The sequence below is a fragment of the Paraburkholderia sp. EG286B genome (assembly GCF_040965655.1).
In the GTDB taxonomy this organism is placed as follows: Bacteria; Pseudomonadota; Gammaproteobacteria; order Burkholderiales; family Burkholderiaceae; genus Paraburkholderia.
This window is the reverse complement of the sequence record NZ_JBFRCF010000001.1, coordinates 557,921-736,389: the sequence shown is the minus strand read 5'-3', so window position 1 is coordinate 736,389 and position 178,469 is coordinate 557,921. Positions and strand designations below refer to the sequence as shown.

At 66.2% G+C, this 178,469-nt stretch carries 139 protein-coding genes, 1 tRNA gene and 2 pseudogenes (1 of these 142 cut by a window edge); 97 read left to right on the top strand and 45 right to left on the bottom strand.

Annotated features, from left to right (window positions below):
* The 7 genes and pseudogenes from AB4Y42_RS03375 to AB4Y42_RS03345 form a co-directional block, all read left to right on the top strand.
* Window positions 1–520, top strand: a pseudogene (locus AB4Y42_RS03375) (hypothetical protein); the annotation flags it as partial.
* 653 nt (window positions 521–1,173) lie between these two features.
* Window positions 1,174–2,901 carry a ShlB/FhaC/HecB family hemolysin secretion/activation protein gene (locus tag AB4Y42_RS03370; RefSeq protein WP_368693384.1) on the top strand — a complete coding sequence of 576 codons (1,728 nt, stop codon included), beginning with the start codon at window positions 1,174–1,176 and terminating at the stop codon, window positions 2,899–2,901.
* Between the two features lie 78 nt (window positions 2,902–2,979).
* Window positions 2,980–3,909: a LysR family transcriptional regulator gene (locus tag AB4Y42_RS03365; RefSeq protein ID WP_368693408.1), complete on the top strand. Its 930-nt coding sequence runs from the start codon at window positions 2,980–2,982 to the stop codon at window positions 3,907–3,909.
* Between the two features lie 89 nt (window positions 3,910–3,998).
* Complete coding sequence (locus tag AB4Y42_RS03360; protein WP_254358100.1) at window positions 3,999–4,424, top strand: MarR family winged helix-turn-helix transcriptional regulator; 426 nt, start codon at window positions 3,999–4,001, stop codon at window positions 4,422–4,424.
* Window positions 4,425–4,515: 91 nt separating this feature from the next.
* Window positions 4,516–5,601: an HlyD family secretion protein gene (locus AB4Y42_RS03355; RefSeq protein WP_368689200.1), complete on the top strand. Its 1,086-nt coding sequence runs from the start codon at window positions 4,516–4,518 to the stop codon at window positions 5,599–5,601.
* Window positions 5,602–5,665: 64 nt separating this feature from the next.
* Window positions 5,666–7,201, top strand: coding sequence for a DHA2 family efflux MFS transporter permease subunit (locus AB4Y42_RS03350; RefSeq protein WP_368693407.1), 1,536 nt, complete (start codon window positions 5,666–5,668; stop codon window positions 7,199–7,201).
* A gap of 8 nt (window positions 7,202–7,209) precedes the next feature.
* Entirely contained in the window at window positions 7,210–8,673 is a 1,464-nt protein-coding gene (locus AB4Y42_RS03345) for an efflux transporter outer membrane subunit (protein WP_368693383.1), read from the top strand.
* Window positions 8,674–8,702: 29 nt separating this feature from the next.
* Here AB4Y42_RS03345 and AB4Y42_RS03340 read toward each other — a convergent pair whose 3' ends face one another.
* Complete coding sequence (locus tag AB4Y42_RS03340) at window positions 8,703–9,638, bottom strand: AraC family transcriptional regulator (RefSeq protein ID WP_368689202.1); 936 nt, start codon at window positions 9,636–9,638, stop codon at window positions 8,703–8,705.
* Between the two features lie 149 nt (window positions 9,639–9,787).
* On the opposite strand from AB4Y42_RS03340, the gene AB4Y42_RS03335 reads away from it, so the two are divergent.
* The 7 genes from AB4Y42_RS03335 to AB4Y42_RS03305 all read left to right on the top strand — a co-directional run bounded on the left by AB4Y42_RS03335 (window position 9,788) and on the right by AB4Y42_RS03305 (window position 16,988).
* Window positions 9,788–10,324: a carboxymuconolactone decarboxylase family protein gene (locus AB4Y42_RS03335; protein WP_368689203.1), complete on the top strand. Its 537-nt coding sequence runs from the start codon at window positions 9,788–9,790 to the stop codon at window positions 10,322–10,324.
* A gap of 154 nt (window positions 10,325–10,478) precedes the next feature.
* Window positions 10,479–11,663: an acetyl-CoA C-acyltransferase gene (locus AB4Y42_RS03330; protein WP_368689204.1), complete on the top strand. Its 1,185-nt coding sequence runs from the start codon at window positions 10,479–10,481 to the stop codon at window positions 11,661–11,663.
* Window positions 11,664–11,725: 62 nt separating this feature from the next.
* A complete protein-coding gene (locus AB4Y42_RS03325; RefSeq protein ID WP_158760710.1) occupies window positions 11,726–12,160 on the top strand; it encodes a MarR family winged helix-turn-helix transcriptional regulator in 435 nt (144 codons plus the stop codon).
* A 127-nt stretch (window positions 12,161–12,287) separates the two neighbouring features.
* Entirely contained in the window at window positions 12,288–13,646 is a 1,359-nt protein-coding gene (locus AB4Y42_RS03320; protein ID WP_368689205.1) for a TAXI family TRAP transporter solute-binding subunit, read from the top strand.
* Between the two features lie 226 nt (window positions 13,647–13,872).
* Window positions 13,873–15,231 carry a DUF3300 domain-containing protein gene (locus tag AB4Y42_RS03315; protein ID WP_368689206.1) on the top strand — a complete coding sequence of 453 codons (1,359 nt, stop codon included), beginning with the start codon at window positions 13,873–13,875 and terminating at the stop codon, window positions 15,229–15,231.
* A gap of 26 nt (window positions 15,232–15,257) precedes the next feature.
* Window positions 15,258–16,202: a DUF2950 domain-containing protein gene (locus AB4Y42_RS03310; protein ID WP_368693382.1), complete on the top strand. Its 945-nt coding sequence runs from the start codon at window positions 15,258–15,260 to the stop codon at window positions 16,200–16,202.
* A 198-nt stretch (window positions 16,203–16,400) separates the two neighbouring features.
* On the top strand, window positions 16,401–16,988 hold the full coding sequence (locus tag AB4Y42_RS03305; RefSeq protein ID WP_042268112.1) for a YSC84-related protein: 588 nt from the start codon (window positions 16,401–16,403) through the stop codon (window positions 16,986–16,988).
* A 109-nt stretch (window positions 16,989–17,097) separates the two neighbouring features.
* Here the strand turns inward: AB4Y42_RS03305 and AB4Y42_RS03300 are convergent, their stop codons facing one another.
* Window positions 17,098–18,321: a YeeE/YedE family protein gene (locus AB4Y42_RS03300; protein ID WP_368693381.1), complete on the bottom strand. Its 1,224-nt coding sequence runs from the start codon at window positions 18,319–18,321 to the stop codon at window positions 17,098–17,100.
* Window positions 18,322–18,653: 332 nt separating this feature from the next.
* On the opposite strand from AB4Y42_RS03300, the gene AB4Y42_RS03295 reads away from it, so the two are divergent.
* Both AB4Y42_RS03295 and AB4Y42_RS03290 read left to right on the top strand, forming a co-directional pair.
* Complete coding sequence (locus AB4Y42_RS03295) at window positions 18,654–20,285, top strand: methyl-accepting chemotaxis protein (RefSeq protein ID WP_368689209.1); 1,632 nt, start codon at window positions 18,654–18,656, stop codon at window positions 20,283–20,285.
* Between the two features lie 166 nt (window positions 20,286–20,451).
* Entirely contained in the window at window positions 20,452–21,699 is a 1,248-nt protein-coding gene (locus AB4Y42_RS03290; protein WP_368693380.1) for a D-amino acid dehydrogenase, read from the top strand.
* 28 nt (window positions 21,700–21,727) lie between these two features.
* Here AB4Y42_RS03290 and AB4Y42_RS03285 read toward each other — a convergent pair whose 3' ends face one another.
* From AB4Y42_RS03285 to AB4Y42_RS03275, 3 genes are all read right to left on the bottom strand, one after another.
* A complete protein-coding gene (locus AB4Y42_RS03285; protein ID WP_368693379.1) occupies window positions 21,728–22,690 on the bottom strand; it encodes a TauD/TfdA dioxygenase family protein in 963 nt (320 codons plus the stop codon).
* A 213-nt stretch (window positions 22,691–22,903) separates the two neighbouring features.
* Window positions 22,904–22,980: transfer RNA gene (locus AB4Y42_RS03280), tRNA-Val, on the bottom strand.
* A 130-nt stretch (window positions 22,981–23,110) separates the two neighbouring features.
* Entirely contained in the window at window positions 23,111–23,914 is an 804-nt protein-coding gene (locus AB4Y42_RS03275) for a DNA-binding transcriptional regulator (RefSeq protein WP_368689211.1), read from the bottom strand.
* Window positions 23,915–24,106: 192 nt separating this feature from the next.
* Here AB4Y42_RS03275 and AB4Y42_RS03270 point away from each other — a divergent pair, with 192 nt between their 5' ends.
* The 8 genes from AB4Y42_RS03270 (at window position 24,107) to AB4Y42_RS03235 (ending at window position 33,670) form a co-directional block, all read left to right on the top strand.
* Window positions 24,107–25,957 carry a bifunctional 3-(3-hydroxy-phenyl)propionate/3-hydroxycinnamic acid hydroxylase gene (locus AB4Y42_RS03270; protein WP_368693378.1) on the top strand — a complete coding sequence of 617 codons (1,851 nt, stop codon included), beginning with the start codon at window positions 24,107–24,109 and terminating at the stop codon, window positions 25,955–25,957.
* A 2-nt stretch (window positions 25,958–25,959) separates the two neighbouring features.
* Window positions 25,960–26,907: a 3-carboxyethylcatechol 2,3-dioxygenase gene (locus AB4Y42_RS03265; protein WP_368693377.1), complete on the top strand. Its 948-nt coding sequence runs from the start codon at window positions 25,960–25,962 to the stop codon at window positions 26,905–26,907.
* 26 nt (window positions 26,908–26,933) lie between these two features.
* Complete coding sequence (gene mhpD, locus AB4Y42_RS03260) at window positions 26,934–27,722, top strand: 2-keto-4-pentenoate hydratase (RefSeq protein WP_368693376.1); 789 nt, start codon at window positions 26,934–26,936, stop codon at window positions 27,720–27,722.
* A 13-nt stretch (window positions 27,723–27,735) separates the two neighbouring features.
* Entirely contained in the window at window positions 27,736–28,683 is a 948-nt protein-coding gene (locus tag AB4Y42_RS03255; RefSeq protein ID WP_368693375.1) for an acetaldehyde dehydrogenase (acetylating), read from the top strand.
* Between the two features lie 4 nt (window positions 28,684–28,687).
* Window positions 28,688–29,713, top strand: coding sequence for a 4-hydroxy-2-oxovalerate aldolase (gene dmpG, locus AB4Y42_RS03250; RefSeq protein ID WP_368689216.1), 1,026 nt, complete (start codon window positions 28,688–28,690; stop codon window positions 29,711–29,713).
* A 94-nt stretch (window positions 29,714–29,807) separates the two neighbouring features.
* Entirely contained in the window at window positions 29,808–31,055 is a 1,248-nt protein-coding gene (gene mhpT, locus AB4Y42_RS03245) for a 3-(3-hydroxy-phenyl)propionate transporter MhpT (protein WP_368689217.1), read from the top strand.
* 65 nt (window positions 31,056–31,120) lie between these two features.
* Complete coding sequence (locus AB4Y42_RS03240) at window positions 31,121–31,990, top strand: alpha/beta fold hydrolase (protein ID WP_368693374.1); 870 nt, start codon at window positions 31,121–31,123, stop codon at window positions 31,988–31,990.
* A 336-nt stretch (window positions 31,991–32,326) separates the two neighbouring features.
* Entirely contained in the window at window positions 32,327–33,670 is a 1,344-nt protein-coding gene (locus AB4Y42_RS03235; RefSeq protein WP_368693373.1) for an MFS transporter, read from the top strand.
* A gap of 7 nt (window positions 33,671–33,677) precedes the next feature.
* Here AB4Y42_RS03235 and AB4Y42_RS03230 read toward each other — a convergent pair whose 3' ends face one another.
* From AB4Y42_RS03230 to AB4Y42_RS03220, 3 genes are all read right to left on the bottom strand, one after another.
* The gene (locus AB4Y42_RS03230; RefSeq protein WP_368693372.1) at window positions 33,678–34,580 is read right to left on the bottom strand and encodes a DUF1932 domain-containing protein; all 903 of its coding nucleotides are present in this window, start codon (window positions 34,578–34,580) and stop codon (window positions 33,678–33,680) included.
* A gap of 60 nt (window positions 34,581–34,640) precedes the next feature.
* Window positions 34,641–35,942 carry a cation:dicarboxylase symporter family transporter gene (locus AB4Y42_RS03225; RefSeq protein WP_368693371.1) on the bottom strand — a complete coding sequence of 434 codons (1,302 nt, stop codon included), beginning with the start codon at window positions 35,940–35,942 and terminating at the stop codon, window positions 34,641–34,643.
* Between the two features lie 176 nt (window positions 35,943–36,118).
* Window positions 36,119–37,030 carry a LysR substrate-binding domain-containing protein gene (locus AB4Y42_RS03220; RefSeq protein ID WP_368693370.1) on the bottom strand — a complete coding sequence of 304 codons (912 nt, stop codon included), beginning with the start codon at window positions 37,028–37,030 and terminating at the stop codon, window positions 36,119–36,121.
* Between the two features lie 115 nt (window positions 37,031–37,145).
* Between AB4Y42_RS03220 and AB4Y42_RS03215 the strand changes: the two genes are divergently transcribed.
* Window positions 37,146–40,196: an FAD-binding and (Fe-S)-binding domain-containing protein gene (locus tag AB4Y42_RS03215; protein WP_368693369.1), complete on the top strand. Its 3,051-nt coding sequence runs from the start codon at window positions 37,146–37,148 to the stop codon at window positions 40,194–40,196.
* Between the two features lie 6 nt (window positions 40,197–40,202).
* Here the strand turns inward: AB4Y42_RS03215 and AB4Y42_RS03210 are convergent, their stop codons facing one another.
* Entirely contained in the window at window positions 40,203–40,475 is a 273-nt protein-coding gene (locus tag AB4Y42_RS03210) for a hypothetical protein (RefSeq protein WP_368693368.1), read from the bottom strand.
* A gap of 333 nt (window positions 40,476–40,808) precedes the next feature.
* Here AB4Y42_RS03210 and AB4Y42_RS03205 point away from each other — a divergent pair, with 333 nt between their 5' ends.
* Window positions 40,809–41,144: a response regulator gene (locus tag AB4Y42_RS03205; RefSeq protein WP_368693367.1), complete on the top strand. Its 336-nt coding sequence runs from the start codon at window positions 40,809–40,811 to the stop codon at window positions 41,142–41,144.
* Window positions 41,145–41,321: 177 nt separating this feature from the next.
* Window positions 41,322–43,058: an ATP-binding protein gene (locus AB4Y42_RS03200; protein WP_368689223.1), complete on the top strand. Its 1,737-nt coding sequence runs from the start codon at window positions 41,322–41,324 to the stop codon at window positions 43,056–43,058.
* 7 nt (window positions 43,059–43,065) lie between these two features.
* Here the strand turns inward: AB4Y42_RS03200 and AB4Y42_RS03195 are convergent, their stop codons facing one another.
* The gene (locus AB4Y42_RS03195) at window positions 43,066–44,310 is read right to left on the bottom strand and encodes a DUF1479 domain-containing protein (protein ID WP_368693366.1); all 1,245 of its coding nucleotides are present in this window, start codon (window positions 44,308–44,310) and stop codon (window positions 43,066–43,068) included.
* 99 nt (window positions 44,311–44,409) lie between these two features.
* On the opposite strand from AB4Y42_RS03195, the gene AB4Y42_RS03190 reads away from it, so the two are divergent.
* The 6 genes from AB4Y42_RS03190 (at window position 44,410) to AB4Y42_RS03165 (ending at window position 50,615) form a co-directional block, all read left to right on the top strand.
* Window positions 44,410–45,381, top strand: a complete 972-nt coding sequence (locus AB4Y42_RS03190; RefSeq protein ID WP_368693365.1) for a helix-turn-helix domain-containing protein — start codon at window positions 44,410–44,412, stop codon at window positions 45,379–45,381.
* Between the two features lie 204 nt (window positions 45,382–45,585).
* Window positions 45,586–46,830: a branched-chain amino acid ABC transporter substrate-binding protein gene (locus tag AB4Y42_RS03185; protein ID WP_368693364.1), complete on the top strand. Its 1,245-nt coding sequence runs from the start codon at window positions 45,586–45,588 to the stop codon at window positions 46,828–46,830.
* A 40-nt stretch (window positions 46,831–46,870) separates the two neighbouring features.
* Window positions 46,871–47,818, top strand: a complete 948-nt coding sequence (locus AB4Y42_RS03180) for a branched-chain amino acid ABC transporter permease (protein WP_368693363.1) — start codon at window positions 46,871–46,873, stop codon at window positions 47,816–47,818.
* Between the two features lie 39 nt (window positions 47,819–47,857).
* On the top strand, window positions 47,858–49,132 hold the full coding sequence (locus tag AB4Y42_RS03175) for a branched-chain amino acid ABC transporter permease (protein WP_368693406.1): 1,275 nt from the start codon (window positions 47,858–47,860) through the stop codon (window positions 49,130–49,132).
* On the top strand, window positions 49,129–49,896 hold the full coding sequence (locus tag AB4Y42_RS03170) for an ABC transporter ATP-binding protein (protein ID WP_368693362.1): 768 nt from the start codon (window positions 49,129–49,131) through the stop codon (window positions 49,894–49,896). Before AB4Y42_RS03175 ends, AB4Y42_RS03170 begins: the two co-directional genes overlap by 4 nt.
* A complete protein-coding gene (locus AB4Y42_RS03165; protein WP_368693361.1) occupies window positions 49,896–50,615 on the top strand; it encodes an ABC transporter ATP-binding protein in 720 nt (239 codons plus the stop codon). Before AB4Y42_RS03170 ends, AB4Y42_RS03165 begins: the two co-directional genes overlap by 1 nt.
* Before the next feature lie 35 nt (window positions 50,616–50,650).
* Here AB4Y42_RS03165 and AB4Y42_RS03160 read toward each other — a convergent pair whose 3' ends face one another.
* The gene (locus AB4Y42_RS03160) at window positions 50,651–51,838 is read right to left on the bottom strand and encodes a DUF2235 domain-containing protein (RefSeq protein WP_368693360.1); all 1,188 of its coding nucleotides are present in this window, start codon (window positions 51,836–51,838) and stop codon (window positions 50,651–50,653) included.
* 475 nt (window positions 51,839–52,313) lie between these two features.
* On the opposite strand from AB4Y42_RS03160, the gene AB4Y42_RS03155 reads away from it, so the two are divergent.
* Window positions 52,314–53,513: a succinylglutamate desuccinylase/aspartoacylase family protein gene (locus tag AB4Y42_RS03155; RefSeq protein WP_368693359.1), complete on the top strand. Its 1,200-nt coding sequence runs from the start codon at window positions 52,314–52,316 to the stop codon at window positions 53,511–53,513.
* Between the two features lie 127 nt (window positions 53,514–53,640).
* Here the strand turns inward: AB4Y42_RS03155 and AB4Y42_RS03150 are convergent, their stop codons facing one another.
* Window positions 53,641–55,041 (bottom strand): GntP family permease, encoded by a 1,401-nt coding sequence (locus AB4Y42_RS03150; protein ID WP_342918484.1) that lies wholly within the window; start codon window positions 55,039–55,041, stop codon window positions 53,641–53,643.
* 203 nt (window positions 55,042–55,244) lie between these two features.
* Here AB4Y42_RS03150 and AB4Y42_RS03145 point away from each other — a divergent pair, with 203 nt between their 5' ends.
* A complete protein-coding gene (locus AB4Y42_RS03145) occupies window positions 55,245–55,847 on the top strand; it encodes a BON domain-containing protein (protein WP_368693358.1) in 603 nt (200 codons plus the stop codon).
* A 158-nt stretch (window positions 55,848–56,005) separates the two neighbouring features.
* Window positions 56,006–56,227 (top strand): hypothetical protein, encoded by a 222-nt coding sequence (locus tag AB4Y42_RS03140; RefSeq protein WP_342918486.1) that lies wholly within the window; start codon window positions 56,006–56,008, stop codon window positions 56,225–56,227.
* A gap of 16 nt (window positions 56,228–56,243) precedes the next feature.
* Here the strand turns inward: AB4Y42_RS03140 and AB4Y42_RS03135 are convergent, their stop codons facing one another.
* Complete coding sequence (locus AB4Y42_RS03135) at window positions 56,244–57,494, bottom strand: helix-turn-helix transcriptional regulator (RefSeq protein ID WP_368693357.1); 1,251 nt, start codon at window positions 57,492–57,494, stop codon at window positions 56,244–56,246.
* Between the two features lie 385 nt (window positions 57,495–57,879).
* On the opposite strand from AB4Y42_RS03135, the gene AB4Y42_RS03130 reads away from it, so the two are divergent.
* From AB4Y42_RS03130 to AB4Y42_RS03115, 4 genes are all read left to right on the top strand, one after another.
* On the top strand, window positions 57,880–58,107 hold the full coding sequence (locus tag AB4Y42_RS03130; protein WP_254319783.1) for a hypothetical protein: 228 nt from the start codon (window positions 57,880–57,882) through the stop codon (window positions 58,105–58,107).
* Window positions 58,108–58,212: 105 nt separating this feature from the next.
* Window positions 58,213–58,506 carry an H-NS family nucleoid-associated regulatory protein gene (locus tag AB4Y42_RS03125; RefSeq protein WP_069261447.1) on the top strand — a complete coding sequence of 98 codons (294 nt, stop codon included), beginning with the start codon at window positions 58,213–58,215 and terminating at the stop codon, window positions 58,504–58,506.
* Between the two features lie 564 nt (window positions 58,507–59,070).
* Window positions 59,071–60,672, top strand: a complete 1,602-nt coding sequence (locus AB4Y42_RS03120) for a peptide chain release factor 3 (protein ID WP_368693356.1) — start codon at window positions 59,071–59,073, stop codon at window positions 60,670–60,672.
* Window positions 60,673–60,909: 237 nt separating this feature from the next.
* Window positions 60,910–63,273 (top strand): GNAT family N-acetyltransferase, encoded by a 2,364-nt coding sequence (locus tag AB4Y42_RS03115; RefSeq protein WP_368693355.1) that lies wholly within the window; start codon window positions 60,910–60,912, stop codon window positions 63,271–63,273.
* A 30-nt stretch (window positions 63,274–63,303) separates the two neighbouring features.
* Here AB4Y42_RS03115 and AB4Y42_RS03110 read toward each other — a convergent pair whose 3' ends face one another.
* The gene (locus tag AB4Y42_RS03110) at window positions 63,304–63,849 is read right to left on the bottom strand and encodes a hypothetical protein (protein WP_368693354.1); all 546 of its coding nucleotides are present in this window, start codon (window positions 63,847–63,849) and stop codon (window positions 63,304–63,306) included.
* A 121-nt stretch (window positions 63,850–63,970) separates the two neighbouring features.
* Window positions 63,971–64,804 carry an IclR family transcriptional regulator gene (locus AB4Y42_RS03105; protein WP_368693353.1) on the bottom strand — a complete coding sequence of 278 codons (834 nt, stop codon included), beginning with the start codon at window positions 64,802–64,804 and terminating at the stop codon, window positions 63,971–63,973.
* Window positions 64,805–65,037: 233 nt separating this feature from the next.
* On the opposite strand from AB4Y42_RS03105, the gene AB4Y42_RS03100 reads away from it, so the two are divergent.
* From AB4Y42_RS03100 to AB4Y42_RS03060, 9 genes are all read left to right on the top strand, one after another.
* Window positions 65,038–66,120, top strand: coding sequence for a sugar ABC transporter substrate-binding protein (locus tag AB4Y42_RS03100; protein WP_368693352.1), 1,083 nt, complete (start codon window positions 65,038–65,040; stop codon window positions 66,118–66,120).
* Between the two features lie 83 nt (window positions 66,121–66,203).
* On the top strand, window positions 66,204–67,715 hold the full coding sequence (locus AB4Y42_RS03095; RefSeq protein WP_368693405.1) for a sugar ABC transporter ATP-binding protein: 1,512 nt from the start codon (window positions 66,204–66,206) through the stop codon (window positions 67,713–67,715).
* Entirely contained in the window at window positions 67,705–68,745 is a 1,041-nt protein-coding gene (locus tag AB4Y42_RS03090; protein WP_324156819.1) for an ABC transporter permease, read from the top strand. The genes AB4Y42_RS03095 and AB4Y42_RS03090 overlap by 11 nt, the downstream gene beginning before the upstream one ends.
* A 15-nt stretch (window positions 68,746–68,760) precedes the next feature.
* Entirely contained in the window at window positions 68,761–69,090 is a 330-nt protein-coding gene (locus tag AB4Y42_RS03085) for a UxaA family hydrolase (protein ID WP_368693351.1), read from the top strand.
* A gap of 42 nt (window positions 69,091–69,132) precedes the next feature.
* A complete protein-coding gene (locus AB4Y42_RS03080) occupies window positions 69,133–70,446 on the top strand; it encodes a UxaA family hydrolase (RefSeq protein ID WP_368693350.1) in 1,314 nt (437 codons plus the stop codon).
* Between the two features lie 57 nt (window positions 70,447–70,503).
* Window positions 70,504–71,541, top strand: a complete 1,038-nt coding sequence (locus AB4Y42_RS03075; protein ID WP_368693349.1) for an aldo/keto reductase — start codon at window positions 70,504–70,506, stop codon at window positions 71,539–71,541.
* Between the two features lie 3 nt (window positions 71,542–71,544).
* Window positions 71,545–72,420 carry an amidohydrolase gene (locus AB4Y42_RS03070; RefSeq protein ID WP_368693348.1) on the top strand — a complete coding sequence of 292 codons (876 nt, stop codon included), beginning with the start codon at window positions 71,545–71,547 and terminating at the stop codon, window positions 72,418–72,420.
* Window positions 72,421–72,577: 157 nt separating this feature from the next.
* The gene (locus tag AB4Y42_RS03065; protein WP_368693347.1) at window positions 72,578–73,321 is read left to right on the top strand and encodes an SDR family oxidoreductase; all 744 of its coding nucleotides are present in this window, start codon (window positions 72,578–72,580) and stop codon (window positions 73,319–73,321) included.
* Between the two features lie 69 nt (window positions 73,322–73,390).
* A complete protein-coding gene (locus AB4Y42_RS03060; RefSeq protein WP_368693346.1) occupies window positions 73,391–74,239 on the top strand; it encodes an ureidoglycolate lyase in 849 nt (282 codons plus the stop codon).
* An 89-nt stretch (window positions 74,240–74,328) separates the two neighbouring features.
* On the opposite strand, the gene AB4Y42_RS03055 is transcribed toward AB4Y42_RS03060, so the two are convergent.
* Window positions 74,329–74,772, bottom strand: coding sequence for a PaaI family thioesterase (locus AB4Y42_RS03055; protein WP_069261437.1), 444 nt, complete (start codon window positions 74,770–74,772; stop codon window positions 74,329–74,331).
* Between the two features lie 277 nt (window positions 74,773–75,049).
* On the opposite strand from AB4Y42_RS03055, the gene AB4Y42_RS03050 reads away from it, so the two are divergent.
* Window positions 75,050–76,609: a methyl-accepting chemotaxis protein gene (locus tag AB4Y42_RS03050; RefSeq protein WP_368693345.1), complete on the top strand. Its 1,560-nt coding sequence runs from the start codon at window positions 75,050–75,052 to the stop codon at window positions 76,607–76,609.
* Between the two features lie 82 nt (window positions 76,610–76,691).
* Here the strand turns inward: AB4Y42_RS03050 and AB4Y42_RS03045 are convergent, their stop codons facing one another.
* Window positions 76,692–77,777 carry an AGE family epimerase/isomerase gene (locus AB4Y42_RS03045; RefSeq protein ID WP_368689246.1) on the bottom strand — a complete coding sequence of 362 codons (1,086 nt, stop codon included), beginning with the start codon at window positions 77,775–77,777 and terminating at the stop codon, window positions 76,692–76,694.
* A 134-nt stretch (window positions 77,778–77,911) separates the two neighbouring features.
* On the opposite strand from AB4Y42_RS03045, the gene AB4Y42_RS03040 reads away from it, so the two are divergent.
* From AB4Y42_RS03040 to AB4Y42_RS03010, 7 genes are all read left to right on the top strand, one after another.
* Entirely contained in the window at window positions 77,912–78,598 is a 687-nt protein-coding gene (locus tag AB4Y42_RS03040; RefSeq protein WP_368689247.1) for an MgtC/SapB family protein, read from the top strand.
* Between the two features lie 251 nt (window positions 78,599–78,849).
* Window positions 78,850–79,686, top strand: a complete 837-nt coding sequence (locus AB4Y42_RS03035) for a hypothetical protein (RefSeq protein WP_368693344.1) — start codon at window positions 78,850–78,852, stop codon at window positions 79,684–79,686.
* A gap of 200 nt (window positions 79,687–79,886) precedes the next feature.
* Window positions 79,887–80,042 (top strand): hypothetical protein, encoded by a 156-nt coding sequence (locus AB4Y42_RS03030; RefSeq protein WP_165822904.1) that lies wholly within the window; start codon window positions 79,887–79,889, stop codon window positions 80,040–80,042.
* Between the two features lie 209 nt (window positions 80,043–80,251).
* Entirely contained in the window at window positions 80,252–80,866 is a 615-nt protein-coding gene (locus tag AB4Y42_RS03025) for a flavin reductase family protein (RefSeq protein ID WP_342918504.1), read from the top strand.
* A gap of 104 nt (window positions 80,867–80,970) precedes the next feature.
* Window positions 80,971–81,267, top strand: a complete 297-nt coding sequence (locus AB4Y42_RS03020; protein ID WP_368689250.1) for a hypothetical protein — start codon at window positions 80,971–80,973, stop codon at window positions 81,265–81,267.
* A 271-nt stretch (window positions 81,268–81,538) separates the two neighbouring features.
* A complete protein-coding gene (locus AB4Y42_RS03015; RefSeq protein WP_368689251.1) occupies window positions 81,539–82,732 on the top strand; it encodes a porin in 1,194 nt (397 codons plus the stop codon).
* A gap of 466 nt (window positions 82,733–83,198) precedes the next feature.
* Window positions 83,199–85,733, top strand: a complete 2,535-nt coding sequence (locus AB4Y42_RS03010) for a transglycosylase domain-containing protein (protein WP_368693343.1) — start codon at window positions 83,199–83,201, stop codon at window positions 85,731–85,733.
* A gap of 101 nt (window positions 85,734–85,834) precedes the next feature.
* On the opposite strand, the gene AB4Y42_RS03005 is transcribed toward AB4Y42_RS03010, so the two are convergent.
* Both AB4Y42_RS03005 and AB4Y42_RS03000 read right to left on the bottom strand, forming a co-directional pair.
* Entirely contained in the window at window positions 85,835–87,841 is a 2,007-nt protein-coding gene (locus tag AB4Y42_RS03005; RefSeq protein ID WP_368693342.1) for a Cache 3/Cache 2 fusion domain-containing protein, read from the bottom strand.
* A gap of 277 nt (window positions 87,842–88,118) precedes the next feature.
* Entirely contained in the window at window positions 88,119–90,596 is a 2,478-nt protein-coding gene (locus AB4Y42_RS03000) for a heavy metal translocating P-type ATPase (protein ID WP_368693341.1), read from the bottom strand.
* 305 nt (window positions 90,597–90,901) lie between these two features.
* On the opposite strand from AB4Y42_RS03000, the gene AB4Y42_RS02995 reads away from it, so the two are divergent.
* Together AB4Y42_RS02995 and AB4Y42_RS02990 are read left to right on the top strand one after the other, a co-directional pair.
* On the top strand, window positions 90,902–92,356 hold the full coding sequence (locus tag AB4Y42_RS02995; protein ID WP_368693340.1) for a DUF1254 domain-containing protein: 1,455 nt from the start codon (window positions 90,902–90,904) through the stop codon (window positions 92,354–92,356).
* A gap of 330 nt (window positions 92,357–92,686) precedes the next feature.
* Window positions 92,687–96,481: a DUF748 domain-containing protein gene (locus AB4Y42_RS02990; protein WP_368693339.1), complete on the top strand. Its 3,795-nt coding sequence runs from the start codon at window positions 92,687–92,689 to the stop codon at window positions 96,479–96,481.
* A gap of 51 nt (window positions 96,482–96,532) precedes the next feature.
* On the opposite strand, the gene AB4Y42_RS02985 is transcribed toward AB4Y42_RS02990, so the two are convergent.
* Window positions 96,533–98,080, bottom strand: coding sequence for a PLP-dependent aminotransferase family protein (locus AB4Y42_RS02985; RefSeq protein WP_368689257.1), 1,548 nt, complete (start codon window positions 98,078–98,080; stop codon window positions 96,533–96,535).
* Between the two features lie 162 nt (window positions 98,081–98,242).
* Here AB4Y42_RS02985 and AB4Y42_RS02980 point away from each other — a divergent pair, with 162 nt between their 5' ends.
* The 4 genes from AB4Y42_RS02980 to AB4Y42_RS02965 all read left to right on the top strand — a co-directional run bounded on the left by AB4Y42_RS02980 (window position 98,243) and on the right by AB4Y42_RS02965 (window position 102,712).
* On the top strand, window positions 98,243–99,334 hold the full coding sequence (locus tag AB4Y42_RS02980) for an ABC transporter ATP-binding protein (RefSeq protein ID WP_368693338.1): 1,092 nt from the start codon (window positions 98,243–98,245) through the stop codon (window positions 99,332–99,334).
* Between the two features lie 145 nt (window positions 99,335–99,479).
* The gene (locus AB4Y42_RS02975) at window positions 99,480–100,505 is read left to right on the top strand and encodes an ABC transporter substrate-binding protein (protein ID WP_368689343.1); all 1,026 of its coding nucleotides are present in this window, start codon (window positions 99,480–99,482) and stop codon (window positions 100,503–100,505) included.
* Between the two features lie 76 nt (window positions 100,506–100,581).
* Window positions 100,582–101,859, top strand: a complete 1,278-nt coding sequence (locus AB4Y42_RS02970; protein ID WP_368689344.1) for an ABC transporter permease — start codon at window positions 100,582–100,584, stop codon at window positions 101,857–101,859.
* Between the two features lie 13 nt (window positions 101,860–101,872).
* Entirely contained in the window at window positions 101,873–102,712 is an 840-nt protein-coding gene (locus AB4Y42_RS02965) for an ABC transporter permease (protein WP_368689259.1), read from the top strand.
* Between the two features lie 60 nt (window positions 102,713–102,772).
* On the opposite strand, the gene AB4Y42_RS02960 is transcribed toward AB4Y42_RS02965, so the two are convergent.
* From AB4Y42_RS02960 to AB4Y42_RS02935, 6 genes are all read right to left on the bottom strand, one after another.
* Window positions 102,773–104,248 (bottom strand): amidase, encoded by a 1,476-nt coding sequence (locus AB4Y42_RS02960; RefSeq protein ID WP_368693337.1) that lies wholly within the window; start codon window positions 104,246–104,248, stop codon window positions 102,773–102,775.
* 120 nt (window positions 104,249–104,368) lie between these two features.
* Window positions 104,369–105,880, bottom strand: coding sequence for an efflux transporter outer membrane subunit (locus AB4Y42_RS02955; protein WP_368693336.1), 1,512 nt, complete (start codon window positions 105,878–105,880; stop codon window positions 104,369–104,371).
* A 16-nt stretch (window positions 105,881–105,896) separates the two neighbouring features.
* Window positions 105,897–107,039, bottom strand: coding sequence for an ABC transporter permease (locus AB4Y42_RS02950; RefSeq protein ID WP_368689262.1), 1,143 nt, complete (start codon window positions 107,037–107,039; stop codon window positions 105,897–105,899).
* Complete coding sequence (locus AB4Y42_RS02945) at window positions 107,036–107,989, bottom strand: ABC transporter ATP-binding protein (RefSeq protein ID WP_368689263.1); 954 nt, start codon at window positions 107,987–107,989, stop codon at window positions 107,036–107,038. The genes AB4Y42_RS02950 and AB4Y42_RS02945 overlap by 4 nt, the downstream gene beginning before the upstream one ends.
* On the bottom strand, window positions 107,986–108,936 hold the full coding sequence (locus tag AB4Y42_RS02940; protein WP_368693335.1) for an HlyD family secretion protein: 951 nt from the start codon (window positions 108,934–108,936) through the stop codon (window positions 107,986–107,988). The genes AB4Y42_RS02945 and AB4Y42_RS02940 overlap by 4 nt, the downstream gene beginning before the upstream one ends.
* A complete protein-coding gene (locus AB4Y42_RS02935) occupies window positions 108,933–109,673 on the bottom strand; it encodes a TetR/AcrR family transcriptional regulator (RefSeq protein ID WP_368693334.1) in 741 nt (246 codons plus the stop codon). Before AB4Y42_RS02935 ends, AB4Y42_RS02940 begins: the two co-directional genes overlap by 4 nt.
* A 175-nt stretch (window positions 109,674–109,848) precedes the next feature.
* Here AB4Y42_RS02935 and AB4Y42_RS02930 point away from each other — a divergent pair, with 175 nt between their 5' ends.
* Window positions 109,849–110,451, top strand: a complete 603-nt coding sequence (locus AB4Y42_RS02930) for a response regulator transcription factor (protein ID WP_254319748.1) — start codon at window positions 109,849–109,851, stop codon at window positions 110,449–110,451.
* A gap of 100 nt (window positions 110,452–110,551) precedes the next feature.
* On the opposite strand, the gene acnA is transcribed toward AB4Y42_RS02930, so the two are convergent.
* From acnA to AB4Y42_RS02905, 5 genes are all read right to left on the bottom strand, one after another.
* Complete coding sequence (acnA, locus tag AB4Y42_RS02925) at window positions 110,552–113,269, bottom strand: aconitate hydratase AcnA (RefSeq protein ID WP_368693333.1); 2,718 nt, start codon at window positions 113,267–113,269, stop codon at window positions 110,552–110,554.
* Window positions 113,270–113,345: 76 nt separating this feature from the next.
* Complete coding sequence (locus AB4Y42_RS02920) at window positions 113,346–114,809, bottom strand: bifunctional 2-methylcitrate dehydratase/aconitate hydratase (protein WP_368693332.1); 1,464 nt, start codon at window positions 114,807–114,809, stop codon at window positions 113,346–113,348.
* Between the two features lie 19 nt (window positions 114,810–114,828).
* Entirely contained in the window at window positions 114,829–115,353 is a 525-nt protein-coding gene (locus AB4Y42_RS02915) for a hypothetical protein (protein ID WP_342918523.1), read from the bottom strand.
* A 287-nt stretch (window positions 115,354–115,640) separates the two neighbouring features.
* Complete coding sequence (locus AB4Y42_RS02910; RefSeq protein ID WP_368689269.1) at window positions 115,641–116,654, bottom strand: CoA ester lyase; 1,014 nt, start codon at window positions 116,652–116,654, stop codon at window positions 115,641–115,643.
* Window positions 116,655–116,866: 212 nt separating this feature from the next.
* Window positions 116,867–117,853 carry a malate dehydrogenase gene (locus AB4Y42_RS02905; RefSeq protein ID WP_254337501.1) on the bottom strand — a complete coding sequence of 329 codons (987 nt, stop codon included), beginning with the start codon at window positions 117,851–117,853 and terminating at the stop codon, window positions 116,867–116,869.
* A 602-nt stretch (window positions 117,854–118,455) separates the two neighbouring features.
* Here AB4Y42_RS02905 and AB4Y42_RS02900 point away from each other — a divergent pair.
* The 7 genes from AB4Y42_RS02900 to gltA all read left to right on the top strand — a co-directional run bounded on the left by AB4Y42_RS02900 (window position 118,456) and on the right by gltA (window position 124,375).
* Window positions 118,456–119,253 carry a GntR family transcriptional regulator gene (locus AB4Y42_RS02900; protein ID WP_342918525.1) on the top strand — a complete coding sequence of 266 codons (798 nt, stop codon included), beginning with the start codon at window positions 118,456–118,458 and terminating at the stop codon, window positions 119,251–119,253.
* A 150-nt stretch (window positions 119,254–119,403) separates the two neighbouring features.
* Complete coding sequence (gene sdhC / locus AB4Y42_RS02895; protein ID WP_133183855.1) at window positions 119,404–119,820, top strand: succinate dehydrogenase, cytochrome b556 subunit; 417 nt, start codon at window positions 119,404–119,406, stop codon at window positions 119,818–119,820.
* 3 nt (window positions 119,821–119,823) lie between these two features.
* A complete protein-coding gene (sdhD, locus tag AB4Y42_RS02890; protein WP_042273220.1) occupies window positions 119,824–120,192 on the top strand; it encodes a succinate dehydrogenase, hydrophobic membrane anchor protein in 369 nt (122 codons plus the stop codon).
* 4 nt (window positions 120,193–120,196) lie between these two features.
* Window positions 120,197–121,972, top strand: a complete 1,776-nt coding sequence (gene sdhA, locus AB4Y42_RS02885) for a succinate dehydrogenase flavoprotein subunit (protein WP_368693331.1) — start codon at window positions 120,197–120,199, stop codon at window positions 121,970–121,972.
* 28 nt (window positions 121,973–122,000) lie between these two features.
* Window positions 122,001–122,702: a succinate dehydrogenase iron-sulfur subunit gene (locus tag AB4Y42_RS02880; RefSeq protein ID WP_133183858.1), complete on the top strand. Its 702-nt coding sequence runs from the start codon at window positions 122,001–122,003 to the stop codon at window positions 122,700–122,702.
* Between the two features lie 15 nt (window positions 122,703–122,717).
* Window positions 122,718–122,984, top strand: coding sequence for a succinate dehydrogenase assembly factor 2 (locus AB4Y42_RS02875; RefSeq protein ID WP_368689271.1), 267 nt, complete (start codon window positions 122,718–122,720; stop codon window positions 122,982–122,984).
* Window positions 122,985–123,073: 89 nt separating this feature from the next.
* Window positions 123,074–124,375: a citrate synthase gene (gene gltA, locus AB4Y42_RS02870; RefSeq protein ID WP_368689272.1), complete on the top strand. Its 1,302-nt coding sequence runs from the start codon at window positions 123,074–123,076 to the stop codon at window positions 124,373–124,375.
* A gap of 117 nt (window positions 124,376–124,492) precedes the next feature.
* On the opposite strand, the gene AB4Y42_RS02865 is transcribed toward gltA, so the two are convergent.
* Complete coding sequence (locus tag AB4Y42_RS02865; RefSeq protein ID WP_342918529.1) at window positions 124,493–124,957, bottom strand: VOC family protein; 465 nt, start codon at window positions 124,955–124,957, stop codon at window positions 124,493–124,495.
* Window positions 124,958–125,120: 163 nt separating this feature from the next.
* On the opposite strand from AB4Y42_RS02865, the gene AB4Y42_RS02860 reads away from it, so the two are divergent.
* The 4 genes from AB4Y42_RS02860 (at window position 125,121) to AB4Y42_RS02845 (ending at window position 128,828) form a co-directional block, all read left to right on the top strand.
* A complete protein-coding gene (locus AB4Y42_RS02860; RefSeq protein WP_368693330.1) occupies window positions 125,121–125,963 on the top strand; it encodes an alpha/beta fold hydrolase in 843 nt (280 codons plus the stop codon).
* A 233-nt stretch (window positions 125,964–126,196) separates the two neighbouring features.
* Window positions 126,197–126,685 carry a hypothetical protein gene (locus AB4Y42_RS02855; protein ID WP_368689274.1) on the top strand — a complete coding sequence of 163 codons (489 nt, stop codon included), beginning with the start codon at window positions 126,197–126,199 and terminating at the stop codon, window positions 126,683–126,685.
* 74 nt (window positions 126,686–126,759) lie between these two features.
* A complete protein-coding gene (locus AB4Y42_RS02850) occupies window positions 126,760–128,100 on the top strand; it encodes a sensor histidine kinase (RefSeq protein ID WP_368693329.1) in 1,341 nt (446 codons plus the stop codon).
* 71 nt (window positions 128,101–128,171) lie between these two features.
* Entirely contained in the window at window positions 128,172–128,828 is a 657-nt protein-coding gene (locus AB4Y42_RS02845) for a response regulator transcription factor (protein ID WP_368689276.1), read from the top strand.
* Window positions 128,829–129,609: 781 nt separating this feature from the next.
* Here AB4Y42_RS02845 and AB4Y42_RS02840 read toward each other — a convergent pair.
* The 3 genes and pseudogenes from AB4Y42_RS02840 to AB4Y42_RS02830 form a co-directional block, all read right to left on the bottom strand.
* Window positions 129,610–129,741: pseudogene (locus AB4Y42_RS02840) on the bottom strand (zf-TFIIB domain-containing protein); the annotation flags it as partial.
* Between the two features lie 148 nt (window positions 129,742–129,889).
* Complete coding sequence (locus AB4Y42_RS02835) at window positions 129,890–130,876, bottom strand: TerC family protein (protein WP_368693328.1); 987 nt, start codon at window positions 130,874–130,876, stop codon at window positions 129,890–129,892.
* A 192-nt stretch (window positions 130,877–131,068) separates the two neighbouring features.
* Window positions 131,069–131,983 carry a MipA/OmpV family protein gene (locus AB4Y42_RS02830; protein ID WP_368689280.1) on the bottom strand — a complete coding sequence of 305 codons (915 nt, stop codon included), beginning with the start codon at window positions 131,981–131,983 and terminating at the stop codon, window positions 131,069–131,071.
* A 643-nt stretch (window positions 131,984–132,626) separates the two neighbouring features.
* On the opposite strand from AB4Y42_RS02830, the gene leuC reads away from it, so the two are divergent.
* The 17 genes from leuC to AB4Y42_RS02745 all read left to right on the top strand — a co-directional run bounded on the left by leuC (window position 132,627) and on the right by AB4Y42_RS02745 (window position 152,354).
* Window positions 132,627–134,036 (top strand): 3-isopropylmalate dehydratase large subunit, encoded by a 1,410-nt coding sequence (gene leuC, locus AB4Y42_RS02825; RefSeq protein ID WP_324163112.1) that lies wholly within the window; start codon window positions 132,627–132,629, stop codon window positions 134,034–134,036.
* A gap of 18 nt (window positions 134,037–134,054) precedes the next feature.
* Window positions 134,055–134,705, top strand: a complete 651-nt coding sequence (gene leuD, locus AB4Y42_RS02820; protein ID WP_158760568.1) for a 3-isopropylmalate dehydratase small subunit — start codon at window positions 134,055–134,057, stop codon at window positions 134,703–134,705.
* A 34-nt stretch (window positions 134,706–134,739) separates the two neighbouring features.
* Window positions 134,740–135,807 carry a 3-isopropylmalate dehydrogenase gene (gene leuB, locus AB4Y42_RS02815; protein ID WP_368693327.1) on the top strand — a complete coding sequence of 356 codons (1,068 nt, stop codon included), beginning with the start codon at window positions 134,740–134,742 and terminating at the stop codon, window positions 135,805–135,807.
* Window positions 135,808–136,131: 324 nt separating this feature from the next.
* Complete coding sequence (gene asd, locus AB4Y42_RS02810; protein WP_368693326.1) at window positions 136,132–137,253, top strand: aspartate-semialdehyde dehydrogenase; 1,122 nt, start codon at window positions 136,132–136,134, stop codon at window positions 137,251–137,253.
* A gap of 166 nt (window positions 137,254–137,419) precedes the next feature.
* Complete coding sequence (locus tag AB4Y42_RS02805) at window positions 137,420–139,717, top strand: FimV/HubP family polar landmark protein (RefSeq protein ID WP_368693325.1); 2,298 nt, start codon at window positions 137,420–137,422, stop codon at window positions 139,715–139,717.
* Between the two features lie 16 nt (window positions 139,718–139,733).
* Entirely contained in the window at window positions 139,734–140,549 is an 816-nt protein-coding gene (gene truA, locus AB4Y42_RS02800) for a tRNA pseudouridine(38-40) synthase TruA (protein ID WP_368693324.1), read from the top strand.
* A gap of 75 nt (window positions 140,550–140,624) precedes the next feature.
* Window positions 140,625–141,305 (top strand): phosphoribosylanthranilate isomerase, encoded by a 681-nt coding sequence (locus AB4Y42_RS02795; protein WP_368689286.1) that lies wholly within the window; start codon window positions 140,625–140,627, stop codon window positions 141,303–141,305.
* Between the two features lie 77 nt (window positions 141,306–141,382).
* Window positions 141,383–142,576: a tryptophan synthase subunit beta gene (gene trpB, locus AB4Y42_RS02790; protein WP_368693323.1), complete on the top strand. Its 1,194-nt coding sequence runs from the start codon at window positions 141,383–141,385 to the stop codon at window positions 142,574–142,576.
* A 21-nt stretch (window positions 142,577–142,597) separates the two neighbouring features.
* On the top strand, window positions 142,598–143,497 hold the full coding sequence (locus tag AB4Y42_RS02785; protein WP_368689288.1) for a site-specific DNA-methyltransferase: 900 nt from the start codon (window positions 142,598–142,600) through the stop codon (window positions 143,495–143,497).
* Window positions 143,498–143,550: 53 nt separating this feature from the next.
* The gene (gene trpA / locus AB4Y42_RS02780) at window positions 143,551–144,360 is read left to right on the top strand and encodes a tryptophan synthase subunit alpha (protein WP_368693322.1); all 810 of its coding nucleotides are present in this window, start codon (window positions 143,551–143,553) and stop codon (window positions 144,358–144,360) included.
* A 169-nt stretch (window positions 144,361–144,529) separates the two neighbouring features.
* Window positions 144,530–145,402, top strand: a complete 873-nt coding sequence (gene accD, locus AB4Y42_RS02775; RefSeq protein WP_342918547.1) for an acetyl-CoA carboxylase, carboxyltransferase subunit beta — start codon at window positions 144,530–144,532, stop codon at window positions 145,400–145,402.
* Window positions 145,403–145,592: 190 nt separating this feature from the next.
* Window positions 145,593–146,903 carry a bifunctional tetrahydrofolate synthase/dihydrofolate synthase gene (folC, locus tag AB4Y42_RS02770; RefSeq protein ID WP_368689290.1) on the top strand — a complete coding sequence of 437 codons (1,311 nt, stop codon included), beginning with the start codon at window positions 145,593–145,595 and terminating at the stop codon, window positions 146,901–146,903.
* 62 nt (window positions 146,904–146,965) lie between these two features.
* Window positions 146,966–147,889 carry an SPOR domain-containing protein gene (locus AB4Y42_RS02765; protein ID WP_368689291.1) on the top strand — a complete coding sequence of 308 codons (924 nt, stop codon included), beginning with the start codon at window positions 146,966–146,968 and terminating at the stop codon, window positions 147,887–147,889.
* Window positions 147,890–147,896: 7 nt separating this feature from the next.
* On the top strand, window positions 147,897–148,391 hold the full coding sequence (locus AB4Y42_RS02760) for a CvpA family protein (protein WP_368693321.1): 495 nt from the start codon (window positions 147,897–147,899) through the stop codon (window positions 148,389–148,391).
* Between the two features lie 125 nt (window positions 148,392–148,516).
* The gene (purF, locus tag AB4Y42_RS02755; protein ID WP_254319015.1) at window positions 148,517–150,061 is read left to right on the top strand and encodes an amidophosphoribosyltransferase; all 1,545 of its coding nucleotides are present in this window, start codon (window positions 148,517–148,519) and stop codon (window positions 150,059–150,061) included.
* A 140-nt stretch (window positions 150,062–150,201) separates the two neighbouring features.
* Window positions 150,202–151,398 (top strand): O-succinylhomoserine sulfhydrylase, encoded by a 1,197-nt coding sequence (locus tag AB4Y42_RS02750; RefSeq protein ID WP_368693320.1) that lies wholly within the window; start codon window positions 150,202–150,204, stop codon window positions 151,396–151,398.
* An 80-nt stretch (window positions 151,399–151,478) separates the two neighbouring features.
* Window positions 151,479–152,354, top strand: a complete 876-nt coding sequence (locus tag AB4Y42_RS02745; protein ID WP_368689293.1) for an MOSC domain-containing protein — start codon at window positions 151,479–151,481, stop codon at window positions 152,352–152,354.
* A gap of 15 nt (window positions 152,355–152,369) precedes the next feature.
* Here the strand turns inward: AB4Y42_RS02745 and AB4Y42_RS02740 are convergent, their stop codons facing one another.
* On the bottom strand, window positions 152,370–153,173 hold the full coding sequence (locus AB4Y42_RS02740; RefSeq protein ID WP_368689294.1) for a helix-turn-helix domain-containing protein: 804 nt from the start codon (window positions 153,171–153,173) through the stop codon (window positions 152,370–152,372).
* Between the two features lie 54 nt (window positions 153,174–153,227).
* The gene (locus AB4Y42_RS02735; protein ID WP_028202932.1) at window positions 153,228–153,569 is read right to left on the bottom strand and encodes an FKBP-type peptidyl-prolyl cis-trans isomerase; all 342 of its coding nucleotides are present in this window, start codon (window positions 153,567–153,569) and stop codon (window positions 153,228–153,230) included.
* A gap of 154 nt (window positions 153,570–153,723) precedes the next feature.
* Between AB4Y42_RS02735 and AB4Y42_RS02730 the strand changes: the two genes are divergently transcribed.
* Window positions 153,724–154,485, top strand: a complete 762-nt coding sequence (locus AB4Y42_RS02730) for a sensor histidine kinase (RefSeq protein ID WP_368689295.1) — start codon at window positions 153,724–153,726, stop codon at window positions 154,483–154,485.
* Between the two features lie 125 nt (window positions 154,486–154,610).
* Complete coding sequence (locus tag AB4Y42_RS02725; RefSeq protein ID WP_368689296.1) at window positions 154,611–156,017, top strand: hemolysin family protein; 1,407 nt, start codon at window positions 154,611–154,613, stop codon at window positions 156,015–156,017.
* Window positions 156,018–156,035: 18 nt separating this feature from the next.
* Here AB4Y42_RS02725 and treY read toward each other — a convergent pair whose 3' ends face one another.
* From treY to AB4Y42_RS02685, 8 genes are all read right to left on the bottom strand, one after another.
* Complete coding sequence (gene treY, locus AB4Y42_RS02720; RefSeq protein WP_368693319.1) at window positions 156,036–158,918, bottom strand: malto-oligosyltrehalose synthase; 2,883 nt, start codon at window positions 158,916–158,918, stop codon at window positions 156,036–156,038.
* The gene (gene malQ, locus AB4Y42_RS02715) at window positions 158,915–161,158 is read right to left on the bottom strand and encodes a 4-alpha-glucanotransferase (RefSeq protein ID WP_368693318.1); all 2,244 of its coding nucleotides are present in this window, start codon (window positions 161,156–161,158) and stop codon (window positions 158,915–158,917) included. Before malQ ends, treY begins: the two co-directional genes overlap by 4 nt.
* On the bottom strand, window positions 161,155–163,056 hold the full coding sequence (gene treZ / locus AB4Y42_RS02710) for a malto-oligosyltrehalose trehalohydrolase (protein ID WP_368689299.1): 1,902 nt from the start codon (window positions 163,054–163,056) through the stop codon (window positions 161,155–161,157). The genes malQ and treZ overlap by 4 nt, the downstream gene beginning before the upstream one ends.
* A 26-nt stretch (window positions 163,057–163,082) precedes the next feature.
* The gene (gene glgX / locus AB4Y42_RS02705) at window positions 163,083–165,302 is read right to left on the bottom strand and encodes a glycogen debranching protein GlgX (protein WP_368693317.1); all 2,220 of its coding nucleotides are present in this window, start codon (window positions 165,300–165,302) and stop codon (window positions 163,083–163,085) included.
* 68 nt (window positions 165,303–165,370) lie between these two features.
* On the bottom strand, window positions 165,371–167,587 hold the full coding sequence (gene glgB, locus AB4Y42_RS02700) for a 1,4-alpha-glucan branching protein GlgB (RefSeq protein ID WP_368693316.1): 2,217 nt from the start codon (window positions 167,585–167,587) through the stop codon (window positions 165,371–165,373).
* Window positions 167,580–171,035: a maltose alpha-D-glucosyltransferase gene (treS, locus tag AB4Y42_RS02695; RefSeq protein ID WP_368689302.1), complete on the bottom strand. Its 3,456-nt coding sequence runs from the start codon at window positions 171,033–171,035 to the stop codon at window positions 167,580–167,582. Before treS ends, glgB begins: the two co-directional genes overlap by 8 nt.
* Window positions 171,032–174,526, bottom strand: a complete 3,495-nt coding sequence (locus AB4Y42_RS02690) for a maltotransferase domain-containing protein (RefSeq protein ID WP_368693315.1) — start codon at window positions 174,524–174,526, stop codon at window positions 171,032–171,034. The genes treS and AB4Y42_RS02690 overlap by 4 nt, the downstream gene beginning before the upstream one ends.
* A gap of 329 nt (window positions 174,527–174,855) precedes the next feature.
* Window positions 174,856–175,512, bottom strand: a complete 657-nt coding sequence (locus AB4Y42_RS02685; RefSeq protein WP_368689304.1) for a DUF1345 domain-containing protein — start codon at window positions 175,510–175,512, stop codon at window positions 174,856–174,858.
* 351 nt (window positions 175,513–175,863) lie between these two features.
* On the opposite strand from AB4Y42_RS02685, the gene AB4Y42_RS02680 reads away from it, so the two are divergent.
* The 3 genes from AB4Y42_RS02680 to AB4Y42_RS02670 all read left to right on the top strand — a co-directional run.
* The gene (locus tag AB4Y42_RS02680; protein ID WP_368693314.1) at window positions 175,864–176,463 is read left to right on the top strand and encodes a sugar dehydrogenase complex small subunit; all 600 of its coding nucleotides are present in this window, start codon (window positions 175,864–175,866) and stop codon (window positions 176,461–176,463) included.
* Between the two features lie 70 nt (window positions 176,464–176,533).
* On the top strand, window positions 176,534–178,135 hold the full coding sequence (locus tag AB4Y42_RS02675) for a GMC family oxidoreductase (protein ID WP_368693313.1): 1,602 nt from the start codon (window positions 176,534–176,536) through the stop codon (window positions 178,133–178,135).
* 13 nt (window positions 178,136–178,148) lie between these two features.
* Window positions 178,149–178,469, top strand: partial view of a c-type cytochrome gene (locus AB4Y42_RS02670; RefSeq protein WP_368693312.1) — the beginning only. It continues 1,083 nt past the right edge of the window; 321 of the gene's 1,404 nt are visible here — the first part of the coding sequence; its start codon is at window positions 178,149–178,151; the stop codon falls past the right edge of the window.

Genomic DNA, 178,469 nt, shown 5'->3' with positions numbered 1-178,469 from the left:
GGGAAAACAGACTCTCGGTGAACGTGTCGGCGCCGCGCATGATCTCGATGTGGCAAGTGGTAGTCCATCTATCAACGCTTCACGAACTCTGCGCGATGACGTGTTTCAGCGGTACTTCAGCAACCTGCTAGTCCGCGCGCCGGACTTTGTGAACTTCCAAGTGGATTACTTTGTGGGGAGTGCCTGGGGGACGTTCACACGGGATGGTCACGCATTCTTCGGGACTGGTGTGAACATGGCCCTTCCAAACCCGGTGCAGGCATCAGCCAGTATTACTGCTGGCTGGCTCAATCAAACCAGTGTTGTACCAGGCCAAACCAATAACTTCGCTGGAGGCTATGCCGGTGGTATGACTGGTGCTTACGGCATATTCGGTGCGGGCATCATGAACTCACCGGGTAATGGGACTGCAACCATCATTGGTGTCGGTGGTGGAGTCAGCGCCGGAAAGAACACCAATATTGGCGGCATCGGTGGTGGGTATAGTAGTGACCGTGGCAAGACAGGAATCGGGTGGTAAAAATGGTTGGAATTCCGGGTTCGGCTCATAAAACACGCGGTCAAAAGATCGTCGGAGTTATTGCCTTCACAGCGATCATGGGCTTCATCGTGTACGTGGTGGTGAAGAACATCTTCTTTAGCTAAATCAACAAACCCGGCCTTGTGAACTGCACCCCAGAAGTTGGACATCGATCCAACCTAAGCGATCTTCCGGCAACGCGCAGGGGATGGCGAAATCTACTTCTCGTTGTGCTGGTGATGCTCGTGGTCATCGCAGCCGGTATCTATCTATTCGACCCAGTGAGGCGCCAGTCCCATCCCTGAGACAGCTGCGCAGCACGGGATATTCCGTTGACCACGGACAAAGCAGGATGAAATGGTGATGTGGTGCCTGTTTTCCGTTCTCGTATCCTAATCGATCGCGTCGCATTCGAATTGCATGCCTGATCGTCTTTACAACGATGACGGGCTTAATCGATTACGTGGTGGTGAAAAACATCTTCTTTGGTTGAGAAACCACCACCACCACTGTAGTCGAGGGTTGCCTGTAGTCACCAGAAACAAATGAACTCGCATGATTCGTAGCAACCAGCCGCCACATGCGAACCGCTATCTCAATAATTCAGGACTCCATAAATAACAGGGTGTAATTTCCAACACCCCATCATCACGATGAGAATCCGAAAGAAGTTGGCCGTGCTGCCGCTCACAGCCCTGGCCACACTCGCGTCCAACGTGCCGGCACAAAACCTGGGCGGCATGGAAACCGAGCAAATCCAGCAACAGCGACTCGACGCGCAGCAGCGCGAGGCCACCGTCCAGGCACCCGCCGTGCGCTCGGCCGTGCCGCAGGCGCAGGCGTATCCCGACCTGCCGCAGGAGACGCCTTGTTTCCGTATCGAAGCATTCACGCTCGACGTGCCGCCCGCGCTGTCCGACGCGGTACGAAAGCAGGGCGCGTCCGCGCTGCCGCAGGACCCGTTCGCCTTCGCGCTCGAGTGGCTCGGCCACTACCAGGGGCAATGCATCGGCAAGGCCGGGATGGACGTGCTCGTGAAGGGCCTGCAACAGACGATCCTCTCGCGCGGCTACATCACCACGCGTGCGCTGATGCCCGAGCAGGACCTCTCCTCGGGCGTCATGAGGTTTGCGCTCGTGCCTGGTGTCGTGCGTCAGGTGCGGCTGGCCGATCCGTCGATGTGGGGCACATGGAGAACGGCATTCCCCACCGGCAGCGGCGAGCTGCTGAACCTGCGCGACCTCGAGCAGGGCCTGGAGCAGATGAAGCGCGTGGCGAGCCAGGACGCCGACATGCAGATCGAGCCCACCGGCGCACCCGGCGAAAGCGATGTGATCGTGACGCTCAAGCGCAGCAAGCCGTGGACGTTCGTCGCCTCGGTGGACAACTCGGGCACCGACGCCACGGGCAAGTGGCAGGGCAACGTGAGTCTTGGTATCGACAACCCGCTCGGCCTGAACGACATCTTTACGCTAGGCGCAAACCAGGATCTCTCGTTCGGCAACAAGTCGCTGGGTTCGCACGGTTTCAATGGCTCGTATTCGGTGCCGTGGGGCTACTGGACGGCCACGCTCTCGGGCAACACGAACACCTACTACCAGAACATCGCGGGCGTGAACCAGACGTTCGTATCGAGCGGCAATTCGCAGATTGCCGCGCTGCGTCTCGCGCGTGTCATCGCGCGCGGCCAGAACGATGTCCTCGGTGGCTATATGCAGCTCTCGAAGCGGTTTGGCGACAGCTTTATCGATGACACGACCATCCCCACGCAGGCGCGCAACAACACGTTCCTCGAACTCGGGGTGACCGATCGTCATTACTTCGGCGCGGCACAGTTCGACGGCACGCTGGCGTATCGCCAGGGCATCGGGGGATTTGGCGCGACACCGGATCCGTACACGAACGGTCCCACCTATCGTTTCCACATGGCGGTGCTCGACGCCAACCTCTCGGTGCCGTTCGCCATCGCCTCGCAGCGCTTCGCTTATACGGGAACCGTGCATGGCCAGTTCACCAACGACACGCTGTTCTATATCGACGACCTGACCATCGGCAGCCGCTACACCGTGCGCGGCTTCGACGGCAACACGATGCTGGCCGCCGAGCGCGGCTTCTACTGGCGCAACGAGCTGCAATGGTCCGTGTTCCAGACGGGGCAGACGCTCTACGCAGGCGTTGACTACGGCCACGTGTTCGGGCCGGGTACGGCGTTCCTCGCGGGTACGCAGCTCGCGGGCGCGGTGATCGGCGTTCGCGGCGGGATCCCGATGAAATACGCAGGCTTGAGCTATGACCTTTTCATGGGAACGCCGATTTACAAGCCTCACGGTTTCCCAACTTCACGCCTGACGGTCGGCGTGCAGGCCACCGCACAGTTCTGACAAATCGCCCCGTCGTCGTGCGTGAGTGGGCCGCGTTGCCCGGTGTTAAGCTACGCCAACACCATCCCCCTCACGATCATGGACTACATCGACAGCCTGCGGATCTTCCGCTCCGTCGTCGAGGCGCGCAGCTTCACACGCGCCGCGGACATGCACAGCCTCACCACGCCCGTCGTCTCGCGCGCCATCGCGCGCCTCGAAAAGCGCCTCGGCAGCCGGCTCTTTCATCGCAGCACGCGCGCGGTGTCGCTCACCGAGGCGGCTGAGCGCTTCTACGAAGGTTGCTGCCGCGTGCTCGACGACCTCGACGCGCTGGAGGCCGACGCCACCGTGCAAACGCGTGAAGCGAGCGGCGTGCTGCGCCTGGTCGCGCACACCACGGCCACGGTCAATCGCCTCGTGCCGCTCATCGCCAGCTTCAAACGCGCGCATCCCAAGGTGACGCTCGACGTGATCCTCACCGAGCGCCCCGTCGACCTGATCGCGGACGGCTACGATCTCGGCCTCGTGCTGCCGTTCATGCTCAACAACGAATCGACCGTCACGCGCCTGCTCGAGCGCATTCCGCTCGCGCTCGTCACGACGCCTGCGTATCTCGAAGCGCATGGCACGCCGAAGCATCCTGCCGACCTCGCCAACCACGTGTTCGTGCCGATGCCGCCTTCCATGCGCAAGCCCGTGATCGCGTTTCGCGTGGGCGAGGAGGAAGTCGTCGTGCCCTTGCATCACGAAATCGCCTCGAACAACCCCGAGTTCAACCGCGCGATGGTGCTGCAAGGCTTCGGCATCGGCATTCTCCCCACCGCGCTTGTCGGGGAGGAACTCGAGGCGGGCAAGCTCGTGACGGTGCTCGACGATTTCCCGCTCATCGACATGCAGATCGAGATTCGCCTCGCCTACACCACGCGCACGCTGCTGCCGGCGAAGGTGCGCGCGTTCATCGACCACGCCACGGCGTTTTTCGATGACGTGACGCACGAGACACCCTCCGAAATGAAGGCAGATTGAAAGGTGGCGGCGATTATTGTCGCCGCGTCCATAATGTGATGCGGCGCATAAGCCTTGTTCGCGGCCTGACTGCCGACTAATCTGTGCATATGCACATCTATCAGTCACCCGAGCACGACGATTGCTTTGCCGTACGCCAGGCCGCGCGGCATCTGTCGCAGCTTTACGAGCGGCATCTGAGCGCGGCGGGGCTCACACCCACGCAGTTCAGCATTCTCGGCGCGCTGGGTCGCGCGTCGAGCCTCACGATGGCGGAACTCGGGCGCTCGATGGTGATGGAGCGTACCACGCTCGTGCGGGCCTTGCGGCCGCTCTTGCGCGGTGCGCTCGTGGCCGATGCGCCGGACCGCGGCGAACGCCGCCGCCGCCTCGCGCTCACGCAAGTGGGCCGTACGCGGCTCGACGCGGCGCACGAACACTGGCGCGCGGCGCAGGACGAATTCGAGCGCCGCTTTGGCGCACGACGCGCCGCGTGGCTGCGGCGCGAGTTGTTTCGCATCACTCGGGCAGTTTAGTGTTTTCGGTCGGGTTTGTGGGTTGCGTCGCGCTTCTTCCCCTCGCGGCGCTTTTTTCATCTTTAGCAGTGTATATGCACAGGTAAACGTCATGTCGAGTCCTTCCACTTCCGTCGTGGTCGAGCCGACGCAAGCGAGAGAGCGTACGCGCATCTCGCGCATGCGTCTCGCGCTCGGCGCGGTCGCTCTCGTGCTGGCGGCCGCCGCCGGCTACTGGTTCTTGGTGCTGCGCTTCGTCGAGACCACCGACGACGCCTACGTCGGCGGCAATGTCACCGTGATGGCGCCGCGTGTGAGCGGCTTCGTCGCCGAGATTCCCGTGCAGGACAACCAGCGCGTGCACGCGGGCCAGGTGCTGCTGCGTCTGGACTCGCGCGACTACGACGCGAAGCTCGCCCAGGCCAACGCGGAGCTTGCGAGCGCGCGCGCCGCGGTCGACGAGTTGCAGGCGAGGCGCACGTTGCAGGAAGCGGTGATCAACCAGCACCAGGCCGAAGTGCGCGCGTCGAATGCGGAACTCACGCGCAGCGGTCAGGACCAGACGCGCTACCGCGAGCTGGTGAAGGACGACGCGGTCTCGAACCAGCTGGTCGAGCGCGCGGATTCCGACTACGCGAAGGCCCAGGCGTCGGTTGCGCAAAGCGGCGCGGCGGTGCTGGCGGCGCAACGCCAGCTCGACGTGCTGGCCGCGCAGATCAACGATGCGCAGGCGCGTGTCGCAACGGCCGAGGCCAACCAGCGCCTCGCGCAACTGAACGTCGAATATACGACGTTGACCGCGCCCGTGGATGGCTACATCGGCAATCGCACGGCGCGGGTGGGCACGCTTGCCAACGTGGGCGCGCCGCTGCTGACCGTGGTGCCCGCCACGGGCCTGTGGGTGGACGCGAACTTCAAGGAAGACCAGTTGAAGAAGATGCACGCGGGCGACCGCGCCGACGTGACGCTCGACGCGGCCAGCGGCACGCTGCACGGCACCGTGGAGAGCCTCGCGCCCGCCACCGGTGCGACCTTCAGCGTGCTGCCGCCCGAGAACGCCACGGGCAACTTCACGAAGATCGTGCAGCGCGTGCCGGTGCGCATCCGCGTCGACGCGAATGCGCCGGCGGACCTGCAAGCCGCGCTGCGGCCCGGTCTTTCGGCGACCGTGAAAGTGCATCTCACGCAAGCGCATTGAAGAGGCGACGACGATGAACGCCACGACCAGCGTCGACCCGACACTCGCTCCCCATCTTCAACCGATGGCGCAACGCGCCTTCGCGTTCGCGCTGATGTGCATCGGCTTCTTCATGGCCACGCTCGACATCCAGATCGTCGCTTCGTCGCTGCGCGACATCGGCGGCGGTCTTTCCGCGAGCCAGGACGAGCTGTCATGGGTGCAAACGGCTTATCTGATTGCCGAGATCATGGTGATTCCCATGTCGGGCTGGCTCTCGAAGGTGTTCTCCACACGCTGGCTCTTCGTGGCCTCCGCGGTGGGCTTCACCATTACGAGCATGTTGTGCGGCCTCGCCTGGGACATCAACTCGATGATCGTGTTTCGCGGCCTGCAAGGCGCGCTCGGCGCGGCGATGATCCCCACCGTGTTCACCACGGCTTTCGTGCTCTTTCCCGGCAAGCAGCGCCTCGTCGCCTCGACGACGATTGGCGCGCTCGCCTCGCTCGCGCCCACGCTCGGGCCCGTGATCGGCGGCTGGATCACCGATCAATGGTCGTGGCATTGGCTGTTCTATCTGAACCTCGTGCCGGGTGTTGCGGTCGCCGCGCTGGTGCCGAAGTACGTGAACATCGACAAGCCCGATCTTTCGCTGCTCAAACGGGGCGACTATCTCGGCATCGTGCTCATGTGCGGTTTTCTCGGCTGCCTCGAATACGTGCTCGAAGAAGGCCCGCGCAAGAACTGGTTCGGCGACGACGTGATCGTTGCCTGTACGTGGATCTCGGCGATCTGCGGCTTTCTCTTCATCGTTCACGCGCTGACGGCGAAGGACCCCATCGTCGATCTGCGCGCGCTGCTCGTCCGCAACTTCGGTATCGGCAGTCTGCTTTCGTTTGTCACGGGCATCGGCATTTTCGTGGCCGTTTATCTCACGCCGCTCTTTCTCGCGGAAGTGCGCGGCTACAGTTCGCTGCAAATCGGCTTGTCGCTGCTTTCGGTGGGCGTGTTCCAGTTGCTCGCGCTTGGCGTCTACGCCTACGCGACGCGCTATTTCAGCATGCGCGCGCTGATGCTGTTCGGACTGGTCTGCTTCGGGTTTGGCTGCTACCTGTATGTGCCGCTCACGCACGACTGGGGCTGGCAGCAGTTCCTCGTGCCGCAGGCGCTGCGCGGCATCGGCCAGCAGTTCGCCATTCCGCCCATCGTCACGATGTCGCTCGGCTCGCTGCCGCCTTCGCGGCTCAAGTCGGCAAGCGGGCTCTTCAACCTCATGCGCAATCTGGGCGGCGCGATCGGCATTGCCGTGAGCGCGACGATGCTCAACGACCGGCTCAACTTCCACTATCTGCGTCTGAACGAGAGCGTGACCGGCGGCGCGCCACAGGTGCAGTTGTTGCTGGCGGGCCGCACCGCGTACTGGTCGTCCGTGGCGGGCAATGCCGTCGATGCCGCCGAAGCGGGGCTCGCGCAACTGCATGCACTGGTGCTGCGCGAAGCGCTCGTGATGACGTTCTCCGATACGTTCTTCGTGCTCTCGCTTTGCTTCCTGGTCGCCATTGCGAGCGTGGCGTTCTCCAAGCCCATTTCGCTGGGCGGCCCGCCGCCCGACGCCCATTGAGGTGACCCATGAAAACCCCTGAACGCTCATCGACTCCCATGCGTCTCGTACTCTCGCTGCTGTCCGCTGCCGTGCTCGCCGCGTGCGCGGTGCAGCCCGCGCAGCATCCCGACCTGCCCGCCACGGTGCACGAAACGGCGCCGGCGGCATGGCGGATCGACGTGCCGCAGGACGCCATCGAAGCGCGCGCCTGGTGGGCGCAATTCGGCGATCCGACGCTCGATACGTTGCTCGCCACGGTGCTCGAAGGCAACCTCGACTTGCAGGCCGCGGCCGAACGCGTGAAGCAGGCGCAATCGATCACGACGCAAAAGCACGCGGCGCTGCTGCCGCAACTCGATTTCACCGCGCATGGCGCTTATACGCGGCAGAACACGCCGCCGCCGCTCGGCTATGTGAAGCAGGCAGGCGCGGGCCTCGCGCTGAGCTGGTCGCCCGACGTGTTCGGCGGCGAGCGGCTCGACCTGCTCGCGGCGCAAGCGAACCTCGTGGGCCAGAAGCATGCGCTCGATGCCGTGCGTCTCGCGCTCGCGGCGAACACGGCCTCGGCGTATGTCGATCTGCGCTATGCCCAGGCAGAGTTGAAGATCCTTCAGGATAACCTGGAGATTCGCAAGCGTACCTTGCTGCTCACACAAGACCGCCTGAAATACGGCCTTTCCACGCAACTGGACGTGGCGCGTGCGCAAACGCAGCTAAGCGAGCTGCAGGCGCGCATTCCGCGTGCGCAGGCGAGCATCGATCATCAGTTGAACCTGATCGCGGTGTACACGGGTCGCACGCCGGAGTCCGTGGCGCAGCTCGCACTCGCGCAAACGGCGCCCATTCCCGGCGTGCCCGCGAGCGTGCCGCAGATGCTGCCTTCCGAAGCGCTGCTGCGCCGCCCCGACGTGCAGGCCGCCTACGCGACCGTGCAGCAGCGCGCGGCGGAAGTGGGCGTGGCGCGCGCCGAGCGTTATCCGAAGTTCACGCTCAATCTCACGGATGGCATTCTCGCCGCGTCCTATCTCGGCATGCCCACGCTCACGGATAACCTCTTTAGCGCGGCGATCGGCGCGACGAGCCCGATCTTCAACGCGGGGCGCATCACGGCCGACATCGACCAGAGCGAGAGCCGCATGCGCGAGTCGCAATTGAATCTGCAGGAGACCATGCTGCAGGCTCTGCGCGAAGTGGAAGACAGCCGCAGCGATCTGGTGAGCACGGCGAGCCAGACCCAGCAGTTGAACGACGCGCTGGGTTCGTCGGCGCAATCGCTCAAGCTGGCCAACCAGCTCTACAAGGGCGGCGCCGCGGACTTTCTCGATGTGCTGAGCGCGCAGCAAACCCTGCTCGCCGATCAGGACCTGCTCAACGACGCGCAGCGCGAGCGCGCGCAGGCCGCGGTGGCGCTCTACCGGTCGCTGGGCGGCGGATGGAGCCAGAGCGGCGACGTGGTGCTTGCGCAGGAAACGCCGGCGCACGGCGGCTAAAAAGCACGGACGGAGCCATGACCTCGAGATCAAGCGCCGGATGCCGCCTCGCGAGCCAGCGAGCGCCACTGCGCAGGCGTCATGCCGACGTGGCGCTTGAAGCCGCGCTGGAACGCGGCGTCCGACTGGTAGCCCACGAATTCGCCGATCTCGGCCACGCTGTCGTTGCTCTGCGCGAGCATGCGGCCCGCGAGGGTCATGCGGATATCGGTGAGCACGTCGGCGGCCGAGCGGCCGATGGCCTCGTCGAAGTGCCGCGCGAACGTCGCACGCGACATGTGGCAAAGCTCGGCAAGCTCGGGCAGCGTCCAGGACTTGCCGGGCGTTTCGAACATGGCGTCGATGGCGGGTTGCAGGCGCGGCCGCTGCGCGAGCGCGAGCAGGCCGCGCGGCGGCGCGTCGCCGGCGCTCGCATAGCGCAGTGTGAGCCCGAACAGCGCGCCCGACAGATGGTTCACGAGCGACTCGCTGCCCGGCGCCGCCTCATACGCTTCGTCCCGCAACAGCGCGATCAGGCGCACGAGACGTTCGGGCGCCTGCGTGCCGTCGCGCGCGCTATGCACGACGAGCCGCGCCGGCAGATTCTCGCGCAGCAGCCGCTGCGGCACGGCGGGCAGCAGGAAGCGGCCGCACAGGACGTCGGCGATGGCGCCGTCGCCCACATTGGTTTCGATGCTCACGCCGTTTTCCATCCGCCTGGCAACCGCGGCGGGCGCCGTGCCGCTGCCGTCGTGCAGCACGTGCGCGCTGCCCGAGGGAAACAGCACGATGTCGCCTGCATGGAGCGCGACGGGCGCGCCGTGCGCATCTTCGACGATGGCGCGCCCCGCAAGCAGCACGTGATAGCGGATCTCGCGCTCCTTCGCAGCGGGATCGTCGATGCGCCAGGGCGCGCCGAAATGGCAGCGCACGTCGAGGCGGCCGGCAACGGGCATCAGCGCGAGAAGGCGGCTCAGCAGATCCATGGTGGGCGAGTGAGACGATTGAGCATGAAGTCGCGCCATTCTGGCATTAAAAGGGCGACGGTGCGCGACTAGACTGCATCCATGCCATCGACGATGGCAGCGCGACACAGACACCCGCTCGCGACCACGCAACGTTAAAGGAGCAAAACATGTCCCGTCTTTCCGCCATCAAGCCTGAAGCCGCCACCGGCGCCGCCGCTGAGATCTTTGCAAAGATCCGCAAGGCCGTGGGCAAGGTGCCCAACGCCTACGTCACCATCGGCACGCATAGCCCCGAAGCGCTGGGCGCATTGCTCAACATGGAGGCGGTGATCTCCGCCGGCACGCTGTCGAAGCCCGACATCGAAGCGATCAAGCTCGCGGTGAGCGAAGTGGCGGGTTGTGACTACTGTCTCGCGGCCCACACGCTGGCGGGCAAGTTCGCCGGGCTCGCGCCGGAAACGATGAAGGCGGTCCGCGCAGGCGAAGCGAGCGGCGACGCGAAGCGCGACGCGCTCGTGCACTTCGTCCGTCTGCTGGTGACCACGCACGGGACGCTGCCCGAAGCGGACGTGAGCGCGATTCGCGAAGCCGGTTATACCGAGCGCCAGATCGTGGAAATCGCGCTCGCCGTGACGTCGATTACGTTCACGAACCTCGTGAACCGCGTCAACGATACGACACTGGATTTCCCGGCCGCACCGTAACGTAGCGGCAACGGTTTTACCACCCCGCGTGCGCTGGACACGACATCAATCGTGCCAGCGCACGCGAGCGCTTGTTCCACAAAAACGTTTGAAAGTGTGCATATGCATACATAGAATATAGCTGGAACGGTGCACATGAAAAGGAGAGTCGACCATGAGTACACGCGAGATCGTTTTGTGCCAGCCGGTGCGTACGGCAATTGGCGGATTCAACGGTGCGTTCAAGGGCGTGCCGGCCACGGAGCTAGGCGCGGCGGCGGTGCGCGAAACGCTCGCGCGCGCGAAGCTCGACCCGGCGCGGCTCGGCTCCGTGGTGCTCGGCAACGTGATCCAGGCGGGCAACAAGATGAATCCCGCGCGGCAGGCCGAGCTTGGCGGCGGCGTGCCGGTTCAGGTGCCCGCGCTCACGGTGAACCGCGTGTGCGGCTCCGGTGCGCAAGCGGTTGCGAGCGCCGCGCAAGAGGTGATGCTGGGTCTTGCCGACGTCGCGCTCGCGGGCGGCATGGAGAACATGGACCGCGCGCCGTATTTGCTGGACGGCGGCCGGTGGGGCTATCGCATGGGCAACGCCGAGATTCACGACAGCATGCTGCGCGACGGTCTCGTCGATGCGTTTTCGGGCCAGCATTCGGGCTGGCATACTGAGGACCTCGTGACGCGGGCCGCGCTCACGCGCGCGGAGCAGGACAACTGGGCCGCGCGTTCGCAGCAACGCTTCGCTGCCGCACAATCGGCCGGACGCTTCAAGGAAGAAATCGTCGCGGTGGAGATCAAGGGCAAGAAGGGCATGGAGCGTATCGATACCGACGAAGCGCCGCGCCCCGACACGACGCTCGAAGGGCTCGCGAAACTGCGTCCCGCGTTTCGCCCGGACGGCACGATCACGGCGGGCAACGCGCCCGGCCTGAACAGCGCGGCGAGCGCCATGCTCGTGGCCGAGCGCGGCTTCGCCGAAGCCGAGGGGCTCTCGCCGATGGTCAGGCTCGTGGCGTGGGGCGTCGCGGCGGTGGAGCCGGGCCTGTTCGGCCTCGGTCCCGTGCCCGCCGTGCAACTCGCCTTGGGGCGCGCCGGCTGGTCGCTGGCCGACGTCGAGCGCTTCGAGATCAACGAGGCATTCGCGGCGGTGCCGCTCGCGGTCATGAAGCAGCTGGGCATTCCCGAGGACATCGTGAACGTCGAAGGCGGCGCGATCGCCCATGGCCACCCCATCGGCGCGACGGGCGCGATTCTCACCACGCGCCTCGCATGGTCGATGCAGCGCGACGGGCTGCGTCGCGGCGTCGTGACGCTTTGCATCGGCGGCGGCCAGGGTATCGCGCTCGCGCTCGAGAAAGTATGATGGCCGGGCCACGTGAGGCGCGTGGGGATGAGATACGGACTGGGATACAGGCGGGGAACACGATGACGAAGCGGATCACACGCGAGGAATGCAACTGTTTTGCGCTGCGGCAGGCCGCGCGCTTCGTCACGCAGCTTTACGAGCGGCACCTCTCGCAGGCCGACGTGACGGCCGCGCAGTTCACCATCCTCTCTCGCCTCGCGGGCCGGCCCGACGCCACGGCCGCCGAACTCTCCGACGACCTCGTGATGGACCGCACGACGCTCGTGCGGGCGCTCAAGCCGTTGCAGCGCGACGGCCTCGTGCTCACGGCGGCGGCCGAACACGACACGCGCACGCTGGTCTACCGGCTCTCGGCCGCGGGCTTGCGCCGCTATGACAAGGCGCATGCGTTATGGCTCGACGCGCAGGCCGAGTTCGAGCAGCACATGAAGCGCGACCGCGCGAAGGCGCTGCGCACCGAGCTGTTCGCCTTGACGAAGGCTGCAGCGGGCTGACACGACACCTGCGCAAACACGCGTTTCGTAAGCTCTCTGGGGCAGGCGGCCACGCCGGCGATCAGATCTGGCGCGAAAATGGCATCATGAGAATTCCAGGAGTCTGACGCTTTGCCGCCGGGTTCTCATGAGACGATATCGACCGCCGCCACCCAATTTCCTGCGTGACCACGCGCATCCAGCCTGGCGCGATATCGCGTTGACCACGCTGCCCGTGGCCCTGTTCTGCGCGGTGGTCGTCGGTCTCGTCTTCTGGCTCGTCGACCCGGCGCCGCCGCGCACGATCACGATCAGCGCGGGCCCCGCCGACAGCTCCTTCATGCAGATGGCGCAAGCCTACCGCGCGATCCTCGCGCGCAACGGCGTGACGCTCAAGATCCTCGAATCGGACGGCTCGGTGCAGAACCTGCAGCGCCTGCTCGATCCGAAGCAGCACGTGGACCTCGCGTTCGTGCAGGGCGGCGTCGCCGACGGCGCGGACACGCGCTCGCTGATGTCGCTCGGCAGCGTGGCCTATTTGCCCATCGTCGTTTTCTACTACGGCTCGGGCCTCACGCGGCTCTCCGAACTCGACGGCAAGCGCATCGCCATTGGCCGCGTGGGCAGCGGCACGCGCGAGCTGGCGCTCAAGCTGCTCTCCGCGAACGGCATCGACCCCGGCGGCGACTCCACGCTCCTGCCGCTCGACGGCATGGATGCGGCCACGGCGCTCGTCTCCGGCCGCGTCGAGGCCGCGATGCTGAGCGGCGACTCGACCACGCGCGCCCTGATGCTGCGTTTGCTCGACATCCCCGGCATCTCGGTCATGAGCTTCGGCGAAGCGGCCGCCTATACGCGGCTCTTTCCGTATCTGGAGAACGTCGACCTGCCGCCCGGCGTGCTCGATCTGCGCCGGCGCCAGCCGCGCGAAACGGTGCATCTGATCGGCCCGACCGTCGAACTCGTCGCGCGCGATACGCTGCATCCCGCGCTCTCCGATCTGCTCATCGAAGCGGCGGGCGAGGTGAACGGCGCGCCCGGACTCCTGCAGCGCGAGGGCCAGTTTCCGAGCCCGGCGGTGCACGACTTTCGTGTGAGCGAGGACGCCACGCGCTACTACAAGTCGGGCAAGAGCTTTCTCTATCGCGCGCTGCCGTTCTGGCTCGCGAGCGTGACGGACCGTCTGCTCGTGCTGCTGCTGCCTCTGGCCGTGCTCGTGATTCCCGCGTTGCGCACGATACCGGCGCTGTATCGCTGGCGCGTGCGTTCGCGCATTTATCGCTATTACGGCGCGCTCATCGCCATCGAGCGCGACGCGCGCATGCATACCAACGAAGAGCAGCGGCGCGCGCTGATCGAAGAACTCGACGAGATCGAGCGCTCGCTCAATACGCTGCGCATGCCGCTCGCGTTCGCCGATGCGTTTTACGTCTTGCGCGAACATGTGGGTTTCGTGCGTATGCACTTGAATGCCGGCGAGTCGCAATCGCACTCCAGCGCGGTCTAATTCGTATTCACGATATTGTTACGCTCAACGTAGTTTTCCGACTCGTTGATGCACATCGCTTAATGCAGTGTTGCAACACTTCTTCGGTTGACACTGCGAGTCTCGCCCCTTTATTTTTTGTAGCCACGCCGTCGCGGCTTCGAGACAGTGAGGCTCGCTCGAGGTTTGCGAATGTTCGATCCCAGCGCCTATTAGAACCATTGTTCGTAACCGGGAGGACCATAACGTGAAAACATCCGGGGCAAGCCAGCGTCTTGCCTGGCTCGTGTGCGCCACGCTCGCGGGCGCGCCGCTCTTCGTGGGGCCGCTTGGTCCCGCTGCCGCGCTTGCGCAGAACGCGGCGCATCTCTCGAACCAGCAGCTCGATTCTCTCACCGCGCCGATCGCGCTCTATCCAGACGCATTGCTCGCACAGGTGCTCATGGCCGCCACGTTCCCGCAAGACGTGTCCGCCGCCGCCGCGTGGGCCAAGTCCAACCCGAACCTCAAGGGCGACGACGCTGTGAAGGCCGTCGCTTCCCAGCCGTGGGACCCGAGCGTGCAGTCGCTCGTGGCGTTCCCGCAGGTGCTCGAAACCATGGCTTCGAAGCCCGACTGGGTCCAGCAGATCGGCAACGCGTTTCTCGCGCAACCCAACGACGTGATGGACTCGGTGCAGCGCCTGCGCGTGCAGGCGCAGAAGGCGGGCAACCTCAAGTCCAACGAGCAGCAGAAGGTCGTGGTCCAGCCAGCCTCGAGCACCTCGACCACGCAGACCATCGTGATCGAGCCGGCGAATCCGCAGGTGGTGTACGTGCCGACCTATAACCCCACGGTGGTGTATGGCGCGTGGCCGTATCCGGCTTATCCGCCCGTGTATATGCCGCCGCCTCCGGGTTACGCGATTGCGTCGGGTTTCGTCGGCGGGCTCGCGTTCGGCGCCGGCATCGCGGTCGCCAACTCGCTGTGGGGCGGCTTCAACTGGAACAACCATGACGTGAACATCAACGTCAATCGCTACAACAACGTCAACGTCAACAACCGCATCAACTCGGCCAACGGCACGGCGAACTGGAATCGCAACGCCAATGTCGAGCGCCGCCAGAACTACAACAACGCGAACCTGAACGGCCAGCGCAACCAGTACCGGGGCTACGACCAGTCGCGCACCCAGGCCATGGAGACCTTGCAGAACCGCACTGGCCAGAACATGAGCGGCAATGCGCAGCAAAGACTCCAGGGCATCCAGGAGGGCGGCCGGCCGAATGCCGACGGCGGCAATGCGCTCAACAACCGCGCGCAAAACGGCGCGCAAAACGCGAACCGTGGCAACGAGTTGAACAACCGCGCGCAAAACGCGAACCGCACGAACGATCTCAACAACCGGGCGCAGAGCATGAATCGCGACAACGCGTTACGCGGCGCGGGCGACGGCGCCAATGCGCGCCTCGAACAACAACGCGGCCAGCAAAGCCGCGCGGCGTTCCAGAGCCATGGCGGCGGCGGCTTCAACGGCGGCGGGGGCGGAGGCGGCTTCCATGGCGGTGGTGGTGGCGGGTTCGGCGGTGGCGGCGGTGGCGGCGGACGTCACATCGGCCGCCGATAACGTTGAATCTCATGAGGAGTCGAAAAATGATCCGCATTTCCGCACGCCGCCTGCCGCACGACTACGCGCTCGCGCTCGGGACGGCACTCGCGCTCTTCGGCGCGCCCGCGCTGCTGCCGGCCCAGTTCGGCGGCGCCGCCGTCTACGCGCAAGCCGTCTTCTCCACGCCCGAAGCCGCCGCAAACGCGTTCACCGACGCACTCGCGACCAACGACCAGGGCGCCATGAAGCACGTGCTCGGCAACGATTTCACCGCGTTCATCCCCACGCAAAACATCGGTCAGGACGATATCGACGACTACCTTGGCGCCTGGGCGAAGGGTCATCGCGTCGTCCCCGACGCCACGCCGGTTGCCGGCAAGGCGAGCGCTCACGTCGAGGTGGGCGACAGCGGCTGGACGCTGCCCATCCCCATCGTGCAGTCGGGCAAGGGCTGGCACTTCGACCCGCGTGAAGGCGCGAGCGAAATTCTCACGCGCCGCATCGGCCGCAACGAACGTGCTGCCATGCTCACCTCGCTCGCCTACGTCGACGCGCAGAACGACTATCGCAAGCTCACGCAACACTATGCGCAGCGCCTCGTAAGCACGCCGGGCACGCACGACGGTTTGTACTGGCCGGTCGAGCCGGGCGAGACCGAAAGTCCGCTCGGACCGCTCGCAGCAGCCATGCCGGGCAACGCGAAGATCACGCCGGGGGAGGGGTATCACGGCTATCACTTCCGCATTCTCACGGCGCAGGGGCCACACGCCGGCGGCGGTGCGCGCAGCTATCTCGAGAACGGGGATCTGAGCGGGGGCTTTGCGCTCGTGGCCTGGCCGGCGCAGTACGGCAAAACCGGTGTGATGAGCTTCATCATCAACCAGGACGGCCAGCTTTATCAGAAGAACCTCGGGCCGAACGGCGCGCATATGGCAGAGGCGATGAAGGCCTTCGATCCCGACTCGTCCTGGCAGGCCACCACACCCTGAGCGGCGATCCGCCGTCCGTCGGACGGCATGATTTCTGACGTTGTTCGCTAACGGACGCCTCACACGGAATTCGGGCACAATCAAGCCACGGCGACGTGGCTGTCGCCAGATGCGGGCTTTGGCCAACGGACGCGGAGAGGTTGGGCATGTGGCTTGCTCAATCTGTCTCCGCACTCTCATTCGTGTGGAGATAACCAAATGCAACGACGCAACTTCATGCTAACGGCGGCGGTGACCCTTGCCTCGGGCGGTCTCACGCTCGCGGGCTGCACCACCACGACGAATTCGAATTCCACGGCGTCGCAGAACATGTCCAAGCGGCAGTCGATCGACGCGTCCGTGGACGGCACCCTCTCGCGGCTGTATTCGACCGTGAAAGGCTCGCACGAACTCCTCGCGAAGTCGCGCGGCGTGCTGGTGTTCCCCGAAGTGCTGCAGGCCGGCTTCATCGTGGGCGCGCAGTATGGCGAGGGTGCGTTGCGCGTGGGCGGCGCCACGGTCGGCTACTACAGCACCGTGTCGGGCTCGTTCGGCCTGCAGGCCGGCGCCCAGTCGAAGGCGCTCATCTTCGCCTTCATGACGCAGGACGCACTCGACAAATTCCGCGCGACGGACGGCTGGGCGGCGGGGGCCGACGCTTCGGTCGCGCTCGTGACCGTGGGCGCGAACGGCGTCGTCGACACCAACACGGCCACGCACCCGGTCGAAGTCTTCGTGCTGACCAACGCGGGCCTGATGGCCGACGTCTCGCTGGCGGGCACCAAGGTCACGCGCCTGAACATCTGATAAGGCGCGCTCCGGTAAAAAGCGCCGGATCATGTAAAAAGGGCAAGGCGATCAAGCCTTGCCCTTCGTCATTTCTGCGCGGCCCGCACTGCCGGCGCCGCCTACGGCCTCAGCAGCCGGTATTCTTCACGCGCTCGACTTCGAGGCCGAACCACGGGCGCAGCTTCGTGCCGAGCACATTGCCCGCGAACGCGCACACGAGCCACAGCCAGCCGTGCAGGCTGCCCGAAACGATACCGCTGAAATACGCGCCGATATTGCAGCCGTAAGCGAGGCGCGCGCCATAGCCGAGCAGTAGCCCGCCGACCACGGCCGCCACGAGCGAGCGCAGCGGAATACGCCACACGGGCGCGTAGCGGCCCGCGAGCGAGGCCGCGGCCATGGCGCCGAGCACGATGCCGATGTCCATGACCGTGGTGACGTCGTGGCTTGCCGGGGCGGCGAGCGCGGCGGCGTTCGGGCCGGCCATCCAGTACTTCCAGCTCGCCACGTCGATGCCGAGCGAGGCGAAGCCCTTCGCGCCCCACAGCGCGAACGCCGAGGTCACGCCCCAGGGGCGGCCCGAGAGCGCGAGCGTCGCGAAATTCAGGATCGCGAGCGCGACGGCGCCGGCAAGCAGCGGCCACGGGCCATGCAGCCACGGCGAGCTGTGCGGCGCGCGAGGCTCGTTGACGAGGCGGCCGTGGCGGCGTTTCTCGACGACCACGGTGAGCGCGGCGATGAACGCGAACACCGCGAGGTTGAGCGCAATGGCGGGCGCGGCGCCGAGCGCGTTCACGAACGAGAACGGCTTCAATTGCGGCATCGACGTCCAGAACGGCATGTGCGCCGTGGCGACCACGGAGCCCACGATAAAGGCGATGAGCGTCACGACCATGCGCGTGCTGCCCCCGCCCACGGTATAGAGCGTGCCCGAGGCACAGCCGCCGCCGAGCTGCATGCCCACGCCGAACAGGAACGCGCCGACGATGACCGACGTGCCCGCGGGCGACACGAGACCCGTGACCGGATGGCCGAACAGCGTTCCCGCCGCGAGCGCGGGGAAGAACAGCAGCACGCCGATGGCGAGCATGACCATCTGCGCGCGCAGGCCGGCGCCGCGCCCGTCGGCGATGAATACGCGCCACGCCGAGGTGAAGCCGAACGCCGCGTGATAGAGCGTCATGCCGAGCAGCGCGCCGACCACATAGAGCGCCGCCTGACGCCCGCTGACGGTCTGCGCGAGATACACCGCGCCGAGCGCGACGAGTAACAGCGCGATGCCCAGCGGCCTGGGATTGATGGAGTCGAGTCGGCGCGGCGCGCGCGCGAGCGGCGTGGAGAGGTCGGACATGGGAGCGAGGGCTGCGTGGAAAAGTCGCCAGGAAAATCAATCGGCGAAAGCAAAACGATAGCACGAATCGCAATTCGGTCTGACCGAGCCGCCAGGCCGGCTTTGGGCGACCCTTAGCAAGCCATGAAAAATCGCCGCGAACCCCGTCCAGATACGGTTTTCCCAGACATTGGGACGAACCCGCGCCAACCCTCGCGTAGCCCTGCAATCGTCATGGATTTCCCCTATGCAGCGCCGCGCGCCGTCTGCCGTTACGCGAGACGAGGTGCGAAGGCGCGTCGGGCCGCGCGGGTTCGCACTGGCTGGAAGATAAAAAACGCAACGGAGACCTCATGCTGGGAAACATCACCATTCGCCGTGGGCTAACGCTCGTCATCGGTATCTTCGTCGCGTTTCTGCTGACGGTGATCGGCGTGTCGTATGGCGCGCTCAAGATCACCAATGACAGCCTGCACGACGCCCAGCGCGGCGCGCAGTCGCTCGACGCCCTCAAGACCAGTTCGGAACGCCTGCTTCAGGTGCGCCTCGCGCTCGGTGGCTACGAGACGCTCTTCAGCGTCGGCAAGGCCACGGACGGTTTGCTCGACAAGGCGCACCAGGTGCTCGTGAATTCGAACAAGGAATTCGCGCTCTACAGCGCCGGCCCGTTCGACGACCCCGAAGAGGCGCGCCTCGCCCAGGCCGTGAGCAGCGCGCGCGAGGCGCTCGTCTCGCAGGCGCTCGAGCCCGAGTACAAGTCGCTCGTCGACAACGACTTCAACACCTTCCGCACGATCCAGGGCGAAACCGCCGACCGCTACTACGCCGCCTACGCGAAGGCGATCGACGCGCTCGAGACCTGGCAAGCCGCGCGCCAGCAGCAGGACGCCGACACGGCCGCGCAGCGCTTTCGCCTGTCGCTCATCGTGTTCGGCCTGATCGGCGTGGTGGGCGTGGCGATCGGCGTATTCGCGCGCGTGGGGCTCGCCGCCGCCGTGGTCAAGCCGGTGAACCATGCGATCCGCCATTTCGAGCGCATCGCCGCGGGCGACCTCACGGTGGACGTGCGGGTGCGCTCGAAGAACGAGATGGGCCAGCTGCTGGGCGCGTTGCAGACCATGCGCGACGGCCTCGTGGGCACCGTCTCGCGCGTGCGCGGCAGCACGCACGAAATCACGCAAGGCGCGAAGCAGATTGCGTCGGGCAACGTCGATCTCTCGGACCGCACGGCGCAGCAGGCCGCGGCGCTCGAAGAAACGGCGGCGAGCATCGAGGAGCTTTCGGCGGCGGTGCGTCAGAACACGGACGGCGCGAAGGAAGCGAGCGGGCTCGCGCAGACCGCGCTCGAAACGGTCACGCGCGGCGCCGAAGTGGTGGCCCGCGTAAACGCGACGATGAGCGACATTACGGCATCGTCGCAGAAGGTGGAGGAGATCACCGGCATCATCGAGGGCATTGCGTTCCAGACCAACATCCTCGCGCTCAATGCGGCGGTGGAGGCGGCGCGCGCGGGCGAGCAGGGCCGCGGCTTCGCGGTCGTGGCGAGCGAGGTGCGCAGCCTCGCGCAGCGCTCGGGCACGGCGGCCAAGGAGATCAAGGAGCTGATCGCAGCCTCGGCGGCGACCGTCGGCGCGGGCGCGCGCCTCGTGGAAGACGCGCGCCGCACCATGGACGAGGCGCGCAGTGCGGTGGCGCGCGTGAGCGGGATCATGAGCGAGATCGAGACCGCGACGCACGAGCAGAGCGACGGCATCGAGCAGGTGAACCGCGCGATTGCGCAGATCGACGAGGTCACGCAGCGCAATGCTGCGCTCGTGGAGGAAGCGGCGGCGGCCGCGCAGTCGCTCGAATCGCAGGCCGATCTGCTGCGCGAGGCCGTGGCGGTGTTCAATCTGGGCGGCGCGGGGCAGGCCGGTGCGCGCCCGGCGCAAGCTGCTGCGGCGGACGCGCGAGCCGCCCGCGGGAGTGCGCCGGCGCTGGCATGAGCCAGCCGTTGCGGGTTGTCCTTGCCGTTGCAAGGACAACCTCCGGCCGTTTTAACCTGAGGTTATACCCCGCGCGCAATTCGCAATTGAGTTCCCCATCGTTCCCGGCGAGACTGGCAGCATAGGCCGTCAGGGTTTGGCCGTCAGCGAAAGAGAACTACGGATCATGCGAGTTTGTGTTTTGGGCGGTGGGGTGATTGGCGTGAGCACGGCGTACGCGCTCGCTCGCGATGGACACGAAGTCACGCTCGTCGAGCGCCATGCCGACGTGGCGCGCGAAACGAGCCACGCCAATGGCGGCCAGCTCAGCTACAGCTACGTCGCGCCGCTTGCGGACCCCTCCGTGCTGCCCAAGCTGCCGCAATGGCTCTTCTCGCGCGACGCCGCGCTGCGTTTCGTGCCGCGGCTCGATCCGCACCAATGGCGCTGGTGCGCCGCGTTCCTGCGTGCCTGCACGCGCGCGCGCAGCCGCGCGACCACGGCCGAACTGCTCGGCCTCGGTTTTTTGAGCCAGCGTCTCATGCACGAAGTGGTCGAGCGCGAAGCGCTGTCATTCGACTACGTGCGCAACGGCAAGCTAGTGGTGTATCGCGACGAGGAGGGTTTCGCGGGAGCGCGCCGCCAGGCGCAATACCAGTCGACGCTGGGCTGCGTACAGCACGCGCTCGACGGCGCGGCGTGTGCCGCGCTCGAACCCGCGCTTGCGCATATCGGCGCGGGGATCGTGGGCGGCATTCACACGCCAGGCGAAGAGGCCGCCGACTGCGATCAGTTCACGCGCGGCCTCGCCCGCGCGGCGCAGCGCGACGGCGTGACCCTGCAACTGGCCACCGAATTTTCCGGACTGCGAACGAAAGGGCTGCGGGTGCTCGCCGCGCAGACCTCGCAGGGCGACATCGAAGCCGACGCGTTCGTGGTGTGCCTCGGTTTCCAGAGCCAGCCGATGCTCGCCTCGCTCGGCGTGCACGTGCCCGTGTATCCGCTCAAAGGCTACAGCCTCACGCTCCCCAACGCGAATGCGCAGGGCGCGCCGCGCGTCTCGGTTACGGATGCGCATCACAAGGTCGTCTACGCGCCGCTCGGCGAGCGCCTGCGCATTGCGGGCATGGTCGATCTCACGGGCATGAACCCGCACGCCGACGACGCCCGCATCGCGCTGCTCACGCGCCAGGCGCGCGAAACCTTCCCCGACGCCGGCGACTACGACGCCATGCAGACGTGGACCGGCATGCGGCCCGCCACGCCGGACAGCAAGCCTGTGATTGGCGCCACGCACTTTCGCAATCTGTGGCTCAACACGGGGCACGGCGCGCTCGGCTTCACGCTCGCACTCGGCAGCGCGCAACTGCTGGCCGATCTGCTGGCGGAGCGCGAGTTGCCGATCGACGGTGGCGCCTTCGCGCCGGGCCGCTGATCGGGCTCACTGATTTATCACCGCGGCCTTACTGCAGCGTTGCGCCCTCCTCGCGCACGACCACGCTCGTGCGTCCGTCGATGCTCACCGGCACTTCGCCGCGCACAGTCGCGCGCCGGACGACGCGGCGCGCGTCGCCGTAGTCGTTGATCGCGTAGTGCTGCGTGGCGCGGTTGTCCCAGATCGCGACGTCGCCTTCCTGCCAGTTCCAGCGCACCGTGTTTTCGAGCCGCGTGACGTGCTCATGGAACACCTGCAGCAGATGCGCCGAATCGGACGATGAAAGACCCTTGAGCCGCTGGACGAAGTGGCCGAGCACGAGCGTGCGTTCGCCCGTTTCCGGATGCACGCGCACCACGGGATGTTCGGTTTCGTAGAGCTTCGACGTGAACACTTCGCGGTAACGCTTGAGCTGCGCGCTGTCCGCGTTCGTGTGCGTGGACGCGTAGTCGTAGGCGTTGGTGTGGAGCGCCCAGAGCGTATCGGCGAGCGCGCGCAGCGGCTCGGGCAGTTGCGCGTACGCGGCGGCCGTATTGGCCCACACCGTGTCGCCGCCAAATGGCGGAATCACCACGGCGCGCAGGATCGAAACTTTCGGGTAGGCGTCGACGAAGGTGACGTCGGTGTGCCACGAGTTGGCGCGAGCGCCGTGCAGCGAATCGAGTTCCAGCAGGCTGCCGCCTTCCACCGAAGGCACCGTGGGGTGCGCGACCGTTTCGCCGAAGCGCCGCGCGAAGGCTTCCTGCGCGGTATCGTCGAGATGCTGCTGGCCGCGGAAGAACAGCACTTTGTAACGCAGCAGGGCGGCGTTGATCGCGTCGAACGTGGCGCTGTCGAGATCGGCGTGAAGACGCACGCCGTCGATGCGCGCCCCAATGCGGCCCGCGACTTGATGGAGGTCGAGCGCGATATCGGCGTGCTGCTGCGTGGTGGCATGCAGATGCGCAGACGGAACGGAAACGGCGGGGCGTTGCGTGTGAACGTCGGACATCGAAAGTCTCCTCGGCTGGACGTGGAACGTCCATTCAAGCAGGCTTGCGCCGCGAGAAGAACTGACGATTTCTGCGAAGCTATGCGCAGGGTGGCGCGCTATGGATAGCTGCGTGTGTGATTAGCGCGCACCAAAAGAAAATGACGCAGACCCGCGAGGGAATGCGTCATTCACAAGATGCTGCAAGGTACAGCTTCTTTACTGCATGTTCGTTGGTAGGCTCGATTGGATTCGAACCAACGACCCCCACCATGTCAAGGTGGTGCTCTAACCAACTGAGCTACGAGCCTGTCGAGGCGCGAATTATAGAGACACTCGCGCGCGCTTGCAAGCGCTTTTCTCGAATCGGGCGAAACGCCGTCGGGCGTGCGGGATCGAGCGCGAGGTGGCGCAGGTCGAACTCGTGCGCGCGAACCAGGCTTAACGCTTCGCGCCTTCCTCCTGCGCCTCCAACGCAGTCACCATTTCCTGCGCCGCGCGCTGCAACTCGGGCACGAAGCGGCGCACGGCCTCCGCAGGATTGATGGCCTGTTCCAGGTAGACCACGTTCAGGCTCGCGAGCACGCGCCCATGCGCCTCGATGGCCGTTGCGAGCGCACCGATCTTGCGCTGATCCGACCAGTCGCCGTGGTTCGAGCCGAAGCCGTCCGCGCGCGTCTGGCGCACGAGATTGCGGATATAGGCCTTGTCGCTAGCCAGCTTTTGCTGCTGCTCGCCGCCCGCACCCGCGCGCAATAGTTCGAGAATGTCCTCGCGCTCGGCCTCGGGACACATCGCAAAGTACACGCGGCCAGCCGCCGTGAGCAGGATCGGCAGGCGGCGGCCCACCATCGCGCGGTGAAACGAAAGCGGGCTGAAGCGGTGCGTGGTCTCGCGTATCACCATGGAGTCGCCGTCGGGCGTCGTGAGGTCCGATGGCCACACGGTGCGCTGGAGCATTTGCGCCATGATCGGCGGCGCGATGGTCGCAATCAGTTCGTCGTCGGTGAAGCCTTCGCTCAGGCCGCGCACGTTCATCGTCAGACGAAAGCTGTCGTCGGAAGCGCTGCGGCGCACGAACTTCTCCTCGACCAGGGTTTCCAGCAAGCGCCTCACCGTCGTGCGATGCAGACCCGTTGCCTCGCTCAGCTGCTGGCTCGTGGCGCGCCCGTTCTCCATGGCGTTGAGCGCCTGGAGCACCTGCAGGCCGCGCGCCAGCCCCCGCACGTTTGCATACTTTGTCATCGAAAATGCCTTAAAAATCAACTGTGTGCATTCTATGCACATTTCTCTAAAAATGTTGAGCGCGCATCGGGCGGAACCTAGACTCGCTTCCATTCACCGCACTGTGACAAAACGTCCAACCGGGTGATCCGTTTTCAGGCACCACCTGTCAGCATCCGCAGCGGCTCCATAAGCCGCGCGAGAAGGAGACACATGAACACCCCCCTCGCCCAGGTGGCGGATACCATCCGCCCTCGCCAGATCGCCACCGACGTCGCCATCATCGGCGCCGGTCCGGTCGGCCTCATGATCGCCAATATTCTCGGCCTGCAAGGCGTGCGTGTCACGCTCGTCGAGAAGCTCGACCAGATCATCGACTACCCGCGCGCCATTGGTCTGGATGACGAAGCATTGCGTGTGTTCCAGTCCATTGGTCTTGCCGATGCGCTGCTGCCGCACACCACGCCCGACCACTGGATGCGCTTCGTCACGAAAGACGGCCACTGCTTCGCCTCGATCGAGCCGCGCACCGACGAATTCGGCTGGCCGCGCCGCAACGCCTTCATTCAGCCGCTCGCCGACCGCGTGCTGTATGAAGGGCTCGCGCGCTTCGAGCACGTGGACGTGTTGTTCGGCCACGCGGTCAACGCTTTCGAGCAGGATGCTCAGGGCGTGACGATCGACGTGAGCGACGCGAACGGCGAGCGCCGCACGATCCGCGCGGCGTACCTGGTGGGTGCGGACGGCGGCAACAGCTTCGTGCGCCGCGCGCTCAACGTGCCCTTCGAAGGCCGCACGAAGCCGAATCAATGGATCGTCGTGGACGTGCGCAACGACCCCATCGGCTCGCCACATATCTACATGCATTGCGATCATCAGCGCCCGTATGTGTCGGCTGCGCTGCCGCACGGCATTCGCCGCTTCGAATTCATGGTGATGCCGGGCGAGACGGAAGAAGAGCTCTCGAAGCCCGAGAACATGGCCGCGCTGATCCGCAAGGTGGTGGCGGACCCCGACAAGGTCGACTACATCCGCAAGCGGGTGTACACGCACAACGCGCGCCTCGCCGAAACGTTCCGCGTGGACCGCGTGCTGCTCGCGGGCGACGCCGCGCACATCATGCCCGTGTGGCAGGGCCAGGGCTACAACAGCGGCATTCGCGACGCGAACAACCTGGGATGGAAACTCGCGATGGTAGCGAAGGGTCAGGCCGATGGCCGCCTGCTCGACAGCTATACGGTGGAGCGCCGCGCGCACGCGCGCTCGATGATCCACCTCTCCGAAGTGGCAGGCGATATCTTCGCGCCCACCACGCGCTTCGGCGCGCGCTTTCGCGACACGTTCGTGCGCTACATGAACGTGTTCCCCTCGGTGAAGCGCTATTTCGTGGAAATGCGCTTCAAGCCGATGCCGCGCTACGAAGCGGGTGTCGTGCTGCTGCCGCCGCCGCAAAAAACAGGCGGCTGGCTCGCGAGCCTGCTGGAGCGCTCGGGCAACTCGGCGCCGGGCCGCTTGCTCGGCCTGATGAGCCAGAAGCGCGACTCGCTGATCGGCCGCCTCGCGTATGGCCGCGATCCGCTCGCGGCGTCGCCCGTGGGCCGCATGTTCATCCAGCCGCGCGTGCGTCTTGCCGATGGCCGCGTGGTGCGCCTCGACGACGCGATCGGCAACGGCTTCGCGGTGCTGGCGTGGGGCGCGGACCCGACCTTCGGCCTCACGCCGCAAGCCCGCGCATTGTGGGAGCGCCTGGGCGCCCGCTTCATCTTCGCGAAGCCCGACGTGCAGCTCGAATACGCCGACGACGTGCCCGAGGGCGTGCTCGCGCTCGGCGACGTGCAAGGCCGCCTGAAAGAGTGGTTCAGCCGTCTGCCCGAATCTGTCGTGCTGCTGCGCCCGGACCGCTTTGTCGCGGGTGTGTGCACGCCGCAGCAGGTCTCGGACGCGATCGTCGAACTTGCGGGCAAGCTCGGCATGACCGAAGCCGCCTTGCATGGGGCGAGCGCTGCTGCCCCGCAGAACCGTCCCGTGCGCGGCGTGGCCGTTGCGCGCACCGCAGGAGCATGAGCATGCCGATTCACCTCGAATGTCTGTCGCATACGCCGTTGCATGGCTATTTCGATCCGCTGCCTGAGGTGGTGGCGGAAGTCGAGCGGGTTGGCCGCGCCGCGCGCGAACGCGTGGAAGCCTTCAACCCGGACGTGATCGTCGCGTTCGCCCCCGATCACTTCAACGGCTTCTTCTACGACGTGATGCCGCCGTTCTGCATCGGCGCGCGTGCGCAAGCGATCGGCGACTTCAAGAGCATGGCCGGTACGCTGCCGGTGCCCGAAGCGCTTGCGCACAAGCTCGCCGAAAACGTGCTCGACGCCGATATCGACGTGGCGCTTTCGTACCGCATGCAGGTCGATCACGGCTGCGCGCAGGCGCTGGAAGTGCTCACGGGCGGTCTCGACCGTTACCCGGTGATTCCGGTGTTCATCAACTCGGTGGCGCCGCCGATGGCGGCGCTGCGCCGCGCGCGTCTGCTCGGCGATGCAATTGGCCGCTTCTTCTCGCGCAGCGACAAGCGCGTGCTCGTGGTGGGCTCGGGCGGTATTTCGCATGAACCGCCGGTGCCGGAACTGTTCGGCGCGACGCCCGAAGTGGCCGAACGCCTGATCGCGGGCCGCAACCCCTCGGCGGACTCGCGTGCCGCGCGTCAGGCGCGCACCGTGGCCGCGGCGAAGTCGTTCACGGCGGGCGACAGCCATCTCCATCCGCTCAACCCTGAATGGGACCGCGCGTTCCTCGCGCGCCTCGAGTCGGGTGAATTGACTTCCGTGGACGGCATGACGAACGCGGCCATCACGCGCGACGGCGGCAAGTCGGCGCACGAGATCCGCACGTGGGTCGCAGCATTCGGCGTGCTGGCCGCTTACGGCCCGTATCGCGCTTCGCTCGATTACTACCGCGAAATTCCAGAGTGGATTGCGGGCTTCGCCGCCATGCACGCCACGCCCGACGCGGCTCGATAGAACAGTACGGACTCCGGAGAATCAACATGTCAGATTCGAAACTCGTCGCGGCGCTGGCCGCGCGCCTCTACGAAGCCGAAGCCTCGCGCAACGTGATCGAGCCGGTGCGCGGCGAGATCGCGCTGGACGATATCGCCACCGCCTACGCCGTGCAGCAAGCAAACGTCGATCTGCGCGTGGCGACCGGCGAGCGCATCGTGGGCCGCAAGATCGGTCTCACGTCGCTCGCGGTGCAAAAGCAGCTCGGCGTCGATCAGCCTGACTTCGGCGCGCTGTTCGCGTCGATGGCTTACGGCGATGCGCAAGCGATTCCGCTCTCGCAGCTGATCCAGCCGAAGGTGGAAGCGGAAATCGCGCTCGTGCTGGAGCACGACCTCACGTTCGAGAAGCACACCTTCGTCGATATCCTGCGTGCGAGCGCGTATGCACTCGCGGCCATCGAGGTGGTGGACAGCCGCATCCAGAACTGGGACATCCGCTTCGTCGATACGGTGGCCGACAACGCGTCGAGCGCGCGCTTCGTGGTGGGCAGCCGCCCGGTGCCGCTCTCGCAAATCGACTTGACGGGGTGCGCGATGGAGCTTTCCCGTGACGGCGAAGTGCTCTCGCGCGGCAGCGGCGCCGCCTGCCTCGGCAACCCGCTGAACGCCGCCGTGTGGCTCGCCGACCGCATGGTCCAGCTCGGCACGCCGCTGCGTGCGGGCGACGTGGTGCTCACGGGCGCGCTCGGGCCCATGGTCACCGTGAAGGAACCCGGCACGTACACCGCGCAGATCGAAGGCCTCGGCAGCGTTCGCGCGACTTTCTCCGCCTGATACAGGAATTCATATGGCTTCCGAAAAACTCAAGGCCGCGATCATCGGCTCCGGCAACATCGGCACGGATCTGATGATCAAGATCCTGCGCAACAGCAGGCATCTGGAGATGGCGGCGATGGTCGGCATCGACCCGAACTCGGATGGCCTGGCACGCGCCGCACGGCTTGGTGTGGCGACCACGCACGAGGGTGCAGAAGGGCTCACGCGCCTGCCGTGCTTCAAGGACATCGACTTCGTGTTCGACGCGACTTCAGCTGGTGCGCACGTGAAGAACGACGCGCTGCTGCGCACATTCAAGCCGTCGATCCGCGTGATCGACCTCACGCCCGCCGCGATCGGCCCGTACTGCGTGCCGGTCGTGAACCTCGACTCGCATATCGAAGCGCCCAACGTCAACATGGTGACGTGCGGCGGCCAGGCCACGATCCCGATGGTCGCGGCCGTGTCGCGCGTCGCGAAGGTCCACTACGCCGAAATTGTCGCGTCGATCAGCAGCAAGTCGGCGGGCCCCGGCACGCGCGCCAACATCGACGAGTTCACCGAAACGACGTCGAAGGCGATCGAAGTGGTGGGCGGCGCTGCCAAGGGCAAGGCCATCATCGTGCTGAATCCGGCCGAGCCGCCCGTCATGATGCGCGACACGGTTTACACGCTCTCCGAGATGGCCGACCGCGAGAAGGTCGAGCAGTCCATCGAGGAGATGGTCGCGAAGGTGCACGCCTACGTGCCGGGCTATCGCCTGAAGCAGAAGGTGCAGTTCGACGAGATTCCCGCGAACGCGCCGTTGAATATTCCGGGCCTCGGCAGGTTCAGCGGCCTGAAGACCTCGGTGTTCCTCGAAGTGGAAGGCGCCGCGCACTATCTGCCCGCTTACGCAGGCAATCTCGACATCATGACTTCCGCCGCGCTCGCCACCGCCGAACGCATGGCGCAGACGCTTCTGAGCGTGGAGGGATAACACCATGAGCAAGAAACTCTATATCTCCGACGTGACGCTGCGCGACGGCAGCCACGCCATTCGCCATCAGTACTCGATCCAGAACGTGCAGGACATCGCCCGCGCGCTGGACCGCGCGAAAGTCGACAGCATCGAGGTCGCGCACGGCGACGGCCTGCAGGGTTCGAGCTTCAACTACGGCTTCGGCGCGCACAGCGACCTGGAGTGGATCGAGGCGGTGGCCGATGTGGTGACGCACGCGCAGATCGCCACGCTGCTGCTGCCCGGCATCGGTACGATTCACGACCTGAAGGCCGCGTACCACGCCGGCGCGCGCGTGGTGCGTATCGCCACGCACTGCACGGAAGCCGACATTTCGAAGCAGCACATCGAATACGCGCGCGAACTCGGCATGGACACCGTGGGCTTCCTGATGATGAGCCACATGACCACGCCGGAGAACCTCGCCATTGAAGCGAAGAAGATGGAAAGCTACGGCGCGACCTGTATTTATGTGGTTGATTCTGGCGGCGCACTCACGATGAACGACGTGCGCGACCGTTTCCGCGCAGTGAAAGCCGTGCTCAAGCCCGAAACGCAGACGGGCATGCACGCGCACCACAACCTCTCGCTGGGCGTGGCGAACTCGATCGTGGCGGTGGAAGAAGGCTGCGACCGCGTCGATGCCTCGCTTGCGGGCATGGGTGCGGGTGCCGGCAACGCGCCGCTCGAAGTGTTCATCGGCGCGGCGGAACGCATGGGCTGGAACCACGGCACCGACCTCTACACGCTGATGGACGCCGCTGACGACATCGTGCGCCCGCTGCAGGACCGCCCGGTACGCGTGGACCGCGAAACGCTCGCGCTTGGCTATGCGGGGGTGTATTCGAGCTTCCTGCGCCACTCGGAAGTGGCCGCGAAGAAGTACGACCTGAAGACGGTGGACATTCTCGTCGAACTGGGCAAGCGCCGGATGGTGGGCGGTCAGGAAGACATGATCGTCGACGTGGCGCTCGATCTGAAGAAGCGCCAGCAAGCATTGCAGTCCTGATCAAGCACGCCGCGCATCGCCTTCGGGTGGTGCGCGGCGTTGCCACTTATAGCCGCCGGAAAGAGCGGCTCGTATCTACACATGGAGACTTTTTATGACGTCGCGAAACAGTAGTGCTGGAGGAAGTGGAACGAGCGGCAAGGCAACCATCGCCCTGTGTCTGGCGATTGCGCTGCTCGAAGGGTTGGACCTGCAATCGGCGGGCGTAGCGGGACCGCGCATGGCGAAGGAGTTTCATCTCGCCGTCGCGCAAATGGGCTGGGCGTTCAGCGCCGGCGCGATCGGCCTCTTGCCGGGCGCGGCGCTGGGCGGGCGGCTTGCCGACCGCTTTGGCCGCAAGCGCGTGCTCATGTGGTCGGTGGCGCTGTTCGGGCTGTTCTCGCTCGCCACGACCATGGTGTGGAATTTCGAAAGCCTGCTCGTCGCGCGTCTGCTCACGGGTCTCGGTCTCGGCGCGGCGATGCCGAACCTGATCGCGCTGTGCTCGGAGGCGGCGGGTGAGCAGCAGCGCAGCACGGCTGTGGGCGCGATGTACTGCGGCATGCCGTTCGGCGCGGCGATTGCCGCCGTCATCGGCATGCTCGGCACGGGGGACGCGAGCTGGCGCCACGTGTTCTATGTCGGCGGCCTCGGCCCGATCGTGATGGTGCCGCTGCTCGGCCTGTTCCTGCGCGAGTCGCAGCAATTCGTCGCCGCGCGAGCTTCGAAGGTCGCGCAGGCCGGCGCGCCGAGCGTGACACAAGCGCTCTGGCAAGAAGGCCGCGCACGCACCACGATTGCGCTGTGGATCAGCTACCTCGGCACCTTGATCGTGCTGTACTTCCTGATGAACTGGCTGCCCTCGATGGTGCTCGCACGCGGCCTCACGCGCGTGCAGTCGAATCTCGTGCTGATGCTGTTCAACATCGGCGGCGGCATCGGCGCCGTTGCAATCGCAACGATCATGGATCGCTTCGGCCGCCGCGGCACGGTGATCGGCATGTACATCGGCATCGTGGCGGCGCTCACCGTGCTCGCAAGCGCGGGCGGCGCGAGTTCGACGGCGGTGGGCGGCCTGCTGTGCGGCTTCTTTATCGTGGGTGGCCAGTCGGTGCTGTACGCACTCGCGGGCCATGCGTACCCCACGGAAGTGCGCGGTACGGGTGTGGGCGCGGCCGTGGCCGTGGGGCGTCTGGGTTCGATTCTCGGGCCGCTCGTGGCGGGCCAGCTGTTCGCACTTGGCCAGAGCCCGTCGATGCTGGTGGGCTCGAGCATTCCGCTCGTCGTGATCGCGGCGCTTGCCGCGCTCAGCGTGGTGGGTGCATTCAGGCAGCGCGGCGCGCTGGGCGCACAGGGCGCATGAATGTGAAGGGGAGAAGGTATGCGCCTTCTTCCGCATGGGTTATTACGTTTTAAAGGATGGTCATCATGACGGATACGGCACAAGCAATCACCGAAGCCTCGACGAGCAAGTTCGCGCGCGTGAAGGACGGCGACGTCGAGTTCCAGATTCACTACAACGACGCAGGCGCCGGCACCGAAACCGTCGTGATGCTGCACGGCTCGGGTCCGGGCGCGAGCGGCTGGGCCAACTTCAACCGCAACGTCGAACCGCTCGTCGCGGCCGGTTACCGCGTGATCCTGATGGACTGCCCGGGCTGGAGCAAGAGCGATCCGATCGTCTGCACGAGCTCGCGCTCGGACCTGAACGGCCGCGTGCTCAAGGGCCTGCTCGACGTGCTCGACATCGAGCGCGTGCATATTCTCGGCAATTCGATGGGCGGGCACAGCGCCGTTGCGTTCGCACTGGCGAACCCGCAGCGCGTGGGCAAGCTCGTGCTGATGGGCGGCGGCACCGGCGGCCCGAGCAGCTTCATGCCGATGCCCACCGAAGGCATCAAGCTGCTGCAAGGTCTCTATCGCGATCCGACGATCGAGAACCTCAAGCGCATGATGAACGTGTTCGTGTACGACGCGAGCGCGCTCACCGACGAGCTGATGCAAACGCGCCTCGACAACATGCTCGCGCGCCGCGACCACCTGGAAAACTTCGTGAAGAGCCTCGCGGCCTTCCCGAAGCAGTTCAGCGACTACGGCCCGCGCCTGGGCGAAATCGCCGCGCCCACGCTCGTGATCTGGGGCCGCGACGACCGCTTCGTGCCGATGGATATCGGCCTGCGCTTGCTCGCGGGCATGCAGAACGCGCAATTGCACGTGTTCAACCGTTGCGGTCACTGGGCGCAATGGGAGCACGCGGAAGCGTTTAACCGCATGGTGATCGACTTCCTGAAGCACTAAACCGCGAAAGCACTGGCGGTAACGAAGCGGCGCACCTCGCGGTGTGCCGCTTTTTATTGGGGCGAGTGCATTGCGTCTGCAAGCCGGCTTTTGTGTGACGAAACCGTGAGTCAATGCAGCGTCAGCAAGTGTGCCTAAAGGCAAACCCGTATTAGCGTAAAACGAAACGATTCGCCATTGACAAATTAAACCTGTCCGACCTATGATCGGCGTCACTGCCTGGATACTCGCGAACCACGCGTCCAGGCGAGCCGCGCAAGGCGCGCAAGACGCCGCGCATCAACGGTCTGCCCGGGTCCGCCCGGGTGAGCCGCAGTCATGTTTGGAGACAGGCAGATGCCCCAATCGATTGCCCCGGACCGCCGGTCCGAAGCCGCGCGCGCGTACGCTACGTCCGCGCATCCCTCGCAGCAGGACGACGCGCTCTACCGGAAAGTTTCCGCGCGCGTCATTCCGTTCCTGTTCGTTTGCTACGTCGTCTCGTTCCTCGACCGCATCAACATCGGCTTCGCACAGTTGCAGATGAAGCACGACCTGGGCTTCAGCGACGCGATGTACGGCCTCGGCGCCGCCGTGTTCTACGTGGGCTACGTGCTGTGCGAAGTGCCGAGCAACATGCTGCTTGCGCGCTTCGGCGCGCGCCGCACCTTCACGCGCATCATGCTGCTGTGGGGCATTGCCTCGACCAGCATGATGTTCGTGTCGAGCCCCACGCAGTTCTATGCGCTGCGCTTTTTGCTGGGCGTGTTCGAGGCGGGCTTCTTTCCTGGTATCGTGCTCTATCTCACGTACTGGTATCCGGCGCGGCGCCGCGCGGCCGTGTTCTCGATCTTCTTCGCGGGCGTGGCGGTGGCGGGCGTGCTCGGTGGCCTCATCTCGGGCTGGATCATGCGCGACATGGCCGGCGTGGCGGGACTCGCCGGCTGGCGCTGGATGTTCCTGATCGAAGGGCTGCCGGCCGTGGTGCTCGGCCTCATGGCCGCGTTCTGGCTCGTGGACGGGCCCGAGAAGGCGCGCTGGCTGACCGATGCGGAAAAGGCCCACCTCCTCGCGCAACGCGACGGCGAAGGCGATCACCCGCATTCCACGCGTTCGTTCGGGGCGGCGCTGCGCAACCCGCGCGTGTATCTGTTCGCGTTCATCTACTTCTCGCTGACCTGCGCCTCGCTCACGCTGAACTTCTGGATGCCGCTCATGATCCGCGACTTCGGCGTGCATGACGTGCTGGCGATCAGCCTCTACACGGTCATTCCGAATGCGGTGGGCGCCGTGGGCCTCATGTGGATCGCGCGCCGCTCGGACCGGCGCGGCGAACGGCGCTGGCACTTCGCCGCGTGCACGGTAGGCGGCGGCATTGCGTTGGCGCTGCTCACGCTGCATCTCGCGAGTTTCGCCGCGATGATGGCCATTCTTTCGATCGCCGCGGTGCTGATCTTCGCCGCTTTGCCGATCTTCTGGGCGGTGCCTTCGGCGTATCTCACGGGCAAGGCTGCGGCTGCGGGCATCGCGCTCATCAGCAGTATCGGCATTACGAGCGGCATTGTGAGCCCGTGGGCAATCGGGCTCATCAAGACACATACGGGCAGCATGGACAACGCGCTCTATCTGCTCGCGGCGTTGCTGGTGGCGAGCGGTGCGGCGCTGGTCGCGGGTGTGCCGGCGGTGAAGACCGGCCGCTGAGCGCGCCTCAGGCCGGCTTGAGCAGCGTGCGCCACGCCGGCAGCCTGCCCTTTTCGTCGAGCGCGTCGACGAGCGGTGCGGCACGCTCGGCCAGCGCCTCTTGAACATTCGCGATGGCGGTGGCCAGTTCGCTCGACATGCCGAGGCCGTCGAGCATGGCCGCCGCCTCGCGCATTTCCTCGGAGCGCCGCTGTCCGTGCTCGACCACGCGGCCGATCAGGTACGACTCGTAGCCCGTGTCCCAACCCATGCCCGGGAAGCTGGCCGCAAGCGAAGCCAGCACGCGGTCGTCCACGCCGAACTGCTTCGCGGCGAGCATCGATTGCACGCACATCGCTTCCATGCCTTTGATCATGATGCTGCGGCACAGCTTGATGGCGGAAGCGAGTCCCACTTCGGCGGCGACGGCTTGCGCGCGCATGCCGAGCGCGTTGAGCACGTCGGCGGTGCGCCCGGCCGCGCGCCCGCCCAGCAGCATCGGCACGCGTATGCCTTGCGGCGGCACGGGCGCCATGACAGCGGCTTCCACGTAGTCTGCGCCCACGCGCTCCACGGCCTGGCTGTTGCGCTGCTTGACGGCGGGCGACACGGAGTTGAGGTCGATGAACGTCTGGCCGGCCAGCAAGTGCGGAGCGCACGCGCTCGCCACGGCTTCGGCCTGGCTCGCCGTTACGGCGGAAAACACGAGTTGCGCGCCCTTGAGCGCAGAGGCGAGATCATCGGCTACGTGAGCGCCGCTTTCGCTCGCGCGTTTGAGGATCGTCTCGCGCGTGGCGCTTTCCTGCAGCTTGATGTCGTACGTCGAAACGTGCAGACCGGCATGCGCCAGTGCTTGCGCAAAAATGGGTCCCACTTCGCCGAAGCCAATGATCGCAACGCGTATGACCGGCGGCTGGTTTTGCTGTTCCATGTTTGAATCGCTCTCGATGACGTTGATGAAGAGACAAGCGAAGAGACCAGCGCGCCAGGCTCACACGCGAGGTTCGCTCGCCTGAACCGGCGGCGACTCGACCGGGGCCGCGAGACGCCGGTTCATGTGGGCGTCGAACTTTTGCTTGTCGAACATTCTTTCCCATTTCGACAAAACGAGCACGGCCACCGAATTGCCGATCACATTGGTCGTGGAAGTCGCAATGGCGAGAACGCGGTCGATGCCGAACAGCAGGCCCACGCCCGCAAGCGGCAGTGCGCGCGAGGTCTGGATCGTCGCCGCGAGCTTGACGAGCGCGCCGCCCGCCGCGCCCGCACCGCCCTTGGACGTGAGCATCATCACCGCGAGCAGCGCGAGTTGCTGCGAGAGGCTCAAGGGCGTATCGGTCGCCTGCGCGATGAAGCCGACGCCGCAGGCCATGTAGAGGCACGCGCCGTCGATGTTGAAGCTATAGCCAGCCGGCAGCACGAAGCCCACCACGACCTCGTCGCAGCCCGCCTGTTCGAGCTTGCTGACGAGCCGCGGAAACGCGACTTCGCTGGCGGCCGTCCCCATCGCGAGAATCGCTTCTTCCTTGATGAGCGAAAGGATTCTGAAGATCGAGAATCCCGCCAGGCCGGCCACGACGCCGAGCACGATGAACACGAAGCACAGCGTGCTGGCGTAATAGGTGAGCACGTAGCGCAGCAGGAACAGCAGCGTGACGCTGCCGTAGCTGCCCACGGCCGCCGCCATGGCGCCGAACGCGCCCAGTGGCGAGAGCCGCATGATGAAGCCGAGCATCTTGAAGACGACCGTTTGCGCTTCCTCGATCAGGCGGAACACGACCCAGTCGGGTTTCGCGCAGGTGGCGAGCGCGAAGCCCGCGAGCAGCGAAACGAACAGCACGGGAAGAATGTCGCCGCTGACGAACGCCGAAACGAGCGTATGCGGAATGATGGAGGTGAGAAAGTGCGTGAACGAGAAGTCGCCGCTCGTGCCCGCCTTGATCGCCGCGGCGGCGCCTTCACCGGCGCTCAGCGAGCGCGCGTGGAGCCCGTCGCCGGGCCTGACGATGTTGACGACGGCAAAGCCGGTCAGCATGGCGAGCGTGCTGACCACTTCGAAATAGAGCAGTGTCTTTACGCCGAGCCGTCCAAGGCGTTTGAAGTCCTTGATGTGCCCAACGCCATGCACGACGGTGCAGAAGATGATGGGCCCGAGCATCATCTTGAGCAGCGCAATGAAGCTTTCGCCCAGTGGCCTCATCTTCACGGCCTCGTGCGGCGCGAGCAGGCCGAATGCGATGGCCAGCGCGATGGCAATCAGAACCTGGATGTACAGCTGGCGCAACAGCCTCACTGTCTCCTCCGCTGTGATTATTCATATGGAATTATGGAGGGGCAGGCGGATATTCAGGCTTTGCGAAACGCTAAATAAGCCATCTGTTTTTCTTATTGGTGAGACCGAAATGCGAGGGTGGCTGTACAGCAATTTTCATTCCGCATCCCCTTGCGGATGCAACCTTGACGTCACGGCTACCCGCCGAGCTCCTCCAGCAGCCAGTCGCGAAACGCCACCAGCACGGGATGGCGTTGAGCACGCTCAGGGTAGACGAGGTAATACGAGCGCGAGCTCGGCACCGCTTCGAACGGGCTGAGAAGCCGGTTTTCCCGCAATTCGTCTTCCACCAGCATGCGCGGCACGAGGCCTACGCCGATACCGGCCACGACTGCCTGGATCAAATGCGAGGTCAGCTCGAAACTCGGGCCCGGCCGCAGCGCGTCGTGGGGCAAACCGAAGTGCGCGCACCATTCGCGCCAGGCGTCGGGAAAGCTGCGCACCCGCAGCAGCGTGAGCCCTTCGAGGGAGTCGATGGTCGGCGCGGCGGCCCTGCGCCGCGATTTTCGCGCTCGCGGCAACGCGGCCGGGTTGCCGACCAGCACCAGTTCTTCCGCGTAAAGCCGGTGTGCCGTCACGCCCGGCCAGCGGCCGTCGCCCACCACGATGGCGGCGTCGAGGTCCTGGGTCGAAAAATCGGCGGCCTCGATGCGCGAGTCGAGATCGATCTGCAGATCGGGGTGCGCCTGATAGAAGCGGTGCAGGCGCGGCAGCAGCCACTTGGCCCCGAACGTCGGCAGGGTCGCGACGCGCAACTGCGTTTTCGGCGCGTTGGCGGTGAGGGCCTGCAGCGTCGCACTGCGGATCAGCGTGAGCGCGTGCGAGATCTCGGCCATATAGGCGCGGCCGATATCCGTGGGGATGATGCGCTTGCCCTCGCGCGTGAAGAGCGCGAGATCGAGCATCGCTTCGAGCGCCTGAACCTGGCGGCTCACGGCGCTCTGCGTGAGCGATAGCTCCTCGGCGGCACGCGTGAAGCTCTCATGCCGCGCGGACGCCTCGAACGCGAGCAGCAGCGACATGGAAGGCGTGAGCTTGCGGAAATTCATTCATAAACCTCATGATCAACCCAACGAATATACGTTTGCCCGGTGCCGGCCGGGGACGCGACAATACCCTGCCAGTAAGGGAATCGTGCGCCCACGGCGAGACTTCGAGAACGATATGACAATTGCCCCGCTTGCCATCGGCGAATTCAGCAACCCGCTGATCCGTCAATTTTTGCATGAATTGGAGAGATCGGGTTTCGAAGGCGAGGTGGACGCGACTCACGCGACGCGCACGGTGCTGGCCACGGACAATTCGATCTACCAGCGCTATCCGCAGGCGGCGGTGTTTCCGCGCCATGCGCAGGACGTCGTACGCCTCGCGGCGCTGCTCGGGCGCGAGGCGTTTCGCGGCGTGGCAGTCGCGGCGCGCGGCGGCGGCACGGGCACGAACGGGCAGTCGCTGACCGAGGGCATCGTGGTCGATATGTCGAGGCACATGAACCGGATCCTCGAAATCGATCCCGTTGCGCGCACGGCAAGGGTGGAGGCCGGTGTCGTCAAGGACCAGCTCAATGCCGAACTGAAGCGGCACGGACTCTTTTTCGCGCCGGAGCTGTCGACTTCGAACCGCGCGACCATCGGCGGCATGATCAGCACGGATGCGAGCGGGCAGGGCAGCTGCACCTACGGGAAAACGCGCGACCACGTGCTCGCGCTGGAAACGGTCCTCGTTGGCGGTGAGCGCCTGTCGAGCGCGCCGGTCGATGAGGCCGCACTCGCGGCGCTCTGTGCGCGCGAGGACAAGATCGGCGAAGTTTTCCGCACCGCGCGCGATATCAGCGAGCGTGAAGCCGGCCTGATACGCGAGCGCTTTCCCGAGCTGAACCGCTGCCTGACGGGTTACGACCTCGCCCATTTGCGTGACGGCGAAGGACGCTTCGACATCAACAGTGTGCTGTGCGGCTCGGAGGGCACGCTCGGCTTTATCGTCGAGGCGACGCTGAACGTGCTGCCGGTTCCGAAGCACGCCGCGCTCGTCAATATCCGCTATGAAGGTTTCATGGATGCCCTGCGCGACGCGCGCGCGTTGATGGCCCATCGTCCGCTCTCGATCGAGACCGTGGACTCCACGGTGCTGCGGCTGGCGCGCGAGGATAGCGTCTGGCAAAGCGTGGCCGACTATTTCCCCGCCGACGAAGGCGTCGAAGGCGGTGCGAGCGGCATCAACATGGTCGAATTCAGCGGCGACGATGCGGACGACTTGCGCGCGCGCGTGGCGGCGTTCGTCGAGCACCTGCGTGCCGATGCGAGCGTCAGGCGCCTGGGACATACGATCGCCGAAGGCGAGGCGGCGATCCATCGCGTCTATGCGATGCGCAAGCGTGCGGTGGGCCTGCTGGGCAACGCCCGCGGTGCGAGTCGCCCGCAGCCCTTCGTGGAAGACACGGCTGTGCCGCCCGAAAATCTCGCCGACTATATTGCGGAGTTTCGGGCGCTGCTTGATGGTTTTGGCTTGCGCTACGGCATGTTCGGCCACGTCGATGCCGGCGTGCTGCACGTGCGCCCCGCGCTCGACATGCGCAATCCCGACGAGGCCGCGCTCGTGCGCCCCATTTCGGATGCCGTGACCGCCTTGACGATGAAGTATGGCGGCCTGCTATGGGGCGAGCATGGCAAGGGCGTGCGCTCGGAGTATGTGCCCGAGTACTTCGGGCCTTTGTATCCCGCGTTGCAGCGGCTCAAGGCGGCATTCGATGCGCACAATCAGCTCAATCCCGGCAAGATCGCCACGCCGGCCGGGGCGAGTGCGGCGCTGCTGAAGATCGACGCGACGACGCTGCGCGGCGAACTGGACCGGCGCATCGACGAGCGCGTCTGGCAGGCCAATGCCGACGCCGTTCACTGCAACGGCAACGGCGCCTGCTACAACTTCGACCCGAACGACGCCATGTGTCCGTCGTGGAAGGCGACGCGCGAGCGCGTGCATTCGCCGAAGGGCCGGGCTTCGCTGATGCGCGAATGGCTGCGCCGGCAACAGGATGCCGGAGCGGATCTCACTGCTGTGCCAGCTGCGGCGGCGTTGCCGGTGCGCATGGTCAATAGCATGCGCAAACGCCAGGGCGAGCAGGACTTCTCGCATGAGGTGTACGACGCCATGGCGGGTTGCCTCTCGTGCAAGTCATGCGCGGGGCAGTGCCCCGTGAAAGTGAGCGTGCCCGAGTTTCGCGCCCGCTTTCTGGAGCTGTATCACACGCGCTATTTGCGGCCGCTGCGCGACTACTTGATCGGCGCGCTCGAGTTCACGGTGCCGCGCGTAGCGGCGGTGCCTGGAGCGAAAAGCGTCTACAACGCGGTGATGGGCGCGGGTCCAGTCAAATCGCTGCTTGCGCGCGGTCTTGGCCTTGTCGATAGCCCTTTGTTGAGCCAGGTGTCATGGCGTGGTGTGCTGCGCCGCTCGGGAGCAGAGATCGCAACGCCCGAACGCCTCTCGAAACTTGACGAAGCCGAGCGCCAGCGCAGCGTGATCGTGGTGCAGGACGCGTTCACGCGCTACTTTGAAACGCCGGTCGCCGCCGCATTTCTGGAACTCGCCGCGCGGCTCGGGTTCAAGGTCTTCGTCGCGCCTTATCTGCCGAACGGCAAGCCGCTGCACGTGCAGGGGTTTCTGCCGCAGTTTCGCCGGGCCGCGCGGCGCAATGCGGCGCAACTGGCCGCGCTCGCCAGAACGGGTGTGCCGCTGGTGGGCATCGATCCGGCCATGACGCTCGTGTACCGCCAGGAGTATCGCAAGGTGGAAGGCATCGAAGCCTTGCCCGACGTTCAGTTGCCGCAGGAGTGGCTGATCGGCGCGCTGCGCACGCGTGCAACATCGCCGCGAGCGTCCGGCTCGTTCAGACTGCTATCGCATTGTACCGAGCGCACCAACGCGAGCGCTGCCGCGCTCCTGTGGAAAGACGTCTTCGCGGCGGCAGGCCTCGCGCTCGCGACGCCGGCCAGCGGTTGCTGCGGCATGTCGGGCACTTACGGCCACGAGGCGCGCAATCGCGCGACCTCGGAAGCGATCTTCGAACAATCGTGGGCGCGGCATGTCGATGCGGCATCGACGTCGACGCAGGGGGCGGATGAACTGCTCGCCACGGGCTATTCATGCCGCTGCCAGGTGAAGCGCCTGCGCGGGCGCCCGTTGCGCCACCCTGTTCAGGCGCTGCTGGACGCCCTGCGCTGATCCGGGTCAGTAGTTCCAGCGGCCCCGGTCGTGCCATTCGCGTTCACGCCACTGCCGCTCGCGCCATTCATGCTCGCGACGTTCGTGCTCGCGCCATTCGTGTTCCCGCCAACGCCGCGCGCGCCAGTCGTCGCCTCGCCAGTCGGTCTGGACGGGAACCGGCGCATAGGCCGCGCCTGGCACGCCGACGCCCACAGCCACATCCACGTGGGCCAATGCAGCGGTCGAAGCCGCCAACGCCGTTGCGCCCAGGACCAGGCCGAGAATCGTCCTCTTCATATCGCCACTCCTTCGCACGCTGCGTGCGTTCTTGATGAGCACGGCTCCGAGTCTAGGCGCCGTCCCCTGACACAGGTGCAACGGTGCTGCGAGATCGGTAACAACGAGTTAAGCGCTTGCCGCATTGCTGCTGTGCAAAGCAGATTGCTCAGTACAACGATGAATTGCGCGTGATGCAGCATGCTGGATGGACTCCGACCCCGGGCGTGAGGTGACGCGGGCGTTTGCCGTTGGCGGAATCCGGGTACACTCGAAGGCGAACCGCGGTGCGGGTTCTGCCTGTGTCGCGCCCGTTCTCCAGCCAGCTTTTTGTGCCCGATGCCAAAACGAATCTTGCTAGTCGACGACAACCGCGACGTCGCAGATGCGCTCGCGGCGCTCGTCGAGTTCGAAGGTCATCAAGCCCGATGCGCCGCCGATGGACAAGAGGCCCTGCTCGTCGCCGGGTCGTTCTTTCCCGAGCTTGCCCTCGTGGACTGGAAGCTTCCCGACATGAGCGGCGGCGACCTGGTGAGCCAGCTTCGGCTCAACCCCGCGCTGTCGCATACCCGGTACGTTCTGCTATCGGGACACGCCGACCCGGATATCGCGGCCAGGGCGGCAGCGGCCGGTTTCGACAAATGTCTGACGAAACCGGTGCGGCTCGAAGACCTGCTGGCCTGCCTGTGACACCGGTCTGACCGGCTGCCGCTTCGGCGCCGGTCGCCCTTTGTGGCAGTCTTGACGGGTCCCGCCCGGAGCCGGAACAATAATTGCGCGCACCGTCTCGCTCGTGCGCAGCCTCGAATCTCCACGTGCATCGCAGTTCCGATCTCCAGCAGCGTCTCCTGGGAGCCGAGTCGCGTCATGAACAAGGAAGTTCCACCGCCGATCGAGCGCCCCTCGACCCGCTGGCCGGGTGAAATGGCGGAGCGCATCGCCGCATTCGACTGGAGCAACACGGCGCTCGGCCCGCGCGAAACGTGGTCGGCGAGCCTCGTCGCCGCGATCAACATGCTGCTCGCCTCGCCATCTCCGCTCGTCATGCTTTGGGGCCGCGAAGGCACGATGGTCTACAACGACGCCTACGCGGTTTTCGCGGGCGGCCGGCATCCATTCCTGCTGGGCAAACCGGTCGAAACCGGCTGGCCGGAGGTGGCGGCGTTCAACCGCAATGTCGTCGATACGTGTCTCGCGGGCGGAACGCTGGCCTTCCAGGACAAGCAGCTCGTGCTGTATCGCGAGGGGCACCCCGAAGACGTCTGGATGGATCTGAGCTACAGCCCGGTTTTTGAAGACGACGAGCGGCCGGCGGGCGTCATCGCCATCGTGTTCGAAACGACCGCGAAGATCCTGGCGGAAAGGCAGCGCAAGGTGGCCGAAGACGCGCTGCTGCAACTGACCCAGACACTGGAGCAGCGCGTCGCCGAGGAAGTGGGGGCGCGCGTGGCGATGGAGGAGCGGCTGCGTCAGGCGCAAAAGCTGGAGGCGATCGGCAGTCTTACGGGCGGCGTCGCGCACGACTTCAACAACGTCCTGCAGGTCATCTCCGCCAACCTGCAGCTCATCGAGCTTTCGACGCGCGGGAACGCCGCACTCGAGCGGCGCGTCGCTGCGGTCAGCAACGCGGTGTCGCGCGGCGCGAAACTCGCCGCGCAACTGCTGGCCTTTGCACGTAGACAACCGCTCGCGCCGGCCGTCCTGAATCCCTTCCGGCTGGTCGAAGGCATCGCCGAGATGCTGCACCGTACGTTGCCGGAGACGATCGAACTCGCCATCGTGCCGGCGCAGGAAAGCTGGAATATCTGCGCCGACCGAAGCCAGCTGGAAAGCGCGCTGTTGAATCTGGTCATCAACTCGCGCGACGCGATCGACGGACCCGGACGCATCTGCGTTTGTCTCGCGAACATCGATGCGGGCAACGACGAACTGGCGCTTCGCGATGGCGTCCCAGCGGGCGAATATGTGCGCCTGCAAGTCTCGGACTCGGGCAGCGGCATGCCCGACCACGTGAAAGCGCGTGTGTTCGAGCCGTTCTTCACCACGAAGGCCGAGGGGCAGGGAACGGGGCTGGGTTTGAGCATGGTGCACGGGTTCGTGGCGCAGAGTTCGGGCCACGTTTTCATTGAAAGCGCGGAAGGCCAGGGCACGACCGTCAACCTCTATTTCCCGCGCAGCCTGGAAGCGGAATACGACGCTTACAAACCGACCGTTGCGAGACAGGAGCGGGGCGGCCAGACCATTCTCGTCGTCGAAGACGATGCCGACGTTCGCATTGCCGCGATCGAGATGCTGGCCCAGCTCGGCTACAAGGTGCTCTCCGCACAAGATGGCGAAAGCGCGCTCAAGTTGATCCAGAGCGGCCAGCGCTTCGACCTGCTGTTCACGGATGTCGTGACGCCGGGCACGGTGCGAAGCAGCGAACTGGCTCGTATTGCGAGCGGGCCGCCGTATTACGCCGAGGTCCTGTTTGCCTCCGGCTATACGCGCGACGTCATTTTCCACGACGGCAAGCTCGACGAAGGTGTCGCGCTGATTAGCAAACCTTATCGATACGACGAGCTTGCCGTTGCGGTGCGCAATGCGCTGAACAAGACCGACTGACGCAAGGTCAGCGCTTCAGCCCGATCTGCGCGCGTCCGAGCGGCGTCAGGTCTTCCACCGTTGCACGCCCGACGAAATCGACTTCGAAATGATCCGTCGGGAAGTCCGGCGGACTCTTGCCTTCGAGGAAGCTCGGTAGCTGCCGCGCGAGATACGCGTCGTTCTTGGCGCAGGACGGCGCCGAAGCGATGTACATCACGTTGCTGTAGCCCTTGCCGCGATGCGCATCCTCCACGGCATGAATCACGTCGCTATGCCAGAAGACGGTGTCGCCCGGCTGCATCAGGGGAATCGACGAAAGCGCGTGGAAAAGCGGCGCGTGATATTCCGGCTTGATCGAAAGCGCCCGGCCCGGCATCGCGCCGCACAGGTCGTCGTCGGCAATGTCGTCCTGCAGCGCGCGCAGCAGGATGTAGACCATCGCGTTCGCAATGGGCACGAGCTGCAGCGTGCCGTCGCCGGGGCCTTGCTGCGTGAGCGCCGTCCAACCCTGAAACGTGCGGAACATCGAGCAGACAGCCGGTGACGGAATCTCTTCGACGGCGGTGCGCCACGCCGCATCGAACGCGTCATAGTCGCGCCAGTTTCCCGAGAACACGTGACGGTAGACCTTGCGGAAGTTCGCTTCGATCCAGCGCTCGACCGATCCGCCGTCGCAGTGCGCGGAAAGCCCCAGCGATTCGGAGCCGGGCGGCCGGCGGCGCAGCCGGTCTGCATAAACCGGCACGTGATCCGGGTCGAAATGCACGCGGCCTTCGCTCTCGGTGCGCCACAGCCGGTTCAGGAACACGCGCGCCTCGGTGAGTTCCGGCGACTGGCGCGCCAGCACTTGCGGCTTCGACCAGTAGACGCCGTAGATCTGCGGCCTGCTCGAGGCCAGCTGGCCGAAGTATTTGTCTTCGGCGCGATGCAGCAGCTTGCGGTCGAGATCGTTGCGCTCGACGTAGTCGGCAATCTCGTTGTCCCACAGCTCCACGAGCGAGCGGTCGAATACCTTGCGGATGACGCACGCGCCACGCGCCTTTACGCGCGCGATCTGCTCCGCGCTCACCCGGTTGCCGACGATGTCCGCGAAGGCGATTTCGGGGATGACCGGCTCACCCCGGTCGCGAAGCCGGGCAATGCGATGCGCTTCTTCGTGCATGGCCGATTCGACCTCGGCGAACACGGCCTGGTAGTTGGGCAGTTCTTCCCGCAGTTCCTGCTTGGCCTTGCGGATAGCCGCGGGCAGGTCGTCGATATGCAAAGCCATGTCCTTGTCTCCACCCTGGTGAGTTCGAATGATGGGAGCGTACGCCGGCGCAGTCCTGGCCGGTGATACTATCGAGTCAATCTTTTTGTAGTTTCGGCCATGAAAGCAGTGTACGAGCACGTCGACTTCGGCAGCAGATGTTCGGTGCGGGTTTACCACCGGCGCTTGCCGCGCATTCCGTTCGAGTGGCATCACCACCCGGAATACGAACTCACGCTGACGATGAACAGCCAGGGCAAGCGCTATATCGGCGATTCGGTCACCGCTTATGGCGCCGACGATCTCGTCCTGGTCCCGCCGGACATGCCGCACACCTGGTCGTCCAATCGCTCGATCGACCCGGCGGACTCTCAGGTTGCCATCGTCATCTGGTTCGAAGGCCGCTGGGTGCAGCGCCTCGCCGATGTTTGCCCGGAATACGCGAACCTGCGCAACCTGCTGCGTCGCGCGGCCTGCGGACTGGTCTTCGAGGAAGGCGCCGGCGCGCAGATGCGCGGCTATCTGGACCGTCTTTTGTCGGCGGACCCGCGTGGGCGTCTGGCTGCCGTGCTGGAGATCCTCGTCTGGCTGACCGACTTTCCTGCCACCCAGCTGGCGACGCCCAGCGCGTTCGAAGGCCGCGTTGGCGCGTCGTCGGGCTACGAACCCGAGCAGCTGAACCGGGTGCTTGCGCTGATCGAAACGCAGTTCTCGCAACCCTTGCGCCTTTCGACGCTCGCCAAAGCCGCAGGTCTGTCCGAACGCACACTGACGCGGCATTTCGTGCAGCACACGGGCGAAAGCGTGGGGCAGTACCTCGCACGGGTGCGAATCGGCCATGCCTGCCGGCTGTTGACCGACACGCAGATGCCCATCTCGGTGGTCGCCACCCGCTCGGGGTTCCCCAACGCCGCGAATTTCAACCGGCAGTTCAAGGCCACGAAAGCGTTGACGCCCGTGGCCTACCGGCAGCAATTCAAGGGCGCAGAGCATGACGAGGATCACGCTGCGCCGTCCCTGACCGAGCGCTCGCCTTCTCTCGAGCCTGCCCGGCGGACCGCGGGCGGCAAGCCCCGCGTGCGCCGGGCCTGAGGTCCCGGATGCGCGGTTGATACGTCGCAAGTGGACCCAGGCGAACCGTAAGCCGGTCGCAATGACTCGCTATGCCGGCTCGCGTCAGCGATTTCCCTGGAGTGCTGTTATTAGCGTCTGGAATGTGGTGATATAACGAAAAATCGCACGGTCGGACAGAAAATTCACGCTCGATAAGCAATGCCCAAACAAAGGAGACAGTCCATGAGGATGTTGCGCTCGTTGCTGGTTGGTGCGGTGGTATCGTCGGCGTTGTCAGGAGGGGCCGCGCAGGCGCAGACGGTCAAGATTGCCTTCATCGATCCGCTGTCCGGCCTGATGGCGTCACTCGGAACGAATCAGCTGCACAGCTGGCAATACACGGCCGAATACGCCAACGAGCACAACTGGGCAAACGGCACGAAGTTCGAGGTGGTCGGATTCGATAACAAGCTGTCGCCGCAGGAAAGCCTGACCCTGCTGAACCAGGCCGCCGACCAGGGCATCCGCTATATCGTGCAGGGCAACGGCTCGTCGGTCGGCCTCGCGCTGGAGGATGCGGTCGCCAAGTACAACTCGCGCAATCCGGGCAAGGAAATCGTCTACCTGAACTACGCCGCGGTGGACCCGGCCATGACCAACGCGCGGTGCGACTACTGGCACTTCCGCTTCGACGCCAACGCCGACATGAAGATGGATGCGCTCACCACGTTCCTCGCGCGCGACAAGGACATCAAGAAGGTCTATCTCATCGATCAGGACTACTCGTTTGGCCACGACGTCTCGCGCGTGGCGCGCGAGGACCTGAAGAGCAAGCGCCCGGATATCGTGATCGTCGGCGACGATTTTCATCCGCTCGCGCGCGTGAAGGACTTCTCGCCTTACGCCACCAAGATCAAGGCGTCCGGCGCCGACACGGTGATCACGGGCAACTGGGGCAGCGACCTCGCATTGCTCGTGAAGGCGAGCAAGGACGCCGGTGTGACGGCCAACTTCTATACCTATTACGCGGGCACGACCGGCGTGCCGACGGCCATGGGCGCGTCCGGCGCCGACCATGTGAAGTACGTGGGCGTGTTCGGCCCGAACACGGCGAACAACCCGCCGGTGGTGGGGCAGATCATCGAGGGCTACAAGAAGAAGTACAACGACGACTACTACCTGGCGACGGCCTATGCCGCCATCGAAATGCTGAGCAAGGCGATAAGCGCGACGAAGTCGAGCGATCCCGTCAAGGTGGCCAAGGCCATGGAGGGCATGACGGTCGACGGCATGAACGGTCCGGTCGCGATGCGCGCTGCCGATCACCAGGCGCAGCAGTCGCTCGTGATCGCGACATGGACCAAGACGGACGGCAAAACGGTAAAGTACGACCAGGAGAACACCGGCTATGGCTGGCGCACCGACGTCCAGCTCGGGCCGACCGCGGCAACGCAGCCGACCACTTGCCAGATGAAGCGCCCGGGCTGAACGTGCTCTCGCTACGACACTTCACAAGGATCATCGGGCAGTGGAATTCCTGACCATCTCTCTGTTGAACGGCATCGGCTACGGGCTGCTGCTGTTCATGCTTTCCTCGGGCCTCACCTTGATCTTCAGCATGATGGGCGTGCTCAACTTCGCGCACGCCAGCTTTTACATGCTCGGGGCCTACTTTGCCTACACCATAGCGAGCAAGATCGGTTTCTGGCCGGCGCTCGTGGCGGCGCCGGTGCTCGTGGCGTGTGTCGGCGCGCTCGTCGAGCGTTTCGGCTTGCGTACCGTGCACAAGTTCGGGCACGTGGCGGAATTGCTGTTCACCTTCGGCCTGTCGTATCTGATCGTGGAGGGCGTCAAGCTGGTCTGGGGACTGGCCGCGGTGCCGTACGCCATTCCGCCTGAACTAAACGGGGCGCTGTTCAAGGTGTACACGTCGGAGTTTCCGAAGTATCGCGCCTTCATGATGCTGATTTCGATTGCCATGCTCGCGGCGCTGTATCTGGTGCTGACGCGCACGCGCATCGGCCTCGTCATTCAGGCGTCGCTCACGCATCCGGAAATGGTCGAGGCGCTCGGGCACAACGTGCAGCGCGTGTTCATGCTGGTGTTCGGCGGCGGCGCCGCGCTGGCGGGCCTCGCGGGTGTGATTGGCGGCAATGCGTTCGTCACCTCGCCCTCGATGGCCGAGTCGGTCGGCACCATCGTGTTCGTGATCGCCGTGGTGGGCGGCATGGGCTCGCTGCCGGGCGCGTTCATCGCCTCGCTGCTGATCGGCATCATGCAGACCTTCGCCGTCACGATCGATGCCTCGCTTTCCGATCTGTTTTCACTTGTCGGCATGAGGGTCACGGACAGCACGACGCTCTCGTCGCTGTTGCGCATGCCGGTCTCGCAGGTCGCGCCGATTCTGCCTTATCTGCTCATGGTGCTCATGATGATCCTGCGACCGCGCGGGTTGCTCGGCAAGCGGGAGGGCTGACCGATGAAACCGCTCATTCAGGCCAGCGCCGGTTCGGCCATGCAACGCCACGGATGGCGGCAGTCCGCGCATTCGCTGCGCTGGATCATCTGGGGCGCTACGGTGCTCATCATGCTCGTGCTGCCGCTCGTGTTTTCCAGCGGCTTCGCGATCGCGCTGCTTTCGCAGATGGGCATCATGATCATCTTCGCGCTCTCGTACAACATGCTGCTCGGGCAGACCGGCATGCTCTCGTTCGGGCACGCGGTGTACTCCGGGCTCGGCGCATTCGTGGCGGCGCATGTGCTCAACCAGATCGGCGCGAACCATTTCCCGTTGCCCGTTTCGCTGCTGCCGCTGGTCGGCGGGCTCGGGGGCATGCTGTTCGGCGTGCTGTTCGGCTACGTGACCACGCGCAAGTCGGGCACCACCTTTGCGATGATCACGCTCGGCATCGGCGAAATGGTGGCGGCGAGTTCGCTGATGTTTCCCGGCTTTTTCGGCGGCGAGGGCGGGGTGCCGACCAATCGCACGGTTGGCCATGCGGTGCTCGGCATCACCTACGGACCGGCGATTCAGGTGTACTACCTGATCGCGGTATGGTGCCTCGTGTCGATGATCGCCATGTACGCATGGACGCAGACACCGCTCGGCCGCATCGCCAATGCCGTGCGCGACAATCCCGAGCGTGCGGAATTCGTCGGGTACAACACGCAGCGCGTGCGCTTTTTCGTGATGGTCCTCTCGGCGTTCTTCGCCGGCATAGCGGGCGGCCTCTCCGTGATCGACTTCGAGATCGTGACGGCGGAGAATGTCGGCGCCGCACAGTCGGGCGGCGTGCTGCTCGCGACGTTCATCGGCGGCGGGGCGTTCTTCTTCGGGCCGATCATCGGTTCGATCCTGTTCGTGCTGTTCGCGGTCGCGTTGTCCAATCTCACGCCGGCATGGTTGCTGTACCTCGGCCTCTTCTTCGTGCTGGTGGTGATGTACGTGCCGGGCGGCGTGTCGAGCCTGCTGATGAAGCAGGTGCCTCTGATTGCGGCGCGCAAGCTGCACCGCATGCTGCCTTCCTATGCGGCGGCGCTGGGCGCCGGGCTGATCTTGCTGGCTGCGCTCGTGCTGACGGTCGAACTCGTCTACAAGGTGCAGATCGATAGCGACAACGGCACGGCTATGGCGTTCTTCGGCCTGCACTTCGATGCCGCGTCGTGGAAGCCGTGGGCCGTCGCGGCGGTGCTGTGGGCGCTGGGCGCGCAGGCGGGACGCCTCGCGGCCGCGCGGGTGCGCGACGCGTGGGATGGCGTGCAACGGGAAATCGCAGGGAGCGACGTATGACGGCCGCACTGGAGTTGCGTGACGTGCGCAAGAATTTCGGGCGCACCGAGATCATTCGCGGTGTCGACCTCGATATCGCGAAGGGCGAACGTCATGCGCTGATCGGTCCCAACGGCGCGGGCAAGTCGACCACGTTCAACCTGATTTCGGGGCGCATGGCGCCGAGTTCCGGCACGGTCAAACTCAACGGCGTTGAGATCGGCGGGCTGCCGCCGTACAAGATCAACCGCATGGGGCTCTCGCGCAGCTTTCAGGTGACGAACATTTTTCATCGCCTTTCGGTGTTCGAGAATTTGCGCTGCTCCGTGTTGTGGTCGCTCGGCTACCGGTATTCGTTCTGGCATCGTCTCGAGCAATTGCGCGACGCGCGCGAACGCGCCGAAGCAGTGCTCGAGCTGATCGGCCTGCAGGGCCGCCACGACACCCTTGCGGGGCTGCTGACTTACGCCGAGCAGCGCGCGCTCGAAATCGGCATCACGATTGCGGGCGGCGCCGAGGTGATCCTGCTCGACGAGCCTACGGCGGGCATGAGCCGCTCGGAGTCGGATCACGCGGTGGAACTGATTCGCCGGGTCACCGTCGGCAAGACGCTGGTGATGGTCGAGCACGACATGAGCGTCGTGTTTGGCCTCGCCGACCGCATCTCGGTGCTCGTGTACGGCGAGGTGATCGCCACGGACACGCCGCAAGCCATCCGTAACAACCGCCGCGTGAAGGAAGCCTATCTGGGCACCACGCTGGACGAACCCGCAGGTACACATTGATGGCGACCGCGAATTCCATGCTCCAGGTGCGCGACCTGCATGCGTACTACGGCAAGAGCCATATCCTGCACGGCGTCGAGATGCAGGTGGGCGAGGGGGAGATCGTCGCCCTGCTCGGACGCAACGGCGTGGGCCGCTCGACGCTGGCCAAAGCCATCATGGGGCTCGTGCGGTGCGAGGGGCAGATTCTGCTGCGCGGCGAGGAAGTGCGCGGGCTGCGCACCTTCGAGGTCGCGCACCGGGGCATCGGCTACGTGCCGGAGAATCGCGACATCTTCCCGACGCTCACCGTGCGGCAGAACCTGATGCTCGGCGAAAAGCGCAACCGCTCGCGCCAGAAGCCGCGCTGGCAGTTCGACGACATGTACCGGATGTTCCCGCGCCTGAAAGAGCGTGAGGACACGCCCGCGGGCCTGCTGTCCGGCGGCGAGCAGCAGATGCTGACGCTGTGCCGCACGCTCATGGGCGACCCCGACCTCATCATCATCGACGAGCCGACCGAAGGGCTCGCGCCGCTCGTCGTCGCGCAGGTGGGCGAGTATCTGAAGACGCTGAAGGCGCGCGGTATTTCGGTGCTGCTCGTCGAGCAGAAGCAGGCCATCGCGCTCGATATCTCGCAGCGCGTGTACGTCATGGGGCACGGGCAGATCGTGTTCGAGGGGACGCCGCAGCAGTTGAAGGCCGATGCGCGCGTCCGCCAGGAATGGCTGGAGGTGTAGGACTTCGTTCGTTCGCCCTGCCGAAGCAATGCCGCTTAGCGTGCTGGCAAGTTACCCGGTGAGTAGTTGGGCTGCTGCCCGTTAGCCCCAAAAAGTTCTTCGGGTTGGCCGTTCATCCGCTGCCGTATGTTGTCGTTGACGACCATGCCTGCCGGGAAGGCCCGCGCGCCCACGCCCGCGGCCAGCCAGACAGCGTCCGCCACCCATTCGCGATGCCGCGGCCCCAGGGGATTGGACTGGACCGCAACGGGCGGATGAAGGGCGAACTTCAATCCGACATCCGTGTGCTGCAATCTGTCCACGATCCAGACCAGCGGGCCGTCGGAGAGGCCGTGATCGGTATAGCCGCCGCCGACATCGCAATGACCGCCTGGAAAGAGCGCTTGCGTCACGTTCGGGTTGGGATTCCACAGCGTCGGTTCGAACGGCCTGCGTTGCTCGTCGAGCGAGACGGCGTGCACGCCGAGGCCAATGGCCGGGTTGAGCGTCAGATCGCAGAACCGGAACAGATCGATGGCGGAACCCTCATAGTAGATGGGAATGCCGAGCGAACCGACCGTGTCCCAAACTGCCACTGCGGTGACTTTTGCGTTCACAAACGAGTTGGCGTCCAAAGGCTTCGCTTTGGAGAAGGCGCGATGGATCGTCAAGAACTCCATCACGCCGTCTGCGATCTTCTGGAACGTCGTTTCGTGGCCGTGTCTCCATCGATACCAGGCCGCCACCGCGGTGTCGTAACGATTCTGATCGTCGATCGCGGCGAGCTCTGGCCGAAGCAGGCCCTGTCCCGCAATCAGTCCGGCAAGGGCTCGTGCGGTGTACGCGCCGCGGCTGAAACCGACGATCACGATGCTGTCGCCCGGCTCGAAGTTGCGCGAAATATACGTATAGCCACGCGCGATGCGGGCGACGACGCCGACGCCAAACGCGCCGCCGGCGACTTTGTCGAGCAGTTGCCCGGAATTCCCGACCCCGTGAATGTACTTCGCGATCTGTACGGGTTTGCCGTTGGCGTCGCCAAGCGCCTTTTCCATCTCGACGCCGCCCCAGTCGGTGCCTTCGGGCAGCATGTTTCCGTCGAGCCACGCGAAAAGCTTGCATACGTTGGTCAGTCCCGGCTGACACCCGGCCGCGGCGTCAGGCGCGACGCCATCGCCTTTTCCTGCCGGATCTTCGGGGCCGTTCCACGTGCCGTCTGCGCAAAAGACTATCGTTTTGGACATCGCTGGCTCCTCACACACGCAATCCAGTCGCTATCTACGCAACATTTGTTCGCTATCCTGAGTATCGTCTTGATGCGCCAACCCAGCCGATGCGGTGTCGCGTGCGCTGCGCGTGCCAAACATCAGATCTACAAATATAGCTTCTGTGTTCCGGATTGCGAGGTCGGGAGTGTGCGATTGCGTACGTATGACAGGGGGCAGTAGTGCTGAAGTGAGCCGCAGGGGCCCCGGCGGGTCAACTGAACTGCTCTGAAGTGGCTTTCGCGTGGGGGAAGCAAGCTTTCGCGCTTGGGGGGAGAATGCATGTCGACGCGCGCTCGGAGACGTGCGAAAGGCGGGGGCGCGGTTTTGGCCGCGAGCTTCGAGAGGCTGAGCAGGATGCCTGGTCGAAGTAACTCGTCGGAAACGAATGTAGAAGACGTTAACAGATGTTCTGAACTGACCGACAGGTTCCGAACGTCAGGACCTCGCTATCATGCAAAACGAATCGGAAGATGTTGTCGCTCGTCGCGCCTTCATGAAGAAGGCCGTTGCGCTGGTCGGCGCAACATCCGCATTGGTCGCGCAAAGCGAGGCCGCAAGTGCCCAAGGCGCCAATGCGCCGACCGCCGGGGGCCGGCAAGGGACGGGGACGGTTTATACCGGCGATGTGATCCAGGGAAAGAAAGTCATCAGCGCGCTCGACGTCGGCGACCTCGAGCGCGGCAAGACACACAAGTTCTACTTTCAGGGCGTGCAAATGCCGACGGGTCAGGACTGGTATGTGTCGGTTATCGTTGTCCACGGTGCGAGGCCGGGCAAGCGCGTCGCGCTGATCAGCGGGGTGCATGGCGACGAAATGAGCCCCGTGCATACCATCCACGGCGTGATAAGCCAGCTCGATCCCGCGCAGATGTCAGGCACCGTGCTGGCAGTTCTCGACGTATCGCGCCCCGCGCTCGAAGCCATGGAGCGCAGATGGCCCAATTCCGCACTTGGTATCGGCCTCATCGACATCAACCGCGAATGGCCGGGCAACGAGAATGGCGCCAGCGCGCCGAGCCGGCATGCGGGACTGCTGTTCAACCGGCTGTTGAGGCCGAACACCGACTACGCACTCGATTTTCATACGGGCACGACCGGCATGGACGTGACGTCCTTCATTCTCGCCAGAATGGAATTGCCGGAGGCGCGAGCCATGGCGGAGCTTTTTCCGATCAAGCAGATCTTCGACAACCCCGCCTATCCCACGCTGCTTGCCAATGCATTCATCAATGTGGGGATTCCCGCAATCACGCCCGAGATCGGATCTGCGCGCGCTTTCGATTTCGACATGATTCCGTCGTTCGTCGAGGGCACGATGAACGTGCTTAAGCGCTACAACGTCGTATCGGGTCCGATGGGGCGCACTGGGCGAGACGTCGGGACCATCGTTGGCAACAGCGGCCACACAGTCATGTCGACGCACGGTGGATTCGTCGAACTGCTGGTCAAGGTGAATGACAAGGTCAAGGCGGGCCAGAAAGTGGCAATCCAGCGCAATACCTTTGGCGAATTGGTCGCGGAGTATACGACCGAAGTCGCGGGCGAGGTGACGGCACGACGAAGCGACGCCACGGCAGAGCCCAGAATTCCTCTCTTGATGGTTCTTTATCAGAGCGCGGCAAAGGAGAATCCGGAGGACTTTTCCGAATGAATCGGGTCGGGCAGGGCTGCACGGGTTTGCCGCCCTTGTTTCAGATGATATGGCCACGCTGCAGCTTGCGTTTCCGGAGAAAGAAAAACTCAAGTTGTTTCGCCAGCTCCGCTGCGAGCCCCCCACATCAAACAATCCCCGTCGAATAGTACACAGCGATCACGAAGAAGACGGCCAACGTCTTGATCACCGTCACCGCAAAGATGTCCCGATACGACTCGCGGTGCGTGAGCCCCGTGACCGCGAGCAGCGTAATGACTGCGCCGTTGTGCGGCAGCGTGTCCATGCCGCCGCTGGCCATGGCCACCACGCGGTGCAGCACTTCCATCGGAATATGCGCCGCCTGCGCGCTCTTGATGAACAGATCCGACATGGCCGCGAGCGCGATGCTCATGCCGCCCGAGGCCGACCCCGTGATACCCGCGAGCGCACTCACCGACACGGCGGCGTTCACGAGCGGATTCGGAATGCTCTTGAGTGCATCGCTCACGACGATGAACCCGGGCAGCGCCGCAATCACCCCGCCGAAGCCGTATTCCGAGGCGGTATTCATCGAGGCCAGCAGCGCCCCGGCCACGGCCGCCTTCGTGCCGTTCGCGAAGCGGTCTTTCACGCGGCCGAACGCCGTGACGATCACGAGCACGATGCCCGCGAGCAGCGCGCCCTGAACCGCCCAGATCGCCACGACCTGCTTGACGGTGGCCGTGACCGGCGTATGAATGCCGGGCAGCACTTCGGGCGGCACGGTCACGGTGTCGCCGTACCAGACGGGAATCCAGTGCGTGAGCAGGAAGTTCGCCACGCCCACGAGCACGAGCGGCGCGACGGCGAGCAGCGGGTTGGGCAGGTGTTCGGTCTTCACGTGTTCCGGCTCGTTCACGAGCGAGGTGCCGTAGCCTTCGCCTTTCGACATCGCGCCGCGGCGGCGCCATTCGAGGTACGAGAGGCCCACCACGATGATGAAAAGCGATCCGATCACGCCAAGCGCAGGCGCGGCCCACGCGGTGGTCTTGAAGAAGGTGGTGGGAATGATGTTCTGGATCTGCGGCGTGCCGGGCAGCGAATCCATCGTGAACGAAAAGGCTCCGAGTGCGATGGCGCCCGGCATGAGGCGCTTCGGAATATCGCTCTGGCGATAGAGCTCGGCTGCGAACGGGTAGACGGCGAACACCACCACGAAGAGCGACACGCCGCCGTAAGTGAGCAGCGCGCACACGGCGACGATCACGGCGTTGGCGCGCGAGCGGCCGATATAGCGGATGGCGGCGTGCACGATCGCCTCGGAAAATCCCGATAGTTCGATCACCTTGCCAAATACCGCGCCGAGCAGGAACACGGGAAAGTAGAGCTTCACGAAGCCCACCATCTTTTCCATGAAGATGCCCGAAAAGACGGGCGCGACGGCGGCGGGTTCGGTGAGGAGGACCGCGGCGAGCGCGGCGATGGGCGCGAAGAGAATCACGCTGTAGCCGCGGTACGCGGCAAGCATGAGGAACGCGAGGGCGGCGAGAACGATAACAAACGACATGGAGTCTCCTGCGGATCGATCGTGGTGCGCGATTCAGCTTGTTGCCTGGGCGAGGGCTTTAGCTGCGTCTCTTCATGCGGCGAGGCGGTGGTGCGTCGCAGCGATTGTAACGAAAGGATTTATCTCGTTATTGCGAGCGTGGCCGCGCGGTCCTATCGTTGCGCAGAAGAGCGAGCCGGAGTGAGGCGGTGAGGTGACAGTCGATGAGTGCGAACGGTAAGGGCGGCCCAGGTGCGTGGCGCGCGCGGGCGGCGCGGCTTGCAACGGCGCTTGTTTGCGCGGGCGTTTTCGCGGGCATTTGGGCGGGCGCGGCGCTCGCGCAAGCGCAGGCCGGCGCCTCCGCGCCCGCCTCAAAGGCAGAGAACGCACCGGACACCCAGCGCAAGAACTGGTACAACGACCCGTTCGTCGCGCTGTCGAGCGCAATCAGCGCCTGCCCGCAGCCGCTCGGCCCGCGCATGACGAAAGCCGAAGCCGACGACGACGCCCACTATCGCGTGGAGCGCGGCACGACCTGCTGGCTCGCGCACAAATGCTCGAAGCCGAACTCGTATCTTTACGATGCGGACATTGCAGCGGCGATTCGCCAGCAACTGCAAGGCGATGCCCTGTTTGTGGGCACGAGCATCTGGATCACGGTGCAGCGCCGTTTCGTTTACGCGGAAGGCTGCGTGGGTCCGGGCTTCGACAGCGCAGCGCTCGAGCGCAGGCTCGCCGCGATTCCCGACGTCGAGCAGGTCTTCGTACGCGTGAGTTCGGACCCACGCGGCGCGCTGCCGTACAAGACGCTTTCGACGGCGCCCTGAGCGCGCACAGCTGGCGCTCGCGGCGATGCATCGCACATGGCTCGCGGCATGGCACAATCGCAACGTCGAAAAACTAGAAGCCCGTTGGGGTGCTCCAAATGACTCGTCCTGGTTCGTCGTTGTTCCGTTTGCGCAGATTGCCGTTCGCGGCGTGCGCGTTGTCCTTGATCGCGGGGCTGTCTGCATGCAGCAGCGGGCCGCCGCTGTTCCTGTCGGACGGCCGACCGACGATCCAGGTGCAATGCCCGGCCTCGGGCGATCGCGATTCCTGCGCGCAGCAGGCGCGTGCCCGTTGCGCCGGCGCAGGCTACGACACCGTCGCGACCTCGACCGACAACGGCAACTACACCCTCGTATTCGCCTGCCGCAAGGCCCAATAAGCCTGTCGCACGCCGCTCAGCCTTCGGCGGCGGCGCCCGTGCCGCGCGCCGGCAGATTCAGCAACAGGCGCAGCAGGTCGGGCTGGCGGCGCGTCGCCGTCTTCTGAAAGATCGATTGCAATTGTTTGCGCACGGTGTCGTGCTGCACGCCGACGTGCGCGGCGATTTCCTTTTGCGTGAGACCTTCCGCGAGCAGCAGCGCAATACGGCATTCGGCCGGCGAGAGATCGAAGGCCGTGGCGAGCACGCGCTCGTCGACCAGCGGCGCGGAGCGGGGGTGGTAGAAGGTCAGCGCCGCGAAGGCGCGCAATTCCGGGGCCGAGACGTCGTCGGCCGTCACCACGTTATAGAACGCGTAGAGCACCTCCTGCTGGCTCGCCGAGGCCTGTGCGCGGCCCCGCCCGCTATGGGTCTGGCCGTGCGGGTCCGTTGCGGCCGCAGCGTCAGGCGCATCCGGCGCGAGCGTGCCGTCGGCGGCGCCGACGATACGCAACGCGCGAAAGCGCGCCGCCGCCGCGCGCGCGCCGCTCATGCGGTTACGCAGGCGCGCCTCGCTCACGGCGATGTCCTCGAGCAGGCGCGCGTGATGGGGCGCCGCGAGCGTGATGCGCCGGCCGCGCACCCGCACGAGCGAGGTCGCCTTCAGGAGCCGCTGTGCGGCCTCGTTGCTATGGAGCACCTCGCCCAGCGCGCTCACGAGCATCGCTGGCGGACGTGAGCGGTTTGCAAGCGTGTCGGCGTTCAAGGCAAAGCGGCGTAGATACAGGCGCACCGCGCGCACGAGGTGCGGCGTGAGCCGCTCGAGCAGTGCGCGATGCTCGCCCGGGAGCGGCCCGGCCTCGGCGTCCACGCGGCACGCGAGCATGACGGCGAGCCCGTTCTGTTCGACCAGCTTGCACAGCGCCGCGCAGCGATGGCCTTCTTCGAGCGGACAGAGTTCGAACCCGGCTGCGCAGTCGCCGTCCGCGCAGTCGAATTCGATGCCGCAATGCAGCCACTTGCCCGGCGGGTAGGCGCGCAGCCATGCCAGGCGCGCATCGTCGCGGTACAGCGGCCGGATGCGTTCCAGCGGTTCCGCGCCGGCGAGTGCGAAACCGTCGCTCCAGGAAAACAGATCGCGCTGCCGGTCAAAGGCATACAGATGAATCGACGCCACTCCAGTCGCCTCGCGCAATTGCGCGCAAAAATCCTTCCAGGCGCAAGGATTATCGAGCGTGTCGTAAATAAGGTGCAGCAGGCGATCGTATTGTGATTCGTTTGTTCTCACGCCATTCTCGTTGTTCGTATTGTGAAAGGCAGATGGCAGTAAAAATGCGCTCCGCATAGCGTTCCACAATTGAGGAATATACAGATGCAATAGCCCCCGTTAATCTGCCTTCCGATATGGATGCGGATACAACCGTGAGCGTGGAGGAGCGGCCTTTGGAATTCCGTGCGGTATCCAACGGATAGCCGGGCGCGCTGGCCTTATTCTGGTCTGACAGTACGAACAAAAGCCGTCAATCCGCTGCGGCGTGCATTTAGCACGGTCAGCCGGCGCGATTACCAAACTGACCGATTATCCGCAGCGTGCGGAAAAGCGGCGATGCGACGAAAGTGAGTGCGTGCTATTTGTGCGCGCTCGATAAAATTTGTCATTACCGGGGGCAGCGATGAATCATCACCAACTCGAAAAGGACATTGAGCATCTCGAACATATCATCGGGCGGCTCTCGGGGCGCGACCGTATTCCGCTCTCTTATTGGCGCGGCCGGCTCGAGTCGGTTTCCAGCGAGAACCTCGTGCCTTCGCAGGTGCAGCGCGTGAAACGGCTCAACGAAGCGCTGCGCGCGCTCGAAAGCCGTCTGTCGCACGAATCGCTGCGGCAACGCGAACGGTAACGCCAACGTTTGCGGCAGCGTTGTAAAAAAGCGCGCCTGCATCGTCGCACGGCCTCCAAACCGGTCACAATGGCACTCTCTTGACCGAACTGGAGATGCGTTTTCATGCCGAGCTACAAGCAACTGACCGCCCAGCTGGAGAAGCTTCACAAGGAAGTGGCTGCGGCGCGTGAAAAGGAAATTGACCAGGCGATCGCCGAGATCAAGGAAAAAATCGCGGAGTACGACATCACCGCGGAAGAACTGGGCTTCACGAGCCGACGTGCAGGCCCCGCGCGCAAGAAGGCGCTGCCGGCCCGCTACATGAACCCGAAAACCGGCGAGACCTGGAGCGGCCGTGGCCGGGCGCCGGGCTGGCTGGCGGGCAAGAACCGCGAACGCTTCCTCATCAAGGAATAACGGGCCAACTCTCGCCAGGCCGTTGCACCAGGGGTGCGCAGCACCCGATGTGACGGCCGCGGCGCTTCAAGCCTCCCGAAAAAGCTCACCTCCCGCCCCGCGCGGCGCGCAGCGGCACGCCGCAACGTGCGGGACCACGACGTTCACGCAGCGGGTGGACGTCTGAGGCGAAAGGAAATCCTCGCGAAAATGAGGGGCGACTTGCGAGTGCGGCGGGTGCACGAAGGTGTCGACGGTGTACTCGCATCGAGGTCCTGTAAAAGCTCACCTTTGCCGAAGCGGTGCCGATCCGCACGCCTAACCCGTTCGAACCCCATCAAACCTTTAGTCGGCGGGGCGAATGCCGTGTATCATTCGGTCCCGGCGCCTTTTCGCTTTTTTGCGCGGGCATCCGCGGGACATTCCCGATCGCTCGTGCTATTTGCCATGCGTCGCGGTCCGCGCACTGCCGCCGCACGCGCCGTAAGCGTTGCCTGAAAACGCGCCCGCAAGCGCCGCCGCGCTCGCCGCAACCCCCGCCGCGCCGCCGGTTGCCCGAATTCATCCGTGATACCCGCCAGATCCATGTCAGTAGCCGAACTCAGACGCCGCCGCACGTTCGCGGTCATTTCTCACCCGGACGCGGGCAAGACCACGCTCACCGAAAAACTGCTGCTGTTTTCGGGTGCGATCCAGATCGCCGGTACCGTGAAGGGCAAGAAGAGCGGCCGCTTCGCGACCTCCGACTGGATGGAGATCGAAAAGCAGCGCGGCATTTCGGTCGCCAGCTCGGTCATGCAGTTCGAGTACGGCGACGCCGTCATCAACCTGCTCGACACACCGGGCCACGAGGACTTCTCGGAAGACACCTACCGCGTGCTCACGGCCGTCGATGCGGCCGTGATGGTGATCGACGGCGCGAACGGCGTGGAAGCGCAAACGCTCAAGCTGCTCGAAGTCTGCCGCAGCCGCAAGACGCCCATTCTCACGTTCATCAACAAGCTCGACCGCGAAGTGCGCGAGCCGCTCGACCTGCTCGACGAAATCGAGCAGCACCTGGGCGTGGCAGCCGTGCCGTTTACCTGGCCCATCGGCATGGGCAAGGAGTTCCAGGGCGTGTACGACATTCAGCGCGACCAGGTGCGCGTGTTCCGCGCGGGCCAGGAGTCGCTGGGCGGCGCGGTGGAAACGCTGCAGAACCTCAGCGAAGCCGATGGCGAAGCGCGCTTCGGCTATCACTGGAAGCGCACCAAGGAAGAAGTCGAGCTGATCACGGGCGCGACGCCCACCTTCGATCGCGACGCCTTCCTCGCGGGCGAGCAGTCGCCGGTGCTGTTCGGCTCGGCGATCAACAACTTCGGCGTGAAGGAAATTCTCGACGCGCTGGTCGATCTCGCGCCGCCGCCGTCGCCGCGGATGGCCGTGCAGCGTCCGGTCTCGCCGGAAGAAACGAAATTCACGGGCGTCGTGTTCAAGGTGCAGGCCAACATGGACCTCGCGCACCGTGACCGCGTGGCGTTCATCCGCGTGTGCTCGGGCCATTTCGAGCGCGGCATGCAACTGAAGGTCACGCGCAACAACAAGACCTTCCGCGCGAACAACGTGGTGAGCTTCCTCTCGCAGCGCCGTGAGACCGTGGCCGAGGCGTACCCTGGCGACATCATCGGTATTCCTAACCACGGCACGCTGAGCCTCGGCGACACGCTCACTGAAGGCGAAGACCTGCAATTCACGGGTCTGCCGTTCTTTGCGCCGGAAATCTTCCAGACCATCGAAGTGGTCGATCCGATGCGCGCGAAGCAACTGGGCGAAGCGCTCAAGCAGCTCGGCGAAGAGGGCGCGATCCAGGTGTTCCGCCCGATCCACGGCGGCGCGACGATTCTGGGCGCGGTCGGCCAGCTGCAGTTCGAAGTGGTGTCGCACCGCCTCGCGGCCGAGTACAAGGTTGCCGTGCGCCTGATGCCCGCGCGCTATCGCCTCTCGCGCTGGGTGACCTGCGACGATCCCACCGAGCTGCGCCGCTTCACCGATTCGTACGAGGCCCGCATGGCCTACGACGCGTCGAACGCGCCGACCTATCTCGCCTCGCACGTCTCCGAAATCGAGGTCGCGCAAAAGGCCTGGCCGAAGATCGTGTTCAACGAGCTGCGCGAGCATTCGGGCGCGCCGTTCCGCAAGTCGATGTAACACGCGCGGCGCGCTCGCGCCGCGTTCACAAACCAGCGAACTTCCCTCTCGTGCATCGTGGTGTCACACGCCCAGGGCGGCGTGCGACGCCATACCGCCGCATTTGCGCTCATACGCGGCGGGCGAAAATCGCGCAGCGCCTGCGCGCTTGCCCTATCCTCTTCTCGTAACGGTAAAAGACGACAAACCGGCGTTCGCCTGGATGGCCAGCGCCTGTCCGACCGACGAGGAGTGCCTGTGACCGTACGCAATCTCGATGCAGTGTTCCAGCCGAAATCCGTGGCCGTGATCGGCGCTTCGCAGCGTCCCGGCAGCATCGGCAGCATGGTGTGGCGGCGGCTGGTCGATGGCGGCTTCACGAGCCCGCTGTGGGCCGTCAATCCGCGCCATGCGGGCGACTTCGAAGCCTTCGACGGGCGACCCGTGCTCGCCGACGCAGGCGACCTGCCCGAGGCGCCCGGCGTCGCCATCATCTGCACGCGGCCCGCCACGTGGCCCGCGCTCGTGCATCGCCTGGGCGGCATGGGCACGCGCGCGGCGATCATCGTCGGCGAGGTGAGCGACGAAGCCGATCAGGCCGACCTGCGCCACGCGCTGGCGGCGGCGCGCCCGCATCTGCTGCGCATCGTCGGCCCCGGCAGTCTCGGCGCGCTCACGCCCGCGCTCAACGCGCAGCTGGGCGCGGCGGCGTCGATTGCGCGCAAGGGCGGCGTGGCCTGGGTGTCGCAGTCCAACGCGCTCACCAACGCGGTGCTGCGCTGGGCCGCGCCGCGCGGCCTGGGCTTCTCGCACGTGATCGCGCTCGGCGACGAGGCCGACGTCGACGTGGGCGACGTGCTCGACTATCTCGCGAGCGACCCGAGCACGCGCGCGATCCTGCTCGAAGTGGACACGATCCGCGCGGCGCGCAAGTTCATGTCGGCGGCGCGCGCGGCGGCGCGCAACAAGCCCGTGCTCGCGCTGCGCAGCGGCCGCGACGACAAGGGCGATGCGCTCTACACGGCGGCCTTCCGGCGCGCGGGCCTCGTGCGTGTCGACACGCTCGACGACCTGCTCGACGAAATCGAAACGCTCGGCGTGGGCCGCGTGGCTGCGAGCGACACGGCCACGCTCATCACGAGCGACCGCGGCGTGGCCACGCTTGCGCGCGACGCCTTCATGAAAGCCGGCGACACGCTCGCCCGCTGGAACGACGAAGCGCTCGCGGCCGTCCAGGCCGCGCTGCCGCACGCGCAAGCCGGCAATCCGCTCGTGCTCGGCGACACCGCGAAGCCCGAGCACTTCGGCCTCGCGCTGCAAACGCTCGCTCCGCACCGCTCGAGCGGCACGGCGTTCGTCGTGCACGCGCCCACCCACAGCGCGCCGGTCGACGCGGTGGCGCGCACCCTCATCGAGCAACAGCGTTTCGCGTATCGCGGCATGCTCGCGTGTTTCTTCGGCGGCGTGGACGAAACCACGCGCGACGAACTGCACGCGCACGGCATTCCGGTGCACACCACGCCGCGGCGCCTGGCGCGTGCGTTTGCGCGTCTCGTCGATTACCGGCTGGGCCGCGAGCTCTTGATGCAGACGCCCGAGACGATGCCCGCCCAGGGGCCCGCCGCGATCGAGGCCGCGCAGGGCGAAGCGCGCGCGGCGCTGGCGGCCGGACGCACGGAACTGAAAGGGGAGGAGGCGGGCCGATTGCTGGCCTTGTTCGGACTCGCCACGCAGGCGCAGGACGAACCGGGCGTGAAGCCGGTGGTGGACGTGTCGGTCGAGTTTCGCGACGACGACAACTTCGGCCCGGTGTTCCGTTTCGCCGCGCCGTCGCCGGACGACTTTTCGCCGCCGCTGCGCGTGTACAGCCTGCCGCCGCTGAACCCCGTGCTCTCGCGCGACATCGTCGCGCACTCGCCCTACGCACGCTACACGGCGCCCGAGCCGACGCTGGCCGCGCTCACCGAGCTATCGCAGCTCGTGTGCGAGGTGCGGGAAATCGTCGGCATGCGTCTGACGCTGCGTGTGCTGCCCGAGGCGGTCGTGGTCGTTGCGCCCAGCCTGCAGATCGCGGAAAAGCGCAGCCGCTTCGCGATCATGCCGTATCCGCGGCGGCTGGAAGAAACCATCGACTGGCACGGCGAGCGCCTCACGATCAGGCCGATCCGTCCCGAAGACGAGGACATGCACCGCACGTTCGTCGAGTCGATGACGCCCGACGACTTGCGCCTGCGCTTTTTCTCGGCGGTGCGCAGCTTCGATCACACGCAGCTCGCGCGCATGACACAGATCGATTACGACCGCGAGATGGCACTCATCGCGGTCGTGCATGGCGAGGACGGCCAGCCGCGCACGCTGGGTGTGGTGCGCGCCGTGGCCGACCCGGACAACGAGACCGCCGAGTTCGCGGTCGCGATTCTGTCGAATCTCAAGCGCGGCGGCCTTGGCCGCTTGCTGATGTCGCGCATCATCGAGTACGTGCGCTCGCGCGGCACGCACTGGCTGCTCGGCGAGGCGCTGCGCGAGAACGCGCCGATGATCGGCCTCGCGCGCGCCTGCGGCTTCACCGTCACGCCCACGGAAGACCCGGGCGTGGTCGGTTTTCGCATGCCGCTCGACTGAGCGGGCACGCGGCCTGGTTCGTGACGGCGCTTACGCGGCCAGCTTCGCGAGCGCGTCGTCGATCTGGCCGCGCGTGAGGGCGAGCTCTTCGAGCCAGGCCTCGCCGTACTGCGCGCCGGTTTCCCTCTCCAGCCGCGCGATGGTCGCGGCGCAGCGCGCGGCGTCCTTGGGCGTGGCGATGAACGCCTTCACCGACTGGCCGCCCTGGAACGCCTCGAACAGCGGCGCGCGGATTTCCTCGGGCAGCGCGCGCGTGGTCCACTGGTGCGTCTTGCCGTTGAAGGTGAGCGACGGCGGCAGCACGCGCTCCTTGCGCGTGGCCGGAATCAGGCCGAAATTGCGCGCGGCTTCGGCGATCTGCTCGGCCGTGAAAAGCTCCTCGGGGGCGATTTCGAATTGCGCGATGGCGGTTTCGACGGTCTTCATCGCGTCGGCGCGGTCGTCGCGCTTTTTCTGCGCGCGCGCGACGATGTCGCGCAGTTCGTCGGCTTCGTCGGCCGAGATCGTGAAGCTCGCCTGTTTCTGCTGAAGCTCGGAAAAGCGCTGGAATTCTTGATCGGTCAGAAGTTTCGCCATGGGTTTCGAATGCGCGTGAGCCGCTCGCTCGCCGTTTTGCGGCAGCGCGCGGCGCACAGGTTTTTTTGAGAGGGCCGCCATTCTAACCGTTTTGCGTGGCCGGCTTGAGCCCCACTGCGCATCAGGCCGCGCCGTCCTCGCGAAACATCGACAAGGTCTGCACGGTCGCGCTAAGCATTCGGGTCGCCTCATCGAGCGAGGGAGCGACATAGTCGTCGATGCGCTTGAGGAACGGGCAGGTGAGCGCCGCGATCGCCTGACCCGAAGGCCCGAGCACGGGAAACGTCACGTCCGTCACGCCGAAAATCTGCTGACTGTCCTTGCGCGAGAAGCCCGCCTCGCGCACCTGCTCGCACGCGGCTTCGAGCGCCGCGTGGTCGATCGCCACCTCGCCCTTCACCTTCGTATGCTCCGCGAGCATGTGCGCGCGCTGCTCCGGCGTTTGCCAGGCGAGCAGCGTGCGGCCCGAACTCGTATCGACGAGACCCACGCGCGAACCCAGCCGCACCGCGATGCCCCAGGTGCCCGGCCCGTCCACCTGGGCGATCACGAGCAGGTTGCCGCGGTCGTAGACGGTGAGATGGCAGGACTGCTCGGCTTCGTCGGCAAAGCGCTGCATGAGCGGCAGCGCTTCCGAGATCAGGCGCTCCATGGGCGGGTGACGGTGGGCGAGCGCGAAGAGTTTCAGGCTCAGCGCATAGCGGTCGCCGCCTTCCGAGCGGATGACGTATTGCCGCGCCACCAGCCGCTCGAGCATGCGGTAGATCTCGCTCGCGTTGCGCCCCAGCGCCTTCGTGATCTCGGCGCGCGTGAGGCCGGCGCGCTGCTCCGCAAGCAGTTCGAGAATGTCGAGCCCCTTGTCCAGCGCGGGCGCGCGATAGCGATCGGTGTCGTCTTTCTCGTCGGCTTCTTCGGGCACGTTGTCCATCTGGCGCTTCTTCGTGTTCTTTTCCATTCGATCGTCCCCAGGGAAATCACGGACCCATGCTGCACTGCACATCGCTTGACCTCGCGATGTGCGTATATGAATAATACGTTCACTGGTGAACAAAAACCAGCATCGTCAGATAAGGAAGAGGCAGTTGCAACGGGTCGCCGGCGCTTCGAGCATTCCACGTGGGCGCGGCAAACACATGCGATTCATTAACGACAGCATCGGCGTGCGAGGCGCGTCGACAGGAGACACACATGGCGTTCGCATTCGGGCTCTCGAAGGCCCGCCGCTCCACCGGCATTCATCAAGCGCGCGGCGCCTTCGCCCGCGCCTCCACCCGGACGCTGTGCGTCGCCGCGGCCTGTGCTGCGGCGTTCGGCGCGTCGAGTGCAGTTAACGCAGCCGAACCCGGCAAGGTCGGCCTCGGCCTGCCGCTCCTCACTTCGCCGTTCTGGCAGTCGTACAACAACTACCTCGGCGCTTATGCGAAGCAGGACGGCATCGACATCCTCGCGCCCGTGAACTCGAACAACGATCCCGCCCAGCAGATCACGGACATGAACAACATGATCAATCTGGGCGCGAAGGGCATCGTGGTCGGGCCGATCGATTCGGCGGCGATCAGCCGCGCGCTCGGCAACGCCGCGCAGAAAGACGTGAAGGTCGTGGCCGTGGACGTCGCGCCCACGCAGGGCAACGTGGCGATGGTCGTGCGCGCCGACAATCGCGCCTACGGCGAGCAGGCCTGCAAATACATCGGCGAGCACGTGAAGTCGGGCAAGGTCGTGCAGATCATGGGCGACCTCGCCTCGGTGAACGGCCGCGACCGCTCGGAAGCGTTCCGCGCGTGCCTGAAGAACTATCCGAGTCTGTCGCTGCTCGAAATTCCGGCCGGCTGGAAGGGTGACGTCGCGGCAAGCGCGCTGGACAGCCTGCTCACCGCGAACCCCGACGTGAAGGGCATCTACATGCAGGCGGGCGGTGTGTATCTCTCGCCCACGCTGCAAACGCTGCGCCGCAAGCAGCTGCTCTTTCCCGCGGGCGATCCGAAGCACATCGTGATCGTTTCCAATGACGGCATTCCGCAGGAGTTCGACGCCATCCGCAAGGGCGAGATCGATGCGACCGTATCGCAGCCCGCCGACCTCTATGCGAAGTACGGCCTCTACTACATCAAGGCCGCGCTGGAGGGCAAGACGTTCAAGCCGGGCAAGACCGATCACGACAGCACCATCATCCAGCTGCAGTCCGGCATTCTCGAAGACCAGTTGCCGGCGCCGCTCGTGACGAAGCAGAACGTCGACGACAAGAACCTGTGGGGCAACACCGTCAAATGAACGATCGAACCAGCGATCGGGCCGTGGCGGATAGCGCGCCGCCGTGGGGCGGCGCGCTATGGGCGGGCAGCCGCGAGGCGGCCATGCGGGCCCGCTTGCCGGTGGTCGAGGCGAGCGGCGTGACGAAGCGCTATGGCTCCACCGCGGCGCTCGCCGACGTGAGCCTGCGCGTGATGGCCGGCGAATCGCACGCGCTGGTGGGCCGAAACGGCGCGGGCAAGTCCACGCTCGTTTCGATCCTCACCGGCCTGCGCAAGCCCGACGAAGGCAGCGTGCGCTTCAACGGCGAGAGTGCGCCCGCGCTCGCCGATCGCGACGCCTGGCGCGAGCGCGTGGCCTGCGTGTATCAGCATTCGACCATCATTCGCGATCTCACGGTCGCGGAGAACCTTTTCATCAATCGCCAGCCAACCCGGCGCGGGGTGATCGACTGGCCCACCATGCGTCGCGACGCGCGTGCGCTGCTCGACCACTGGCGCATCGACGTGCGCGAGAACGCGCGCGCGGGCGACCTCACGGTCGAGGCGCGCCAGCTCGTCGAGATCGCACGGGCGCTTTCGTATGGCGCGCGTTTCATCATCCTCGACGAACCGACCGCGCAACTTGACGGCAACGAAATCAAGCGGCTCTTCCGGCGCATCGACGAATTGCAGCGCGAAGGCGTGACGTTCCTGTTCATCTCGCACCATCTGCAGGAGGTGTACGAGATTTGCCAGGCCGTCACGGTGCTGCGCGACGCGCGGCACATCGTGAGCGCAAGCGTGGCCGAGTTGCCGCGCGAGCGGCTCATCGAAGCCATGACGGGCGAGCGCGGCGGCCTGAATGTCGCCGATGCGGCGGCGCGCGCGGCGCTGCCCGCCAACGCGCCGCTCGCGCTCGAAGTGCGCAGCCTCACGGGGCATGACTATCACGACGTGTCGTTCACGCTCAAGCGCGGCGAAGTGGTGGGCCTCACGGGCGCGACAAGCAGCGGCCGCACGAGCGTGGGCGAGGCGATTGCGGGACTCGCGGCGCAGCGCGCGGGCGAGATTCGCGTGAAAGGCGTGCCGCTCACGCCCGGCGACGTGCCCGCGGCGCTCGCGAGCGGCGTGGGCTGCGTGCCGAAGGACCGCCATCACGAAGGGCTCGTGCTCACGCAGTCGGTGGCCGAGAACGCTTCCATGACGATTGCGGGCTTGCTGGGGCGCTTCGGTTTCGCCCCGCCGGCGAAGAAGCAGGCATTCGGCAAGCGCATGATCGAGGCGCTCGGCATCGTCGCGCAGGGTCCGGATCATGTGGTGTCGGGGCTTTCGGGCGGCAATCAGCAAAAGGTGGTGATGGCGCGTGCATTGGCAAGCAATCCTGACGTTCTCGTGCTGATCGACCCGACGGCGGGCGTGGACGTGAAGTCGAAGCAAGCGTTGCTCTCGGTCGTGGACCGTGTGCGCGAGGAAGGCAAGGCCGTGCTCGTGGTGTCGAGCGAACTCGACGACTTGCGCACCTGCGACCGCGTGCTCGTGATGTTTCGCGGCGAGGTGGTCGCCGAGATGGCGGCCGGATGGCAGGACCACGAACTGATCGCATCGATTGAAGGAGTCGATCTCCATGAAGAATAGTGTTTCGACGCCCGCGTTCGCGGCGGCGCAGGCCGATGCGGCCGCGAGCGCTCGCCGGGCGCGTCCGCGCATCCAGCTGGCGCGCCTGCGCGATTTCGCGTTGCTGCCGGCGCTGGTGCTGCTGCTCGTGATCGGTGGCTTCGTGAGCCCGAGCTTTCTCACGCGCGCGAATCTCATCAGCGTGCTCGGGGCTTCCGCTGCGCTCGCGCTCGTGGTGCTCGCCGAATCGCTGATCGTGCTCACGGGCAAGTTCGATCTTTCGCTCGAATCGACCGTGGGCATTGCGCCCGCCGTCGGCGCGATGCTCGTCATGCCGGCCGCTTCGGCGGGCTTCGGCCTGCAATGGCCCGCGTTTGCGGGGCTCGCCGCCATCGTGGCGGTCGGCGCACTGATCGGCTTCATCAACGGCTTTCTGGTGGTGCGGCTGCGCCTGAACGCGTTCATCGTCACGCTGGCGATGCTGATCGTGCTGCGCGGCATGCTGGTGGGCGCAACCAAAGGCGGCACGCTCTTCGACATGCCGTCGTCGTTCTTCGCGCTCGCCACCACCATCGTGCTCGGCCTGCCGGTTTCCGTGTGGCTCGCCGCTGCCGCGTTCGCGATCGCGGCGTTCATGCTGCGCTATCACCGCGTGGGCCGCGCGCTCTACGCGATCGGCGGCAATCCCGACGCGGCGCGCGCCGCCGGCATCCGCGTGGAGCGCATCACGTGGGGCGTGTTCGTGCTCGGCAGCGTGCTCGCCGCGATTGGCGGCTTGATCGTCACCGGCTACGTGGGCGCGATCAACGCGAATCAGGGCAACGGCATGATCTTCACGGTGTTCGCGGCGGCCGTGATCGGCGGCATCTCGCTCGACGGCGGCAAGGGCACGATGCTCGGCGCGCTCTCGGGCGTGCTGCTGCTCGGCGTGGTGCAGAACCTGCTCACGCTCGCCCAGGTGCCGTCGTTCTGGATCCAGGCGATTTACGGAGCGATCATCCTGGGCTCGCTGATGGTGGCGCGGCTCGCCGGCGGCGAGGCGCAGAACTAAACGCGGAGACTATCTGTGAACGGCAACGCACCCCATACCGACGCCCGCCTGATTCTGCTCGCGCCCGAGGACAACTGCCTGATCGCGGCGGCGCGTCTGGCAGCGGGCGAGACGGTGGAGATAGAAGGCGAGCGCGTGACGCTCGCGAAGACGATTGAACTCGGTCACAAAGTGGCGCGCCGCGCGCTTGAGCAAGACGAGAAGGTGCTGCGCTATGGCGCGCGCATCGGCCACGTGAACGAGCCGGTGGCGCGCGGCGCGCATCTGCACACGCACAACCTGGAAAGCGATTACTTGCCGACCTATACGCACGACGCGGGGCACGAGTTCGTGCCGCACAAGTAACGCCACCATGATGCGGCACGCGCCGCGAGCAGGATTCAAGTTATGAGCGATAGCAACGTCACCCCTTCACCAGCCTCCGCGCCCATGCTCGCAGGCTGGCTGCGCAACGACGGCCGCAAGGGCATTCGCAACGTGGTTGCGGTGGCCTATCTCGTGGAATGCGCGCACCATGTGGCGCAGGAAATCGTCGCGCAGTTCCGCGAGCCCTTTGGCGCGTTCGACGATCCGCACTCGCTGCGGCAGCCAAAAGAGCCGCCGGTGCATCTGATCGGTTTTCCGGGCTGTTTCCCGAACAGCTACGCCGAGAAGATGATGAAGCAGCTCACCACGCATCCGAATGTGGGCGCGGTGCTGTTCGTTTCGCTCGGCTGCGAGAGCATGAACAAGCACTATCTCGTGGAGCAGGTGCGCGCGAGCGGCCGTCCGGTAGAGGTCCTGACGATCCAGGAAAAGGGCGGTACACGCAGCACGATCCAGTACGGTCTCGACTGGGTACGCGAAGCGCGTGCGCAACTTGCCGCGCAACAGAAGGTGCCGATGCGGCTCGACGAACTCGTGGTCGGCACGATTTGCGGCGGCTCGGACGGCACGAGCGGCATCACCGCCAATCCGGCTGTGGGCCGCGCCTTCGATCAGCTGATCGCGGCGGGTTCGGCCTGCATTTTCGAGGAGACCGGCGAGCTGGTGGGCTGCGAATTCCACATGAAGAGCCGCGCGGCCAGGCCCGAGCTGGGCGAGGAGATCGTCGCGTGCGTGGCCAAGGCGGCGCGCTACTACTCGATTCTCGGCCACGGTTCGTTTGCCGTCGGCAACGCGGACGGCGGCCTCACCACGCAGGAAGAGAAGTCGCTCGGCGCGTATGCGAAAAGCGGCGCCTCGCCGATCGTCGGCATCGTGAAGCCGGGTGACGTGCCGCCCACGGGCGGTCTCTATCTGCTCGACGTGGTGCCCGACGGCGAGCCGCGCTTCGGCTTTCCGAATATCAGCGACAATGCGGAAATCGCGGAGCTGATCGCCTGCGGCGCGCACGTGATCCTGTTCACGACGGGGCGCGGGTCGGTGGTGGGTTCGGCGCTTGCGCCGGTCATCAAAGTGTGCGCGAACCCGCTGACCTACCGCAACCTCGCCGGCGACATGGACGTGGACGCGGGCCGCATTCTCGAAGGGCGCGCGACGCTCGACGAAGTGGGGCGCGAAGTGTTCGACCGCACGCTGGCGGTGGCGGGCGGCGAGCGTTCGAAGTCGGAAATGCTCGGGCACCAGGAGTTTATCCTCACGTACAAGAGCTTCGAGCCCGTCGGCCCCGCATGCCTGCCCGCCAGTGCGCGCGTGGCTATAGTCGAAGCCGCGAACTGAACCGCGCAGTCGGACGATTTCGTTGTGGGAACAACCATCTCCAGGAGGTGACGAGCCATGGCGCAAGAACAGCATCCCAGGGTGGCGCACAGGCGCCGTATCGGCCGCACGGCGCTCGAAGTCAGCGCATTGGGTCTAGGCACCGCGCCGCTCGGCGGCCTGTATCGCGACCTGTCCGAAGAAGAGGCGCAAGCCACTGTCGACGCCGCGTGGGAAGCCGGCATCCGCTTTTTCGACACCGCGCCGCACTACGGCCACACCAAGGCCGAGCACCGGCTGGGCGCGGCGCTGCGGCGCTATCCGCGCAACGAGTACGTGATTTCCACGAAAGTGGGCCGCCATTTCGTGCCGCGCACGCACCCATACGACGGCAGCGAGGGCTGGCAAAATCCGCTGCCCTTCGAGGCGATCTTCGACTACACGCGCGACGGCATCCTGCGTTCGTTCGAGGACAGCCAGCAGCGGCTCGGCCTCGTCGATATCGATATCCTGCTCGTGCACGATATCGGCCGCTACACGCACGGCGAGCGCAACGAGCACTACTGGCGGCAACTGCGCGACAGCGGTTTCAAGGCGCTCGATGAATTGCGCAAGGCGGGCGCGATCAAGGCGATCGGCTTCGGCGTGAACGAGCGCGAAGTGATACGCGAGGCGATGCAGGAGTTCGACATCGACTGCGCGCTGCTGGCGGGCCGCTATACGCTGCTCGAACAGGCGCCGCTCGACGACCTGCTGCCCGAATGCGAGAAGAAGGGCGTGAGCATTCTGCTCGGCGGCGCGTTCAATTCGGGCATCCTCGCGCACGGGCTGCTCGGCGAACTCAAGTTCAACTACGCCGACGCGCCTCAGGAAGTGGTCGAACGCGTGGCGCGGCTCGATACGATCTGCCGGACCTACGACGCGCCGCTCGCGGCGGCGGCGCTGCAGTTTCCGTATGCGCACCCGGCCGTGGCGACAGTGCTCAACGGCGCACGCAGCCCGCAGGAGGTGCGCGAGAACGTCGCCTCGTTCGAGACGAATTTGCCCAGCGAGTTGTGGCTCGCGCTGCGCGACAAGGGTCTCCTCGATCCGCGCGCGCCGCTGCCGCAGGCCTGAGCCATGGCTACGACCGAACGGATCGACGCCCATCAGCACTATTGGGACCCCGCGCGCGGCGACTACGGCTGGCTCACGCCCTCGATGACCGTGCTTTATCGCGCGTTCGGACCCGCCGATCTCGCGCCGCTGCGCGCGTCGTGCGGCGTGGCGCGCACGGTGGTCGTGCAGGCCGCGCCGACTGTCGAAGAAACGCGCTGGCTGCTCGATCTTGCGCGCCATGAGCCGTCGATTGCAGGCGTGGTGGGCTGGGTGCCGCTGGACGACCCGCATGTCGCCACGCTGATCGCCGAACTCGCGCGCGAGCCGAAGCTGCGCGGCGTGCGCCCCATGCTGCAGGATTTGCCCGACGACGACTGGATCGAGAACGCCGATACCGCGCGCGGCGTGGAAGCGCTCATCGCACACGATCTCGCCTTCGACGCACTCGTTTTCACGCGCCATGCGCATGCACTCGCGACATTTCTCGCGCGCAATCCCGCGCTGCGCGTGGTGATCGATCATGGCGCGAAGCCGCCAATTGCCGACGGTGGCGAAAGCGGTTACACGGCGTGGTCGCAGGCCATCTCGCGGTTCGCGCGATTTCCGCAAGTGCACTGCAAGCTCTCGGGGCTCGCGACCGAAGCCGCGCCCGGCTGGGACGACGCCACGCTGGCGCCGTGGGTCGCGCATCTGCTTGCGTCGTTCGGGCCGCAACGCCTCATGTGGGGCAGCGACTGGCCGGTGCTGAACCTGAACGGCGACTACGCACGCTGGTACGCGAGCGCGCAACGGCTTACACAAGCACTTTCCGTAGACGAGCGCGCCGCCGTATTCGGCGGCAACGCTGCGGCTTTCTATCGGCTTAAAACCGGGCTCGGGGACCCTCCAGCCGGTTAGAAAACGTCCGCCGAACGCCACGAGGCGCGCCTGCGTCGCCATAATGGCCGTTTGCGTCATCCCAACTTCTTCCCGCGATTGCATCGCTCGATCGCGGCATGAGACGCCTGCTGCAATACGGGGTATCGCCGTGCCGCGCTTCCAACCGGAGTGGCAGATGGTACAAAGACTGGCCGGCAAGACGGCCTTGATCACCGCGGCGGGCCAGGGCATCGGCTACGCGGCCGCCGAACTGTTCGCGCGCGAAGGCGCACGCGTGATCGCCACGGACCTGCGCATCGACGCGCTGGCGGCGCTGCCGGTCGAGGCGCGCAAGCTCGACGTGCTCGACGGCGCGGCCATCACGGCGCTCGCGCAGGAACTGGGCTCGATCGACGTGCTGTTCAACTGCGCGGGCTTCGTGCACGCGGGCTCGATCCTGGAAGCGAGCGAAGAAGACTGGGACTTCGCGTTCGATCTGAACGCGAAGGCGATGTACCGGACCATCCGCGCCTTCCTGCCGGGCATGCTGGCGAAGGGCGGCGGGTCGATCATCAACATGTCGTCGGCGGCGTCGAGCGTGAAGGGCGTGCCCAACCGCTTCGTGTACGGCGCCTCGAAGGCCGCTGTGATAGGGTTGACGAAGGCCGTGGCCGCCGACTTCGTGACGCGCGGCGTCCGCTGCAACGCGATCTGCCCGGGCACCGTGTCGTCGCCGTCGCTGGAGGAGCGCATCGCCACGCAGGCGGCGGCGCAGGGCACGAGCGTGGACGCGGCGCGCGCCGCGTTCGTTGCGCGCCAGCCGATGGGGCGCGTGGGCAAGCCCGAGGAAATCGCGGCGCTCGCGCTCTACCTTGCCTCCGACGAATCCGGTTTCACGACCGGCCAGGCGCATGTGATCGACGGCGGATGGTCGAACTAGTTAGCCCGAACCATCGCCCCAGGCGATTCTGACCGACTGCAACGCACAGACACACGAGGAACACAGACGATGAAACTGCTTCGCTATGGCCCGAAGGGCCACGAAAAACCGGGCCTGCTCGACGCCGAAGGCCGCATTCGCGCGCTCTCGGGCAACGTGGCCGACATTGCGGGCGACGTGCTCTCGGACGCCGGCCTCGCGCAACTGCGCTCGATCGACCCGGAAACGCTGCCGCTCGTCGAGGGCAATCCGCGTATCGGGCCCTGCGTGGGCCATATCGGCAAGATGGTCTGCATCGGCCTGAACTATGCCGATCACGCCGCCGAGTCGGGCATGCCGGTGCCGGGCGAGCCGGTCGTCTTCAACAAGTGGACGAGCGCCATCGTCGGCCCGAACGACGACATCGAGATCCCGCGCGGCTCGCAGAAGACCGACTGGGAAGTCGAACTGGGCGTGGTGATCGGCAAGCATGCGAAGAACGTGAGCGAGGCCGATGCGCTCAACTACGTGGCGGGCTACTGCGTGATCAACGACGTCTCCGAGCGCGCATGGCAGATCGAGCGCGGCGGCCAGTGGGACAAGGGCAAGGGCTTCGACACCTTCGGCCCGACCGGCCCGTGGCTCGTCACGCGCGACGAAGTGGCCGATCCGCAGAACCTCTCCATGTGGCTCGAAGTCGACGGCCATCGCTACCAGAACGGCAGCACGCGCACGATGATCTTCACGGTCGCGAAGCTGGTTTCGTATCTCTCGGAGTGCATGAGCCTGCAGCCGGGCGACGTGATCTCCACCGGCACGCCGCCGGGCGTGGGCATGGGCGTGAAGCCGAACCCCGTGTACCTGAAGGCGGGGCAGACGGTGCGCCTTGGCATCGAGGGCCTGGGCGAGCAGCAGCAGAAAACGCGCGCGGCCGAGTAAGCGCGCCTGAAGACACACGAAAAAGCGCGCGAGGGGAGGCGGGATACACCCGCTTCGCCTCGCGCGCTTCGTTTTACGGCGCGGACCTTTCAGTTCGTCGGACTTTTGTCTTCCGGCCCGCTGCCTTCCGCGAGCCGGTTCACCGTCCCCTGCGCGAGCGCCACGAGCTTTTCGTCGCCGTTTTCCATCACGTACACGCTGCACTGGCAGGTGGCCTGGTGGCGCCCCGCGTGCACCACGCGCGCCCGCGCCATCAGCGTGCCCTTGAGCGCCGGGCGCAGATAGTTGATCTTGTATTCCCCCGTCACCACCCGCGGCCCGAGCGCCAGCGCGCCGGCGAAGGTCAGCGCGTTGTCGGCGAGATAGCTGATCACGCCGCCATGCACGTAGCCGTGCTGCTGCTTGAGGTCGTCGCGTACGGGCAGGCGCAGGGTCAGCTCGTCGGCTCCCACGTGGGTCAGTTCCGTTCCGAGCAGCACGCTGAACGGTTGGGCGTGCAATGCGCCGCGTGCGCGGTCCACAAGATCTGTCATCGTCGCGTTCCCTGGGTCTATCCCCGAGTGGTTTCCTAACCACTCTAGGAAGCCACAGCGTCGAGTCAAGGTGAATCGAATCGAGTCGGCATTCTATTGTTGCGAGAAATGCAGGGAATGGCCGTGCAACCATTGCCGAAATGATCCGTTGCGCATTTTGGGGCGTTTTTTCACGGTTTAGGGCTCAAAAACCGGGGTTGCGTGGCCGTAAACGCAGTGCGGGCCCGAGCGATCACATGCTCGCGCCTCACTCATTCACTGCCATCCAGGTGTCCCGATGTTCAGCAAGATCAAGGTCGCATCCGGCCTGTTGTGTGTCCTCGTCGCGTTCTGTGTACTGCAGCTCGTGACCGCAGGACTTGGTTACTGGTCGCTCACGCGCACGCACGACGACGTGGCCGACCTCTCGAAAGTGGCGTTGCGGCAGGCGAGCGCCGCCAACGTCATCACCCAGCAGTTGATGGACGCCCGTATCAATCTCTCGCGCGCGGGCACGCGCATGGTCCGTGGCGGCACGGTGCCGACCGACATGGTCAATCACGCGCGCGACCAGCTGGCCGCCGCCGATACCACGTTCGCGGCGCTCATGGCCGTACCGCCGATCAACGACGACAACCGCGCGCGCGTCGCCGCGCTCGGCGAGCGCTACCAGGTGTACCGCAAGGCGCTCGGCGAGCTGATCGACGACCTCAACGGCAACAATCTGCAGGCCTTCCTCGACCAGCCGACGCAGTCGTACCAGGACGCCTATCTCGCGGAGCTGCACGCGTTCACGCAGTTCAACGCCGCGGCGAGCCGCGCTTCGCTCGATTCGATCGACTCGCGCCTCGCGCTCTTCCAGGGCGTGGGCATCGTCATCCTGCTCCTGCTGATCGCGCTCGCGACCGGCGTGCACTTCGCGCTGCGCCGCGGTGTGGTGGAGCCGCTCGAGGAAGCAGGGCGCCATTTCGACCGCATCGCACGCGGGCGCCTCGACGAGCGCATCGCCGCGCGCGGCGAGAACGAGATCGGCCGGCTGTTCCAGGGCCTGTCGCTGATGCAGTCGAGCCTCGCGCGCACGGTCCACACCGTGCGCGAAACGGCCGGCTCGATCAACGTGGGCGCCGACGAGATCGCCACCGGCAACGCCGATCTGTCGGCGCGCACCGAATCGCAGGCGGCGTCGCTCGAGCAGACGGCAGCGAGCATGGAGGAACTGACGGGCACCGTGCGCAACACGGCCGAGAACGCGCGCGAGGCGAACGCGCTGGCCGAGGCGGCGCTCGACGCGACCGCGCGCGGCGGCGCCGTGGTGGGCGAGGTGGTCGAGCGCATGCGCGGCATTGCGCAAAGCTCGGACAAGATCGCGGAGATCATCGGCGTGATCGACGGCATCGCGTTCCAGACCAACATCCTCGCGCTCAACGCGGCCGTGGAAGCGGCGCGCGCGGGCGAGCAGGGCCGCGGTTTCGCGGTCGTGGCGGGCGAGGTGCGCGGACTCGCGCAGCGCAGCGCGCAGTCGGCCAAGGAGATCAAGACGCTGATCAGCGAGTCGGTGTCGCAGATCCGCGGCGGCTCGGAGCTGGTGGAGCGCGCAGGCGAGTCGATGCGCGAGGTGTCGAACTCGATCTCGCGGGCCACGCAGATGATGGCGGGGATCAGCGCCTCGTCGCTCGAGCAGAGCACGGGCATTGATCAGGTGAATCAGGCCGTTTCGCAGATGGACCAGATGACCCAGCAGAACGCGGCGCTCGTCGAGGAGGCCGCGGCTGCCGCGGCTTCGTTGCATCAGCAGACGCGCCAGCTTTCCGAGGCTGTGGCGGCGTTCGAGATTTCGCCGGCGGTGCTGGCGGCCTGAATGGCTTGAACTGCCGGAACGGCTTATCGCTCCGGCTGGCGGGCTTGCGCCCGCCTGCCTCGGCGCTTCGCGCTATTGCGCCTCAGACGCCCATGCCCTGGTAGGCCGTCAAGAGGTGATACGGCGTCGTGGACGGCATGTCCGCGCGCGCCACGTCGCCGTTTGCGCTGCGGCATTCCACCCAGCCCTGCGGCGTGAGAAAGCGCGGCGCGAAACGGCCGATCTGCGGCGCGAGCGCGGCGCGTACTGCGGCGTCGCCGTGCGTGGCGAGCGCGCGCAGGTATTCCGTTTGCGCCCAGATGCGCTGCGTCGCATCAATGACCCGGCCCTGCTCGTCGAGCGCGGCCGCCACGGCGCCCGTTTCCGGGTCCACGCCGTGCCTCTGTGCAAAGACGAAGGCGCGCGCGAGCGCTTCGTCCAGTCCTGATGCGCCCAGCCGCGCGCCTGCGCGCGTTGCCAGCCAGAACCATTCGAACTGATGCCCGGGCTCGAGGCGGTTGTCCGCCGCGCCGATCGGCAATTCGGCGATGCAACCCGTCGGCGCGTGCAGGAAGCCGCGTGCGAGCGCCTCGACGAGACGCGTGATCGCCGTGTCGAACGCGCTGTCGCCGGTCGCTTCGCTCGCCGCGAGCCAGGCTTCGGTGAGGTGCATGAGCGGATTCTGCAGCGGGCCGCCGGTGACGCTCGCGAAGGACGCGTCGAGCGCCGCGTTGAGCAGGCCGTCGCGGGCCGCGAAGCGGTCGACGATCAGCGCGGACGTTTCGCGCGCGACGTCGAGCGCCTCGGCCGCGCCGAAGCGCTGGCCGTAGGCCGCGGTGGCGAACACCACGAAGGCGTGCGTGTAGAGATCCTTGGTGGTGTCGAGCGGCGCGCCGGCTGCGTCGACACTATAGAACCATCCGCCGTGCTGCGGGTCCCGATAAGTGTGGCGCAGGGTTTCGAAGAGCGTTTGCGCGTGCGCGGCGTCGCCGGCCTGGGAGAAGACGAAGAGCTGGCGGGCGCACGCCATCGCGCGGTAGCGCGTGACGGGCAGCGGCTGCGCGCCGGCCGCATCGAGCGCCTCGTAGGGCAGGCGCAGTTCGGCATTGAAGCCCGGGCCGCGCCACATCGGCAGGACGACGCGGTCGAAATGCTCGCGCAGGCTGGCTGCGCTCGTAGGTGTGTTCATGGCGTAAAGGTGCGGCGAAGCGCGTCGCATCAAAAGAGCAATGCCGGCGATTGTACGCATTCGCGCATGGCACGGACATTCCGGCCCGCCGCAGCGCGTTTGCCCACGACAACAAGACCCGGAGGGTGACAACAATGATCGGAAACTGGGAACTCATTGCGCGCCTGGTGCTGGCCGCGCTGCTCGGTAGCGTGATCGGCTTCGAGCGCGAGCGGCTTTCGTGGGCGGCGGGGCTGCGCACCCATATGCTCGTGAGCGTGGGCTCGGCGCTCATCATGCTCGTCTCGGCGTACGGTTTCGCCGACGTCCTCAAGGACGACCACGTCGTGCTCGATCCTTCGCGGATGGCGGCGCAGGTCGTCTCGGGCATCGGCTTTCTCGGCGCGGGCTCGATCCTGCTGCGCGGCGAGATCGTGCGCGGCCTCACGACGGCGGCGAGCCTCTGGTCGGTCGCGGCCGTGGGCCTCGCGGTGGGCGGCGGGCTCTATACGGGCGCGATTGCGGCGACCGTCATCATTCTCATCATCCTCGCGGGCATCAAGCCGCTCGAGCGGCGCTTCATCACGTTCCGGCAGCGACGCCAGCTCACGCTGCTGGTGAGCCGCGGCGCGCTCACGTTTCACTCGCTGCACGACGCGCTCGGCACGTCGAGCCCGCGCGTGAAGCAGTTCGTCGTGCAGCAGAGCGACGACTCGCCCGAGCTGGACGAGGTGATGATCACGCTGAGCCGCGTGTCGTCGACGGAATACGAGGCGATTTGCGCGACGCTGCGCCGCTTGCCCGACGTGAAGGACTTTCGCGAGGACGGCGCAGCGGGTTGACTGCGCGGGGCGCTGGATCGATGCCGGCTGGGTAAGTCGGGGCAGAGCCCCTGGCCGCGCGTTCCGGCATGCGACAATGCGCGTTCGAACCAGAACACGAGGACGTCGCCAAGCGGCCGTGACCGGCCGGCGCGCGACGCGAACCGCATCGCTGACCCATGGCTGATTACGCAGATACCGCATCCTTGAGCTCTTCGCATCCCGAACGCAACGCGCCGTGGCAGCCCCGCGCGACGTCTGCGTCGTCCGACGTGACTGAATCCCCGCTTGCTGTCGAATCCGACGCTCCGCACGCGCTTGCCGGCGAGGAACTCGCCGCCGTTGCCGAAGCGGATGCCCCTGTGCGCCAGGGCACGCTGAGCGGCTTCGAAAGTCCCGAGTCCACTCACGCGGTGGCAGCGTCCGTCGACGAGGCGGGCGCGGCGAGCCCTGTTGCGGCTGCAACGACCGCGCGCCGCGCGCCGCGGGCGAAACGTGCCGCGACGCCTGCCGTGGCCGAGGCGGCGGAGCCGGGCGTTGGAGCGGTCCAGGAACCGGCTGCCGCAGCCTTTGTCGCCGAGCCGTCGTTTGCCGCCGGCCCTGCCGAGCGCGTGGAGCCCATTGGGTTCGCGTCCGAAGCGGCGCAGGCGGCCACCGAGCCGGACACGCTCGCGCAGCGCCTCGACGCGCTCCAGGGCGCGCTCGCCGAGCAGCGCCGCATGGCAGTCGCCTCGTCGCGGCAACAAAAGTGGGTGCTCGCCGCTGCTTCGGTGGCGGTGCTCGCATCGGTCGGTTTCGGCATTGCGCAGTCGGTGCGGCTCGACAGCCTCGCAAACGAATCCCGCGCCGACGAGGCGCGCCTCGAGCAGTTCATCCTGAAGCAGCAGTCCACGCTCGACGACCTGTCGCAGCGCGTGGCCGCGCAAACCGCGGCGGCCGCCGCAGCTGCTGCGGCCGCGACCGCCGCCGCGGAAACCCCGGCGGCGGCGCCCGCACGCGTGTCGTCCAGGGCCGCCCCCGCCAAGGCATCGCCGGCCCCCGCACGCCGTGCCGCGGCGCATGCCCCGCATACGGCTCACGCGAAAAGCGCCCAGAAAGCCACGCGCTGACCGGCTTCGTCCGGCGATCCCGCCCCTGTATCCGAAATCTCGATGCGTTGTATTGCTGCAACGCATTGATTGCGCTCGACCCTGTGCGACGGCGCGTCGCAGATTTTTTGCTGCGCTGCACTAGCGTTGCCCTAGGGAAAACCCTATAATTCGTTCTGCCTTAGGGAAAACCCTGAACTGCAGCTTAACTGGGAGTCGCCATGAGCTTCATCTTTGCCCTGTTCCAAAAGGTAAGCGACCTCTTCGCGTCGCCGTATCTGCCGATGGATTCGGAATACTCGTACGAAGCGCGCCACCGCGAAGCCGAGCGCGTTCGCCGTTCGCACTACATGCCGTTCGGCATGCCGCGTGACTGATCGAAGCTGAGGCGCTTCGGGCGGCGCGCGCCGTCCAACGCGTTTCTCCGGTCAGACCGCCAGGTCTTCAAGCAAGGCCGGCTCTCGCAAGAGAGCCGGCCTTGCTGCGTTTGGGGCGGCTGCAAGCCGAAGCCGTTTCGCCTCGCGTGACGGCAGCCGCGCGCGGCTCGTGTCATAGTGATGCCGCTTCGAAATCGCTACGCCTCATCATGTCCAATACCTACTTCTACGACCCCGCCCAGGGCCATGGCCTGCCGCACGATCCGTTCAAGGCGATCGTCGCGCCACGCGTGATCGGCTGGATCTCCAGCCGCGCGAAAAGCGGCGCGCTCAATCTCGCGCCCTACAGCTTCTTCGGCGCGTTCGCCACGTTTCCACCGATCATCGGGTTCTGCAGCGAAGGCCGCAAGGACAGCATCAGCAATATCGAAGAGACCGGAGAGTTCGTCTGGAATCTCACGTCGAAGGCGCTGGCGCCGCAGATGAACCGCACCTCCGCGCCGGTCGCCGCCGACGTCGACGAATTCGCGCTCGCCGGCCTCACGGCCGCGCCGGGCCGCAGCGTGGCGGTGCCGCACGTGGCCGAGTCGCCGGCCGCGCTCGAATGCAAGCTGCTGAAAGTCGTGCGGCTCAACACGCTCGATGGCGCGCCCATGGACAACTGGCTCGCGCTCGGGCAGGTGGTGGGTGTGCACATTCGCGAGGAATTCCTGAAGGACGGCCTGTTCGACACGCACGCCGCCCAGCCCGTGATGCGCGCGGGCTATCGCGCCGACTACGCACAGATCGGCGAGATGTTCCAGATGGTGCGGCCGGGCGCGTAAGCCGCTGCGGGCGTGCGCTTCGGGATCAACGGGGCGCGGCGTTGCCGCGTCCTGTCCGCCCGCCGATAATGGCCGACAGCGCGAGGCGCGCAAGGAGGCAACTCATGCAATCTCCGACAGGATCGGTGGTGGCGCTCAGCTCAGCCGCCTCGACGATGTTTTCGATCGGCATGATCGCGCTGGGCTACTGGGGGCTGCACGAGCCTTCGGCCTGGCGCATTGGCGACCGGGTGGTCGTCGGCATCGCGCTCGCGGGCTTCGCGTGCCTCGGCAGCGTGCCCTGGCTCGCCACTTCGCCCGCGAAGCCCAACGACGAGTCGCGCTTTCTGATGGCGCGCCGTGCCTTTCTTTGCGGTGCGGCCGCGGTGTGGGTGTCTATCGCGCTCTCGCTGGCGTTGTGACGCGCGCATCGAACGCGAGCAATTCACCCGCCTGTGACTGGCTACACCCATTGGGCCAGGGATTGCTGTTGCGGGCGTGCAACTCAAGCAACACATCAAGGCTCGTTATTGATTTCGCCGCACGCGCCCAAGGCCGCATCGCAGCGCAATTGCTGCAATTTTGTGAAAGATTATGCCAATCCCAGGAAGAAACCGTTCTTAGCGGGCCGGCTTTTGCGCTTCTAAACTAGCGCCGCGTTTCCTTCCATCTCAAGCAAACACGGGCTATCCCATGAAGAAAGTTTCCATTGCCGCTGCCGTTTGCGCAGCGTTTGCGGCGTCCGCTGCCCACGCGCAGAGCTCGGTCACCCTCTACGGCCTGGTCGACGCGGGCATCGCCTATACGAACAACGTTGCCACCACTCAGAATGGCCTGCCCGGCCACGGTAGCGGCCGCGTCGCACTTGCAAGCGGCAATATCAGCGGCAGCCGCTTCGGCCTGCGCGGTGCGGAAGATCTCGGCGGCGGTCTCAAGGCTATCTTCGTGCTCGAAAACGGCTTCAACGTGAACAACGGCGCGCTCGGCCAGGGCGGCCGCATGTTCGGCCGTCAAGCGTTCGTCGGCCTGAGCACCGATCAATACGGCACGCTCACGATGGGCCGCCAGTATGACTCGATGGTCGACTACGTGGCGCCGCTGTCCGGCACGGCGGGCACGTTCGGCGACGCGGGCTTCGCGCACGTGTACGACAACGACAACCTGCAACATACGGTCCGCTTCAGCAACTCGGTGAAGTTCTCGAGTATCGACTACGCCGGCTTCAAGTTCGGCGGCATGTACGCCTTCAGCAACAGCACCAGTTTCGCCGTCGATCGTGCGTACAGCGCCGGTGCGAGCTACAACAACGGCCCGCTGCGACTGGCCGCGGCCTACCTCCAGATCAACGGCTCGGCGGCGGCGAGCAGTCCGTCGGGCGCGGTAAATCAGAACGTTGCGGCTGACCCGAGCGAGTTCAAGTCGACCGCAGGCGGCGGCAACCTGACGGCGGATGTGCAGCGCACGGTCGGTGCAGGCGTCGGCTATACGTTCGGCCCGGCGGCGGTCAACTTCGTCTACACGCACAGCCAGTACCAGAACACGTCCGCGTTCGGCCTGAACGCGGCGAGCGGTTCGACGCACTTCGACAACTATGAACTGAACGTCAAGTACGCACTCACGCCGGCGCTGAATCTCGGCCTCATGGATACTTTTACGGACGGTCATCTGAACGGCGTGAGCAAGTCGAACGTCAGCTCCGATCCGAAGTGGAACCAGGTCAACGCGATTGCGCGCTACTCGCTGTCGAAGCGCACGGAAATTTACGGTGAAGCGATGTACCAGCACGCGATCGGTGGCAACAACGTCGCAGTGATGTACAACGCCGGTGGTTTCTCGGGGACGAGCAATCAGGTGATGGGCGCGGTCGGCATGCTGACCCGCTTCTAAGCGTCCATTAGAACCCCATCCTGCGGCGGTCGGGGGTGGATCGTTGCAGCAGGACTGCGAGGCAGTCAGTGGATATCGCAGTCTGCTACAAGGTAAGTCATTGGCCCGCCGCCTCGGCGGGCCTTTTTCATGTGCAGGCGAGGCAGGGCACGAGCTATCCAGTCGCGATGGAGGAATGCCGGCCTTGTTCGGCAAGCTTCGCATTTCCTTCTCGTCGAACTCGCGGGTAGGCGGGCGTCGTCGTGCCGGCTTGATCATCTCGAGCCCTTTAGCCTCGTTCCCGTTCATGCTGGACATGCGAAGAAAGGGGCGACCGGCGTGGGCGACCGGCGTGGGCGACCGGCGGGGCGACCGGCGAGGGCGACCGGCGAGGGCGACCGGCGAGTTTGGTACGATTCACGCTTTGCCAGCCGACCCTACCTGCCGCGTGAAGCGTTACGTGCCGTTGATCCGCGATCGAATCGCGATGTCGTTGTCCCGCCTGAAGCCTGCCGCCGCGCGGCTGGGCGGGTTTATTCGTCCGCTGGGGGCGCGTGCGCGCCATCATCTGCGGCATCCCACGCGGCGCGGCGTGCTCATGACGATTGGCGCGGTGCCGGCGCTCGTCCTGCTCTACGTGCTCGTGCTGATTCCGTTCACGCCGAGCATTGGCGACATCCGCAAGGCGCGGGTGGACGAGCCGGCCCAGATTCTTTCCGCCGACGGCAAGGTGCTCGCCGAGTTCAAGCCCTCGAACCGCGAATGGGTGCCGCTCGCACAGATCTCGCCGCACATGGTCGATGCGCTGATCTCCACCGAGGATCACCGTTTCTACGAGCACCACGGCATCGACTTCAAGCGCACGGCGGGCGCGGCGCTGCACACGTTCTCGGGCGAGCGCCAGGGCGGCTCGACCATCACGCAGCAACTCGCGCGCAATCTCTATCCCGATGAAATCGGCCGCGCGCCCACGCTCACGCGCAAGATCAAGGAAGCGATCACGGCGTTCAAGATCGAGGCGGTGTACAGCAAGCAGCAGATTCTCGAGACGTATCTGAACACGGTGCCGTTCCTCTACAACGCCTACGGCATCGAGATGGCGGCGCGCACCTACTTCGGCGTTTCGGCCGATCAGCTCGACATCCTGCAAGCCGCGACGCTCACTGGCATGCTCAAGGGCAACGCCTACTACAACCCGGTGATCAACCCCGAGCGCGCGCTCGCGCGGCGCAACACCGTGCTCGGCCAGATGGTGAAGTACGGCAAGCTCAGCGAGGCCCAGTACGCCACGCTCTCGAAGAAGCCGCTGCGCCTCGACTTCGAGCGTCAGACCGAGCCGCCCGGCCCCGCGCCGCACTTCGCGCTGCAACTGCGCAAGTGGCTGATTTCCTGGGCCGACCGCAACGACTACAACATCTATTCGGATGGCCTCGTGGTGCGCACCACGATCGATTCGCGCCTCCAGCAGATGGCCACCGCCGCGCTGCGCCAGCACACGAACCAGCTGCAGGGCATCGCCAACGGCGCATGGAGCGGACGCAACGGCTGCGTGGCCGGCAACGACCTGTTCGCGACCTTCATGCGCGAAACGCAGGACTACAAGAGCGCCCGCGACGCCGGTGCGAACGACGCCGACGCGCTCAAGCAGCTCGCCGGCGACCGCACCTTCATGCGCAACCTCTGCAAGAGCAAGACCGCGGTGGAGGCGGGCTTCCTCGCCATCGACCCGCGCAACGGGCAGATCAAGGCGTGGGTGGGCAGCCGCGACTTCACCGACGAACCGTTCGACCACGTGCAGCAGGCGCGACGTCAGCCGGGCTCGACGTTCAAGCCGTTCGTGTACGGCGCGGCCTACGCGGCGGGCGCGAAGCCGAGCGACACGTTCATCGACCAGCCGGTGGAGATTCCGCTGGCGGGCGGCGAAATCTGGAAGCCGACCGACGACGTGCCGCCGAGCAATCGCCCGATGACGCTGCGCGACGCGATCGCGTTCTCGCGCAACCGCATCACCGCGCAACTGATGCAGACGGTGGGCCCGGACAAGGTCGCGCGGCTCGCGCGCGCGATGGGCGTGCGAGACAGTCAGCTCGATCCGGTGCCGTCGCTCGCGCTCGGCACGAGCCCGGTCACGTTGAAGGAGATGGTCTCCGCGTACAGCACCATCGCCAACGACGGCGAGTATCTCGAACCGCGCATGGTCACGAGTATCGAGGACCACAAGGGCAACGTGCTCGCGCAGTTCGAGAGCGCTTCGCCCGAGCGGGCGCTTTCGGCAGAGGCGGACCGCACGCTGCTCGACACGATGCGCGACGTCGTCAACCGCGGCACGGGTGCGGCCATCCGCTCGCGCTTCGGCATTCGCGGCGACGTGGCGGGCAAGACCGGCACGACCCAGGGCAACACGGACGGCTGGTTCATCCTGATGGACCCGCAACTCGTGGCGGGCGCGTGGGTGGGCTTCGACGACGGCCGTGTGACGCTCGACGACTACTGGGGGCAGGGCGCGCGCAGCGCGCTGCCGATCGTCGGCGACTTCTTCCAGCGTGCGCAGCGCTCGCGCCTCGTCGATTCGCGTGCACGCTTCAACACCGAGGTGACGCCGGGCGCGTTCGAAACCTTCCGCGAGAACCTGCGGGCGTGGATGGACAAGCTGTTTGGCAAGCACGAAGCGCCGCCTGCGGCCCCGCCGGTGCGGCATGCGCCGCCGCCGCGCGTGAGCGCGCCGGCACCGGCCTCCGTGCCGGCTGCGGCCTCGGAGGCGGGGGCGTCGGCGCCTGCGGAGGCATCGGCACCGTCTGCCGCTTCGGCGACAGCCGCGGAATCCGCGGCGCGCGCGATCATGGGCCTGCCGCCGATCATCGGGCCGTCCAGCGCGCCGGCGGCGCTTGCCCCGCAGCCCTCGTATCCGGCGCAGGCGCCGGCGCTCGCGCCGACCCCGACGCCCGACGAGGCGGACCCTGACACGCCGGGCGCGAGCGCGAGCTACACGCCGCCCGTGGCCCAACCGCAGCAGGGGCAATGAGCGGGGCGTCGTGCCTTTAACAAAAAAGGCAGCGTCTCGTGACGCTGCCTTTTTAATTTGTTGGGCACTGCGAATCATGCCCTGAAGGTGCTACGCGTGCGTTACTCGCGCACCTTGAACACGGAAACGAGTTCGGTGAGCGCTGCCGCATGATCGTTGAGCGCGGCGGCGGCGCGCTCGGCGTCGCCCACCAGCGCGGCGTTCTGCTGCGTCGCCGCGCCGATCTGCGAAACCGCGATATTGACCTGCTCGATGCCGCCCGACTGTTCGTGCGAGGCCACGCTGATTTCGCCGATGATCGAGCGCACTTCATCCACGCGCGCGACGATGCCGCGCATGGTCGTGCTCGCTTCGCCGGCAATGCGGTAGCCCGTCTCGACCGTCGACGACGACTCGGTGATCAGCGCCGAGATTTCCTTCGCGGCCGCCGCGCTGCGCTGCGCGAGCGCGCGCACTTCGCTCGCGACCACCGCGAAGCCCTTGCCGTGCTCGCCCGCCCGCGCCGCTTCCACGGCCGCGTTGAGCGCGAGAATGTTGGTCTGGAACGCGATGCCGTCGATCACGCCCGTGATCTCGGCGATCTTCTGCGATGCGCGGCTGATGTCGTTCATCGTTTCCACGACGCGGCTCACGGCGCGCCCGCCGTCGAGCGCGGCTTCGGCTGCGCTCGTTACCACGGTGTTGGCGCGCGTCGCGTGATCGGCATTCTGCTGCACGGTCGAGGTCAGTTCCTCCATGCTCGCCGCCGTCTCCTCCAGGCTGCTCGCCTGGCTCGCGATGCGCGAAGCGATCTCGCCGCTGCCCTGCGCGATGCGCGAGGTGTCCTCGCTCATCTGCGCCGTGGCGCTGCGCACCTGCGCGACGATCTGCGCAAGGCCCACGCCGATGCCGTCGATGGCGCGCGTGAGGCGGCCGATCTCGTCGGCGCCCGCCGCGCCCTGCGCGTTTGCGGCACTGCCATTGCCGATGCCGTTGCGGCTGTCGTTGCCGATGCGCACCGTGAGGTCGCCCGCGGCGAGCTGGCCGGCGGCTTGCGCGGCGGCGTCGAGCGGCCGGCTCACGAGGCGGCGCGCCGCGTAGATCGACAGCGCCGCGAACAGCGCGACCAGCACGAGGCCGATGGCCGCGAAGCGGTCGCGCGTGGCGTTCACCTCCGACATGATCTCGTCGCGCACGGCCACGCCGCCCACGAGCCATTGCCACTGCGGCACGCTCACGAACGAGACGAACTTCGCGCGCGCGTCGCCCTCGCCGCGCGTCGAGTCGGCGGAGGTGTAGTCGAGCGTGCCTTCGCGCGCTTCGAGCATGCGCGACCAGGGCGCGTCGGCGTCGTCGTAGTGTTTGCCGACGGCGCTCGGGTGCACGAGGAAGGTGCCGCGCGTCGGGCCGTTCGAAGCATCCATCACGAAGTAATAGCCGCTCTCGCCGATCTTGAGCTTGGCGATTTCGCTCTTGAGCGCATCGATCTGCGCGCCCACGTCCACGCCGACGAACAGCGCGCCGATCACGTGGCCGCTCGCGTCGAGAATCGGCTTGTACTGCGTGATGTACTGCTTGCCGAACAACTGGGCGAGGCCGGTATAGGTGCGGTTGGCCATCACCGGGCCATACGCGGGGCCCTTGCGGTCGAGCAGCGTGCCGATCGCGCGCGAGCCGTCCTGCTTTTTGAGCGAGGTGGTCACGCGCACGAAGTCGTCGCCGCTGCGCGCGAAAACGGTAGCGATTTCACCGCTGCGTGCGAGGAACTGGTCGGGGATTGTGAAGTCCAGGTTCAGCACGTGGTCGCCGGACTTGAAGACCGGCGTGGCCTTGCCGCCAATGTCGACTGTCTGCGTGGGGTCGAGCGTGAAGGCGCCGGGCAGGAAGCTCTCGAAGAGCTGCATGGCGCGGTCGACTTCGGCTTCGAGCGCGCCGTTGATGAGCGAGATCGACGAGGCGACCGCCTGATCCTTTTCGGCAATGCGCGAGCGCACCTGTTCGCCGACCTGCGTTGCCGCCGAATGCGTGATCGCCCACGTGAAGGCGGCAAATATGGCTGCGACGAGCACGCACGATAGCAAGGCGAGGCGCACGCCGACACTCGCGCGGCTTGATAAGCGTGAAAGCATGGATTCGGTTCCGGAAAGAGCTTGTAAAGAAGGAACCTGCGCCTTCGAGGCGCTGGCATGACGCATTACGGCGCGCGCGCGCGATCCTTTAGGGCTAGAACCGAAAAACCTTACAATCGCGTAAAGATTACCGATGGATTACGCCATTTCGGTGTGCAGATTGTGGGATATTTCGGAACCCAAAATAACATCGCCACAAAGAAAGGGCGCATCAAGCGCCCTTTCGTTATGTTTCTCGCGATACGTCGATCGCGCTGTGCAATCCTCTGCGCAGCCGTTAGCGGCGGCCCCGCCACGTTTTGAGCAAGAGCGCGTTGGTCACGACGCTCACGCTGGAAAACGCCATGGCCGCGCCCGCGAGCATGGGGTTGAGCAGGCCGAAGGCGGCGAGCGGAATCCCGATCAGGTTGTAGAAGAACGCCCAGAACAGGTTCTGCTGGATCTTGCGCCACGTGCGCCGCGAAATATCGATTGCGGCGGCAACGAGCGCGGGGTCGCCGCGCATGAGCGTGATGCCTGCCGCGTGCATGGCGACGTCGGTGCCCGTGGCCATGGCGATGCCGATGTCGGCGGCGGCGAGCGCCGGCGCGTCGTTGATGCCGTCGCCGGCCATCGCGACGATGCCGCCGCTCGTGATCTTGAGGTCGCGGATCGTGCGCGCCTTGTCGTCGGGCAGCACCTGCGCGTGGACTTCGCCGATGCCGAGCTGCGCAGCCACGGCCGCCGCGCTGCCCGCGTTGTCGCCGGTCACGAGCACGCTGCGGATGCCCATCGCCTCGAGGCTCGCAATGGCTTCGCGCGCCGTGGGCTTCACGGTGTCGCCGAAAGCGAGCAGGGCGAGCACGCCGCCGTGCGGTTCGAAGAGCCACGACACCGTATTGCCCGCCTCTTCGAGCGGACGCGCGCGGGCCGCGAGCGCGGGCGGCACGGCGAGCGCCAGTTCGTCGAGCCAGCGGCCGCTGCCGATGGCGAGGCGCCGGCCGTCCACTTCGGCCTCCACGCCGCGCCCGGGCACCGCACGCGCATGAACGGCGACGGCCAGGGCGCCCGGCGCCTGGGCTTTGGTCTGGGCTTCATACGCTTGCACCACGGCCTTCGCGAGCGGATGATCGCTGTGCCGCTGCACGGCGGCGGCGAGCGCGAGCGCCTCGCCGCGCTCGAGTCCTTCGGCCGCTTCGAACGCGGTGAGCGAGGGCTGGCCGAGCGTGAGCGTGCCGGTCTTGTCGAAGGCGACCACGCTCACGTTGTGGGCAGTCTCCAATGCTTCGGCGTCCTTGATGAGTACGCCGTGGCGCGCGGCCACGCCGGTCCCGGCCATGATCGCGGCAGGCGTGGCGAGGCCGAGCGCGCACGGGCAGGCGATCACGAGCACGGCCACGGCGTTGAGGATCGCCGTTTCGGCGCTCGCGCCCGCGAACAGCCAGCCGCCCAGCGTGATGGCGGCGATCACGAGAATCGCGGGGACGAACACGGCGCTCACGCGGTCGACGAGACGCTGGATCGGCGCTTTTTCGGCCTGCGCGCTTTCGACGAGACGAATGATGCGCGCGAGCGTGGTTTCCGCGCCGATAGCCGTGGTGCGCACGGCGATCGCGCCTTCGCCGTTGATCGAGCCGGCCGTGACGGGATCGTCGGGCGCTTTCGGCACCGGCAGGCTTTCGCCCGTGATGAGCGATTCGTCGATGTGGCTGCGCCCTTCGAGCACGACGCCGTCCACGGGCAGGCGCTCGCCGGGGCGCACGACCACCACGGTGCCGACGCGAACCTGGGCCAGCGGGACTTCACGCTCCTCTGCGTCGGCGCCATTTGCGCCATCGATGCGGATGCGCGCGCGATCGGGCCGCAGCGCGTTGAGGGCGCGGATCGCGTCGGTGGTCTGGCGCTTCGCGCGCGCTTCGAGCCACTTGCCGAAGCGCACCAGCGTGATGACCACGGCCGAAGCCTCGAAATACAGGTGCGCCATGTCGCCGGGGTGCGCGAGCATCGCATAGACGCTCACGCCGTACGCGGCCGAAGTGCCGAGCGCGACCAGCAGATCCATGTTGCCGGCGCCGGCGCGCACGGCCTTCCACGCGGCGCGGTAGAAGCGCGCGCCGAACACGAACTGCACGACGCTCGCGAGCGCCAGCTGTGCCGCGGCGGGCAGCATCCAGTCGAGGCCGAGCCAGTGGCCGAACATCGGCAGCATGAGCGGGGCCGTGAGCACGGCCGAAATCAACACGGCGCGCCATTCGCGGCGCGCCTCGTCGCCGGCGGCAGCGCTTTTCGCCGGGGTGGCGGCGTCTTCGTCGGCGGCGAGCGGCGTGGCTTCGTAGCCGGCTTTCTTGACGGCGGCGACGAGCAGGTCCTGCAATTCGCCCGTGAGCGGCGAGCGCGTGTTCACGGTGGCCTGCTCGGTGGCGAGGTTCACGCTGACGCCGGCCACGCCGGGCACGCGCGCGAGCGCCTTCTCGACGCGGTTCGCGCACGACGCGCAAGTCATCCCGCCGATGGCGAGCGTGATGGCTTCCGTGGCGACAGGCACGGCTTCATAGCCGGCCTTTTCGACCGCGGCGACGAGCGCGGCGGGCGCGACGCCGCCGCTGGCCTCGACGGTGGCCTTTTCCGTGGCGAGGTTGACCGAGGCGCGCGTGACACCCGGCACCTTTGCAAGCGCTTTCTCGACGCGCATGGCGCACGAGGCGCACGTCATGCCGTGGACTTCGAGTTCGGCCACGGCGGTATCGGTGCGTTCTGCAACGAGGGGTTCATTCATGATGGGGTGCGAGCACTGGCTGTCATCGATGTTACGCAGTATCTACGTTCCCATCATGGGAAGGTCAAGGGGCGCGACACTACGCCTCTTTCGTTTCAGAGGGAAGTCCTGAGCGCAAGCTCTCCGCCTGTAAGGCAATATTCCACGCCACAGTCTTTTCAGGCCCATGCGCGAGCGATACGATACCAACCGGCGGCATTGGCGCCTTGCCGCGCGCAGACTACGGCCCTGGGGGGGCCCGCGCGCGGAGTGGCCAGCCGGTCGACGTCACTTCATGGACCGCCCGCACCGAATACAACCAACAAATGACAACAATACATCGAGCATTCTCTACGTACCGTAGCTGCTCTGCGCTTGCCTGCCTTGCCCTGATTGCCGGATGCGCCTCGGCGCCGGGCGACGTTGCGCCGAAGAGCAACGGCTGGATGAAGGACGAAGTCTCCGACTCCTATGTGTTCGGCTATCCGCTCGTGCTGATGGACGTGGCGCGCGAAGCCGCCACCGGCAGCGGACCCGGCCAGGCCGCGCCGAACACGCTGCGCCACGCGCAGTCGTTGCCGCCAGTCGGGGCTTCGAGCCCGCCCGAACCCAATCTCGACACGCTGACTTCCAGCGGCTGGCTCGACGTTTCGAGCGAGCCGGTGCTCGTCACGCTGCCCGACACGCATGGCCGCTACATGGACGCACGCGCGCTCGACATGTGGACGAACGTCGTCTGGTCGACGGCCGCGGCGCAGACCGGCGAACGTGTCAGCGGTCTGAAAGCGCAAACGATTGCATTTGTTCCGGCCGGCTGGAAGGGCACGCTGCCCGCGCGCGTGAAGCGCGTCGACGTGTCGACGCGCTACGTGTGGTTCCTCGCGCGCATCCAGACGCGCGGCGGCGCCGACCTCGCGGCCGTACGGCGGCTGCAGCACGGCCTGCAGGTCACGGCGCTGTCCGGCTGGGACGAGCGTAGCGCGCGCGGCAAGGCCGGCGCACGCGGCGGCCGCGGCAACGAGCCGAGCGGCGCCACGCAGAGCGGCGATCCGGCGGCGCCGGGCACGCCGTCCGCCCAGGTCGCGGCGCTCGACGCGCACGGTTTCTTCGACCGGCTCGCCCTGGCGCTGGAAGACAACCCGCCCACGGCGGACGACGCGCACGCGCTCAAGATTCTCGGCGACATCGGCGTACACCCGGGCGACCCGGCGCAGCTGCCCGCGGGCGCGAAGGACGCCGCGGTCGTCAAGGCCGGTCTCGCCGATGGCCGCACGCGCGCCGCGACGCCGCCGCCCAACCTGCTGGCGGGCAACGGCTGGCTCTGGGTGGGCGACGACGCGGGCAACTACGGCCCCGACTACTCGCTGCGCGCCTACGCGGCGTACACGTCGCCGGGTCTGCCGACGACCCGCGACGAAGTGCGCGCCCGCGTGAGCCAGGACAGCGACGGTCATGCGCTCAACGGCGCGAACCGCTACACGATCCACTTCACGGCGAAGCAGTTGCCGCCGGTGCGCGGCTTCTGGTCGATCACGGCCTATACGACCGACGGCGCGCTCGATGCCGACGCGCCCGTGCGCGTCGCGTTCGGCGACCGCAGCGGCGCACGGCGCAATCGCGACGGCTCGCTCGACGTGCAGGTGGGCGCCGAGCGGCCGCGCGGCGGCGCGAACTGGGTGCCGGCGCCGCATGGCGACTTCCGCCTCGTGATGCGTCTCTACGCCGCCAAGCCGCAGGCGACCGATGGCAGCTGGCAGCCGCCCGCCGTCGAGCGGCAGTAATGGCTGAACCGGGCTGAACGAAGCGTTGGCGGGGCGCTGTCCCGTCAACGCTTTTTTTGCGCCGCATAAGCCCGCTCGAGCGCGCCACGCCCGGCTTCTCCACCCGCGTTTTCATGCATCGCGCAACACGCGCGACGGACTCCACGCATTCGCCGGGCCATCGTCTTTGCGCTGTTACTTCTTGTTGCGCAATACCTGCGCCGCGGGCGGCGTTTTCCCGCCGTCCGATCTTCTATCGGACCTATACTTCCGGCTGTCGGCATCCCCGGATTTCCGACATCAGACCCACATCCCGCGGCGGGCCTGTTGCCGCCTCATCCGCAAGCAAGCATGGCAAGCCTGAACAAAGCGTCGCTCAACTCTTCCTTGCAATCGGTGCGCGCGGTCGCGCGTGCGCCCCGCACCCGGCACATCCTCACGGGCGTCCTCATCTTTCTGATTGTGTTCGGTCTGGTCGGCTTCTTTGCCGCGCCGCCGATCATTCGCCACATTGCCGAGCAGCAGTTGAGCAAGCAGCTCGACCGGCCCGTCACGATCGGCCGCATCGCGCTCAATCCGTACACGCTGCGTCTCGAAGCGGACCGCGTGCATATCGGCGAGCGCGGCGGCAATGGCGACTTCTTCGATGTCTCGCGCGCCGTCGTGCAGGCGTCGTGGTCGTCGATCTTTCGCGCGGCGCCCATCGTCGACGAACTGCGGCTCGACTCGCCGCGCGCCACGATCGTGCGGCTCGACGCGCAGCATTTCAACTTCTCGGACCTCATCGAGAAGTTCTCGACGCCCTCGAAACCCAGCAGCAAGCCCACGCCATTTTCGGTTTCAAACATCCGCATCGAGAACGGCCAGATCACCTTCGACGATCGCCTGCTCAACGAAAAGCACGTGATCGACCGCTGGTCGCTCGGCATTCCGTTCATCGCCACGCTGCCTTCCAAGACCGATATCTTCGTTCAGCCGATGCTGCGTGCGCGCATCGACGGGGCGAGCACGCTCGCCATCGACGGCAGGACCAAGCCCTTTTCCGCGACGCGCGAGTCGGAGGTGGAGCTGCGCCTGACCGACCTCGACCTGCCGAAGCTGCTCACCTACGCGCCCACCAAGCTGCCCGTCACGGTGAAGAGCGGCAAGCTCTCGACCAACCTCAAGCTCGATTTCGTGATGTCGGGCGAGAAGCCCACGCTGCGCGTGACGGGCACGACCGACCTGAACGACTTCGACTCGACCGACAACGCCAACGCGCCGTTCTTCGGCGCGCGCAGCCTGCACGTGGCGGCGGCCTCGCTCGAACCGTTCAGCAACGTCTATCGTTTCGACGACATTCATCTCGACGCGCCCACCGCGTGGGTCGCGCGCGACAAGCAAGGCGTGCTGAGCGTCGAGAAGCTGATGGGCGCGCCGGCCGCACACAACGCGCCGGCCGCAAACGAGGCCGCGGGCAAGGCGGCGAGCGCCGCGCCGGCCTCGGGCGCCTCGGCTGCCCAGAGCGCGCAGGCGGCGCCCGAGCAAGCGAAGCCCGCGCCGCTCGATGTCTCGATCCGCCAGCTCGCGCTCACGAACGGCACCGTGCACATTGCTGACGATCTGCCCGCGCGGCCGGTGAACGTCGAACTCACGCAGCTTTCCACCACGCTGACCAACTTCTCGACGACCGCCAAGGCGGGCGCGCCGTTCACGTTTGCGACCAACGCGAACGACGGCGGCACGATCAAGGCGTCGGGCACGGTGAGCCTGGCGGGCAAGAACGCCGAAGCCAACATCGCGCTCGAGCGCTTGAGTTTGCCGCGGGCGCAGCCGTATATCGACAACCTGAGCAGCGCGCAGATTCTGGACGGCAGGCTCAGTCTCACGTCCACGCTCAAGGCTGACTGGGCGCAGCAGCCTGCCGTCATGCAGGTCGGCCAGAGCACGCTGGGCCTCGAATCGCTGAAGCTCGCGGCGCGCGGCGCGAAGGCGCCTGCCATCGCGGTCGACCGGGGCACCGTGCAGGTGACCGGCATCGACCTCAACGCGCGCAAGGCGCAGATCGCTTCGGTGGACGTGACCGGCCTCGTCGTGAACGCCGAGCGCCAGAAGGACGGCAAGATCGACCTGGCGCAACTCGCCTCCACGCAACAGGCGGTGCCCGAGCGCACGGCGATTCGCGCGGCGCAGAAGTCGGTGCAGGAGGGGCCGGCCTGGCGCTACACGATCGACACTTTCACGCTGAACAACGGCACGATCAACGTCACGGACAGCTCGACGCCGCGCCCGGTGAAGCTCGCCATCACGCCGCTCGACCTGAAGATCCAGCAGATCAGCGACGACCTGCGGCACCCGCTGCCGATCGACCTGAAGGCGACCGTCAACCGCAAGGGCACACTCGCGCTGAGTGGCAAGATCAACCCGACGCCGCTCACGGCGCAGCTGAAGATCGACGCGAACCGGCTCGACGCCGCCGCCTTCGAACCTTACTTTGGCAATCAGCTCAACGCGGTGGTCGCGAGCGCGCTGCTCAACATGAACGGGCAGCTTTCGGTGGAGCAGGGCAAGGCGCTCAAGGCGAACTATCGCGGCGACGCGGCGCTCGTGGACGTGCGCATGCTCGACAAGGCCACGTCGGGCCCGTTCGCGGGCTGGCGCTCGCTCGCGCTCACGAACCTGAAGGCGAACTACGACGACGCGCGCGGCACCGACGTGGACGCGAGCCGCGTGACCTTCGCCGGCTTCTATGGCCGCGTGCTGCTCGACGCGCAAGGCAAGCTCAATCTCAAGGACGTGGTTGCGCATCAAACCGGCGCGGCGCAGTCGCTCACGCAGGACGCGAGCGGCAAGCCAGGCGCGCGCGAACCGGTGCCGCTCACGCCGCAGGCGGCGAGCGCGCCGGTGCAGACAGCTTCCGCACCGGCGCCGGCTTCCGCGCCGGCAACCGTCGTGGCCGCGCAGCCGCCGAAGAACCCGGTGCGCCTGCACTTCGGCGAGCTCGTGCTGCAGGACGGCCGCGTGAACTACACCGACAACTTCATCAAGCCGAACTACAGCGCCGATCTCGTGCAGATCCACGGCACGGTGGGCGCGTTCGGCACGCAGTCGACCACGCCCGCGCCCGTGGATGTCTCCGCGAAGCTCGCGGCGAACGGTCCACTCTCGATCAAGGGCACGGTGAACCCGCTCATCGAGAAGCCGTCGCTCGACCTCACAGCGAGCGCGCACGATATCGAGCTCACGAACCTCACGCCGTATTCGGCGAAGTACGCGGGCTATCCGATCACGAAGGGCAAGCTCAACGTCGATCTGCATTACCAGCTCGCGAACGACGAACTCACGGCGAACAACCATATCTTCATCGACCAGCTCACGTTCGGCGATCACATCGACAACGATACGGCCACCAGGCTGCCGGTGCGGCTCGCGATCTCGCTGCTCAAGAACCGCAAGGGCGAGATCGACGTGAACATTCCGGTGTCGGGCTCGCTCTCGAACCCCGAGTTCAGTCTGGGCGGCCTGATCTGGAAGGCGGTGCTCAACCTCATCGCGAAGGCGGTGACCGCGCCGTTCACGCTGCTCGCCAACGCATTCGGGGGCGGCGGCGAAGACCTCGGCTATGTCGAATTCGCGGCCGGCACGGCAACGCTGACCGAGGCCGACCAGAAGAAGCTCGACACGATCGTGAAGGCGCTCGACGACAAGCCTTCGATCAAGATCGATCTGATCGGCCGGGTCGATCCGGCCGTGGACACGCCTGCGCTGCGCGAGCAGTACGTGGATCGCCTCGTGCGGCTTCAGAAGGTGAAGGACACGGTGGGCAACGGCGTGAGCGTCGATACCTCGCAGGTCAAGGTGGACGACAAGGAGTACGAGAAGTACCTCACCAAGGTCTACAAGGATGCGGACTTCAAGAAGCCGCACAACATGATCGGCTTCACGAAGACGCTGCCCGTGGACGACATGAAGCAGGCGCTGGCCGACCACGCACCCGTTGACGACGCCACCTTGCGCAACCTCGCTCAGGACCGCGCGCAGGCGGTGCAGCAGTACTTCGAAGGCAAGGTCGATCCGAGCCGCGTGTTCATCGTGGCGCCGAAGCTCGACGCCAAGGGCATCGACGACAAGGGCGCGACGACGCGGGTGGATTTCGGGCTGAAATAAGCGGCGCGCTTCTATGCAAAGGCGTGACTCGATGCAGCGGCGCGTTTCGGTCTAACCGGCGCGCCGCAGCTTTTTCGGGCTCGCAAATGCGTGTTCCTCGATGACCTGCGCGAGCGTCGCAAAGGCCGGCGCGATTTCCTCATGCGGTACGCACGCGTAACCCGTTAGCAATCCTTTGCGGTCCTGGCGTACGCTGTAGTAGGCCGCAAGCGGGCGCACGATCACGCCCGCGTCGTAGGCGGCCGTAGCGACGGCGCGATCGTCGGCATGGTCGGGCAGACCGAGCACGAAGTGCAGGCCCGCTTCGTCGCCCATGACCGGCAGCGCATCGCCGAAGTGGCGCGTCACTGCGTCGATCAGCAGCTGGCGCCGCTCGCCGTAGAGCGTGCGCATGCGGCGCACGTGCGAAGTGAGATAGCCATCCATGATGAATTCGGCGAGCACGGCCTGCTGCATGAGCTGGCCTTCGCGATACAGCTCCGCCACGCCCGTGCGGAACGTGGCGGCGAGCCGCTCGGGCACGACCATGTAGCCGATGCGCAGGCCCGGAAACAGCAGCTTGCCGAGGCTGCCCACGTAGATTACGCGGTCCGATTCGTCGAGACCCTGGAGCGAGGCGAGCGGCCGGCTGCCGTAGCGGAACTCGCTGTCGTAGTCGTCCTCGATGATCCACACCTTGTGCTGGCGCGCGTATTCGAGCAGCGTGCGGCGGCGCGCGAGGCTCATCACCATGCCGAGCGGGTATTGATGCGACGGCGTGACGAGCGCGATGCGCGGCGGGTCGCGCAGGTCCTGCTCGCGCGGATTGAGTCCTTCGTCGTCGACAGGAATGGGTGCGAGCTTCAATCCCGAGGACTGCAACACACTGCGCGCGCCCCAGTAGCAGGGTTCTTCGACCCACGCCGTGTCGCCGTGATCGGCGAGCAGCCTCACGGCGAGATCGATGGATTGGTGAATACCCGTAGTGATGATGATCTGGTCCGGCGTGCAGCGCACCGAGCGCGCCACGCGCAGGTAGTCTGAAAGCGCGCGCCGCAGCGGACGGTAGCCGCCGCCGGGCGCGTAGGTAAGCAAACCATGATTCGCCGACTTCCACAGCCGGGCCTGCAGGCGGCTCCACGTGCGCGCCGGAAACTCGGCCACGTCGGGCACGCCCGGCATGAAGGCGCCCCACTGCCTGGCGGAGACGCCCGCCTCGTCGATGAGCCGTTGGCCGCGCATCGACATGTCGCCGCGCGGGGAGGCGCCGCTCGCATCGTCCTCGTCCTCGTCTGCGGAGTCGCCCGCCGGCGAGGGATTGCTCGTGGGCGTACTGACGGCGGCCGAGTCGGGGCGTGTGTCGGCGACATACGTGCCGCTGCCCGTGGTCGAAATCACGTAGCCTTCCGCGCTCAACTGGTCGTAGACGTGCAGCACGGTGTTGCGGGCCACGCCGAGGTCGACCGCGAGGATGCGCGAACTGGGCAGCTTGGTGCCGGGCGCGAGCCGCCCCGTCAGGATGGCCTGCTGCATGAGCTGTAATAGCTGACGATAGGCGGGTTCGGCGCTCTCCTTGTCGAGTTGCGCCGCGAGCCATTCGGACAGGATGACCATGGCCAAGTGGTTCCATCAGGAATAATGAAATGGCTCCATTGAATAGAGCCGGGACCATCTATAGTAATTCGCACGTCAGTTCCGGTTAATGCCCACGACAGGATTTATTTAATCGCGTCAGATGGGGCGGGCGGACCGGGAAAAGAGCACGCAAAGGAGACAGGGCGAATGAAGACCTCGGATGTGATCGTCAGCTTTCGCGGCGTACGCAAGACCTACGACGGCGAAACGCTGGTCGTCAAACAACTTGACCTTGACATCTATCAAGGTGAGTTTCTGACGCTGCTCGGGCCGTCCGGCTCGGGCAAGACCACCTGCCTGATGATGCTCGCCGGCTTCGAGTTTCCCACCGGCGGCGAAATCCGCCTCGAAGGCAAGCTGCTCAACAACGTGCCGCCGCACAAACGCGACATCGGCATGGTGTTCCAGAACTACGCGCTGTTTCCGCATCTCACGGTCGAGCAGAATGTCGCTTACCCGCTGGGCGTGCGCAAGGTGCCCATTGCCGAGCGCGCCCAGCGCGTGAACGACGCGCTCAAGATGGTGCGCATGGAAGGCTTCGCGAAGCGCTATCCCGCGCAGCTCTCGGGCGGCCAGCAGCAGCGCATCGCGCTCGCCCGCGCGCTCGTGTTCCAGCCCAAGCTCGTGCTCATGGACGAGCCGCTCGGCGCGCTCGACAAGCAGTTGCGCGAACATATGCAGTACGAACTGAAGTCGCTGCACGAAAAGCTCGGCGTCACGTTCGTCTATGTCACGCACGATCAGGGCGAGGCGCTCACGATGTCGGACCGCGTCGCCGTGTTCGACAAGGGCATCGTGCAGCAGCTCGACAGCGTGGACCGGCTCTACGAGTCGCCGTGCAACGAGTTCGTCGCGAACTTCATCGGCGACAGCAACCGGCTGCGCGGCACCATTGCCGCCGTGGATGGCGAGTACTGCGAAATGCATCTCGCCGACGGCACGCGCCTCAAGGGCCGCAATGTGGCGGGTGCGCAGGCGGGCGCCTCAGCCATCGCCTGCATTCGCCCCGAGCGCATGAAGCTCGCGAACGGTTCGAAGGGCAACGGTGCGAACGCGCTGGCGGGCGAAGCGCGCGGCCTGATCTATTTCGGCGACCACGTGCGCATGCGCTGTGGCCTGCCTCAGCAGGACGAGTGCTTCGTGAAGGTGCCGCTCGGCACCGAGGCGCTCGACGGCTTCGCGCCCGGCCAGCCGGTCGCACTCGAATTCGCGCCTGAGCATTTGCGCGTGTTCGCTTGAGGCGTGCGGGCGCGGCGCGCAATCTCGCGCGCCGTTGCCTCGCGAAGCAGGCGTCTCGACGATCGGGCCACGTTTCTCGCATCGAAGGGCCCGGCAAGACAAACCACCAAGGAGAAGGGACTCAACCATGAAGCAGATCGGCAACATGCGCGTTGCAGCGGTCGCGGCCGCGCTCGCACTCTCGTTCGGCGTGGCGAATGCCGCGGAGCTGACCGTCGTGAACTTTGGCGGCGCCAATGGCAATGCGCAGAAGGCGGCGTTCAACGAGCCGTTCCAGTCGCAGACGGGCAACAAGATCACCGCTGTCGAGTACAACGGCGAGCAGGCCAAGGTGAAGGCCATGGTCGATGCGAAGCACGTGGACTGGGACGTGGTGGAAGTCGAGACCGGCGACATCGCGCGGGGCTGCGATGAAGGCCTCTACGAAAAGCTCGACTGGGCCAAGCTCGGCAACAAGGGCGACTTCATGAAGGCGGCGCAGCAGCCCTGCGGCGCCGGCTTCTTCGTGTGGTCCACGGCGCTCGCCTATAACGCCGACAAGCTCAAGACCGCGCCCACGAACTGGGCCGACTTCTGGGACGTGAAGAAATTCCCGGGCAAGCGCGGTATGCGCAAGGGCGCACGGTACAACATGGAATTCGCCCTGATGGCCGACGGCGTGGCGCCGCAGGACGTCTACAAGGTGCTCTCGACGAAGGCCGGTCAGGACCGCGCTTTCAAGAAGCTCGATGAACTGAAGCCGAACATCCAGTGGTGGGAAGCCGGCGCGCAGCCGCCGCAGTTCCTGGTCGCGGGCGACGTGGTGATGTCCACGGCGTACAACGGCCGTATCGACGCCGCGCAGCGCGAAGGCAAGAACCTCAAGGTGGTGTGGACCGGCAGCATCTACGACCTCGACTACTGGGCGATCCCGAAGGGCGCGCCGAACAAGGCGCTGGCCGAGCAGTACATCGCCTACACGCTTTCGCCGAAACCGCAGCAGGAGTATGCGCAGCACATCGCGTATGGCCCGGTGAACGCGAACGCGATCAAGGCGCTCGATGCGAAGACGCTCGCCAACCTGCCGAATTCGCCGGCCAACGGCAAGGACGCCATCCAGGAGAACCTCACGTTCTGGACCGACCACGGCGACGAGCTGGAGCAGCGTTTCTCCTCGTGGGCCGCGAAGTAAGGGTGGGTTAGACGCTCCGGCGTGCGAGCGCCGGAGCGTTTTGTAGCATGGCAGGGGGAGACCAGGTGTGACTACGATGACGACCGTGACCAACGTTGCCGGAGCGGCACGCGAGGAGACCGCGCGGCTGAAGCGCGAGCTGCGCGTGGCGCAAGCGAAGAAGCGCACGATGGCGCTCATGCTGATCGCGCCGCTGGCGATCTTTCTGCTGCTGATTTTCGTGGTGCCGATCGCGGCGCTGCTCACGCGCGCGGTGCAGAACCCCGAAGTGGCGACAGCGCTGCCGCATACCATCACGGCGCTGCGCGGTTGGGACCGCAAGAGCGCGCCGCCCGACGCGGCTTACGCTGCGCTTGCGCAGGACCTCACCGTCGTAAAGGAAGGTGATGCGATGGGCGCGCTGGCGCGCCGCCTGAACGTGGAAATCGCGGGCTTCCGCTCGCTGGTCGCGAAGACGGCGCGCGCCATGCCGCTCGCCGACGACGACGGCAAACCGCTTACGCTGACGCCCGCGCAAACGCGCGCCAGGATCGTCGAGCTCGACGACCGCTGGGGCGACGTGACCTACTGGCAAGCCATTGCGAAGAACAGCTCGCGCATCTCGCCGTTCTATCTGCTCGCCTCGCTCGATCATCGTCAGGATGCGTTCGGCCGCATCGTGGCCGCCGATCCCGAGCAGCAGATCTATCTCGACGTGTTCGCGCGCACCTTCGTCATCAGCGTGTTCGTGACGGTGTTCGCGCTGCTGCTCGGCTACCCGCTCGCTTACTGGATCTCGACGCTCTCCGAGCGCCGCGCGAATCTCGTGATGATCCTCGTGCTGATTCCGTTCTGGACGTCGATTCTCGTGCGCGTGGCGGCGTGGATCGTGATCTTGCAGGGCGAGGGCCTCGTCAACAAGGCGCTGATGGGCTCGGGCCTCATCTCGCATCCGCTCGCGCTGCTGTTCAACCGCGTGGGTGTCTATATCTCGATGACGCATATCCTGCTGCCGTTCATGGTGCTGCCGCTGTACAGCGTGATGAAGTCGATTCCGCCCACTTACCAGCGCGCGGCCGTGTCGCTCGGCAGCCATCCGTTCGCGGCCTTCTGGCGCGTGTATGTACCGCAGACGTACCCCGGCGTGGGCGCGGGCGTGCTGCTCGTGTTCATCCTCTCGATCGGCTACTACATCACGCCGGCGCTGCTCGGCGGCCCGGGCGACCAGATGGTCAGCTACTACGTGGCGTACTTCACCAACGTGTCGATCAACTGGGGCATGGCCTGTGCGCTCGGCGCGCTGCTGCTGGTGGCGACCACGTTGCTCTATTTCGTCTACGGGCGCTTCACGCGCACGCAACTGAGCCTTGGCTGAGGGAGGCGCGATCATGAAATTTGCCAAGCCGCTGTTTGCGCCGCATACGTCGGCCGTCGAACGCGTGTGGTACTTCGCGCTGCGCGCGCTCGTCGTGCTCACGCTGCTGTATCTGATCCTGCCCGTGCTCGCGATCGTGCCGCTGTCGTTTTCGTCGAGCACGTTCCTTGTGTATCCGATTCCGGGCTGGTCGCTGCGCTGGTACGAGAACCTCGTGATGTCCGACGAATGGCGCATGGCCGCGAAAAACAGCTTCATCGTTGGCCCCGCCGCCACGGTCGTGGCGACCGTACTCGGCACGCTCGCGGCCATTGGCATCACCAAGGCCGATTTTCGCGGCAAGGCGGTGCTCATGGCGGTCCTCATTTCGCCGATGATCGTGCCCGTGGTGGTGGTGGGCGTGGGCATGTATCTGTTCTTCGCGCCGCTCGGCCTCGCCAATACGTATCTCGGCCTGATTCTCGCGCACGCGTCGCTGGGCGTGCCGTTCGTCGTGACCACGGTGGCGGCCACGCTGCAGGGCTTCAACCATAATCTCGTGCGTGCGAGTCTTTCGCTCGGGGCGAATCCGGTCACGACGTTCTTCCGCATCACGCTGCCCGTGATCGCGCCGGGCGTGATCTCGGGGGCGCTGTTCGCGTTCGCCACGTCGTTCGACGAAGTCGTCGTGACGCTGTTCCTCGCGGGCGCCGACCAGACCACCTTGCCGCGCCAGATGTTCACGGGCATCCGCGAGAACATCAGCCCGACGATCGCCGCGCTCGCCACGATCCTGATCGTGTTCTCCACGTGTCTGCTGCTCGCGCTCGAATGGCTGCGCGGCAGGAATGCGGCGCGTGCGGTGAAGGCGTGAGCGTGTGAGATGTCGATGCAAAAAGGCAGCGCCGCGGCGCTGCCTTTTTGCTTTTGCGCGTTACGCCTGCAGCAGCGCCGGCACGCGCCGCTTGACCCACTGCGTGGCCTGATCGTACGCGTGGGCGAGTTGCAGCACGGAGAGATCCGCGTGCGGCTTGCCGATCACCTGCAGCCCCATCGGCAGGCCTTGCGCATTGAAGCCCGCCGGCACGCTGATGACAGGCAGCCCCGCGAGACTGCCGCCGATCACGACTTCCATCCAGCGGTGATAGGTATCCATCGTGCGGCCCGCGATCGACTTCGGCCAGTGCTCGTTCGCGTCGAACGGGAAGAGTTGGGCGCTGGGCAGCACGAGGTAGTCGTAACGCTCGAACAGTGCGAGCAGCGCGTTGTACCACTGGCTGCGCGTGACCGAGGCGTTCCACACGTCTTCGCCCGAGAGCTTCAGGCCGCCTTCCACTTCCCATTGGGCTTCCGGCTTGAGCAGCGCGCGCTTTTCCGGGTCGCGATAGAGCGCGCCGAGCGTGCCCGCGCACGAGAAATGGCGCAACGTGAGCCACGTTTGCCACACGCGCTCCATGGCGAAGTCGGGGCGCGCGGCTTCGACCTTGCAGCCGATGGATTCGAAGTCCTTGAGCGCCGTTTCGCAGAGTGCGAGCACGCCGTCTTCCATGGGCAGATAGCCGTCGTAATCGCCTAGCCAACCGATGCGCGCGCAACCAAAGTCGCGCTCGAGCGGACCCGCGAACTGCGCGGGATCTTCGGCAATGGACAGCGGCGCACGCGCGTCGTAGCCGGCCTGGGTGGCAAGCAGCATCGCGAGGTCGGGGACAGTGCGGGCCATCGGTCCCGCATAGCCGAGCTGGTGGAAGAACAGTTCGTGCGCAGGCACGGAGGGCACGCGGCCTTGCGACGGACGGAAACCAAACACGTTGTTCCAGCCCGCGGGATTGCGCAGCGAGCCCATCATGTCGCTGCCGTCCGCCACGGGCAGCATGCGCAGTGCGAGCGCCACGGCCGTGCCGCCGCTGCTGCCGCCCGCGCTGCGCGTGGGGTCGTAAGCGTTGAGCGTGGCGCCGAAGACCGTGTTGTAGGTGTTCGAGCCGAGGCCGAATTCCGGCGTGTTCGTCTTGCCGATGAAAATCGCGCCCTGTGCGCGCATGCGCGCGGCCATCAGGGAATCTGCCGCGGGCACTTCGTTGCGGAACAGCGGCGAGCCTTGTGTGTACGGGATGCCGGCCGTGGCCGTGAGATCCTTCGGCGCTTGCGGCATGCCGTGCATCCAGCCAGGGTACTCGCCTCGCGCGATCTGGGCGTCGCGAACGTCCGCCTCGGCGAGCAGCGTGGCGCGCTCGCGCAGCGAGACGATGGCGTTGGCCGGCGTATTCACGCGCTCCGTATGGTCGAGAAACGCCGTCATCACTTCGCGGCAGGACACCTTGCGCAGGCGTATCCATTCCGAAAGCTCGAGCGCGTCGGCCGCGACGAGATCGTTGGGGGACAGTCTTGCGGGGGATAGCGATGCCTGGTTCATACGTGTCTCTCGCTTGCGGATGGAGCAGGGGGAGGGTCATTGTCGCGCAGGCGCGGCGCAAGCGAAAGGAAACGGATGGTTGCCGCCGCGGGTCGATGGTTGCCGCGTGGGGCGGCCAGGTTACCGGACGGTCGCGGCGGGCGCCGACGTGTCGTTGCCTTGCCCTGGCGGCGCGGCGCCGGGGAGTGGGGCGCCACCGAGGGCTTGATAGAGCGCCGCGGTGTCGGTTAGGCGGTCCGCATGAGCGCGCGAGCGGTCGAGCGTGGTCTGGAGTGCCTGGCGTTGCGCATCGATCAGCGAAAACTCGCTCACGCCGCCCGCGTTGTAGCGCGTTTGTGCGATCGCTGCGTTGGCCTGCGCCTCGCGAGCGGCGTCGTCGCGCGCCTGCAGCTCGGTCGCATCGTTCTGGAGCGCCTGGAGCGAGTCGGCGACCTGCTGCAGCGCCTGCAGGACCGTCTGTCGATAGTCGGCGAAGGCGGCCTCATAGGCGGCTTCTGACGCGCGTTTCTTCGCGCGCAATTCGCCGCCATGAAACAGCGGCTGCGTGAGGCCGAGTCCCACGTTCCAGATGTTCAGCCCGGTGACAACGTCCTCGATACGCGTGCGCTCCGAGCCAATACTCGCCGACAGCGAGATCTGCGGATAGAGATTCGCCGTCGCCACGCCCACGTTGGCGCCGGCCTGGTGCAGCAGCGCCTCGGCGGCGCGTATGTCGGGACGTTCGCGGGCCAGTGTGGAAGGCACCGTGAGCGAAACCGTATCGGGCAGATGCAGTGTATCGAGAGAAAGGGCGTCGAGCGGCGCGGCGAACTGCGCTGGCGCAACGCCCAGCAGGGTGGCGAGCTGATGCTCCGCAGCCGCGCGCTGCGTTTCGAGCGGCGGCAGCGAAGCGCGCGTCTGCGCGAGCAGCGTGCGCTGGCTACGCAGGTCGATCTGCGCCACACCGCCGGCCGCGTAGCGCGACTGCATGATCGCGAGCTGGCGCGCCTGCGTCTGCGCGAGTTGTGTGGTGAGGTCGATCTGGCGTTGCAGCGACGCACGGCGGATGGCAGTGGACACCACGTTGGCGGCCACCGAGAGTCGCGCGGCTTCCATTTCGTACGCCTGATAATCGACCTGTGCGAGCGTGGATTCCAGCGCACGACGGTTCGCGCCGAACAGGTCGAATACGTACGAGACGCTGACCGAAGCGTTGTAAAGCGTAAACGGCGGCGGGTTCGGCACTTGCGTGATGCCGAAAGCGGCGAGATCGACCTTCTGGCGCGTACCGGAGAGTTTCAGATCGACGGCGGGATAGTTCGTCGCGCCTGCCTGCGCGTTGTAGTTTTCGCGCGCTTCCACGAGTTTCGCGCGCGCCGAGTCGAGCGTGGGGCTCGCGCGCAAGGCCTGATCGACGAGTTCGTTCAACTGCGCGCTGCCAAATTGCGTCCACCAATCGTTTGGAGCGTGTTCCGCAGCCGTGAAGGTCTGCGCGCCGCCGCCGGGGCCGGTGGCGCTGGCGGTGGAAGCCGGCACGGGCTCGCGCGTCCAGCCCGTGGCATCGGGTGCGGCGGGCGGGTGGAAATCGGGGCCCACGGTGCAGCCCGCGAGCATGAGCACAAGCAGGAAGGCAAAGGCGGCGTCGCGGGTCATGGTCGTGTGCCTCGCGCTAGTCGAGCGTGCGCCGGTAAAAGCGCACGGCGATCGCCATGACCGCGACCGTGAAGACGGCGAGCGGCCAGACCGCGGGCCACAGGTCGGTCCAGCCGTTGCCCTTGAGCAGGATGCCGCGCACGAGCCGGTTGAAGTACGTGAGCGGCAGCAGATTGCCGAGCCACTGCGCCCAGCGCGGCATGCCGCCGAACGGGAACATGAAGCCCGAGAGCAGCAGGCTTGGCAGGAAATAGAACATCGTCAGCTGCATGGCCTGCAACTGGTTCTGCGCGAGCGACGACAGCGTGATGCCCACCGTGAGATTCGCGGCGATGAACAGCAGCGCCGAGAGATAGAGCGTAACGAGGCCACCTGCGAACGGCACGTGAAAGACGTAGCGCGCGGCGAGCACGATGATGGTCGCCTGGATCAGCCCGATCGCCACGTACGGAATGATCTTGCCCGTCATCACTTCGATGGGCAGCACCGGCGTGGCGAGCAGGTTCTCCATCGTGCCGCGCTCGCGCTCGCGCGTGATGGCGAGGCCCGTCATCATCACCATCGTCATGGTGAGGATCACGCCCATGAGGCCGGGCACGACGTTGTATTGTGTGATGCCCTCGGGGTTGTAGAGCCGGTGCACCTGCACGTCGAACGCGGCGGGCGTGCCGTTCAGATGCGCGAGCGGACCGGTGAGGTCTTTCGCGGCCACGGGCGCGACCAGTCCGGGCAGCGCCGCGAGTGCGGTAGTGATGGCGGTGGGGTCGCTCGCGTCGGCTTCGACGAGCAGCGAGGGTCGTTCGCCGCGCAGCAGGCGCCGCGAGAAATCGACGGGAATGCTGAGCACGAACTGCACCGTGCCGCGCGCCAGCGCACGACGCGCCGAGGCTTCGTCGGGCAGCGTTTCGATCACGTCGAAATAGGCGGAATTACGCATGCCCGCGACGAAGCTGCGCGCGAACACGCTGTCCTCGCCCACGACGATAGCCGTGGGCAGATGCTTGGGGTCGGTGTTGATCGCATAGCCGAACAGCGTGAGCTGGATGATCGGCAGCCCAACGATCATCGCGAACGTGATGCGGTCGCGCTTGAGCTGCAGGAACTCCTTGAGCACGATGCTCCACCAGCGCGCCACGGAAAACGGGAACGACGCGCTCACGACGTGACTCCGTAATTGTCCTGAGCATGGCTCATCAGGTAGATGAAGACATCTTCGAGACCGGTGTCGATGCGTTCCGCGCGCAGCGGCTGGCCTTCTACCGCACGCTCGACCGCTTTGGCAAGCGCTGTGTGATCGCGTCCGCTCGCATGCAGTGCGGAGCCGAACACCACGGTCTGGTCGATGCCCGGCGCTTCGCGCAGCTGTGTGGCGAGTGCGCTGAGCCGCTCGCCATGAATCGCCCACGTTGCGAGGTTCTGTTCGGCGATGACCTCGGCGGCGGTGCCCTGCGTGAGCAGCTTGCCGTAGGCGATATAGGCGAGCTTGTGGCAGCGCTCGGCTTCGTCCATGTAGTGCGTGCTCACGAGCACCGAAATGCCCCGTGCGGCGAGCCGGTGCAACTCCTCCCAGAAGTCGCGGCGCGCGGTGGGATCGACGCCCGCCGTCGGTTCGTCGAGCAGCAGCAATTCGGGCTCGTGGAGCATGCAGGCCGCGAGCGCGAGCCGCTGCTTCCAGCCGCCCGAAAGCGCACCCGTGAGCTGGCTCGCGCGGCTGGCGAGCCCGAGCGATTCGAGCGCACGGTCGACGGCTTCACGGCGGTTCGGCATCTGGTAGATGCGCGCAACGAAGTCGAGGTTCTCGCGGATCGTCAGGTCTTCCCAGTACGAGAAACGCTGCGTCATGTAGCCCACGTGACGCTTGATCTGTGCGCTCTCGCGCAGGATGTCATAGCCAAGGCAGGTGCCCGAACCGGAGTCAGGCGTGAGCAGCCCGCACATGAGCCGGATCGAGGTGGTTTTGCCGCTACCGTTCGGTCCGAGAAAGCCGAAGATCTCACCGCGCGCCACCCGCAGCGACACGTCGTTTACGACATGCTTGCTGCCGAAACGCTTGTTGAGATTGCGCACGTCGATGGCGTACTCGCCGGAAGGTTGATCAGGTGTGCTCATTGCAGCGTCACCTCGACCGGCTGGCCCGGATGCAGCTTCACGGCGTCTTCTGCGGAAGGCCGCGCCTCGATCATGAATACGAGCTTTGCGCGGTTCTCGTTGCTGTAGATGACGGGCGGCGTATATTCGGCGGCGTTCGAAATCCACGTGATGGTGGCGGGCACCAGGGCGGCGCAGCCGTCGCAGCGCACGTTCACTTTGCGGCCGGGCGCGAGCGATCCGACGATCGTTTCCGGCACGAAGAAGCGCACCTTCACGTTCTGCGGCGGCAACATCTGCACGACGGGGTTGCCCGCCTGCACCCACTCGCCCACACGAAACAGCGTGTCGTAGACGAGGCCGCCGCTCGGCACGCTCACGCGCTTCTGGTCGAGCCGCCATTGCGCCTGCGCGAGCGAGGCGCGCGCGGCCTCGACATCGGCGGCCTGGGCGGCGATTTGCGCGCTACGTCCCGGCAGATTCGCCACGCGCACCTGGTTTTGCAGCTCGCGCACCTGGGCGGCCGTGGAGGCGGCCTGCGCGCGCGAGTCGTCGAGCTGCGCCTGTGCAATGCCGCCCGCGCGCAGTTGCGTTTCGTCGCGCGTGAGCTGGAGCGCGGCCTTGCGCGCGTTCGCCTCGGCCTGCGCGAGCTGCGCCTCGGTCACGCGCACTTCGGGCGGACGCTTGCCGGTCTGGAGGTCGGCGAGCTGCTGCTGTGCGGCCGTTAGCCGATGCTGCGCCTCGTCGCGCGCGGCCGCTTCCTCGACGGAGTCGAGCGCGAAGGCGGGCGCATTGGCGGCGACAGTCTGCCCGCGCTGCACGTCGAGGTGCGTGAGCGTGCCCGGCTGCGACGACGCGAGATAGACGTACTCGCCTTCGGCATAGCCCTGCCAGCCTGCCGGTCCATGCCGGGAACATGCGGCGAGCACGAGCGCCGCTGCGCATATGACGGCAAAGGGGCGCTTCATGACGCGTCCTCCTTGCGGCTCGCTGCTGCGCCCGTCACGCGGCGCGCACGTGCGGCCTGCGGCGCGGGCCGCAAGGCCGCGCTCAACAGCGCACTCACATGCCGATGCAGCGCCTCGCGCTCGATCTTCGGAAAGCCGCGCACGCTTTGCCAGAGCTTCGACGTGGCGAGCGGCAGCATGACGAGCGCGAGAATCGAGATGAAGAGCAGCGGCGCTTCCAGTTCGGCGTTGACGCTGCCGTCGCGCTGCGCCTCGTTGACGCGCGCGGCAAAGCGCTGCAATTGCTCGGTGGGCAGCCGCTTGAGCATGCGCTCGCGCAGCAGGCCACCTTCGTTGACGATTTCACGCAGCCAGAGCGGCGGCAGCCAGGGCATGCGCGCGGTGACATCGAAGAGCCGCGCGACCAGCTCCTCCACGAGCGCGTGAGGGTCTTGCGCGAGGTCCCCCCGGGCGCTGTCCACGCTCTCCCACACGAAGGCGATCGAGCGCGCAATGCGCTCTTCGACCACGGCGTCGAGCAGCTTTTCGCGGTTCGTGAAGTAGTAGTGAACCATGGCGGACGTCACGCCTGCGGCCTCGGCGATCTGCGCCATGGTGGTGGCCGCGATGCCCTGTTCGCCGAACAGTTGCGTGGCGCTGGCGAGCAGCCGCTCGCGCATGTCGAGGTCGGCGGCGGCCGCGCGGCGCCGGCCGCGCGGGCGGGGCGCAGCAGCAGCGGTGCGGGTGCGCGTGATCATCGTTCTACTTTAATTCACGCGTTAGTTAAATTCAAACTGTGCGCGCAATGGTTAACCCTGCGACGTTTTCTTGCAGGTTCTTTCAGATCTTTCCTATACAAAATCGCCGGCAGGTCGGTCAGGCTGTGAGATTCACGCTGAAGGGTCAAACAAATACGCCACCATGGAACAAAAAATGAAACGCGTCGTCGTCATCGACGACCATCCGATTGTGCTGAAGATGCTCGCCAACGTACTCAATACGGAGTACGAACTGGTGGGCGAGTGCAGCGACGGCGAAGCGGGCCTGCGTCTCGCACAGGAATTGCATCCCGACCTGGTGATTCTCGACCTCGAGTTGCCGAAGCTCGATGGCCTTTCCGTCATCCGCGGCATTCGTGCGACGCAGCCCGGCGCGCGCATTCTCGTGCTCTCTGCGAAGCCCGAGCTGGTCATGGCCAATCACACGCGCGTCGCGGGCGCGAACGGCTATGTCAACAAGAATCGCGGTGTGGAGGAACTGTGCGGTGTGGTCAAGGCGGTCTTGCTCGGCTACGACTGCTTCCCGGCGGGCAGCTGCGGCGGCGGCCGCGACGTGGCGCTCAACGGGCTGTCGCCTCGTGAAGTCGAAGTCCTGCAGTATCTCGCGCGCGGTTTGAGCAACAAGGGTATCGCGGCTCGGCTCGGGCTTTCCGATAAAACCGTCAGCACCTATAAGACCCGCGTGCTGGACAAGCTCGGCGTGTCGTCACTTGCGGCGTTGATCGAGTTTGCGACGTTGAACAAGCTGATCGAATAGCCCGACCCGAAGCACAGCCGAAAAAAAAGCCCGACTTGCGTCGGGCTCCAAGTGTGACCGCACCCGTTGCCGGGCGCGGCACCTGCAAAAAACTGCGTACTTACGCCGCCAGCAGCGAGCGCAGCACGAACGGCAGAATACCGCCGTGCTTGTAGTAGTCGACTTCGATCGGCGTGTCGATGCGCAGCAGCACCTGCACGCGCTGATCCTTGCCGTCCTTGTGGTGGATTACGAGCGTCAGGTCCTGTTGCGGCTTGAAGTCGTCCGTCAGGCCTTCGATGTCGAACGTTTCTTCGCCGGTCAGGCCGAGCGACTGAACGCTGTCCGAACCCTTGAACTGCAGCGGCAGAACGCCCATGCCGACGAGGTTCGAGCGGTGGATGCGCTCGAAGCTGCGTGCGACCACGGCCTTCACGCCCAGCAGCTGCGTGCCCTTGGCTGCCCAGTCACGCGACGAACCCGTGCCGTATTCTTCGCCTGCGAACACCATGGTCGGCGTGCCGGCGTCGATGTACTTCATCGCTGCATCATAGATCGAGAGCTGTTCGCCGCTCGGCTGATGGATCGTCAGGCCGCCTTCCACGCGCGTGCCGTCGGCCTTCGCCGGGATCATCAGGTTCTTGATGCGCACGTTCGCGAAGGTGCCGCGCATCATCACGTCGTGGTTGCCGCGGCGCGAGCCGTAGCTGTTGAAGTCGGCCTTCTGCACGCCGTTTTCCTTCAGCCACTTGCCTGCGGGCGAGTCTTCCTTGATCGAGCCGGCCGGGCTGATGTGGTCGGTCGTGACCGAGTCACCGAAGATGCCCAGGGCGCGCGCGCCCTTGACTTCGGCCACCGACGACGACGGCGTCATCGAAAAATCGCTGCCGAAGAACGGCGGCTCGGCGATGTAGGTCGACTTCGGCCAGTCGTAGACCTGACCTTCTTCGCCTTCGATCTTGCTCCACAGGTCGCCCTTCTTCGTGAGCTGGCTGTAGTTTTTCTGGAACGCGTCCGGATCGAGCGCGAACTTGAGCAGCGCGTTGACTTCGTCGCTCGTCGGCCAGATGTCGCCGAGGTAGATGTCACGGCCGCCCTTGCCCTTGCCCACCGGCTCCGTCATCAGGTCGCGCGTGATGTTGCCCGCGATCGCATAAGCGACGACAAGCGGCGGCGAGGCCAGGAAGTTCGCACGGATGTTCGGGTGGATACGCGCTTCGAAGTTGCGGTTGCCCGAGAGCACCGCGGCCGCGACGACGTCGTTCTTGACGATCGATTCGTTGAGTTCGGCCGTCAGGTCGCCGGCGTTGCCGATACAGGTCGTGCAGCCGTAGGCCGCGAGTTCGAAGCCGAGCTTCGAGAGGTAGGGCAGCAGGCCCGTCTTCGTCAGGTATTCCGTGACGATGCGCGATCCCGGCGCGAGCGACGTCTTGATGTGCGGCGCGACCGTCAGGCCCGCTTCCACGGCCTTCTTCGCGAGCAGGCCGGCGGCCAGCAGCACGCTCGGGTTCGAGGTGTTGGTGCACGACGTGATCGCGGCGATCAGCACGTCGCCGTTGTGCAGCTTGACCTTGTCGCCCGCCGCGTATTCGGCGGAGAGGTCGGCGGCCTTCTTGTTGAAGCCGTTTTCCGCGACCGGCTTCGAGAACAGGTCCGTGAAGGTCGACTTCACGTTGCCGATTTCGATGCGGTCTTGCGGGCGCTTCGGACCGGCCAGCGACGGCGCGACCGTGCCGAGGTCGAGGACGAGCGTCTTCGTGTAGTCGATGTCGCCGGCCTTCGGCACGCCGAAGAGGTCCTGCGCCTTGAAGTAGTTCGCGAATGCGTCGATTTCGGCTTCCGTGCGGCCCGTGCCCTTGAAGTAGTCGATCGTCTTTTCGTCGACCGGGAAGAAGCCCATCGTTGCGCCGTATTCCGGCGCCATGTTGCCGATGGTCGCGCGGTCGGGCACGCCGATCGACGCCGTGCCTTCGCCGAAGAACTCGACGAACTTGCCGACGACCTTCTCCTTGCGCAGCATTTCGGTGATGGTCAGCACGAGGTCGGTGGCCGTGCAGCCCTCGCGCAGCTTGCCCTTGAGCTCGACGCCCACCACATCGGGCGTGAGGAAGTACACCGGCTGGCCGAGCATGCCGGCTTCCGCTTCGATGCCGCCCACGCCCCAGCCCACCACGCCGATGCCGTTGATCATCGTGGTGTGGCTGTCGGTGCCGACGAGCGTGTCAGGGTAGTAGACGGTATCGCCGCCTTCGGCCTTCTTGTGCACGCCGCGTGCGAGGTATTCCAGGTTCACCTGGTGGACGATGCCGATGCCCGGCGGCACGACCTTGAACGTGTCGAACGCCTGCATGCCCCACTTCATGAACTGGTAGCGCTCGTTGTTGCGCTGGAATTCCAGTTTCATGTTCAGGTCGAGCGCGTCCTTCTGGCGGAAGTAGTCGATCTGCACCGAGTGGTCGACGACGAGATCCACCGGCACGAGCGGCTCGATGACCTTCGGGTCACGGCCGACCTGCCTGGCCACGCCGCGCATGGCGGCGATGTCGGCGAGCAGCGGCACGCCGGTGAAGTCCTGCAGCACGACGCGGGCGACGACAAACGGGATTTCGTCGACGCGCGTGGCGTTCGGCTTCCAGTTCGCGAGTTGCTCGATGTGCTCTTCCGCGATCTTCTTGCCGTCGTAGTTACGCAGCACAGACTCGAGCACCAGACGGATCGAGACCGGCAGACGATTGATCTTCACGCCAAGCTGCTTGCCGAGTTGCGGCAGCGAGTAGAACTTGCCTTTGCCGGAACCGCTGTCGAATTCTTTTAGCGTTTTGTGGAGATTGTGGGCCATAGTGTTTTCCTTCGTTTAATCGCGGAAATAACGCTTACTGCTCGTTTGCTGCTGTCACTGATACCTGCCTGATTGCTCAGATCACATACATGTCGACGTACTCGTTGACGGGCAGGGCGCAAAGCCGCGCCTCGTCGAGCGAGACATCGAGAATCGCCTGCTGCTGCTTCGCGGGGAAGCGGCGCGCGAGGTTGATTCGAAACTTCTCGATCAGCAGCGGAATGCCTTCTTCGCGGCGCCGCTTGTGGCCGATCGGGTACTCCACGACGACCTCGTCGAGCGTCGTGCCGTCGCTGAGCTCTATGGTGAGCGCATTCGCGATCGAGCGCTTGTCCGGATCGTGATAATCCTGCGTAAATTGCGGGTCTTCCACGCATACCGTCTTCGCGCGCAGCGCGTCGATGCGCGGGTCGCCCGCGACGTCGTCTTCGTAGTCGGAGGCGGTGAGGCGGCCGAAGATCAGCGGCACGGCGACCATGTACTGAATACAGTGGTCGCGATCGGCCGGGTTGGCAAGCGGCCCGCTCTTGTCGATGATGCGGATGGCCGCTTCATGCGTGCGGATGGTGATGCGCTTGATGTCCCCAGCCGTTTTGCCGCGTTGAGCGAGCACGCCGTGCAGCGTCATCGCGGCTTCGGCGGCGGTCTGCGCGTGGAATTCGGCGGGGAAAGAAATCTTGAACAGCACGTTTTCCATCACATACGTGCCGTAGGGGCGCTGGAACCTGAACGGCTGTCCCTTGAACGAGACGTCGTAGAAGCCCCACGTTTTTGCCGTGAGCGCCGAGGGATAGCCCATCTCGCCCGTTTTCGCCATGAGCGCGAGGCGCACGGCGCGCGAGGTGGCGTCGCCTGCGGCCCACGACTTGCGCGAGCCCGTATTGGGCGCGTGGCGGTAGGTGCGCAGCGACTGGCCGTCGACCAGCGCGAGCGAAACGGCGTTGATCAGCTCGTCGCGCGTGAGCCCGAGCATGTGTCCGACCACGGCGGTCGAGGCGAGCTTCACGAGCAGCACGTGGTCGAGACCGACCTGGTTGAACGAGTTTTCCAGCGCAATGCAGCCCTGGATCTCGTGCGCCTTCACCATCCCTTCGAGCACTTGCTTCATGGTGAGCGGCGACTTGCCCTGGGCGACGGCGGTGCGCGAGAGCCAGTCGGCGGTCGCGAGGATGCCGCCCAGGTTGTCCGACGGATGGCCCCATTCGGCGGCGAGCCAGGTGTCGTTGAAGTCGAGCCAGCGGATCATCGCGCCGATGTTGAACGCGGCCTGAACCGGATCGAGCTGGAATGACGTGCCCGGCACCTTCGCACCGTGCGGGACGATCGTGCCCGGCACGATCGGTCCCAGCAACTTGGTGCAGGCTGGGTAGGAGAGCGCCTCGAGTCCGCAGCCGAGGGTATCGATCAGGCAATGCCGGGCCGTAGTCAGCGCGAGCGCGCTGTCAACTCCGTCTTTGGCAAACCCGCCCAGCACATAGTCGACGATATCGACCAGTACCTGGTCCGGCTGCGGCCTGACGTTGGAGATCAGGGCGGACATCGAGGCGATCCTGCGGTCCTTACTGGCCCGCGGCGCCGCTGGCGGCTGCCGGAGCGCGGGTGGCCGGGTTCAGCGCTTGAGCCTGGGTCGGCGCCATTGCGCCTTGCTGCATTGCAACAGTCTTGCACTCGTCGGCCAGACGCGAGCTGTCCTTGTCCGAGAACAGCATCGCCTTCGTCGGGATCACGACGAGGTCGAGGCCGGTGGCGGCGTCGTGGAAGCGGTCGGCGCCAGTGGTCGTGACCTGACGCGGCAGGTTGTAGTTCTTGTTCGCCCAGTGAACGGTGACGATCTGGTCACGTGCCATGTCGCCCTTCAGGTCGAACTGTGCGCCTTCCGCGCAGCTCCAGTGCTCCGAGCCTTCCGGGACCGGATCGACCTTCGCTTCCTTGGCCGGGTTGGCCTTGCGCTTGATGATGCGATGCTTCGGAGCCGGCTTCTTGGCCGTCGTGGTCGACGTGCCTTGTGCGGCGGCGTCAGTGGCAGCCAGCATCAGCGTCGAGGACAGCGTGCCGATAACAGCGGCGATCAGCAGTTTCTTCATGAGTGTCAAACCTTTATCTATCTAAAAGCGGTTGATCAGTGCGCGGTTGAACAGGCAACCGCCGTTTGCACTGCGCGCGCCCCGAAAGCGCGCAGCGGACGCTATTTTCACCTATTTATCGCCATGAACTTCAATTTCTCCGGCCCGGTGTTGTTTGCAGCCTGGTTCGCAAGTAACTGCCTGTAACTGTCCGTGACTGCCGTCGCTGCGCTATGCGGTGCGAGATCCGCGTGGTTGCCCGGGCGCGGTACGCTGAAAACGTTTTCTGCGTCCGTTCGCGGCGCGCATCAGGCCGACTCCTGCGTGAGCTCGCCTGGTGCGAACAGCGGCGCCGCCTCGGCCGGCACGGCGCGGCCCGTGGCGCGCGCGCGGCGCAGCACCGACCAGTAATAGCGATAGCTCGCGCGGTCGTGCAGCGTGTCGCCGTGGCGTGTCGGACCCCATTGTGCGTGTTGCGCGGCCAGCAGGATTTCGGCGGCCAGCGCAATTTCTTCGTCGCGCGGCGCGAAAGCGGCGACGATCGCGGGAATCTGCGCCGGGTGAATGCTCCACATGCGCGTGTAGCCGAACTCGTTGCGTGCGCGGCGCGCGTCGTTCGCCACCACGTCCATGTCGCGCACTTCCGTGCTGACATTGTGCGAGGGCACGCGGCCGAACGCGTGGCACGCGGCCGCGATTTCGAGCTTCGCGCGGCGCACGAGCGGGTGGTCGAACTGGCCGGGCGAGCGCATGGCCGTGTCGGGAATCGCGCCGTCGTGCGCGGAGACGAAGTCCATCAGCCCGAAGCTAAGCGACTCAACCCCGCGCAGCGCGGCGAGGTCGAACACGCGCGCGAGTGCGCCATGCGTTTCGACGAGCAATTGAACGGGAATGGGCTGGTCGATGCCCATCTCGACGCGCGTGGCTTCGATGAACGCCGTCATTTCGGCGGCGTCGCCCACGGCGCGGATCTTCGGCACGGTGATGAAGGCCGGCGCGCGCTTCGCGGCGCGCAGGATCATGCGCACGTCGTCGCGCCAGTGCGGGTGATGGAAATCGTGGATGCGTACGCCGACGCGGCCGAAGCGGTCGTGTTCGCCGCCGATGAACGACGCCACGAGTTCGGCGTGTTCGGCCTCGCGGCCCACCTGCGCGCCGTCTTCGCAATCGAGCGTGATGTCGAATACCGGGCCCAGCTGCTGCTGCAGCGCGAGCGATTTGAGCATCAGCTTCTCACTGCCCGCGTAGTGGTCGCATGCGGGCAGGATGGCGGGCGGCGCTTCGCCGTCAAACAGCACTTCGGCTGGCAGAATGGCGCGCATCTTCGGCGTCGGGAGTCGAGTTTTGTAGGAGATACCGGATTCGCATGCGCCCTGCCGGCAAGGCGGGCAAGGCAAGGCGCATGCGGATCGGGCGGCACCCTGGCCGGCCCGCATGGAACGGGGCCGCTCAGGCCGGGCCGCGGAGGCTGTCCGCGTGCCCGTAAAGCAGAACGGAACGGGCGTCAAACGCGCGTTCCGTTCGTCAAGCTGGCTTACTTGCCGAGCAGGTGAGCGACGCCTTCGCGCTCTTCGAGCAGCTCGTTGAGCGTGCCGTCCATCTTCTCGCGCGAGAACGCGTCGATTTCGAGGCCTTCCACGCGCTTGTACTCGCCGTTTTCGCAGGTCACCGGCACGCCGTAGATGATGTCTTCGGGAATGCCGTACGAGCCGTCCGACGGGATACCCATCGTGACCCACTTGCCGTTCGTGCCGAGGACCCAGTCACGCACGTGGTCGATCGCTGCGTTGGCGGCCGAAGCTGCCGACGAGAGGCCGCGCGCTTCGATGATCGCCGCGCCGCGCTTGCCGACCGTCGGGATGAACGTGTTGCGGTTCCATTCGTCGTCGTTGATCAGCTTGGTCAGCGACTGGCCTTCCGCCGTTGCGACACGGAAGTCGGGGTACATCGTCGGCGAGTGGTTGCCCCACACGGCGAGCTTCTCGATCGAAGCGACCGGCTTGCCCGATTTGGCGGCCAGTTGCGAGAGCGCGCGGTTGTGGTCCAGACGCAGCATGGCGGTGAAGTTCTTCTTCGGCAGGTCCGGAGCCGACTTCATGGCGATGTAGGCGTTCGTGTTGGCCGGGTTGCCGACGACCAGCACCTTCACGTCGCGGCTGGCGACGTCGTTCAGCGCCTTGCCCTGAACCGTGAAGATTTCGGCGTTGGCCGAGAGCAGGTCCTTACGCTCCATGCCCTTCGAGCGCGGACGTGCGCCAACCAGCAGGGCGACGTCGGCGTCCTTGAACGCGACCTTCGGGTCGTCGGTGATGACCACGCCCGCGAGCAGCGGGAATGCGCAGTCGTCCAGTTCCATCACGACGCCCTTGACGGCGGCTTGCGCTTGCGGCAGGTCGAGCAGCTGCAGGATGACGGGCTGATCCTTGCCGAGCAGGTCGCCATTCGCAATGCGGAACAGCAGGGAGTAAGCGATCTGACCTGCGGCGCCGGTGACGGCAACGCGCTTTGCGGGCTTAGCCATTGAAAATCTCCAGGAAGATGCGTTAGACGCCAGGGTAAAACGCCATTCTATATGCGCGATACACGAAGCGTAGGTGAAACAGGCGGTCTTGATCGCCGGCGTGCGCGCTTCACTGGAACAACCATGACTGACAAGCCGTGAAGCGTGCGCCGCCGGCACGGACCGCCGTGCCGGTAACCTGTGCAACATGGCAAGAGGTGAACGGGGCGCCCTTCGAGGGACACCAGACGCTGGCCGCTTCGCGTGTGCCGACTCCTGCAACAGCTCGCTCGGGCTCTCCCACAGACGCGCGGCGCGCAACGACTCACGCGTGCCGGCTGGGCGGATCGAAACCTCTACTGCGTTTACTGCGTGAGGGAACAGCATCGTGCAAGGCGGCTCGCGGCGCATTCGCCACGAGGTGGATGCAGCCGGCGGCGCCTCTTCGTCATGCCGCTTTCATGTCCTGAAATTAGCATGCAGGCCGCCCGCAAACCCTTGCTCGATCGGGAGTGTAGGAGTCGTCAGGGTCAAAGTCAACAGTATCTTATGTCTTATATAAGACATAACTATTGCAGGCAAAATGCTTGATGCGTAGGGGGCTTTATGTTGAAATGCGCGCCATGAGTGCAAACCCGGCCAGCAACGCGAATTCCACCGCTCCCGAGAGCGGGGCTCAAGCGTCTGCGCCCGCGGTGCCACCGTCCCCGACCTTCAGTCCGCTATACCAGCAGATCAAGGGGCTCATCACACAGAGCCTCGAGTCCGGCGAATGGAAGCCCGGCGAAATCATCCCCAGCGAAGTCGAACTGGCCGCCCGTTACAAGGTGAGCCAGGGGACCGTACGCAAGGCGATCGACGAGCTGGCTGCCGACAATCTGCTGGTGCGCCGCCAGGGCAAGGGCACGTTTGTTGCAACGCACAACGAAGAACGCGCCCAGTTTCGCTTTCTCAGGTTACTCGCCGATGACGGCGCGGAACACCCGCACGTGAGCAAGCTGCTCGAGTGCCGGCGCCTGCGCGCTTCGGCCGAGATCGCGCGCCAGCTCGACCTCAAGCCCTCGGACCCGGTGGTGCTGATCCGGCGTCTGCTGCAGTTCGACGGCGAAAGCACCGTGCTCGACGAGATCTGGCTGCCCGGCGGCGTGTTCCGCGGGCTGACGAGCGAGCGCCTCGCCGAGTACAAAGGCCCGCTCTACGCCATGTTCGAGGCGGAATTCGGCACGCGCATGATTCGTGCGACCGAGAAGATCCGCGCCGTGGCCGCGGAGCCCACGGTGGCCGATCTTCTCAAGGTGCCTGCAGGTTTTCCTTTGCTATCGGTCGAGCGGGTGTCCTATACCTATGGAGACCGGCCGGTCGAGGTACGCCGCGGATGGTATGTCACAACCGGGTACTACTATCAGAATGATTTGAGTTGACGGGCGACCGCGCAAAAGGCGCGGAGCCCTTTCCCAGAGTGCCTTTGCTTGCGCGCACCACCAGCCGTACCCGACGTGGATTTCGCTGCAGCGCGATATGAAAAGGCGCTAAAATTGCGAATTAGTGTTAACACATAGTAGGGGTCTAGCATGGCAGAAGCCGCAAAAAAACCGAGGCCGGAATACCGGAACATCGGGCTTGGGCAGATATTGTTCGCATACCGCCTGCCTCTGGCCGGTCGTGTGTCGATCGGCCACCGCATCAGCGGTGTGTTGTTGTTCCTGTTCCTGCCTTTCATCTTGTTCCTGTTGGACCAGAGCCTCACTTCGGAGCTTAGCTTCGAGGTCTTCAAGGGCTTCCTCTCCAACATCATCGTCAAGCTCATCGTGCTGGTCCTCGGGTGGGCGTTCCTGTTTCACTTCTGCGCTGGCGTGCGTCACCTGTGCATGGACTTCAACCATGGCCTCGTGAGCAAGGAAAAAGGCAAGTCGACCTCCCTCGTCGTCGTGATCATCTCCACGGTCCTCACGATCGCCTTTGCGGCAAAACTCTTCGGAGCGTTCTAAAAAATGTCGGCTAATAACGGTATCGGTCCGAAGCGCCTTGTCGTCGGCGCTCACTACGGCATTCGCGACTGGATCGCACAACGCGCCACCGCCGTGATCATGGCGATCTACACGATCGTGCTGCTCGTCCTGTTCTTCGGCGCGCACGACTTCTCGTATGACGGCTGGGCCTCGATCTTCGCCGCGCAGTGGATGAAGCTCGCGACGTTCGTCACCCTGATCGCGCTGTTCCTGCACGCGTGGGTCGGTGTGCGTGACATCTGGATGGACTACATCAAGCCGGTCGGCCTGCGCATCACGCTGGACGTCCTCACGATCGCATGGCTGCTGGGCAGCCTCGGCTACGCCGCTCAGATTCTCTGGAGAGTGTAAAAGAATGGCTGCAATCAAGAATTCATTGCCGCGTCGCAAGTTCGACGTGGTCATCGTCGGTGCTGGCGGCTCGGGGATGCGCGCTTCGCTGCAACTCGCGCGCGCTGGCCTGTCGGTTTGTGTGCTCTCGAAGGTGTTTCCCACGCGTTCGCACACGGTGGCGGCGCAGGGCGGCATCGGCGCCTCGCTCGGCAACATGAGCGAAGACAACTGGCACTACCACTTCTACGACACGATCAAGGGCTCCGACTGGCTCGGCGACCAGGACGCGATCGAGTTCATGTGCCGTGAAGCGCCGCACGCCGTGTACGAACTCGAACACATGGGCATGCCGTTCGACCGTAACGCCGACGGCACGATCTACCAGCGCCCGTTCGGCGGCCACACGGCCAACTACGGCGAGAAGCCGGTTCAGCGCGCCTGTGCTGCTGCTGACCGTACCGGCCACGCGCTGCTGCACACGCTGTACCAGCAGAACGTCGCGGCGAAGACCACGTTCTTCGTCGAATGGATGGCGCTCGACCTGATCCGCGACGCCGACGGCGACGTGCTCGGCGTGACCGCGCTCGAAATGGAAACGGGCGACGTCTACATCCTCGAAGGCAAGACCACGCTGTTCGCCACGGGCGGCGCGGGCCGGATCTTCGCGGCATCGACCAACGCGTTCATCAACACCGGTGACGGCCTCGGCATGGCGGCCCGTTCGGGCATCGCGCTGCAGGACATGGAGTTCTGGCAGTTCCACCCGACCGGCGTGGCCGGCGCGGGCGTGCTGATCACGGAAGGCGTGCGCGGCGAAGGCGGCATTCTGCGTAACTCGAACGGCGAGCGCTTCATGGAGCGTTACGCGCCGACCCTGAAGGACCTGGCGCCGCGCGACTTCGTTTCGCGTTCGATGGACCAGGAAATCAAGGAAGGCCGTGGCGTGGGTCCGCACAAGGACCACGTGCTGCTCGACCTTTCGCACATCGGCGCAGAGACGATCATGAAGCGTCTGCCGTCGATCCGCGAAATCGCGCTCAAGTTCGCGAACGTGGACTGTATCAAGGAGCCGATCCCGGTCGTGCCGACCATCCACTACCAGATGGGCGGCATCCCGACGAACATCAACGGCCAGGTCGTTGGCACGCCGAAGGGTCACGAAGAAGTCGTCAACGGCTTCTACGCCGTGGGCGAATGCTCGTGCGTCTCGGTGCACGGCGCGAACCGTCTGGGCACGAACTCGCTGCTCGACCTCGTGGTGTTCGGCCGTGCGGCTGGCAACCACATCGTCAAGCACGTCAAGGAGCTCAAGGAGCACAAGCCGCTGCCGGCCGACGCCGCCGACTTCGCGCTCTCGCGCCTTGCCGAGCTCGACAAGTCGACCTCGGGCGAGTACGCGCAAAGCGTCGCGAACGACATCCGCGGCTCGATGCAGAAGCACGCAGGCGTGTTCCGTACGTCGAAGCTGCTCGCAGACGGCGTGAAGGACATCGCGCAGATCGCCGAGCGCGCGAAGCACATCCACCTGAAGGACAAGTCGAAGGTGTTCAACACGGCGCGCGTGGAAGCGCTCGAAGTGGCGAACCTGGTCGAAGTTGCGCGCGCAACGATGGTTTCGGCCGAAGCCCGCAAGGAAAGTCGTGGTGCGCACGCACAGAGCGACTACGAACACCGCGACGACGAAAACTGGCTGCGCCATACGCTCTGGTTCAGCGAAGGCGACCGACTCGAATACAAGCCGGTCCACATGCAACCGCTGACCGTCGAGTCCGTGCCGCCGAAGGCGCGTACGTTCTAAGGCACACGCCAGTCAAAAGGAATTGGAAATGGCCAAACGCATTTTTGAAGTCTATCGCTACGACCCGGACAAGGACGCGGCGCCGCGCATGCAATCGTACGAGCTGGAAATCACGCACGAGCGCATGCTGCTCGACGCGCTCGTCAAGCTCAAGGAACTGGACGAAACGCTGTCGTTCCGCCGTTCGTGCCGTGAAGGCGTGTGCGGTTCGGACGCCATGAACATCAACGGCAAGAACGGTCTTGCGTGCCTCACGAACCTGAACGACCTGCCGGCGAAGATCGTGCTGCGTCCGCTGCCGGGCCTGCCCGTCGTGCGTGACCTGATTTGCGACTTCACGCAGTTCTTCAACCAGTACCACTCGATCAAGCCGTACCTGATCAACGACACGCCGCCGCCCGAGAAGGAGCGTCTGCAGTCGCCTGAGCAGCGTGACGAACTCGATGGCCTGTACGAGTGTATTCTGTGCGCAAGCTGCTCGACTTCGTGCCCGAGCTTCTGGTGGAACCCGGACAAGTTCGTCGGCCCGGCAGGTCTGCTGCAGGCTTACCGCTTCATCGCGGACAGCCGCGACGAAGCGACCGGCGAGCGCCTCGACAACCTCGAGGACCCGTACCGTCTGTTCCGTTGCCATACGATCATGAACTGCGTCGACGTTTGCCCGAAGGGCCTGAACCCGACGAAGGCGATCGGCAAGATCAAGGAACTGATGTTCCGCCGCGCGGTTTGATGTTGCTGTTCTGAAATGGAATCGCACCAGTCTGACCCCCATCGCCGCGCGCGCCTTCGCTGGCGCGCGCGGCGCGGCCTGCTCGAAAATGATCTGATTTTTGAGCGGTTTTTCGAGCGCTATGAGCATGAACTCAGCGACGCCGACGTGGGTGCTCTCACGCGCCTGCTCGAGCTGAGCGATAACGACCTGATGGACTTGCTGCTCGCGCGCAAGGAACCAGAAGGCGAACTTGCCGACCCGGACGTGAAGCGGGTGCTGGAGCTGCTTCGGAACGTCTAAGCGCGGCGGCGCGCAGTCATGTCGACTGTCGCCGCGCCGGACGTACAAAACTATCGAATCCCGTGTTTATCTTCGATTGAGGATGTGCTATGACCCCGTCTGATGTAAAAGCCACGCTATCGTTCAGCGACAATTCGCCGAGCGTCGAACTGCCGATCTACAAGGGCACGATGGGCCCGGATGTGATCGACATCCGCAAACTGTACGGTCAGACCGGCAAGTTCACGTATGACCCGGGCTTCATGTCGACGGCGTCGTGCAACTCGGCGATCACGTACATCGACGGGGACAAGGGCGAGCTGCTCTACCGCGGCTACCCGATCGACAACCTCGCGCAAAACGCCGACTTCCTCGAAACCTGCTACCTGCTGTACCGCGGCGAACTGCCGAACGCGGCCCAGAAGGAAGAGTTCGTGAAGACCGTCACGCAGCACACGATGGTTCACGAGCAGATGCAGTTCTTCTTCCGCGGCTTCCGTCGCGATGCGCACCCGATGGCGATTCTCGTCGCCGCAGTCGGCGCGCTGTCGGCGTTCTATCACGACTCGCTCGACATCAACAACGCGAAGCACCGCGAAGTTTCGGCGATCCGCATGATCGCGAAGCTGCCGACGCTCGTCGCCATGGCGTACAAGTACTCGATCGGCCAGCCGTTCGTGTATCCGCAGAACAATCTGTCGTACAGCGCGAACTTCATGCGCATGATGTTCTCGAACCCGTGCGAAGAGTACAAGGTCAACGACGTGCTCGTGCGCGCGCTCGACCGTATCCTCATCCTGCACGCCGACCACGAGCAGAACGCTTCGACCTCGACGGTGCGTCTGGCTGGCTCGTCGGGCGCGAACCCGTTCGCGTGTATCGCTGCTGGTATCGCTTGTCTGTGGGGCCCGGCGCACGGCGGTGCGAACGAAGCCGCACTGAACATGCTGGAAGAAATCGGTTCGCCGGACAAGATTCCTGAGTTCATCAAGCAGGTGAAGGACAAGAACTCGGGCGTGAAGCTGATGGGCTTCGGCCACCGCGTGTACAAGAACTACGACCCGCGTGCGAAGCTCATGCGCGAAACGTGCTACGAAGTGCTGAACGAACTCGGTCTGCACGACGATCCGCTCTTCAAGCTCGCCATGCAGCTCGAAAAAATCGCGCTGGAAGACGAATACTTCGTGTCGCGCAAGCTGTACCCGAACGTCGACTTCTACTCGGGCATCGTGCAGCGCGCGCTGGGCATCCCGACCTCGATGTTCACGTGTATCTTCGCGATGGCGCGTACGGTGGGCTGGATCGCGCAGTGGAACGAAATGATCGCCGACCCCGAGCAGAAGATCGGCCGTCCGCGTCAGCTGTTCATCGGCGAAACGCCGCGCGAAGCGAAGCCGATCTCGCAACGCTAAGCAGTTTCGCTTTGCCACGCCGCGCGCCCGATGGCGCGCCGCGTGCAGGCTCTCATGCAAACGCCCCGACGGGTTATCGCCCGTCGGGGCGTTTTCTATTTGAACCCGCGGACGCGCTCAAATCCAGCCGTCGATCTTCAGCCCGCTCGCCGCTTCCGCTTCCTCGCGCGTGACCTCGCGCACCGTCTCGCCGAAGCTCCACACGTGGCCTTCGGGGTCGCATGCCACATAGACGCGGTCGCCGTAGAACTGATCCGCCGGCTCGCGGATGATCTTTGCCCCGGCGGCGCGGGCGCGTTCGCAATGCGCGTCGAGGCCGCTTTTCAACTGCACGTGCACGGACTGCGTGTTCTTGCCGTCCGCGTCGGCCGGGCTCGCGTAGGGCATGCCGGGCCAGCCGCTACAAATCATCACGTAGCCGTCCCCAAAGCGCATTTCCGAGTGACCGAGCTTCCCGTCCGGCGACGTGACGACGAACTGGCGCGTAAAGCCGAACGCCTTTTCGAGCCAGTCGAGCGCGGCGAACGGATCGCGATAGTAAATGGCAGACCCAAAGGCCGGACGCGGCGAGGTGTTGCTCATGCTTGTCTCCTGAGCTGTATATATGACGAATCTAGCACCAGCGTGGTGCGACTGCGCGCAGCGCGCTCACGTGCGGCCATTACCTCCGACGTAATCGTCAGCCCGCACGGCATCGACGACGATGTCGCTCATCGGCACACCCCACCCGCAAGGAGCGACGACCATGGCAACCTTCAACGCCCGCCAACCCGGCTATATCCGCATCGACGACGATACCGCGCTGCACTATCGCGACTGGGGCGATGGCGCACCGCTCGTGTTCCTCTCGGGCTGGACGCTCAACGCCGACATGTGGAACTACCAGTGCGCGCCGCTCGCGGCCGCGGGTTTTCGCTGCGTGGCCTACGACCGCCGCGGGCATGGCCGCTCCAGCGACCCGGGCCGCGGCTATGACTACGACACGCTCGCCGACGATCTCGAAGCCGTACTCGCCGCCCGAGGTCTGGAACGCGTCACGCTGGTCGGCCATTCGTTCGCGAGCGGCGAGATCGTGCGTTATTTGAGCCGGCACGGCTCGCGCCGCGTGGCGGGCATCGTGCTGGTCTCGCCGGCATCGACGCCTTTCTTGCTCAAGACCGCTGACAATCGCGGCGGGCTCGACGCGAGCCTTTTCGAAGCGTCGATCGAAGAGATGCTCACGTCGTTTCCCGACTGGATCTCGCGGCGCGCCGAAGCTTACTTCAGCCCCGGTACGTCGCACACGGTTATCCAGTGGACGGCCGACATGATGCTGGACACGTCGCTCTATGGCGCGGCGCAACTGTCGCGCGTGCAGATGGTCACCGACTTCCGCCGCGAACTGGCCGCGATCGACGTGCCGGCGCTCGTGCTGCACGGCGACTGCGATGCCTCGGCGCCGCTCGAGATCACCGGACGCCCCACGGCGGCGGCGCTCGAACACGCGACGCTGAAGGTGTATGAAGGCGGCACGCATGGCATGTACTTCAACCACGCCGCGCGGGTGAACGACGATATCCGCGCGTTCGCCACGCGGTGGCAGGCGTGAAACGCGTCACGGCCAGCTGGCGAATACACGTCGCGGATACAAGTCGTAATCAGGGCCCGGCCGCTCGTGCCGGGGGCAAAGGAATAGCGCCCCTGCGCCCCTCGTTTTGCAGATGACACGCGGCCGGCGCGAGCCCGCTCACGCGCCGCGCGCCAGGCGTACCGATGGAGTCTTCACGGCCAAGGCGCACAGCCCGTGCGCCGCGAGGCCGGTCCATCGAGAGGGGCGACATCATGCGCAAACTTCTCGCCTTCACGGCGCTGGCCGGTCTGCTGAGCGCGTGCACGACACCGGTCGCGTCGCAGCAGCCCGCGGACGCGTCGTATTACCCGCCACCGCCCGACTGCCGCACCGTCACCGGCACTGCCGAGATCGACGGCACGCCGCAGGTGATCAGCGGCCTCGCCTGCCTGCAGCCCGACGGCACCTGGCAGATCGTGCAGGGTAACGACGGCACCCAGGTCTACCCCATGGCATGGACCGACGCGACGACCTGGTACGCCGGCCCATGGTACGGCTGGTGGCCGCCGGTGTTCGTGGGCGGCGCGTTCGTGTTCGTCGATCACTTCCATCACTTTCATCACATGGATCACGTCTTTCCGGGCGGCCCGCATATGCATCCGGTGCCAGGCATGCATGGCGGATTTCATGGCGGCTTCCATGGGGGGCATGACGGCGTCTGGAGCGGGACGGGGGGCATGCACGGGGGCTCTCATCGCTGAAACACATCGCACAGCCTGATTTGCGCACGGCGAATCCTTTATGATGGAGCGCGCCTTTCCACCCGAGACGCTCCATGTTTTTCGCCGCGCATTCCCTGCATCGCCGCCTGAGCATTGCGATCGGCACGCTCGCGATCCTCGTCGGCGTGCTGGGTGCGCTCGGCACCTTCCTCGTCGTGCGCAGTCTCGCCGCCGAGTTCAACACGACGCTGCGCGACGCCGCCGCGCACGTGCAGACCGGCGTGCCGCATCGCGCGATCGAGCCGCGCGGCGACAGCGACGCCGCCGACAATTTCGTCGTGCAGATCTGGTCCGCCGACGACGGCGCGGTCCCGAGCCGCACGAGCAACGCGCGTATCGCGTTGCCGCGCGCGCAAAGCGGCTTCTCGTCGGTCGATTACGACGGTGAGTCCTGGGACGTGTTCGCGCTCGCCGCCGGCGACGAATACATTCAGGTGGCCGAATCGCGCAGCATGCGCAATCGCAACGCCTTGCGCGTGGCGTTCTGGAGCCTGCTGCCCGTGCTCGCGCTGCTGCCGCTGCTCGCGCTCACGATCGCGGTGACAGTGCGGGTTTCGCTGCGGCCGCTGGAGCGCGTCGGGCGGCGTGCGGCGAAGGTCGATCTGCACGACCTCAAGCCGCTCGAAGCGGGGCAGGCGCCCGTCGAGCTGCGGCCCTTCGTCGAGTCGATCAACCGCATGATCGAGCGCCTTTCCGTGCTCGTGAATGCCGAGCGCATGTTCATCGCCGATGCCGCGCACGAACTGCGCTCGCCGATCTCCGCCATGCAGTTGCAGATCGACAACCTGCACAACGCGTCGCCCGACCAGTACCCCGAGCGCTTCGACGAACTGCGCCGCGGCATCGTGCGCACCGGGGCGCTCGTTTCGCAACTGCTCGGTCTGGCGCGCGCCGAAATCGGCAGCACGCAACGCCTGCTGACGGAGGTGCCGCTCGCGCAGGTCGTCACGGACGTGCTGGCCGACCTGCTGCCGCTCGCCGACGCGCGTGGCGTCGATCTGGGCGTGACGCGCCTCGACGACGTGACCGTGCGCGCCACCGAGACCGACATGCGCGTGCTCGTGCGCAATCTCGTGGACAACGCGATCCGCTATAGCCACGCAGGCGCGAACGTGGACGTGGCGGTGCGCCGCGAGGACCAGGGCGTCGTCATCGACGTCACCGATAACGGCCCCGGCATTGCGGAGGCCGATCTGCCGCGCGTGTTCGACCGGTTTTTCCGCGCGGGCGGTCATCGGGGCGACCCGCGCGGCGAGCATGACTCGCACGGCAGCGGCCTCGGCCTCGCCATCGCGCAGGCGGTGGCGCGCAGTTATCGCGGGTGCGTGACGCTCGCGAACCGGCGCGACGGGCAAAGCGGCATCGTCGCGCGTATCGAACTACCGCGCGCGTGAGCGTCGCGTCGATCCAGCAAACGCAGGTCAGGCAAAATCCGGGAAAGCATGCGAAACAAAGGAAGGACACGATGCGCATTCTGCTGATCGAAGACGATCTGCTGATCGGCCCGGCGCTGCTGCGCGCGTTGAAGGACGCGTCGTACAGCGTCGACTGGGTGCGCACGGGCGAGAGCGGCCGCGACGCCATTCGCGACGGCTCGTATACGGCGGTGCTGCTCGACCTGGGGCTCGGCGACATGAGCGGGCTCGACGTGCTGCGTGCGCTGCGCGAGTCGCAGGACGCCACGCCCGTGCTCATCATCACCGCGCGCGACGACGTGGACACGCGCGTGGAAGGCCTCGATCTCGGCGCCGACGACTATCTCGTGAAGCCATTCGAGAGCAAGGAGCTGCTCGCGCGCATCCGCGCCGTGGTGCGGCGCAAGTCGGGCTTTGCCTCGCCGACCATGGGCAGCGGCCGCGTCACGCTCGACATGAACGCGCGCCGCCTCATGTTCGATGGCCAGTCCGACGATCTCTCCGCGCGCGAATATGCACTCATGCTCGCGCTGCTCGAGCGGCCGGGCGCGATCCTGTCGCGTCAGCAAATCGAGGAGCGGCTCTATGGCTGGGGCGAGGAAGTGGAAAGCAACGCGGTGGACGCCGTGATCTACAGCGTGCGCCGCAAGTTCGGCCACGCGGTGATCCGCAATGTGCGCGGGCTCGGCTGGGCCGTGTGCGTGTGAGCGCCGGAACAATCGAATATAAAAAAAGCGCGCAAAGAACTGCGCGCTGTAAAAGCTGCGGCGAGCGCGGGGCTCGCCGCGTGGCGCGATGCGCGGGGGAAGGCACGCATCGCGCGCGAACTTACGCCAGCAGGCGCTGCCAGGGTTCCTTCTGCCATGCACGGCTAAGCGAGGCGAGCAGCGCGACTTCGCTTTCGGCCACGTGCCGGTCCGAATACACGGCCACATGGCACAGATTCAGCACTTCGGCACGTAGCGCGGGATCGTCGAGCTCGCGCATCACCTGCTGCATCACGTCGGAGTCGAGCTTGCACGCATCGCTCCAGTTCAGGTGCGAAGTGGTCTGCAAGTCTTCGCACAGGCCCTTGAGAATGTCGCCGAATTCGCCGGGTGCGAGGCCGAGCCGGTCGGCAAGGCGCGCGCGATGGACGGCTGCAAGCTCCTCGCTGCTCAGGTGGCCGTCTGCGAGCAGCGCGACGGCGACGATCCGACCCGCGGCTTGCGGGCTGTTGCAGGTGTAGGTACGCATGGTCAGGAATCCTCTTGAAACGTGATGTCGATGAAACGGTAGGCTTGGCCGAGGCTCAGTCGAAGATGTCCTGCAGCCACGACTTGCGACGCTGGCCATTGCCGCGATAGCTTTCGTGGGCGCGGCGCGGGGCGTAGTCGCCGTGTTGCGCGCCGTGCTTCGAGGGGCGTAGTCGCCGTGTTGCGCGCCGTGCTTCGAGCCGTGCTGGCGGAACGCCTGCGCATCGTTTTTGTTGCGATAGTGCCGGTTGCCGCTGCGTTCGATCAGCTTGTCGAGTTCGCCGCGATCGAGCCAGACGCCGCGACACTGCGGGCAGTAGTCGAGTTCGACGCCCTGACGCTCGGCGAGCGAGAGGGTGACGTCAGGGCAGTTGGGGCATTTCATGATGCGCTCCGTGATGAGTGACAGGTCATCGAGGCCCGGGCCGTCTTGCGTGGAGGGCAACGCGGCCTCGATGGAACCCATCCTGGCAGAGCAAAATGAGCGAAGAATGAGGAGCGCGCGGGGCGCTCCGTTTGAGTCCGGTTCGGCTTCAGGACGTGCCGAGCGTGTCCTTCGGCTTCTGCGTCTTGACGAGCGACACCACCACGCCGCCCGCGAGCAGCGCGGCGGTCACGCCAAGGCTGAACAGCGCGGGAATCTTGCCGATGATGCCCACCAGAAAGATCTTCGCGCCAATGAACACCAGCACGAGCGCGAGCGCATGCTTTAGGTAGTGGAAGCGATGCGCCATGGCCGCGAGCGCAAAGTAGAGAGCGCGCAGGCCGAGCACGGCGAAGATGTTGCTCGTATAGACGATGAACGGATCGGTCGTGATCGAGAAAATCGCCGGGATCGAATCGACGGCGAAGATCAGGTCGGCGAACTCGATCATCAGGAGCGCGAGCAGGAGCGGCGTGGCGAGCAGCGCGGGTTTGCCGGTGCGCGGATGCGCTTGCCTCACGAGGAACGCGCGGCCCTCGAGCTGCGGCGTGACCGGCAGCTTGCGGCGCAGCCAGCGCAAGAGGGCGCTGTCGTTCATACCGGGCTCGTCCTTCGGGCCCAGCAGCATCTTCACGCCGGTCACGGCGAGAAACACGCCGAACACGTACAGCATCCACTCGAAGTGCGTGACGAGCGCGGCCCCGAGCCCGACCATCAATGCGCGCAGCACCAGCACGCCGACGATGCCCCAGAACAGCACGCGATGCTGAAGCTGGCGGGGCACGGCAAGCGCACCGAAGATCGACGCGATCACGAACACGTTATCGAGCGACAACGACTTTTCGATCAGGTAACCGGTGATGTACTCGGTAGCGGGCTGCGCGCCGAGCTGCCACCAGACGAAGCCGCCGAACAGCACGCCCACGGCGACATAACCGAGCGAGAGCCAGAGACTTTCGCGGATGCCGATTTCGTGGTCGTCACGGTGCAGCACGCCGAGGTCGAGTACGAGCAGCACGATCACCACCGCGAGGAAGGCGATCCAGAGCCACGCGGGCTGACCGAGGAAGGAGGCCGTGGCGATCGGCGCGAGCATGGTCGATCCTTTGAACGTAGAGGGAAACGCGGCTCGCGTGCGCGGTTTTTGCGCGCACAAGCGGCCGACTGGGCCTGGCGCCCATACGGTCAAGGATAGTGGCGAAGAATGAGCGGTGAATGAGCGGTGGCCGGGCAGGCGCCTGCTCGCGCGACGCGCGCCGGCCTGACGCCGGTCAGGCGGCCGGCCGTGCTAGAACTGGTAATTGATCGAGACGTCGCAAACGCCGCCCGTCTTCGACTGGATGATCGGGCTGTGCGAGGCGCTGCCGAGCAGGCGCTTGATGGCGCCGTCCGCGCTCACGAACCAATGTTTGTTGACGAAGTACACCATCGTGATGCCGAAGCCGGCCGACTTGAGGCCCGCGTTCGCGTTGTACTGACGGTAACCCGATGCGGCCGCCTGCTGTGGCGTCACGCCAAACCAGCTCTGCATGTAGTTCGAGTCGGCGAACGTGACCGAGGGGCCGGCGAACCAGTAGAAGTTCTGGTTGCTGCCCGGCAGCGGCATATAGGCGCCGAGATCCGCGGTCCAGCCATTCGAACCGCCGAAACTGCGCGTGAAGGCGGTGCGGAACACGAGCGGAAAGTCCTTCGAAATCACGTACTCGCCGGCGATCTTCAATTCCGGCGCCGGGTTGATGTTGCCCATGCCGTGCAGGCGCGTCGGGTCGTCCTGGCCGCGCCGCCCGAGGTCGTAGGCCCCGGCAACGCTCACGCGCCAGTTCGGGCCCTGCAGAACGTTGACGCCGAAGCCTTCGCCCGTCGAGCCGAACAGGATGTCCTTGTAGCGCAGGTCGATGCTTGGCCCGACCAGCGTGTGATAGCGGTCCGAGCCGTCGTAGCGCGGTTCGAAGGTCGCGCCCACGCCGAGCCGCGCCTCGAAGTCGGGACGGTTCGGCTGAAACATCTTTTCGAGCGGAATGCCTGCGGAATATTGCCATTCGCCGAGCGGCGAGGGGGTCTGCGCCTCGGCGCGCGGGGCGAGCACGGCGAGGGCGCATGCCGCGGCGGCGAGCGACGCACGCTGCGTGACCCGCGAGCGGCGCGGCGCTGCTGGTTTTATTCTGCTTTTTCGTTGTTGCGCAGTGCGGATTGCGAGTGGCATGAAGCCTCCGGGTTTGCCTGGTCGGCCGCGACGTCGTTCGTTGAGTGCGACGCACTCACGATGGAACTCCGCGCGGCCGGGCTCGACTCGCAAACCTCGTGCCTGGCTTATCCATGACCGCGCGGCGTCCGCCCCGGCGGCTCGCGGTGCCCGCCGCACGCGATGGCCGTCAAACGCGCGAAACAAGCCTGGATAATCAGGAAGGCTAACTGAATTGCGGGGGCTTCGACGCACCATTCTGGAGCGCCGCCTTCACCCCGATTAAACCCTGGCGCCAATTTGCCGTTAGACAACCATGGACCTCGGCGATGCGGCCCCCCCTGTGTCGCGGAACCCGAAGCCCATGTTGCACCGTTCTCACAGCGGTCACCAACTTGCGCCGGTCGTGGTCAGGCCGGCGCATCTCCTTTTTGCATCCCCGAACCCTTGCAACGAGCGGCAAAGCGGCGCCCGCTACGGCGTGGCCCAGATTTGCGCCGACGACGCGCGCGCCGGGTAACGCTGATACAGGTATCGCGACTACCACCATAACCCCCTGTTTTTTATCGCTTTTTTTCAGGAAAGGTCCTGTGGCGAGCGGGTTTCGCGTGGCATAATCGATTCACACCGTATTGCCCCGCAGACAAACATTTCCCCGCACATCATGGCAAAGACGCTCTACGACAAATTGTGGGACACGCATGTGGTCCACACGGAAGACGATGGCACGACGATTCTCTACATCGACCGTCATCTGTTGCACGAAGTCACCAGTCCGCAGGCTTTCGAAGGCCTGAAGATGCATGAGCGCCCGGTGTGGCGCATCAGCGCGAACCTGGCCGTTTCCGACCACAACGTGCCGACCACCGACCGCAGCCACGGCATTGCCGACCCGGTCTCGAAGCTGCAGGTGGACACGCTCGATTCGAACTGCGACGCCTTCGGCATCACGCAGTTCAAGATGACCGACCAGCGCCAGGGCATCGTGCACATCGTCGGTCCGGAACAGGGCGCGACGCTGCCCGGCATGACCATCGTCTGCGGCGACTCGCACACGTCCACGCACGGCGCGTTCGGTGCGCTCGCGCACGGCATCGGCACGTCTGAAGTCGAGCACGTGCTGGCCACGCAAACGCTCCTGCAAAAGAAGAGCAAGAACATGCTCGTGAAGGTCGAGGGCCAACTGCCGCGCGGCTGCACCGCGAAGGACATCGTGCTCGCCATCATCGGCAAGATCGGCACGGCGGGCGGCACGGGCTACGCCATGGAGTTCGGCGGCTCGATGATCCGCAGCCTCACGATGGAAGGCCGCATGACCGTGTGCAACATGGCGATCGAAGGCGGCGCGCGCGCCGGCATGGTCGCCGTGGACGACACCACGATCGAATACCTCAAGGGCCGTCCGTACTCGCCGCAAGGCGCGGAGTGGGATCAGGCCGTCGAATACTGGAAGAACTTCCGCACCGACGAAGGCGCGCACTTCGACCGCGTGGTCGAACTGAGCGCGGCCGACATCGTGCCGCAGGTCACGTGGGGCACGTCGCCGGAAATGGTCACGGCAGTCGACAGCCGCGTGCCGGACCCCGAGCGCGAGAAGGACCCGGTCAAGCGCGACGCGATGGAACGCGCGCTGCAGTACATGGCGCTCGAACCGAATACGCCGATCGAGTCGATCAAGCCGGACAAGATTTTCATCGGCTCGTGCACGAACGCGCGCATCGAAGACCTGCGCTCCGCCGCTTACGTCGTGAAGAAGCTCGGCCGCCGCGTGGCGCCGAACATCCGCCTCGCGATGGTCGTGCCGGGCTCGGGTCTCGTGAAGGCGCAAGCCGAGCGCGAAGGCCTCGACAAGGTGTTCACCGAAGCCGGTTTCGAATGGCGCGAGCCGGGCTGCTCGATGTGTCTCGCGATGAACGCCGACCGGCTGGAGCCGGGCGAGCGTTGCGCGTCGACCTCGAACCGCAACTTCGAAGGCCGCCAGGGCGCGGGCGGTCGCACGCACCTCGTGAGCCCGGCCATGGCAGCCGCCGCGGCAATCGAAGGCCATTTCGTCGACATTCGCAAGCTGGGCTGAGCTGAGGCTACACGGATCATGGAAAAATTCATCGTACACACCGGCGTCGTGGCGCCGCTCGATCGCGAGAATGTCGATACCGACGCGATCATTCCCAAGCAGTTCCTCAAGTCGATCAAGCGCACCGGCTTCGGCCCGAATGCCTTCGACGAATGGCGTTACCTCGACCACGGCGAGCCGGGCCAGGACAACTCGAAGCGCCCGCTGAACCCGGACTTCGTGCTGAACCAGCCGCGTTATCAGGGCGCCTCTGTGCTGCTCACGCGCAAGAACTTCGGCTGCGGCAGCTCGCGCGAGCACGCGCCGTGGGCGCTCGACCAGTACGGCTTCCGCGCGATCATCGCGCCGAGCTTCGCCGACATCTTCTATAACAACTGCTTCAAGAACGGCCTGCTGCCGATCGTGCTTTCCGAATCGGATGTGGATCACCTGTTCAACGAGACGTACGCGTTCAACGGCTTCCAGCTCACGGTCGATCTGGACAAGCAGGTCGTGCGCACGACGGACGGCTCGAAGGAATATCCGTTCGAAGTGGCCGCGTTCCGCCGCTACTGCCTGCTGAACGGCTTCGACGATATCGGCCTCACGCTGCGTCACGCCGACAAGATCCGCCAGTACGAAGCCGAGCGCCTCGCGCGCCAGCCGTGGCTGAACAACCGCGTGCTCTGATCAACGCAGAACAAAATACAGCGAGGAAACAAGGATGAAGATTGCAGTGCTGCCGGGCGACGGCATCGGTCCCGAGATCGTCAAGGAAGCCGTGAAGGTGCTCAACGCACTCGGCGAAAAGTTCGAGCTGGAAGAGGCGCCGGTTGGCGGCGCGGGCTACGAGGCTAGCGGCCATCCGCTGCCCGAGGCAACGCTCGCACTGGCCAGGTCGGCCGACGCGATCCTGTTCGGCGCCGTGGGCGACTGGAAGTACGACAAGCTCGAGCGCGCGCTGCGTCCCGAGCAGGCCATTCTCGGCCTGCGCAAGCATCTGGAACTGTTCGCGAACTTCCGCCCGGCGATCTGCTATCCGCAGCTCACGGGGGCCTCGTCGCTGAAGCCGGAAATCGTTTCGGGCCTCGACATCCTGATCGTGCGCGAACTGAACGGCGACATCTACTTCGGCCAGCCGCGCGGTACGCGCGAAGCGCCGGACGGCAACTTCAAGGGCGCGCGCGAAGGCTTCGACACGATGCGCTATGCGGAGCCCGAAGTGCGCCGCATCGCTCACGTGGCGTTCCAGGCCGCGCAAAAGCGCCAGAAGAAGCTCACGTCTGTCGACAAGGCCAACGTGCTCGAAACGTCGCAGTTCTGGAAGGACATCATGATCGATGTCTCGAAGGAATATCCGGACGTCGAGCTGTCGCACATGTATGTCGACAACGCGGCCATGCAGCTCGTGAAGGCGCCGAAGGCGTTCGACGTGGTGGTGACCGGCAACATGTTCGGCGACATTCTCTCGGACGAAGCCGCGATGCTCACGGGCTCGATCGGCATGCTGCCCTCGGCCTCGCTCGACAAGAACAACAAGGGTCTGTACGAGCCGTCGCACGGTTCGGCGCCGGACATCGCGGGCAAGGGCATCGCCAACCCGCTCGCCACGATCCTTTCGGCCGCCATGATGCTGCGCTACTCGCTGGGCCGCCCGGAACAGGCGGACCGCATCGAGAACGCAGTGAAGAAGGTGCTGGAGCAAGGCTATCGCACCGCCGACATCGTCACGCCGGATTGCAAGCAGATCGGCACGGTGGCAATGGGCGATGCGGTGATCGCAGCGCTGTAAGGTCGCAAAAAGGGCATGCCGTTTCAGGCGTGCCCTTTTTTGTATCGCGCGCCAGAACGGGCGTCCAAATAGCGGGAAGTATGGTTTTTTCCGCGCAAATTAACTGTTTCGTGTATATTGCTTCGATGGCGAAGATCTCCCAGATCACGACTGTTACGAACATCCACGGCATGAAAGCCCGTGCGATTTCGCTCGCCATCACCACGAAAACGACGATTATCAAAACGATCACCATTCGTTGATCGCTCGTCGTGCCCGCTCATCTTCCCCGCGCGGCCACGCCGGGCGAGCGAAGCGGGGAAGTGTCCATCTCAAGGGTTAGTCATGAACGTAGGTCTCGTAGGTTGGCGCGGCATGGTCGGCAGCGTGCTGATGCAGCGCATGCAGGAAGAACGTGATTTCGACCTGATCGAACCGGTGTTTTTCAGCACCAGCAACGCAGGCGGCGCAGCTCCGTCGTTCGCCAAAAACGAGACGAAGCTCAAGGACGCGAACAGCGTCGACGAGCTCAAGAAGTGCGACATCATCATCACTGCCCAAGGCGGCGACTACACCAACGAGGTGTATCCGAAGCTGCGCGCGGCAGGCTGGAACGGCTACTGGATCGACGCGGCCTCGGCGCTGCGCATGAAGGACGACGCCGTCATCATCCTCGACCCGGTCAACCTCGACGTCATCAAGGACGCGCTGGTCAAGGGTCAGAAGGACTTCGTCGGCGGCAACTGCACGGTCAGCCTCATGCTGATGGCGCTGGGCGGCCTGTTCCGCGAGAACCTCGTCGACTGGATGACGGCCATGACCTACCAGGCCGCTTCGGGCGCGGGCGCGCAGAACATGCGCGAACTGCTTTCGCAGATGGGCGCGCTCAACGCATCGGTCGCGAGCGACCTGGCGAATCCGTCGTCGGCGATCCTCGACATCGACCGCAAGGTGCTCGCCACGATGAACAGCGACGCCATGCCGACCGAACACTTCGGCGTGCCGCTCGCGGGCTCGCTGATTCCGTGGATCGACAAGGATCTCGGCAACGGCATGTCGAAGGAAGAATGGAAGGGCGGCGCGGAAACCAACAAGATTCTCGGCAAGCCGGCCATGGGCCAGCCGGGCTCGATTCCGGTCGACGGCCTGTGTGTGCGTATCGGCGCGATGCGCTGCCACTCGCAGGCGCTCACGATCAAGCTGAAGAAGGACGTGCCGCTCGACGAGATCGACGGCATCCTCGCTTCGGCCAACGACTGGGTCAAGGTCGTGCCGAACCAGCGCGAGGCTTCGATGCGCGATCTGTCGCCGGCCGTGGTCACGGGCACGCTGTCGGTGCCGGTGGGCCGTCTGCGCAAGCTGGCGATGGGCGGCGAGTATCTGTCGGCCTTCACGGTGGGCGACCAGCTGCTGTGGGGCGCGGCTGAACCGCTGCGTCGCATGTTGCGCATTCTGCTCGACAAGTGAATGAATTAAACTACGCGGCTAATGACGCGTAGACAGGGTGAAAAGCGCCGCGCCAGTCGCGGCGCTTTTTTTATTGCATGCTTTTTATTGCATGCATCGATGCAATCGCCCCGAAGCACACACCTATTTGATCGACAGCCGCAAGAGCGGTATGCCAGGGCAACTGATGATCGTTCGATTTGATTCTGTTTCCGCCGTGCCTCGCGCGAAGCGCGCCCAAGGGCGGCGCGCCATCCGCGCCACCGTGGCGGCGGCGAGTTTGCTGTTCTGCGGCCTCGCTGCTGCGCAGGGTGGCGCGAGTGCGGCGCAAGGCGCTGCAGGTGCCAGCGCTCCCAGTGCTGCATCGTCCGCCGCGGCGGCGGTGAGCGTCGCGGGGCAATACACCGTTCATCCCGGCCAGTCGTTGCACGACGTGGCCGTCGACCTGACGCAGACGCACGACAAGGCCGCGCTCGCACGCATGAGCCAGGCGCTGTTCGATGCGAACCCCAATGCGTTCATCAAACAGGATCCCAGCCGCATGCGCGTGGGGGCGAACCTGAACGTGCCGGCGACGCCGGACGTTTCGAGTGCGGCGCAGGGCATGACGGCGGCATCGGGTGGGGCTGCAGCTTCGGCTGCCGCCAGCGCGGCCGCCACGGCGGCGACCGCGCCTGCCAGCACACCGGCCGCCGCTTCGAGCGGCGCTGCCGAGGTTGTGGCGGCTGCATCGTCGGCGGCTGCTGCCGCAACGGCTGGCGCGAGTTCGGCAAGTGCTGCCGCGACGACTGCGGGGGCTGCCTCGGCAGTCGCAGCGAGCGGCCCCGAAGCGGCCGCGCAAGGCGCTTCTGGCGCCGTGGGCGCCAGCGCCGCGGCGCCGGCGTCGGCGGCCAGCGACTCGCACGTATGGAGCGGTGCGGTCCAGCAGGCCCCGGCCAGCAGCGCATCGGCACAAGGCGGGAAAGCGCCGGTGACGGTCTCGAGCCTGCAGCAGCTCCTCGCCTTGAAGAACCGCGTGCTGATGGCGTTGCAGCAGCACGGCATCGGCAAGCCGGCGCAGACGGCCGGCGGCGCGTCCGCGGGTGCGCCTGCTGCGCAAGGCGGGGCGCCGGTGCAGAACGGCGCGGCGAACGCCGGGCCGGCTGGCGGTCAACCGGAAGTCTCGCCGATCGCCATGGGTGCCGTTGCGGCGGTCGTCGTGGTGCTGCTCGCGTTGTTCGTGCGCCTGCTCACGCGCAAGCGCAAGAAGCCGGCTGAGCAGGCGCCTGAGGCCTCGCCGGAAGCGCACGAGCCGGCGCCGTCCGGATCGGCTGCTGCTGCCGTGGCCGCCGCGCCTGTGGCCGAGGAGCCGCCGGTACTGCACGAGCCGATTTCGCGCGCCGCGGATGAAACGGGTGTGAACGAAGTCGCGCCTGTGGAGGAGTCGGAGTTTGTGCCGCCGGTTGCGCCGGTAGAACCCGCAGCGGACGAAGTCGCGATCACGCCGGTGCCCACGCCGGCCGTCACTGCCGCGCCGCTCGAACACGATGAAGCGCTGCCGCCCACACTGACCGACAAGTTGCACCCGGCCACCCCGCAAGAGCCTTCGGTTGCGCAGGAAGCTCCCGCAGCACACGAACTGCCGCACGGCGTCGAGCCGGGCGAACCGCAGACGCTTGCCGACGCGACCGACGCCGCCAGCCACGCCGCAGCGGCGGAACTGGGCGCGGATGCGCTGCCGCCCGACAGTCTCGGCGCGCCGCGCGCAGCCGAAGACGCCGAAGCGCTGTCGCGCACGCTGGAAGAACCGGCGCACGCCGAAAAGCCCGCTACGCCCGATCTCGCGCTCGACTTCGGCGACGGCGCACAGCAAGCTGCGCAAGCACCGCAGGCCGAACCGCCCATCGCGCAAACGCCGCCCATCACCGAAGCCTTCGAGCGTCCGCCGGCACCGCTTACCGCACCCGAAATTCCGTCAGTACCCGCAGTCACCGCAGAAGACATGAGCTACGCCGAAGTCCCGATCGCGTTCCCGCAAGATGCAGTAGCAGCGCTGGGCGGCCTCGACCTGCCTCTGCCGCCGCGCATCGGGGAGCCGGTCATGCCCGCGGCGCCGCTTTCGACCGAGCCGGCCGCCACGCCCGAGGCGTCGGCGCGTCTCGCGTCGCCGTTCTTCGAGCCGCCTCCGCCGCTGGCGGGCCAGGCCATCGAGGCGGGTACGGCGGGCGCAGGTGCGCTCGCGGGCCTCGGCGCGCCGCGCTTTGGCGCGCTCACGCTCGACTTCGACCTGAACCTGCCGCCCGATTCGGCCGAGCCGCTGCCGGTCTTCACGCCAGAGCAGCTCGCGCGCATCGCGCGCAACAAGCTCGACCTCGCGCACGAATACATCGCGCTGGGCGACGTGTCCGGCGCCCGCTCGCTGATCAACGAAGTGATCGAGTCGAACGACCCCGCCACGCGCAGCGACGCGCAGGCGCTGCTGTCGACGCTCGCTCCGCTTTCGTGACGCTGCTGCAAGCCGTATGCGTATCGCGCTAGGAATCCAGTACGACGGCGCCGCGTTCTGCGGCTGGCAGTCGCAGCCGCACGGCAAGACGGTGCAGGACGCGCTCGAGCGTGCGCTGCGCGAATTCGCCACCGTGCCGCTGTCCACCATCGTCGCGGGCCGCACCGACACGGGCGTGCACGGACTCGGCCAGGTGGTGCATTTCGACACCGATCTCGACCGCACGCCGTTCTCGTGGGTGCGCGGCACCAACGCGTTCCTGCCCTCCACGGTGGCCGTGCAGTGGGCCAAGCCGATGCCCGAGGCGTTCCACGCGCGCTTCGCCGCGTTCGAGCGCACCTACTACTACGTGCTCTACGTGAACCCCGTGCGCTCGCCGATGCTGGCGGCCCGCGCGGGCTGGATCCACACGCCGCTCGACGTCGATGCCATGCGCGAGGCGGCGGCGCACCTCATCGGCGAGCACGATTTTTCGTCGTTTCGCTCGTCGGAGTGCCAGGCGAAGACGCCCGTGAAGCATCTGTACCAGATCGACATCCGGCCGCAGGGCGACTTCATCCACTTCCGTTTTCGCGCCAACGCGTTCCTGCACCACATGGTGCGCAACCTCATGGGTTGCCTCGTGGCCGTGGGGCGGGGGCGCTATCCGTCCGCGTGGATGGCCGAGGTGCTGGCGGGCCGCGACCGCACCGTGGCCGCGCCGACCTTCATGCCCGACGGCCTCTATCTCGCCCAGGTAGGCTATCCTGATGAGTTCGCGGTACCCGCTCCGCATACCGCGAGCGTGCCGTGGAGCGCGATCTGGAGCGACGCGCCCGAAGGCCGTGCCTGAAGCGGCCCGCACCGCGAATCGCGCCAGCAAATACGTTGCGATTGAATCATCGAGACCAACCCCGCATCCAGAACCATGACGTCAGCCGAGCCACTCGCCCCCGCGCACCGCACCCGCATCAAGCTGTGCGGACTTTCGACGCCCGAGGCGGTTGCGCACGCCATCGACCTGGGCGCCGACGCCGTCGGTTTGGTGTTCTATCCGCCCAGCCCGCGTTCGGTGAGCGTGGCGCAGGCGGTCGAGCTCACGCACGACCTGCCGCCGTTCGTCTCGGTCGTCGGTCTCTTCGTGAACGCCACGCCGCAATGGATGAGCGAAGTGGCGAGCAATGTCTCGCTCACCATGCTGCAATTCCACGGCGACGAAACGCCCGAGCAGTGCGAGTCGCTGGCTTCCGTTGCCGGTTTGCCCTGGTTGCGCGCGCTGCGAGTGGCGGCCGATACTCAGCAGGCCGATTTGATAGAATCGGCTAATCGTTATTCATCAGCCAGCGGCCTGTTGTTCGACACCCATGTCGAAGGTTACGGCGGCGGCGGAAAGGTCTTCGATTGGTCACTTATTCCCGCAGGGCTCGCGCGTCGGGCCGTTTTGAGTGGTGGCTTGAACGCGCAAAACGTCAGTGATGCGATTCGCCAGGTGCGTCCGTTCGCTGTCGATGTCTCCAGTGGCATCGAAGTGCCGGGCGCAAAGGGCGTGAAGGATCACGCCCGCATGGCGGCGTTCGTACGCGCAGTGCGCGAAGCGGACGCGGGATGAATCCGGGGCGGATGCCCCTTTGGCCGGCACGGCCCGCGCAACGCGGGTCCTTCCAAGCCCGGCCGAGCGAGTGACCTATGTACAATTTGCCAGATGAACGCGGCCATTTCGGCCCTTATGGCGGCGTATTCGCTGCCGAAACCCTCATGCAGGCGATCGACGAGCTGCGCGACGCCTACGCGAAATACAAAGACGATCCCGGCTTCCGCGCTGAATATGAGCGCGAGTTGAAGCATTTTGTCGGCCGGCCGTCGCCGATTTATCACGCACAGCGGTGGAGCGAGCTGCTGGGCGGCGCGCAGATCTATCTCAAGCGTGAAGACCTGAATCACACCGGCGCACACAAGGTGAACAACGTGATCGGCCAGGCGCTGCTCGCCAAGCGCATGGGCAAGCCGCGCGTGATCGCCGAAACCGGTGCGGGCCAGCACGGCGTGGCGACGGCAACGATCGCGGCGCGTTTCGGCATGGAGTGCGTGGTCTACATGGGCGCCGAGGACGTGCGCCGCCAGGCTGCCAACGTCTACCGCATGAAGCTGCTGGGCGCGACCGTGGTGCCGGTCGAGTCGGGCTCGCGCACGCTCAAGGACGCGCTCAACGAAGCCATGCGCGACTGGGTCACCAACGTCGAAAACACCTTCTACATCATCGGCACCGTGGCGGGCCCGCACCCGTACCCGATGATGGTGCGCGACTTCCAGCGCGTGATCGGCGACGAATGCCGCGTGCAGATGCCTGAAATGACGGGCCGCCAGCCCGACTCCGTGATCGCCTGCGTGGGCGGCGGATCGAACGCGATGGGGATCTTTTACCCGTATATCGACGACACTTCGGTGCAGTTGATCGGCGTCGAGCCTGCCGGCGACGGCATGGACACGGGCCGTCACGCCGCGTCGCTCGCGGCGGGCACCGTGGGCGTGCTGCACGGCAACCGCACGTACCTGCTGCAGGACGAGAACGGTCAGATCATCGAGACGCATTCGGTTTCGGCGGGCCTCGACTATCCGGGCGTCGGTCCCGAGCACGCGTGGCTCAAGGACAGCGGCCGTGCGCAGTACGTCACGATCGACGACGAGGAAGCGCTCAAGGGCTTCCACGACTGCTGCCGCATTGAAGGCATCATTCCCGCGCTCGAATCGAGCCACGCGCTCGCGTACGCGGCGAAGCTCGCACCGACGTTGCCGAAGGAGAAAATCCTGCTGGTGAACCTGTCGGGCCGCGGCGACAAGGACATGCACACGGTCGCTGAGCGATCGGGCATCCAGTTCTGAGCGCCCGGAGCGATACAAGCGATGCGTGACGAGTTCGACGAGCCGCAGATGCCGGCGCCCGTGGGTGAGGTGAACGCCGAAGCGGCTGCTTTGGAGGCCGCGGAGGCGGTCGCCAACGCCGCCGAGTTACCCGCACTCGCCACGGTGCCGGAAACCATCCGGCTCCTGAACCGCGATTTTCTGACCGATGCAGCCAACCTGCCCGATGCCTCGATCGACCTGATCGTCGCCGACCCGCCCTACGGGCTCGGCAAGGACTACGGCAACGACTCCGACATGCGCTCGGGCGAGGACTTCCTCGCCTGGACGTATGAATGGCTCGACCTGGCGATTCCGAAGCTCAAGCCCACGGGCTCGCTCTACGTGTTCTGCACGTGGCAGTACGCGCCTGAGATCTTCGTCTATCTCAAGTCGAAACTCACGATGATCAACGAGATCGTCTGGGATCGTCGCGTACCCAGCATGGGTGGCACGACGCGCCGCTTTACCTCGGTGCACGACAACATCGGTTTCTTCGCGGTCTCGAAGAATTACTACTTCGACCTCGATCCTGTCCGCATCCCTTACGATGCCGCCACGAAGAAGGCGCGTTCGCGGAAAATATTCGAAGGTAGCAGGTGGCTGGAGCTCGGCTACAACCCCAAGGACGTCTGGTCCGTCTCGCGGCTGCATCGCCAGCACGCGGAGCGCGTGGATCATCCCACCCAGAAGCCCCTGGAAATCGTCGAGCGCATGGTGCTCGCGAGCTGCCCGCCGGGCGGCCGCGTGCTGGACCCGTTCATGGGCAGCGGCACCACGGCAGTGGCTTGCGCACGTCAGCAACGCGAATTCGTCGGCTATGAAATTAACGAAAGTTACTGCGCGATCGCGCGCGAACGCGTCAGCGCGGCCGCCGCAAGCGCCGTTGCGGCCGGCGCCTGATGCGCCGCCGCCGGACCCACGCGCAGTAAGCCCTGAAAATTGAGGACCCTGAAATGTCCCGTATCAAGACCACGTTCGAGGCGCTCGCCGCCCGAGGCCGCAAAGGCCTGATCCCGTTCATGACGGCCGGCGACCCCGATCCCGCGCGCACTGTCGAGTTCATGCACGCGCTGGCCGCCGGCGGCGCCGATGTCATCGAGCTGGGCGTGCCGTTTTCCGACCCGATGGCCGACGGCCCCGTGATCCAGCAGTCGTCCGAACGCGCGCTCGAGAAGGGCGTGACGCTCAAGAGCGTGCTCGCCGACGTGAAGCGCTTTCGCGAAACCGACGACAAGACGCCCGTCGTGCTGATGGGCTACGCGAACCCCATCGAGCGCATGGGCGCCGATGGGTTCGCGCAGGCCGCGAAGGACGCGGGCGTGGACGGCGTGCTCGTGGTGGACTATCCGCCCGAGGAGTCGGTCGAGTTCGCGGCGAAGATGAAGGCCGCCGACATCGATCCGATCTTCCTGCTCGCGCCGACGTCGACCGATGAGCGCATCGCCGAAGTGGGGCGCGCCGCGAGCGGCTATGTTTACTACGTCTCGCTCAAGGGCGTGACGGGCGCCGCGAATCTGGACGTTTCGAGCATCGCGGGTAAAATCCCGGCGATCAAGAAGCATGTCTCGCTGCCCGTGGGTGTGGGCTTCGGCATTCGCGACGCGCAAACGGCCGCTGCCGTCGCGCAGGTTTCGGACGCCGTCGTGATCGGCAGCCGCATCGTTCAGCTGCTCGAACAGGCCGCGCCGGAGACGGCCGCCGACACGCTCACGCAGTTCATCACGGGCATTCGCGCGGCGCTGGACGAAGTCTCCGTCGCGTAGCGCCGCAGGCTGGCGTAGTTGGCTAGAGTCGAGACTGCTGTAAAATCCACTTTTCGCCATGCGCGGTCGGGGTCGAACCCGGTCTGGCTAGACCCGGTCGGTTTTACCGATCGGACGATGAAACGATCCGCCGCGCCCGCGCATCACGAAGGTCAAGGAAGGAACATCAATGAGCTGGCTCGATAAACTGCTGCCGCCCAAGATCAAGCAAACCGATCCGAAAAGCCGCAAGAGCATTCCGGAAGGGTTGTGGATCAAGTGCCCGTCGTGCGAAGCGGTTCTGTACCGCAACGACGTCGAGGCGAATCTCCACGTCTGCCCGAAGTGCGATCACCACATGCGCATCAATGCGCGCGAGCGTCTTGACGGCCTGCTCGATCCGGAAGGCCGCTACGAGATCGGCCAGGAGATCGTGCCGGTCGACGCGCTCAAGTTCAAGGACAGCCGCAAGTACCCGGACCGCCTGAAAGAGGCGATGGACGAAACCGGCGAAACCGACGCGATGGTGGTGATGGGCGGTGCGATCCGCACGCTGCCCGTGGTGGTGGCCTGCTTCGAGTTCTCGTTCATGGGCGGCTCGATGGGCTCGGTGGTGGGCGAGCGCTTCGCGCGCGGCGCGCAGAACGCGCTCGAGCAGCAAGTGCCGTTCATCTGCTTCACGGCATCGGGCGGCGCGCGCATGCAGGAAAGCCTGCTGTCGCTCATGCAGATGGCCAAGACCACGGCCATGCTGACCAAGCTGGCCGAGGCCAAACTGCCGTTCATCTCCGTGCTGACCGACCCGACGATGGGTGGCGTTTCGGCGAGCTTCGCGTTCCTTGGCGACGTGGTGATCGCCGAGCCGAAGGCGCTGATCGGCTTTGCCGGCCCGCGCGTGATCGAGCAGACCGTGCGCGAAAAGCTGCCGGAAGGCTTCCAGCGCGCCGAATTCCTGCTGCAGAAGGGCGCGATCGACATGATCGTGGACCGCCGCAAGCTGCGCGACGAAATCGCGCAAATGCTGGCGCTGCTGCAGCGTCAGCCCGCCGACGCGGTGGCTTGATCCTTGTTTTGAGCGATCTGCGGCGCTGCGTGCGCTGCAAGCCGCAACGCTATACCCGACGCGCCGCGAGCGAAAGCAAGCGGCGCGTTGTCATTTCCGCGATAATGCCGTTCTTTCGAAGCGGATCATTCGTGTGAACCCGCCGCCGTTGGCGGCGTCTCACGCGCAGCACCTGGCAATTTCTATCCTGATGAGTACCTTTCCCACCCTCGACGCGTGGCTCACGCACCTCGAAACTGCGCATCCGGTCGGCATCGACATGGGGCTGGACCGCATCCGTCAGGTGAAGGACGCGCTGGACCTCAAGTTCGACTGCCCGATCATCACGGTGGGCGGCACGAACGGGAAGGGCTCGACCTGCGCGATTCTCGAAACGATCCTGCTCAAGGCGGGCTATCACGTGGGCTGCCACACCTCGCCGCATCTGCTCGAGTTCAACGAGCGCGCGCGCGTGGATGGCCAGCAGGCCGGCGACGCCGAGCTGCTGCCGCACTTCGAGGCCGTGGAAGCCGCGCGCAATTCGCTCGCCAAGCCCGTTACGCTCACGTACTTCGAGTTCACGACGCTCGCGATCATGCATCTGTTCGCCTCGCGCGGGCTCGACGCCGTGATCTTCGAGGTGGGTCTGGGCGGGCGTCTCGACGCCGTCAACGTGCTCGACACCGACTGCGCGATCATCACGAGCATCGACCTCGATCACACCGAATACCTCGGCGACACGCGCGAGAAGATCGCGTACGAGAAGGCCGGCATCTTCCGTGCGGGCAAGCCCGCGATCTGCGCCGACCCGATGGCGCCGCAGTCGCTCATCGACCATGCTGAGGCGATCGGCGCCGAACTGTGGCTCTTCGGCCGCGATTTCCGCTACGAAGGGCAGCCCGGCAACGAACGCCAGCAGTGGAGCTACGTGGGCCCGACGATGCGGCGCTCGGCGCTCGCCTATCCGGCGCTGCGCGGCGCCAACCAGCTGATCAACACCTCGGCGGCGCTCGCGGGCCTCGAGTCGCTGCGCGACCGCCTGCCGGTATCCGCGCAGGACATCCGCCTCGGCCTCGCCAACGTCGAACTGCCGGGGCGCTTCCAGGTGCTGCCGGGCAAGCCTTCGATCATTCTCGACGTCGGCCACAACCCGCACGCGGCGGCCGTGCTCGCGCAAAACCTCGGCAGCATGGGCTATTTCCCATACACCTACGCGGTGTTCGGCGCGATGCGCGACAAGGACATCGCGGGCGTGATCGAGCACCTGAAGGGCGAGATCGACTACTGGTGCGTGACCGATCTGCCGCTGCCGCGCGCGGCCACGGCCGGGCAGCTCGAAGAAGTGCTGCGCGAAGCGGGCGTGACGGACGGCGCCGATAGCAGCGTCACGCGCTACGAAAATCCCGCGGCCGCCTTCCAAGATGCGCTAAAACGTGCAACCGAAAATGATAGAATTCTTGTTTTCGGAAGTTTCCTGACGGTTGCCGGGGTCATGGCCTGGCGAAAGTCGCAGCAACACTGACCGCCCGGCACCCGCACGCCGCCCACGTAAGACAGGCCAGGTAGGCCAACAGCAAGCCATACATGGGAATTTTCTCGTTCGGCAAGAAAGATGAAGCTGACGCGCCCCGCCGGCGCGGCACCGAGTCCGGCTCCAGCCGGCGCAGCAATCAGAGCGCGCGCGTGGAGCGGCGCAGCCGCCGGCCGGACCGGTCGGGCGACGCCGAGGCGATGCTGCTCGACCCCACACTCCCTGAAAAGCAACGCGCGCGCCGCCGTCTCGTCGGCGCGATCGCGCTGGTGCTCGCGGCCATCGTGATCCTGCCGATGGTGCTCGATTCGCACCCGAAGCCCGTCACCGACGATATCGCCATCGACATTCCGAGCCGGCCGGCCGACAAGGCCGCCGCGCGCCAGCGCGACGCCGAAGACACGCAAGCCGGCGTCGCTCCCGACAATCCCGCAGCCGCCGAAGCGACGCCTGGCGCGTCGGGTCTCGCGGCCGCTTCGGGCGCCGCGGCCGCGCAGAGCGCCCAAAGCACGGACAACACGCCGGCAACGGCTGCCAAAAAGCCCGCCCAGGCGGCAGCCGCTCCCGCCCAGTCGACGCAAACCGCCCAGACGCCAAAGCCCGCTGCCAAACCGGCCGCGCCGGCCAGCACGGCCGTTGCCGCGAGCAGCAAGCCGACGACCGCCGCAAACGACACGGCTGACAGCAGCGACAGCAACGGCGCGAAAACCGAATCCGGCAAGCCGGCGGCGCCTCCGGGCGCGCGTTTCGCGGTGCAGCTCGGCGCGTTCTCGAACGGCACGACGGCGAACAATTGGGTAACGAAGTTGAAAGCGGCGGGTGTACCCGCATATACCGAACAGCGTAAGGAAGCAGACGGCACGATGCGCACGCTGCTGCGCGCGGGCCCGTTCCCGGACCGCGCCTCGGCCACGGCGGCGATTGCCAAGGTGCGCGGCGCCGGCCTGATGGCGGGCTCGAACGCCAACGCGGAATAAGCCGTCGATGTTCACCGCATTCGACTACGCTGTAATGGCGGTGATGGTCCTGTCGGCGCTGCGCGGCGCATGGCGGGGCTTGATCGGCGAGATTTTTGGATTGATCGGCTGGATCGCGGCGTTGCTCGTGGCCTGCCGCTACGTGGACCACGTGGTGCCCTGGATTCCGGCGAACTGGCCGGGCGGGGCGCTCACCCAGTGGCTGATCGCCTTCGCGCTGATCGTCATTGCCGTGGTGCTCGTGGCCGGCGTGGGCAACGCACTGATCGGCCGTCTGGTGCAGGTGAGCGGATTGTCCGGTGTGGACCGTTCGCTCGGGATGATGTTCGGCCTCGTGCGAGGCGTCGTGCTGGTGCTGATCCTCGTCGTCCTCGGCGGGCTGACTGAGCTGCCCCAGCAGGACTTCTGGCGCCACGCGCTGCTGCGGCCCTATGCCGTGCAGGGCGTGCTCGAACTGAAACCGTTGTTGCCCGAGGCGCTCGCGGCCTACGTTCACGTCTGATCAGAAACTGATCGGACGCGATGCGAGGCGCAGCTTTCCGGCAACACTGCCCATTTGCGGCGCTCGACCGGTGTGGATGAAGCTGGGCGACCCGCGACCGATTTCGCTTTTTTGAAGGACCTGCCATGTGCGGCATCGTAGGCGTAGTTTCCCGCTCTCCCGTCAACCAGCTCCTCTATGACGCGCTGCTGCTGCTGCAGCACCGCGGTCAGGACGCGGCCGGCATTGCCACCGCGAACGGCAGCACGTTCCACATGCACAAGGCCAACGGCATGGTGCGCGACGTGTTCCGCACGCGCAACATGCGCAGCCTCCCCGGCACCAGCGGCATCGGCCAGGTGCGCTACCCGACGGCCGGCTCGGCGTCGAGCGAAGAAGAAGCCCAGCCGTTCTACGTGAACGCGCCGTTCGGCATCGTCCTCGCCCACAACGGCAATCTCACGAACTGGCAACAGCTCAAGGAAGAGATGTTCCGCGTGGATCGCCGCCACATCAACACGCATTCCGACACCGAAGTGCTGCTCAACGTGCTCGCGCACGAAGTGCAGCTCGCGACCTCGGGCCTCGAGCTCGACCCGGCCGCGCTCTTCAAGGCGGTTGCGGGCGTGCACCGCCGCCTGCGTGGCTCGTACGCGATCGTCTCGCTGATCTCCGGCTACGGCCTGCTCGCGTTCCGCGACCCGTTCGGCATTCGCCCGCTGTGCATCGGCAAGATGGAAACGCCGGAAGGCACCGAGTGGATGCTCGCATCGGAATCGGTGGCGCTCGAAGGCATCGGTTTCGAGTTCGTGCGCGACGTTCGCCCGGGCGAAGCGGTGTTCATCGACTTCGACGGCAACTTCCACTCGCAGCAATGCGCCACGGCGCCGACGCTCAACCCCTGCATCTTCGAACTCGTGTATCTTGCGCGTCCGGACTCGGTGCTCGACGGCGTGCCGGTGTACAACGCGCGTCTGCGCATGGGCGACTATCTCGCCGAGAAGATCAAGCGCGAGCTGCCCGACGTGAAGATCGACGTGGTCATGCCGATTCCCGATTCGTCGCGCCCCGCGGCCATGCAGGTCGCGAACAAGCTCGGCGTGGAGTATCGCGAAGGCTTCTTCAAGAACCGCTACGTGGGCCGCACCTTCATCATGCCGGGCCAGGCCATGCGCAAGAAGTCGGTGCGCCAGAAGCTCAACGCCATGGGCATCGAGTTCAAGGGCAAGAACGTGCTGATCATCGACGACTCGATCGTGCGCGGCACCACCTCGCAGGAAATCGTGCAGATGGCGCGCGACGCCGGCGCGACCAAGGTGATCTTCGCCTCGGCGGCGCCGCCCGTGAAGTACCCGAACGTCTACGGCATCGACATGCCCACGCGCGGCGAGCTCGTCGCGCATGGCCGCACCGACGACGAAGTGGCGCGCATCATCGGCGCGGACTACCTCGTGTATCAGGACGTGGACTCGCTCAAGCAGGCAGTGCGCGACATCAATCCGGAGTTGAAGGAGTTCGAGGCTTCGTGCTTCGACGGCGACTACATCACCGGCGACATCACGAGCACGTACCTCGACAACATCGAGACGGCGCGCCTCGCGCCCCAGGCGCAGTCGGACCGCGACGCCGCCAGCGACGCGATGGACGGCGGCTCCCGCTCGCAGTTGCACCTGCAGCTCTCGGTGGAGTGATCCCTTCGGCAAACGCGAGCGTGAGGCTCGCGTTTCCGCCGAATCCGCAAGCCCGCTTTCTGCCCACGCAAAAGCGGGCTTTTTTGCGCCTGCACGTGCAGGATTGAAGCCTGATTGTTCGGCACACGGAGAACACGAACATGGACGACACCTTCAACTTCGACACGCTGGCCGTTCGCTCCGGCACGCTGCGCAGCGAGTTCAACGAACATTCGGAAGCGCTCTACCTCACGTCGAGCTTCTGTTTCGGCAGCGCCGCCGAAGCCGCCGAGCGCTTCAAGAACGCCGAAACCGCCTATACGTACGCGCGTTTCTCGAATCCGACCGTCACCATGTTCCAGGAGCGCCTCGCCACGCTCGAAGGCGGCGAGGCGTGCATGGCGACGGCTTCGGGCATGGCCGCGATCATGTCGGTGGTGATGGCCGCGCTGCAGGCGGGCGACCACATCGTCAGCTCGCAGAGCATTTTCGGCTCGACGCTCGCCATGTTCTCGCAGATCTTCAGCAAGTTCGGCATCGCGACCACCTTCGTCGATCCGACCGATCTCGCCGCGTGGCGGAACGCCGTGCGCCCCGAAACGAAGATGTTTTTCCTCGAAACGCCGTCGAACCCCTTAACCGAAGTTGCCGACATCGAAGCCGTGGGCAAGATCGCCCGGGCGGCGGGCGCGCTCTTCGTGGTCGACAACTGCTTTTGCAGCCCGGCGCTTCAGCAGCCGCTCAAGTTCGGCGCGGACGTGGTGATGCATTCGGCCACCAAGTTCCTCGATGGCCAGGGCCGCGTGCTGGGCGGTGCGCTCGTGGGCTCGAAGGCGTTCATTATGGAGAAGGTGTTTCCGTTCGTGCGCACCGCGGGCCCGACGCTTTCCGCGTTCAACGCATGGGTGCTCCTCAAGGGCATGGAAACGCTGTCGCTGCGCGTGGAGAAGCAGTCGGCCAACGCGCTCGACATCGCGCGCTGGCTGGAGACGCATCCGGCCATCGAGCGCGTTTTCTATCCGGGCCTCGAGTCGCATCCGCAGCATGCGCTCGCCATGCGGCAGCAGAAGCTGGGCGGCGCGATCGTCTCGTTCGAAGTGAAGGGCGACACGCCGGAGCAGCAGCGCGCGAATGCCTGGCGCGTGATCGACGGCACGAAGATCTGTTCGATCACCGGCAATCTCGGCGATACGCGCACGACCATCACGCACCCGGCCACGACGACGCACGGCCGTATCACGCCTGAAGCGCGTGCGGCGGCCGGCATCACCGAAGGGCTGATCCGCCTCGCCGTCGGCCTCGAAAACGCGCAGGACGTGCGCAACGATCTCGCGCGCGGACTCGATGCGGCGCAGTAAACGGTTTTAAGCAGCGGTTGTATCATCGTGGGTCGGGCGCTGCCCGGCCCATTTCCTTTTTCTTTTCCCGTGAGCTCGCCATGCCCATCGTTCGTGCGTTGTTCGTCTATCCCGTGAAGTCGTGCGGCGCGATCGCGCTCGACGATGCACAGCTCGGCCTCAAGGGCATCGAGTGGGACCGCCACTGGATGGTCGCCGACGAGAACGGCCGGCTCGTCACGCAGCGCCAGTACGCCGCCATGGCGCGCATCGTGCCCACGTTCGTCGAAGACGGCGTGCGCCTCACCATGGAAGGCATGAGCGCAGCGCTCCATCTGCCGTTCGCGCCGCGCGGCGGCGAAGCGCGCGTGCCGGCCTCGGTCTGGGACGACGATTTCGAGGCGCTCGACGAAGGCGATCACGCGGCGCAGTGGTTCACGCAGGCGATAGGCGCGCCGGTGCGCCTGCTACGCTTCGCGCACGACGTGACGCGTCTCGCGAGCAAGAAGTGGACGAACGGCGAAGACGCGCCCACGCAATTCGCCGACGGCTTTCCGATTCTCGTGACGAGCGAGGCGTCGCTCGCGGAACTCAACGCGCGCCTCGCGGCGAAGGGCGCGCCGCCCGTGCCGATGGCGCGCTTTCGTCCGAACATCGTCGTCGGCGGCATTGACGACGCATTCGAGGAAGACTTCATCGACACGCTCGCCATCGAATCGGCAACGGGCGGCGAGGAGATCGTGCTGCGTTTCGTGAAGCCCTGCGCGCGCTGCCCGATCACGACGATCGATCAGCTATCGGGCGAGCGCGACGCGCAATGGCCCACCGAACCGCTCGACACGCTGGCCGTATTTCGCGCCGATCCGCGCGTGGACGGCGGCCTCACGTTCGGCCAGAACGCGATGGTCGTGACGGGCGCGGGCAAGCACGTGACGGTGGGCGCACGCGCCGCATGGGAATACCGCTTCGACGAATGAGGCGCGGCTGCGCGCTCAGTGTGACGGCAGCGCGCGCCACTGGCCGGGCGCGAGCCCGAAGCGGCGCGTGAACGCGTGTGTGAACGCGCTCTGGTCGCCGAAGCCCACTTCGAGCGCGATGTCGGTGAGCGAGGCGCGCGGGTCGGCGAGCAGCGTGAGCGCCGTGTCGAGCCGTAGCCGCTGCAGGTAGCGATGCGGCGTCTCGCCGAACGCCTCGATAAAAAGCTGATGAAAGCGCCGCATGCCGAAGCCGCAGTGCGCGGCGAGATCGGCAATGCGCAGCGGCTGCGCGAGATGAGCGCGCAGCCAACGGTCGATGCGTGCGAAGTCCAGCCCGGCAGCCGCGCTGAACTGGGCGCTGGCTGCCACGCCGGTTTGTGCGATGAAGGCCGCGCACAGGCGCGCCGAGGCGTCCCAGTGAAAGCGGCGCGCGCGCAGGTCGGCGCCGTCGCGCGGCGGCGCGGCCGCGGCGGCGCGCTGCGCGATCTGGCTCACGAGCTGCGTGAGCGCGGGGTCGAGGCGCACGGCGCGCGCGGTGTCGAACAACCGTTCGGGCACCGCGAGCGTGGCCGCGGGCAGGTCGAGCACGAGCTGGCGGTTATCGCCAATACCCATGTAGTCGTGCCGCGCGCCCGCCGGAATGAGCCACGCGGAACCACTGTCGATGCGCTCGCCCCGGCCGTTCACGGTCATCTCCATCTCGCCGTCGAGCCCGAGCACGATCTGGTGAAAATCGTGCAGATCGGTTGCCTCGATCGCGCCGTAGCGGCGCAGTTCGACGCCGGGCGCGGTGACGGGAGTGTGGTGATGCGGATTCATGATGACCGGTTGCGATTGCAATTAAGGCGAGCGCCGTGACGCGTCAAGCGGGCGTCAGACGTCGAGCAGCTCGACTTCGAACACGAGCGTCGCGTTCGGCGGAATCACGCCGCCTGCGCCGCGCACGCCGTAGCCCAGTTGCGGCGGAATCGTCAGCTTGCGCACGCCGCCTACCTTCATGCCCTGCACGCCTTCGTCCCAGCCCTTGATGACCATGCCGCCGCCCAGCACGAAGGCGAACGGGTCGTTGCGGTCCTTGCTCGAATCGAACTTCTGGCCGTCCGTCAGCCAGCCGGTGTAGTGCACGCTGACGGTCTGGCCGGCCTTGGCTTCGGCGCCGGTGCCTTCGGTCAGGTCCTCGTACTTGAGGCCGGATTCGGTGGTCACGATAGACATGAAAAACTCCTGATTCGGATAGGTTGGACCCGTTATTGTAGGCGCTTTGCCGGGCCGGGCGGGCAGCGCCTTGTCGGGCACGCCGGTTGCTCGCTAGCCGCTGCCTATAATGGGGGACCGCTCGCCCGGCTTGTGGCGAAATACGAGGAATCAGATGTCGACTTCGCAAAACCGTACCGAGCGCACGGCGCGTTTGTGCGCCGAGGCAGCGCTGTTCATGCGCGACCATGTGCTCTCGCGCGTCTCGCATGATCTGCGCAGTCCGCTCAATGCAATCCATAGCTGGGCTTACGTGCTCGAACGCAAGATCGACAACGCCGACGCCTCCGCGCAACGTGCGCTGGGCGGCATTCGCACGGGCGTGGAGCAGCAGGTTCGGCTGCTCGAAACGCTCGTCGATACCACGCGCGCCGAGACGCGCAAGCTGCGCATCGAGCGCGCGCCGTTCGCCGTCGCGGCACTGATCGGCGAGGCCGTGGACGACGCCCGCGCCGCACTCGGCGATGCGCGCGGCGTGACGTTCGCCGTGCACGACTCGACAGGCGCGGCGACGCTCGACGGCGACCGCGAACGCATTGCGCAGGCGCTGTGGCTGATGCTGGTGTTCGCGGCGGAAACGAGTGCTCAGGGAGCCAGCGTGACGCTCGCGGCGAGCGCGAGCGCCACTGCCGCCCAACTGGAAGTGCAATGGCGCGCCACGCGTGCAGCGCTCACCGACGGCGCGCTGGCGCACGTGCTGGAACCGTTCGCGCGTGCCCAGGCGAGCGAGCAGCAGGAAGCGGGGCGCTACGCATGGGTGCTGGCGCTGTGCCACCGCGTGGCCGAGGCGCACGGCGGACGCTTCGAGGCGCCGGCGCTCGTGGGCGAGGACGAGGAGATGGTGCTGGTGCTGAATGTGCCGCTGAGCGGCGCGTGAGCGGGGTCGAGCCGGATTGCACGTGAACGGCTGCCGCGTGAGCGGCGGGCCGGATTGAGCCCGCCACACCTTTCATCCACCTTGCACCCTTATACTGAGCGCTTCGTCCCTCGGAGCCATGTGTCTTGATCCAGCTTCTCGCCCTCATCGGGGCGTTCCTGCTCGTTGCCCTCAACGGTTTCTTCGTCGCGGCCGAATTCGGCCTCGTCAAGCTGCGCGCCACGCGCGTGCAGGCCCTCGCGCACCAGCACGGCCTGCGCGGCCGCCTGCTCGCCAAGGTTCACGGCCAGCTCGATGCCTATCTTTCCGCGTGCCAGCTCGGCATCACGCTCGCTTCGCTCGGCCTCGGCTGGATCGGCGAGCCCGCTTTCGCGCAGTTGCTCGCGCCGGTGTTCGAACTGCTCGGCGTGCAATCGGCGGAGCTCGTGCACGCCATCTCGCTGGTGTTCGCGTTCACGGTCATTTCGTTCCTGCACATCGTGGTGGGCGAGCTTGCGCCGAAGTCGCTCGCCATCCGCCAGGCCGAGAAGATTTCGCTGTGGACGGCCATGCCGCTCTACGGCTTTTACTGGACCATGTATCCCGCGATCTGGGTGCTCAACACGAGCGCGAACGCGGTGCTGCGTCTCGCGGGCCTGTCGTCGGAGCACGGCCACGACACGCACTATTCGACCGACGAACTCAAGCTGATCCTGCGCAGCCGCCGCGCCGCCGCCCAGGCCGAGGCGCATGACGCGACGCACGAGCCGCGCGGCGCAAAGAGTGCAAACGGCGCGGTGCCGCTGCTCCCCGCACCCGCCGCGAACGCCTATAGCGCCGACGAATGGAACACGCTCGCCCATTCGCTCGACTTCTCGCGCCTCACGATTTCCGACCTCATGCGGCCGACGCACGAGATGGTGGGCCTGCGTCGCGACCTGTCGCTGCGCGAGAACATGCAGATCGTGGCGCGCCATCGTTTCAGCCGCTACCCGCTGTTCGAGGACGCCGCGGGCGAACGCGTGGCGGGCCTCATTCACCTGAAGGACCTGCTGCTCGCCCGCGAGGCGGGCAACGCCCTCAGCGATCTCGGCAAGTTCGTGCGCCCCGTGCAGTACGTGCGGCCCGACACGCCCGCGCTGGCACTGTTCCGCCGCTTTCGCAAAGGCGCGCCGCATTTCGCGCTGGTGGGCCACAAGAACGCCCGCCCGGTCGGCTTTCTCACGCTCGACAATCTGCTCGGCGCGCTCGTGGGCCAGATTCACGACGAGTTTCACCAGGCCGACACCGACTGGACGCGCATGGACGACGGCACGCTGATGGGCCGCGGCAGCCTGCCGGTGGTGTCGCTGGAGCAGGCGCTCGGCATCGATATCGACGAAGGGCGCGCGGAGTCGGTGGGCGGTCTCGTGATTCATGCGCTCAACGATCTGCCCACCGAAGGGCAGCGCGTGGAGTTCGACCGCTTCGATATCGTCGTGAAGAAAATGAAGGGGCCGCGCATCGTGCTCGTGCGCGTGTATCCGAAAGATCTCGAGGACGAGGGCGGCTGAGCGCGCCTCGCGTGCCGCCTAGCTGCGTGCGAGCGTGCTGAGCACGGCCACGGGCATGGCGCCCAGGATGTCGCGCAGTGCGAGCGTGCCGCCTTCGCGCACCGTGTACGTGGCCTCGCTGAGCCAGTCGTGCAGCGTGCCTTGCGCGCATCCTTTGGGCAATTCTATGGCCGTATCTTCCCAGCGTTCGGGCGCGACGAGCGGCGTGTCGCCATCCAGCAAGCCCGCCGCGAGGCGGGTGCCGATCACGACGGCCCACGCGTTGCCGTGACGGCGCGCGAACGCGATCACATGCGAGGCCTGCGCGCCGCTAGCCGTGAGCGGCAGATAGTCGCCTTCGCGCAGCAGTTCGGGCGCGCGCGAGCGCAGCGCGAGCAGGCGGTGCACGGTGGCCAGCTTCACCTGTGCGTTGCGCCAGTCCTTCAGCTTCGCGGCGGGCGCCTGCTCATCGAGTGCGGCCGCGCGGGCGGCGTAATCGACGGGCCGCCGGTTATCCGGATCGACGAGACTGAAGTCCCATAGCTCGGTGCCCTGATAGAGGTCGGGCACGCCCGGCGAGGTCAGCCGCAGCACCGTCTGCAGCAGCGTATTGAGCGCCCCGGCGGGCGCCACGCGCGCGACGAATTCGGCCAGCGCCTGCAGGAAGCCGTCGCGCCGCTGCGGTGCGAGGATATCGAAGAGAAATGCCTGGCAGTCCGATTCGTAGGCCTCGTCGGGCGAGAGCCAGTTCGTGCGCAGCTTCGCTTCGCGCAACGCCTTGAGCAGCCACGTCGAGACGCGCTCCGCCAGCGCACGCACGCCCGCTTCGTCGCCCGGGTCCAGTTCGGGCGGCCAGCAGCCCACCAGCGTTTGATACAGCATCGCCTCGGCTGCCGGTCCCGGCGACCAGGACGTGCCGGCCGTCCCGTCGTTGCGGCGATGCGTCTGGTTCAGCGTCGACCAGGCGCGCAGCGTGGCGCTCCAGTCGAGCGCAATCTCGCTCAACACGGCGAGCCGCGCGCGTACGTCCTCGCCGCGCTTGTGGTCGTGCGTGGCCGTGGCGAGCAGCCCATAAGGACGCCGCTGGCGCAGCCGGTTGGTCGCATGAAAGTCGTGGGGCGTGCGCGCGAAATCGTCGGGGTCTGCGCCCACTTCGTTACGCGAGAGCAGGCGGCCGTAGCGATAGAGCGCCGTGTCCTCCGTGGCCTTCGCCGCGAGCGGCGCGGTGAGCTGCGAGAACAGCGCGAGCGCCGTGCGTTGCGCGATGAGCGCGTGGCTGAGCGGCGTATTCGCCGGGTTGGCGCCCGCGCCCGCGTTCGCGCCGGCTGGCGCGGCGCGTGGCGTCCTGGCGCCGCTGCCTCCACTGTTGCCGCTGCCGCTGCTGGCGTTGTTCGCGGCCGGTTCGGGCGTGCGCCCGCCTAGCCAGCCATCGACGAGGTCGAGCGCCGCGAGGCTTGCGCGCGGCAATGCGCGTCGCGCGGCGTCGAGCGCAACATCGAAATAACGGTTGTCGAGCGCGCTGCGCAAGCCGTTCGCCGGATAGATCCGGTAGATCGGAAAGTACATGGCCAGATGCGCGGCCACGCGATGCACCGACGCATAGGTGGTGTCGCGTGTGCCGGGGAGTTCGCGCGCGATGCGGTGCAGCGCGCGCGTCACGTGGTCGAGTTCCGCGGGGAGATAGGCGGCCAGCATCTCGCGGCGCGCGTCGAGCGCGTAGGCCGCGAACGGCCGGTCGTCGCTGGAGATGGCGGCCCACGCTTCGGCAAGCGGCGCCGCGCCCGCGGGATCGTGCAGCAAGGCGCCCACGTCGTTCATGAAGTCGTAGCCGGTCGTGCCTTGCACGGGCCAGTCGTCGCGCAGCGTTTCGCCTTGCGCGAGGATCTTCTCGACCACGATGAAGGGCGGCGTGGCGCGCAGCGCGGCGAGCCGCTGCCGCAGGCGCTCGCAGTACTCGCGCGGGTCCGCGAGCCCGTCGATATGGTCGATGCGCAGGCCGTCGATCACGCCGTCGGCGTAGAGGCGAAACACGAGCTTGTGCACGGCCTCGAACACGTCGTGACGTTCTACACGCACGCCGGCGAGCGCGGTGATGTCGAAGAAGCGCCGCCAGTTGATCTCGTCGGTGGCGGTGCGCCACCACGCGAGCCGGAAGTGCTGGCGCTCCAGCAGGCGGTGCAGCCGCTCGCGCGGCACCGGGTCGCCGCTTGCATAGGATTCCAGAACGAAGTCGATGGGGGCCGTGCCGACCCGCTCGACGAATGCGCGCAGCGCGTCGCGCCCGGCGCTGGCGCGCGCCTGGTCGTCGGGCTGGGTTGTGAGGCCCTGGAATGGCCCGGCGAGCGTGTTGAGATCGGCGCGGTTCGCGGACTGCAGGAGCGTCGCGTAATCGGTCGGGCAGATCGGGCACACGTGCGGCCCGTACTGCACGTAAAAGCGCGCGGCGGCGGGGTCGAACTTCAGCTCGATGCGGCCCGCAGCGAGTTCTTCGCCGTACTGTGCGCCGAGAAACGGCATCAGTACCTTGCCGCGCAGGGCGGGGTCGGGCGAGTGCCAGTCCACGTCGAAGTGGCGCGCATACGCGCTGTGACGGCCCCATTCGAGGATGTCCAGCCACCAGGCGTTGTGGCCGCCGCCCACGCCCATGTGATTCGGCACGAAGTCGGCGATGATGCCCATGCCGCGCTCGTGCACTTTCGCGGCGAAGCGGCGCAGCGCGCCTTCGCCGCCCAGCTCCGCGCTCACCGTGCCGTAGTCGACGGTGTCGTAGCCGTGCATCGAGCCGGGCTGCGCGGTCGTGACGGGAGACAGGTAGAGATGGCTCACGCCGAGCGCGGCGAAGTAGTCGAGCTGCGCGAGCGCGTCGACGAACGTGAAGCCGTGATGGAGCTGCAGGCGCAGCGTCGCGCGAGGGTGTGTCATGGCGTCGGCTTCTTTTCGGTCGCACCTGGCGCCGAGCTGGCGGTTGGGTTGGCGTCGCTCGCGCCTGCACCGGCGTTCGGGTCGGCCTGCGTGCGCGCGACGGCCTCGCGTGCGCGTACGACGGCTTCGACGCGCGCGGCGACGGCCGGATCGGCGAACAGCGTCTCGACGGGCAGCGGCAGGCGGCGGCGCCAGTTCGGATGCTCGTCGATCGAGCCGGGCAGATTCGGCTGGTCGGACAATGCGAGCAGGTCTTCGAGCGGGCAGGTGACGAGCGGGCTGCGCGTTGCCGCGACGTAGGCGAGCGCGGCATTCACGGGCGGCTCGTCGGTGGGCGGCGGTTCGGTGGCGCGCGGCGCGAGCCCGCTGTGCTGCAGCGCATGCCAGAGCGCGACGCGATCCGTCGCGCGCCGCGCACGGTCGAGCGCGACGGGGTCGCGCCCGTCGGCACGCGGGAGCGTCTGGCCGATGCGGTTGCGCCAGTCGATATCCGCGCCGCTCCACCAGCCCGCGACGGTCGGCAGATCGTGCGTGGTGGTCGTCGCGACGCCGTGCGGGTCCCAGCGCGCGGGCGCGAGAAAGCCCTTGCCGTCGTGCTCGAACCACAGCACGCGAATGCCATACAGCCCGTGCGCGGCGAGCCGCTCGCGCAGCCCTGGCGGCACGGTGCCGAGGTCTTCGCCGATCACGATCGCGCGATGCCGCCACGATTCGAGCGCGATGAGCCGCACGAGGTCGTCGAACGGATAGCGCAGATACGCGCCGTGGCGCGCGCTTTCGCCTTCGGGCACGAGCCAGAGCCTGCGCAACCCGAGGATATGGTCGATGCGCACGCCGCCCGCATGGGCGAAGGCCGCGCGCAGCATGTCGATGAACGCGCGAAAGCCGTTGGTATGCATCGCGCGCGGCGAGAACGTCGTGAGCCCCCAGCTTTGCCCGGCCTGGTTGAAGATGTCGGGCGGCGCGCCGACCGACACGCGTTGCAGCATGTCCTGCGGCAGCGACCACGCGTGCGAGCCGCCGCCGTCGCAGCCCACGGCGAGATCGGCGACGAGGCCGATCGCCATGCCGGCCTCGCGCGCGCGGCGCTGCGCGCCCGAGAGCCCAAGCGCCGCGAGCCATTGCAGGAAGCAGTGAAAGTCGACTTCGCGCCGGTGCTCCTGCGCGAATGTCGCCACGTCGGCGCTGCGCGGGTCGCGCAGCGGTTCGGGCCAGTCGCGCCAGTGACGCGCGCCGCCGGGGCCATGCAGCATGGCTTCCTGCAGTGCCTCGAAACGCGCGTGGTCTTCGAGCGCCTCGCCGCCCTGCGCGCAGAACGCGGCGAAGGCGGCGGCACGCGGCGAGCCGCTAGCGCGCTCGTCGGCGTCGAAGCGCTCGAACAGCGCGCGCAGCACCTTGAGCTTGAGCGGCAACGCACGCTGCCAGTCCACGAGCGGCGCGGCTTCGAGTTCGCGCCAGGCGTCGAGCGCATTCGCGGCCACGCTCGCGTCGTGCGCGCCCTTGGCGCCGAATTCCGCGGCGGGGTCGATATGCGCGACATTGACCCACAGGCGCGACGACGGCGAATAGGGGCTGAAGTGGCCCGGCTCGGCGCTGAACATCGCATGGGTCGGGCTCACCGCGAGCGCCTGCGCGCCGCGCCGCGCGCTTTCCGCGGCTAGCGTGGCGAGCGCGGTGTAGTCGCCGATGCCGCCGTCGCCGTTGCGTCGGAGTCCATACAATTGCGCGGCGAGCCCCCACAGCGGCGGCACCGCGCCGCTGTCGCCGTGACGTGCGCGCCAGGCGTCGGCGACGGTATGGCAGTGCGGCGGCGCGACCGCAATCGTCAGGCGATGATCGTTGACGGTGAGCGTGTGGTAGCCCGGCTCCGCGAGCGGCGCGAGCAGCGCGCTCTCGCCGCGCGGCGAGGTGAAGCGGCCCTCGATATGCTCGCCGCTTTCGAGGTCGATCCGATAGTGGCTGCCCGCGCGTACGGCCGAAGGCGGCAGCTCGATCGCGCTGTCGTATTCGGCGGTGATGAGCGGCGGTAGTCGCCGCGTCGACTGTTCAGCGTTGAGCGCGGAGGTGCTCTGGCGGATCTGCGTGGCGTTGGCGCAAGGCAGGCCCGCGCATTCCAGCAGGGCAGCGAGCGTGCTGTCGGGCACGCGCTGCACGGTGCCGTGCGCGTCGGTCCATTCGACCTCGAAGCCCGCGCGGGCGGCAAGGGTCGCGAGCGTTTCGCCGCGGCGCGCCGTGCTCATGCGTTGGGCTCCTCGCGATGCACGACGCGCGCGTCGTGTTCGCTCGAATACTCGGGCACGTCGCCGGTGAGCCATGCAATGCACGCGCTCTCCGGCAACACGCCGTTGTCGGCATGGTCGCGCGCCCGCGGTGGCGTTTCGAAGATCACCATACCCTCGGGCCGTGGCTCGAGCAGCACGCCGTCGCGGCCCAGGTTCAGCGCGATCGTGAGCGTTTCGCCATCGTCGAGGCACCAGCGCGCGACGAGCGCGGCGAGGCCGTTCGCGGCGTCGTCGGCGAGCACGGTCGCGCCGAGCGCGCGTGCGTGGTGCAGGCGCGGCATCAGCAAATGCGCCCGCACGCACAGCGCCGACTTGTAGAAGTGCATCCATTCGAGCCGTTCGCCGTCGAGCGGCGCATCGGCCAGCGGCGACGAATTCAGGAAGGTCTGCAGATCGTTCGGATCGGGAATGCGTGCGCGGCTCGCTTCGTCGTTGAACGCGCTGAATGCCTTGAATTCGCGGCGCCGGCCTTCACGCACTGCATCGGCGAGCTGGCCGGTGAAGGCGGTGAAGAACTGGAACGGCTGCGTCGAGCCGTATTCCTCTTCCATGAAGAGCAGTGGAATCTGCGGCGACAGCAGCAGCATTGCCGTGGCCGCGCGCAGGGCGTCGTCGTCGGCCAGCGTGCGCAGCCGGTCGCCGAGCGCGCGGTTGCCGATCTGGTCGTGGTTCTGCAGGAACATCACGAACGCGGTGGGCGGCAGGTGCGCGCTCGGTTCACCGCGCGGCTTGCCCGCATGCACCGGCGACGGGTCGCCCTGGTACACGAAGCCTTCGCCGAGCACGCGCGCGAGCTTGCCGATGGGCGAATCCTTGAAGGCACGATAGTAGCCTTCCGACTCGCCGGTCAGCAGCACGTGAAAGCAGTGATGCGCGTCGTCGTTCCATTGCGCGCTGAAGTGCGATTCGAGCAGATTGGCTTCGTTGTGCTCGTTTTCGAGCACGAGGTGCACATGCCGCCCGGGCTCGACACGCGCCTTGACGTGGTCGGCCAGCTCGCGCAGCCAGTCGGTGTTGCCGATCGCGTGCGCAGCGTCGATGCGCAGACCGTCGAAGCGATATTCCGTGAGCCAGTAGAGCGCGTTGTCGCAGTAGAAGTCGCGCACTTCGAAGCGGTCGAAGTCGAGCGCTTCGCCCCACGGCGTCTTCACGTCCTGGCGGAAAAACGGCTTGGCGTAGAGGCCGAGCCAGTTCCCGTCGGGGCCGAAGTGGTTGTACACGACGTCGATGAACATCTGCAGCCCCAGCCCGTGCGCGGCATCGACGAGCGCTTTCAGTTCGTCAGGACTGCCATAGGCTGCGTGTGGCGCGTAAGGCAGCACGACGTCGTAGCCCCAGCCGCGCTCGCCCGGATAGTCGTTGAGCGGCATGAGTTCGACGGCCGTCACGCCGAGCGCCGCCAGCGCGGGCAGACGTTTCATGACACCCTGATAGCCGCCCAGCGCGCCCACGTGCAGCTCGTAGAGCACGGTCTCTTCCCAGGGGCGTCCTTGCCAGTGCGCGTGCTGCCAGGCGTACGCGCGCGGGTCGAGCACTTCGCTCGGCCCGTGCACGCCCTGCGGCTGGAAGCGCGATGCGGGGTCGGGTACGCGTTGCTGGCCGTCGAGGCAGTAGCGGTACAGCGTGCCCGGACCGCACGGCGCCTGTGCTTCGAACCAGCCGTTGCCGGTCGGCGTCATGTCGAGCGGCGGCGCGTCTCTCACGTTCTCGAACACGATCTGCACCGTTTGGCACGACGGCGCCCAGAAGCGAAAGCGCGTATGCGGCTGCGCGTGCGCCGCGCCGATCAGCTGCGCGCCGAACGGCAGGCAATGCATGTATTGGCGGGTGTGCGGATCGTGCGAAAGCGGGGACATGGTGGATTCCTGGTTGCGTCCTGTTCCTATCCAGCGGCGGCTTCGTCCGGGCCCGCGGGGGCGCCCGAGCCGGAAGCGCCGGGCGTGCGGCGCGGGTCCGGCGTGGGCGCGTCGCCGCGCGTGCCCGCTGGCCGGTGCGTGTCGGCACGCGCCGGACGGGCGCAGAGCACGGCGAGCGCGCGCGCGGCCAGCTCGTACGTCGTGTCGGGCAGCGCGTAGGGCGCCGCGTCGGGCCGCGCGGTATCGAGCAGCACCTCCCATGCCATGTGCGGCGCGGGCGCCATGAACGTCACCGCGCCCTGCGAGGCGTTCAGCATCATTAACAATACTTCCATTTGGCCGTGGAGTCCCGCTCCCGCGCGCCGCATGGTGAACGCGCTCGCTTCCGGGTCGTGCCAGGCGTCGGGCGAGAGCGGCTCGCCGCGTTCGTCGAACCAGTCGATGTCGTGCATGCCGGGCATCAGTTCGCGCTCGCCGAACAGAAAGCGCGTTTCGTGCAGCAGCGGATGTTCGCGGCGCAGCGCGATCACGCGCGCGGCGAAACGCGTCATCGCCTTGCCCTGGGGCGTTTCGGCGAGCGCCCAGTCGAACCACGAAATGTCGTTGTCCTGGCAGTACGCGTTGTTGTTGCCGCGTTGCGTGCGGCAGGCCTCGTCGCCGGCGAGCAGCATCGGTGTGCCGAGCGCGATGAGGAGCGTGGCCATCATCGAGCGGGCCACGCGCGCACGCGTGGCGAGGATGGCGGGGTCGTCGGTCGGACCTTCCACGCCCCAGTTCGCGCTCCAGTTTTCATTGTGGCCGTCGCGGTTTTCTTCGCCGTTCGCTTCGTTGTGCTTGCGCTCGTACGAAACGAGGTCGGCGAGCGTGAAGCCGTCGTGCGAGGTGATGAAATTGATCGATGCCCAGGGCCGGCGCTTGCGTTTGTCGAACAGGTCCGCGCTGCCGGTCAGGCGTGCCGCGAGGTCGGCGCGCTGGCCCGGCGCGCCGCGCCAGTAGCGCCGCACGCTGTCGCGGAAGCGATCGTTCCATTCGGAAAAGCCGGGCGGGTGGTTGCCAAGCTGATAGCCGCCCGGGCCCACGTCCCACGGCTCGGAAATCAGCTTGCATTGCGACAGCACGGGGTCCTGGCGCAGCACGTCGAAGAAGCCGCCGTTCGGGTCGAAGCCTGCCGGTTCGCGCCCGAGCGTCACGCCGAGGTCGAAGCGAAAGCCGTCGATGCCGTATGAGGTGACCCAGTGGCGCAGCGAGTCGGCGACCATCTGCAGCACGCGCGGATGCGAAAAGTCGAGCGTGTTGCCGCAGCCCGTGTCGTTGATGAAGTGGCGCTCGTCGCCAGGCACGCAGCGGTAGTAGCTGGCGTTGTCGAGGCCGCGCCACGAGACGGTGGGGCCCATTTCGCCGCCTTCGCAGGTGTGGTTGTAGACCACGTCGAGCAAGACTTCGATACCTGCCGCATGAAGCTGCCGCACGGCAATGCGCATTTCGTCGGTGTCGTAGCCCACGAGGTAGCTGGGCTCGGGCGCGAAGAATGCGGCGGAATTGTAGCCCCAGTAGTTGCGCAGTCCGCGATCGATCAGAAAGCGCTCCGAGAGAAACGCGTGCATCGGCAGGATCTCGATGGCCGTCACGCCGAGATTGTGCAGATGCTCGATGAAACGTGGCGCCGCCAGCCCGGCGAACGTGCCGCGCATGTGCGTGCGCAAATCGTGCCGCTGCATCGAAAGACCGCGCAGATGCGCCTCGTAGATGACGGTGTCGCCCCACGGCGTGTTGGGGCGCCGGTCGCGCGACCAGTCGAAGTTGTCGTTCACGACCACGCACTTGGGCATGGCCGGGGCGGAATCGCGCCGGTCGATCGACAGGTCCACGCGGTTCGAATGCGCGCGGTAGCCATAGAGCGTGTCCGACCAGCGGAACTGGCCGATGAGTTGCTTCGCGTAGGGGTCGAGCAGCAGCTTGTGCGGATTGAAGCGGTGCCCGAGATGCGGCTGATAGGGCCCATGCGCGCGCAGGCCGTAGACGGTGCCGGGATGCGCGCCCGGCAGATAGCCGTGCCATACCTCATCGGTGCATTCGGGCAAGGTGTAGCGAGTGCGTTCCTTGCGGCCCGTGGGGTCGAACAGGCACAGTTCGATGCGCCACGCGTGGGCCGAGAACACGGCGAAGTTGGTGCCGAGTCCGTCCCACGTCGCCCCGAGCGGCCAGGGGGAGCCGGGCAGCAGGCGCTCAGGCGGACCGTTTGCCATGACGATGCTCCAGCTGTTGTTCTTCGTTTTGCATCGGGTTCCTGATCAAATCCCGCCGCTGCGCCGACTTAGCGGCGCAGGCGCAGGATCAGCGTGCCGAGCGGCGGCAGGACGAGTGCGGCCGACTGCGGCTTGCCGTGGCTCACCACGCTCTCCGTGGTGACGAGGCCCCCGTTGCCCATGTTCGAGCCGCCGTACACTTCGGCGTCGGTGTTGAGCGCTTCTTCCCACTGTCCCGGCTGGGGCATGCCGATGCGGTAGCCGTGGCGCGGCACCGGCGTGAAGTTGCAGATCACCACGATCTCGCGGCCCGAGCCGTCCACGCGGCGCCATGCGAGCACGCTGTTTTCGCTGTCGTCGGAAACCAGCCATTCGAAGCCGCCGGGTTCCGAGTCGAGCGTGTAGAGCGCGGGCTCGCTCGCGTAGAGACGGTTGAGGTCGCGCACGAGCGTTTGCACGCCGCGGTGCAGCGGGTCGTCGAGCAGGTTCCAGTGCGGCGTGCCGTCGTGATCGAACTCGGCCATCTGCCCGAACTCGCCGCCCATGAACAGCAGCTTCTTGCCGGGGTGCGCCCACATGAAGCCGAAGTACGCACGCAGGTTCGCGAACTTCTGCCAGCGGTCGCCCGGCATCTTGCCGAGCAGCGACCCCTTGCCGTGCACCACTTCGTCGTGCGACAGCGGCAGCACGAAGCGTTCGGACCACGCGTAGACCATCGCGAACGTCATCAGGTGATGGTGATAGCGGCGATAGACGGGGTCCTCGTGCATGTAGTGCAGCGTGTCGTGCATCCAGCCCATGTTCCACTTGAACTGGAAGCCGAGGCCGCCATCCTCGGGGCGCGCCGTGACGCCCGGCCATGCTGTGGACTCCTCGGCAATGGTGATGACGCCGGGGCGTTGCGGAACATATTGCGTTTCGTGATTGAGGCGCTTGAGGAACGCAATCGATTCGAGATTCTCGCGACCGCCATAGAGGTTGGGCACCCACTCGCCTTGCGCGCGCGAATAGTCGCGGTAGAGCATCGAGGCGACCGCGTCCACGCGCAGCGCATCCACGTGATACCGCGTGAGCCACGCAAGACCCGACGCGACGAGGAACGCGCTCACTTCGCGGCGTCCCAGGTTGTAGATCATCGTGTTCCAGTCGGGGTGATAGCCCTCGCGCGGGTCGGCATGCTCGTAGAGCGCCGTGCCGTCGAAATCGACGAGACCGTGCGCGTCGTTCGGGAAGTGCGCGGGCACCCAGTCGAGAATTACACCCAGCCCCGCCTCGTGCGCGCGGTCGACGAACGCCGCGAAGTCCACCGGCGCGCCAAGACGCGCGGTGGGCGCGAACTGCGAGAGCGGCTGATAGCCCCACGAGCCGCCAAACGGGTGTTCCGCCACGGGCAGCAATTCGATGTGCGTGAAGCCCATGCCCTGCGCGTAGGGGATCAGGCGCTCGGCGAGCGCGCCCCAGTCGGGCGCCGGGGCGTCGGCGCCTTGCGTGGGCAGCCACGAAGGCGCATGGACCTCGTAGACCGACATGGCCGCGCGCGCGTTCTGCCGTTCGGCGCGCGTTTGCAGCCACTCCTGATCGCGCCACGCGTAGTGGTCGATCGCCTCGACGGGCGCGACGATCGAGGCCGTGCCAGGCGGGCATTCCGTCTGCAGCGCACAGGGGTCGGCCTTGAGCGGCAGGACCGCGCCGCGCGCGCCGAGTATCTCGTACTTGTAGCGCGCACCGGGCGCCACACGCGGAATGAACAGTTCCCATACGCCGGCTTCGTGGCGCAGACGCATGGGGTGGCGCCGCCCGTCCCACGCGTTGAAGTCGCCCACCACGGAGACGCGCTTCGCATTCGGCGCCCAGACCGCGAAGCGCACGCCGGGTACGCCATCGCACGTCAAGGGCCGCGCGCCGAGGCATTCGAGCACCGCGTAAGGGTCGCCGTCGGCGAGGCGCACCAGCGCTTCGTACGAAAGCTGCGGGCCGAATGAATAGGTGTCCTCGATTTCCTGGCTCACACCATGCCAGTCGACCTCCAGCCGGTAGGGCACCGCTTCCGCGAGTGGCCCCGCGTACAGGCCTGCGGGATGCACGAGCGAGAGTTCGCCCAGCGTGTGGGCGCGGTCGCGCGCCACCACGCTCGCGCCCGAGGCGTTCGGCAGCCATGCGCGCACGTAAGGGGCGCCGTCCACCCAGTGCAGCCCGAGCACGGAGAAGGGATCGGAGTGGTACGCGCCGGCGAGTGCGTCGGCGTCGTGGGGATTCAGGCCGGCCTGGGGTGCGCGTTCAACCATGGCCACCTCCGCCGGAATGCGATTGCGTGGACTGTGTGGGCGTGAGTCCGAGCACGCGTGCCGCCAGCGCCGCGAGACCGCGTACCGGCAGCGCGAGCCAGGTGGGGCGGTTGGCCGCCTCGTAGCGGATCTCGTAAGCCGCTTTCTCGATCAGGAACAGGTCGAGCAGCGCCTGCTCGTGCGAAGCGCTGACGAGCGTGAGCGGACCTTCGGCGACGGCTGCGCGGTACTGGCTCAGGAACGCTTCGGCCGCATAGCCGCGGAAGCGTTCGAACAGGGCGCGCTTGCGATCGACGACTTGCTGCGGCGCGCTTTCGAGCGTCGATTGCGCGGCGGCGCCCGCATACGAGAGCGAACGCAACAGGCCCGCCACGTCGCGCAGCGGCGAGGCCTTGGCGCGCCGGTATTCGAGCGCTCGCGCGGGCTCGCCTTCGAAGTCGATCAGATACGCGTCGCCCTGGGACAGCAGGACCTGGCCCAGGTGGAAATCGCCGTGGATGCGGATGCGCGCGGCCTTGGTGTCGTCGGGCACGAGTTCGTCGACCTTCGCGACGAGCGCCTTGCGGCGATCGATCAGACTGCGCGCGAGGTCGCGTGCGTCTTCGTCGAGCGTTTGTTCGTCTTCGCCCGTATGCTGCGCGACGATGTCGAGTGCTTCGTTGAGCATGGTCTTCGTGTCGGCAATCCAGTTGCGCACGTCGTCGGGTGTGGCGGCAACGGGCGCGAAGGCTTCGTCGTCGCTGGGTTGGGAGAGCATCGCGTGCAGCTCGCCCAGGCGCTTGCCGATGGCGCCGATCACCGCGCAGTAGCCCTGCACGGCTTCCTCCTCGTGCGCCTGGTCGACGCTCGTGTCGTCGTCGACGGCGAGCGCGAGCTCGTCGATCGTGCGGCGCTGATAGTCGAGCGCCCAGTCCCACGCATTGCCCTGATTGTCGATGAAACCCTGCACGATGATGAGCGTATGCGGCACGCCCGCGGGATCGACACGCACCACTTCGCCATAGAGCGGCGCCGTATTCGCGTAGCCGAGCTTCGTGAGGTAGCGGCTCATTTCCGCTTCGGGGTGCACGCCCGCCATCAGCCGGCGCACGATCTTGAGCACGAGGGTTTCCGCGATCACGAGCGAACTGTTGCTCTGCTCAGCCGCGAGCCAGCGCACTTCCGGCGTCTCGCCAAGGTCGAGCTCGTCGAGGCGCTCCGTCGGCTCGAAGCGGATCGTGCTCTGCTGCACGGTGGGCACCGTAGCGCGCTCGCGCAACTTGCGCAGCACGCCATAGGCGAACCACGGCAGCGAGAACGCATCCGTGAGATAGCCCACCGTGCGGCCGCGCCGCACGCGCGAGAGCGCGAGCTGGATGTGCAGCGGCGTGGTGATTTCGGTGCCCCAGGTAATGGCGATCGGCAGAACGTAGCGCTCGCTCGTGCCATCCGCCAGCTCGGCCTCGATCTCCGTGAACGCGAAGCCCGCGCCGTAAATCGTCGTCAGTGCCGCGAGGCGCACGGCGCGCAGCGGCTTGTCCTTGGAGGCGAACCAGCGGCGACGCGAGAGCCACGAAGGCAGCACTTCCGATTCGAGCAGCCGCACGTTTTCGGGCGTCGCACCGGTCTGCCCTTCGCGGATCACCACGGTCACGAACTCGGGCAATTGCTCCGAGGTCGGCTGGCTCCACGAAGGCCGCTGATCGCCGGCGCTCAGGAGGAACCACAGGAAGCCGTAGGGCGGGAAAGTCAGCAGATAAGGCAGCTGCCCGATGGCCGGAAACACGGAGTCGGCCGTCATTTCGACGGGGGACATGCCTGCGAATTCGGAAAGATCGAGTTCCACCGCCTGCGGCGCGCGCGACAGGTTCGCCACACACAGGATCGGCGCTTCGTCGGGCATTTCGCGCAGGTACGCGAGAATCTTGCGGTTCGCGGGCCGCAGGAAGCGGATCGTGCCGCGCCCGAACGCCTGTTTGGCGCGGCGCGTGGCGAGCATGCGGCGCGTCCAGTTGAGCAGCGAATGCGGGTCGCGGCTTTGCGCTTCGACGTTGATGGCGTCGTAGCCGTAGAGCGAGCCCATGAGCGGCGGCAACACGAGCTGTTCGGGGTCGGCGCGCGAGAAGCCGCCGTTGCGGTCCGACGACCACTGCATCGGTGTGCGCACGCCATCGCGGTCGCCCAGGTGAATGTTGTCGCCCATGCCGAGTTCGTCGCCGTAATAGATCACGGGTGTGCCGGGCATGGAGAGCAGCAGCGAGTTGATGAGTTCGATGCGGCGGCGGTCGCGTTCCATGAGCGGCGCGAGACGCCGGCGAATGCCGAGGTTCAGGCGCGCGCGCCGGTCGCTCGCATAGGTGTTCCAGAGGTAGTCGCGCTCGGAGTCCGTCACCATTTCGAGCGTGAGTTCGTCGTGATTGCGCAGGAAAATCGCCCACTGGCAGCTCGGCAGCAAGTCAGGCGTCTGCTTCATGATGTCGAGAATCGGGAAGCGGTCCTCGCTCGCGATCGCCATGTAGAGGCGCGGCATGAGCGGGAAGTGGAACGCCATGTGGCATTCGTCTTCGTTGCCGAAGTACTCCTGCACATCTTCCGGCCACTGGTTCGCTTCGGCCAGCAGCATGCGGTTCGGGTAATGCTCGTCGATGGCCGCGCGTATGCGTTTGAGAATGCCGTGCGTCTCGGGCAGGTTCTCGTTGTTCGTGCCTTCACGCTCCACGAGATAGGGCACGGCGTCCAGACGCAGCCCGTCGATGCCCATGTCGAGCCAGAAGCGCATGACCTGCAGCACTTCGCGCAGCACGGCCGGATTGTCGAAGTTCAGGTCGGGCTGGTGCGAATAGAAGCGGTGCCAGTAGTACGCGCCGGCCACCGGGTCGTGCGTCCAGTTGGACGGCTCCGTGTCGATGAAGATGATGCGCGTGCCCTGGTACTTCTGGTCGGTGTCGGACCACACGTAGTAGTTGCGATGATTCGAGCCGGGCTTGGCGCGCCGCGCGCGCTGGAACCACGGGTGCTGGTCCGAGGTATGGTTGATGACCAGTTCGGTGATCACGCGCATGCCGCGCGCATGCGCTTCCTGAATGAAGCGGCGCACGTCGGCGAGCTGGCCGTAGTCGGGGTGCACGTTGCGATAGTCGGCGATGTCGTAGCCGTCGTCGCGGCGCGGCGAGGGATAGAACGGCAGCAGCCAGATCGCCGTGACCCCGAGGCTGGCAATGTAGTCGAGCTTCGCGAGCAGGCCAGGGAAGTCGCCCACGCCATCGTTGTTCGCATCGAAGAACGATTTCACGTGCACCTGGTAGATGATCGCGTCCTTGTACCAGAGCGGGTCGTCGGACAGCATCGACGGCTTGCCGCGCCGTTGCGTGCCGCGTTCCTCATCGTGCGGATCGTGTGCGGTCGAGTCTCGCGTGACGGTCTGCACGTTCGTTGCCACAGGCTCGTGCGTAGCGGGGTCGCGTTTCATGTCGCTCCTCCGGGCGGGAAGTCCGCGTCCAGTTCGGGATGGCCCTCGATGTGCTCATCGGCGTGTTCAGGCAGCGGTTCTTCGCGCGGCAGGCCCTTCGCGGGCTCGATGCGCCAGATCGCAAACGCTCGCGCATGCGGGTCGAGCCGCACGTGCTGCCAGCGCCCACGCCACTCGAAGCGCTCGCCCGTCATTTCGTCGATCACATTGAGGGGGGCGTGGTCGTCGAGGTGCCAGCGCTGGAACGTCGCCCACGAAAGTTCGAAGTCGGCGCCCTGCTCGTTGAAGGCATCGAGATTGATCGCCACGACGAGCACGTTGTCGCGCGCAGGCGTGGCCTTCTCGAAGCAGAGCAGCGAGTCGTTGCGCGCGTCGAGGAAGGTGATGCCGAGATGCGTGTGCAGCGCCGGGTTGGCGCGCCGGATGCGGTTGAGCGTGGCGATCTCCGCGACGATATTGCCGGGGCGATGCCAGTCCCAGGCGCGCAGCTGATATTTTTCGGAGTCCAGATATTCCTCCGAATTGGGCATGGCGCGTCCTTCGCACAGTTCGAAGCCGCAGTACACGCCCCACAGCCCGGAGAGCGTCGCGGCCAGCGCGGCGCGGATCAGGAAGCTCGAACGCGCGCCGGTCTGCAAATGGCGCGGATTGATGTCGGGCGTGTTGACGAAGAAGTTCGGCCGATAGAAGTCGCGCACCTCGGTCTGGGCGAGTTCCGTGAGGTACTCGGTGAAATCGCGCTTCGATTCGCGCCACGTGAAATACGTGTACGACTGCGAGAAGCCGAGCTTGGCGAGCCGGTACATGAGGCGCGGCCGCGTGAAGGCTTCTGAGAGGAAGATCACGTCGGGGTGGCGTGCGCGCACGTCGGCGATCATCCATTCCCAGAACGGCAGCGGCTTCGTGTGCGGATTGTCCACACGGAAAATACGCACGCCCGTGTCCACCCAGAACAGGATCGCGTCGCGCAGCGCGAGCCACAGATCAGGCTTCGAGTCGTGCGCGTAGAACTCGGGGTTGACGATGTCCTGGTATTTTTTCGGCGGATTTTCGGCGTAGCGCAGCGTGCCGTCGGGCCGCCATGCGAACCAGGTGGGATGCGCCTTCAGCCACGGGTGGTCGGGCGAGCATTGAATCGCGAAGTCGAGCGCGATTTCGAGGCCTTGCTCACGCGCCGCGGCAAGCATGCGGCAGAAGTCCTCGAGTGTGCCCAGTTGCGGATGCACCGCGGTGTGGCCGCCTTCGGCCGCGCCGATGGCGTAGGGGCTGCCCACGTCGCCGGGCTGCGCATTGAGCGTGTTGTTGCGCCCCTTGCGGTTGGCGAGGCCGATGGGGTGGATCGGCGGGAAGTACAGCACGTCGAAGCCCATTTCGCGGATGCGCGGCATCTTCGCGATCACGTCGTCGAAGGTGCCGTGGCGCGATTCGTCGTCGCTCATCGAGCGCGGGAAGATCTCGTACCAGCTCGCGAAGCGCGCGGCGCCACGCTCCGCATCCACGCGATTGACGATCGTATCGCGCGAAAGAAACGGCCGATGGCGCGCGGCGCGCACGGCCGCGGCCGTCGAAGGCGCGGCGATGATCGCGCAGCGTGTTTCGGTGTCCGCAGCAATGAAGCGTTTGACGATGGCGTCGAGCGTTTCGTTGCTGCGCTTCTGGTCGTCGTCGCCCACGCCCGATGTTTCCGCAGTGGCGAGCACGAGCGCGAACAGGCGGCTCGCTTCTTCGAGCTCCAGATCGACGGGCTGGTTCGCCGCGCGCTTCTTGTGCAGATGTTCCGCAAGCGAAGCGAAGTCGTCGCGCCACGCGATCACGACATACTCGTAGCGTCCGATGCGATCGAGCGGAATGTGGCCCGCCCACAGGTCGGTGCCCGCAGGCGGCACGGCCGTCATCGGCGATTCGTGCCAGGCGGTTTCGTCGGCGGCGCGCCAGAGCACGGCGGCGTCGATGCGGTCGTGGCCCTCGGCGAAGATGGCCGCGCGTACTTCGCAGCGCTCGCCCACGGTGCGCTTCGCGGCGAAGCGGCCGTGATCGACCGAGGGCTGCGCGCTTTCGATGGCGATGCGGGGCGCGGCGATCGCTTCGAGCACGCTCTTGTGTCCACTCGTGTCGGTCTTGCCGCGATCTTCGGGCGGCGCGAGCACCACGAGCGGGCTCGCGAGCGCGCGGAACATCCAGCATGCGCCCGCGGGCAGCGTGAACGTCTCGGGGATCGCGCTGGCGTCGCGCGGCGCGGGCAGGCGCGCGCCGCGCAGCGTTTCGGCGTCGAGCGGCGCGAAGCGCGTGAAGCCGCCAGGCACACCGTCGAGCAGGCGCGCGAGATCCACGCGCACCGGCGCGGCGAGCGCGGGATTGATGAGCGTGAGGATGGCGTCTTCCGCGTCGCGCAGGTCCGCGCGGTCGCCGCGCAAGAGCGCCGCGACGCTGGCGCCGGGGCCATTGAGCGCGCGCAGTTCACCGTTGGTCTGCAGCGCCCACGTTTCGCGTTGCAGCGCGTTGGCGTGCGCGACATCGGCGCTCAGATCGAATGGCGCGCGCGCCTTCGCGGCTTCCCACGCCTGCGCGCTGTTGCCGCTGTGCGAGGTCGCTTCGTCCACGCCATATTCGAAACCCATCGGCATGAGCCAGCCGGTGCCGAGCGCGGCTGCCGCACGCAGCATGCGGCGATACGCGCGCTCGACCGCGCGCGCATCGGCAGCGCCTTCCTGGTCGTGCGCGTAACGCGCGCCATAGGGCGCTTCTGGAAACGTTATCGGCGAGCCCACGCGGCGCAACGCGGCGTGCTCCTCGACCATCCAGCTCGACGAGAAGTCCCACCAGCGCAGCGAGGAGAAGGCCGCGTCGAAGCCCGCACCTTCGAGGTGCGCGAGCGCCTCGCGCGGCAGGCCAGGCGTCGCGGCGAGCCAGCGCGCTTGCGGAAAGCGCGCGCGTACGGCATTGAAGATCGCGCGCAGCACATGGGGCGGCGTGCGGTGCGGCGAGTCCACGCGAAAGCCGCCGATGCCCGCTTCGACGAGCGCGATGGCGCGCGCCGTCCACCATGCGATGAGCGGCGCGCTCGCGCGCTCGAAATCGGCATAGGCGACGTTGGCTTCGCTGTGGCCGTGGCGTGGGTCGAGGCGCGCGTCTTCGGGCTCGAAAGGGTGGAACCACTCGGGATGCGCGGCGTAGAGCGCGCCGTCGGCGGCGCTGCGATCGAGGACGAGATCGGCGAGCAGCGTGACGCCGCGCGATTGCGCCGCGAGCGCGAGTTCGCGCACGGCGTCGTCTGCGGAAAGCGGGCTGCCGAATGCCGCGTTCAGGCGCGCGTGGTCGGCGACGACGCGGTCGTCGCCAGACGCGCCCGAGGCGAACAGCGCGCCGATCAGGACGTGATCGAAGCCCAGCGACGCCGCGCGGGCGATGTGCGCCGGCCACGCGTCGAGGGGTCCTGCCAGGACGGAATGGACGAAGTAGATCCGCGGCGCATAGGCGTGGGGGGGTTCCATCGGTCGTATTCCAGGTACGTCAGGCGAAGGGGATGCAAGCCGGGGTTAGCCGAAATGCGATCGCGCCGCCCGGGGGCTGCCGGAGCGTGCCGCGCTGCGCGTGGTGGACAGGCACCTGTTCAGAGTAGTGCAAGAGCAGGCCGGAACCAAACCGCTTGCGCCGCGTGGCGACTTGCGGGGGAGTCGAGCAAGGCACATGCCCATGCGCGACCCAGGCGCGCGGCGCCGCGTGCAGGCGCACGTTCGCAAAGGCTGGGCGCAAAGACGGGGGATTCGAGCGGAGAAAGCGGCGGCGATTGCCGGTATCCGTTGCAGCGGAGAAAAACGGCTCAGCTACCGACCATGCTCGCGGCGATGTTCACGCACAGACCTAGCACAGAAACGTTGAAATAGAACGACAAAATCGATTGCGCGAGCACGCCGCGCCGCGCGCTGCGTCCGCGCAGGCCGATATCGGCGGTTTGCGACGCGCAGGCGATGGTGAACGAGAAGTACAGAAAGTCCCAGTAATTCGGCGTGAGCTTTTTGTCGGGAAACACGAGGGCGGGCTCGTTGGGATCGGAACCGTAGTAGAGGCGCGCGTAGTGCAGCGTGAAGATGGTGGGGATGAGAAACCACGCCCCGATGAGCGTGAGCCCCGTGAGCAGCGAATGCAGCACTTTCGAGGCCGTGCCGAGATCCTTCGTCGTGCCCAGCTCGATGACGATGGCGACGATGCTCGCCACTGTTGCGATGCAGATGAGAAACAGCACGGTGCCGGCGTTTTCGTCTTCGCGGCGGGCGTTCGCGCGCACGCTCTCTTCGTTTGCTAACACCATGTGCAGCCAGATGAGCACGAGGTAGGTCCATACCGTGGCGTCCCAGCCGAGCAGGACGCGCGCGGAAGTATGGATCGAGGCGGGCGCGAGCAAGCCGAGCACAACACCCACCGTGATGGCGATCATCAAGTGCGGCCGGTTGCGTAGTACCAGCGGGATGAGGTTCATGGCGTGGCGCGGGGTGGCGCGGGTTAGCAATCGATTGCGGCGATTCTACCGTGCGTGGTCCGCCGGGGTGACGCGCTGTTTGCTGTTATGCCGGGCATGCAAGCTTTCGGTTTGTCTTATCGGGCCTTTCGGTTTGTCTTATCGGGCCATAAGGGGCTATATTGCTTGCGCAACGCGGCAGCGCGCTTTCGCAGGCAGCGCAACGATGGTGCATATGCAGTGATCCGCGTTGAATGACGATAGCAAACGTTGTTGGTATGACCTGGTTTCAGGCGCCGCCCGCGCCGGCGGCAAGCGTGTTTCGCCCCCAGCCAGGGGAACCTGGCGGGATCGACCTCATCTGGAGTGCCCATGACAGATGTGACACAACACGGGATGTCTCAGGCGCCGCACGATCTTCCCGCTGTACTCGAGCGCCTTGGCCGTCCCGGCCGCAGGCGTTTCGTCTCGGGAACGTGCGCAGCGGCGCTGCTCGCCTTCGCGGCTGCCGGGCGCTCGCGCGCGCCGTTCGGCATGGGCCGCGCTTTCGCGGCGACGCCGGCGAGCGCATCCGGCAGCGGCTATGACGCCTTCATCAAGCTATCGCAGCGCCTCACCGGCCGCACGAGCTTCGACGCCGTGCTCGGCAAGCGCGTCTATGCCGCGCTCGACCACGCGAGCAGCCAGTTCGACGCGAACGTCGCGACGCTCAACACCTGGATTCAAGGTCACGGCGGCGTGCCCTCCGATACCGTGACCGCCGCACTCGAGCCCGATCAGCCGGAACTCGCCTCGATGGTGGGTGACATCATGCGCGCGTGGTATCTCGGTCTCGTGGGCGAGATGCCGAAGGTGCAGGTGGTGGCCTTCGAAAAGGCGTTGATGTTCGACCCCGTCAACGACGTGCTCACGATTCCCTCGTATTGCCGCGACGTGCCGTTCTACTGGAAGCACAAACCCGCAGGCGAATAGCGGCGCAACGGGCACGCGCATCACGGCCGCGCCAGGCCCCCACAACGAAAGCCAAAGGATGAGGTCGACAATGGCGACAGGACATTCCGCCGACGTGGTCGTCGTCGGTTCCGGCGTGGCGGGCAGTCTGGTGGCGCACCAGCTCGCCCGGGCCGGCGCTTCCGTAGTGTTGCTCGAAGCGGGGCCGCGCCTCGCGCGCTGGCAGATCGTGGAGAACTTCCGCAACTCGCCCGCCAAGGCCGATTTCGCTACGCCCTATCCGTCTGTGAGCTACGCGCCGCATCCGGAATACGCGCCGCCCAACGAGTATCTCGTGCAGAAGGGCGATTATCCGTACAACTCACAATATTTGCGGCTCGTGGGCGGCACCACGTGGCACTGGGCCGCCGCCGCGTGGCGTTTGCTGCCGGCGGACTTTCGTTTGAAAACACAGTACGGCGTGGGTCGCGACTGGCCCTATCCCTACGAGACGCTGGAGCCGTGGTATCAGCTCGCGGAAGAGGAACTGGGCGTGTCCGGACCGGACGCGACCTACGATCTCGGCTCGCCGCGCGCGAAGCCGTATCCAATGAGCATGCTGCCGCTTTCCTGGATGGATCAGCGCTTCTCGCAAGTACTGAATGCGAATGGCTTTCACGTGGTGCCCGAGCCGGTCGCGCGCAATAGCCGCCCGTTCGATGCGCGTCCCACCTGCTGCGGCAATAACAACTGCATGCCGATCTGTCCGATCGGTGCGATGTACAACGGCGTGGTTCACGCGGACAAGGCCGAGCGGGCGGGCGCGAAGCTCGTGCCGCAGGCCGTGGTCTATCGTATCGAGGCCGACAACAAAGGGCTCGTTACCGCGGTCCACTACAAGGACCCGAGCGGCAGAAGCACGCGCGTGACCGGCAAGCTCTTCGTGCTCGCCGCGAACGGCATCGAGACGCCCAAGCTCATGCTGATGTCGAAGAGCGATGCGTTTGCCCACGGCATCGGCAACAGCTCCGACCAGGTGGGCCGCAATCTCATGGATCATCCGGGCACGGGCATCACGTTCATGGCCAACGAACCGCTCTGGCCGGGGCGCGGGCCCATGGAGATGACTTCGGTCGTGAACTTCCGCGACGGCGCGTTCCGCTCCGCGTATGCCGCGAAGAAACTGCATCTGTCGAACGCGGTGCCCACCATGGCCGTCACGGCTGCGCTCATCAAGAACGGCCTGACGGGCGGGGAGCTGGACCGGCAGATCCGCGAGCGCACGTCGCGTACGCTCACCATCAACAGTTTCCACGAGCATTTGCCCGAACCGCAGAACCGCGTGCTGCCCTCGGGCGAACACAAGGATGGACTGGGCATTCCGCAGCCCGAGATCTATTACTCGATCAACGATTACGTGAAGAAGAGCGCGGCGAACACGCATGAACTCTATGTGCAGATCGCGCAGCTTTTCGGCGGCACGGACATCGCGTTCGACGACACCTTCGCGCCCAACAACCACATCATGGGCACGACGATCATGGGCGCGAGTGCCGCCGATTCGGTCGTCGATGCCGATTGCCGCACGCACGATCATGCGAATCTGTTCGTCGCCAGCAGCGCGGTGATGCCCTCGGCCGCCTCGGTTAACTGCACGCTGACGATTGCCGCGCTGTCGCTGAAGCTGGCCGACAAACTGCGCCACGAGCTTTGATACGAGCCAGACGATGAAAACAGCGAAGTCCTCCACCGTGGCCACCACGCATCACGAGCGAGAGAGACGCGCGCGTGCCGCTATCGCGGCCGCGCTCTTCTGTGCCTTCGCGCTCTACATCGCGTGGCACGCGTCGCACGAATCGCGCACGCGTCCGGTCGACGAACTGCCGATGTCCACGGCGCGCGGCGACGACACATCGACGCCGATTGCGGACGCGGACAAGCCCGAACTCATCAAGCGCGGCGCCTATCTGGCGCGCACAGGCGACTGCGTCGCGTGCCATACCGCCGACCCTGGCAGGCCGTTTGCGGGCGGCCTGCCCATCAGCACG

Bases quoted from the DNA above. Each gene is read 5' to 3' on its own strand.
- AB4Y42_RS03370 (WP_368693384.1), top strand. From the start codon at position 1,174: ATGAGAATCCGAAAGAAGTTGGCCGTGCTGCCGCTCACAGCCCTGGCC.
- AB4Y42_RS03365 (WP_368693408.1), top strand. From the start codon at position 2,980: ATGGACTACATCGACAGCCTGCGGATCTTCCGCTCCGTCGTCGAGGCG.
- AB4Y42_RS03360 (WP_254358100.1), top strand. From the start codon at position 3,999: ATGCACATCTATCAGTCACCCGAGCACGACGATTGCTTTGCCGTACGC.
- AB4Y42_RS03355 (WP_368689200.1), top strand. From the start codon at position 4,516: ATGTCGAGTCCTTCCACTTCCGTCGTGGTCGAGCCGACGCAAGCGAGA.
- AB4Y42_RS03350 (WP_368693407.1), top strand. From the start codon at position 5,666: ATGGCGCAACGCGCCTTCGCGTTCGCGCTGATGTGCATCGGCTTCTTC.
- AB4Y42_RS03345 (WP_368693383.1), top strand. From the start codon at position 7,210: ATGAAAACCCCTGAACGCTCATCGACTCCCATGCGTCTCGTACTCTCG.
- AB4Y42_RS03340 (WP_368689202.1), bottom strand. From the start codon at position 9,638: ATGGATCTGCTGAGCCGCCTTCTCGCGCTGATGCCCGTTGCCGGCCGC.
- AB4Y42_RS03335 (WP_368689203.1), top strand. From the start codon at position 9,788: ATGTCCCGTCTTTCCGCCATCAAGCCTGAAGCCGCCACCGGCGCCGCC.
- AB4Y42_RS03330 (WP_368689204.1), top strand. From the start codon at position 10,479: ATGAGTACACGCGAGATCGTTTTGTGCCAGCCGGTGCGTACGGCAATT.
- AB4Y42_RS03325 (WP_158760710.1), top strand. From the start codon at position 11,726: ATGACGAAGCGGATCACACGCGAGGAATGCAACTGTTTTGCGCTGCGG.
- AB4Y42_RS03320 (WP_368689205.1), top strand. From the start codon at position 12,288: ATGAGACGATATCGACCGCCGCCACCCAATTTCCTGCGTGACCACGCG.
- AB4Y42_RS03310 (WP_368693382.1), top strand. From the start codon at position 15,258: ATGATCCGCATTTCCGCACGCCGCCTGCCGCACGACTACGCGCTCGCG.
- AB4Y42_RS03305 (WP_042268112.1), top strand. From the start codon at position 16,401: ATGCAACGACGCAACTTCATGCTAACGGCGGCGGTGACCCTTGCCTCG.
- AB4Y42_RS03300 (WP_368693381.1), bottom strand. From the start codon at position 18,321: ATGTCCGACCTCTCCACGCCGCTCGCGCGCGCGCCGCGCCGACTCGAC.
- AB4Y42_RS03295 (WP_368689209.1), top strand. From the start codon at position 18,654: ATGCTGGGAAACATCACCATTCGCCGTGGGCTAACGCTCGTCATCGGT.
- AB4Y42_RS03290 (WP_368693380.1), top strand. From the start codon at position 20,452: ATGCGAGTTTGTGTTTTGGGCGGTGGGGTGATTGGCGTGAGCACGGCG.
- AB4Y42_RS03285 (WP_368693379.1), bottom strand. From the start codon at position 22,690: ATGTCCGACGTTCACACGCAACGCCCCGCCGTTTCCGTTCCGTCTGCG.
- AB4Y42_RS03275 (WP_368689211.1), bottom strand. From the start codon at position 23,914: ATGACAAAGTATGCAAACGTGCGGGGGCTGGCGCGCGGCCTGCAGGTG.
- AB4Y42_RS03270 (WP_368693378.1), top strand. From the start codon at position 24,107: ATGAACACCCCCCTCGCCCAGGTGGCGGATACCATCCGCCCTCGCCAG.
- AB4Y42_RS03265 (WP_368693377.1), top strand. From the start codon at position 25,960: ATGCCGATTCACCTCGAATGTCTGTCGCATACGCCGTTGCATGGCTAT.
- mhpD (WP_368693376.1), top strand. From the start codon at position 26,934: ATGTCAGATTCGAAACTCGTCGCGGCGCTGGCCGCGCGCCTCTACGAA.
- AB4Y42_RS03255 (WP_368693375.1), top strand. From the start codon at position 27,736: ATGGCTTCCGAAAAACTCAAGGCCGCGATCATCGGCTCCGGCAACATC.
- dmpG (WP_368689216.1), top strand. From the start codon at position 28,688: ATGAGCAAGAAACTCTATATCTCCGACGTGACGCTGCGCGACGGCAGC.
- mhpT (WP_368689217.1), top strand. From the start codon at position 29,808: ATGACGTCGCGAAACAGTAGTGCTGGAGGAAGTGGAACGAGCGGCAAG.
- AB4Y42_RS03240 (WP_368693374.1), top strand. From the start codon at position 31,121: ATGACGGATACGGCACAAGCAATCACCGAAGCCTCGACGAGCAAGTTC.
- AB4Y42_RS03235 (WP_368693373.1), top strand. From the start codon at position 32,327: ATGCCCCAATCGATTGCCCCGGACCGCCGGTCCGAAGCCGCGCGCGCG.
- AB4Y42_RS03230 (WP_368693372.1), bottom strand. From the start codon at position 34,580: ATGGAACAGCAAAACCAGCCGCCGGTCATACGCGTTGCGATCATTGGC.
- AB4Y42_RS03220 (WP_368693370.1), bottom strand. From the start codon at position 37,030: ATGAATTTCCGCAAGCTCACGCCTTCCATGTCGCTGCTGCTCGCGTTC.
- AB4Y42_RS03215 (WP_368693369.1), top strand. From the start codon at position 37,146: ATGACAATTGCCCCGCTTGCCATCGGCGAATTCAGCAACCCGCTGATC.
- AB4Y42_RS03210 (WP_368693368.1), bottom strand. From the start codon at position 40,475: ATGAAGAGGACGATTCTCGGCCTGGTCCTGGGCGCAACGGCGTTGGCG.
- AB4Y42_RS03200 (WP_368689223.1), top strand. From the start codon at position 41,322: ATGAACAAGGAAGTTCCACCGCCGATCGAGCGCCCCTCGACCCGCTGG.
- AB4Y42_RS03195 (WP_368693366.1), bottom strand. From the start codon at position 44,310: ATGGCTTTGCATATCGACGACCTGCCCGCGGCTATCCGCAAGGCCAAG.
- AB4Y42_RS03190 (WP_368693365.1), top strand. From the start codon at position 44,410: ATGAAAGCAGTGTACGAGCACGTCGACTTCGGCAGCAGATGTTCGGTG.
- AB4Y42_RS03185 (WP_368693364.1), top strand. From the start codon at position 45,586: ATGAGGATGTTGCGCTCGTTGCTGGTTGGTGCGGTGGTATCGTCGGCG.
- AB4Y42_RS03175 (WP_368693406.1), top strand. From the start codon at position 47,858: ATGCAACGCCACGGATGGCGGCAGTCCGCGCATTCGCTGCGCTGGATC.
- AB4Y42_RS03170 (WP_368693362.1), top strand. From the start codon at position 49,129: ATGACGGCCGCACTGGAGTTGCGTGACGTGCGCAAGAATTTCGGGCGC.
- AB4Y42_RS03165 (WP_368693361.1), top strand. From the start codon at position 49,896: ATGGCGACCGCGAATTCCATGCTCCAGGTGCGCGACCTGCATGCGTAC.
- AB4Y42_RS03160 (WP_368693360.1), bottom strand. From the start codon at position 51,838: ATGTCCAAAACGATAGTCTTTTGCGCAGACGGCACGTGGAACGGCCCC.
- AB4Y42_RS03155 (WP_368693359.1), top strand. From the start codon at position 52,314: ATGCAAAACGAATCGGAAGATGTTGTCGCTCGTCGCGCCTTCATGAAG.
- AB4Y42_RS03150 (WP_342918484.1), bottom strand. From the start codon at position 55,041: ATGTCGTTTGTTATCGTTCTCGCCGCCCTCGCGTTCCTCATGCTTGCC.
- AB4Y42_RS03145 (WP_368693358.1), top strand. From the start codon at position 55,245: ATGAGTGCGAACGGTAAGGGCGGCCCAGGTGCGTGGCGCGCGCGGGCG.
- AB4Y42_RS03130 (WP_254319783.1), top strand. From the start codon at position 57,880: ATGAATCATCACCAACTCGAAAAGGACATTGAGCATCTCGAACATATC.
- AB4Y42_RS03125 (WP_069261447.1), top strand. From the start codon at position 58,213: ATGCCGAGCTACAAGCAACTGACCGCCCAGCTGGAGAAGCTTCACAAG.
- AB4Y42_RS03120 (WP_368693356.1), top strand. From the start codon at position 59,071: ATGTCAGTAGCCGAACTCAGACGCCGCCGCACGTTCGCGGTCATTTCT.
- AB4Y42_RS03110 (WP_368693354.1), bottom strand. From the start codon at position 63,849: ATGGCGAAACTTCTGACCGATCAAGAATTCCAGCGCTTTTCCGAGCTT.
- AB4Y42_RS03105 (WP_368693353.1), bottom strand. From the start codon at position 64,804: ATGGAAAAGAACACGAAGAAGCGCCAGATGGACAACGTGCCCGAAGAA.
- AB4Y42_RS03100 (WP_368693352.1), top strand. From the start codon at position 65,038: ATGGCGTTCGCATTCGGGCTCTCGAAGGCCCGCCGCTCCACCGGCATT.
- AB4Y42_RS03095 (WP_368693405.1), top strand. From the start codon at position 66,204: ATGCGGGCCCGCTTGCCGGTGGTCGAGGCGAGCGGCGTGACGAAGCGC.
- AB4Y42_RS03090 (WP_324156819.1), top strand. From the start codon at position 67,705: ATGAAGAATAGTGTTTCGACGCCCGCGTTCGCGGCGGCGCAGGCCGAT.
- AB4Y42_RS03080 (WP_368693350.1), top strand. From the start codon at position 69,133: ATGAGCGATAGCAACGTCACCCCTTCACCAGCCTCCGCGCCCATGCTC.
- AB4Y42_RS03075 (WP_368693349.1), top strand. From the start codon at position 70,504: ATGGCGCAAGAACAGCATCCCAGGGTGGCGCACAGGCGCCGTATCGGC.
- AB4Y42_RS03070 (WP_368693348.1), top strand. From the start codon at position 71,545: ATGGCTACGACCGAACGGATCGACGCCCATCAGCACTATTGGGACCCC.
- AB4Y42_RS03065 (WP_368693347.1), top strand. From the start codon at position 72,578: ATGGTACAAAGACTGGCCGGCAAGACGGCCTTGATCACCGCGGCGGGC.
- AB4Y42_RS03060 (WP_368693346.1), top strand. From the start codon at position 73,391: ATGAAACTGCTTCGCTATGGCCCGAAGGGCCACGAAAAACCGGGCCTG.
- AB4Y42_RS03055 (WP_069261437.1), bottom strand. From the start codon at position 74,772: ATGACAGATCTTGTGGACCGCGCACGCGGCGCATTGCACGCCCAACCG.
- AB4Y42_RS03050 (WP_368693345.1), top strand. From the start codon at position 75,050: ATGTTCAGCAAGATCAAGGTCGCATCCGGCCTGTTGTGTGTCCTCGTC.
- AB4Y42_RS03045 (WP_368689246.1), bottom strand. From the start codon at position 77,777: ATGAACACACCTACGAGCGCAGCCAGCCTGCGCGAGCATTTCGACCGC.
- AB4Y42_RS03040 (WP_368689247.1), top strand. From the start codon at position 77,912: ATGATCGGAAACTGGGAACTCATTGCGCGCCTGGTGCTGGCCGCGCTG.
- AB4Y42_RS03030 (WP_165822904.1), top strand. From the start codon at position 79,887: ATGAGCTTCATCTTTGCCCTGTTCCAAAAGGTAAGCGACCTCTTCGCG.
- AB4Y42_RS03025 (WP_342918504.1), top strand. From the start codon at position 80,252: ATGTCCAATACCTACTTCTACGACCCCGCCCAGGGCCATGGCCTGCCG.
- AB4Y42_RS03020 (WP_368689250.1), top strand. From the start codon at position 80,971: ATGCAATCTCCGACAGGATCGGTGGTGGCGCTCAGCTCAGCCGCCTCG.
- AB4Y42_RS03015 (WP_368689251.1), top strand. From the start codon at position 81,539: ATGAAGAAAGTTTCCATTGCCGCTGCCGTTTGCGCAGCGTTTGCGGCG.
- AB4Y42_RS03010 (WP_368693343.1), top strand. From the start codon at position 83,199: ATGTCGTTGTCCCGCCTGAAGCCTGCCGCCGCGCGGCTGGGCGGGTTT.
- AB4Y42_RS03005 (WP_368693342.1), bottom strand. From the start codon at position 87,841: ATGCTTTCACGCTTATCAAGCCGCGCGAGTGTCGGCGTGCGCCTCGCC.
- AB4Y42_RS03000 (WP_368693341.1), bottom strand. From the start codon at position 90,596: ATGAATGAACCCCTCGTTGCAGAACGCACCGATACCGCCGTGGCCGAA.
- AB4Y42_RS02995 (WP_368693340.1), top strand. From the start codon at position 90,902: ATGACAACAATACATCGAGCATTCTCTACGTACCGTAGCTGCTCTGCG.
- AB4Y42_RS02990 (WP_368693339.1), top strand. From the start codon at position 92,687: ATGGCAAGCCTGAACAAAGCGTCGCTCAACTCTTCCTTGCAATCGGTG.
- AB4Y42_RS02980 (WP_368693338.1), top strand. From the start codon at position 98,243: ATGAAGACCTCGGATGTGATCGTCAGCTTTCGCGGCGTACGCAAGACC.
- AB4Y42_RS02975 (WP_368689343.1), top strand. From the start codon at position 99,480: ATGCGCGTTGCAGCGGTCGCGGCCGCGCTCGCACTCTCGTTCGGCGTG.
- AB4Y42_RS02970 (WP_368689344.1), top strand. From the start codon at position 100,582: ATGACGACCGTGACCAACGTTGCCGGAGCGGCACGCGAGGAGACCGCG.
- AB4Y42_RS02965 (WP_368689259.1), top strand. From the start codon at position 101,873: ATGAAATTTGCCAAGCCGCTGTTTGCGCCGCATACGTCGGCCGTCGAA.
- AB4Y42_RS02960 (WP_368693337.1), bottom strand. From the start codon at position 104,248: ATGAACCAGGCATCGCTATCCCCCGCAAGACTGTCCCCCAACGATCTC.
- AB4Y42_RS02955 (WP_368693336.1), bottom strand. From the start codon at position 105,880: ATGACCCGCGACGCCGCCTTTGCCTTCCTGCTTGTGCTCATGCTCGCG.
- AB4Y42_RS02945 (WP_368689263.1), bottom strand. From the start codon at position 107,989: ATGAGCACACCTGATCAACCTTCCGGCGAGTACGCCATCGACGTGCGC.
- AB4Y42_RS02940 (WP_368693335.1), bottom strand. From the start codon at position 108,936: ATGAAGCGCCCCTTTGCCGTCATATGCGCAGCGGCGCTCGTGCTCGCC.
- AB4Y42_RS02935 (WP_368693334.1), bottom strand. From the start codon at position 109,673: ATGATCACGCGCACCCGCACCGCTGCTGCTGCGCCCCGCCCGCGCGGC.
- AB4Y42_RS02930 (WP_254319748.1), top strand. From the start codon at position 109,849: ATGAAACGCGTCGTCGTCATCGACGACCATCCGATTGTGCTGAAGATG.
- acnA (WP_368693333.1), bottom strand. From the start codon at position 113,269: ATGGCCCACAATCTCCACAAAACGCTAAAAGAATTCGACAGCGGTTCC.
- AB4Y42_RS02920 (WP_368693332.1), bottom strand. From the start codon at position 114,809: ATGTCCGCCCTGATCTCCAACGTCAGGCCGCAGCCGGACCAGGTACTG.
- AB4Y42_RS02915 (WP_342918523.1), bottom strand. From the start codon at position 115,353: ATGAAGAAACTGCTGATCGCCGCTGTTATCGGCACGCTGTCCTCGACG.
- AB4Y42_RS02910 (WP_368689269.1), bottom strand. From the start codon at position 116,654: ATGCGCGCCATTCTGCCAGCCGAAGTGCTGTTTGACGGCGAAGCGCCG.
- AB4Y42_RS02905 (WP_254337501.1), bottom strand. From the start codon at position 117,853: ATGGCTAAGCCCGCAAAGCGCGTTGCCGTCACCGGCGCCGCAGGTCAG.
- AB4Y42_RS02900 (WP_342918525.1), top strand. From the start codon at position 118,456: ATGAGTGCAAACCCGGCCAGCAACGCGAATTCCACCGCTCCCGAGAGC.
- sdhC (WP_133183855.1), top strand. From the start codon at position 119,404: ATGGCAGAAGCCGCAAAAAAACCGAGGCCGGAATACCGGAACATCGGG.
- sdhD (WP_042273220.1), top strand. From the start codon at position 119,824: ATGTCGGCTAATAACGGTATCGGTCCGAAGCGCCTTGTCGTCGGCGCT.
- sdhA (WP_368693331.1), top strand. From the start codon at position 120,197: ATGGCTGCAATCAAGAATTCATTGCCGCGTCGCAAGTTCGACGTGGTC.
- AB4Y42_RS02880 (WP_133183858.1), top strand. From the start codon at position 122,001: ATGGCCAAACGCATTTTTGAAGTCTATCGCTACGACCCGGACAAGGAC.
- AB4Y42_RS02875 (WP_368689271.1), top strand. From the start codon at position 122,718: ATGGAATCGCACCAGTCTGACCCCCATCGCCGCGCGCGCCTTCGCTGG.
- gltA (WP_368689272.1), top strand. From the start codon at position 123,074: ATGACCCCGTCTGATGTAAAAGCCACGCTATCGTTCAGCGACAATTCG.
- AB4Y42_RS02865 (WP_342918529.1), bottom strand. From the start codon at position 124,957: ATGAGCAACACCTCGCCGCGTCCGGCCTTTGGGTCTGCCATTTACTAT.
- AB4Y42_RS02860 (WP_368693330.1), top strand. From the start codon at position 125,121: ATGGCAACCTTCAACGCCCGCCAACCCGGCTATATCCGCATCGACGAC.
- AB4Y42_RS02855 (WP_368689274.1), top strand. From the start codon at position 126,197: ATGCGCAAACTTCTCGCCTTCACGGCGCTGGCCGGTCTGCTGAGCGCG.
- AB4Y42_RS02850 (WP_368693329.1), top strand. From the start codon at position 126,760: ATGTTTTTCGCCGCGCATTCCCTGCATCGCCGCCTGAGCATTGCGATC.
- AB4Y42_RS02845 (WP_368689276.1), top strand. From the start codon at position 128,172: ATGCGCATTCTGCTGATCGAAGACGATCTGCTGATCGGCCCGGCGCTG.
- AB4Y42_RS02835 (WP_368693328.1), bottom strand. From the start codon at position 130,876: ATGCTCGCGCCGATCGCCACGGCCTCCTTCCTCGGTCAGCCCGCGTGG.
- AB4Y42_RS02830 (WP_368689280.1), bottom strand. From the start codon at position 131,983: ATGCCACTCGCAATCCGCACTGCGCAACAACGAAAAAGCAGAATAAAA.
- leuC (WP_324163112.1), top strand. From the start codon at position 132,627: ATGGCAAAGACGCTCTACGACAAATTGTGGGACACGCATGTGGTCCAC.
- leuD (WP_158760568.1), top strand. From the start codon at position 134,055: ATGGAAAAATTCATCGTACACACCGGCGTCGTGGCGCCGCTCGATCGC.
- leuB (WP_368693327.1), top strand. From the start codon at position 134,740: ATGAAGATTGCAGTGCTGCCGGGCGACGGCATCGGTCCCGAGATCGTC.
- asd (WP_368693326.1), top strand. From the start codon at position 136,132: ATGAACGTAGGTCTCGTAGGTTGGCGCGGCATGGTCGGCAGCGTGCTG.
- AB4Y42_RS02805 (WP_368693325.1), top strand. From the start codon at position 137,420: ATGATCGTTCGATTTGATTCTGTTTCCGCCGTGCCTCGCGCGAAGCGC.
- truA (WP_368693324.1), top strand. From the start codon at position 139,734: ATGCGTATCGCGCTAGGAATCCAGTACGACGGCGCCGCGTTCTGCGGC.
- AB4Y42_RS02795 (WP_368689286.1), top strand. From the start codon at position 140,625: ATGACGTCAGCCGAGCCACTCGCCCCCGCGCACCGCACCCGCATCAAG.
- trpB (WP_368693323.1), top strand. From the start codon at position 141,383: ATGTACAATTTGCCAGATGAACGCGGCCATTTCGGCCCTTATGGCGGC.
- AB4Y42_RS02785 (WP_368689288.1), top strand. From the start codon at position 142,598: ATGCGTGACGAGTTCGACGAGCCGCAGATGCCGGCGCCCGTGGGTGAG.
- trpA (WP_368693322.1), top strand. From the start codon at position 143,551: ATGTCCCGTATCAAGACCACGTTCGAGGCGCTCGCCGCCCGAGGCCGC.
- accD (WP_342918547.1), top strand. From the start codon at position 144,530: ATGAGCTGGCTCGATAAACTGCTGCCGCCCAAGATCAAGCAAACCGAT.
- folC (WP_368689290.1), top strand. From the start codon at position 145,593: ATGAGTACCTTTCCCACCCTCGACGCGTGGCTCACGCACCTCGAAACT.
- AB4Y42_RS02765 (WP_368689291.1), top strand. From the start codon at position 146,966: ATGGGAATTTTCTCGTTCGGCAAGAAAGATGAAGCTGACGCGCCCCGC.
- AB4Y42_RS02760 (WP_368693321.1), top strand. From the start codon at position 147,897: ATGTTCACCGCATTCGACTACGCTGTAATGGCGGTGATGGTCCTGTCG.
- purF (WP_254319015.1), top strand. From the start codon at position 148,517: ATGTGCGGCATCGTAGGCGTAGTTTCCCGCTCTCCCGTCAACCAGCTC.
- AB4Y42_RS02750 (WP_368693320.1), top strand. From the start codon at position 150,202: ATGGACGACACCTTCAACTTCGACACGCTGGCCGTTCGCTCCGGCACG.
- AB4Y42_RS02745 (WP_368689293.1), top strand. From the start codon at position 151,479: ATGCCCATCGTTCGTGCGTTGTTCGTCTATCCCGTGAAGTCGTGCGGC.
- AB4Y42_RS02740 (WP_368689294.1), bottom strand. From the start codon at position 153,173: ATGAATCCGCATCACCACACTCCCGTCACCGCGCCCGGCGTCGAACTG.
- AB4Y42_RS02735 (WP_028202932.1), bottom strand. From the start codon at position 153,569: ATGTCTATCGTGACCACCGAATCCGGCCTCAAGTACGAGGACCTGACC.
- AB4Y42_RS02730 (WP_368689295.1), top strand. From the start codon at position 153,724: ATGTCGACTTCGCAAAACCGTACCGAGCGCACGGCGCGTTTGTGCGCC.
- treY (WP_368693319.1), bottom strand. From the start codon at position 158,918: ATGACACACCCTCGCGCGACGCTGCGCCTGCAGCTCCATCACGGCTTC.
- malQ (WP_368693318.1), bottom strand. From the start codon at position 161,158: ATGAGCACGGCGCGCCGCGGCGAAACGCTCGCGACCCTTGCCGCCCGC.
- treZ (WP_368689299.1), bottom strand. From the start codon at position 163,056: ATGTCCCCGCTTTCGCACGATCCGCACACCCGCCAATACATGCATTGC.
- glgX (WP_368693317.1), bottom strand. From the start codon at position 165,302: ATGGCAAACGGTCCGCCTGAGCGCCTGCTGCCCGGCTCCCCCTGGCCG.
- glgB (WP_368693316.1), bottom strand. From the start codon at position 167,587: ATGGTTGAACGCGCACCCCAGGCCGGCCTGAATCCCCACGACGCCGAC.
- treS (WP_368689302.1), bottom strand. From the start codon at position 171,035: ATGAAACGCGACCCCGCTACGCACGAGCCTGTGGCAACGAACGTGCAG.
- AB4Y42_RS02690 (WP_368693315.1), bottom strand. From the start codon at position 174,526: ATGGAACCCCCCCACGCCTATGCGCCGCGGATCTACTTCGTCCATTCC.
- AB4Y42_RS02685 (WP_368689304.1), bottom strand. From the start codon at position 175,512: ATGAACCTCATCCCGCTGGTACTACGCAACCGGCCGCACTTGATGATC.
- AB4Y42_RS02680 (WP_368693314.1), top strand. From the start codon at position 175,864: ATGACAGATGTGACACAACACGGGATGTCTCAGGCGCCGCACGATCTT.
- AB4Y42_RS02675 (WP_368693313.1), top strand. From the start codon at position 176,534: ATGGCGACAGGACATTCCGCCGACGTGGTCGTCGTCGGTTCCGGCGTG.